The following is a 230,686-nucleotide window of genomic DNA, read 5'->3' on the forward strand; positions in this document are numbered from 1 at the left end:
TCATCCGCTTGAGCCTCGGCCCGCCGACCTGCTGACCACCCGGCATGTACCGGGAGGCCGCGGCGACCACCACCCCCCGGTCCACCAACCGGGCCAACTCGTCGATCTGGCGGGGATCGTCACACCCGTCGGCCATGGTCACCACCGCGACCGGTGCCAGGGCCGCGTCGATGCCGAACCGGATCGCGTTGGCCGGGCCCCGGCCGTAGGTGTTGAGCACCGCCCGGACCCTCGGGTCGGTACGCGCGATCCGTTCGACGTACGGGACCGTGGTGTCCTCGGGCATGTCGTGCACGATCAGCACCTCGGCGGGCAGCATCAGTTCCCGCAGCATCCGCTCCAGGCAGCGGATGATCGCCTCGCCCTCGTTGTAGACCGGCACGATCACCGAGACCCGGGGATTCATCACACCCGTACCCCCTGCCCGGTCAGACCCCACATGTCGATAACCGGTTTGTCGGTGTCCAGGCGGGCGTACTGCTCGTGCGGTGCGGCGATGACCAGCAGGTCGGCCCGGCGCAACACCTCGTCCAGGTCGACGAAGCGGTCGTCGGCCACGTACGGGTCGGTGCAGAGCGTCTCCCGGGTCTTCAACGCCAGGATCTTGCGCAGCTTGTACGCCAGGCTCTCCCGGGGGTCGTCGCTGCCGCCCTTGAAGGCCATGCCGAGGATGCCCACCGTCGAGGTGGCCAGGTCGAACCGGTCCTCCAGGCGGGACACCAGATACAGCGGCAACCCCTCGTTGATCAGCATCGCCGAGTGGCCGAGCACGAAGTTGTTCCGGTTGAACGCGGCCAGTTGCATGGTGTCCTTGAACAGGCACGGCCCGGCGGCGAAACCGGGCATCGGCAGATCGGCCGCACGCGGGTAGTCGTACGCCACCGCGTGCCGGATCCGGGCGAAGTCCAGCCCGAAGTCGTTCGCCATCATCCAGAACTGGTTCGCGGTGGCGAACTTGATGTACCGCCAGGTGTTGGTGAACAGCTTCGCCAGCTCGGCCTCCTCGGGTTCGAGCGGGACGATCTGGTCGGTCAGGTGCCGGAACAGCTTCTCCGCCCGCGCCAGCGCCTCCGGGGTCCGCGCGGCGACGATCTGCGGCAGCGTGAACAGCTCGGTCATCGCCCGGCCCTCGGCGATCCGTTCCGGGCAGAACGCCACGTCCGCGCGCAGACCCTTGCCGGCCAGCAACTTCTCGGTCAGCGCGGTGACCCCGGGGTAGACGGTGCTGCGCAGCACGATCAGCTGGCCGTCGCGCAGATGTTCGGCGCAGCGCTCCAACGCGCGGGGCACGGCACCGAGATCCGGGTTGAGGTGCTCGTCGACCGGCGTGCCGACCACGACGACCAGGTGGTCCGAGATCCCGACGGCGGCGGGGTCGGTGGTGGCGCGCAGCCGGCCGGCCGCCACCGCCTCGGCCAGCGGATCGGCCGCGCCGGGCTCGGCGAAGGGCAGGGTGGCCGCGTTGACGCCCGCGACGGCCTCGGCGTTGATGTCGTACAGCACGACGGACAGCCCGCGGGCGGCGAAGGCGATACCCAGCGGCAGGCCCACCCGGCCACAACCACCGACGATGCAGACGTCGACCGAGGTGGGCGGATCATCGGACATGAGGGGGCTCCCGTGGGGGTGGCGGGTGTGATCCCAGGGTCGTCGGGATACAGCAGGCTAACCCCTCAGACGTGACTCGCGGGTAACCAAACAGCCATCGGTGTTGACCTTTCGGTCGATCACACACCAAGCCCCTTGCCGCCGTCACCGATCGCACACGCTCCCACTCCCGGAGTGAGCAAGGGCCCCTTCCCCGCACGAGGCGCAGGGAAGGGGCCCTTGCCCACCGGTCAGGCGCCGCGGAGGGTGGCGCCGCAGCGTTCGGCGGCGCGGGCGACGGCGGCGTCGCGGGCGGCCACCGCCTCCTCGACCGTCAACGTGCGGTCCGGCGCTCGGAAGGTCAGCTTGTAGGCCAGCGACTTGCGTCCGGCACCGAGCTGCTCCGAGGCGTAGACGTCGAACAGGCTGACCGACTCCAGCAGCTCGCCGGCACCCTCGACGAGTGCCTGGCGAACCTGCGCCGCCGGTACCGACTCGGCCACCACCAGCGCCACGTCGATCAGCGCCGGCGGGTAGCCGGAGACAGCGGGCGCGGCCGTCACCGCAGGTGCCGGCAGAGCGTCCAGGTCCAGCTCCATGGCGCAGGTCCGCCTCGGCAGTTCGAGCGTCGCTACGACCTGCGGGTGCAGCTCACCGGCGTGGCCGACGACCGCGCCGTCGACCAGCAGCTCCGCGCAGCGGCCCGGGTGCCAGGGGGCGTACTCGGCCGAGCGCACCTCGACGCGCTGGTCGGGTATCCCGGCGGCGGTGAGCACCGCGCGGCCCGCCTCGACGGCGTCCGCCCAGCCGGCCGCCCGCCCGCCGCCCCACCAGCCGGCCGGCTCGACCTCGCCGGTCAGCACGACGGCGACGTGCCGGGGCTGGCACGGCACCACCGCGTCGGCGGCGGCGAACTCCGCGTCGGTGGGACGGCGGTCGACGCCCATCTCCGGCGGGCTGCCGGCGTCCACCCGGGGCTGGAAGACCGTGCCGATCTCGTAGAGGGACAGGTCCCGCAGGCCCCGGCCGAGGTTGCGCCGGACGATACCGAGCAGCGGACCGAGCAGCGTGGTGCGCAGCAGCGGCTCCTCCTCCGACAGCGGGTTGGCCAGCCGCACCGCCCGGCGACGCGGGTCGTCGGCGGCCAGGCCGAGCTGGTCGGCCAGCTCCGTGGCGACGAACGGGTGCGCCAGCACCTCGACGTAGCCGCGCTCGGCCAGGGAACGGGACACCGCCCGGTGACGTCGCTGCTGCCAGGTCAGGCCCCGGCCGGGCGGCGCGGTCGGCAGCACCGACGGCACCTTGTCGTACCCGTCGAGGCGGACCACCTCCTCGACCAGATCCGCCGGATCGGTCAGGTCGGGCCGCCAGGTCGGCGGGGTGACGCTCAGCGCCTCACCGTCTCCGGCGGCCACCGCCACCGAACCCGGTTCCTCGGCCAGCCGGTCGGTGCCGCGCGCCACGGTGCAGCCGACCTGCTCCAGCAGCGCGACCACCCGGGCCGGCGGGTAGTCCACACCAACCCGCCGGCTGGGCAGGTCGGCCGGCAGGATGACCGGGGTACGCGGCCGGACGTGGTTGAGGTCCAGCACCTCCTCGCTGGCGGCGCCGCCCGCGTACGAGGTGAGCAGCCCGACCGCCCGGTCCAGCGCGACCAGCGGCAGCGCCGGGTCGACCCCACGCTCCCAACGCTTCGCCGCCTCGCTGAACAGCTTGTGCCGCCGCGCGGTGCGGCCCACCATCGCCGGGTCCCAGTGCGCGGCCTCGAAGAGCACGTTGACGGTGCCCGGCAGCACCTCGCTGGTCTCGCCGCCCATCACGGCGGCGAGTGAGATCGGCATGCCGTCACCCTCGGCGGCGACCGGGTTCGGCAGCCCGGCGTCGCAGATGACCATGTCCTCGGGGGCGAGGGCGCGGGTCACCCCGTCGAGCGTGGTCAGTTTCTCCCCCGGCACCGCCCGGCGCACCACGAGCGGGCCGGCGATCCGGTCGGCGTCGAAGGCGTGCATCGGCTGGCCGAGTTCGAGCATCACGTAGTTGGTGATGTCCACCGGCAACGAGATGCTGCGGACGCCGGCGATGGTCAGCCGCTGCCGCATCCAGTCCGGGGTCTGCGCCGCCGGGTCGACGCCGCGCACCAGCCGGGCCGCGAACCGGTCGCAGCCGACCGGGTCGCGCACCTCGACCGGGTACGCCGGCACGGCCGTGCCGGGCGTCGCGGGCATCCGGCCCCGGTCGGAGTAGTCGAGGCCGAGGGCGTGCGCCAGTTCGCGGGCGAGCCCACGCAGCGACATCTGGTAGCCCCGGTCCGGGGTGATCTCCACCTCGACGATGACGTCGTCGAGGCCGACCACCGGCCGAGCGTCGTCGCCGGGCTCCGCCACCACGTGCTCGGGCAGCACCAGGATGCCGGAGTGGTCGTCGCCCAGGCCCAGTTCCCGGGCCGAGCAGATCATGCCGTTGGAGTTGCGCCCGTACGTGCGGCGGGCACCGATGGCGAAGCCACCCGGCAGCACCCCGCCGGGCAGGATCACCACGACCCGGTCACCCGGGGCGAAGTTGCGGGCACCGCAGACGATCTCCTGCGGCTCGCCGGTGCCGTTGGCGGCGCCCACGTTCACCAGGCAGAACCGGATCGGCTTCTTGAAGCCGGTCAGCTCCTCGATCTCCAGGACCTCGCCGACCACCAGTTGCCCGGTGACCGTGCCGGACAGGTCCACGATGGACTCGACCTCGATGCCGAGGTCGACCAGGGCCCGCTCCAGCTCGTCGACGGGCAGGTCGGGTACGTCGACGTACTCCCGCAGCCAACTGAGAGAAACTCGCATGATGTGTAACCACCGTCTCCGTAACTCGCGCCCGCACTAAGCCCCGTGGCCGAACGCCCGGGTGAACCGGACGTCGCCCTCGACCAGGTCCCGCATGTCGCCCACCCCGTGCCGGAACATCACGGTCCGGTCGATGCCCATGCCGAAGGCGAAGCCGGAGTAGACCTCCGGGTCGATGCCGCAGGCCCGCAGCACCCGCGGGTTGACCATGCCGCAGCCACCCCACTCGACCCACTGTGGCCCCTTGCGGTGCTCCGGGAACCACACGTCGAACTCCGCCGACGGCTCGGTGAACGGGAAGTAGTGCGGCCGGAACCGGGTCTTCGCGCCCGCGCCGAACATCGCCCGGGCGAAGTGGTCGAGGGTGCCCCGCAGGTGCGCCATCGTGATGCCCTTGTCCACCACCAGACCCTCCACCTGGTAGAAGACCGGGGAGTGGGTGGCGTCCAACTCGTCGGTGCGGTAGACCCGGCCGGGCACGACCACGTAGATCGGTGGGGTGCGGCTGAGCATTGTGCGTGCCTGCACCGGTGAGGTGTGCGTACGCAGCACCAGACCGGAACCCTCCGGTGCGATGTGGAAGGTGTCCATCAGTCCCCGGGCGGGGTGGTCGGCGGGGATGTTCAGCGCGTCGAAGTTGGTCCACTCCAGCTCGACCTCGGGGCCCTCGGCCACCTCGTAGCCCATCCCGATGAACAGGTCGCTGATCTGCTCCATCAGCAGCGTGATCGGGTGTCGGGAGCCACGCGGGTGCCGGTCGTACGGCAGCGTCACGTCGACTCGTTCGGCGACCAGGACCCGCTCGGCCTGCTCGCGCTCCAGCACCTCGGCCCGGGCGGCGTGCGCCTGCTCGATGGCCCGGCGGGCCTCGTTGACCCGCTTGCCGGCGTCGGCCTTGGCGGCCGGCGGCAGCGCGCCGATCTCGCGGCGGGCCAGCGAGACCGGGGCCCGGTCGCCCAGGTGCGCCGGGCGCACCGCGGCCAGCGCGTCCGGGTCACCGGCGGCGGCGAACGCCTTCTCGGCCTCGGTCACGGCCTCGGCCAGCGCGGCCGGGTCCAGCAGGGCGACCTGCTTCGGGTCGTACGGATCGTTGCGGTAAGTCATGGCGTACGGGCACTCCCTCACGACGGCGCCGGCCCTCGCGGGCGGCTAGGCGAGTCTACGGACGCGCGGCTGTGCCGCAGCCCGCCGGTGGGAGTCGTGTGGAGAGCAGGTCAGGCCCGCCGCCCGCCGACACCGGCGGGCTGGCTAAACGAACGCCGTGGTGCGTTCACCATGGGGGCCGCGTCTCCTCCGTCATGCGCGCGTGACCTCGGGTCAGCGCTGTGCTCTGGCCGAAGCGTACAGGCAGACGGCCGCCGCCGCAGCCAGGTTGAGGCTCTCGGCCCGCCCGTGCAGCGGCACCCGGACCCGGGCGTCGGCGGCCTCGGCCAGCTCGACGGGCAGGCCGTGCGCCTCGGAGCCGAAAAGCCAGGCGGTCGGTGCCGCCAGCCGGCCGGCGTCGACCAGCTCGTCGAGATCAGATTCGCCGTGGCCGGTGGCGGCGAGCACCGTCAGCCCGGCGGCCCGGGCGGCGGTGAGCGTCGCGGCCGGGTCGCGTTCGCGCACCACGTCCACGTGGAACAGGCTGCCGGCCGACGACCTGACGCACTTGCCGTTGTACGGGTCGACGGCGTCACCCGCGAAGACCACCGCGGTGGCGCCGGCCGCGTCGGCGGTCCGCAGCACCGTGCCGGCGTTGCCCGGGTCACGGATGCCCGCGAGCACGGCCACCAGCCGGGGGCCGCGCGACAACGCGACCTGAAGGGACACGTCGAGGTGCCGGCAGACGGCGACCAGCCCCTGCGGGGCGACGGTCTCGGCGAGCGCGGCCAGCGCCTCGTCGGTCACCTCGGAGACGGGCACGTCGCCGCCGGCGGCGCTCGCCGCCAGGTCGGCGTACCGGTCGAGGGCGGCCGGGGTGCCGAACAGCTCCAGCACGGTGCCGGGTCGGCTCAGGGCCTCCCGGACCGCCTGCGGCCCCTCGGCGAGGAACCGACCCGAGGCGTCGCGGTCGCGGCGACGCTGAAGTCGGCGCGCGGCCACCACCCGGGGCGTACGCGGTGTGAAGAGCATGGTCTCGGCCGCACGCGCGAGGCGTCCCCCGTTGCCGAGGGACGCCTCGCTGCGCTGGGTGGGACTCAGGCGGCCTGGGCGGGCGCGCCGCCGGTGCCCTCGGCCTGCACGGCGGCCCGGGCCAGCTCGACGATCGCCGCGAACGCGGCGGCGTCGTTGACGGCCAGGTCAGCCAGGATCTTGCGGTCGACCTCGATGCCGGCCAAGCGCAGGCCCTGGATCAGCCGGTTGTAGGTCATCCCGTTGGCGCGGGCACCCGCGTTGATCCGCTGGATCCACAGCTGCCGGAAGTCGCCCTTGCGGTCGCGACGGTCCCGGTAGGCGTACTGCATCGAGTGCAGCACCTGCTCCTTGGCCTTGCGGTACAGCCGGGAGCGCTGACCGCGGTATCCGCTCGCGGTCTCCAGCAGGGTACGGCGCTTCTTCTGGGCGTTAACAGCCCGCTTGACGCGTGCCATCTCAACTCCTTCTTGGATTCAGGTGGCGCGCGTCAGCGGCCGAGCAGCTTCTTGATGCGCTTGACGTCAGCCTTGGCCACCTCGACCACGCCCGTCAGCCGGCGGGTGCGGGTGGAGGGCTTCTTCTCGAGGTTGTGACGCAGACCGGCCTGCTGCTTCGTGATCTTGCCCTTGCCGGTCACGCGGACCCGCTTGCCCATCCCCGTGTGGCTCTTCATCTTCGGCATGTGGAACGTCTTCTCCCCTGTTACTGACCGCTGGTGTCAGCGGTCGCGCCGGTATCACCGGCTGCTGCGCTCTCACTGGTCACCGCAGGTTCGGCGGCCGCGGCGGTGGCGGGCTCCTCCGCGGTCCGCTCCCGGGGTCCACCACGGGACGCCGTGGCGGCGACCGCGGAGGCCTTCACGGCCCGGTGCGGAGCGAGAACCATGATCATGTTTCGGCCGTCCTGCTTCGGAGCGGACTCCACGTATCCCAGTTCCGTGATCTCGGACTCGAGCCGGCGCAGGAGCCGGTAGCCCAGCTCCGGGCGGCTCTGCTCGCGACCGCGGAACATGATCGTCACCTTGACCTTGTCACCGGCCTTGAGGAACCGCACCACGTGACCCTTCTTGGTCTCGTAGTCGTGCGGATCGATCTTCGGCCGGAGCTTCATCTCCTTGATGACGGTCTGCTGCTGGTTACGCCGCGCTTCGCGCGCCTTCAGTGCGCTCTCGTACTTGAACTTGCCGAAGTCCATGAGCTTGCACACCGGCGGGCGCGCCATCGGCGCAACCTCGACCAGGTCCAGATCGACGTCCGCGGCCAGCTGAAGGGCGCGCTCCAGTGGGACGATGCCCACCTGCTCACCCTCGGGGCCGACCAGTCGGACCTCACGTGCCCGGATCTGCTCGTTCACGCGTGGTTCGACGCTGATGGGGCCTCCTCGAGTCGGATCTTCATGCGTGGCCGACCCGGCGGCTCCCGGTGGGAACCGGCCCGGAAAGTAGAAGGCCCCGGCGTATGCCAGGGCCCGCTCGACCGGTCGGCACGATCACAGGAACGCGCATCCGGTGCCGGGACGTGCCCGGAACCGGTGACCGGACCCGGACGCCACAGGCGGCGACTCGGGTGGGAGCAGGCGCTCCGCTTTCACAGCCGTCCTGACGCTCAGGACAGCATGGTCGACTCCACAACACTACACCCTCGGCAACCGGGACCTCAAACCGAGCCGGCGGGCCCGAGCGGACGCAGCGAACGGATCAGCGGGCCGCGCGCTCTGCGACGGCGGTCAGGTGCGCCTGGTGCAGGCGGCGCAGGGCGCGCACGCCGTCGACGGCGAGCTGCTTGTCGGCGGCCTGGAGGGCGACCACCGGCAGCAGGTCGTCGTCGTAGAGCTCCAGGGCCGCCCAGGGGGCCCCGCGGTCGAACCGGACGCCGCGGACGACCTCCCAGGGTAGCTCGTACGAGCCGATGATGTTGCGGACCCGCACTCCCCGCACGTCCGCCTCGACCCGGGGTCGGGTGAACAGCAGAGTGCCCAGGGCGAACATGACCCCGAGCCCGATCATGGCCAGCTGGTCGCCGCGCTGGAAGGTGCCGTACCCGTTGCCGGTGGGGCCGGTCAGCGTGGTGGCGACCAGGGCGAAGACCACGACCAGCAGGACGGCCGACACCCAGCAGACCAGCCGGATCCGCCGGGGTCGCACCCGGACCACGTCGGTTTCACTCACCCCACCAGTCTGCCATCCGACCGTACCCGGGCATCCGGCGCCACACAGGGCCGGGACCTACCGGCCCGGCAGGCCCTCACAGCCGGCAGGCGTGGATGTTGGTGACCAGGATCGCCCGGGCTCCCAGTTCGTAGAGTTCGTCCATGATCCGGTGCACGTCGTCGCGGAGCACCATCGCCTGCACCGCCACCCAACCCTCCCGGTGCAACGGGGAGACCGTCGGTGACTCGATACCCGGGGTGAGCGAGCTGGCCCGATCCAGCAGCCCGGCCGGCACGTCGTAGGCGAGCATCACGTAGCGACGGGCCACCAGCACCCCGTGCAGCCGGCGCATCAGCTGCTCGGCCTGCGGGTGCGGGGCCGCGCCGGTGCGGCGGACCAGCACCGCCGAGGACTTCAGCAGGGGCTCACCGAAGACCACCAGGCCGGCCTGGCGCAGCGTGGCGCCGGTCTCGACCACGTCGGCGACCACGTCGGCCACGCCCAGCCGGATGGCGTTCTCCACCGCACCGTCGAGCCGGATGACGTCGGCCTTGACGCCCAACTCGGCGAGGTGCCGCTCGACCAGCCCCGGGTACGCGGTGGCGATCCGGTGCCCGCCCAGCTCCCGTACGTCGGCGATGTCGTCCGGACGGGCGGCGAACCGGAAGGTGGCCCGGCCGAAGTTCAGGTCGACCACCTCCTCGGCCGGCGCGCCAGAGTCGATGAGCAGGTCCCGGCCGGTGATGCCGACGTCCAGGTCACCGGAGCCGACGTAGGTGGCGATGTCCTTCGGCCGCAGGTAGAAGAATTCGATGTCGTTTGCCTGGTCGCGGCAGACCAGGTCCTTGGTGTCGGTGCGCTGGCGGTAGCCCGCCTCGCGCAGCATCTGAGCGGCCGAATCGGCCAGGGCGCCCTTGTTGGGTACGGCGACACGCAGCATGACGGAGTGCTCCTTCGATCGGTTTCGGGTCGACGGTGGGGGCACTCACAGATGTCGGTAGACGTCCTTGAGGTCGAGACCGCTGGCGAGCATCAGCACCTGGACCTGGTAGAGCAGCTGGGAGATCTCCTCGGCGGTGCGCTCGGGCCCCTCGTGCTCGGCGGCCATCCACGACTCGGCGGCCTCCTCGACGACCTTCTTGCCGATGAAGTGCACGCCCTTCTCCAGTGCGGCGACCGTGCCCGAGCCGGGGGTGCCGGCCGCGGCCTTGGCCTGCAACTCCGCGAACAACTCCTCGAACGTCTTCACGGAGACGGATTCTCGCAGTCGCCGAGGGTGGGCCCGAGCACCGGGTCGGTGGTGACCGGTGGACGGGAGGCACACCGACCGGGGCGGTGGGACAACCCTTCGATCTTCGCCTATGTTGGTCGTACGCTGTCCGCCATGGTCACCACCCCGCGTACCCTCGCGTTCGCCTCCGCGGCGGCCGTCCTGCTCGCGGCCAGTGCCTGCACGCCGCAGGCCCAGCCCGCGCCCATGCCGACCGTGTCGATGGCCTGCGTCAAGGACAGCCTGCCCACCCAGACGCCGGGCAAGCTCACCATCGCCACCGGCGAGCCGGCCGACGAGCCGTGGTTCGTCGACGACAAGCCGGCGAACGGTAAGGGTTTCGAGTCCGCCGTCGCCTACGCGGTGGCGGAGCAGCTCGGCTACGCCCGCGACGACGTCACCTGGACACGGGTGGCGTCCGACGCCGCCGTCGCCCCCGGGCCGAAGACCTTCGACTTCGGCATCGACAGGTACTCGATGACCGAGGAGCACAAGCAGGCGGTCGACTTCTCCGCGCCGTACCACCTGGTCCGGCAGGCGGTGGTCGCGCTGGAGTCCTCCAAGATCGCCGACCGGAAGGCGCTGGCCGAGCTGCGTGACGCCCGACTCGGCGCGCAGGCCGATACGACCAGCCACCAGGCCATCACCGACCTGCTGCGGCCGAGCTCCGAACCGCGGACCTACAAATCCCGCGACGAGGCCGCGAAGGCGTTGCGCAGCGGGCGGATCGACGGCCTGGTGGTGGACCTGCCCACCGCGTTCGACCTCACCGGCGGGAAGATCGACGACGCGGTGATCGTCGGGCAGCTCCCCCAGGTGGGCAGCCCGGAGGCGTTCGGACTGCTGCTGGCGAAGGACTCGCCGCTCGCCGGCTGCGTCAGCGCGGCGGTCGGACGTCTCGCCAGCGACGGCGTCCTCGAAGAACTCGAACAGCAATGGCTCACCCAGACCGCCAAGGCCCCCAACCTCACCTGACTGTGCCCTCCCCCGCCCGTCCCCCCACCCGCCGCACCACGTGTTGATCAAGAAGTTTCGGTCGCCCGAGCACGCCACGATTTCTTGACGCGAACTTCTTGATCAACCGGGCAGGGGGTGGGACGGGGGCGGGGTCGGTGGGTCAGGAGGTGAAGCCGACGGGGTGGGCGGGGGCGGCGGCCGCCTGGCGGATGGCCAGGGCGGCGTCGAGGGCGGCCACCGTCGACGTCCAGCCCTTGTCCTCGGCGGATCCGGGCAGGCCGGCCCGGTCGCGGGCCTGCTCGATGTTGTCCACGGTCAGCACGCCGTGGGCGACCGGCTTGCCCTCGTCCAGGGCGACCCGGGTCAGCCCGTCGGTGACCGACCGGCAGACGTAGTCGAAGTGGGCGGTGGCACCGCGTACCACCACGCCGAGGGCGACCACCACGTCACAGCGCCGGGCCAGCGCCTGCGCCACCACGGGCAGCTCCACCGAGCCGGCCACCCGGGCCACCACCGCCCGGGCACCGCACGCCTGCGCGGCGGCCACCGCCCGGTCGAGCATGTGGTCGGTCAGCTCACCGTGCCAGCGCGCGGCGACCACACCGACGGTCATCCCCGCCGCGTCGACCGGAGCCGAACCCGGCTCCCCGAAACCCGCCATCTCGCCTACGCTCCGATCTCTGTGCCGGGCACCGTACGCCCCATCGGCGCTTCGGCGGCCTCGTCCAGCTGGTCGAGCAGGTGCCCCATCCGGTCCCGCTTGGTCCGTAGGTAACGTACGTTTTCCGGGTGCGGACGCACCGGCAGCCCCTCGCGGCCGGTGATGGTCAGGCCGTAGCCCTCCAGCCCCGCCCGCTTGGCCGGGTTGTTTGTCAACAACCGCATCGAGCGGACCCCGAGGTCGTAGAGGATCTGCGCGCCGGTACCGTAGTCACGCGCGTCGGCCGGCAGGCCGAGGTCGAGGTTGGCGTCCACCGTGTCACGGCCCTGGTCCTGCAACTGGTACGCCTGGAGCTTGTGCAGCAGCCCGATGCCACGCCCCTCGTGACCACGCACGTAGAGGACCACGCCCCGCCCCTCGCGAGCCACCCGGTCCAGGGCGGCGTTGAGTTGCGGCCCGCAGTCACAGCGCACCGACGAGAAGACGTCACCGGTCAGGCACTCCGAGTGCACCCGGACCAGCACGTCACGGCCGTCGCCGATGTCGCCCATGACCAGCGCCACGTGCTCGGCCGAGTCGTACTCGCTGCGGTAGCCCAGGGCCCGGAAAACCCCGTGCTCGGTGGGCATCCGGGCGTCCGCGACCAGCTCGACCTGCTTCTCGGTGCGCCGCCGGTAGGCGATCAGATCCGCGATGGTGACAAGCGTCAGCAAGTGCTCGGCGCAGAACTTCTCCAGGTCCGGCAGCCGCATTATGGTGCCGTCGTCGTTGACCAGCTCGCAGAGCACCCCGGCCGGGCGCAGCCCGGCCAGCCGGGTCAGGTCCACGGCCGCCTCGGTGTGTCCGGGCCGTCGCAGCACCCCACCCGAGCGGGCCCGCAGCGGCACCACGTGCCCCGGGCGGGCCAGGTCCGTCGGGCCGGTGGCCGGGTCGGCGAGCAGCCGGATGGTGTGTGCCCGGTCGGCCGCCGAGATGCCGGTGGTGACTCCTTCCCGGGCGTCGACGGTCACCGTGTAGGCGGTCTGCCGCTGGTCCTGGTTGGTGTGGTGCATGGGCGGCAGGTCGAGCCGGTCGCACTCGCTCTCGGTGAGCGGTACGCAGATGAAGCCCGAGGTGTGCCGCACCGTGAAGGCCAGCAGTTCCGGGGTGGCCAGCTCGGCCGCGAAGATCAGGTCGCCCTCGTTCTCCCGGTCGGCGTCGTCGACCACCACGACCGGGCGGCCGGCGGCGATCTCGGCCAGGGCCTGCTCGATGTCAGCGAAGGTCATGCCGGCACCTCCGCCCCGTCGGCCGCGCGAGCGCCCAGCAGCCGCTCGACGTACTTGCCCAGCACGTCCACCTCCAGGTTGACCGGATCACCGACGGACCGGGTGCCGAGGGTGGTCGCCGACAGGGTGGTGGGGATCAGGCCGACGGCGAACCAGTCGTCGCCCACCTCGGTGACGGTCAGCGAAACCCCGTCGACGGTGATCGAGCCCTTCTCCACCACGTAGCGGGACAGCCCGGCGGGCAACCGGAACCGGACCGTCTCCCAGCGCGCCGCCGGCTCGCGGGAGAGCACCTCGCCCACGCCGTCGACGTGCCCCTGCACCAGGTGACCGCCGAGGCGGCTGCCCAGCGCGGCGGCCCGCTCCAGGTTGACCCGGTCGCCGGTACGCAGCGCGCCCAGCGCCGAGCGGCGCAGCGTCTCGCCCATCACGTCGGCGGTGAACACCCCGCCGTCGACGTCGACGACGGTCAGGCAGACGCCGTTGACCGCGATCGAGTCGCCGTGCCGTGCGTCGGAGGTGACCAGTGGGCCACGGACCGCTACCAGGGTCGAGTCCTCCGCCGTCGGGGTCATCCCGACGACCTCGCCCAGTTCCTCGACGATGCCGGTGAACATGCCTAGCCCTCCCTCTTCCGGGGCAGCGCGGTGATCCGCAGGTCGGGACCGACCTGCGTAACGTCGGTGAGTTCCAGGTCGATCGCCTCAGCGATGGTGCTCACACCCGCGTCGACGAGCGCGGCGGGCCCGGCACCGAGCAGCCGGGGTGCGAGGTAGCCGACCACCCGGTCGACCAGGCCGGCGGCGAGGAACGCCCCGGCGAGCCGGGGCCCGCCCTCCAGCAGCACCGCCCGTACCCCACGGGTGCGCAGGGCGGCGAGCAGCGCCGGCAGGTCCACCCCGCCGTCCGGGCCGGTGCCCACCTCGGCGGCGGTGGCCACCCAGGTGCGGGCGGCGCCGTCGCGGACCCGGGCGTCGCCAGGGGTACGCCCGGCCGAGTCGACCACCACGCGCAGCGGCTGCCGGATGGCCAGACTGCCGTCACGCAGGTTGCGCACGGTGAGCCGGGGATCGTCGGCGAGGACCGTGCCGACACCGACCACCACCGCGTCGACGGTGGCGCGCAGCGCGTGCACGTCCATCCGGGCGGCCTCGGAGGTGATCCACATGCTGGTGCCGTCGGCCGCCGCGGAACGACCGTCGAGGGTCGCCGCGTACTTCCAGATCACGTACGGCCAGCCTCGGCGCATGGTGGTCAGCCAGGCCACGTTGCCGGCCTCCGCCTCGGCCTCGCGAACTCCCACGTCGACCCGGATGCCGGCGGACCGCAACGTGGCCGCGCCGCCGGTGGCGACCGGGTTGGGATCCGGCACCGCGATGACGACCCGAGCCACCCCCGCCTGGACCAGCGCGGTGCTACAGGGGCTGGTGCGGCCGACGTGGTCGCAGGGTTCCAGGGTGACCACCGCCGTGCCACCCTTGGCCCGCTTGCCGGCCTGGGCCAGCGCGACGATCTCCGCGTGCGGTCCCCCGGCGTACGCGTGGAAGCCCTCGCCGACCACCTCGCCGTCGGCGTCGAGCAGCACGCAGCCGACGACGGGATTGGGACTTGTGGTGCCGAGCCCGCGCGCCGCGAGTTCGATCGCCCGACGCATCGCCTCGTCCACGGAGACGCTCGCCATCGCCTGCCGTTGCCCTCTCGCTCGTACGCGCGGGCAGGGAGTTCGGCCAGGTGGCCACGGGCAGGCGGAGTCCGGGTACGGCACAGCCGCCCCGGTCGGGACGCGCGCACGCCGGAGCCCGGCGAGCCACACGGCCCCCTTCCGTCCCGCGCGCTGTCTCCCATCCGGACTGTCTGGGCGCGGACGAACCGCCCCCAACCGTCGGCCCCGGATTCTCACCAGGTCCACCGGGCGGACGAACCGCTCCCGGGTCGCGGGCTTACCACGGTCGGACCGTGGATCACCGCCGGTTCGGAATTACACCGAGTCCCGCCAGCGCGTGGTGGGTACTGAGCAAAGTCTTACACGCCCGGCGGGGCACCGGGCCACCCGGGCGAGCTACTTCACATGACGGTGACCGGGGTCGGCGACACCGCGACGACGATCCACCGCCACGTACGAGCCGGGTTGGCTCTTCGCCACGGTCTTCATCTCGGAGGCGACCGTCATCGCCTCCAGCGGGTCGGTGATGCGCTTGTCGGTGTCGGAGATCGCGACCCCGATGGAGAGGGTGACCAGCGCCGCCCGGCGGATGTTGCCGCGCCGGTCCTTCAACTCCACGTAGCCGCGTTCCCGGTCGGTGGGATCGTAGAGGGCGTCCGCGGCCTTCTCGAAGTCCGCCGACACCCGCAGGGTGAGCGGCCGCACCTGCTCCGGCGTGCACACGAAGACGAAATCGTCACCGCCGACGTGGCCGAGGAAGGCCGGCGGCAGGGCCACCGCGACCACCGCCCGGTGCAGGCTGCGGGCCAGTGCCGAGATGAACCCGTCGCCCCGGACGAACCCGTACCGGTCGTTGACGCTCTTGAACCGGTCGATGTCGATGTAGCCGACGGCGTAGTCCGCGCCACCACGGACCCGGTCGGCGATCTCCCGGCGGATCCGGCTGTTGCCCGGCAGGCCGGTCAGCGGGGAGACCTCCCGGAACTCCTTGTTGCGCCGCAGCGTGGAGCTGACCCGGGCGACCAGCTCGGCGTTGTCGAAGGGCTTGACCAGGTAGTCGTCGGCGCCGGCGTTGAGCCCGTGGACCTTGTCCTGGGTCATTCCCTTGGCCGTCAACATGATCACCGGCAGGGCGGCGGTCATCGGGTCGGCGCGCAGGCGTCGGGTCAGTTCCAGCCCGTCCACCCGGGGCATCATCAGGTCGACCACGGCCAGGTCCGGCCGTTGGCGTTCGATCAGCTCCAGCGCCTCCTGGCCGTCGGCGGCGAGGATCACGTCGAAGCCCTGCAGACGCAGGTTGAACTCGACGAAGCGGGCGATGTCCTCGTCGTCGTCGACGACGAGGATCACGTCCTTGCGATCGTCGTCGGGGGTGTCCACGTCAGGCCCCGGCCGCCGCGCGCTCGGCCAGCCCGCGCAGCCGGCGTACCGCCTCGGCCGGGTCGTCGGCGCCGTAGACGGCGGTGCCGGCCACGAAGGCGTCGGCCCCCGCCGCGGCCGCCTGCTCGATGGTGTCGGCGGCGATCCCGCCGTCGACCTCGATGCGCAGCTCCAGGTGGCCGGCGTCGACGTGGCGACGCGCGGTGCGGACCTTGTCCAACAGCTGCGGGAGGAAGCGCTGCCCGCCGAACCCGGCCTTGATGGTCATGACCAGCAGCGTGTCGAAGCTGGGCAGCAGGTCGAGGTACGGCTCGATCGGGGTGTCCCGGTCGATCGCCAGCCCCGCCTTGGCACCGGCCGCCCGTAGGTCCCGGGCCAACGCCACCGGGTCGTCGCAGGCCTCGGCGTGGAAGGTGACGTTGTACGCCCCCGCGTCGGCGTAGCCGGGCGCCCAACGCTTCGGGTCGGTGATCATCAGGTGTACGTCGAAGGGCAGCTTGGTGGCGGCCCGCAGGCTCTGCACCACGGGCAGCCCGATGGTCAGGTTCGGCACGAAGTGGTTGTCCATGACGTCGACGTGCAACCAGTCCGCGGCGTCCTCGACGGCACGGACCTCCTCGGCGAGACGGGAGAAATCGGCGGCGAGGATGCTGGGCGCGACGATCGGCGGCGGTACGGTCACAGGGCCAGTGTACGAACGCGGCCAGCAGCCGCGGCAGCGTGCCAGCAACCGGGACACCCCGTGACCCGGAGGTGACCAATGGTGCAGAATGACCCCCCTCGGCACCGATGAAACGGAATGAAGCTCAGCTTCCACTGGCCAGACGACCGATTCGCGGCAACACTCCATCGGGGACGGTGACGTATCGTGCAGGCCGGTGGGCGCGGGAGCCGGCAGCCGGGCGGCAGCTCCCGGAAAGGGCGGACGATGCGACGGTGGCTCGCGGCACTGGCGCTGGCCAGTGTGGCTGCGATGGTGCTCAGCGGCTGCGTGCGGCCGGGCGGAACCGACGGCGATCTCACCGACGACTGGCAGACACTGCGGGCACCGACCATGTTCGTGCCGGCCACCGACGCCTGTCTGCCCCGGATCACCGCGGTGGTCCAGGCGGGCACCTACGAGACCGTGGACTGCGCTCGCAACCATCTCGCCGAGACGGTCCACGTCGGCACGTTCACCGACGCCGCCGCCGAGGGCGAACGCCCGGAACCGGAGTCGGCGGCGCTGCGTACCGCCCGCGCGGAGTGCGACCAGCGGGCGCGCCTGGTGCTCGGAGGTGACTGGCACACCGCCCGGTTGACGCTCAACATCTCGCTACCGTCGGCGCCGGCCTGGAACGGTGGTGCCCGCTGGTTCCGCTGCGACCTGAGCGAGACCGACAGCATCGACAACACCCGGCCGGTCAACCGCACCGGCAGCCTGCGCGGCGCACTGATCGGTGACTCACCGCTGGTGCACCGTTGCTTCGACCCGAAGCTCATCGGCGACAGCCTCAACTACATGGCCCCGGTGCTCTGCACCGAGCCGCACGGCGCCGAGTTCGTCGGCGTCTACGTCGAGCAGGACATGAGCTGGGAGCAGTTCGTCCGGTCGTCCGGCCAGGCCCACAAGCGGTGCATGGAGCTGATCGCCGCCTTCGCGGACGTGCCCAACAACGCCGACCTGCCCTACCGCGCCGGTTCCATCTTCTACCCGCCGTCACAGCGGGAGTGGGAGGAGGGCGACCGGGGGGTGCGGTGCATCCTGTGGAGCGACGACCGCAAGCTCACCGGCTCGATGCGCGGCGTCGGCCCGCGGGGACTGCCCGTGACGTGAGCACGGCGCGCGAACGTCCCCCGCACCACCCGATCCCGGTACCGTATGCTGCCGCTTCGACGGGCGGCAGCGGGAGGTCGGCGGGGATGCGGCGATGGTTGACCGGAGTCGCACTGGGTGCCGTGGTGGCGTTGGCGGCCACCGGCTGCACCAGACCGGCCGGCACCGACGGTGACCTCGTCGACGACTGGGCGTCGATGGCGGTACCCGCGTCCTTCACTCCCGACTCCGGCACCTGCCACCGGCAGCCGCAGGAGATCGGTTACCTCAGCGCGTACGCCCCGGTGGACTGCGCCGAGCCGCACCGGGCCGAGACCCTGCACGTCGGTGCCCTCGCCGAGGTGACCGGGGCTCGACCACCGGAGGTCGGCAGCAAGGGGATGCGCGCCGCGTTCGCCGAGTGCGACCGGCAGGCCCGTCGGATCCTGGGCGGCGACTGGCGCGCGGCCCGGATCGGACTCACCGTCGTCCTACCCTCGCCGCAGGCGTGGTCCGGGGGCGCCCGCTGGTTCCGCTGCGACGTGCACGAGCTACGCGGACTCGACACCCCGGTGCCGGTGCGGCGCACGGCCAGCCTGACCGGCGCGTTGGACGGGTCGTCACCGCTGGGGCACGGCTGCTTCAATGCCCGCACCGAGGGCGACGAGGTAATCGAGATGGTCGCCGTCGAGCGCACCGCGCGGCACCGGGCCGAGTTCGTCGGTCTGTGGCAGGCGCCGGAGAGCAGCTGGTCGGAGTTCCTGGCGAACCCGGCGCGCAGCCATCGTGGTTGCCGCAGCGCCATCGCCCGCTACGCGAAGGTGCCGGACGACGGCAACCTCCAGTTCCGGGTCGGCACCATCTTCTACCACCCGGCCGAGGGCGAGTGGCGCAGCGGCAACCGGTCGGTGAGGTGCTTCCTCTGGATGAGCGACCGCACCCTCACCCGCTCGGTGAAGGGCGCCGGCACCCGGGTCCTGCCCATCAACTGACCATTCCGCCAGGCCCGGGCAGCAGATATCAGGTTCGCACTGACGATCGTCGGTATTCTGGATCTCCTCTGGCCTCGTCGAGCCGCCGGCTACTCAGAAGAGTCGCTGCAACACGCCGGTCCGGGAGTCGACAAGGGCCTGGAAGTGCGCGACGAGCTTTCGCACCACCTCTGGGTCATGGAGAAACACGCCGACCTCAATATTGTGGGACAGTGCTCGGTCGGTGAGGTTGGCGCTGCTGATCAGCGCGACCTTGCTGTCGGCGGCGAGAAGCTTCGCGTGCAGGGCTGCGTGCGGATTTCCACTGGCGACTCGTCGTGCGGCCGGCCAGTGCCAGAACGTCGCGCGGTTACGGAGCGCCGCGAAGGTGACAGCGGCGCTGGCCGATCCCCGCAGGGCACCGCCGTCTTCGGCCGGGCTTTCCAGAATCAGATCGATGCGTACGCCCCGATCTGCTGCGGACCGCAGCTCGGCGATCACCTCGGCGACCCCGTACGCGGCGAAGCTCGCCACGAGCAGTCTGCTTTGAGCCGCACGGATGACCTCCACGACCACGGAGCTGGTGAGCCGGACCGGCACGGCCGCGCTGGTCGGCCCGCTGACTGCCAGCTCGGTACGCCGCGCAGCCAGCCGCTGGTGCAGGAGGGCGGCGCTGCGCAGGGCAAGAGCGACCGCTGAACCGGGCAGGTCGCGTGCGTCGGTTCGCCAGCTCTTGATCAGTCGTGCGGCTTGGGTGCCGACCGAGAACCCGGGCCGGGCGTCGATCAACGCGGCGGCCACCCCGCTGTCGGCAGGTGTGTCGACGGTCAGCAGCACGGCGGCCCAGGCAGCGACGTGATCGGCCGGGAGCGTGGTGGCGATATCGGTGATCACCTCCGTGAACCGCTCGTGGTTCATCGGGCGAGGAATCCGGAGCCGGGGTCGGTGAGTGTGTCGACCAGCAGGGCCCGATCCAGGTAGTGGTTGCCGCGTTCGCAGGACGTCTCGGCGGCGAAGAGGCAGGCGTGGCAGGCGGCGGCCGACAGGCGGGCGTGCACGGTCGGGTCGTGCTCGGCGCAGAGCGGATCAGAGCTGCACAACCGGGCGGCGTCCAGGGCCCGTTCGACGAGTTGACCGAGCCGGTCCGTACGCCCCAGGGAAACGAGGCCGCCGAGGGTGCCCTCGCTGTCGGGTGCCGCGGTGTAGAGGAGTATCCCGGCGGATGGGGTGTCGCCGGGCCAGGCGTAGACCCGCTCTCCGATCCCGGCGGCGCTGTATCCACATTCCAGGGCAAGCTCACGGATGAGCACGTGAGCGAAGGTATGCAGCAGGACGTAGCGAAGACCAGGCCACTGTTCCGGGGCCAGCTTGCGCTGCGCCCGCCAGAGATCATGGGCGCGAATCAGCAGCTTCTCGCGTTGCTTGACCTCTGGCCGGTGTTCCCACTCGACGACGGCCTCCTCGTCGACCCGCAGGAAGATCCCTTCGCCTCGCATCTCAGCGCAGGGCAGCCAGGTCGGCTTGCCGAGAGTCAGCGGTGCCCGCCGCTGGTCGGGGGTGTCGAGCACGTCCCACTCGGGGGCGTCGATCCGGGTGAAGCCGTACAGCGCGGAGACCTCCCGCAACCGAGGGACGAGGACCACCTCGCGGAGCCACCTGCGGTGCTGGTGCGGCACCGGCTCCGGTCGGGTGGTGAAGTCGGGCAACTCGGTGCTGGTGCCGGCGGTGAAGGCCAGCCACTCGGGCTTGCGCAGATCGTCGCTGTCGTCGGATTCGTCGTCCGGCTCAGCCTTGCTGCGACGTTGGATCGCCGCCCAGACCCGGTCGGCACCGTAGGGTCGCAATTCGATCCAGCAGCTCTGGGTCTGCATGATCTTCTTTGCCGTCTCCGCGTCCAGGCCGGCAAGCAGGTGCAGCTCTGATGACCAGAATTTGGCGACCACCTGGTCGACCGGATGCTCGGAACGGGGAAGGCTGAAGACCCGCAGCTGCATGGCGAACCAACTGTTGGTGGCGCCCAAGGCGAGGGTGCGGGTGGGGGCGTCGCAGGGCTCGTAGGTGCCGAGGTGGGGGTGGCGTCCGCGGCAGGCGGGGAGGGTTTTTTCGGCGTGCAGACCGATCGCCACCGACATCGGGCGGGAAGCTTTGCACTCACAGGAGATGAAGATGTTGGCCGCCTCGCCGGTGCTGCCGCGTTCGGCGAGCGTGAGCGAGTGATCGGCACCCGGGTCCGCGCCACCGTGCGCGACGTACGACCAGGGGAAGTCGTCGAGGTGACCGTTGTCGCAGGCCAGCACGAAGCGGGCCGGCACTGCGGTAGGACGGGAGTTGCCGTTGCCCCGGCAACTGTGCACGTAGCGGGCCCGGTCCGGCTGATAGGGCGACGACAACAACTCGAACAGCCCGGAATCCGCCGGCGCAAGGCGGTTGCACCGGGTGTCCGAGCAGCGCAGCCAGGTGGGAAAGAGCGCCACCGGCACGCCCACTCGGGTCCAGTCGGCGAACAGGTCGGAGGTCTCCGGCAGGTGCGGCGGAAGCCGAAGGCTTTCCACCTGGCTCCCGAGCCTGCGCCGGACCGCCGTCAACAACCGGTCCTCGGTGACCGGCATCGAGTGGGTGAGATCCCAGTGCGCCAAGCCGAGGGTCAGCACCGACAGGTTGGGCAGGTCGGCGACCGAGCCGACGCCGTAGGTGTGCAGCAGTTGGTTGGGGCGCAACGCGCCGACCCGCAGGTTGCGGGGCTGCAGACTGCTCACGTCGGCCCCCCGGCGGTGCCGCCCCCAACGGGCGGCACGAACGGCGGTGGATCATCCACCACGGCACCGAGCTGCAACTGGAGTTGGATGCCGGGCTCCACGTCGCGCAGCGAGGTGGGGCAGGTAGTCTGTGCCCACCGGCCCTCCTCTGGGCGGTGCAGCAGCCCGGCGACGTCGTCGCTGTGGTACGGCTTGTCGTAGGCCAGCCGTCGGGCCGGCCGGGCCCGTTCCCGTGCCCACAGGTCCAGGCGTGCCTCCAACTCGTCCTCCACCCGCTGGCGAACGGTGTTGTCGGCGGCCACCTCGCTGCGGCGCTTGAGGAACCGCACGACGTGGTCGGCGAGCTGACTGTGCCGGTCGAATTCCCGCGCCCGCAGGTTGCCGTTGTAGGTGCTCTCCAGATCGCGGACCAGCGCCACCAGCACCCCGGTCAGCCCTCGGTCGATGGCCCGCTCGGCGAACGGGGTGACCGACAGGGCTTCGACCTGCCGGTAGACCGTGGCGTGGAAGTGGTCGAACCGCTCGTAGTGCGACAGGTCGCGCGGCCGGGCCCAGTTGTAGACGGTGAACACCAGGCCCGGTGCCTGCCGGCCGACCCGGCTCGTCGCCTGGATGTACTCGGCGGTGGACTTCGGCTGGTTGGCCACCACCATCACGCCGAGCCGGGCGATGTCGACCCCGACGGCGATCATGCTGGTGGCGAGGAGCACGTCGACCGGCCGGGGAGCACCCTTGGCCCGGGTGCTGTCAAAGCGCACCGCGAGCCGGTCCAGCAGCGGCCGGATGGCGTCCGAGGGCATCCGGGAGGTCAGTTCCTCCAAGTACGGGTCGTACCGTCGGGCGAGCCCGCGTTCGTCGGCGCGGATCAGTCGGCTGGAGACGTCGTCCTCGACCAGCCGCCGCATGCCGCCCAGGTCGCGCAGGCTGTTGAAGTAGCCGACCAGGGTCATGTAGGGGTCGGTGACCCGGTTGCGGCCGTAGGTCTCGTGGAGTTTCTGCGCCGCGCCGAGCACGGAGACGTAGACCCGGATCAGGGTCGACCGCAGCCGGTTGCCGTGGGCGCAGATGCCGACGTACCGCCGGCCAGGATGTTTTTCGGTCTCGCGCTGGCGGGCGAAGAAGCTGTCCGCGGCATCCAGCCCCGACGGCGGGAAGACCCGGGTACGCCGGTTGAACAGGGCGCCGATCTGCTGCTGGGCACGGCGTACGGTGGCGGTGGAGGCGATCACTTTCGGCCGGGACCAGTGCCCGGGGACCGGCTCCCAGCTGGCCAGCCGGTCCACTGCGGTCTCGTACAGCCCGACCAGCGAGCCGAGCGGCCCGGAGATCAGGTGCAGCTCGTCCTGGATGATGAGGTCGGGCGGACGCAGCCGCGCGCAGGGGACGACGCGGTTGCCCGGCCGGTGCCGCTTGCGTTCCCAGTCGGTCGATTCGAGGTCTTCGGTGAGAAAGCCGTGCTGGTCACAGTGCTTGCCGACGCGGCCGAAGAGCGTGGCGGTCTCGCCCTTCCACGGCAACTGGGCGAACTTGTCGACCGTGGCGATGACCAACGCCGGCGGATGGCGGTAGAGCTCCTCGTCAACCAGGATCACCGGCAGCCCGATCTCGTCGCCGGCCAACGGAAAGCTGCCCACCTCACTGAACGGGCACTCCACATCGAAGCAGCGCACCAAGGTCCGCCAGTGTTCGCGATCCACCTTGATGTCCCGGCCCGGCTCGATCCTCGTGCCGCACCAGGGGCAACTGGTGAGCTGATGCGGTGAGCCGATGCCCCGGGTGGACCGGCCCCGCCGACGCTCGTCCAGCCAGTCCTTCGCGTCCTGGGTGCGGTTCGGGGTGACCCGGCCACCGACCCACAGTCCGATCCGGATCGGTGTGCTCCCCCACGTGTGCGGATCAGCCCGGCGTAGGGACTCCGCCGCACAGATCAGGGTCGCGGCCCGCTCGAACTGTTGGATGGTGAGCAGCCGCAGGGTGTACCGCATCAGCACGGCGAGCCCGGCCCCGCCGGTCATCCCGGCCAGGTCGAGCTGGCGGCGGCGGATCGCGATGGTGAAGGCGGTCAGGCCGAGGTACGCCTCGGTCTTACCGCCACCGGTGGGGAACCAGAGCAGATCGGCGAGGGCGCGTTCGACGTCGTCACCTCGCTCCGGGTGCCGTGGGTCAGCCAGGGCCGGCAGGTTGATCAGGACGAAGGCCAACTGGAACGGACGCCACCGGTGGTTCTCGGGCCGGTCAGCATCGGCGACCGCCTGCGCCAGTGGGAGGTTCGGGTGCTCCCGCCGCCGGGCAGCGACCACACTGTGGACACGTTGTAGATACATCGCCCGGTTGGCGAACCCGAACGCCTGGCGGGCCGCCGGGTCGGCAGCGGTGAGCAGCTCGATGCCGGCGGCGATCCGGTCGGTCGCCTCCCAGGCGTCGCGCAGCGCCTCGCGGACCTGTCGGTGGTAACCGTCGAGCCGCCGGGCGGGGTCACCGGCGCTCGCCTCGTTGCGGTCGATCCACGCCCGATAGCCGGCAACGAGGGGCTGCAACGCCGCCGTGAGGGCGGAGGCCGGGCCGTCGGCCAGCTCGGCGAGACGCCGCATGTCCAACTCGACGTCGGCCAACTCGGGCAGGTCGTCGTCCTGGTCGCTGCTGGGCACGTCGGTGAAGGGCAACTCGTGTATCGGGACGGTCGTGGTGCGTACCCGATGGGCACGTTGGGGATCGCTGGGCGACGGCTCGGCGTGGACGGCGGTGCCGTGCCCCACCGCGAACTCCGGGTGGAACCGGTAGGCCATCGCCAGCCGGTGCCGTTCGGCCTGGTCTGCGTCGTCTCCGCCGGTGACCTGCTCCGGCCGGGGCACGAAGACCGGCTCGCTCTCCTGCGGGCCGGTGGCGGCCAGCTCGACCTGGAAAATCCATCGCTTCGGCTGGCGCGACGAATCGCTGCGCTCCCGGTTCTCCAGGAAGAGCGAGACCAGCCAGACCCTCCTCAGGCAACGCACCCGACCCCGCACCACGACGTTCGGCTGCGCCGCGTCGACCGACCGGGGCTCAATCAGCCCTTCCCGCAGCGGCACGACGACCAGGCCGCCGCGTTGGTGCCGTCGCCAGACCGGCCGGCCGGCGTGTTCCTCACGCTCGGAGGCAGCGGTGTCGTAGCTGCCCCAGGCCGCGGTGACCCACAGCTCGGGAATCGACAGCGGCACGCTGGCGGTGAAGCCGAGCGCGGAGGGCGCCAGGCTCGGCACGCTCGGTGCGGCCGGTTCGGTGCCGCCGTCAGCCGCGTCCAACGCGGTGGCGTCGGCGAAACCGTCCTGAGTGGCCGGATCCACCGACACCCCGTTGGGTGCTAGCCGCCCGAGAATGTAGCGGTCCAACGGGCTCTCCCTGGTGGGAAACTCCTCCGCCGGACCGCTGAGGGGGCCGCGCAGATCGGCAACGACCAACCGTTGCAGTTCGTCGCGGATCGTCCGCTCATCCGGTACGGCGAGCACGCCCTGCCCAGTCATGACAGCGACCGTAGCGTTTCCCTACGACATCGGCAGACCGCTCGGTGCACACCTGCATCAACGGCTCACCGTCGCCCACATCGGAGCCCAGCTCGTCAGCCGGCGTCCGTCGCACATCGAGTGGTGTCGAACAGCGGGCTGGCGATGGCGTCCATCAGCCGCTTGGCCGGCGGGTATGTCGGATCCACGTGGCGGCCGAGAATGATCGCGGCCACGGTAGTGGCACCTGCGGCCTTGAGGGCGTAGGCCAGCGACTGCACACGGGCACCCGTTGTCCAGGTGTCCTCAAGGACCAGTGCGTGGACCGGGGCGCTCGCCGCAGGCAGGGCCGGAGCAAACCAGTCGGCGTGGAAGTCGTGGTCGTCGGGCCCATAGCTCGGATTAACCGTGCTGGCAATCCAGGGCAGTCCGAGTCGATTGCCGACAAGCTCGGTGAGTGGATGCGTGCTGATGCTGTTTCGGGTGCTGGGGACGGTGATGACATGCGTTGGCCGAGCGCCGGTGCGAGCCGCCACGCAGGCAAGGTGGTCGCGTAGGAAGAACAGGAGGAGGGCGAGCAGGTTTCGCCGAGCCTGCTCGGACCGGGCCGCACCCTTGTAGGTGCGGAGGTTGTGATGGTGCTGCCAGGTACGCGGCGAGTAGGAAATCGGCAGCACGAGGTCCGCGAGCACGCCGCCCGATCGGGTCAGGTGGGACTGGCAGCGGAAACAGAGCGCATAGCCCTCGCCTCGGACCCCACGGCAGGTGGGACAGACCCAGGCGTACGCCGGCAACGGGTTGCGTAGATAGCCGCGCTGGACCTCGATGTGCCGGCGGATGATGGTCCAGCGCTGGTCAGCGGAGGGCCAAGTCAGGGAAGTTCTCCAGGCCGGCTTCGGTGGGCTGGTAGCTGAGGATGTCGTCGATGGCGTCCACCAGCTCTGCGGTGCCGTTGACGACGTAGACGCCGGGATTCTCGGCGAACGCCCTGGCCCAGTCGCAGCGCATGACTTGACTGGTCAGGACGACGGGGCGGCCGTGTTGAAGGGCGAGCCTGGCCTGAATCCGCGCTCCGCTGGTTTCGCCTGCTTCGACGACGACGGTTGCGACTGCGTACCCGCTCATCACGGCGTTGCGCATGGGAAAGCTCTGCCGGCTCGGCGGGGCGTCGGGCCAGAACTGGGAGATCAGCAGACCGACGTCGGAGATGTGGTCCTGTAGACGTCGGTTTTCTGCCGGGTAGTACCGGCGGATCCCGGTGCCGATGACCGCGACGGTGCGTCCGCCCGCCTTCAGCGCGGCGGTGTGAGCGGCGGTGTCAATGCCGCTGGCGATCCCGCTGACCACGGTCACGCCACGCCTGGCGAGGGTGGTGGCAACCGCCTGGGCGATCCGTAACCCGTCGGCGCTTGCCTTACGGCTGCCGACAACCGCCACTGCTCGATCATGAACCTGTAAATTGCCCCGACTGAACAGGAGCGGAGGCATCTCCCGGATGCCGAGAAGCTGAGCCGGGTAGGTGGCGTCGAAGAAGGCGTGAACGCCGATCCCTTCCGCTTGCCAGCCGGCTATCTCGTCAGCGGCACCGTCGATCAGGTCGGAGATCGATTCCAGGTCCGGGAAGAGCGTGTCGGAGTGACCGACGGATCGTTCGAGGACGGCTTTCGCGCTGCCATTCTCCTGAATCTCCAGGGCCGTCTCCGACCAGCTCGTCTGCGGGCGGCGAAGAAGGGCGACCAGGGCAGCCCGTTCGATCGTCGCCGTGTCCATGCCCACGATCGTAGGCCCTGGCCTGCCATCCCGGCTCGGCCATCCCGGCCGATGTCGCTGATCAGCTTGCTCGAAGGACACCACGATCGGAACATATGTTCGATTCGCGTGAAGGTCAAGTTTGAACCGGGCCGGCGGGCGGTTCGGCGGGGACCAGGACGGCCGTGCCGGACCAGTCGATGTCCTCGTCCGCGATGGCTTTGTCCGGCTCGTCGTCCTCGTCGAGTGTGGAGTAGCACGCGTAGTAGCGGCCGAAGCCGTAACCGCCGGCCGCCAGGGTGGCCAATGCCCACGGGCGCAACCGGTCGCACAGCTTGTCCGGTATCCGCCGGTCGACCGGCACCCGAAGGACCCCGAGCAGGTCGTGCCACTCGTCGCAGGTGCCGGCATCCACGACCCGGGACAGTGAAAACGCGTGCCGCACCTGCTGCCTTTGCTCGATCCACCTGATCTCGCCAGCCATCCTGCCTCCTCGCATCGGCGTGAATCCCGTAGAGGCAGCATCACTCACTTGTTCGCTTATATCAAGGGCATGTTGTCGCCTGTTTTCATCGAGTATGGTCTTTCAGGTATCGGTGACACTCACAGGATGGAGCAGAGATGACGCCCAGCGCCGCAAGGACGCGCCGCAAGTCTTCGCCACCACTCGAGTCGCCCACCGTTCAGGCGTGGGAGCTTGGGCTACGGCTGCGGGAACGCCGCGAGGAGGTGGGGATGACTGCGGCTGCGGCGGGCCGCGCCAGCGGCATCACGCAGGCGTACATCTCGGGGGTGGAGGCCGGGCGGGTCAAGCTGCCGGCCGACCGGCTGGCCCAGCTCGTCACGGTGTACGAGATCGACCCGGCCGACGCCGCCGAGCTGGAGGCGCTGCGCGTCGCGGCGATGCGGCGGGCCTGGTGGCACCAGTATTCGCAGCTCTTCCCGGCGGAGTTCCTCCGCTTCCTCGGCTACGAGGCGGGCGCCGAGCACGTCCGCAGCTACCACAACGAGCTGTTGCACGGGCTGTTGCAAACCGAGGACTATGCCCGCGCGGTCATCCGAGGCGGCAACACCTACGTCCGGCTGACCGAAATGGACCGGCGGGTCGCCGTGCGGATGGCCCGGCAGCAGCGGCTCGTCGGCGACCACCCGCTGCGGCTGACCACCGTCATCGCCGAGGGCACGCTGCGGCAGCAGGTGGGTGGCCCGGCGGTGATGAGCGCCCAGCTCGACCACCTCGACCGGTTGCTCACCGAGCGCCCGGAGCAGTTCGAGATCCGAGTGGTGCCCTTCACCGCCGGGGCGCACCCCGCGCTCGGTGGCCCGTTCCAGATCCTGTCGTTTCCGTCGCCTCGGCTGCCCGACCTGGTCTGGCAGGAGGTGCTCACCTCCAGCGACATCATCGACCAGTCCAGCCGGGTCGCGGACTACGCGGTGACCTTCGCTGAGGCGCGGGAGCGGGCGTTAAGCTCGGTGGAGTCGCTGGAGCTGATCCGGCAGATTGCCAAGGAGATGACGTGATGACCCCTCGCCCCGATCGTGGCTGGTTCAAGTCCTCCCGCAGCTCCGACAACGCGGCCTGCATCGAGGTGCGGTTCGTCGACGGCGCGGTCGACGTCCGCGACACCAAGGATCGCACCGGTCCGATCCTCGCCTTCGACGGCCACTCCTGGACCAGCTTCCTGACCAGCCTCAAGGCCGACACGGCGAGCTAGCACGCAGTTTCGCCCTGTGGCTTGGACTGACATCTCGCAGGGTGGGCCTGCCGCCGGCGGCCACGTGTTGGCGAAACCGCTAGTGCCGTGACCACCAACGTTCAGGGTGTTGGGGTCAGGCTGCGCGGGTGGTGGGTTGGCCCCATCGTCGTTGGCGTTCGCTGCGGATGCGGGCGCGTTCGCGGCGTTGGGCGGTCAGGACGTTGGGGTGGCGGGCGTTGGCGTTGCGCCAGCGCAGGTAGGCCTGGAGTCGCCGGGCGAGCGCGGGGTGGTTGGGGTGGTTCGAGCCGGCGATGACGAAGGTGCGTAGCGGCCCGAACTGGGCCTCGATCGGGTTGGCCCAGGAGGCGTAGGTCGGAGTGAAGCAGAGTTCGACCTTGTTCCGGGCCGCCCACGTGCGGATCTTGCGGCCTTTGTGCGCGGACAGGTTGTCCAGGATGACGTAGATCGGTGCCCCGTCGGGGCGGGCGGCGCGGATCGACTTGAGTGCGGTGAGGGTGTGCGCGGCGCTCTTACGCCGCCGCACGACGCCCCAAAGCTGGTCGTCACCGACGGAGTAGCAGCCGTGGAACTGCCGAACCCCGTGCAGCTTGTGGTAGTTCGCGGGCAGCCGGTGCGGATGCCCGGCCGGAGCCCACCCGGCGCCGGCCTGCGGCCGGATCACCAGGGGACCGAACTCGTCGAACGCGAACACCCGCTGCGGGAACTGGCTGCTCACGTACTCGATCCGGGCGAGCTTGGCATCCCGGTCAGGGTCGGTGGACTCCTTCCACGTCTTGGTCCGCTGGAAGGTGATCTGGTGCCGGTGCAGGATCTGCCGCAGCCGTTCCCGCCCGATCCGGATCCGGCGGGTGGCATGCAGGCGCAGGTGGTCGGCGAGCTTGCGGATGCTCCACCGGGTGAACGGCCGCCCCAGTTTCTCGGGGCGGGTGTTGGCCGTCTCGACGATGAGCTGCTCTTCGTCGCTACTGATCTGGCGGGGACGGCCACCCGCCCACTGAGGGTCCAGGCTGGCCATCCCCATCTCGTTGAACCGGTGGATGACCTGCCGGATCGTGTCCTCGTCGGCCTGGACCAGGCGGGCGATGGCCGGCACTGTGTTCCCGCCGGCCGAGGCGAGCACGACCATCGCCCGTCGCAGTCGGATCGGGGAGCCAGTTCCCCGGCGAGTGATTCTGAGCAGCTGCTGACCTTCCTGGTCACTCAGCCGCCGCACGCGTACAGGATCTGCCACCGCCACAGCCTGACCGCCGCGACGCCGCCCCGTCGACAGGCCGGACGGCGTGTCAACCAACACCGTGAACGTTCGTGGTCACGGCACTAGCGGTGCGCCGGCAGCTTCAGCCATGGTGCACGAGGATCCTAAACTAAAGAGATGCGCCCCCCAACAACAGTTGTCCGTTCAACCGCCATTGCGGTAGGTGCAATTTACGCCGTCATTCTCTACGGCAGCGGATTCCGCTTCGGACCCGGGGTCAAGGTCGCGCTCGCCTACCTGCCCGCATTTTTGATCATCGGCGTAGTTGCCTTCGATCTCTGGATTTGGAAGTGGCCGGGCGTTATTCAACTCGCCAGGCGCCCCTCGATCGGGGGAACGTGGTGCGCATATCTTTACCCCCATCCCGATAGCAAAATTCCGAAAGATGGAAATCGTGGACCAATTCAGGCAACCGTAGTTATAGAACAAACGTACTGGACAGTGGCTATCCGTCTGGTTTCAGGTGAGAGTGCTTCCGTCTCTACCTCAGCCAGCCTTCGACCAGATGGAGATAGCCGAGTACAACGAATCCTAACTTTCACTTATCAGAATGTCCCTAAATACATACACAGGCCGAGGAGCCGACCTCATCTTGGAACCGCGAACCTCAGCCTTGTAGGACTGAAGCCCCAGAGTCTAAGTGGCTCATACTGGACCGACCGGCTTACTTTGGGAGATCTGAGTTTAAACATAATTAGCAGGAGAACCGATTATGTGGCGGCAGAGGATGCTCCATCCAGGACGACGCCCGAAACCGAGTAGCCCCAGCCAGATGCTGACGATCACATCCTCGAATTATTGACGAGATACAAAGATTGCCCCATTGCGCCTATCGGCCTCAAGACAGAAACCTCTCTTCATCCATGCGAGGGTCCGCCTCGAATTTCGGTATGAACATCTCTTTAACTGCTACTTCGGTCACGGCTTGAGCCAGCCTATCGAGTGCATCGTTTACCGCATCACACTGGCGGGCCGAGAGGTAGAATTTATGCTCTCGAAGCACTCTTAGCGTCGTGGATAGATCTTCCAGCCCGTGATCTCCAAGAGTGGAAACTCCCGCAAGATGATGGAGGCGTGATACCAGATGCTCGACTAACGCCCGTTCAACCCTCGACGGGTAAGACGGAAGGATGTCGATAGAGCCGTCGGTGCTGTACACAACAACTACCGCGCTTGAAATGCCTTCGCTCGTCGCTCTTTGCGTTCCGAGGTAACGGATAGGATTGTTGTATCGGCTACCCCGGGCCGGATCCCCCATACCGGACGCTACGCCATCGAGGATCACGCCAATTGCATGGCAGCGTCCCTCTGGGTCGACGAGCACTGCGCCATCCATTTCCGTCAATTGAGTCATAGTCTCGTCATCAATCGAAGCGGGGTGCACTGCCCATGCCTGGGGAGCAAGACGGAGCGCTTCTTCCGCTGCATTAGCTGCGATAATAAGCATCGCGCCATGACGATTATGACGTGCAGCGCGAGCCAGCCTCAAAAGAGCATCGATATCAGCTCCCGGAAGCAGCCAGGAAACCCTGTCGACAATTCCAGAAACGTCCAAATCTGCGGCGATCGGCAGTCGAGCTATCCCGTCTTTTACCTCCAAAATAACCCGATCACCTTGTCGCAACTGCCAAGATCCACGCCCCACGAAGTCTATTCTCGTAAGTTCCGCCGATTCCTGCACGGAAGTGTCTATTTCACCGACACCATAAACTTCCGCTTGATGCAGAAGCAGAACCTTACTCTCCGTGGTCACCTCCATCAATTTTCGGATCGCATGCCGCCTTTCCATGGAAACAGGCGACAGAAGATGAAGGTGAACCTTAATACTACGCAACTCTGGGTTTGCGACAGTGATGACCCCTTGTCCGACTCTTCCTTCATAGGGAAGAGACGAGATGCTACTCAGCAGCATGTCACTATCACGTCTACCGTGGAGACCAGATGGGTCCAGTGCATCCGCCACAAGGTTGGCCGCTGCCGCGCGAGCTAATTCGAACCTCTGGATCGACAGAGAATGGATACCGTAGCCATCAGGGTCGGCCGACAGAAAAAGCCACGCCCGGTGCAGAAGTTGGCGAATTAGGCCAGAGACTAGGGAGGAGGCTATTACGGCACCACTGCTTGTGGTACGACAAAGTTGTGGAACGCGATCGATAGCTACAGCGGGTGCGGCCAGTGCAGCGTAGACAAAATACTTTCCTACAGTGGCCGACTGGGGCGCTACGAAAAAATACCAAGGCACGCTTTTCTGGCGAGAGTTCAGGTTTTCTTCCAGAACAACGCTGTACTTGTTGTCGGGTCGCACAGCAGGCTCCAACCCATCCACGGAGCCAACCTTCGCTTCGATGTCTGCGAGATTCACGTGCGGGAACACCGGGTCTGCCCTATGTAATTTTCTAGCCGAACTTCCATCGAGAATCACTAAGGCATCATCTTCCGATTGCGGCAGGGCTATGAGCGCTGCGCGCATTTTCCCACCAAACCCGATTTCTTTCAGCGCCGCGTCAGCCGCAGCTTCGAATAAATAACGGAAGGCAGATTCCCGATCCCAGATCACCATATGGTCAACCTATCGTCGCTAGAACAGAGCATCCGGTAGGGGGAAGAGACCGTCGTCCAGCGTGGGCTCCAGCGCTGCCGAAGCCTTGTCGGTGCGAGGACGCGAGGTCGTCCTGGTCTGCCTTCGTGGCTTGCGTCGGGTGGCGGCTTGTTGGGGCCGCTCCTCCTCGTGGCGTTGGTGGTTGAGTTCGAGCAGCAGGTCCAGCACGTCGATCTGGGTGGTCGGGTCGATGGTGAACCGGGTGCCCTGCCGGGTCCGGTGGAACCCGTGCCCGAGCGTGAGGTCGAAGCCGTACGCGTCGGCCACCGCCTCGTCGATCTCGACGTGGATCTCCCGCAGCCGTTGGATATCCGCGCTGGTCACCTGCTCGTCGTGGACCAGGTTGTAGAGCTTCGTCAGCCCCAGTTCCCGCCCCAACATCACCGAACGCCGATACGAGTCCAACTCCGCCCCGATCCGCCCCATCCGCTCGGTCGGCTTCGGTTGGGGAAAAGTCTCAACGCATCTGGACGGCGTGTATTGGAGATCACCGGTGCGCGTCGATGAGTACTTCCATGCCCACTGGACATGGATCTGAGAGTTGATAAGTGAGAGATTCTCGGGCCGATCCGTGGCGAAGGCTACAATTTTTTCATTCAACACCTGCTTTGTGGGCACGAAGGTTGCGGCCGCAGTGCTGCTAACACGGGAAATGACAAGAACTCGGTTTAGGTGTGCTATCGCCGAATAAAGCTCTGGGGCCAGCCTGGTGAATCTCCACCAAATATCGCGACGCCTGCGGTCGTTGTTCGTTGCCCGGAATGGTTTGACCGTCGTTTCGATAATAGCAAAGCAGTCGGGGTATTCCTGAGCTTTTTCTAGTGGCCAGTCGTGGAAGTTGATGACCCAGTGGCGGGTCGAGTAGTCGGGGTAAGTGTTTAAGTCCTTCCCTGTGAGGTAGGGAAAGAGAACGTCCGCGTTGCGAGGGTTCTTCGCGATCAGCGCTTGCGCTTCTCGGGGTTCGAGTAGAAAGCCTTCGCCCAGGACGTTGGACCCATGGAAGGATAAGTTGGAATTGGCGGTCAGGCGGTACGGGTTGCCGGTGACCCGGGAGCGGGCGTCCAGCGACGGGGTGATTCCCGGAACCGGATGTCCGTCGAGAATCGGCGTTTCGTCGTCGGCCGGGTGGCCGACCCAGAGCAGGGAAACCTCCAGCGAAGCGGTACCCGGCCAGGGCTGGGACTTGTTCGCTCGGTAGACCGTCCAGCCCATGTCCACGACCTGGTCGAGACCAACCTCCCGGGTGTCGCCCTGGGCGATCGTGTTGGTGGCGATGATGCCCACTCGCCCCTTGCCGGTGACGCTGAGCTTGCGCAGCAGGAAGTAGGAGCACAGGTCGGCGCTTCCCCGCTTCCCCCGGCCGATCCGCTCGACCAGGTATTCGCGTACGTCCGGCCCGATCGCCCCGGTCAGGCGCTGGCCGCCGACGAACGGGGGGTTGCCGATGACGGCGTCGAAGCCGGTGCGGTTGACCACCTCGGGGAACTCCAGCGGCCAGTGCAGCGGTCGGATCGGTTCCGGGCGGGAGCCGCGCAGCCAGCCGGCTACGGTGATCGAGACTCGCTGGGCCAACTCCGCGTCGTTCGGCCCGTCGAGCAGGCGGTACACGTCGTCGCTGATGCTGAGCAGGCGGTCGTCGTACTTCGTCTCGGTGTCGTCGGTGTCGTCTTCCGGGTCCCATGGGCGGCGCTGGGGGCGGACAGCGGTGGAGAGCGCGGCGCCGACCACCGCGTCGGCGGCCAGCCGTAGGCCCTCGCCGAGATGTTCGACCTCGGCGAGCTTGGCGGCCTTGTCGGCGGCGTCGCGGGTGTCCTCGACCACGGTCGCGCCGATCGACTCGCGCAGCGCGGTCATCTCGTCGACCGTCCGGTGTAGCCGGTCGACCAGGTCGCCGAAGAGGCGGCTGTGTTGGTAGCGCCCCATGCCGGGGTCCAGGTGGAAGGCGGTGAGCTGATCGAGGTTGGTGATGCCGACCAGCGAGTCGCCGCAGCGCAGCGCGTGGTCGAGGAAGCCGAACGGCTTGCCCTTGGCCAGGGTGACCAGCCAGAGCGACAGCTTGGCCAGCTCCACCGCCATGTCGTCGCGGTCCACCCCGTACAGGCAGCGGGCGGCGACCAGGCGACGGGCCGCGAGCAGCAGGTCCTCCTGGTCCGGGTTGCCGTTCGCCAGCTCCGACAGCTCGGCGGGGAGCCCGTCGCGGTGCCAGGCCCGCACCAGCACCTCGGCGAGGTAGCGGCAAGCCGCCACCAGGAACGCGCCGGAACCCATCGCCGGGTCGAGCACCTTCAACGTCAACAGCTCGTCGGCGGTCTTGGCCCGCCATACCCCCTCGTCGGTGACGTCCTGCGCCGGACCGGGGGCGAAGCAGAGCGGGGCGAGGGTGTGCCGGACGACTTCCTCGGCCAGTTCCCGAGGGGTGTAGTGGGTGCCGGTGTTCCGCCGGTCGCCGAACTGGGTGAACAGCACCGAGCCGGCGGGGAAGACCGTGGGCAGGTCGCGCAGGTCGGTGCGGAGCAGCCCCCAGTACGGGCGTACCCGCTCGGTCAGGTCGGCGTCGTTGTCGCAGGCCGCGTGCAGCGCGGCGAGTTGGTGCGGCGCGGGCGTCGCGGCCAGGGCCTTCTCCACCTGCCGGGCGGTGAGGTCGCAGCGGGCGACCAGCCAGACGCGCAGCTCCGCCTCGCCCCGGGCGGCGGCGGCCTCCAACTCGGCCAGCGGCAGCTCCGGCTCGCGTTTGCCGAGCAGCCCGACGTACGGCTCCTGCACGCGGGCGCAGGAGAACTCCAGCAGGCCCTCGTAGACGTGGCCGAGCTGCTCCACGCCGAGGCTGGAGTAGCTGAGCTTCTCGGCGGCCCTGCCCCGGTGCCGCAGCACCAGCAGGGCGTCCAGCATCTCGTGCACGACCCGGTCGGTGACCGCCGCGTCGACCAGCCACCCGAACCGTTCAGGGTCGAACAGCGACCCGCCGTGGGCGGGAATCCGCAGGTCGGGGTGCTCGCAGCCGCCGTGCACCGCGGCGAAGAGGGCGAGCAGCCGAGGCCAGGCGGCGGTACGCCGATCGCCGACCTCCTCGCCGTGCAGGTCCCGGGCCGCACCGAGCTGACCGTGCAGGGTGGACGCCGCGTACGCCTGCGCGTAGAGCGGGTCGGCCACCGGCAGCAGCCGCTGCTCCTCGGCGTAGAGCAGGAAGACCAGACGCATCATCACGGTCAGCGCACCCCGGTAGATCTCCCGGTCGCTGACCTTGCCGAGCAGCAGGCCCTCGGACTCCCGGTCCAGCCGGGCCAGCTCGCCGACGAAGAGTTCCACCGCCCGGCGCACCTGGTCGCCCAGGGTGGTGGTGATCTGGGTGAACGCCTCCGCGCTGCGGGCGAACAGCGCAGCGAGGCTGCTCGACGGACGGCCGTCGGCACCGGTCGGCGGGGTGAGCACCCGGGCCGCGGCGAGCAGGGTGGCGAAGGCGCGCAGCAGCGTTGGCTCCTCCAACCAGAGGTCGGCGTCGAAGACACCCACGCCGGTCGGCTCGCCTCGGCGGGCGTGCACCAGCGCCCAGTGCTGCCCGTTGGTCACCAGCGCCAGCGGCACGCCGGTGTCCCGACAGAGCTGGGAGGCCTGTTCGACGGGGGCCGGGCGGTCGCCCCGGGCAGCGGTGAGCGACGTGTCGAAGGGCAGCCGATGCACGTGCAGCCGGGCCGCACTGCCGCCGCCGGGTTGCGGACCGGAGAGCACCACGTCCGGCCGGAAGCCGTCCGCGCCGGTGACCCCGACCGCACCGTCGGTGCGCGCACTCGCCGGGTAGCGCAACAACTCCCCGAGGATCAGCTCCACCCAGGCCGGGCCGAGTAGATCCGGGGCATCCTGCACCTCCGCCCAGCCCTGGCGGATCCGGTCCCGCACGTCGGTCGGCACGGTGTCCAGCCCGTGCGGCAGCGTCTCGACGAGCACCGGCACCGTCAGGAACGGCCCCTCCGGGCGCAGCAGGCCGAGCCACTCGGCGTGCTGCTCGTCGATGCGCTGTGCGGGCGGCCCGGCCGGCCGACCGGTGGCCCGACGGTTGGGGCCGGCCGCGCGGTTCGAGCCGGCCGCGCGGGACGTTCCTCGGGACTGGCGGGGGATGGCGGGCATCAGCGGGCACCTCGGGCCAGGGACGCGGGGACCAGGAAGGTGACGGCGGCCGGGAACCAGCGGGCCGTCGGGTCGGCGTAACGGCGGCGCAGCGCGTTGCTCTCCCGTTCGCGCTGGGCCGGGATGTCGCGCAGCCGGGCGTGCAGCGCGTCCCGGTCGGCGTGCAACTGCTCGCGCTCGATGGCGAACAGAGTCGGCTGCTCCCAGTGCGGCTCGTCAGCGAGCTTGCCGCGGATCGAGGTCTCCAGCTCGGTCAGGACCGCGCCGATCGCGGTCACCTCCTCCTCGCAGCGGCGGGCGAGCAGCCCGTGCAGGCTGCGGGCGCGCTGGTCGGCGCGGGTGCCGAGGGCGCGACCTAGTGGCCCGGTCAGCGTCGGCCACAGCTCGGTCAGGCTCTGCCGGACCTGCTCGGCGGGGACCTGGTCGGTCGCGGCAGCGAGCAGCGCCTCCAGGTCCTCCTGGCGGGCCCGGACGAGCTTCCCGCCCTCGATCAGGCCGCCGGCGGTGACGATCTCCTCGTGCAGTCGGGTGCCCTCCGCGCCGGTGAGCACCACCCGGCCGTGGGCGACCAGGGCCGGGGTACGCAGCAGGTCACCGGGGACCACCCGGGCGGTGACCCGGCTGAGCTTCGCACCGGCAGACCCGGCGTCGCCCCGGGCCTGCGCCCACAGTTCGGCCCGCAGCAGGCGCAGGCACATCTGCACCAACCGGTGCCCGAGGTGCAGCAGCACCACGTCCGTCCGCCCCGCCGCCGCGTCCGGATCGAAGGTGATCGGCCGTTCCCGCCCAGTGACCGGGTGCAGCAGCCCGTCGTTGCGGGCGGCGGCCCACGCGCCGGGCAGCTCAGGCAGCCGGAACCAGTCACCGGACGCGCTCGCCGGGGTGGGCGCGTCGATCAGGTCCCGGCGGTGGGCCAGACGCAACCCGGTGCGGACCACCCGTTCCACGGTGGCCGGGGTGAGGTTCAGTTCCGCCCGGCTGCCCTTCAGCGTCTCGGTGAGCCGGTGCAGGTCCCGGGCCAGGTCGCGCTCCACCCGAAGCCGGGCGCGGCTCGCCCGTCGGTCGATCTCGACGTCAGTGACCCGCCAGTCGGTCTGCTTGCCGGTCATCTTCTGCTCGACCTGGGCAGCGATCACCTCACCGGCGCTGCCCAGGTCGGTGCGGATCGCCTCGACCTTCTCCACCGCCAACCGCAGGAACGCCAGCTCGTCCTCCAGCGAACCGGTGGTGTAGTCGACCTGCTGCCAACCGGCCGGCACGAAGTGCAGCACCTCCACCCGGGCGGTCCGCTGACCGTGCCGGTCGATTCGGCCGTTGCGCTGCTCAAGGCGGTTGGGGTTCCACGGAATTTCCCAGTGCAGCAGCCGATGGCAGTGCCGTTGCAGGTTGATGCCCTCGCTGGCGGCGTCGGTGGCGAGCAGAATCCTGACGTCGTCGAGGTCGGGGTGCTCGGTGAAGACGTTCTTGACGTGTTCGCGCTCGTCCGGATCCTGCCCGCCGTAGAGCAGAGCGATCCGCTCCGGTGGGTACCCGGCGCTGAGCAGGCGGTCGTGCAGCCAACGCTGGGTGTCGCGGTACTCGGTGAAGATGATCACCCGTTCGGACTGCCACTCACCGTCGGGCCGCACGATCGGGTCCAGCCAGCGGTGCAGCGCTGCCAGCTTGGCGTCCGGTCGGTCCTGCGCCGAGCGGGCCCAGGTGCGCAGCTCGCCCAGCAGTGCCCGTTCCTCGGCGGAGAGCGGCGCAGCGTAATGCCGGACAGCGGTCAGGGCATCGGCCTCGGCACTGCCGTAGGCCGCGTCGTCCTCGGCTGTCTCGGCCAGCCGGTCGATCACCGGTTGCAGGACCTTCTCGCCGGCCGCCCGCTCCGCCTTGCGCACCGCCCTGTCGTCGGTGGTGTGGTCCCGGGCGGTCATCGTCGCCAGGTGGGTTTCCACGGTCTCGGCGAACGCCTTCGGCGAGGAGAAAAGTCGACGTTTGAGCAGAGTGGTGACGAAGTCGGCGGCGATCTGTCCGGCCCGCCCGTCGGCGTTGGCCCGGCGACTCGCCGCGTACCGGCTGAGCAGGTCGTGTGCGTGCCGTTCGGCAGCCGAGTAGTCGACCTCCAGGTAGCTCAGGTGCCGTGTCGGAAACCGGGGTGTGCCGTCCCATCTCGGCGGTAGTTCGCTCTTGAGCCGCCGCACCATCACCCGGGCCAACTGCTCGTCGGTCGGCTTGACGCCCCGGGCGAACCGCTGGTCGTCGAGCAGCTCCAGCAGCGCGGTGAAAGACTCGGTGAAACCGTTGTGCGGGGTGGCGGAGAGAAAGAGCCGGTGCTCGCAGTGCGGGGCCAGGGCCCGGATCGCCTTCGTGCGGTGCGAGTCCACCGCGTACCGGCCCCGGCCGGACGGTGCGCAGGTGTGCACCTCGTCCACCACCAGCAGGTCGACGGCGCGCGGATAGCGCGGCGTTGCCGGCAGCACCTCGCGGAGCAGCCGCATCGGCCGGTCCCGCTTCAGCCAGTCCACGCTGACGATCAACCGGGGGTAGTGCGTCCACGGGTTGGTGTAGAGCCCGCGGGCCCGGCGCAGCTCCCGGAGCAGGGCCGCGTCGACGATGCGGAAGTCGAGGCCGAACTTGTCGCGCATCTCGTCGCGCCACTGCCGGGTCAGCCCGGCCGGACAGACGATCATCATGGTGCGGGCCCGATGCCGCAGCATCAGTTCCTGCATCACCAACCCGGCCTCGATGGTCTTGCCGAGGCCGACGTCGTCGGCGATGAGCAGATTCGTCCGCGGCATCGACAACGCCCGGACCACAGGGTCGAGTTGGTAATCCTCGATCTCGATGCCGGAGCGGAAGGGTGCCTGGAGGGCGGTGCGGTCGGCCGAGGCGATCGCGCCCCAGCGCACGGCGTCCAGGAACGCGTCCAACTGCCCGGGGTCGTCGAACCCGTTGCGGGGGTCCGGCAGCGTGGCGTTGTCGTGCACCCGCCGGCCCGGCTCCAGCTCCCAGACCACCCGCAACTCCTCGTCGCGGGCGTCGTCCTCGATGCTGACCAGGGTGGCCAGGTGCGGGGTGCGGCCGGTGAAGACATGTGGGTCGCCGCTGGTCACGTCACTGCGGACCACGTCGGCGACGACCCAGCGCCGGTTGCGTACCGTGACGAGCTGGCCCGGCACCGGAGGATTGTCGGTCGCCATGGTCATCCGGGTGCTCCTTCAAGCCCGTGGGGCGTCGCCGCTGAGTCATCGAACGCCACAGGTGGGCAGGCGGCGTCCGGACAGCAGGCGTGAAGGTTAGTACACGACTCCACATCGGAATAACCCATGCTCCATGTAGGAGCGCAAAAACCTTGTCAGCAACGGGCTTTCGATCAATAAGTTGACAGAAGCAGGTTTTGACGGTGCCTTTTCCGTAGGTTGGTTCGCGCCGCTCAGTCAGGAGGTTGGATGTCTCACGTCCGCATCCGGATCGCGTTCACGCCGCTCGCCGACGACGACGAATTCGTCCTCGGTGAGCTGACCGACGAGCTGGCGGACGACCTCCGCGAGGTCGGCGATGTTTCTCGCGTCGAGCGAGCCACCGTCGACCCGGCTGCCAAGGGCGTCGCAGAGCTGACGCTCGGCGTCGTCACCGTGCTGGCGGGCACCGAGCCCGGCTACGTGCAGGCGTTGGTCGACGTTGTCCTGGCCTTCCTGCAACGCCACACCGGCCGCCGGGTGCATCTGCGGGTCGGTGACATCGAGCTGACCATCGACCAGCCCACCCACGCACAGACCGACGAACTGATCAGCACGGTGCGGGCCGCGATCGACCGGTCCCGTCCCTGATGGGCCGGCACGCCCTGCTGCTCGGCACGGCCACCTGCCACGTCGACCGAGCGCTCGCGCCCCTCCCCTCGGTACGACAGGACGTTGCGCAGCTCAAGGCGGTGCTGGACAGCGCGGGCGAGTTCGACAGCGTCCGCGCCGAACTCGACCTGCCAGCAGCGCGCCTACGGCAGATCGTCGAGGAGTTCTACGGGGTGCGGCGCACCGGCGACCTGGCCCTGCTCTACTACTCGGGCCACGGGGTGATGCACCCTGACGGTCAGTCGCTGTTTCTCGCGGCGACCGACACGGTCAGCGGGCAACTGCACGCTACCGCCTTCGACACCGACGGCATGCTGCGTCATCTGCTCAACGATTCCAAAGCCAGCCAGAAAGTCGTCCTCCTCGACTGCTGTTTCTCCGGTGCGTTCACGGCCCGGCACCGTTTCCGGGGCGGTGTGCGGGAAGAGCCACGCCGTCTCAAGCGGCAACGTGGCACCTTCATCCTGACCTCCAGCACGCATCAGAAGGCGTCAAAGGCGCAGGGGCCCGACCGCCCGTCGGTCTTCACCGAGGTGCTTCTTGACGGCCTGCGCGGTGCGGCCGAGGGGCCTTCCGACGATGGGTGGATCACCACCAACGACCTTTCCCGGTACGCCCCGACCGAGATGGCCCGACGTCGCCAGCACACGCCAGTCGAGTCGAGTGAGGGCGTCACCGAGCCGATCCGGCTGGTGACGGCCCCGGGTTCCGCCGCCGCCGCCCAGCAGGTCACCGCCGTCACCGCCAGTCCGAGGGACGAAGCGCCGTTCGACGCGGACCAGTGGCGTCGTCTGGTGACCTACTACATCAACTGCATGCAGCGGTCGACCGTGCTGCAGTCGTTCATCGATCCGCAGGCAAGCACGACGTACGTCGCGGCACCGCCGGGTCCCGAGGTCGTCTTCACCTCGGAAACGCCCGTTCAGCTCGGCGGTGCGGCGGCCAGACTCGCCGCGCGGGCACGCGCCGACGGCAGGGAGATCCAGTACGGCTATCCCGTCGTCGCGGTTCGGCCGGCTCGGCAGAAGCCCCTCCGGCTCGCGCCGCTGCTGGTCTGTGATGTCACCGTCGGCGCGGACGACGTCCTGCACGCCTCCTTTCCGCCCCGGCCCAGTGCCGCGCTCGTCGACCTGTTCCAGCTCTCCGAGGTGGAGGCCGACGAACTGCGGCTCCGCGTCGAACAGGCATTTGCGCCGGGAGACCCCGCCTCCCTCGCCGCCACCGTTGACGTACTCGTGAAGACGTTCGGGTTGAGCCCGGTTACGGACTTGGATCCGGCCAAGCTCGGCGGCACCATCCGCCCGGGGCCGGTGAACGGGGTACAGAACGCCGCGATCCTGTACACCGTCGACGCCGCCGAGTCACCACAGCGGCAGCTCGTCGACGACCTGCGGGGCATGATAAAAAATCCTCGGCTCATCGAGCGGACGGCGCTGGCTGCCCTGGCGGTCCGCCCGGACGAGGCAGCTGCGGCGCCGGTCACGACGGTGGCGATGAGCCCGACGAACGAGGCCCAGGAAGAGATTATCCAGGCGGCGATGTCACAGCCGTTGACCGTGGCCCAGGGGCCGCCGGGCACCGGCAAGAGTCAACTCGTCACAGCCCTGCTGGCCACCGCCACCGCCGCCGGCCAGAGCGTGCTGATCGGCTCGACCAGCAACCAGGCCGTCGACTCCGTGCTCGACCGGGTGACCGACCTGATCGGCCCGGGCCTGCTGCTGCGGACGGGCAACAAGGACCACCGTACGCAGGAACCGAAACACGTCGCCGACATCCTGACGGCGTATCCACCGACGGAACGGCCAACCACGCCGGAGAATCGGACGCCCTGGCACGATCTGCGACTTCTGGGCGAGGAGGCCGCGAGCCTCCGTAAGACGCTGGACGAGTGGCGGCTGCTCGAACGTGACCTCGCGGAGCTGGCCGTTGAGCGTGAGATCGACCCCAGCCTCGATGCGGCGCCGCTGCCCACCGACGACGCGGCGCTGGTGCATCTCGTCCAGCTGACCGATCGGGCCCTCGCCAGCAGGTGGTTCGGTTGGTGGTACCGGTGGCGGCTGCGGTCATATCAGGTTGCGGATCGAGACGCCGCCAAGGCGCTCGCCGCACGGGCGGTGATCGAGCTGCGTTGGCGAGAATGCCTGCGACGCCTCGCTGAGCTGCCCGACGCCGACGTTGCCTGGCGGCGACTGGTCGACCTGATCGGCACCGAACGGCCCGCGCTCAGCATCGATCTGCTACGGGCCCAGATCGCCCGGCGGGTGGCGGCTGGGGCACGCCTGCTCCAGGACCGGGCCGATGAGATGGCCAAGCCACAGTCGGACAGTTGGGCCTACTTCCCCGAGTTGCTCCGAGTGCTGCCAGGCTGGGCAGTGACCGCTCTCTCCGCCCGGCGCTTGAAGCGAAGCCCGGCGATGTACGACCTTGTGGTGATCGACGAGGCAGCACAGTGCACAATTCCCGCGATCCTGCCCATGCTCTATCGTGCCAAGCGGGCCCTGCTCATCGGCGACCCGCGTCAGCTCGCACCCGTCGTGGACCTGCCAGAAAGCGACGACGTCACCGAACGTGCCCGAGCGGAACTGAGTACCGGATGGCTCACCACCCGCCGACTGACCTATACGGCCCATTCCGCGTACGACGCGTTCGCCACCGCTGCGGGCGCGGCGCATCTCCTCGACGAACACTACCGATGCCACCCGGACATCGTGGAAGTGCCGAACCGCGAGGTCTATCAGGCCCGGCTCACCGTGCTCACAGATCCGAACCGGTTGGCCGCTCCAGCCAATCCCGCGGTCCGTTGGCGCGACGTGCCCGGACAGTTCAACCGTGACACAACCGGCTCCGGGTTCAACCAGATCGAGATCGGCGCGGTCGTCGCCGAGGTGACAGACCTGCGGGTCACGTACCCCGATGTCTCGATCGGGGTGGTAACACCGCTTGCCGCGCACCAGCGGCGCCTGGCCGCGGCCCTGGGTAGCGCCGGCCTTACCGACAACCTGCTCTGCGCGACGATCCACAAGTTTCAGGGCAGCGAACGAGACATCATGGTCGTCTCGCCGGTCGGGGCGCACGGCACACCGGACCGCACCCGAGGCTGGCTGGTACACCAGACCAACTTGTGGAATGTCGCCATCACCCGGGCGAAATCTCAGCTCGTCGTGGTTGGTGATCGATCGTGGTGGTCGGGCCAACGCGGCCTGCTGACCGCCTTGGCGTTGGCCCAGGATGTCGCCGACACCCGACCGGATGCCGCGACAGCGCCAGCGGATCGACTACACCTTGCACTTCGGGGCACCGGTTCAAGCGTGCGGCGCGACGTTCCCGTGGCCGGGCAGGCGGTCGACTTTGTGGTTGGGCTCGGGCACGTCGAACTGGCCGTCGTCGTCGACGATCCAATGGGCAACCCCGACGGCCGGGGGCTGCGCCGGGTGCTCGCTCAGCTCGATATCACACGTGGTTCCACACCTGTCCGCCGGGTGCCCGCCTGGCGCTGCCTCTCCGAACCGGATCAGGTGGCGGCAGAGTTGATCGACGACCTGCGCCGCTCCGAGCCGTAGCAGCACGACAGACAGATCGACGTCGTGCTGCTACGGCCGCATCAGATGTGCCACGAGCCGGACCGAAGCCGTCCTGCCCGACTGTCGCTCAGGTGCGGCGGAGCAGGGCGAGGAACATGGCGTCGGTGCCGTGCCGGTGCGGCCACAACTGCACCGTCGGCCCGTCGCCAAGCCCCGGCATGCCGGCCGGCAGCACCGTACGGGCGTCGACGAAGTCGACCGGCACGCCGCTGCGGCGGGCCGCCTCGGTCACCGTCACGTGCGTCTCCACCGTGTGCGGCGAACAGGTCACGTAGGCCACCACCCCACCCGGCCGGGCCGCCCGCAGCCCGGCGGCGAGCAACTCACGCTGCAACCGGGTCAGGGCGGACAGGTCGGACGGCTGACGCCGCCAGCGCGACTCCGGGCGGCGGCGCAGCGAGCCGAGCCCGGTGCACGGCGCGTCGACGAGCACCCGGTCGAAGTGTTCCTCCGGCAGTTTCGGCTCGGCGCCCACCAGCCGGCCGTCGGTGTTCAGCACGGTCACCGGCAGCCCTCGGGTGGCACCGGCGACCAGCCGGGCCCGGTGCTCGGCCACCTCCACGGCGGTCAGCCGGGCGTCCCGCTGCGCGGCGAGGGCACCGAGCAGACCCGACTTGCCGCCCGGACCGGCGCACAGGTCGAGCCATCGGCCGTCCGGGCCGTCCACCGGTGCCAGAGCGAGCGCGTTCGCGACCAGCTGGGAACCCTCGTCCTGGACGTGGGCCCGGCCGTCGGCCACCGCCGCCAGCTCACCCGGCGCGCCACCGGCGAGGTAGACCGCGTACGGCGAGAAGGCACCGGGCGCGCCGCCCACCTCGTCGGCGAGGTCGACCGGGTCAATCAGGCCGGGCCGGGCACACAGGTGCACCGGCGGCCGCTCGTTGTCCTCGATCAGCAGGCGGGTGGTCTCGCCGAGGTCACCACCGAGCGCCTCGTTGAAGGCCCGCACGATCCACTGTGGATGGCTGTAGGCCAGCGCGAGGTGACCGATCGGGTCGCTCTCGACCGCCGGTGCCAGTCGGGTCACCCATTCGTCGAGGTCGCGGGTGGCGACCTCGCGCAGCACCGCGTTGGCGAAACCGGTGGCACCCTGACCGACCGCCCGGACCAGGTCGACGGTGGCGGAGACCGCCGCGTGCGCCGGCACCCGGGTGTGCAGCAGCTGGTACGCGCCGATGCGCAGCGCGTCGCGGACCGGCGGGTCGATCCGCTGCACGTCCCGTCCGGCCGCGGCGGTCAGGACCGCGTCGAGCGTGCCGAGATGACGCAGGGTGCCGTAGGTCAGTTCGGTGGCGAAGGCGGCGTCCCGGCCGAACAGTCCCGCGTCGGTCAGGATCGCCGGCAGCACCAGGTTGGCGTACGCGTCGTCGCGGTGCACCGCCGCGACCGCCTCGTACGCCGCGTACCGTGGCCGGTCGACCGGCGGCCGCCCGCGACGCTCTCCGCTGCGGCGGGCGGCGGTCTCCCTCACGCGAACTCCTCCCCGGCGCCGACCCGGGCACCGCGCGCCCAGTCGGTCGCCGGCATGGCCCGCTTGCCGGCCGCGCGCACCTCGCCGAGGCGCACCGGGACGGTGGCCGTGCCGGCCAGCACCCGCGCCTTCTCCACGAGCAGCTCACCGGGCTTGAGGTCGGGCGCGTCCGGTGCCGGGGTGACCGGGCCGAGCTTCACCCGCTCGTCCCGGAAGGTCGTCCACGGCCCGGGAGCCGGGGTGCAGGCCCGGATGCGCCGGTCCACCGCGAAGGCCGGGTCACCCCAGCGCACCCGGGCGTCCTCCACGGTCAGCTTCGGGGCCAGCGAGACTCCGTCGGCCGGCTGCGGCTCGGCCCTGGCGGTGCCGTCCTCCAGCGCGTCAAGCACCGCGACCAGCAGTCCGGCGCCGCTGTGCGCCAAGCGCTCCAGCAGGTCACCGGAGGTGTCCCCGGGCCGGATCTCGTCGGTGAGCGTGCCGTAGACCGGGCCGGTGTCCAGCCCCTCCTCCAAGTGGAAGACGCTGGCCCCGGTCAGCTCGTCGCCGTGCAGTACCGCGTGCTGCACGGGTGCGGCGCCCCGCCAGGCCGGCAGCAGCGAGAAGTGCAGGTTCACCCAGCCGTGCCGGGGAATCTCCAGCGCGACCGGCGGCACCAGCGCGCCGTAGGCGACCACCGGAACGCAGTCCGGCGCCAGCTCGCGCAGCCGGTCCAGGAACTCCGGCTCACGCGGACGCGCCGGGGTCAGCACCTCGACACCCCGCTCGTCGGCCCAGGCGCCGACCGGGGAGCGGACCAGCCCCCGACCACGCCCGGCGGGCGCGTCCGGCCGGGTGACCACGGCGACCAGCTCGTGCCGGGAGTCGGCTACGGCGGCCAGGGCCGGAACGGCGACGGCCGGCGTACCAGCGAAGATCACCCGCACCCGGTCACCGCCCCAGACCGAAGGGGCTGCCGGCGGCGTGCGGGCTCAGCTTGACCGTCGGCGGGGCGGCGGCGTCGTACCACTCGGCCTGACGGATCGCCTTCATCGCCTCCTTGCGACCGGCCGGATCCAGCCGGTCGAGGAAGAGCACCCCGTCGAGGTGGTCGGTCTCGTGCTGCACGCAGCGGGCCATCAACCCGGTGCCGACGATCTGCATCGGGTCGCCGTAGCCGTTGAAGCCCTTGGCGATCACGTTCTGCCGGCGCTTGGTGTCGAAGTAGAGCCCGGGAATGGACAGGCACCCCTCCGGGCCGTCCTGCTCCTCCTCGTCGGGAAACTCCAGCACCGGGTTCACCAGGTGGCCGAGCACGTCGTCGACGTCGAAGGTGAACACCCGCAGGCCCACACCCAGTTGCGGCGCGGCGAGACCGGCGCCGCCCTGCTCACGCATGGTGTCGGTCAGATCCTCGACGAGCTTGCGCAGCTCGACGTCGAAGTCGACCACCGGATCGGCCGGCGTGCGCAGCACCGGATCCCCGAACAGACGGATGGGCTGGACGGTCACGCGGGTTGGCTCCTTCACGGCGGGACGGTAGTGCCGTACCAGTCTACGGACTGCCGGTGGCCGCGCCGGCCGGCGGCAGGCTCAGCCGGCGGGACTCTCGCCGGCGAGCACCGCGTCGCCGGCGAGCAGGGCGTGCTCGGGCAGCGGCAGGTGCAGGTCGTGGGCCGCCTCCCAGTCGTGGATCACGCTGGGGCGGGCCTGCGCGACGAAGTAGTCGATCGCGCTCACCCCACCGACCACCGGCTCCTCGACCTCGGCGACCAGCCGGCCAGCCACCAGCCGGGAGCCGCTGCGCAGTGCGGCGCTGAGTCGGCGGTGCCCGTTGACCACGAAGAAGTACTCGCCGGTGTACCCGATCTCCAGGGGCTCCAGGCCGGTCTCACCGTCGGCGGCGGCCTCGCTGGCGTGGGTCGGGTCCCACATGCCGCGCAACCCGGTGATGTCCTCGGTCGGGTAGACCCGGCCCGGGTCGAGCAACAGCAGCGGCGGGGTACCACGCAGCACCTCCGGCGCCAGCCGCCCCTCGTACGCGTCGACGATGCGTTCGATCACCTCGTCGGCGGACGCCCGGGTGGTGTCGCAGATCAGGTCGTAGTTACGCAGCCGGGCCTTGTCCACGCCGTACCGGACCAGGAACCGGCCACGCTCGCTCTCGCTGCGTTCCCTGAGCTTCGCCTTCGCCTCGTCGAGTGAGGTGTAGCTCTCGGCCGGCCCGGAGGGGCGCAGCAGGACCCGGCGGGCGGCCTCCCCCGGCTCGGTGATCATGTGCACCTTGAGGGCGTCGGTGAAGAAGTGCCAGGCCAGCCGGGAGTCCATGACCAGGCTCTCCCCGGAGGCGGCGATGTCGCGCTGGAGCTGGTCGACATAGCCGTCGACGGCCTGGTCCAGCTCGGCGTGCAGATTCAGCTGGAGCGCGGTCATCTGCCGCTCCTGGGCCATCTTCCGGTAGAGGTCACCGACGCTGACCCGGCGCAGGCCGAGCCGCTTGGCGATCTCGACGGAGACGGTGCTCTTCCCGCTGCCCAGGTCACCGTTGAAGACGATCGACTGACGAACGGTCACGACTTGTCCACCCCTGATCACCGGCCGGTTGAGATCATCGATTGCCGCGCCGGACCGACGCGGTACCCGCAGTCGTCGCGCCGCCCTCGGACATCTCCAGCCCGACCTGGAGTCGCCGTACGCACCGGCATGACGGGCGATGCTACCACCCCGTGCGGGCCGACCTCCGGGACGCGACCCTGAGCGGGCGAGTCGATACTCACAGTCATGATCGGGTAACATATCGCATCGATTGGGACACCAACCGGTACCCTCCGTCACCGACTGCGGTCAGAACAGCGCGAGCGGATCGACCTGGATGCGGACCGGTTCGGCCGCCTTGCGGGCGCTGCGCACCCCGGCCGCCGCGTGCAGCGCACCGGCCATGGCGGCGGCCCTGGCCCTGGGCACCCGTACCAACATCCGCTCCCGCTCGCCGTCGGCCGGCACCGGACCGAGCAGCTCGGCCCCGTCGGGCAGCCGTGCCTGCGCCAACAGGTCGGCGACCGCCACCGGCAGGCCCGTCACGCTGGCCATCCGCATCGCCGGGGGAAAGCCCAGCTCCCGCCGCTCGGCCAGCTCGCGGGCCGCGAACCAACCGGCGTCCCAGCGCAGCAGCGCCTGCACCGGTGCGAGCGCCCCGTCGGCGACCACCACCACCCGCCCCCCGGCGGAGGCCGGCCGGGCCAGGGCCGCGGCGGCCGTCCAGCGGCGCAGCGCCTCCTCCCCGGCCCGCAGGTCGGCACGGGTCAGCAACGCCCAGGTGTCCAGCAACAGGACCGCGCCGTAACCGTTGGTCGCCACCGGCTCGGCGCCCGGGGTCGCGATCACCAGACCGGCGCCACCGGGGACGTCGGCCAGCACCTCCTCCCGGCCGGAGGTGCGCACCGGCACCCCCGGGAAGGCCCGCCCCAACTCCTCGGCGGTCCGCCGGGCACCGGTGACCGAGGCCCGCAGCCGCCGCCCGCCACACCGGGGACAGGCGTACGCGGCAGCGATCCGGGCGCACCAGCGGCAGGCGGGCGACCCGCCGGCCGACGGCAACGCGAGTGGGCCGGCGCAGTGCGGGCAGCGGGCCGGGGTGCGGCAGTCGGCGCAGGCCACCGAGGGCAGGTAGCCGCGCCGAGGCACCTGCACCAGGACCGGTGCCTCCGCGCGCAGTGCCTCCCGGGCGGCGGTCCAGGCCAGACTCGGCAGCCGGGCGGTCGCCGCACCGGGATCGCGGGCCAGTTGCGGGTCGTCGCCGGTCGGCACGATCGCTGGGGTACGCGCCCGCAGCACCGCCCGGTCGGCGATCACCTCGCGGGCCCAGCCGGTCTCGACGAGCAACTGCGCCTCGGCGGTCCGGGCGTGGCCGCCGACGAGTGCGCCGGCCTCCGCCAACTGGGCCCGGGTGAGCAGCACCTCGCGGGCGTGCGGGTAGGGGGCTCGCGGCTCGGCGTGCAGATCGTCACCGTCGTCCCAGATGGCCACCAGACCCAGCCGGTCGACCGGGGCGAACATGGCCGCCCGGGTGCCGATCACCACCGGGGCGTCGCCGCGACGGGCCGCCAGGAACGCCCGGTACCGCCGTGCCGGACCGAGGGCGGCCGACAGGCAGACGTGCCGGCCCGCGCCGAGCCGCGCGGTCAGCGCGGCGTCGAGCCGATCCAGGTCACGCCCGTCGGCGACCACCACCAGCGCCCCCCGGCCAGCGGCCACCGTGGCGGTGACGGCGGTGGCGTAGCGAGCCGCCCAGTCCTCCCCCGGCAGCGCCGACCACACCGCCCGGGGAGAGCGCCCGTCGGCCAGCGCCCGCAGCAGCGCCGGCCCGGCCGGGTAGTCGCGCCACCCCTCCGGCTCCGGCGAACCTGGCGGATCGGTGGGTGCCGCATCGCTTCGCGGGGCGTCGGCGGTGGCCTCCTTCTCCACCCGGGCGTGCCGGGGTGGCACCGCCAGCCGCAGCACGTCGGCCAGGCTTCCGGCGTACCGGTCGGCGACGACCCGGGCCAGCCGGGCCACCTCCGGGGCGAGCACCGGCACCGCAGAGACGACCTTGTCCAGGTACGCCAGCTTGGGGTGGTCGGATCGTTCGGTCCGCTCCAGCAGCCAGCCGTCGACGAGTTGACCGGCGAAGCGCACCTTGACCCGTACGCCCGGCACGGCGTCGGCGGAGAGCGCCTGCGGTACCAGGTAGTCGAAGGGACGGTCCAGGTGGGCCAGGGGCACGTCGACGCAGACACGGGCGACCGGCGACCCGTCAGCGGGCCGCCGGTCGTCACGCCGGGTGGTTGTCAGGCTCCGGCGGCCGACTTGAGGTCGGCGGCGCGGTCGGTGGACTCCCAGGTCAGCTCGGGCAGTTCGCGGCCGAAGTGGCCGTAGGCGGCGGTCCGGGAGTAGATCGGCCGCAGCAGGTGCAGATCCCGGATGATGGCGGCCGGACGCAGGTCGAAGATCTCGGTGACCGCCTTCTCGATCGAGGCCACCGGCACCGTCTCGGTACCGAACGTCTCCACGAACAGGCTCACCGGGTGCGCCTTACCGATCGCGTACGCCACCTGCACCTCACACCGCTCCGCCAGACCCGCGGCCACCACGTTCTTGGCCACCCACCGCATCGCGTACGCCGCCGACCGGTCGACCTTCGACGGGTCCTTACCCGAGAAGGCCCCACCACCGTGACGGGCGTAACCACCGTAGGTGTCCACAATGATCTTCCGCCCGGTCAGACCCGCGTCACCCATCGGACCACCGATCTCGAACCGACCGGTCGGATTCACCAGCAACCGGTAGCCCTCGGTGTCCAGACCCAGACTCTCCAACTCCGGAGCGATCACATGATCCCGCACGTCCGGCGTCAGCAGCGACTCCAACGAGATGTCCGCCGCGTGCTGGCTGGACACCACCACCGTGTCCAGACGCACCGGCCGCAGACCGTCGTACTCGATCGTCACCTGCGTCTTACCGTCCGGACGCAGATACGGCACCGTGCCGTCCTTACGCACCGCGGCCAGCCGACGCGCCAACCGGTGCGCCAGCGCGATCGGCAACGGCATCAGCTCGGGCGTCTCCGAGCAGGCGAACCCGAACATCATCCCCTGGTCACCGGCACCCTGCGCGTCCAACGCGCTCTCCGAAGACCCGGTACGCAACTCGAACGCGTTGTCCACACCCTGCGCGATGTCCGGCGACTGCGAACCGATCGAGACACTCACCCCACACGACGCCCCGTCGAACCCCTTCTTCGACGAGTCGTAACCAATACCCAGGATCGTCTCCCGCACGATCGTCGGAATATCGGCATACGCCTTCGTCGTCACCTCACCGGCAACATGCACCTGACCGGTGGTGATCAATGTCTCCACCGCCACGCGACTGTGCGGATCCTGCGTCAACAAGGCATCGAGAATGCCGTCACTGATCTGATCGGCGATCTTGTCCGGGTGGCCTTCCGTGACCGATTCGGACGTGAAGAGGCGGCGTGTCACGGTACTCCTAAGTCTTGGACGTCGTTCCGCAGCAGTCTAGTCACCAACCGTCGACGGCATCGTCCACGGTCGTCTCGGGCCCAGCCGTCAGGAGGAGTTACCGGCCAACCGGGCGACCACCAGGTCCCACACCCCGTCGGCGAGCTCCTCCTTGGACCGCTCGGGCATCCGGCTGACCGAGCCGTCCACGCTGATGACCGTGGCCGCGTTGGTCTCGGCGCCGAAGACCTTGTCCGGCCCGACCTCGTTGATGACGATGAGGTCGGCCCGCTTACGGGCCAGCTTGGCCCGTCCGTTGGCCTCGGCGTCGCTGGTCTCGGCGGCGAACACCACCAGCACCTGCTCCGGCCGACGACGCTGACCCAGCTCGGCGGCGATGTCCGGGTTGGTCACGAGCTCGATGGTGGGTGCGGTGCCGTCGTCCGACTTCTTGATTTTGCCAGGCGTGTACGTCGCCGGGCGGAAATCGGCCGGAGCCGCCGCCATCACCACCACGTCGGCGTCCACCGCCGCCTTCAGCGTGGCCTCCCGCAGTTCCCCGGTCGTACCCACGCGGATCAGATCCGCACCGGCCGGGTCGGGCAGTGCGACGTTGGCCGCGATCAGCGTGACCCGGGCACCACGGGCGAGGGCGGCCCGGGCGAAGGCGTAGCCCTGCTTGCCGGACGACCTGTTGCCCAGGAAGCGCACCGGGTCCAGCGGTTCCCGGGTGCCACCGGCGGTGACCACCACCCGCCGGCCGGTCAGGTCGGCCGGCGCGTCGACGCCGCGGGCCAGGACGCGGCGGGCGACGGCGAAGATCTCCGTCGGCTCCGGCAGCCGGCCCTTGCCGGTGTCGACGCCGGTGAGTCGCCCCACGGCCGGCTCGACGACCCGGACCCCTCGGGCCCGTAGCGTCGCGACGTTGGCGACGGTGGCGGGGTGCTCCCACATCTCGGTGTGCATGGCCGGCGCCAGCAGCACCGGGCAGCGAGCGGTGAGCAGGGTGTTGCTGAGTAGGTCGTCGGCGAGGCCGTGGGCCGCACGGGCCAGCAGGTCGGCGGTGGCGGGCGCGACCACCACCAGGTCGGCCTGCTGACCGAGGCGCACGTGCGGCACCTCGTGCACGTCGGACCAGACGTCCTCGGCGACCGGTTGCCCGGAGAGCGCCGCCCAGGTCGGCGCGCCGACGAAGCGCAACGCGGCCGCGGTGGGCACCACCCGCACCTGGTGGCCCGACTCGGTGAACAGGCGCAGCAACTCGCACGCCTTGTAGGCGGCGATCCCGCCGCCGACGCCGAGGACGATCCGGGCGTTCATCGACGCGCGGGAGATTACGGCTGGTCGGTCGGCTCTGCGGTGAGCAGGCCCGAGTTGATCTCGCGCATCGCGATGGAGAGCGGCTTCTCCTGGGGGGTGGTCTCGACAAGCGGACCGACGTACTCCAGCAGGCCCTCACCGAGCTGGCTGTAGTAGGCGTTCACCTGACGGGCGCGCTTGGCCGCGAAGATGACAAGCGCGTACTTCGACGTCGTCTTCTCCAGGAGCTCGTCGATCGGCGGGTTGGTGATGCCTTCGGGGTTGGCGATGGATCCCACGGATGAACCTCTGCGTCTTTCGCACGGACCGCGCGTGCGCGCGGTGCCGGCGCTCAACCGCGCGGACGCGGCCGGGCCGGAGCCAGGAAGGAAGAACCGATGAATCCTACCAGTTCGTCCACGACCCGCTCGATGCGGTCGTGCGACACGCTGAGGTCGACGGCCGCCACCACGGCCGGGCCCGGCAGCCGACCGGGCGGATGGAGCAGGACGAGTCGCGCCCCCGGCCACCCCGCCCGGACCAGCAACGCCCCGGCCAGGTCCAACGCGAGCAGCACCGGCTGCCCGGCGGCGAGCCGGCGGCGCACCGGGGTGATCTCCGTGCCGCGCCGGTACCCGCCGAGCCGGCTCCATTCCAGCAGTTCGCCCTCGGCGAGCTGACGGTCGAACTCCTCCGACGTGACGAAGTGTCGGTGGACGCCGTCCAGTTCGCTGCTCCGGCGGGGCCGGGTGGTGACCGTGATCGGCGTCCACACTGACGGAGAACGCGCCCGGATCAGCTCGACGACACTCTCCCTGCCGGCACCGGATGGGCCGGCCAGGACAGTGAGCCGAGCCGCCGGGCGCGCCTCGTCATCCAAGCTCACTGCTTGTTTCTACCCGCAGTCGTGCTCAGTTGGCGGCGAACTCCCCAAGCAGGGCCTTGCGCTGCTGCTCGCCGAGGCCACGCAGCCGGCGGCTGTCGGCAATCTTGAGCTTCTCCATGATTTGAGTAGCCCGGATCTTGCCGATGCCCGGCATGGCCTGCAGCACGGCCGACACCTTGAGCTTGCCGACGACATCGTCGGACTCGGCCCGCTCAAGAACGGCTCCGAGGGTGGTCTTGCCCTGCTTGAGCTGCTCCTTCAGCTCGGCACGGGCTTTGCGGATCTCCGCAGCCTTCTCCAGCGCGGCTGCGCGCTGCTCGGGGGTCAGTGACGGGAGCGGCACCAGTTCTCCTCAGGTCCCTATCGCGACGGGCGGGACGCGCCGCCGCATCTGTGAAACGTGGTGTCGCTGTGAACCAAGGGGTTCCCAGCGCGGGGAAAACTAGCGGTCAACGGAGCTTTCGGCAACGTGGGCGCGCGATGATCACCACAAAGTGACCGAGTCATCAGTCAGTCATGACATTGCCAGGACCGCCCGACACTCGGCCACGGCGCGGTCCGCGGCGGCTCGCAACGCCGCCGGATCGGGCCCGGCGCTCAGCACCTCACGGGAGTACGCGGGCAGCACGGCCGGCACCGCGGAGCCGAAGACGACCCGCAGATCCGCCGCCGTGGCACCCTGCGCGCCGAGGCCGGGTGCGAGCAGCGGGCCGTTCACCGCCGAGAGGTCGCAGTCGGTCTTCCCGACCGTCGCGCCGATCACGGCACCGATGCTCCCGATCGGCTCAGCACCCGCGTTGAGCTGGGAAATCTCGTCAAGAACGGTCTGCGCGACGGTTCGTCCGTCGGCGCTGCGCGCCCGCTGCACCGAGGCACCCTCGGGGTTGGAGGTGAGCGCCAGGACGAAGACGCCACCGCCGTGCTCGGCAGCCAGCTCGAACATCGGCGCCAGCGAGCCGACCCCCAGGAAGGGGCTCGCGGTCACCGCGTCGACATACATGGGGCTGGATGGATCAAGGTAGGCCGACGCGTACGCGCGGACCGTCGAGCCGATGTCGCCGCGCTTGGCGTCGAGCAGAACGAGCGAGCCGAGATTTCGTAACTGTCGGATAGTTGACTCAAGGACCGCCATCCCTTGAGACCCGAACCGCTCGAAGAACGCCGACTGGGGCTTGACCACCGCAACCCGGTCACCAAGGGCGTCCACGACGGTCCGGGCGAATCGATCGAGCCCGGCCACATCGTCGCCAAGACCCCACTGCGCCAGCAACGCCGGATGTGGGTCGATCCCCACGCAGAGCGGGCCGCGCTCGTGCATCGCCCGGTGCAGCCGGGCGCCGAAGCTCTCCATAGCCAGTACCTTCCTCTCGTGCTGTGCCGGATTTGCACCGTTCACGCCTACTCAGCAGGCTCGGTTCAGACCCCCGCCGGGTTACTCCAATTCCCGGCACCTGCCGAGCACGGCTACTCAAATCGAGCCGAGCGTCGGCGACCGCCTACTCAGCCCACCGTGATCGCTGCCGCGACACCCGTCACCAGGGTCGCCAGGTCGGCGTCCGTGGTGACGTACGGCGGCATCGTGTAGACCAGGTTCCGGAACGGACGCAGCCACACCCCCTGGGCCACCGCGGCGGCCGTGGCCGCGCCGACATCCACCTCGTGGTCCAGTTCGACCACGCCGATGGCGCCGAACACGCGCACGTCCACCACGCCCGGCGCGCCGCGCAGCGGCGTCAGCCCGGACCGCAGCCCCCGATCGAGCCGCGCCACCTGACCGGACCAGTCCCCGGCCCGCAGCAGGCCCAGCGACGCGTTGGCGACCGCGCAGGCGAGCGGGTTGCCCATGAACGTCGGGCCGTGCGCGAGCACGCCGCCGGCGCGGATGCCCCGCGCGACCTCGGCGGTGCACAGCGCCGCGGCCAGGGTGAGGTAGCCGCCGGTGAGCGCCTTGCCGACGCAGAGCACGTCCGGGGTGACTCCGGCGTGTTCGGCGGCGAACATCGTCCCGGTACGGCCGAAACCGGTGGCGATCTCGTCGAAGATCAGCAGCACTCCGTGTGCCCGGGTCACCTCGCGCAGCACCCGCAGATAGTGCGGATGGTGGAAGCGCATCCCGCCCGCGCCCTGCACCACCGGCTCCACGATCACGGCGGCCAGTTCGTGGGCGTGCCGCTCGACCGCGTCGATCAGCGCCGCCTCGTACGCCGGGTCCGGCGGGCTGTCGAAGCCGCCCGGCGGTACCGGGGCGAAGACCTGTCGCGGCAGCACGTCCCCCCAGAGGTGGTGCATGCCACCCTCGGGGTCGCAGACGCTCATCGGATGGAAGGTGTCGCCGTGGTACCCGCCCCGCCACGTGCCCAACCGGTGCCGCCGCGGCCGGCCGGTGGCCCGCTGGTACTGCAGGCACATCTTCACGGCGACCTCGACACTCACCGAACCGGAGTCGGCCAGGAACACGTGCTCCAGCCCGTCGGGCGTCAGCTCGACCAGGGTGCGAGCCAGTTCCACGGCCGGCGCGTGGGTCAGCCCGCCGAACATGACGTGACTCATCCGGCCCACCTGGTCGACCACGGCCGCGTCCAGGACCGGGTGCCGGTAGCCGTGGATCGCCGCCCACCAGGAGGACATCCCGTCGATCAGCTCACGGCCGTCGGCCAGCCGCAGCCGCACCCCCTCGGCGCTGTCCACCAGGTACGGCGCCACCGCCGGCGGCAACGCCGCGTACGGATGCCACACGTGCGCCGCGTCGGCGGCAAGCACCTCCTCCGGCGTCATCAGCCCTCCTTGTGCCCCCCTTTGCTCTGCTTCACCGGACGCACGACGGCTGCGCCGAAACCGTTGCGTGGGGTGAAGCAGAGCAAAGGCAGTGGTGAGTAGGTGGTGTCCGTGTCGTCAGGCTCCGGTCGTGGCCGGACGTACGGCACCGGCGGCCGCGCGGGCGACGGCGCGGGGCAGCGCCGGGCCACGGTAGATGAAGCCGGTGTAGAGCTGCACCAGGCTCGCACCGGCGTCGAACATCCGGGTCGCGTCGTCGGGATCGACGATGCCACCCACCCCGATCACCGGCAGTCGCCCGCCCGTCTCGGTGTGCACGAAGGCGACCACCTGCCGCGCCCGGTCGGCCAGGGGACGGCCGGAGAGCCCACCGGCCTCGCCGGAGCGCCCCCGGTCGGCCGGGGCCAGCCCGTCCCGTCCGAGGGTGGTGTTCGTGGCGATCACTCCGGCGGCGCCTCGGGACAGGCACACCTCGAGCAACTCGGCGATGGCCGGCTCGGTGAGGTCGGGGGCGATCTTCACCAGCACCGGCTTCTCCCCCACCAACGCCGCGAGCAGCGCGTCAAGGTGCTCCCGGTCCTGCAACGCGCGCAGCCCCGGGGTGTTCGGTGAGGAGACGTTGACCGCGAAGTAGTCACCGTGATCGCGCAGCGCGCGGTAGGACTCCCGGTAGTCCTCCACCGCGTCCTCCAGGGCCGTCACCTTCGACTTGCCCAGCGAGATTCCCAGCGGTACGCCGAGCGGACGTGGCAGCGCCGCGAGCCGGTCCGCCAGCGCCTGCGCCCCGGCGTTGTTGAAACCCATCCTGTTGATCACAGCCTCGCTGTCGACCAGCCGGAACAGCCGGGGCCGGGGATTGCCCGGCTGCGGACGCGCCGTCACCGTGCCGACCTCGACGAAACCGAAGCCCAGCGCCGGCCACGCCGGCAGCGCCACCCCGTCCTTGTCCATCCCGGCGGCCAGCCCGACCGGATTGGCGAACCGCACTCCGAACACGGTGCGCGGCGCCGCCACCGCGTACCGGGCCCGCACCGCCGCCAGCGCCACCGGCATCCGGGACAACGTGGCCAACCGCCGCAGGGTGAACTCGTGCGCCACCTCCGCGTCCCCGCCCCCGATCCGAAACAACCCCCGCCGCACGGTCCCCTCGAAGATCACGCCACCCCTCCCCAAACCCACGCGTCGATCATGAAGTTGTTGTCCCGACACGCCAAGGCGGCCGACAACAACTTCATGATCAACGAGAGCTGGGCGGTCACTGGGTGGGCCGGAGGATGGCGTGCAGGGACTGGAGAGGGCGTACCTGCATGTCGCCGCGGATTCGGGCCTCGATGCCCATGACGGCGGCGGCGGCGCCGGGGACGGTGGTGATGCAGGGGATGTCGGCGGTGACCGCCGCACTGCGGATCTCGTAACCGTCGGAGCGGGCGCTGGCACCGGAACCCTGGGGCGTGTTGACGACCAGGGCGACGTGGCCGCCGAGGATCAGCGACACCGCGTCGTCCTCGGAGCCGGCCTCGTAGTGCTTCGGGACCTGTTCACAGGCGATGCCGTGCCGGCGCAGCACTTCGGCGGTACCGCTGGTCGCGACGATGTCGAAGCCGAGATCGGCCAGCCGCTTGATCGGGAAGATCATGCCGCGCTTGTCCCGGTTGGCCACCGAGACGAAGATCCTGCCCTCGGTCGGCAACGAACCGTACGCCGCCGACTGCGACTTGGCGAAGGCCTGCCCGAAGGCGATGTCGATCCCCATCACCTCGCCGGTCGACTTCATCTCCGGGCCGAGCAGCGAGTCCACGCCCTTGCCGGCCGGGGTGCGGAACCGCTTGAAGGGCAGCACCGCCTCCTTCACCGCGATCGGGGCGTCCGGCGGCAGCGAACCACCGTCCCCGGTCGCCGGCAACATGCCCTCGGCGCGCAACTCGGCCAGGGTCGCGCCGAGCGCGATCCGGGCCGCCGCCTTGGCCAGCGGCACCGCCGTGGCCTTCGAGACGAACGGCACGGTACGCGAGGCGCGCGGGTTGGCCTCCAGCACGTACAGCGCGTCGTCCTTGAGCGCGTACTGCACGTTGAGCAGCCCCCGTACGCCGATGCCCCGGGCGATCGCCTCGGTGTAGCGGCGGACCTGGGCCACGTGCGAACTGGCCAGGGTGATCGGGGGCAGGGCGCAGGAGGAGTCGCCGGAGTGGATGCCCGCCTCCTCGATGTGCTCCATGATCCCACCGAGGTAGACCTCGCCGTCGGCGTCGCAGAGCGCGTCCACGTCGATCTCGATGGCGTCGTCGAGGAAACTGTCGACGAGCACCGGGTGGTCGGGCGAGATGTCGGTGGCCCGGCCGATGTAGTCGCGCAGCGTGGCGTCGTCGTACACGATCTCCATGCCGCGACCGCCGAGCACGTACGACGGCCGGACCAGCACCGGGTAGCCGATCTCGTCGGCGATCTCCTTCGCCTCGTCGTACGAGGTGGCGGTGCCGTGCGCCGGCGCGCGCAGGCCGGCCCGGGCCAGCAGCGACCCGAAGGCGCCCCGCTCCTCGGCCAGGTGGATCGACTCCGGGGAGGTACCCACCACCGGCACTCCGGCGTCCTTGAGCCGCTGGGCCAGCCCGAGCGGCGTCTGCCCGCCCAGCTGCACGATCACGCCGACCACGCCCGGCCCGCCGGCCGCCCGGCCGGAGGAGTCCTCCGCGTGCCAGACCTCCAGCACGTCCTCGAAGGTCAGCGGCTCGAAGTAGAGCCGGTCCGCGGTGTCGTAGTCGGTGGAGACGGTCTCCGGGTTGCAGTTGACCATCACGGTCTCGAAACCGGCGCCTGCGGCGCCGGAAGCGGACGCAGCGGCCCTGCCGATCGGGGCGCTGCGCAGCGCCTGAACCGCGTGCACGCAGGAGTAGTCGAACTCGATGCCCTGTCCGATCCGGTTCGGCCCGGAGCCCAGGATCAGCACCTTGGGCCGCACCGAGCCGACCACCTCGGTCTCCGCGTCGTACGAGGAGTAGTGGTAGGGAGTCATGGCCTCGAACTCGGCGGCGCAGGTGTCCACCGTCTTGTACACCGGCCGGATGCCGAGGCGGTGCCGCAGCTTCCGTACCCCGTCCTCGGCGGCCAGCTCGGGGCGCAGCGCGGCCAGCTGCCGGTCGGACAGGCCGGCCCGCTTCGCCCGACGCAGCAGCTCCGCGTCCAGCACCGGTGCCGCCACGATCTCGGCACGCAGCTCGACAAGGGCGGCGATCTGGTCCAGGAACCACGGGTCGATGCCGCCGGACGCGGCGCTGACCTCGGCGATCGAGGCGCCCAGTCGCAACGCCCGCTCCACCGTGTAGAGCCGCCCGTCGTGCGGCATGCCCAACGCGGCGAGGGTGTTCTCCCTGGTGGCGCCCTGCGGATCCGGCACGGTCCAGAAGCCGGAAGCCTTGGTTTCCATCGAGCGCATGGCCTTGTTCAGCGCCTCGGTGAAGTTGCGCCCGAGGCTCATCGCCTCGCCGACCGACTTCATCGTGGTGGTCAGCTCCGGGTCCGCGCCGGGGAACTTCTCGAACGCGAACCGGGGGATCTTCACCACCACGTAGTCGAGCGTCGGCTCGAACGCGGCCGGCGTCTTGCGGGTGATGTCGTTGGGGATCTCGTCGAGGGTGTAGCCGATGGCCAGCTTCGCGGCGATCTTCGCGATCGGGAAGCCGGTCGCCTTCGACGCCAGCGCCGATGAGCGGGACACCCGCGGGTTCATCTCGATGACGACGATGCGACCGTCGGCCGGGTTCACCGCGAACTGGATGTTGCAGCCCCCGGTGTCCACGCCGACCTCCCGCAGCACCGCGATGCCCAGGTCGCGTAGGTGCTGGTACTCCCGGTCGGTGAGCGTCATGGCCGGTGCCACGGTGACGCTGTCACCGGTGTGCACGCCCATCGGGTCCAGGTTCTCGATCGAGCAGACCACCACCACGTTGTCGTGGCGGTCCCGCATGAGTTCGAGCTCGTACTCCTTCCAGCCGAGCACGCTCTCCTCGATGAGCACCTCGTGCACCGGGCTGGCGGCCAGGCCGGTGCCCGCGATGCGGTCCAGGTCGGCGTCGGTGTGCGCCATCCCCGAGCCGAGGCCGCCCATGGTGAACGACGGCCGGATCACCACCGGCAGGCCCAGCTCGGCGACGGTCTCCCGGACCTCGTCCATCGAGTGGCAGACCCGCGAACGTGGCACCAGCGCCGCCGGGTCGGCCACGCCGAGGCGTACGCCGGCCTTCGCCACGATCTCCTTGAACAGCTGCCGGTCCTCGCCGCGCCGGATCGCGTCGATGTTCGCGCCGATCAGCTCGACGCCGTACTTCTCCAGCACCCCGGCCTCGTGCAGGGCCACGGCGGTGTTCAGGGCGGTCTGCCCGCCCAGGGTGGGCAGTACCGCGTCCGGGCGTTCCTTGGCGATGACCAGCTCGACGAACTCCGGAGTGATCGGCTCGACGTAGGTGGCGTCGGCGAACTCCGGGTCGGTCATGATCGTGGCCGGGTTGGAGTTGACCAGGCTGACCCGGATTCCCTCGGCACGCAGCACCCGGCACGCCTGCGTCCCCGAGTAGTCGAACTCGCAGGCCTGTCCGATGACGATCGGTCCCGACCCGATCACCAGGATGTGCTTGAGATCGGTCCGCTTAGGCATTGGTACGTCCCCCACTGAGAGCCCGGCCGTCGATCAGCTCGGCGAAGCGGTCGAAGAGATAGTCCGCGTCGTGCGGGCCGGCCGCCGCCTCCGGGTGGTACTGAACGGTGAAGGCGGGCACGTCGCGCGCCCGCAGCCCCTCGACCACGTTGTCGTTGAGGCAGACGTGCGACACCTGGACGCCACCGAACTCGGTGTCGATCACCTGGTCCGGCACGACCGCCCCGGCCCGGACACCCGGAACCTCGACGGCGAAGCCGTGGTTGTGGCTGGTCACCTCCACCTTGCCGGTGGCCCGGTCGAGCACGGGCTGGTTGATGCCCCGGTGGCCGTAGCCGAGCTTGTAGGTGCCGAAGCCGAGCGCCCGGCCGAGGATCTGGCTGCCGAAGCAGATGCCGAACAGCGGCACCTCGCGGCGCATCACCTCCCGCGCCAGGGCGACCGGAGCGTCGGCGGTCGCCGGGTCGCCGGGGCCCGGTGAGAAGAAGACCGCGTCGGCGCCGGTGGCCAGCAGGTCCTCGATCGTCGAGTGGGCCGGCAGCACGTGGGTGGTCACGCCACGCGCGGCGAGCCGCCGCGGCACGTTGCGCTTGATGCCCAGGTCGAGCGCGGCCACCGTGAACCGGTGCTCGCCCTCGGCGTCGACCACGTACGGCGTCGCGGTGGTCACCTCGGCGGAGAGGTCCGCGCCGAGCATCTGCGGCGACCGGCGGACCCGGTCGAGCAGCGTCTGCGGGTCGTCCTCGACACTGGAGATGCCCACCCGCATCGCGCCGCGTTCGCGCAGGTGGCGGGTCAGCGCCCGGGTGTCGACGCCGCTGATGCCGACCACCCCCTCGGTGGCCAGCCGGTCCTCCAGTCCGCCGGTGGCCCGCCAGTTGGAGCTGACCCGGGCCGGGTCACGCACCACGTAGCCGGCCACCCAGATCCGACGCGACTCGTCGTCGGAGGTGTTGACGCCGGTGTTGCCGATGTGCGGTGCGGTCTGCACCACCACCTGACGGTGGTACGACGGGTCGGTGAGCGTCTCCTGGTAACCGGTCATCCCGGTGTTGAAGACCGCCTCGCCGAAGGTCTCACCGACACTGCCGTACGCCTCACCGTGGAAGGTGCGCCCGTCCTCCAGGACGAGAATCGCTGGACGCCTACGACTCATGCCGTTCCTCCGATCCGGACTGCGGTGCTCCGCTGCGCTGCGCTCCTCGCTCGGATCACTTGACTGCCTTTCCGTCCAGAACCGTCGCCTCGCCACGCAGGAAGGTCGCCACGATGCGACCCGGCAGCGTCATCCGGGCGTACGGGGTGTTGCGGCTACGGCTGGCCAGTTCCGCCGGCTCGATCACCCGGCGGGCAGCCGGGTCGACCAGGGTCAGGGTGGCCGGCGCGCCGGGGGCCGGGTCGTGGCCGTGTTCGGTGAGCCCGGCGATCCGGGCCGGGGTACGGGACATCCGCTCGGCGATCAGGTCCCACCGCGGACCCAGCACGTCGAGCGCGATGGACAGCGCCGTCTCCAGCCCGAGCATGCCCGGCCGAGCGTACGCCCACTCGCACTCCTTGTCCTCGACGGCGTGCGGGGCGTGGTCGGTGGCGATGATGTCGATCACTCCGTCGACCAGGGCGGCCCGCAGCGCGGCGATGTCGGTGGCGGTGCGCAGCGGCGGGTTGACCTTGAAGACAGGGTCGTAGGTCTCGGCACGCGCGTCGGTGAGCAGCAGGTGGTGCGGGGTCACCTCGGCGGTGACGCGTACCCCCCGGGCCTTGGCGTGGCGCAGCACCTCGACGCTGCCGGCGGTGGAGACGTGGCAGACGTGCAGCCGGCTGCCCACGTGCTCGGCCAGCAGCACGTCCCGGGCGATGATCGCCTCCTCGGCGACCGCCGGCCAACCGGTCAGACCCAGCCGGGTGGAGACCTCACCCTCGTGCATCTGTGCGCCCTCGGTGAGCCGGGGCTCCTCGGCGTGCTGGGCGATGATGCCGTCGAAGGCCTTCACGTACTCCAGCGCCCGACGCATCAGCCGGGGGTCGGCGACGCAGTGGCCGTCGTCGGAGAAGATCCGCACCCGGGCCGCCGAGTCGGCCATCGCGCCGAGTTCGGCCAGCCGCTCGCCGGCCAGGCCGACGGTGACCGCGCCGATCGGCTGCACGTCGACCAGCCCGGCCTCGCGGCCGAGCCGCCACACCTGTTCCACCACGCCCGCGGTGTCGGCCACCGGCGAGGTGTTCGCCATCGCGCAGACCGCGGTGTAGCCGCCGAGCGCCGCCGCCCGGGAACCGGTCTCGACGGTCTCGGCGTCCTCCCGGCCGGGCTCGCGCAGGTGGGTGTGCAGGTCGACCAGGCCGGGCAGGGCGACCAGCCCGTCGGCCTCGACCACCGTGGCGTCGGGCGCGGCGAGGCCCGCGCCGGTCTCGGCGACGACACCGTCGCGGATCAGCAGGTCGGTCGGTGCGGCGCCGAGGACGCTGACGTTCCTGATCAGGTACGAGTTCACTGTGCTTCCTTCGTTCGCGACTGCGGGGCTCGCAGAACCGGCTCACTCCTCGCGCTCACCGGTTGTTCCCCCCGAGCAGCAGGTAGAGGACGGCCATCCGGACGGACACACCGTTGGCGACCTGTTCGACGATGGTGGAGCGGGGCGAGTCCGCGACCTCCGGCGTGATCTCCATGCCCCGGTTCATCGGGCCGGGGTGCATGACGATGGCGTGCTCGGGCAGTCGGCCCATCCGCGGACCGTCCAGTCCGTAACGGCGGGCGTACTCACGGGCGGACGGAAAGTAGGAGTCGTTCATCCGCTCGCGCTGCACCCGCAGCATCATCACCACGTCCGAGGTGGGCAGCACCGCGTCGAGGTCGTAGCAGACGTCGGTACCGGGGGCGAGGGCGGCGGCGATGTCGACCGGGATCAGCGTGGGCGGTCCGACCAGCGTCACCTTGGCACCGAGGGTGGACAGCAGCAACACGTTGGAGCGCGCCACCCGGGAGTGCAGCACGTCGCCGACCACCGCCACCGACAGGCCGGCCAGCCGTCCCAGCCGGGACCGCATCGTGTACGCGTCGAGCAACGCCTGGGTGGGATGCTCGTGGGTGCCGTCGCCCGCGTTGACCACCGAACCGTCGACCCAGTCGGCGAGGCGGTGCGGGGCACCCGAGGCGGGGTGGCGAACCACCACCGCGTCGGCCCCCATCGCCTGCAGGGTCAACGCGGTGTCCTTCAGGCTCTCGCCCTTGGCGACGCTGGAACCCTTCGCCGAAAAGTTGATCACATCGGCGCTGAGCCGCTTGGCCGCCGCCTCGAACGAGATCCGGGTACGGGTCGAGTCCTCGTAGAAGAGGTTGACCACGGTCCGGCCGCGCAAGGCGGGCAGCTTCTTGACCTCACGACCGGCCACCGCGGCCATCTCGGCGGCGGTGTCCAGGATCTGGGTGGCGGTGTCGGCGTCGAGGTCCGCGCCGGAGAGCAGGTGCCTGATCATGAGGGGGTCTCCTCGCCGTGGAGCCGGACCTCGTCCGCGCCGTCGGTCTCGGCCAGCGTCACCTTGACGTTCTCGGCGAGCGCCGTCGGGATGTTCTTGCCGACGTAGTCGGCGCGGATCGGTAGCTGCCGGTGTCCCCGGTCGACGAGCACGGCGAGTTGCACCGAGGCGGGCCGCCCCAGGTCGCCGAGCGCGTCGAGGGCGGCCCGGACGGTCCGGCCGGAGAAGAGGACGTCATCGACGAGGATCACCCGTTTGCCGTCGATGCCACCGGCCGGCAACTGGGTCGGGCCGACCGCGCGGGTGGCGTGTCGGCGCAGGTCGTCGCGGTAGAGAGTGATGTCGAGCACGCCGACCGGCACGGAGATGCCCTCGAAGGAACTGATCCGGGCGGCGAGGCGGTCGGCGAGCGGGGCACCCCGGGTGGGGATGCCGAGCAACACGGTGTCGGCCGCCCCCTGGGTCTTCTCGAGGATCTGGTGAGCGATGCGATCGACCACGCGGTGCAGGTCGGCGCTGGTCAGGATCACCTTCACCGAGGGTTGTCGCGGCGGCGACGACCGGGCAGCCGGTGGGTAGGCCACAGCGGACCTCCTTCCCCGCCTCACGGGACGGGTCGTTAAAGGACGTCGGAACCTCCCGGCCGGCCGAGGAGCGGCCGGCGGAGGGGCTTGGGCAACGTTACCAGTGGTCGTCGCCGCCTCGACGCGCGGGCACCAGGTACGACGGCGTAACCCCGTCGACGTTGGCTGACTGGCCAGTCAGCGAGACGAAACCGGACAAGTCACCCGGAGTGCACCATGGGAAGATCGCGACCACTTGACCAGGTGTACGAATCCCCGTACCGTCACGCTCCGTAGCGAATCGCTGGGAGAACCCGAGCAGCACTGGGAGTGTCCGAATGCCCTCTGAATACGCCAAGTCTCTGGGCGCCCGCCTGCGCTCCATCCGCCAGCAGCAGGGCCTGTCCCTGCAGGGGGTGGAGGAGAAGTCGAACGGGCGATGGAAGGCGGTCGTGGTCGGCTCGTACGAGCGCGGCGACCGGGCCGTCACGGTGTCCCGACTGGCCGAGCTGGCCGAGTTCTACCGCGTTCCGGTCTCGGAGTTGCTGCCCGACGGCAGCGGGGTACGACACGAACCCACCAGCAAGATCGTTCTGGACCTGGAGCGTCTCTACGACGAGGCCAGCGAGGACCTCGCCTACGTGGCCCGCTACGCGCGCGCCATCCAGCAGCAGCGCGGGGACTACAACGGCCGGGTGCTGTCGATTCGCGCCGACGACCTGCGTGCCCTCGCGATCGTCTACGACGCCTCGCCGTCCGGCCTGATCGAGCGGCTGACCGAGCACGGCGTACTGGTCGCCGACCCACGGGCATTCTTCGCTTCCTGAGATCGACCCCGCGACAAGGGCCCGTGCCGTCCGGCACGGGCCCCTTTCGTCGCTGTCGTCGCAGGTGCCGGCGGTCACCGGGGACCGCTGCCCACCTCAGCGGGTGGCGTACTCCGCGATCCGGCCGAGCAGACCGTTGAGGAAGCGCGGCGAGTCGTCGGTCGACATCTGCCGCGCCAACTCCACCGCCTCGCTGATCGCCACCGCGTCGTCGATCTCGTCCAGGTAGAGCAGCTCGTAGACCGCGATCCGGGCGAGGTTACGGTCGACCACCGGCATCCGGTCGAGCGTCCAGCCCTCGGCGTAGCTGGAGATCAGCTCGTCGATCCGGTCCAGATGCCCGGCCACCCCCTCGACCAGGCCGACCGCGTACCCCAGGTGGTCGGGGCGCGGCTTCTCGATCCGCTCGACGTAGCCGGCCAGCACCTCGACCGGCGGACGATCACGCAGGTCGGCCTCGAAGAGCACGTCCAACGCGCGCTTACGCGCCTTGCGGCGCGCCGGCATCTGCTGCTTCGGACCCTCGGACATCAGGCGCGGCCGAGGTAACGGCCGTCGCGGGTGTCGACCTTGATCTTCTCGCCGGTGGTGACGAAGAGCGGCACCTGGACGGTCGCGCCCGTCTCCACCGTCGCCGGCTTGTTACCGCCGGTGGAACGGTCGCCCTGCAGACCCGGCTCGGTGTAGGTGACCTCCAGCACGACCGAGGTCGGCAACTCGATGTAGAGCGGCACGCCCTCGTGGGTGGCCACGATCGCCTCGGCCTCCGGCAGCAGGTAGTTGGCGGCCTCGCCGACCGTCCCGCCCATTACCGTGATCTGGTCGAACGTCTCCATGTCCATGAAGACGTAGTCCTCGCCGTCGGCGTAGAGATACTGCATCGTGCGCTTGTCGACGGTCGCGGTCTCAACCTTGGTGCCCGCGTTGAAGGTCTTGTCGACCACCTTGCCGGAGAGCACGTTCTTCAGCGTGGTACGCACGAACGCACCACCCTTACCGGGCTTGACGTGCTGGAACTCGACGACGGCCCAGAGCTCCCCGTCGAGGTTGAGTACCAGGCCGTTCTTCAGGTCGTTGGTGGTGGCCATTTCCTGCCTTGATCATCATTTGGCGGACAGACCTGGCAAGTCTACTAGCCGCTCCGCGGCCCGCCGACCGCCGTCGCCCGCTGCTGGCCGCCCACCCCGTCCAACCAGCCCCCCCGCAGTCCGCACGGCGTGACGAGGTCTGGCGCGGCGTGACGAGATCCGGCGCGGCGTGGCGGGGTCCGGCCCGGCGTGGAAGCGTCCGGCCCGGCGTAGCGGGGTCCGGCGCGGCCCAGCGTGACACGCACGGCTAGCACGCCGTGCCTGGCACAGTCAGTAATGCTCCGCCCCGCACCCCCACTACCAGTCGGCCCCTTTGCTCTGCTTCAACCCACGCAACAGTCACCTTCCGTGACAGCAACGCCTCACATCGTCGCTCCACCGCGTCAGGAAGGTGCTGGTCAGCCGCTAGTGCGTGGGTTGAAGCAGAGCAAAGGACGCGAGGGGGAGTTGGGCGGGGGCGGCGGCTCGTCACCGAGGGTATGCGACACCGAACGTAGTGGGGTGGTGAGCATGAGGCGTCGGGAAGGTGTCAGCGCGGGCTGGGCGCGAAGCGGAGCGCACGCCAGCCGGGCCGGACTCAGGCCAGGCCGGACTCAGGCGGGCTGGTCGCGGCGGTTGGCCAGGTGGTGCAGGGCGAGACGGTAGCCATCGACGCCCAGCCCGCAGATCACGCCGGTCGCCACCGCCGAGACGACCGAGTGGTGTCGGAACTCCTCGCGGGCGTGGATGTTGGAGATGTGCACCTCCACCAGCGGCCCACGAAGCATCGCGCAGGCGTCCCGCACCGCGATCGAGTAGTGCGACCAGGCCGCCGGGTTGAGCACCACGGCGGCACCCTCGTCGGCGGCGGCGTGCAGCCAACCGAGCAACTCGTGCTCGGCGTCGGTCTGCCGCACGACGACGTCCAGGCCCAGGTCCCGGCCGGTCGTCTCGCACAGCTTCACCAGGTCGGCATAGCTGGTCACCCCGTACACGTCGACCTGGCGGGTGCCCAGCCGGCCCAGGTTCGGCCCGTTGAGCACGTACACCCGCATGGTCATCGAGCCGTCCTCCGTTCGCGACTGCGGGGCTCGCAAACCCGGCTCACTCCTCGCGCTCACCGAACCCCCTCCGTTCGCGACTGCGGGGCTCGCAAACCCGGCTCACTCCTCGCGCTCACCGGGACACCGCGGCGTAGGCGGCGTGCAGCAGGTCGTCGTCCGGGCCGTCGAGGATCGCCGGGCGGGCCAACTCGTCGAGCACCACGAAGCGCAGCCGGCTGCCCCGGGCCTTCTTGTCGACCCGCATGGTGGCCAGCAGGCGGGGCCACGCGTCGGCGTGGTAGCCGGTCGGCAGGTCGAGCGCTGTCAGCACGGCACGGTGCCGCGCCGCGGTGGCCGCGTCCAACCGGCCGGCGAGGCGGGCCAGCTCGGCGGCGTACACCAGGCCGACCGACACCGCGTGACCATGCCGCCAGCGGTACCCCTCGACCTTCTCGATCGCGTGGGCCAGCGTGTGCCCGTAGTTGAGCACCTCCCGTACGCCCGACTCACGCAGGTCTCCCGCGACCACGTCGGCCTTGACCCGGATGGCCCGCTCGATCAGCTCCCGGGTGACCGGCCCGGCCGGGTCGGTCGCGGCGGCCGGGTCGGCCTCGACCAGGTCGAGGATGGCCGGGTCGGCGATGAAGCCGCACTTGACCACCTCGGCCAGGCCGGCGGCCAGGTCGGCCGACGGGAGGCTGTCCAGCGTGGCGAGGTCGGCCAGCACACCGACCGGCGGGTGGAAGGCACCGACGAGGTTCTTGCCGGCGGCGGTGTTGATCCCGGTCTTGCCGCCGACCGCCGCGTCGACCATGCCGAGCAACGAGGTGGCCACCGGCACCCAGCGCACCCCGCGCAGCCAGCACGCCGCCACGAACCCCGCCAGGTCGGTGACGGCACCACCACCGAGGCCGACCACCGCGTCGGTACGGGTGAACCCCGCCTCGCCGAGCCGGTCCCAGCACTGCGCCGCCACGTCGACATGCTTGCCGGCCTCGGCGTCGGGTACCTCGATCAGCAGGGGTGTCACCCCGGCCGCCGCCAGGTTGGCGCCGACCGCGTCGGCCAGTTCCTTCAGCGGCGGCGTGTGCAGCACCGCCGCCCGGGTGGCGTCGGGCAGCAGACCGGGCAGCGCACCGAGCAGGTCGCGGCCGACCAGCACGTCGTACGGTCGGTCGCCGCCGACCGGGATCCGGGTCACCTCGTCCATCGCCGGGAGCCTAGCCCACCCACCACCGATCCGACCCGCGCCGCCACCGGGGTGCCCGAGGGGTGGAACAACGTTTAGCGATCCGCACAGCGGGCACGGGCAGCCGGGGGGTCACGGGCGAGAGGGAGTCGACATGAGCGGGCGGACGATCGACGGTGCGGACATCCGGCTGCCCGCCACCATCCTCGGCTTCGGCCTCGGCGGCTTCGTCGACGGCATCCTGCTGCACCAGGTCTTCCAGTGGCACCACATGCTCAGCAGCACCGGCAGCGACAACATCGGGGTGCGCGAGTACCCGGTGGACACCGTCGCGGGGCTGGAGATGAACACCGTCTGGGACGGCCTGTTCCACGTGGTGGCCTGGGTGGCCGTACTCACCGGGCTCGCGATGCTCTACTCGCGGGTGACCCGCTCCCGCGGCCGGCTGTGGCGTTCGCCCATGCTGTGGGGCTGGGCGCTGATCGGGTGGGGGCTATTCAACCTGATCGAAGGCGTCATCGACCACCACATCCTGGGCATCCACCACGTCCGCGCGGGCGAACACCAACTCTGGTGGGATCTCGGCTTCCTCGCGTTGGGCGTGGTGCTGATCGTCGTCGGCTGGCTCGTGCAGCGCCGCGCCACCGCCGTCGACGCCGGTGCCGACGAGCGGCGGACGCGGACCCGGGGCCGACCGGGGTGAGCCCGCCGCTGGTGGTGGGCCCGGCCCTGGTCTCGGCGCACGGCACCGAGCACGGCACCACGGTCGGCCCGGCACTTCTCGTACCGCTGCTGGCCGGCTGGCTCTACCTGGCCGCCGCACTGCGGCAACGCGCCCCCGACCGGGCCGGCTGGAGCCACTGGCGCACGGCCGCCTTCGCCGGCGGGTGCGCCCTGCTCGCCATCGCTCTGCTGGTGCCGACCGACGACTTCGCCGGACACATGTGGCAGCATCTGCTGCTCGGCATGCTGGCACCGCTGGGGCTGGTGCTCGGCGCACCCGGCATCCTGGCCCTGCGCTGCCTCGACCGGCGGGCCGGGCGGGCGGCACTGCGGGTGCTGGGCCGGCCGGCGCTGCGACCGCTGACCCACCCGGTCACCGGGCTGCTGCTCACCGCCGGCGGGGTGTGGCTGCTCTACCTCACCCCGCTGTACCGGGCCACCCTCGACAGCGCGGCCCTGCACGACCTGGTCAACCTGCACTTCCTGCTCAGCGGGCTGCTGTTCACCTGGTCGATCGCCGGCCCGGAACCCTACCCGCACCGGGCCCGGGTGCCGGTCCGGCTGGTGGTGCTCGGCGCGGCGGTGGTCGCCCACGCCAGCCTCGCCCAACTGATGTACGCGGGCATGCTGGTCGACGTGCCGGCGACCACGGAGCACCTGCGCGCCGGCGCGACGGTGATGTACTACGGTGGCGACCTCGCCGAGATCCTGCTCGCCCTGGCCCTGCTGACCACCTGGCGTCCCGGGCCACATCGCCAGACGGTCGGCACCGCCGTCACCGTCGGCTCCTGATCTCTGCGGCCCGCGCGCAACCGCAGACGTCGCCCGGCCCCGGCGCTACGGCTTCAGCAGGGGGATGATCTCGGCGACGATCTCCTCGGGGGTGCGGCCGTCGGTGACGACCGTGGCGGTGGCGACCTCGGCGTACAGCGGTCGGCGTTGGTCCATCAGGTGTTTGAGGGTGGCCCGGGGGTTGATCGCCAGCAGCGGCCGGCCGACGCCGAGACCGACCCGCTTCACCGCGTCCGGCAGTTCGACGGAGAGGTGCACCACCCGGTGACCGACGAGCGCGGCCCGGTTCTCCTCGGCCAGCACCGCGCCGCCGCCGAGGGCGAGCACCCCGGAGCAGGAGGCCAGCGCCGCGGCCAGGGCCGCCCGTTCGAGGGTACGGAAGTGCTCCTCCCCCTCGTCGACGAAGATCTCCGGGATCGGCTTGCCGGCGAGGCGCTCGATGTCGGCATCGGTGTCCCGGAACTCGACGCCGAGCGCCTCCGCCAGGCCCTGCCCGATCGTGGTCTTGCCGGAACCGGGCGCGCCGACCAGCACGCAGACCGGCCGGGTCGGAGCGGTCACCGGATCACCAGCGCGTCGAGGTAACCGGCCAGGTTACGGCGCATCTCGGCGACCGAGTCACCACCGAACTTCTCCACCGCCGCCTCCGCCAGCACCAGCGCCACCATCGCCTCGGCGACCACGGCGGCAGCCGGTACCGCGCAGACGTCGGAGCGCTGGTTGATGGCGGTGGCCGGCTCACCGGTCGTCACGTCCACCGTGGCCAGCGCCCGGTTCAGCGAGGAGATCGGCTTCATCGCCGCCTTCACCCGCAGCGGCTCGCCGGTGGTGATGCCGCCCTCGAGGCCGCCGGCCCGGTCGGTGACCCGGCGTACGCCGGTGGCGGTGGGCACGATCTCGTCGTGCGCCTCGGAGCCCCGGGACCGGGCCTGCTGCCAGCCGTCGCCGATCTCCACACCCTTGATCGCCTGAATCGACATCAGCGCGGTGGCCAGCCGGGCGTCGAGCTTGCGGTCCCACTGCACGTGGCTGCCCAGACCGGGCGGTACGCCGTACGCCAGCACCTCCACGACGCCGCCGAGGGTGTCGGCGGCCTTCTTCGCGGCGTCGACCTCGGCGACCATCCGGGCGCTGGCCTCCGCGTCGAGGCAGCGCAGCGGGTCGGCGTCGATCCGCTCGGCGTCCTCCGGCCGGGGTCGCAGCCCCGGCTTGACGGCGACCGGGCCCAGCTCGACCACGTGCGAGACGATCTCGATGCCGAGGGCCTGACGCACCAGCGCCTTGGCCACCGTGCCGACGGCGACCCGGGCGGCGGTCTCCCGCGCGCTGGCCCGCTCCAGGATCGGCCGGGCGTCGGTGTGGCCGTACTTCTGCATGCCGGCCAGGTCGGCGTGGCCGGGCCGGGGCCGGGTCAGCGGCGCGTTGCGCGACTGCCGGGCCAGCTCGTCCGGGTCGACCGGGTCGGCGGCCATCACGGTGCGCCACTTGGGCCACTCGGAGTTGCCGACCCGGACGGCGACCGGGCTGCCCAGGGTGACGCCGTGCCGCAGGCCGCCGATGATCTCGATCTCGTCCTGCTCGAAGGCCATCCGGGCACCCCGGCCGTAGCCGAGCCGGCGGCGGGCCAGCTCCCCGACAATGTCGGTGGAGGTCACCTCGACACCGGCCGGCACCCCCTCCAGCAACGCGACGAGAGCGGGTCCGTGCGATTCCCCTGCGGTCAACCAACGCAACACAGCCATGAGTCTGTCACGCCCGGAGCCCGGCACCCCGCGCCGCCCGTCGCGTCCCGCCCTCCGGACGCGACAGGCGGGGCAGGCGGGTCAGATGCCTCGGCCGCGTCGGTGCAGGGTGCGCAGCACCGTGTCGGCGCGGACCACCCGCCCGGCGACCGCCAGGGCCAGGTAGGCCCGGGGTTCGCGTGGGTTGCGCCGGATGGTCCGCCGGGCCCAGCGCACCGCCCCCCGGGAGTCGCCCGACGCCGCGCGGGCGAAGGCGATCTGCCCGGTGACCCGGGCCTGCCCCGCCGGTTGGCTGGCGAACTCGGGATAGCGGTCCAGCAGCCACTGCAACGCCTCGGAGATGGTGTCCCACCGCTGGGCGAAGTAGGACCGCTTGTGCCAGCGCACCACCACGTACGGAGTGCGCAGGTTGACCAGCGGGGCGCTGCGGGCGGCCCGGAGCAGGAACTCGTAGTCCTCGGCGTAGCTGCCCGGAATCTCCTCGTCGACGAGCCCGAACCCGTCCCGCAGCGCCGACGCCCGGATGACGAAGGTCGACGGGTGCAGCTCGGTCATCCGGTCCCGCAGCAGCTCGGCCAGGCTGATCGAGTCGCGGTCCAGCACCCGCTCGACGGTGTGCCCGTCGTAGCTGACCCGGATTCCGCAGCTGACGAACTCGGCGCCGGGCACCGCGTTCAGGGCGTCGACCTGGGCGCGCAGCTTGCCGGGCAGCCACTCGTCGTCGTCGTCGCAGAAGGCGACCAGCTCACCGGTGGCGGCCAGGGTGCCGGTGTTGCGGGCGCCGGCCAGGCCCGGGGTCCGCGAGTTGGTGACCACCCGCACCGGCCGGTTCGGAGCCGAGAGCTCGGCCAGGGAGGCGTCCGGTTCGGACTGGTCGTACACCACGACCACCTCGACCGCAGCCGGGTAGTCCTGCGCGACGATGGCCCGTACCGCGGCCCGCAGCAGCTCGGGTCGGTCGCGGGTGGGCACCACCGCGCTCACGCTCGGGTACTGGGTCACGGCTTCCGCCTTCCGTTCGGGCCGCGCCACGGCCGCCACCAGGGTCGGTGCTGCCGCTGCGCGGCGGCCACCAGGTCCTCCACGATCACTCCCACCCGCCGCACCGCGGCCCGCCGCCCGTCGGCCGCATCGGCGTCCACGGCGACGGTGAACCGGGCCCGGTCGGCGAGACCGGTGGCCAGCGTGTCCAGCAGCTCCTGCCGGGACTCGCAGAGCGCCACCAGGCCGGCCGCGCCGAGTCGGCGGGCGAACAACAGCTGATGGTCGTCGACGTGCTCGCCACGGGTCGGGTCGCGGGGCACCACGATCGGCAGGTGTCCGTGCCGGCGGGCCTCCAGGATGGTGGCCGGGCCACCGTGGCAGACCACCAGGTCGGCCCGGGCCATCGCCGCCTGCAACTCGGCGTGACCGAGGAACGGCACCGCGTCGGGCAGGTCGGCGGCCCGGGTGTGTCCGTGCTGCACGGTCAGCCGAACCTCGCCGGCGATCTCGTCGTGCCAGTGGCGCAGCCAGTCGACCAGCCGGTCGAACGGATGCTTGTCGGTGCCGACGGCCACCAGCACCTGTGGCCGGCCGTCGGTGCGCGCCTCGCGGGGCTCCGGTACGCGTACCGTCGGCTCGTCGGGAGTAGGGCGGGGCCGCAGCGGCGTGACGCGGTGCCCGTCGCCGGGCGCGTCGCCGCTCACAGCAGCGTCCCCACGACGGTGGCCTCCGGGTACTGGCGGCGCTGCTCCTCCCACTGCACGAGCATCGCCGACAGGAACGGTCGGCACAGCCGGGCGGTCAGCGTCGGTGTGTCGATCCGGTCGTAGACCTCGATGTAGACGGTCGGGATGCGGCGCAGCCGGGCCAGCACGACGAACGGCACCGCCACGCCCGCGCCGGTGGTGACCACCGCGGCGACCCGCCGTCGCCGCAACACCCGGACGGCCAACCACGCGTTGCGCAGCAGGTTGCCCAGGTGACGGGTGGTGGGATGGTACGCCGGAACGACGTCCTCCCCGGCCAGCAGCGACAGCGCCTCCGGCGTGTCGAAGGTGACCCAGCAGCGCCGCCAGGTCTCGTACCAGGGCCGCAGCGCCAGCAACTGCGCCAGGTGCCCTCCGCTCGACCCGACCAGCAGCAACACCGGCTGCTGATCGGCTCCCAGTTTGGTGTTGTCCACGCGACTCCCCACAAGTCCGCTTGACGTGTCGGTCAGCTGTGTCGGTTCGAAATGGTGTCCAGCAGGGCGGGATGCAGCGCCGGGTTCCAGCCGGCACCGGCGTCGGCCAGCCGCCAGGTCCGCAACCACATCTCCAGCAGGTAGGCATCGGCCACCAGCCGCTGCCCGGCCCGGTCCAGCCTTAGCGCGTCGCCGTGCCGGTCCAGCCAGGTGTCGACCTGCCGGGCCGCCGCAGCGGCCGGTTCGCCGCGCGCCACGAGCGCCCGCTGGAACGCGTCGTGGGTCAGGTCGAACCCGACGGGCACCTCCGGCCCGCTGTGCTCCCAGTCCCAGGCGATGAGTTCTCCCTCGTGCCGGCCGAGGTTCCACGGCACCCAGTCGCCGTGCCAGTGGCCGAACTCGACGGCGACGTCACCGTGCCGGCGGGCCAGGTCGGCGACGGCGGCCGACGCACGCTCGCCGACGGTGTCCGCGGCCCGCCGCGCCTGCTCGGTCAGGCGGGCCAGGAACGGTGAGCCGGCCAGCGGCCGGGCCGGCGCCGGCGGGCGACCACGCCGGGCCACCGCGAGCAGCGCCGTCAGGTCGGGCGGCGCGTCGATGGACAGCCCCCGGATCCGCGCCGGCAGCGGCTCGACCACCGCCACCGCCTGCCCGGCCCAGGCGAACTCGGTGAGCAGGCGCGTGGTGCCGGGGTGCCCGGCCGTCCCGGCCAGGCCGGCGACCTCCCGCAGCGCCGCGGCCTCGGCGGTGACCAGCGCCCGCGTGGCGTCGTTCCAGCCGATCTTCGCGTACCCGCGCGGTTCGCCCCGGTCGTCGAACAGTTGCAGCGTCGGCTTGTGGTTCGGATCCGGCGGACGCACCCCGAAGGCCGCGTGCACCGGTGTGCCGAGTTCGGCACCGACCCGCGCGGCGAGCAGCACCTCCGCCGGATCGAGCCCGACCGGCACCGCCACGGTCAGCACCGGAAAGGGCGCCCGGTCCACCGCGCCGGCCCGCGCCGCCACACCGAGCACCGCCCGCGCCGCGCGCAGCTTCGCCGGGCGCAGAGCGTTGTACGACAGCAGCGCCGCCGCCGCGACCCGGGGGCGACCCAACGGCAGCAGGAAGCGGGCCCGGGCCACCGACGGCACCACCGCGTACCGGACCACGACGGTGTGCCCGGCCGGTGGCTCGGCGTCCACGGTCACCGCGATCCGGGCGTCGGAGAAGACCGCCCGGGTGACCCAGCCCAGCCCGTCGTCCCGGCTGCGCGGATCGCCCGTGGTGGTGGCCGAGGCGGTCACGCGACCCGGTCCGGCCAGTCGAGCCGCAACCCCAGCCGCTGCCGCAACGCCTCGTTGTGCGGGCGGTAGTACGCGGTCAGCTCGGCACGCAGCGCCGGCTCCAGGGGCGCGGACCGCCGGTCGTTGTAGACCTTGAAGTTGGGCAGGTCGAACGGGGGCAGGCCGAGGAAGTCCAGGGTGCGCCGGTAGGTCGCCCGCGCGTCGGCGTACAGCTCCTCGCTGGGCAGGAAGAGGAGCTGGCCGCGGTCGAAGCGCTCCAGCCACGGTTGCAGATGCTCCAGGTACCGGCCCCGCGCCCGGTAGGTGTACCAGTCGTAGGGCTCGCTGAAGTGGTTGGGTTCGGCGATCAGCCGTTCCCGCTCCCCCGCCGTGCGCTCCTCCTCGGCGGCCAGCGCGGCAGCGAAGTCCAGCGGCTCCACGCCGTTGGTCCGCCGTTCCTTCCAGTGCGAGTAGGCCCGTTCCACCGGGTCGCGCAGCAGCACGATCAGTCGCACCGAGGGCATCAGCGCACTGACCCGCTCGGCGGCCAGCGGATGGAACATGTACAGCGGGGCGGCCTCACCGACGCGGACCGGACCGTCGTGGCGGTTCTCCAGTGCCTCCCGCTGCCGCTGGGTCGGGAAGTGCGAGCGGTACCACGCCTCCCCGCGACTCCAGTGCTCCTCGAAGTAGTGCGAGGACTTCGTGTTCCAGGCGGGAAAGAGCCGGGGTACCAGCGGATGCTGGATCAGGTAGTTCCACAGTGAGGTGGTGCCGCCGCGTTTGGTGCCGATGATGAGGAAGTCCGGCAACGGCCGCCGGTCGCTGGTGCGTACCCCGTAGTCGACGAGGCTTTCCCGTACCCGGTTCGTCACCTGGGTCGGCACCAACTGCTTCACCCGGTCCCTAATGGACGACACGACGAATTCACCTGCCCTTCGATGTCCGTGGCGGGGCGCCGGCCGGCGCCTGGCCACGGATCTGCACCATGGTCACCCGGATGCCGCGCCGCACCCGGGACAACGTCAACAAGCCGACGCACACGGTGGCGAGCGTGGCCACCGCGAGCAGCAGTCCGGCGATGTCGCGGCCCGCCACCGCCAGGCCGGCCACCGCCGCCAACCCGACCCCCGCCACGGTGGTCGCCGCCGCGGCGAGCATCCGGGCGTCGACCAGGGGTTGGCGCACCACCAGCCGGGCGAAGGTGGCCGCGCAGAGGTTCTCGGTCACGATGCCGGCGGCCCACGCCACCGCCGCCCCGGTCGCCCCGTGGGCGGGGATCAGCGCCATCCCGCCGCCGACGGTGACGAGCAGTCCGGCCAGTGCCGCGGCCAGGTGCAGGCCGCTGCGCCCGCCCATCAGCAGCAGACTCTGCACGTTGCCGACCCCGGTGTTGACGAGCATCGCCAGGGCCAGCACCGTCATCGCGGCGGCGCCGGCGGTGAACTCCGGGCCGAACAGCGCCAGGAAGGCCGGTGCGAAGACGGCGAGCAGCAGGTACACCGGCCAGGAGAGCACCAGGCCCCAGCCGGTCAGCTGCCGGTGCACCGCGGCGGCGGCGACCCGCTCGCCCCGACCGAGCAGCCGCGACAGTTGCGGGGCGGTGGCCACCCGCAGCCCCTGCATGGCGAGTTGGCCGGCGAGGACGTAGCGGCCGACGGCACCGAAGACACCGGCGTCGGCCGGGCCGGCCAGGGCCGAGGTGAGCAACACACCGATCCACATGCTGCCCGCGTCGATCGCCGCCGAGGCGGCGCGGGGCAGCGCGAACCGCCAGAACGTGGCCCAGTCGCCGGGCCGCGGACGCAGCCGGGCGCCGGCGCCGATCCCGAGCGGCCCGGCGACCAGGATCAGGCACACCAGCAGTGCCATGGCGGCGGGCACCAGCCAGCCGGTCATCCCCGCCAGCAGCCCGCCACCGGCGAGCACCGCCGCGCCGACGAGCAGTGGACGGGCGACCGGCAGCAGCAGGAACTGGACCGCGACGTAGGACCGCATCGGGCGGACGCAGCGCACGACCGCCAGCAGCAGGTTCATCGCGACCACCACGGGCACCGCCGCGAAGGTCACCACCAGCAGCGGCCCGCCCGCCGGGCCCAGCAGCCGACCCGCGAGCGGCCCGGCCACCCACGCGCCGCCCACCGCCACCAGCACGGCCACCAGCAACGGTGGGATCATGGCGACCGGCAGCGCCCGGGCACCGTCCCCGGCGGCACCGGCCCGTCGGCGCGGCAACGCCCAGATCAGACCGGTCTCCGCGCCGAGGGTGCAGATCGCGGCGGCGACGGTCACCACGCCGATGGCGGCGAAGAACGCGCCCGCCCCGGTGGTGCCGTAGCCGCGGGTGATGACCACCGCGAGCACGAAGCCGAACAGACCACTTGTCGCCGCGCCGAGCAGCCCGGCCACCCCGCTGCGGGTGCTGCGCCGGGTCTCGGCCGCCCCGTCCACCGCCGCCGTGGCGGCGACGGCGCCGGCCGTACGCGCGGGATCCTCGCCCGTCGGTGGGCTGGTGGTCGCCGTCACGCCGGCACCACCGCCGCCCGCCGCGACGACCCACCCGGTGCGGTACGGCGTTCCCGTTCGCAGAGCGCGAACGCGAAGGCCACCGCGAAGAAGGCCACCGCGAGGTTCTGGTTGGCCATCCCGTAGAAGGGCACCTGTACCAGACAGATCAGCGGGACGACGGAGAGCCACTGCCCCGCCGCCGAGGTGGCCCGGGCGCAGCTCAGCGCGGCGGCGACGAACCAGCCCAGAAAGCAGAGCAGGGCCGGTACGCCGTGGCTGAACAACACCATCCACAACTGACCCTGGGTGCCGATCGGCGCGTCGGCGGTGACGGTGTCCACCTCCATCGGCGCGCCGTAGCCCAGCCAGGGCGAGTCACCCACCCGGCGCAGCACCTCGGCGTAGAGCGAGAGCCGGTCGGTGTTGGTGTCGCTGGACTCGACCCGATTGCCGATCAGCTCGGCGACCGGGATGAACAGGCTGGCGATGCCGCCGAGTACCACCATCCCACCGATGGAGGCGGCCACCCGGATGTTGCCGCGCAGCGCCGCCCGCACTCCGAGCACGGCGAGCCCGACGCCGAGGCTGAGGAACATCGCCCGGTTGAGCGTGAGGAACGCCGGGACCAGCGACACCGGCAACGACGCCAGCAGCGCCCAGCGCAGCAGGCCGCGCCGCCGCATCATGGTGTACGCGACCACGCACGGCAACGTCATCGCGTACGCGCTGCCGTAGTTGTTGGTGTACGCGTACGGAGCCGCCGGGCGGTAGATCGGGTTGAGCGACCGGGTGCTGTACTCCGCGGTGCTCAGGTGGACCATGTCGCTGATGAACGGCACCCCGGACACGCCCGGCGGCAGCAGCGCCTCGACCGGGGTGGCCAGTTCCAGGCGCGGCACCAGCACGCCCAGCCAGCCCAGCGCGACAAGCGCGAACCAGAACGCGCACAGCGGCACCAGCACGGCGGCCTGATCGGGACGCTCCCGGGCGACGGTGTAGACGTAGACCGCGACGACGAGCGCGGTGAGGTAGAACGCCAGCCGCAGCACGAAGGTGGGCAGCGAGGTCGGCGCCGCCAGTCGGGTCGCGCTGACCACCACGAGGGCCACGAAAAGCAGCCAGATCCCCGTGGCGGGGGGCAGCGGCACCCGGCCCCGGGTGGCCAGCAAGGTGAACAGCAGGGCACCCAGTAGCGGCCAACCGAGGTAGAAGGCGCCGGCCACCCACCAGAGCGGCACCAGCCCGAACATCGCCACCAACGGCCACAGCGGCAGTCGGGGCGGCGCGGCGGACGGGGGGCGGGTAGCGGCGCTGGCCGGTAGGGGCGGCTCGGTGGTCGCCGGGGCGCGGGTCAGCGGCACGCCTCAGCTCCGCCCGCTGCGGCACAGCACGAAGCCCAGCGGGTTGACCCCGGCCGCCCGCAGCCGCTCGGCGAGCCGGCGCAGGTCGGCCTGACGGGTGCGGTCGCGTTCGACCACGACCACGGCGGTCCCCTGCCGGGCCGCCGCCACACCCCGCTCGTCGGCCTCGGCCGGCGGGGCGTTGTACAGCACCAGACGCTGGTCGGCACCCTGCCGCCAGGTGCCGAACCGCACGCTGCCGGCGCCCACCACCACCTGCTCGTCGCCGGTGGCCCGTCCGTTCTCGCTACTGCTGACGGTCTTCGCGACGCGGGGCAGGGTGAGCGTGGCTTCCGGGTCGGTCGAGGGTCGGGCGCCGACCGGATGCGGGGAGGGACGTCGGGTGATCACCTCGGTCGGACCGTCGTCGGTGTCCGTGCCGGCGGTGCGGGGCTTGGGCACGGCGGGTCGGGTCGGGTCGATGGCCGCCGGCAACCGGCCCCGGTCGGTGAGCACCGTGGCCCGCAGCCGATCGATCCGGCCGCTGTCGTCGGCCACGAACACCTCCCGCCCGGCGACGGCGAGGGCGACCGCGAGCCCGGCGGTGATCGCGGTGGCGTCCTCCCGGGCGGTCACCACGGCGACCCGGGCGGGTTGGCGTACCCGCTCGGCGACGGCCATCGCCACGTAGCGGATGTCGGCGTCGACCGCCCGGCCGCGTAGCCGGGCGCGGCGGACGGTGCCCAGCAGCGGCAGGCCGGTGCTGTCCCGCGCATCGGCCACGCTGCGGATGCGCCGGTCCGCCGACTCCCACAGGAAGGCGAGCACCAGACCGATCACGGTCCCACCGAGCAGCCCACCGGCGAGCAGCAACGACGAACTGCCGGAGGTGGTGGCCAACTCCTGCTCGGCGCTACGGGTGACCCAGCCCGGGTTCACGTCGACCGCGGCGATCTCCGTGCGGGCGGAGCTGAGCTGGGTGAGCTGGTTGTTGATGCCGCCGAGTTCGGCGACCGCCGCCTCCGCGGCGGCGGCGTCCCGGGCGTTGTTGATCCTGCGCTGCACGGTGTTGCGCTGGGCGACGATCTTCTCGATGCTCTCGTCGTACGAGTTCAGCATCTCCTCGCGCTGCTTCTCGTACATCCCACGCCGGATGTCCAGATAGCTCTGCGCGGCCAGGTTGGCGCCGGCCACCGCCCGTTCGGCGTCGCCGGCCCGATAGAGGAAGCGTAGGATCTGACCGCCGGCGGGCACCTCGACCTCGAGGGCGTCGCGCACCGTGCGCTGGTCCGAGTCGAACGTCGCGGCGAGCTTCCCGACGACCTCGGTGCCGGTGGCGATCCCGCTCTCCACGTTCATGTTCACCGCCCGGTCGGCGGCGGCGCCGCTGGGCGTGAAGGCGTCGGTGACCACCGGCCGGACCGCGACCACCGCGCTCGCCGTCACCGTGGCCGGCGCCACCAGCACGTAGCCGACCGCGGCGAGCAGTCCACCGAGGGCCACCGCCGCGACCAACCGGATCCGGTGCAGCGGCACCCGCATCACGTCGGTGATGGTGACGCTGCGGGACGTCGGGGCGCTGGCTGGACCGTCGCCGGTCCAGGCGCTGGGCGCGACATCAGTCATGGAACTTCTTCGCTATCTGTTGTGGATTGCCGATCACCACGACTCCGGGCGGCACGTCGGTGCGGACCACCGTCGCGGCACCCACGACGCTGTCCCGGCCGATCCGCACCCCCTTCATGACCAAGGCGTGCGCACCGATCCACACGTTGTCCTCGACGGTGATCGGCGCTCGGCTGGCCGGCGTGGGCGGGTCGTGACGGCGCTGCGGGTCCAGGTTGTGGAAGTCGTTGTCGAGCAGTTCGCAGTCCGACAGCAGGCACCGGTCGCCGATGGTCACCGAGGTCCAGGTGCCGATCCAGGTCGCGTTGAGCAGGCAGTCGGCGCCCACCCGCACCTCGCCGGGCCCGGCGAAGCGGACCAGTTTGTTCAACCGGGTGTGCTCGCCGATGCTGACCCGCACGCCGCGGCGCAGCCGGATCCGGCCACGGATCTCCACCCCCGCCCCCAGCCGCAGGCGCGGATAGCGCAGCCGATACCAGCCGCGCTTGGCCGCGAAGACGATACGCACGACGAGTCCACGTCGGATGCCGGACAACGAGCCTCCCCACCTTCCTCGGGTCGGCGGCGGGAGACCCGACGCCGACCCGAGGTAAACAAACTACCGAGGATTCGTTACGAACGGTGAACGCTACGGCACCGAAAAGAACATCGAGGCGGTCGACCAGGTCAGTTCCGGCGTCGCCTCGGCGACGAGCGTCGACCCCGCACCGTTGACCGCGGCGGTGGGCGCCAGGGTCGGGTCGAACGCCACGCTGCGCAGCGATCCGTTTGTCGCCCCGTAGACGATCCGACCGTCCACCCAGGCCATGCCGCGTACCGCCGACCAGGTCACACCCGTGGTGGGCAGGACGAACTCGGTGGCACCCAGGTAGTTGCCGTCGATCTCGAAGTAGCGGTAGTAGAGGTTGTTGGCACCGCTGCGGGTGTAGTACAGCCGACCGTCGAGGTAGAACGCACCCGTCAGCAGGGCCGGGTTGTACCAGTCGTTGTAGCCGGACGCTTCCCACGACCCACCGATCGTGGAGCCGTTGAACAGCGAGACGTCGATCCGGCTGCCGGTCGGCGTCCCGGCGACCACGTGGGACCAGTAGATCCGGTCGTCCACCAGCCAGGTCGCGCCCGCGTCGGTGTAGTTCGGCTGGCTGACGACGGTGGCGTTGGCGGTGTCCAGGGTGGTGCTGTCGAACGGCACCCTCGCCACCTGACCGGGACCGACGTTCAGGTGCAGGTGGCCACTGCTGCCCGTCGGCGGGTTCTTCGGGATGATCGTGCGCCCGCCGCTGATCGGGAAGACACCGAGTCGACCGTGGTACTCGTTGCCCATGCCGTCGGAGTTGTGTCCGAAGTAGAGGCCGGCGCTGCCGCGCCACAGCACGGGCACCGACGATCCCCAGGAGCTGGCGCCGGAGGGCAGGTCGGACCCGCCGCTGCGGCGGGGGTTCCAGTTCACCGGCATGCCGGTGGCCGGGGTGACCGCGCCGATGCCCAGCCGGTCGATGGCCCCGTTGCCGGCGCGGTCACTGGCGTTCGGGTTGTTCAGCCAACGGAAGTGCCCGCCGAGGTAGATGATGTTGTCGGCCACCTCGACGGAGGTGATGGTGTCGTTGCCGGTGAAGTTCACCCAGGTGGCGACCTGGTTGGGCCCCCGGTGCGCGGTCTCGAAGCGGACCAGGGCGTCGCAGTAGGCGCTCGGCCAGCCCGACCCGCCGTTGGTGCCGACGACGAACCAGGTGCCGTCGCCGCCGAAGCGTACGTCCTGCACGTAGTGCACGAAGGTCGTCGGGTTGGCGCACGGCGCGACGAACCGCTCCGAACTCCAGTCGATGACGCTCGGTGTGCCCGTCACGTCGATCAGCGCGATCTGGTTGCGCGGCAGGTCGTTGACGTAGAGGAAGTTGCCGCCGACGACGAGGGTGCCGCCGTCCGGGGAGACGTCGATGGTCCAGGCGTACATGCTGGTGCCGTGCCGGCCGACGGTCGTGTTGATGTCGAAGGTCGGATCGATCTCTCCGGTCGTCGCGTCCAACCGGCCGAGCCCGGAGTGCGCGGTGCCGTTGAGCCAGTTGAAGGCCCCGGCCACGTAGAGCCAGTTGCCGTGCAGCACCAGGTCACGCACGGTGCCGCCGTCGGAGCGACCGACCCAGCTGTCGATCATCATGCCGGTGGACGGCTCGAGCGCCACCAGGTTCCGGCGGGACACCCCGTTGACGTTCTTGAAGGCGCCGCCGACGATCAGCGTGCCGCCGGGGCCGGCGATGAGTGAGTTGACCGCACCGTCGAGCACCGGCAGGAAGGTCGTCGAGATCGTCCCGGTGGTCCGGTCGTACGCGAACAGGTAGCTGCGGGCGATCCAGGCCGACGTGGCCGTCTGGCGGATCTGCGTGAAGCTGCCTCCGACGTAGACCGTGTTGCCGATCTCGGCGAAGGCGCGAGCCTCACCGTTGCGGGCGTGTGGAGTCTGGTCGGCCGGATCGGTCGAGACCAGGGTGGCCGGCTCGGGTGCCGGTACCACGGCCGCGGAAGCCGCGGTGGGCACGGTCAGTACGGCCGCGACCGTCACCAACGCGACGGCCGCGGCCCGGAGTCGATGCCGACGGGTGGAACGCCACGACAAGGAGTATGTGGGCACGCTGCGCCTCCAGAGTGGACGAGAATGCACGTAGCGTGCCCGCTCCACGCTGGAGGGCGGCATCCGCCGATTGGACGGACGGTGGATCAGGAAACGGACAACCTCGCCCACCGTCGGATTTCCGACAGTCGCTGTGGCGGCCCGTTGTCCTGACTCGGCTCAGCCCGGTTCAGCGGCTCCCTCCCGTCGGCTGCCGCAGGTAGCTGTCCCGTCCCGCGGCGGCGAATCCGGCCACCGCGGCCGCGTCCTGGTTCATCATCATGTTGCAGGTGCTCGTCGTCTTCGTCATGCCCGCCGAGTTGAAGTAGATCGCCGCCTTGATCTTCGGGTGGGCCTTCAGCGCCGCCGGGAACTCCTCGAACCAGCGCCGCTTCGCGTTCGGGTCGGCGGCGTTCATGTTGGTGCCGAACTCGGCGAGCATCCGCGGCTTGCCCGCACCGATGCCGTTGTCGTCGAGCCAGCGGTAGAAGGAGCCGATGGTGGTGCTGGGGCTCTTCCAGACGGTGCTGCCGTTGCAGACGTGGAAGTTGTACGGGTCCCAGGCCACCCAGTCGACGTAGTGGTCACCGGGATAGAGCCCCGCGTACCGGTCGTAGTGGCCGGACCAGCCCATCATCGTCCAGACCCAGACGGCGTTGTCGGCCTTGGCGTCGGCGAACCGGTCGTGCACGTAGCGCCAGGCCCGGACGAAGTCGGCGTCGCTGCCCTTGGCCGGCTCGTCCTCCGGCTCGTGGTCGAACCCGATGAAGACCGGCTGGCCGATCGCCCGGATCCGGCCGGCGACCGCGTCGATCGTCGCGTCGTACCGTCCGCTGTAGACGTCCTTCCAGGTCAACACCGTACCCGAGGAGAAGACCCGGCTCTCCCAGGCGAAGAACATGAGCCGCCCGTCGCGCATCTGCTGCTGCTGGAACTCGTCCGGGAAGGCGCCGTTGCTGCCGGTGTTGGAGAAGTCGTGGTAGCGGTGGACGACGTCGAACTTCCGCCCGACCTGCTTCTCCACGTCGGTGATCGCCTTGCCGTGATCCCAGCCGGCGGCGGCGTTCGTCGGCGAGTACATCCCCCACCAGGCGCCGCAGCCGGGGACCAGCTTCGCCGAGACCGTTCCGCACTTGCCCGGATCCGCAGGCGGCGGCGAGGTGGGGCTGGGCCGGGCGGGCGACGGTCGCGCGCTCGGCGAGACGGTCGGTGAGGCCGGCGGGCGGCTGGCGGTGGCCGTCGGCGTCGGTGCGACGCTGGGCGAGGCGGACGGCGGCCGGGCACCCACGCCGTCGTAGCTGATCGCCAGGCGCGGGCGCAGATCGGCGTTGCGGTTCTCGCCGGAGGCCCAGTAGATGCGGCTGTCCAACCCGGCCTGCGCCAGCGACAGCGTCCAGATGCCGTTGCCGGTGACCAGACCCGAGACGTCCCACTCGTTGAAGCCCTTGGCGACGCCACTGACCGTGTCCAGCGCCGCGCCCACCGGGGCCGGCATCGGGCGGGCGGCGCGGGCGTCGAGGCGGGACTCGTGCGCGGTCACCGTCGCCTGGAACTTCTGCCAGGCGTGCACCCGCAGCGTGGCCCGTACGTTCACCGCGTTCGCCGGCAGCGAGGTGACCAGGAAGGTCAGCACCGCCTCACGGGCGCCGCGCGGGTTGCCGTCGCAGGGCGCGGGGCAGGTCGCCAGCGTCGTCTTGACGCTGTTGTCGCCGTCCTGCGGCACCGCCGTGGCGGTGGTGTCGGCCACCACGGCGATCGACAGGTCGTCATCGGCGAGCAGCGGCACCATCGTCGCGCCGAGCCCCAGCACCACAGTGGTGCCGATGACGCCGAGCATCACGGCCTTACGCCGGCCGCCGCGATGTGGAATCAAGCGGTGCAGTCCGCGACTGGTCACGGATACTCCTAGTGTCTTCGACGATAACGCTGAGCAGCGTATCCGCGTACACAACGGAGCGTGCGGATGACGGCAGGACCTAAGCGCGTCTTAAACCTCACCTAAGACACCCCTGCCCTCCCATCTAGTTGATAATGACGTTGGCGGCAGGATCAGAGATCAACTACGCCGCTAACCTCATGGTCAACAGGGTGACCGGGCGGCGGTGAGGGCGGCGGCCATCGCGGGGCGGGGGGCGGGTGTGTCGGTGAACTGCTCGAACTGGCCGATCGCCTGGGCCAGCAGCAGGTCGAGGCCGGAGACGATCCGGCAGCCGGCGGCTTCGGCGGCGGCGGCCAGCGGGGTCGGCCACGGGTCGTAGATCGCGTCGAAGACCACCGTGCCGGCCCGCCAGGGCACCCTGTCGGCCAGCTCGTCGGCGGCCCCCTTCGGCACGGTCGAGATCAGCACATCGACACCGGCCAGCCCCGACGCCTCGGAAGGCGGCAGTTCCGGCCACGGTGCGCCGGTCATCACCACGCCCAGGGCAGCGGCGACCGGTTCCAGTTCGGCGAGCGCCGCCGGGCGGCGGGCGATCACGGTCACCCCGGCCGCGTGCAGCCGGGCCGCCGCCGCGAGGGCGGCCCGGGCGGTACCGCCCGCGCCGAGCACGGTGACGGTGGCACCGGGGCGTACGCCCGCGTCGGTCAGCACCTCGACCATGCCGGTGACGTCGGTGTTGTCGGCGTACCAGGAGCCGTCGGGACGGCGTACCAACGTGTTGGCCGCACCCACCGCGGCGGCGACCGGCGAGACCTCGGCGGCCACCGTGAGCGCCGCCTCCTTGCCCGGCATGGTCACCGACAGCCCGGCCCACTCCGGGCCCAGGCCGGCGACCAGGGCCGGCAGTTCCGCCGCCGCGCACTCGATCCGGGTGTACGACCACCCGGTCAACCCGGCGGCCGCGTACCCGGCATTGTGGATCACCGGGGAGAGCGAGTGGGCGATCGGCTTGCCGAGCACCGCCGCCCGGTGCACCACCGCCCCGTGCCCCGACACCTCGGATGCCGACGCCTCGGGCCCCGACGCCTCAGATGCCGACGCCGCCCGCCCTGACTCAGCCACCATCGCTCCTCGTTACCGGCAGGCACACCTGTCGCCTAGCATCCAACAATGTCTGACAGCAGTCTGCGGCATCGCAAGGGCGAGATCACCCTCACCGTCCGAGGCCCCGACGGGCAGCCGCTCGCCGACCAGGTGGTGACGGTCGCGCAGGAGCGGCATGCCTTCGCCTTCGGCAACATCGGCTTCGACTTCGTCGACCTGGTCGGCGGCCCCGGCCCGGAGGAGACCACGGGCGTCGAGAGCTTCGGCGGGGACAGCCGGCTGGACCTCGACCGGCTCGGCGAGCTGTGGCTCGACGTGTTCAACACCGCGACGCTGCCGTTCTACTGGGGTCGCTACGAGCCACGGCGCGGCGCGCCCGACACCGAGCGTCTCACCGCCACCGCGCGGTGGCTGGCCGAGCGCGGCGTCACCGTCAAGGGCCACCCGCTGGTCTGGCACACCGTACAGCCGTCGTGGCTGCTCGGTAAGGACCTCGACGAGGTCGAGCGGCTGCTGCGGGCCCGCGTCCGCGACCTGGCCGGCGGCTTCGCCGGCCTCATCGACACCTGGGACGCGATCAACGAGGCGGTGATCATGCCTGTCTTCGCCAACGGCGACAACGCGATCACCCCGCTGGCTCGGGCGCGCGGGCGCATCCACCTGGTGCGGTTGGCGTTCGAGGAGGCCCGCGCGGCCAACCCGGCGGCCACCCTGGTGCTCAACGACTTCGACCTCAGCTCGGCGTACGAATGTCTCATCGAGGGCGTCCTCGAAGCCGGCGTACGCGTCGACGCGATCGGCCTGCAGACCCACATGCACCAGGGGTACCGGGGTGAGGAGTACATGCGGCAGATGCTCGACCGGTTCGCCCGGTACGGGCTGCCGCTGCACCTGACCGAGACCACGCTGGTCTCCGGGCACCTCATGCCGCCCGAGATCGAGGACCTCAACGACTACCAGATCCCGCACTGGCCGAGCACGCCCGAGGGCGAGGCCCGGCAGGCCGAGGAGGTCGAGCGGCACTACCGGTCGCTGCTCGCCCACCCGGCGGTCCAGTCGATCAACTACTGGGGGCTCACCGACCGGGGTGCCTGGCTCGGCGCGCCGGCCGGACTGGTCCGCACCGACGGCAGCCCGAAGCCGGCGTACGACGCCCTGAAAGCGTTGGTCAAGGGCGAGTGGTGGCTGTCGCCGACGGACCTGCGCACCGGATCGGACGGCACCGTCACCGTCACCGGCTTCCTCGGCGACTACACCGTCACCGCCGCGGACCGCGCCGCCTGCTTCACCATCGACGCTCCCGACACCACCGCGACGGTCGACCTGTCCTGACCACGGCACCGCCGGCACCCGCCAGCGTGCGGAGACGGTGCGGGCCCGAGCCACTGCCACCCGCCCGGGCGGGCCGGCCTCAGAGGACGCCGGCCTCCTTGGCCTTCTCGATGTTCGCCAGGTGCTTGTTGTAGTCGTCGGTGAAGGCCGAGTTGCCCTCCTTGTCGATCGCCACGAAGAAGAGCCAGTCGCCGGTCGGCGGGTCCATCGCCCCCTCCAGGGCCTCCTTGCCCGGATTGTTGATCGGGGTGGGAACCATGCCCCGGAGCTTGCGGTTGTACGGGTTCTTCGGGTTGTCGAGGTCGCTCGCCGTCATCTGCCCGGAGGTCTTCGCCTCCTGGCCGGTCAGTTCGAAGTAGTAGTTGACCGTGACGTCCATCTCCAGGCAGCCGCAGTCGAAGGTCTGCGAGTAGACCCGGTTGTAGGCGACCCGGGCGACCTTGCCGAGATCCTTCTTGGTGCCAGCCTCGGCCTGGGCCAGCGACGCCACGATCAGCGCCTCGTACGGGCTGATCCCGCCACGCTCCTTCTGCACCCGGTCGGCGAACTCCATCTCACCGGTGACGGTGAGGAAGTGGTCGACCATCTGCCCGAGGATCTCCTCGGCGGTGGCGTCCGGCGGGATCTCGTAGGTGTCCGGGAAGAGGAACCCCTCGATCGACTTCTTGGGCTTCTTGCCGTCCGTCCGCTTGAACCACCAGTCCGGTACGCCCAGCTTCTCCGGGTCCTTCGCGGCGGCCTCGAACTCCTTGACCGGGATCTCGGTGTGGTCGCTGAGCAGCTTGAAGATGTTCTTCGCGGTACGCCCCTCGGGGATGGTGAGCCCGTTGACCACCCGGTTCTTCGGGTCGAGCATCGCGGTCAGGGCCAGTTCACCGCTCATCTGCTTGCGCAGCTTGTAGGTGCCGGGCTGGATGTTGCGGCTGCGGGAGTTCTCGTCAGCCGCCTCGATGAACGCCTTGGTGCTCTTGATCACACCGGCGTCGTACAGTGCCACGGCCATGTCGGCGAGGAACGCGCCCTGCGGGATCTGGACGGTCACCTCCTCGGTGCCGCCGCCATCGTAGTCCGGGGTGACGAAGCGGCTCTGGATCCGGTCGAAGCCGTAGAAGGCGCCTCCGCCGATGGTGCCGAGCAGCACCACGGCCAGCAGCAGGGCCAGGACGGTCTTGCCCCGCCCGCCACCGGACTTGCCGCCCTTGCGGCGGCCCCGGCGGTGCTTGCCCTTCTCCCCCCGCTCCTGCTCGTCGAACCCGAGGTCCAGATCGTCCATCATTGCGTCCGCCTCCGCTGCGCATCCAGCCAGCTCTGCAGAATTTCCACCGCGGCGGCCTGGTCGACCACCGCCCGTTGTCGCTTTCCTCGGACACCGCGCTCGGCAAGCCTACGACTCGCCACGACCGTGGACATCCTCTCGTCGGTGAGCGTCACCGGGACAGGACTTATCACACCGGCCAGTTGACGAGCGTACGCCTTCACGTGCTCCGCCGCCGGGCCATGTCTGCCGGCGAGGTTGACCGGAAGGCCCACCACCACCTCGACGGCCTCGTGCTCGGCGACCAGCGCGGCGAGCTCGGCGAGGTCCGACGGTACCGCATCTGACCTGGGGTTCTGCTCACGTGCGAGGGTGACCAGCGGGGTGGCCAGAATGCCGTGCGGATCGGACCGGGAAACCCCGATCCGGACCTGCCCGACGTCCACTCCCAGCCGCACCCCACGGGGCGAGTCGCTCACGCCGTGTCACCTCCACCGACAGACGCGTCAGGGCGGGCCGACCCGGCCCGCCCTGATCCGCTGTGCCGCCGACTCACGCTTCAGCGAGCGCCCGCTCGACCGTGAGCAACAGTCGGGGCACCTCCGACTCGGGCAGCCCGCCGCCCTGCGCCAGCTCGGGATTGCCGCCACCACGGCCGGAGAACGCCGCCTTGACCAGGTCGTTGGCGGCAATGCCCCGGCTTCGGGCGGCCGGGTTCACCGCCACCACCAGCGACGCCTTGCCGTTGGCTCGGGCGGCCACCGCGACCACCCCCGGCCGGGACGCCTCGATCCGACCCCGGATCTCCTGGGCGAGAGTGCGTACGTCGTTGCCGGCCGCCCCCTCGGGCGCCTCGGTGCCCACGTAGGCGACCCCGGACACGTCCTTGGCCTGGGCGGCGAGCGCCGCCGCGCCGCCGAGCACCAGCTGCGCGCGCAGCTTCTCCAGCTCCTTCTCCGCGTCGCGCAGCTGGGTGACCGTCTGCTCGACCCGGTCGGCGACCTGCTCGGAGGGAACGCGGTACAGCTCGGCGAGGCGGGACACCAGCAGGTGCTCGCGGGCCAGGAAGTTGAACGCGTCCATCCCGACCAGCGCCTCGACCCGGCGTACGCCGGACCCGATCGACGACTCGGAGAGGATCTTCACCAGACCGAGCTGGCCGGAGCGGGCCACGTGCGTGCCGCCGCAGAGTTCCCGGGCGTAGTCACCGACCTCGACCACCCGGACGTGCTCGCCGTACTTCTCACCGAACAGCGCCATGGCACCGATGCGCCGCGCCTCCTCCAGCGAGGTGATGAACGCGTGCACCTCCAGGTCGGCCAGCAGCACCTCGTTGACCTGCTGCTCCACGTCACGCAGCACGCTGGGTGCCACGCCGGTGGCGGTGTTGAAGTCGAAGCGCAGCCGACCGGGCGCGTTCAACGAGCCGGCCTGGGTGGCGGATTCGCCGAGGAAGTTGCGCATGGTCTGGTGCACCAGGTGGGTGGCGGTGTGCGAGCGGGAGATCGCCCGCCGCCGGCTGGTGTCGATCTCGGCGTAGCCGGTCTCCCCGGCCCGCACCTCGCCCCGCAGCACCCGGGCCCGGTGCACGATCAGCCCCGGCACCGGCTGCTGCACGTCGAGGACCTCGACCTGGCCGCCGCCCACCGTGATCATCCCGAGGTCGGGCTGTTGACCGCCGCCCTCGGCGTAGAACGGGGTGGTGTCGAGCACCAGCTCGATGGTGTCGCCCTCGACGGCCGCCGCCCGCTGCCCGTCGGTGCCGAGCACCGCGCGGACGGTGGACTCACGGGCCACCTCCGTGTAGCCGGTGAAGGTCACCGGACCACCGGCGTCGAGGACCGCCCGGTACGCCGACAGGTCGGTGTGCCCGGTCTTGCGTGCCTGCGCGTCGGCCTTGGCGCGGGCCCGCTGGTCGGCCATCAGCCGGCGGAAGCCCTCCTGGTCGACGGTGAGCCCCTGCTCGGCGGCGATCTCCAGGGTCAGGTCGATCGGGAAGCCGTAGGTGTCGTGCAGCTGGAACGCCTTGTCTCCGGAGAGCGCCGGCCGCCCCGCCGACTTCGTCTCGGTGATCGCGGTGTCCAGGATCGTCGTACCGGCCCGCAGCGTGGCCAGGAACGCGTCCTCCTCGGCGTACGCGTACGCCGAGATCCGGTCGAAGTCCGCGGCCAGCTCCGGGTACGACGGGGCCATGCAGTCCCGCGCCACCGGCAGCAGCTCCGGCAGGGCTCGCTCCTGCCAGCCGAGCAGCCGCACCGACCGGATCGCCCGACGCATGATCCGCCGCAGCACGTAGCCCCGGCCCTCGTTGGACGGGGTCACCCCGTCACCGATGAGCATCAGCGCGGTACGCACGTGGTCGGCGATCACCCGCAGCCGCACGTCGTCCGGGTGCGACTGGTTGGCGGCGTGGCCCGAGTGCGCGCCGTACCGCTTGCCGGTCAGCTCCGCCGCCCGGTCCAGGATCGGGCGGACCTCGTCGATCTCGTAGAGGTTGTCGACGCCCTGCAGGATCGACGCCATCCGCTCCAGGCCCATGCCGGTGTCGATGTTCTTCGCCGGCAGCTCACCCAGGATCGGGAAGTTCTCCTTGTCGGTGCCCGGACCCCGCTCGAACTGCATGAACACGAGGTTCCAGAACTCCAGGTACCGGTCCTCGTCGACCTCCGGACCACCCTCGGCGCCATAGGCCGGCCCCCGGTCGTAGTACAGCTCGGAACACGGGCCACACGGGCCGGGGATGCCCATGGACCAGAAGTTGTCCTTCTTGCCCCGGCGCACGATGCGCTCGTCGGGCACCCCGGTGCGACGCCAGATGTCGTACGCCTCGTCGTCGTCGAGGTAGACCGTCGCCCAGATCCGCTCCGGATCCAGCCCGAACCCGCCGGACTCGACCGACTTCGTGGCCAGCTCCCAGGCGAGCGGGATCGCGCCGTCCTTGAAGTAGTCGCCGAAGGAGAAGTTCCCGTTCATCTGGAAGAACGTGCCGTGCCGGCTGGTCTTGCCGACCTCGTCGATGTCCGGCGTACGGATGCACTTCTGCACGCTCACCGCGCGCCGGTACGGCGGCGTCTGCTGGCCCAGGAAGTAGGGGACGAACTGCACCATGCCGGCGTTGACGAACAGCAGGTTCGGGTCGCTGATGGCGGGCAGCGGAGCGGACGGCACGACGGTGTGACCGTTCGCCTCGAAGTGGGCGAGATACCGCCGCTTGATCTCCGCCGTCTTCATCGCTGGTGTTCCTCCGGAAAGATCTCTCGGTCGCCGACCCGCGGGTCCTCCCGCAGCTCGGCGAACTGGTCGTCGAACGCCTCGCCCTGGGCGAACGCCTCGTGGATCTCGTGCTCCCGCTCAGCCATCCCGGCGCGTACGTCCGCCACGAAGCTACGCAGTTCCTCGACCAGTCCGCCAGCGGATTGCGACAGGTTGTCGGCGATGCCGGCGGGGGTGTAGGCGTGGGCGGCGCGGGTCGCCTTGCGCACCACCACGACACCGACGGCCAGCCCGATACCCAGCCAGAAAAGGCGCCTCATGCTCGTACCTCCCGGTGCCGTCGGGTCAGCGGTTCCCGCGCCGGGCGGCGCGCCGCTGAGCCTTGATGGTGTCCCGCACCTCGCGCTCGGTCTCGGCGTGCCGGCGGGCGGCGGCGGCCTTGCGCACGCCATAGCCGAACGCCGCCACCTTGACCAGCGGGTTGGCCGCGGCGGCGGAAACCACGGTGACCAGGTTGGCGACGTTGGCGCTGATGTTCTGCGCGTGGCCGGTCATGGTGTCGACCTTGGCCAGCTGGAGGTTCACCCCGTCGAGCGAGGTCTGCACCTGCTCCAGGGTCACGTTGACGTTGCGTACGGTGGTGTTGACGTCACCGAGCAGCGGGCCCGTCCGGTCGTTCAGGTCATTGATCATGCGGGTGGTGGCGTCCACGGTGTGCCGCAACCGCAGGATGGGCAGCGTCAGGATCAGCACCAGCATCGCGAACGCGATCGCCGCGATCAGTGCCGCGACCTCCAAAAAGCCCACGCCAGTCCTCCTCAAACAGTGGTTCGGGGCGCACGGATCCGCCAGCCGCACGACCGTCTCGCCCACGTCAACGTCGAGTGGCCGGTCGACGACCGGTCACCACCAGCACCTGACCCTACCGTCCGTGATGAGGATCGGCTCAGGACGGTGGTGACGGCGTCAGGTCGCTCAACGGGTCGTCGGTCACTGTCGGGAAGGGATCCTCGCCGGTGAGCGACGGGTCGGTGCTCGGCTGTGGCCGCGTCCGCTCGTCGTCGATCGCGTTGCGCACCTTCACCGACACCAACGATCCGGGGCACTCCTGCGCCGCGGTGGCCGGGTCGGGCGCCGGCACCACCGCGGGTTCGCCGTCGACGGGCGGTGGCACGCAGGTGCGTTCCCGTACCCAGAGGTCGAGGGTGAGTTCGTCGCGCCGCCAGCAAGTGTAGCTGCCCTTCTCCTCCTGCTCCGGGCAGTAGTTGGGCGTCCACCGCTGCCAACCGTCGCGGGTCAGCGCGGCCTCGTACGCCTGCGCGGTCTCGTCGGGTGACCGGTCGGAGGTGGTGGTGCGTTCCCGCAACCGGCAGTCCAGCAGACACCACGGGCTGCCGGTGACGTCGTCGACCGCTTCCGTCGCCGCCCAGGCCGGCACGTCGAGCTGGTCGAGCGAGGCGAAGACCGGATCCCGGTTCATGGTCTGCACACCGAAGAACGCGGGAAGTACACCGAGCAGCAGGACACTGGCCAGCACCAGGACGGCGGCACGCGACCGGGGGGAGCCCGGCACCTGCCGGCGCGGCTGACCACCGTCGCCCGCCTGGTCGCCCTCGGGCCGGTCGACGTCGACAAACTCCGGCGCGTTGGCGCGTCGAGCCGTCGGTTCCGGGCCGGGGTGCCCGGTCGGTCCGGCCGGTGCCACGACTGCCGCGGCGCGGGCCACCGCCGGAGCCTCGCCGCCCCGCGCCGAAGGCACCGGCGACATGCCGGAGGGTTCGGGGCGCGCCGGATTCCGGTGCGGCGGCATGGCCCGGCCGGCGGGCCGCTCCTCCGGGCGCACCGGAGCACCGGCCCGAGCCGTGACCGGCGAGCCGGTCGGCCCGGTGGCGACGCCCCGGCCGGGCTCGGCGGAGCCAGGGCCGGCGGGACCGACGTCGGGTCGGTGCGGCGACGTCACGGCCGGACCGTCGGGTCGGACCGCGCCGCGCGGCGGAACGCCGGGCGGACCGTCCGGACGCGCCGCACCACGCGGCGCACCGACAGGCGGACCGTCCGGACGCGCCGCACCGACAGGCGGACCACCCGGACGCGCCGCACCACGCGGCGGCGCTGCCGGGGCACCATCGGGTCGCGCCGCACCACGCGGCGGACCGACGGGCGGACCGTCCGGTCGGGCCGCACCACGCGGCGGAACACCGGGAGGGCCGTCGGGCCGCGTCGCGCCCCGCGAGGGCAGATCAGGCGAGCCGTCCGGACGCGCCGCACCACGCGGCGGGCCGTCGGGCCGGGGTGCCGGACCGGTGGCCCCGATCCGGGGCAGGGTGCCGGCCCGACCTGTCGGCTCACGTCCGTCCGGGCCGGGGGCAGCGCCGGCCGGCGGAGTCGGGCGGCCACGTCCGACCGGTGGCCCGTCGGCGCGGCGGGCAGGCCCGGCCACCGGGCGGTCCGGTCCCGACTCGACCCGCCGCCCATCGGCCGGCGCGGCGCCCGCGTTCGGCCGACCGGGAGGACTACCGGCGTCCACGCCACGGCGGTCGCCGATCGTCGGCGTACCACCGGAGGGCGTGCCGGCCACGCGGCCGGGCGGTGTCGCGGGTCGCTTGCTGATCGTGGGCAGCGCCGGGTCGGTGTGGTGCGGTCGTCCGGCCTGCCGGAGCCAGTCGGAGGGCCGCTCCGGTCGGGCGGTGCGGCCCTCGCCCAGCCGCCCTGCGCCGGGTGGCGCCTCGGTACCGGCACCCGCTACCGCGTGCCGTCCGGACGGCTCCTCGGCGGCCGCGCGCCGACCCCGGGTGTCGTCGGCGGTCGGTGGGCCCGATTCGGTGCGCCCGACGGGTGGGGTGCGCGCGGGCCCAGCCGCGGGTGGGCCGGACGGGACGCCGGGAATCGGTGGCGCGTTGCCGGACAGCGGCACCACCGGCCGTTCCTCCTCCGGCTCGGCGGCGCGTCGACGGCCGGCTCGCCGACCGCTGGCCGGAACGCCGCCCGGTCGACCGGCGGCGGGCGTCATGCTCCCGGGCGTTGCACCGGCAGTGGTCGCCGGCCCGCCCCGTTCGGCGCCCCTCGGACCGGCCGGGTCGGCGACCGGTTCCGGTGGCAGGCGGTGGCCGCCGAGCGGCGGCGTCGGGTCCGGCACGCCGGCTGACGGTGGTCCGGCCGGGGCGTCGGCCGGCCGGGGACGGCCCGGCCCGGCGAGACGCCCGGCCCGGCCGTCGGGGACACGGCCAGGATCGGTGCGGTCCGCCGGAGGCGGGCCGGTGACCGTCGTCGGCGGTGCCGGGGCGTGGCCGGGGTCGGTCGAGGGCAGACGACGCGGGCCGGCGGGTGCGGCGTTCGGCCGGATGCCCGGCATCCGACGCTGCCCGGCTGGGCCTGCCCCGGGACCTGCGGGCGGGCCCGACACCGGTCCGGGCGGCCGGCCCGCAGCGATCGGTGCCCCGGACACCGGGCCGGCTTCCGGAGCCGGCCGGGGAGCGCCCCCCGGCACCGGCTCACCGGGATGTGGCCGCCGGGTGGCTGGTCCGGCGGCGCCAGGCTGCGGTGGCCAACCGGCCGGCGGGGTGTTGGCGGCACCGGCCTCGTGACGGGTGGTGGCCGGCGGCGGTGGGACGAACGGCGGGGGGCCCGGGGGTCGTTCCCTGCCCACCGGGGGTGGGCCGGCGGGCGGACGCGCGGGCGGGTTGCCCGGCCAGGGGCCGTCGACCGGACGCGCTCGTGGGGGCTCGGCCGGGCCGCGGCCGGGTGGCGGTGGCACCGGTCCGTCCGGCCCCGGATGGTTGACCGGTGCGGGGGCGGGTCGTACGGGCGGCTCCTGGCCGGGACGCTCCGGCCCACGGCGCGCGGCGGCGGGCGGCTCGACGGCGACGCCGTCAGGGCCCAGCTCGGTGCGCTGCTGCTTGGCCGAACGCAGGTCGTCGATCCAGCCGAAATCCTCGCCGCCGGCCGACTCCTCCGGGGCGGCCTCGGATCTGCCCCGACCCCACCGGCGGCCCTTGCCGCGCCGCGCGTCCGGGCCCTCGTCCGGCCGGTCCGACGATTTCACTGTTGACCCCTCCCGTCGGCGCTCGCGCCGACCTCTTCGGCCACCTGAGCTGTCGTGGCCGTACCACGGTCGCCGTCGTCCTCCCCCGACGACGTCGGCCGGTCCGGCCGACCGCCCCCTGCCGGCTCGTCCGTACGGGCGGGGGTGGACAGCCCGCGAACGATCCGGCGCAGCAACGGTAGCCGGCCGGCCACCGATCGCTCCGCGCCGTGCTGGCTCGGCCGGTAGTAGTCGGTGCCGACCAGGTCGTCCGGCACGTACTGCTGGGTGACCACACCCCGCTGGTCGTCGTGCGGGTAGCGGTAACCGATGCCGTGCCCGAGACCCCGGGCACCGGAGTAGTGGGCGTCGCGCAGGCCCCGGGGCACCGGCCCGCCCCGCCCGGACCGCACGTCGGCGATCGCCGCGCCGATCGCGGTGGTCGCCGAGTTGGACTTGGGCGCGGTGGCCAGGTGGATCACGGCCTGGGCGAGGTTGAGCTGCGCCTCGGGCATGCCGACGTACTCCACCGCGTGGGCCGCGGCGGTCGCCACACCGAGCGCCGCCGGGTCGGCCATGCCGACGTCCTCGCTGGCGAAGATGACCAGCCGCCGCGCGATGAACCTGGCATCCTCCCCGGCGACGAGCATCCGGGCCAGCCAGTGCAGCGCCGCGTCCACGTCGGAACCGCGCATGCTCTTGATGAAGGCGCTGGTGACGTCGTAGTGGGCGTCCCCCGCCCGGTCGTAGCGGACCGCCGCGGTGTCCACCGCGCGTTCGGCGGTGGCGAGGTCGATGTGGTCCCTGCCCAGCGCGCTGGTCGAGCCGGCCGCCGCCTCCAGCGCCGTGAGCGCCTTGCGGACGTCTCCGCCGGCCAGCCGGACCAGGTGCTCCTCCGCCTCGGGTGCGAGGGTGAGCGTCCCAGCCAACCCGCGCTCGTCGACCAACGCGCGGTGCAGCAGCCCGCGTACCGCCTCGTCGTCGAGGGGTCGCAGGGTGAGCAGCACACACCGGGAGAGCAGCGGGGAGATGACCGAGAAGTACGGGTTCTCGGTGGTGGCCGCGAGCAGCGTGACCGTCCGGTCCTCCACCGCGGCGAGCAGCGAGTCCTGCTGGGTCTTGCTGAACCGGTGAACCTCGTCGATGAAGAGCACCGTCGGTGGACCACCCGAGCGCCGCTGTCGCCGCGCCGTGTCGATCACCGCCCGGACGTCCTTGACGCCGGCGGTCAGCGCGGACATGGCGACGAAGCGCCGGTCCGTCGCGGCGGCCACCAGGTGGGCGATCGTGGTCTTGCCGCTGCCCGGCGGCCCCCAGAGGATCACCGACATCGGCGCGCTGCCGGCGACCAACTGCCGCAGCGGCGCACCGGGAGTGAGCAGGTGCTCCTGGCCGATCAGCTCGTCCAGACTGGCCGGACGCATCCGGACCGGCAGCGGCGCGTCCGGCCCGGCCGGGGTGAACCCGCCGACACCGCCGGAACCCACCTGCGCACCGGGCGCTGCGGCGGGTTCACCGAGGGTGAACAGGGCGTCGGACTCCATCACGAGAACAGTACCGGGCTCGGCCGACAACGCCGGAATCGCGCCGTCGACCGAGCCCGGGGTGATCGTTCCCGGTCAGCCGCGGCCCGGGCGGCGGCCCCGGTACCAGCGGCCACCGCCGCCGCCCGGACCCCGGCCGACGCCGGCCAGGTAGAGCGAGAGCAGCAGCAGACCGATCAGGACCAGGGTGTTCCAGTTGAACAGGTCGGGGGCGCCGAGTTTGGTGTCCAGCAGGTCGAGCAGCAAGGCGAAGCCGAAGACGGCGGCTGCGGCGATGGCGAGCATGACGTACCTCCGGTGGGGGTTGCCAGTAGGTCGGCGCGGGATGTACCCGATCGGTCCGCTCGCCAATCTCCAACCACGACGACCTACGCTGGCGGCATGATCGTCGCCGACGAGGCCCTTGACGGGCGGGATGCCATCCTGGCCGCGACGGACCGTCATCCCTTCGTCCGGCACTCACTACCGGATCACGAACCGGCGCGTGGTTGGCGACGCGCCGCAGCCGTGTGCTGGCTGCTCACCGTCGAACACGGGCCGATCGGAGGCGTGATCGGCGCCGCGGCGCCGGCGATCGACCTGGTCGGCGCGGTGGCCGCGGCGGGGAGGGTCGGTGCCGGGCGGTGGATTCACCTGCCCCGTACGGACCCCTCGCCGCTCGGGCCGGCCGTGACCGCTCAGGAGGACTGGGATTTCCGCTGGACGACAGGCGCGCCGCCGGCGCAGCCCGGCGAGGAGCGGGTGGTCCGGCTGACCGAGGCGGACCACCCGGCCCTGACGGCGCTGATCGACGAGGCGTTCCCGACCAGCACCGCCCGCCCCGGCGATCCGAGTGTGCGCGACTGGTACGGCATCCGCGACGGTGACCGGCTGGTCGCCTGCGGCGCCGACCGCACCCGGGGTGAGGTCGGCTTCCTCGCCGGGTTGACGGTGGCACCGCGGCACCGGGGGCGGGGTCTGGGTGCGGCGATCACCGCCGCGATGACCCGGGTCCTGCTGGAGCGGTACGACATGGTGGCACTGGGCGTCTACCCGAGCAACCTGGCGGCGATCCGGCTCTACCGGCGGCTCGGCTACACCGACACGTTCTCGCTCACCTCGGTCCGCTTCGGCTGATTGTCAGCCGAGGCGGACCTCCGGCCGGCCCGCCAGGCGGGCAGGTACAGCGGCGCGGCGACCGCCAACGCGACCGCACCGACCAGCATCGCCGTACTCACCCCGGCCCGGTCACCGATGAAGCCGAGCAGTACGCCGCCGAGCGCGCCGGCCGGCATGGCCACCATCGAGTTCACCGAGATCACACTGGTCCGGTACGGGCCGTCGACCTGCCGATGCAGGAGTCCCATGTGCAGCGGGTTCGACGCGCCGTGCACGGCATAGCAGACGAAGAAGGCGATCAGCACGCCGACCGGGCCGGCGAGCAGGGCCATGCCGACCACCGTGCCGCCCTGCACGATCCGCAGCAGCGCGGCACCGGGCGCGGCGCCCAGCCACCGGACGAGCAACGGGGTGGCCGCCGCGCCGGCCGCCGAGGCCAGCCAGGCGATGGTGCTCGCGGGGCCGAGCAGGGCGGCGGCCCGGTCGGCGGCACCGGCCACCTCGGCCAACCGGATCGGCAGCAGACTCTCGAAGGTGACCATCCCGAAGCCCCAGAACAGCTCGACCGCGACCAGGGCGAGCAGCACCCGGGAACGGCGCAGCAGGCCGAACGCCTCGCCGACCATGCGCGGCGCGGCCCGGACCGACGCCCACAGCGCACCGGGCCCGCGCGCCGGTCGCCGTTCCACCAGCAGGGCCAGCAACGCCAGCAGGGAAACCCCCTGCAGGCCGACGGCAGCCAGCACCGGCGTGGTCAGGGCACTGACCGGCCCGAGCGGACCAAGCGCGACCAGGCCGCCGCTCAACAGGGCACCGGCCGCGATGCTCAGGCCGAGCACGGTGCCACCCTGGCCGAGCCCTTTCTCGTACGCGGCATCCGGGTCGACAGCCAGGGTGCTGTCCACGTACCAGGACTCCAGCGGGCCGCTGTCCAGCGCACGGAACACGCCCTGCAACGCCCAGACGGCGGTGAGCAGGACGAACGAGTCGGCCAGCACCAGCAGGCCCATCGAGACGAGGCCCACCACGCTGGCCGCCACCAGCACCGGCCGGCGACCCAGTGCGTCGGCGAACCCACCGGTCGGCAGCTCCAGGGCGAGCACCACCACCCCCTGGGCGGCGGCGGCCAGCCCGATCTGGGTCAGGGTCAGGCCCCGCTCCTGCATCAGCAGGATCACCACCGGCATCAGCAGGCCGGTCGGCAACCAACGCAGCCCGTGCAGGATCAGAAATCGACGCCGGATCTGGCGTACGGACAGCTCACTCATCGCTTGCGCCCGAGCAGCAACGGGAACGAGGCGAGGAAGATCTGCACCTGCTCGGCACCGGGCTCGCCCGGATCGGCCTCGGCCCGGTAGCGCTCCAGGGTGCGCCACAACTCCTGCTGTAGTTCGATCAGCCGGGCCGCCGGGATGGTCATGAAGGCGTCGCTCATGCCGAAGGCGTCACGCCACTGCGGCGGCCACTCGTCGCGGGCGGCGAACCATCGCTCGGTGTGCTCGACGAAGAGGCGGACCTGCTCGGCCTGGATCCACTCCATCGCGGCCCGGGCGTCCGGGTCGTCGTCGAAGTCGGTGTTCTCCCAGCTGGTCACCTCGTGGGCGGCCCGCCACCAACGCTGCCGGCCGGTGCCCCGGTCGGGCTCCTCGACGACCAGGCCGACCTCGGCCAGCTGGCGCAGGTGATAGCTGGTCGCACCGGTGTTGCTGTCGAGCAGCCCGGCGAGGGTGGTCGCCGTGGCCGGCCCCTTGACCCGCAGCGCACCGAGCAGCCGGGCCCGTAGCGGATGGGCCAGCACCCGGACCTGCCGGTGATCGATCCGGATCCGTCGCGGCGGTGGTCGACGCACTCCTTCGGTCATGGATGCACAATATCTATGCACAACTCCTGTGCACAATAGTTGTGCATAGGAGTTGTCGGCGTGCGGGTGGCTGGGTGCGGGGTGACGGGAGATTGGCCGCCATGTCAGGCAGAAATAGTCATCGACCGGCGGCGAGCAGCTCCGAGACACCGCGCAACCGGGTGCGGAGCAGGCCGACGGCGCGGGTGGAGTCGAGGCGTACCTCGGTGGGGCGCACCACCCCGGCGGCGGCGCCGGTGGTGGTCTTCAGCCCGGCCGGGTCGATGCCCTCCCGGCGGGCCACCAGCAGGCCCAGCTCGGCCCGGCTGACCGCGTCCGGTCCCGCCACGTTCAGCGGGCCGGCGACCTCGACGCCCACCAGTTCCAGCACGGCGGCGGCGAGGTCGCCGACGTCGATCGGGCAGCGCAGCTCGTCGGTGAACAGGGTCGCCCGACCGGCCAGGGCGTCGCGGCAGAGCTGGATCTGCTTGCTCCCCTCCCCCAGGATCAGCGAGGTACGCACCAGCACGGCGCCCGGGTCGACGGCCCGCACCGCCGTTTCCGCCGCCGCCTTCGCCGCCCCGTACGGAAAGATTGGCGTGGGCGGGTCGTCGTCGGCGTACGCCTCGGGTCGCCCGGCGTGCAGGGCGTCACTGGAGATGTGCACCAACCGGGCGCCCACCCGCGCGGCGGCGTACGCCACGTGGGCGGCCCCGTCGGCGGTGACCGCCCAGTCGCCGTACCGGTAGGGGGTGGCGACCACGGCGTCCGGGCGTACCGCCGCGACCAGGTCGACCACCGCGGCCCGCTCGGTCACGTCCAGCCGACGCACCTCGACACCCGGCACCCCGACCTCACCGGAGTGGCACGTCCCCACCACCACCCACCCGCCCCGCACCGCGAGCCGACAAACCTCCCGCCCCAGAAACCCGCTCCCACCAACCACCAGCACCCGCACCGTCGCCCCCTCACCCGCCACCAATACCGTTGATCATGAAGTTGTTGTCACGCCGCGCCGGTCCACGGGACAACAACTTCATGATCGGCGAGGAATCGGGGCGGGCCGCGTAGGGGCCGGGCGGGTGGGGTGGGTCAGGTGGGGTCGGCTACGGGGGCGGCGGGGCCGGCGGTGCCGGCGTGGGACGCGGGCGGCGGGGGCTTGGGCTTGGCGTCGATGCCGGCCTCGGTGCGCTGCTGGGCGGTGATGGGGGTGGGTGCGCCGGTCAGCGGGTCGAAGCCGCCCCGGGTCTTCGGGAAGGCGATCACCTCGCGGATCGAGTCGGCCCCGGCGAGCAGCATGCAGACCCGGTCCCAGCCGAACGCGATACCGCCGTGCGGCGGCGGGCCGTAGCTGAACGCCTCCAGCAGGAAGCCGAACTTGTCCTGCGCCTCCTCGGGACTGATGCCGAGCAGGTCGAACACCCGCTGCTGCACGTCGCGGCGGTGGATACGGATCGAACCGCCGCCGATCTCGTTGCCGTTGCAGACGATGTCGTACGCGTACGCCAGGGCCCGGTCCGGCGCCTCCTCGAACCGGTCGACCCACTCGGAGTTCGGCGAGGTGAACGGGTGGTGCACCGCGGTCCATCCACCCGCCGCGCCAGTCTCGTCCGACGTCCGTTCGAACATCGGCGCGTCGACCACCCAGCAGAACGCCCAGGCGCTCTCGTCGACCAGGCCGGCCCGCTTGGCGATCTCGACCCGCGCCGCACCGAGCAACTCCTGCGCCTCGCGGGTCTCCCCGCTGGCGGCGAAGAAGATCGCGTCGCCCGACTTGGCACCGACCGCGTCGGCCAGCCCGGCCAGGTGCTCGGCCGACAGGTTCTTCGCCACCGGCCCGCGCGCCTCGCCGGTCTCGGCGTCGAGCACCACGTACGCCAGCCCCTTGGCGCCACGGGCCTTGGCCCAGTCCTGCCAGCCGTCCAGCTCCTTGCGGGTCTGGGACGCGCCACCGGGCATGACCACCGCGCCCACGTAGCCACCCGCGTCGATCGCTGCGGCGAACACCCGGAACGCGGTACCGCGCAGGTAGTCGGTCAGCTCGGTCAGCTCGACGCCGTAGCGCAGGTCGGGCTTGTCCGAGCCGTACCGCGCCATCGCGTCGTGCCAGGTGATGCGCGGGATGGGCCGGGGAATCTCGTGGTCGGCCAGCTCCGACCAGAGCGCGGCGACGATCGCCTCACCGAGGTCGATCACGTCGTCCTCGGTGACGAAGGACATCTCGATGTCGAGCTGGGTGAACTCCGGCTGCCGGTCGGCCCGGAAGTCCTCGTCGCGGTAGCAGCGGGCGATCTGGTAGTACCGCTCCATCCCGCCGACCATCAGCAGTTGCTTGAACAGCTGCGGTGACTGCGGCAGCGCGTACCAACTGCCCGGCTGCAGGCGCACCGGCACCAGGAAGTCGCGGGCACCCTCCGGCGTGGACCGGGTCAGCGTCGGCGTCTCGATCTCCAGGAAGTCCCGCTCGTGCAGCACCGTACGGGCCAGTTGGTTGGCCCGGGACCGCAGCCGCATGGCCCGCGCCGGGCCGCCGCGACGCAGGTCGAGGTAGCGGTACCTGAGCCGGACGTCGTCCCCGGCCACCACCTGGTCGTCCACCGGCAGCGGCAGCGGCGCGGCCTCGGAGAGCACCTCCAGCTCGGCCGCCGTCACCTCGATCTCGCCGGTGGGCAGCTCCGGGTTCTCGTTGCCCTCGGGCCGTCGGGTGACCTCACCGACGACCTTGACGCAGTACTCGTTGCGCAGCGCGTGCGCGTCCTCTTCCCGGAGGACCACCTGCACCATGCCCGAACCGTCGCGCAGGTCGACGAAGATGACACCGCCGTGGTCGCGCCGGCGGGCCACCCACCCGGCGAGCGTCACCGTGGTGCCGGCGTCCGTCGCGCGCAGGCTGCCGGCGTCATGGGTACGGATCACGACGTACGTCTCCCTCGTCTTGCCCTACGTCTGCTCCCGGCATTCTGTCAGCACCTACCCGTCGACGTTCCCCGGGTGCGCGGACCAGCACCTCCCGACACCTGCGGTGCCGGACGGACACTCCGTCAGCGCGTCCGGGTCACGGACGCGACCCTCGGGTCCATGGAGTAGCGGCGGGCGACCTCGGCGGCGTCGCCGGCGGTGGCACCGGGATCGAACGACACCTCCAGGCACGAGCTGTGCGGCCCGTCGAGCCCGAAGCCGGCGATGACGTGATCGGGATCGAAGCGGCGGCTGTCGCGGGTCAGCTCGTCGACGGATGCTACCGGCCGCACGCACACCATCACCTCGGGCTGGGTGCGGCCCCAGGCCATGGCCGGAGCCGATGCGCCGATGGTGAGCAGGAGCGCCGCCGCCACGCCGAGCGCGGTGGCCCGACCGAGCGCCGATCTACGTGCCGGCAGGGCCCCGAGCGTCGGCCGGCTCGACGGCAGGGCCACCGCGCCGAGAGCGGCCAGAGCGTACGCCCACAGGGCCCGCTTGTCCGGCGTGTCGTACAGGGCCAGCGCGACCACGCCGGCGCCGATGGTCTGGGTGACCAGGGCGACCACCCGGAACTCCGGCTGGTCGACGACCTGCGCTGGTATCGCGGCGAGCGCGCCGAGCACCAGGAGCAGCCCGACGAACCAGGACGCGTTCCACTCACGACGTGCGTCCACGGCGAGCAGCACCCAGGCCGCCACCTGCCCGCCCACGAAGATCGGCGCGCGGAGTTGCGCCAGGAGTCGTACAACCATCAGCTGACCGTAATAGATGGAACGTGATCCGGGACAGCGGTGCGGGCCGCCGGAGGAGGAATCCGGCGGCCCGCTGGCTGAGGAGGTACTCCCGGAGGAAGGTCAGAAGATGCTGACGCCGTAGCGGCTCAGCGCCTCGGTGACCGGCTGGAAGAAGGTGGTGCCGCCGGTGGAGCAGTTGCCGCTGCCGCCGGAGGTCAGGCCGAGCGCGGTGCTGCCGCTGAACAGCGAACCGCCGCTGTCACCGGGCTGGGCGCAGATGTTGGTCCGGATCAGGCCGGAGACCGAGCCCTCGGCGTAGTTGACTGTGGCGTTGAGCGCAGTCACCGAGCCGCTGCGCAGGCCGGTGGTGCTGCCGGAGCGCTGCGCCGACTGGCCGACGTACGCGTTGCCGGCGCCGGTGATGTCCCGGTAGCTGCCGTTGTAGAGGTAGACGTTGCCGGCCGCGTTGCCCGAGTTGTTGTGCCGGACGATGCCGTAGTCGTTGCCCGGGAAGCTGGTGCCCGCGCGGGTGCCCAGCAGCGAGGTCTGGCCCGAGTTGCTGTACCAGCTCGACGAGATGTTGGTGCAGTGCCCGGCGGTGAGGAAGTAGTAGGTGCTGCCGCTGCGCACGTTGAAGCCGAGCGAGCAACGCCCGCCACCGCCGGCGTAGATCGCCTGGCCGCCGGAGATGAGGGTGCTCAGCGGAGCGGCCCCGGCCTCGATGCGCACCGCGCCGTTGGTGCGCGCGGCGGCGGCCTTGACCTGCTCCAGCTTGGCGCCGGTGACGGTGGTGTCGACGGAGATGACGACCTGGTTGGTGACCGGGTCGGTCCACCAGGCGGTGCCGGGGATCTTGGCCGAGCGCTCCAGCACGGCGGTGGCGCGGTTCAGCTCCGCGGCCCCGCGCTTGACGACCTTGACCTTGGCGCCGGCAGCGGCCGCCTGACGGGCGGCGGCGACGTCGGTGACGGCGACGACCATCTTGCCGCTGGCGTCGGCGTAGGCCCCGGCGGCGCGGTCTCCGAGCCGGTCGGCGAGCGCGGTCGCCGCGTCGGGCGAGACGCTCCCGGGTGCCGCCTGGGCGGGGGTGCCGGCCAACACGCCGGCGACCAGGGTTCCGGCTGCGGCGACGGTGACGACACGGCGGAGCATTGACCTCGTGGGTCGCATGTAACAGCCTCCCGATATGGGGGATGAGGCCCTGTCACGTCGACAGGGACGGGGGCAGCTCGACCACCTGGGGAAATGGCCAAGCGAGGGAAAGTATTCACATATTTAAGATCATAAGCAAGACCTGGGTATGCCCGAATTCACCCACCGGCAATCCGTAACAGGGCGGACACATACGAAGACCGGGGTGTCACACGGTCAGTACGACCTCGTGTGACACCCCGGACCAGGAGAGCGATCTCAGCGGTTACGACCGCACCGGCTCAGCTCACCAGCGGCTTGAGATCCTCACGAGGCGGCGTCCACTCCCCCGACGCGGCGGCCACCTGCTCGCCGGAACGGATGTCCTTGACCTCGTCGGGCGCGCCGTCCGCCCCCGGGAACCAGACGTAGGGGATGCCGCGCCGCTGCGCGTACCGGATCTGCTTGCCGAACTTCGCCGCGCTGGGCGACACCTCGGTCGGGATGCCCCGGGAGCGCAACGCCCCCGCGACGGAGTCGCTTGCCGGCCGCAGCTCCTCGTTGGTCACCGCGACCAGCACGCAGGTCGGCACCTCCCGGGACACCGACAGCGCGCCCGCGCCGAAGAGCAGCCCCAGCAGGCGGGTCACCCCGATGGAGATACCCACCCCGGGGAAGCGGGCGTTGCCGGCGCTGGCCAGGTTGTCGTACCGGCCGCCGGAGCAGATCGAGCCGAACCGCTCGTACCCGATCAGCTGCGTCTCGTAGACGGTGCCGGTGTAGTAATCCAGACCGCGGGCGATCCGCAGGTCCGCCACGCAGAGGCCGGGCGAGTGCGCGGCGGCGGTCTCCATCACCCGGACCAGTTCCTCGACCCCCTCGTCGAGCAGCGGGTGGCTCACCCCGAGCGCGCGTACGGCGTCGGCGAAGGAGGCGTCGGGCGCGGCGATCTCGGCCAGCGCCAGGCACGCCTTGGCCTGCGCCTCGCTCGCCCCGGCCGTGGCCGCCAACAGCTCCGCCACCCCGGCTGGTCCGATCTTGTCGAGCTTGTCGACGGCCCGCAGCGCCGCCTCCGGGTCGGTCAGGCCGACGCCCCGGTAGAAGCCCTCACAGATCTTGCGGTTGTTGACCTGGATGCGCACCGGTGGGATCGGCAACGACCGCAGCGCGTCCCCGACGACGAGCGGCATCTCCGCCTCGTGGTGCGGTGCCAGGGTGTCCCGGTCGACGATGTCGATGTCGGCCTGGAGGAACTCCCGGTAGCGGCCCTCCTGCGGGCGCTCACCACGCCACACCTTCTGGATCTGGTACCGCCGGAACGGGAAGGTCAGCTTGCCGGCGTTCTCCAACACGTAGCGGGCGAACGGCACGGTCAGGTCGAAGTGCAGGCCGAGGGCGTCGTCACCGGCCGGACCCTCCGGGTCGCCGTGCAGCCGGCGGATCACGTAGACCTCCTTGGAGGTCTCCCCCTTGCGCAGCAGCTGGTCCAGCGGCTCGACCGCGCGGGTCTCCAGCGGGGCGAAGCCGTACAGCTCGAAGGTCGACCGGATCCGGTCCAGGACGTACTGCTCGATCATCCGCTGGGCGGGCGTCCACTCCGGGAAGCCGGAGATGGGCGTGGGCTTGCTCATGACGTACTCCCTCGGCAGCCGCGCGCTGCGCGGCGGGGTCTGCTGGCGATGCCGCGCGGTCCGCGCGGTGAGTTCCGGTGCGCGACCGTTACAGGCCGCGGCTGGGTGCCGCGGGTCGCGCGCCGCCCAGCTCCGCCACCTCGACGAGGTACGGGTTGGTGGCGCGCTCGCGGCCGATGGTGGTCGCGGGGCCGTGGCCGGGCAGGACGACGGTGTCGTCGGCCAGCGGGAGGATCTTGTCCCGCAGGCTGGTGAGCATCGTCGGCATGCTGCCGCCCGGCAGGTCGGTGCGGCCGATCGACCCGGCGAAGAGCACGTCTCCGGAGAGGCAGAGCTGCTCCGCCTCCCACCGCGAGCCGGTGCCGGGCAGCCGGAAGAGCACCGACCCGCCGGTATGGCCGGGCGCGTGGTCGACGGTGATCTCCAGCCCGGCGAGGGCGAGCGTCGTACCGTCGGCCAGCTCGGCCACGTCCTCGGGCTCGGCGTACGGCAGTCGTCCGCCGAACATCTGGGCCAGGTCCACCGACAGCCCCTTGGCCGGATCGGCCAGCAGCTCGCGGTCGTCCGGATGCACGTACGCGGTGATCCCGCGCGCCCCGCAGACCGGTGCCACGGAGAAGGTGTGGTCCAGGTGGCCATGGGTGAGCAGCACCGCGGCCGGGTGCAGACGATGCTCGGCGAGCAGCGCGTCGAGCCGGTCGATCACCCCGATGCCGGGATCGACCACCACGCACTGTTCCCCCGGCGCGGTGGCGACCACGTAGCAGTTGGTGCCGAAGGCGTCCGCGGGAAAGCCGGCCACGAGCACGTCCGCTCCCCTTTCCGTCGAGTCGTCCCCTCCGGGCAGCCTACCGGCGTCGAGGTCCGGCCTGCCCGACCCGCCGGGCACCCCGGGCGAGGCACTGACGGATCCCGATGCGGAAGGGCACCGACCTCGTACACCACTTTCCCAGCCGGTACCCGTACACTCTGGCGGGCGTGTGGCGTGGCACACCTGCCGCCCGACAGGTACACGACCACCGGGTGACGACCAGGGTAGAGGAAAGGGGAGCACGGGTGGCTTCCAGCAGGGACCGGCAGCGCAAACTGGCGCGGGCCAAGCTCGACCGGCAACTGGCCCGCCGGGCCGCCGCCGCCAGGCGTCGCCGACGCATCCAGGCCGGTGTCGGCACCGCCCTGATCCTGGTGCTGGTCGTCGCCGGCTCGGCGTGGGCCCTCGGCGCGTTCGACAGTGAGCCGACCGAGGACACCGCGACCGACGAGGTCTGCCTCTGGACCCCGCAGAACACCGACGGCAACGCCAACCTCAAGGACGTCGGCGAGCCCCCGACCACCGGCCTGCCGGTCACCGGCACCCGGCCGATGACGATCGTCACCAACCAGGGCGCGCCGATCTCCGTCGAGTTGGATCTCGCCAGCGCCCCGTGCGCCGCGGCCAGCATCGCCCACCTGGCCAGCCAGTCGTTCTACGACAACACCAAGTGCCACGAGATCACCACCGACGGCGCGGTGCGCTGTGGTGACCCCAGCGGCACCGGTCTGGGTGGCCCGGCCTACTCGTTCTACAGCGAGAACGTGCCGACTGCCCCGGAGGCGTCGCCGGAGCCGAGCCCGTCTCCGGACGAGCCACCGACGTACCCCAAGGGCACGGTCGCGATGATCTCGAACCCGCCCGGGGCCAACGGCAGCCAGTTCCTGATCTTCTTCAAGGACTTCACCCCGACCGAGGAACCGCAGTACCCGATCATCGGCCGGGTCACCGAGGGTCTCGACGTCGTCGAGAAGATCGGTGCCCTGCCGACGGTGGACAATGGGGCCGGGGAGAAGGTCAAGCCGGAGAACGACGACGTGGTCATCCAGAGCCTGACCGTCGGTGAGCCCGTGCTGGACCCGGCGTCGCCCGCCGATCCGGCGCCCTCGGGCACGCCGAGTCCGGAACCCTCCGGCGCGCCCGAGGCCAGCGCCAGCGCCGGCTGACCAGGCTCGACCGGGCACCCACCCCACCACAGCGGCATCCACATACAGTCCAGGAGGATCGAGGCGTGACGTCCACCAGAGAGCGGCAGCGCGCGGCGGCCCGCGCCCGGCTCGAGAAGGAGATGGCCGAGCGGGCCGCTCGGGCCCGTAAGCGCCGCCAGACGCAGGCGGTCGTCGGGGCCGGCGTGGTCCTGCTGCTGGTGGTCGCCGGCACGGCCTGGCTGGCCAGCAACATGCTCGGCGACGACAGCGGCACCGACAACGCGGCCCAGGACGCCAACACGGTGCAGTGCGACTGGGTCGAGCTGCCCGAGGGCGAGCGCACCCCGCAGGTCAAGGACGTCGGGCTGCCGGACACCCAGCAGAGCAAGGCTGGCGTCCAGACCATGACGATCACCACGAACCTCGGCCCGATCACCGCCCGGATCGACAGGTCCGCGGTGCCGTGCACGGCCGGCAGCTTCACCCACCTGGCCGAGCAGAACTTCTTCGACAACACCAAGTGCCACCGGCTGGTGACCGAGGGCATCAAGGTACTCCAGTGCGGCGACCCGAGCGCCACCGGCGAAGGCTGGCGGGAGACCGACGGCACCGGCGGCCCGAGCTACCGGATGGCGGAGGAGAACCTGCCGGCCGACAAGCGGCCGCCGTACCCGGAGGGCGTCATCGCGATGGCCAACTCGGGCCAACCGTCAAGCAGCGGCAGCCAGTTCTTCATCGTGTACGGCGACTCCCCGCTGGATCCGAACTACACCGTCCTCGGCACCATCACCAGCGGGATGGACATCGTCAAGGACGTCGCGGCGGCCGGTGACGACGGCGCGTTCGCCCAGCAGGCCGGCGGCGGCCACCCGAAGAAGGAGGTCGTCATCACCGACCTCACCATGACCGAGGCCTGACCCCCGCACCAACCCACGAAGCGCCCGCCGGCAGTCCCGGCGGGCGCTTCCCTGTCCCCACTCCGCGTCCGCCTCCGTTGATCATGAGGTTGTTACCCACGACACGCCGTGCGGGTGACAACAACTTCATGATCGACGCGGGCCGACCGGCGGGCGGCGGGTGAGCGGGGTGGGGGTGGGTGTGGGTGTGGGGTTAGGCGCCGGAGGTTACGCGGTAGGCGTCGAAGACGCCGTCTACCTTGCGTACCGCCGCCAGTAGGTGGCCCAGGTGTTTGGGGTCGGCCATCTCGAAGCTGAACCGGCTCACCGCCACCCGGTCGCGGGTGGTGGTGACGGTGGCGGAGAGGATGTTGACCCGCTCCTCGGAGAGCACCCGGGTGACGTCGGCGAGCAGCTTGTGCCGGTCCAGCGCCTCCACCTGGATCGCCACCAGGAACGTCGAGGCAGAGGTGAGCTTCCAGTTGACCTCGACCACCCGCTCGCCCTGGGCACGCAGGTCCTCCGCGTTGGCGCAGTCGTCGCGGTGCACGCTCACCCCGCCGGAACGGGTCACGAAACCGAACACCGAGTCCGGCGGGACCGGGGTGCAGCAGCGGGCCAGCTTGATCCACACGTCGCTGACGCCGCGGACGACCACACCCGGGTCGTGGCTGGAGGCGCGGCTGCGCGGCGGCCGGGTGGCCACGGCGGTCTCGGCGATGTCCTCCGCCGCGCCCTCCTCGCCGCCGTAGGAGGCCATCAGCTTCTGCACCACCGACTGGGCGGAGACCTGACTGTCGCCGACCGCCGCGTACAGCGACGCCACGTCGGCCAGGTGCAGGTCCCGGGCGATGGCCATCAGGTTGTCGGAGGTGAGCATCCGCTGCAAGGGCATGCCCTGCTTGCGCATCGCCTTGACGATCGCGTCCTTGCCCTCCTCGATCGCCTCCTCGCGCCGCTCCTTGTTGAAGTACTGCCGGATCTTCGTCCGCGCCCGCGGGCTCTTGACGAAGCCGAGCCAGTCCTGCGTGGGGCCGGCCGTGTCGGACTTCGAGGTGAAGATCTCGATCACGTCACCGTTGGACAGCGTCGACTCCAACGGCACCAGCTTGCCGTTGACCCGCGCCCCGATGCACTTGTGCCCCACCTCGGTGTGCACCGCGTACGCGAAGTCCACCGGCGTCGACCCCGTCGGCAACGGGATCACGTCGCCCTTCGGGGTGAAGACGTACACCTCCTGGCTGGACAGGTCGAACCGCAACGCGTCCAGGAACTCGCTGGGGTCGGCGGCCTCCCGCTGCCAGTCCAGCAACTGCCGCAGCCAGGTCATCTCGTCGATGTGCGCCGGCGGACCGACGATCTGGGTGCCCTTGTGCTCCTTGTACTTCCAGTGCGCCGCGATGCCGAACTCCGCCGTACGGTGCATCGCGTAGGTGCGGATCTGCATCTCCACCGGCTTACCGGTCGGCCCGATCACCGTGGTGTGCAGCGACTGGTACATGTTGAACTTGGGCATGGCGATGTAGTCCTTGAACCGGCCCGGCACCGGCTGCCAGTTCGCGTGGATCACCCCAAGCGCCGCGTAGCAGTCCCGCACCGTGTCGACCAGGATCCGCACACCCACCAGGTCGTAGATGTCGTTGAAGTCGCGCCCCCGCACGATCATCTTCTGGTAGATCGAGTAGAGGTGCTTCGGCCGACCCGTCGTCTCCGCCTTGATCTTGGCGGCCTTCAGGTCGGTCTGCACCTTCTGGGTCACCTGCCGCAGCAACGCCTCCCGCTGCGGCTGGTGCTCCCCGATCAGCCGGTTGATCTCCTCGAACCGCTTCGGGAACAACGTCCCGAACGCCAGATCCTCCAACTCCCACTTGATCGTGTTCATACCGAGCCGGTGGGCCAGCGGGGCGAGGATCTCCAGCGTCTCCTTCGCCTTCTGTTCCTGCTTCGGGCGCGGCAGGAAGGTGAGCGTCCGCATGTTGTGCAGCCGGTCGGCCAGCTTGATCACCAGAACCCGCGGATCCTTGGCCATGGCGACGACCATCTTGCGGATCGTCTCGGCCTTCGCCGCGTCGCCCAACTTGACCTTGTCGAGCTTGGTGACCCCGTCGACCAGGAGGGCGACCTCACCACCGAAGTCGGACCGCATCTGGTCGAGGGTGTATTCGGTGTCCTCGATGGTGTCGTGCAGCAGCGCCGCCACCAGCGTGGTGGTGTCCATGCCCAGGTTCGCCAGGATGGTCGCCACCGCGAGCGGGTGGGTGATGTAGGGGTCGCCGGACTTGCGGTACTGCCCGGAGTGCCAGCGCGCCGCCGTGTCGAAGGCCCGTTGCAACAGCCGCGCGTCGGCCTTGGGGTGATTCTCCCGGTGGGACGCGATCAGCGGCTCCAGCACCTCGCTGACCTGCGAGGACTGCCACGGCGCGTTGAACCGGGCGAGCCGGGCCCGGACCCGCCGCCCGGTGGGCGCGTGGGACAGGCCGAAGCCACCGGCCGCCGAGGAATCGCCGGCGTCGACGGCCGGACGAGCCGGCTCGTCGGTCTGCCGCGCCGCCCCGGACGCGCCGTCCGACGCCGCCGCGGCGCCGTTGCGGTCGGTCAGCGAGCCCTCCGCCTCACCTGTCGGGTGCACCGTGCCCTCCACCGGAGGAACGACCTCGTGGGACACCGGCCTCCTCACCGCTCGCCGAGACGACACCGACCGTGCGCCGGCCGGTCTGGTCTAGCGCCGCACAGACGGGTAACCGCCCGGTCAGCAATGGGCAATGCTACCCCCACCCGAGGGGCCGTGCCGCTCCACCGGACGGTCGGTGCCGGGCCCGTCCGCGGTCGCCACGGCCTCAAACGGTCAACAGGGCATGCACGGGACGCGGGGCCAGCCGGTCGCGCCCGCCAAGGAACGACAGCTCCAGCAGCACGGTGAAGCCGGACACGGTGCCGCCCGCCCGCTCCACCAGGTCCAGCGTGGCCGCGGCCGTGCCACCGGTGGCGAGCACGTCGTCGACCACCAGCACCCGATGACCGGCCGTGAAGGCGTCCTGGTGCACCTCGAGCGTGGCCTCGCCGTACTCCAGTTCGTAGGAGGCGGCGTACGCCGGCCGGGGCAACTTGCCGGCCTTACGCACCGGCACCACCCCGACCCCGGTCGCGTACGCGATGGCGGCGGCGACCACGAAGCCCCGCGCCTCGATACCGACCACGGCGTCGAAGGACTCCCGCCCGTGGTACGCGACGATCCCGTCGATCACGTCCCGGAAGGCGTCACCGTCGGCGAACAACGGCATCAGGTCCTTGAACATGACGCCGGGCTTGGGAAAGTCGGGCACGTCGAGCACCCGGCTGGCCACCAGCCGGGCCACCTCCGGCCCGCTGTCCCCGCGTACCCCGGTGCTGTGGGTCTCCGTCACGGCAGTTCCGCTTCCCTTCCACACGACGGCGGCGTCCCGCACACTGCTCGCACAGCATGCAGGACGCCGCCGGTACCAGTTCCTACCGGGTCGCCCCGGGCGTCCTCAGCGTCGCTTTCCGCCGCCCGGACGGTTGCCGCCCCCGGGACGCCCGCCCCGGGCGCCGCCGGAACGCTTGCCCGCCGGCCGGGCGCCCACCTTCGGCGCGGCGGCACCGGCGAGGGCGCCGGCCTCCGCGGTGACCGGCTCCTGCTCCGGCTCCGGCTGGGCCGTGGCAGCCGCGCTGGCCTTGGCCGGGGTCTCGCCCCGGTTGACCGTGCCGCGCCGGGCCAGCACCCGCTTGTTGTGCGCCTGGATCCGCGGGTCGCGGTTCTTCAGCACCACCAGCAGGGGGGTGGCCAGCGTGATCGAGGTGAGGAAGGCCATCGCCATACCGACGAACAGCACCAGGCCGAGGTCCTTCAGGGTGCCCGCACCGAGCAGGCCGGCACCGATGAACAGGATGCCGCCGACCGGGAGCAGGGCGACCACCGAGGTGTTGATCGACCGCATCAGGCTCTGGTTCACGGCCAGGTTGGCCGCCTCGCCGTAGGTCTGGTTGTTGTTCGCGGTGATACCTCTGGTGTTCTCCTGCACCTTGTCGAAGACCACCACCACGTCATACAGGGCGAAGCCCAGAATGGTGAGGAATCCGATGATCGTCGACGGGGTGACCTCGAACCCGACGATCGAGTAGAGGCCGGCGGTGAGGACCAGGTTCATCACCAGGGCGAAGATCGCCCCGACCGCCATCTGCCACTCGAACCGCAGGACCAGGTAGACCGTCACCAGCGCCAGGAAGATCACCAGACCGAGCAGTGCCCGGTTGGTCACCTGGCTGCCCCATGCCTCGCTGACCCGGTTGCTGGCGATCTCCGCCGGGTCGATGTTGAACACCTGACCCAACTCGGTCCGGACCGCCTCGGCCTGCTCGGCGTCCAGCTCGGTGGTGCGCAGCTCGTAGAACTCGCCGCCGCCACCGCCGACCTGCTGGGTGGTCACGACCCGGCCACCCTCGCCCGCGGTGGCCAGCACCTCGCCCGCCCGGTCCTCCACCTGCTCCAGGGTGCCGACGCTGGTCGGCACCTGGAAGGAGTTGCCGCCGGCGAACTCGATGCCGAGGCTGAAGCCCCGGAAGATGACACTGCCGAGCGCGATCAGCACCAGCACGGCGGCGACGGTGAACCACATCTTGCGTCGGCCGACGATGTTGAGGCCGGCCTCACCTCGGTAGAGGCGGGCTGCCAGACCAGTCTCAGCCATCTCAGGCCTCCTTGACACGCTGGTTGCGGGACGACGGGGCGGCCGGCTCCGACCGGGCCGGCAACGCCCGGCCCAGGCCGCTGACCCGTGGGGACAGGAACGCCTTGGTACGGGCGAACATCGTCATGATCGGGTGCCGGAAGAGGAAGACCACGAGCAGGTCCAGCACCGTGGCCAGGCCGAGGGCGAAGGCGAAGCCCTTCACCGTGCCGACCGAGACGATGTAGAGCACCACCGCCGACATGATCGTGATCGCGTTCGCGGAGATGATCGTCCGGCGGGCCCGGACCCAGGCACGGGGCACCGCGCTACGCGGACTGCGCCCCTCCCGGATCTCGTCCTTGAGGCGTTCGAAATAGATGACGAACGAGTCCGCCGCCACACCGAGCGAGACGATGATGCCGGCGATGCCGGCGAGGGTGAGCGTGAAGCCGATCTGCCGGCCGAGCACCACCAGCGCGCCGAAGAGCAGCAGCGCCGACAGGACCAGGCTCAGGAAGATCACCGAGCCGAGCAGGCGGTAGTAGAAGAACGAGTAGATGATGACCAGCAGCATGCCGATGCCGGCCGCCAGCAGACCGGCCCGCAGGTGGCTGGCGCCCAGGGTCGCGGTGACGTTCTGCTGCTCCTGCGCCTCGAAGGTGACCGGCAGCGCGCCGTAGCTGAGGTAGCCGGCCAGCTCGCTGGCCTCGGCGTTGCTGAAGTTGCCGGTGATCTGGGAGTTGCCGGTGAGCACGCCCTGGATCTGCGGCGACGAGATGATCTGGTTGTCCAGCACCACGGCGACCCGGCACTTGCCCTCGTCGCCGAGCGCGGACGCGTCGCACGCCTGGCCCTCGTTGTTGAACGCCTCGCGGGTCAGCGCGGTCCACTTGTCCTGGCCCGAGCTGGTGAAGTTCAGGCTGACCACCCACTGGCTGGTCTGGTCGCGCACCGCGTTGGCGTCGGAGACGTCGGTGCCGAGCACCTTCGCCACGTCCAGCAGGTTCTTGGCGTACCCACCCTCGCAGGCGACGACCTGCTGCTCCGGGTCGGAGATGGACGCCGGCGGCCGGTCGTCGAGTTGGGCGCAGCTGATCGTCGGCACGTTGAACTGCATCTGCGCCGGCAGCACCGCGACCTCGCGGCCACTCAGCTCGGCGAACGGCTTGAGCTTCTCGGCCAGCGACGGGTCGGCGCTCAGGTCGGCCGGCGCCTGCAACCCGCTCGCCGCGGCCCACGCCTCGGCGCCGACCTTCTGCTCGACGGCCCGGCGCTGCTCCTCGATGCTCTGCGGCACCTCTTCGCTCGCGGTCGGCGACGGGGTGGGCGACGCGGTCGCCGACGGCGTCGGCGTCGGCGCGCCACCGCCCTGACCACCGGCGTCCGGCGACGAGGTGGCCTCGGCGTCGGGCGTGGGGCTCGCGGAACCCGACGGGGTGGCCTCGGGGCTCGGGGAGCCGGACGGGGTCGCCGAAGGGCTCCCGCTCGGTGCCGGCGACGGGATCGAGCCGCTGCCGTCGGCGATCTTCAGCACCTTCCGGAAGCGCAGCTCGGCGGCGCTACCGACCTCGTTGAGTTCGCGGTTCTCGCCGGGCAGGGAGACGACGATGTTGCGGTCACCCTCGGTGACCACCTCGGCCTCGGCCACACCGTACGCGTTGACCCGGCTCTCGATGATCTGGCGGGCCCGCTCCAGGTTCTCCGCCGTCGGGGCCCGGCCGTCGAGGGTGTTGGTGGCCTCCAGCGTGAGCCGCGTGCCGCCGACCAGGTCAAGACCGAGGCGGGGTTCGAGCCGGTCCTTCCAGCCACCGCTGGCGCCGCCCGAGAAGAACACCAAAAGATAGAGGACGACGAAGATGGCCCCGAGCACGGCCAACTGCCGTCCCGGGCGCATCTGTCCCTGAGGTGGTGCCACGGCTGTCCTGTCTCCCTGTGGTCACGCCGCCGCGGGCGCGGCGGCGGGTCTGCCGGAATCCCAGGCCGGCGGTCTGCCTACCGGACGGCGCCCGGGCTGACGCCACCCCGGGTGGTCGACGCGCACGCGTGGACCGGGTACGAGCCGGCGCGCCGACGCCCGACGTCGGCCTGCTATCCAATTGTCTCAATGTGCGGATCGAGGATGGCACCCGCCCGGGGACGCGTGCGGGCACCTCCCGTCCGAGCCGCCGGTGGACCGGCAACCCGGATGGGACTCGATGTCAGTCCTTGACGGAGTCGGACTCCTCGACTGGCGACTCGACAGGGCGCTCCACCGGGGTGACCACCCGGGCGATCGCCGGTCGGGCGTAGCGGGTCTGCACTCCGGGAGCGACCTCCAGCAGGACGCTGTCGTCCTCGACACCGGTGACCGTGCCGTAGAGCCCGCCGATGGTGACCACCTCGTCGCCCACGGAGAGGTTGGCCTGCATCGATTCGGCCTCGCGGCGGCGCTTCTGCTGCGGACGGATCATCATGAAGTACATGACGCCGAAGAGCAGAGCGATCATGAGGATCGGCGTGAAGCCTCCCGCTCCGCCGCCATCTGCTGCGTAGTGCACGGTTGTCGACCTTCCCATTGGCCGCCGCAACGGCGCGTCGGCGCCGCAGCGGAGGCGGATTTTCACGTCCTGTACAGACCGCGGCGAGTCTAGTCGCTCTATCTGGGAACGCCGAATGCGGCACAGATCACGAACAGATCACGGCTCGCCGCCGTCCAGCGAGAACAGATCGGGCACGGTAGGAGCTTCTGCGGCAAATGTACCATTCGGTGGCGTACGGCCCAGATGGTGCCAGGCGGCCTCGGTGGCCACCCGCCCCCGGGGCGTACGCGCCAGCAGCCCCGCCCGCACCAGGAACGGCTCGCAGACCTCCTCGACCGTGTCCGGCTGCTCCCCCACCGCCACGGCCAGGGTCGACAGGCCGACCGGACCACCCCGGAACGAGTCCACCAACGCGGTCAGCACCGCCCGGTCGAGCCGGTCCAGCCCGAGGGCGTCCACGTCGTACACGGTCAGGGCCGCCTGAGCGGTCGCGACGGTGACCACACCGTCGGCGCGCACCTCGGCGAAGTCCCGCACCCGACGCAGCAGCCGGTTGGCGATCCGGGGCGTGCCCCGCGACCGGCCGGCGATCTCCGCCGCCCCGTCCTCGGTGATCGGCACCCCGAGGATGCGGGCCGAGCGGTGCAGCAGCGTCTCCAGGTCGGCCGGCGAGTAGAAGTCCAGGTGTGCCACGAAGCCGAACCGGTCCCGCATCGGACCGGTGAGCAGACCCGACCGGGTGGTCGCGCCGACAAGCGTGAACGGCTCCACGTCGAGCGGGATGGCGGTGGCCCCGGGCCCCTTGCCGACCACCACGTCGACCCGGAAGTCCTCCATCGCGCTGTAGAGCAGTTCCTCCGCCGGCCTGGCGATCCGGTGGATCTCGTCGATGAAGAGCACGTCGCCCTCGGCCAGGCTGGTCAGGATCGCCGCCAGGTCACCGGAGCGTTCGATCGCCGGCCCGCTGGTCACCCGGATACCGGTGCCCAACTCGGCGGCCACGATGTTGGCGAGGCTGGTCTTCCCCAGGCCCGGCGGGCCCGAGAGCAGGATGTGGTCGGGCGGCGAGCCGCGCCGCATCGCGCCCTGGAGCAGCAGGTCGAGCTGGTCGCGAACCCGGTCCTGGGCAATGAACTCGGAAAGGCGCTTCGGCCGGACGCTGACCTCCGCGTCCAGCTCCGCGTCGCTGACGTACGCCGAGACCAGGTTCTCGCTGCTCATCGGGTCCGACCCAGCAGTCGGATCGCCTGCTTCAACAGCACCGGCACCGGCGGGGTGGGACCGTCGACGGTCTCGGCGACGGCGGCGACCGCCTGATCGGCCTGGCCGGCCGTCCAGCCGAGCCCGATCAACGCCTGGCGGACCTGGTCCGGCCAGGCGCCGCCGGTCACCCCGGCCGCGCCGTCGGCACCCACCGGCACCGGACCGATCCGGTCGCGCAGCTCCAGCACCAGCCGTTCGGCACCCTTCTTGCCGATGCCCGGGACCCGGGTCAGCGCCGCCGTGTCCGCGTTGGCGATGGCCTTGCGTACCGCGTCGGGGGTGTGCACCGCGAGCACCGCCTGGGCCAGCCGCGGACCGACGCCACTGGCGGTCTGCAACAGCTCGAACAGCGCCTTGGCGTCGTCGTCGGCGAAGCCGTAGAGGGTGAGCGAGTCCTCCCGGACGACGAGGCTGGTGGCCAGCCGGGCCGGCTGACCGACCCGCAGGTCGGCGAGGGTGCCGGGGGCGCACTGCACGGCCAGGCCGACGCCGCCGACCTCGATCACCGCGTGGTCCGGGCCGGTGGCGGTCACCACGCCACGCACACTGGCGATCATCTCGCTCCTCCTCGTCTGACCCGGTCCGCCGCGGCGGCCAGTTTCGACCGGGTGCCGCCGCGCCACACGTGGCAGATGGCCAGCGCGAGGGCGTCCGCGGCGTCCGCCGGCCGGGGCGGCTCGGGCAGCCGCAGCAGTCGGGTGACCATGGCGGTCATCTGGGCCTTGTCCGCCTGCCCGGAACCGGTCACCGCCGCCTTCACCTCGCTCGGGGTGTACGTCTGCACCGGCAGCCCGGCGCGCGCCCCGGCCAGCACCGCTATCCCGCTGGCCTGGGCGGTGCCCATCACCGTACGCACGTTGTGCTGGCTGAACACCCGCTCCACGGCCACGCTGTCCGGCCGGTGCTCGGCGACCAGCTCGGTCAGCGAACGGTCCAGGTGCAGCAGGCGGGTGGGCAGTTCGTCGGCCGGGTCGGTGTAGACCACGTAGTAGGCGATGAGTGTGCAGGGCCGGCCGGGTGTCCCCTCGACCACGCCGACGCCGCACCGGGTCAGTCCCGGATCGACGCCGAGCACCCGCACGCCGCCTCCCTCCAGCCGCCGGACAGTACGTGTGTTCGACACCCTACCGATGCCGCCACCACGGCGCGTCGCGGGACACGCCCGCCCCGGCACGCCGCCGGACACGACCGTGAGGACCGGATGGCCGCGCGGCACCGCGACCGCCGTGGCAACGGCGACGGAGATGTAGCGGACGACCACACAGTACGGCGGGAGTATGTGCCACCATCCCATGTGCGCCCGACCACACAGCTCGTAACTTCATGCGCCATGACGGCAGAACCCGTGGCGGTCCCCCACGTCGTGAACGTCGACCTGACCGGTCGTACCGCCCTCGTGACGGGCGGGGGCGGCGGCATCGGCCGGGCCTGCGCCCTGCGGCTGGCCGCGGCCGGCGCCACGGTCGTGGTGGTCGACCGCAACGTCGAGGCGGCCAAGCTGGTGGCCGCCGAGGCCGGCGGCCGGGCCGAGGGGGTGGACCTCGCCGATCCGGCGGCGGTGGACGCCCTCGACGCCGACGTCGACATCGTGGTCAACAACGCCGGACTGCAACACGTGGCGCCGCTCCAGGACTTTCCGGTCGAGCGTTTCGAGTACATCCAGCGGGTGATGGTGGAGGCGCCGTTCCTGCTGATCCGGCGGGCGTTGCCGCACATGTACGCCCGTGGTTGGGGCCGGATCGTGAACATCTCCTCGGTGCACGGGCTGCGCGCCTCGCCGTACAAGGCGGCGTACGTCTCGGCGAAGCACGCGCTGGAAGGGCTGTCGAAGGTGGTGGCGCTGGAGGGCGCGGCACACGGGGTGACGGCGAACTGCATCAACCCGGCGTACGTGCGTACCGCGCTGGTGGAGAGCCAGATCGCCGACCAGTCGACCGCCCACGGCATCCCCGAGTCCGAGGTGATCGAAAAGATCATGTTGGCCCGCGCGGCGGTCAAGCGGCTGATCGAGCCGGAGGAGGTGGCGGAGCTGATGGCGTACCTCTGCGCGCCGCCGGCGGCGTTCCTCACCGGTGCCTCGATCGCGCTCGACGGGGGTTGGACGGCGAACTGACGCCGGCCACCCGCAGAATGTCGGTCATGTCCTCGCCGGTGGAGTTCCTGGAACTGCTCGCCCGGGAGGCCGCCGCGGTCGAGTTCGAGGGACCGCTGGTCGCCGCCCGCTCGGCCGGGCTGCCCGCCGAGCGTCTCGCCGAGTTGGAACAGGCCAAGACGGTGGCGTTGCGGGTCCGGGCACTGCTGGAACGCCGCCGCCGTCGGGAGAGCGAGCTGTCCGGCCTGTACGACACGGTCAGCGACCTGGCCGGGCTGCGCGACCTGGACGAGGTGCTGCGGGCGATTGTGCACCGGGCCCGGCACCTGCTGGGCGCGGACGTCGCCTACATGACGCTCGACGACGCCGAGCGCGGCGACACCTACATGCGGGTGACCGACGGTTCGGTCTCCGCCCGCTTCCAGCGGCTTCGGCTGCCCATGGGCGCCGGGCTCGGCGGTCTGGTGGCCCAGTCCGGCGCCCCCTACGTGACCGCGAACTATCCGGAGGACGAGCGGTTCCACCACACCCGGGAGATCGACGCCGGGGTGGGTGAGGAAGGGCTGGTCGCCATCCTCGGGGTGCCGCTGCGACTCGGCTCGACGAGCATCGGCGTGCTCTACGCGGCCAACCGCTCGGCCCGGCCGTTCGCCCGGGAGGAGGTGGCGCTGCTGCTCTCGCTGGCGGCCCACGCCGCGGTGGCGATCGACACCGCGCGGCTGCTGGCCGAGACCCGCTCGGCGTTGGCGGAGCTGTCGTCGGCGAACACCACGATCCGGGCGCACAGCAGTTCGGTGGAGCGGGCCGCGGCGGCGCACGACCGGATGACCGCGCTGGTGTTGCGCGGCGGCGGGGTGGAGGACCTGGCCGCGGCCGTCACCGACGTGCTCGGTGGCGCGCTGCTGGCGCTGGACGCCGAGGGACGGCGGCTGGCCCAGGTCGGCGAGATCGACGAGCCGGACCGGGCGGAGATCGTGGCGGCGGTCGCGGCGTCGCGGACCGAGGGGCGCAGCGTACGCCGGGGGGCGTTGTGGTACGCGGCCGTGGTGGCCGGCGCGGAGAACCTGGGCGTGCTGGTGCTGCGTCCCGACGGCGAGCCGGCCGATGCCGACCAGCGGATCCTGGAGCGGGCGGCGCTGGTGACCGCGCTGCTGCTGCTGTTCCGGCGTACCGTCGCCGAGGCGGAGGGGCGGGTCCGGGGCGAGTTGCTCGACGATCTGGTCGCCCGGCCACTGCGGGACACCGACGCGCTGCGCAGCCGGGCACGTCGGCTTGGCGTGGATCTGGACGCACCGCACGTGCTGGTGGCCGTCGGCGACGACGCCATCGCGGCGACCGGTTCCGCCCGGCAGCGGGTGCTCTCCTGGGCCACCACGTACGCCTCGACCCGGGGCGGGTTGGCCGCGGCGCGCGACGGCCGGGTGGCGCTGATGCTGCCCGGTCAGGACGCCGGTGGCAGCGCCCGGGCGGTGGCCCGGGACCTGTCCCGGATCACCGGGCGACCGGTGACCGCCGGAGCCAGCGGCCCGTCGACGGGCCCGGCGTCGCTGGCCGCGGCCTTTCGGGAGGCGGACCGGTGCCTGACCGCGCTCGGGGCGCTGGGCCGGGCCGGGCAGGGGGCGAGCAGCGCCGAGCTGGGTTTCGTCGGGCTGCTGCTGGGCGCCGTCGACGACGACGGCGACGCCGACGTGAGCCGGTTCCTCAGCACGACCATCGGGCCGGTGCTCGAATACGACGCCCGCCGGGGCACCGCGTTGGTGCGGACCCTGGAGGCGTACTTCGGGGTGGGTGGCAGCCTGGCCCGGGCCGCCGAGCAGTTGCACGTGCACGTCAACACGGTGACGCAGCGCCTGGAGCGGGTCGGGCAGTTGCTCGGTGCCGACTGGCAGCGACCGGATCGGGCCCTGGAGGTGCAGTTGGCCCTGCGCCTGCACCGACTGCGTGCCCCGCAGGGCTGACCGCTACATCACCGCGACGGCGGCGGAGAGCGAGTCGAGCCGTGTCACGGGCGGGGTGAGCGGGTCGACCCAGCCGGGCCCGGCGGCGTACACCCGGACCGCCGGGAACTCCCGGGCGAACCGGCCGATGCGGTACGACCGGCCGGTCACCGGCGACTGGGACCAGACCGCGACGGTGTGTGGTCGGGCCCGGTCAACGGCGCTGGCCAGTGCCGTCCACGGCAGCGCGGGCCCGACCAGCAGGCAGCCCCGGCCACGCTCCCGCAATCCGGCGGCGAGCGCGTGCAGCCCGAGACAGTGTTCCTCCTGCTCCACCCCGGCCAGCAGCACGCCGTCGGTGGGCAGGCCGGCTGCCGGCTCCCGGCGGAACACGTCCAGACCGACCCGGACGCCCTCGGACAGGGCGTGCTCGACGGCGATCCTGGCGGGGGTGCACCCGCTCCGCGCGGTGAGCACCGGCACGCAGACGTCGTCCCACAGCCGCACCACGCCCCACTCCTCGGCCAGTTCGACGACCAGCGCGCTGATCCGGCTGCGGTCGAACTCCTCGGCGGCGGCCGTCAGGCGCTTGCGCGCGACCTGCACGACCTCGGCCGGCACCGGTACCCCAGACACCAGACTCCCTCCCAGTGGACAGGTCTCCACGGGGATTCGTTCGGTGGCCCCGTCACGGATGCGCCCGCGACGACCTTGACCCGGACGGCTACGTTGATGATCAACTCAGCAAGAGCCGTCACCGGAAAGGTCCCGACATGCCCTTCGGCTTCATCCTGGCCATCGTCGCCGCCGTCGTCGCGATCGTCGCCGTCGCCGTCGCCCTGTTCAGCTCGCAACCCCAGGTGCGGCAGATCGGCGTCCTGACCGCGGTCGGCGCTTTGGCCGGCACGGCGATCCTCACCGTCGCGTCGAGCGCCCACTCGGTGCCGATCCGCTCGGTCGGCATCGTCACCAGCTTCGGCAAGCCGACCGGTGAGGTCACCGGTTCCGGCCTGAAATGGGTCACCCCGTGGCAGCGGGTCGGCGAGTGGGACGCCGGGCGGCAGAAGTACGACCACATCGGCAACGACCAGTGCGTGCGGGTACGTACCGGCACCCTCGCGGACGCGTGCGTGGAGGTGCTGATCGAGTGGCAGGTCCAGCCCGAGAACGCCCCGCAGCAGTTCATGGACTACAAGGGTGACTTCGAGAGTTTCCGGGGGCAGCGCGTCGGCGTCCAACTCGACAGCGCGGTCAACGACGCCTTCGCCACCTACAACCCGCTGGAGCGCATCGACTCGAAGACCGGCAACCTGAACGTCGACCTCAAGCCCTTTTCGGCGAGCATCAAGTCCAACGCCGAGGGGCGGTTGGCCGAGGACGTCGAGATCCTGTCGGTCACCATCACCCGGGTCAACCACGACGACAAGACCGAGGGCAACATCAAGGCGTTCCAGGACAAGCTCGCGCAGACGCGCAACCTCGAACAGGACCGCCTCAACGCCGAGATCCAGAAGCAGGTCACCGAGACCAACGCGACGGTGGACAAGGTGACCCGCTGCCTGGAGATCGCGGACAAGCACGGCAGCTCGCCGGGGCTGTGCATCAACCCGGGCATCATCACCGGCAAGTGAGGCGGCGGCCGGAGGACGTCGCGGACACCGTCGGGATGGCGGGAGACCGCTCCGCGGACAGTGCCGCCCGCCCTCACCGGTCGGGTGAGGGCGGGCGGCGGGCGCCGGCCGCACACCGGCGAGCCGTCCGGTGCGGCGTGGCCGGCGCGGTCAGGAGGTGAGCGCGTCGAGGGCCAGGTCGACGTCCTCGGTGGTGGAGTAGAGATGGAACGAGGCCCGGACGCGACCGGCCCGCACCGCCGCGCGTACCCCGGCGCGTTCCAGCTTCTCCTGCGCGCCGGGCACCTCGACGGTGACGATCGCGCTGTGCCCGGGTGGCTGCCCCAGACCGGCGAGGAAGCGGTTGGCCAACGCCACGTCGTACGCCCGCACCTGCTCGACACCGATCTCCAGCAGCAGCTCCAGAGCGGGTACGGCACCCACCCAGCTGAACCAGGCCGGTGACAGGTCGAACCGGCGGGCGTCGTCGGCCAGCCGCAGCGGCGGCCCGTAGTAGGAGGCATGCGGATCGCGGCCCGCGTACCAGCCGGCGGCGTCGGGTCGCAGCCGGTCCCGCAGCCCGGGAGCCAGGTAGGCGAAGGCGGTGCCCCGGGGAGCCATCAGCCACTTGTACCCGCCGGCCACCACGACGTCGGCACGGGCCGCGTCGAACGGCAGCCAGCCGCAGGCCTGGGTGGCGTCCACCGCGACGAGCGCGCCGTGCGCCCGGGCCGCCGCGACGATCTCGTCGTACGCGGCGACAGTGCCGTCGGCGGACTGCACCAGGCTGAACGCCACCAGGTCGGTGTCCGCGTCGATCGAGGCGGCCAGCTCGGCCAGCGCGACGGTGCGTACCTCGACGCCCCGCTCGGCCTGGACCAGCCAGGGGAACAGGTTGGAGGTGAACTCGACCTCGGGCACCAGCACCCGGGCACCGGTGGGCAGCGCGGCGGCGACCGGCGCCAGCAACTGGGAGACGGTGGCACCGACGGCGACGTCGGCCACCGGCACCGCGACCAGGTCGGCGAACGCCGTTCGACACCGGTCGGTGGCGGTGCCCCAGTCCTCCCACGCTCCCCGCCCCACCCGCCAGGCGGCCAGCGCGTCCTGCAACGCGTCCCAGGCCGGGTCGGGCGGCAACCCGTAGCTGGCGGTGTTCAGCCAGCCCGGCTGCGGTTGCCACAACTTCTGTGCCTGCTCCAGATCCACACCCCGACGCTAGTGGCCCCGCCTCCCACCCCTAAGCGCCAATCCCACCCTCGTGGCCCCCACCCCTTATCCCCCACCCGGAGGGGTACGGGGACGTCAGGTGACGTTGGCGGGGCCCAGGACGCTTTTCAGGTCGGCCATGAGGGCGGTGGTGGCGGCCACGCGGACCGGGCTCAGGCGCAGGGTGGTGGAGCGGGTGCCGTTGAGAAGTTTGACGTGCACCTCGGCGTCGCCGGGGTGCAGCACCAGGGTCTCCCTGAGGCGTTCCACGAGCGGTGGGGTGCAGCGGGTCACCGGGATGGTGAGGGTGACCGGCTTGTTCGTCGTGCTGGTGCTGACGTCCGGCAGGGACATGTCCATCGCCATGATGCGCGGGGTGTCGTCGCGCCGGTCGACCCGGCCCTTGACCACCACGATCGCGTCCTCGGCGATGTACTGCCCGATCACCTCGTAGGTGTTCGGGAAGAACAACGTCTCCACGCCGCCGGCCAGGTCCTCCAGGGTGGCCGAGGCCCACGCCCGCCCCTGCTTGGTGACCCGTCGCTGCACGCCGGAGAGGATGCCGGCGAGGGTGACCACCGCGCCGTCGGGCACGGTGCCCTCCTCCGACAGCGCAGCGATGGTGGTGTCGGCCGCCGCACCGAGGATGTGTTCCAACCCGAACAGGGGGTGGTCGGAGACGTACAGGCCGAGCATCTCGCGCTCGAAGGCGAGCTTGTCCCGCTTGTCCCACTCCCCCTCGGCGATGACCGGCATGACCGTGGTGTTCGTCGCCACCTCGGCGTCACCGAAGCCCGCGCCGAACAGGTCGTACTGCCCGACGGCCTCCTTGCGCTTGACGTCGGCGTACGCGTCGATGGCGTCGGCGTGCACGGCGAGCAGGCCCTTGCGGGGGTGCTTCAGCGAGTCGAACGCCCCCGCCTTGATCAAGGATTCGATGGTCTTCTTGTTGCAGACCACCGCGTCCACCTTGGACAGGAAGTCGTAGAAGTCGGCGTACTCGCCCTTCTCCTCGCGGCAGCGCATGATCGCGGCGACCACGTTCGCGCCGACGTTGCGGATCGCGCCGAGGCCGAAGCGGATCTCCCGGCCGACCGGGGTGAACGGGCCGGCCGAGGTGTTCACGTCCGGCGGCAGCACCTGGATGCCCATCCGCCGGCACTCCGACAGGTACATGGCCATCTTGTCCTTGTCGTCACCGACGGAGGTCAGCAGCGCCGCCATGTACTCGGCCGGGTAGTTGGCCTTCAGGTAGCCGGTCCAGTACGACACCAGCCCGTAGCCGGCCGTGTGCGCCTTGTTGAAGGCGTAGTCGGCGAACGGGACCAGGATGTCCCACAGGGTCTTGATGGCCTCGTCGGAGTAGCCGTTGCTCCTCATCCCGTCCCGGAACGGGATGAACTCCTTGTCGAGGACCTCCTTCTTCTTCTTGCCCATCGCCCGGCGCAGCAGGTCGGCCTTGCCGAGGCTGTACCCGGCGAGCACCTGGGCGGCGCGCTGCACCTGCTCCTGGTAGACGATCAGACCGTAGGTCGGGCCGAGGATCTCCTCCAGCGGCTCGGCCAGCTCCGGGTGGATCGGGGTGATCTCCTGGAGCCCGTTCTTGCGCAGCGCGTAGTTGGTGTGCGAGTTGGCACCCATCGGGCCGGGTCGGTAGAGCGCCAGGACGGCGGAGATGTCCTCGAAGTTGTCCGGCTTCATCAGCCGCAGCAGCGACCGCATCGGCCCGCCGTCGAGCTGGAACACGCCGAGGGTGTCGCCCCGGGCCAGCAACTCGTACGTCGGTTTGTCGTCCAACGGCAGTTTGAGCAGGTCGACCTTGAGTCCGTGGTTGAGCTCGATGTTCTTCAGCGCGTCGTCGATGATGGTCAGGTTGCGCAGGCCGAGGAAGTCCATCTTCAACAACCCGAGCGACTCACACGTCGGGTAGTCGAACTGGGTGATGATCGCCCCGTCGGCGTCCCGGCGCATCAGCGGGATGTGCTCGATGATCGGCTCGGCGGACATGATGACGCCGGCGGCGTGCACCCCGGTCTGCCGGATCAGCCCCTCGATGCCCTTGGCGGTGTCGATCACCTTGCGGACGTCCGGGTCGGACTCGTACAGCCCACGGATCTCGCCGGCCTCGGCGTAGCGCGGGTGCTTCGGGTCGAAGATGCCGGTGAGCGGGATGTCCTTGCCCATCACCGCCGGTGGCATCGCCTTGGTGATCCGGTCGCCGACCGCGTACGGGTAGCCGAGCACCCGGGCCGAGTCCTTGATCGCGGCCTTCGCCTTGATCGTGCCGAAGGTGGCGATCTGGGCGACCTTGTCCTCGCCCCACTTGTCGGTGACGTACTTGATGACCTCACCGCGCCGACGCTCGTCGAAGTCGATGTCGACATCCGGCATGGAGACCCGCTCGGGGTTGAGGAACCGCTCGAAGATCAGCCCGTGCGGGATCGGGTCCAGGTCGGTGATGCCCAGGGCGTACGCGACCAGGGATCCGGCTGCGGAACCACGGCCCGGACCGACGGCGATGCCCTGCGCCTTGGCCCACTGGATGAAGTCGGCCACCACGAGGAAGTACGACGGGAAGCCCATCTGGATGATGACGCCCAACTCGTACTCGGCCTGCACGACGTGCCCCTCGGGGATGCCCTCCGGGTACCGGCGGGCCAGGCCGGCGAAGGTCTCCTTGCGGAACCAGGACTCCTCGGTCTCCCCCTCGGGCACCGGGAAGCGCGGCATCAGGTTGTGGAACTCGAACATCCCGGTCGGGTCGACCCGCTCCGCCACCAGCAGCGTGTTGCGGCAGCCCTCCAGCCAGGCGTCGGAGTGGTCCACGCCGCGCATCTCGTCGGCGGACTTGATGTAGTAGCCGCTGCCGCCGAACTTGAACCGGTTCGGGTCGGCCACGTTGCTGCCGGTCTGTACGCACAGCAGCACGTCGTGCGCCTCGGACTGCGCCTCGTGGGTGTAGTGCGAGTCGTTGGTGACCACCGGCGGGATGTTCAGCTTGCGGCCGATCTCCAGCAGCCCGTCGCGGACCCGCTTCTCGATGTCCAGGCCGTGGTCCATCAGCTCCAGGAAGTAGTTCTCCCTACCGAAGATCTCCTGGTACTTCGCGGCGGCTTCGAGGGCCTGCGCATCGTGGCCGAGCCGCAGCCGGGTCTGCACCTCACCAGAGGGGCAGCCGGTGGTGGCCATCAGTCCGTCGGCGTACTCGGCGAGCAGCTCGGCGTCCATCCGGGGCCACTTGACGAAGTAGCCCTCGGTGTAGGAGCGCGAGGTCAGCGCGAACAGGTTGTGCAGGCCGGTCTTGTTGCGCGCCCAGATGGTCTTGTGGGTGTAGCCACCGCTGCCGGAGACGTCGTCGCTCTTCTGCTCCGGCCGGCCCCACCGCACCCGCGACTTGTGGAACCGTGACTCCGGCGCCACGTACGCCTCGATGCCCAGGATCGGGGTCACCTCGGCGGCCATCGCCTGCTTGTAGAAGTCGTTCGCGCCGTGCATGTTGCCGTGGTCGGTCATCGCCACCGCCGGCATCCCCTGCCGCTTGACCTCGGCGAACAGGTCCTTGAGCCGGGCCGCCCCGTCGAGCATCGAGTACTCCGTGTGCACGTGCAGATGCGCGAACGAATCGCCCATGCGGAGGCCCCCCGGTTCGGATGATCGAGTCGGTCGGCGCTAACCCTAACCCCGCTGTCGCCGGTCGCTCCAGCGCGCCGCGCGCGGCGCTCGCCGGTCCGCTCGACCCGCCTCGGCGGCGGCACCGACGCCCGTGCCGTGTCGGCTGGTGGACTCGGGGCCGGACACGGCGGTCGCGGCGGCGTAGCCTGAACGCCACCGCAACACCGGCGAGCACGGGACGGCGCGATGACCCTCGCGGACGGGATCGACGACCTTGCCGCAGCCGCGGCGCGCGGCGACCCGGCGGCCCTGGACGCGCTGCTGGCGGCGGTTCGTCCGGAGGTGCTGCGGCTGTGTGGTCGGCTGCTGCCCAACCGGGAGGACGCGGAGGAGGCCTGCCAGGACGCGCTGCTCGCGGTGGCGCACGGCATCCACCGGTTCGAGGGCCGCTCGTCGTTTCACACCTGGCTGTACCGGCTGACCGCCAACCGGGCCCGCTCGACCTACCGGGCGCTGCGCCGACGGTGGCTGATGGAGACCGCCGGGGCCCCGCTGCCGGACCGGCCCGACCCGCGCCGCACCAGCGTGGTCGCCGGTACCCGACTCGATCTGCTGGAGGCCCTCGACGCGGTCCGACCGGACCTGGCCGAGGCGCTGACCCTGCGGGACGTGCTCGACCTCGACTATCGCGAGATCGCCGAGTTGCTCGACATCCCCGTGGGCACGGTCAAGTCCCGCATCCACGAGGCCCGCCGGCAGGTCCGGCAGCGGCTCACCGGTGCCGGCTGACCAGGCCGGCCCGCGCCGCCTGGCGGCGCTGGCCCTGGCCGTCGGGATCGTCGCGGGTGCCGCCGGTTGCGCCGCCGAGCCGGTCGCGCCGCTGCCGGTACGCCCACCCGCGCCCACCACCGCAGCACCGCAGTCTGCCCCGTCGCCAGCGCCGCCCTTCGCGTCGACGGCCCGGCCGAGCGGAACACCTGTCGGCGCCCCACCGGCGGTCGGGACGGTGCCGACCGCGCGGTCGACTCCGGCGCCCCGGCCGCCCACCCCGCGACGGAGCACCCGCGCCCCGACACCCGCCACCAGCATGTCCGAGTCCTGCCTCGGCGCGGTCCGGTACGAGTTGCCCCTGTCCGGCCCCGGGCCGTTGCCGTCGTCGCTCTGCTTCGCCACCGGCGGGGTGCTGCGCCTGCGGGACATCGGCCCGGGTGAGGTCACGGTGGACCGCGAGGACCTGGTGGACAGCAACTACGAGGCCGGTGTGGTCGATCTCCGGTTCCTCCGGACCGGCACCGTGGACGTGTTCATTCCCCGGGAGGCGGGCACCCACGTGCTCACGGTGGTGGTGCGATGACCGGCTGTCGTACCCGTACCCCGTCGAGCAACGCGTCCACGAACTCGTCGCCGGCACCGGGCGGGGGCACGACCTGGGCGTAGAGCAGGCCGGTGGGCGCCCGGGCGGCGGCCTCCACCAGCACCGGGCGCTCGTGTGGGCAGTCGAAGCGGGCGACCACCCAGTCCAGGCCGCCCAGCCGCACCCGTCGGGGCGAGGTGGGTGTGCAGTCGGCGTGGGGCTGCTCGGCGACGAAGGTGGCCGGATCGCCGCGGCGGGCGGCGGCCTCCGACAGTCCGAGGAAGGCGCCCGGCACGCGCGGGTCGACGGCCCACCGGCGCGGCTCCGGCGAGATCACCATCGCGGGTTCGAGGCGGCCGGACGGGTCGTACCGCCCGGCCCAGCCGGTGCCGGCCGCCCGCCAGCCGGCCGGCAGCACGACGGACAGCGGACCACTTCTCGCCGTACCGCTGGGCGTCGCCGAGTCCGCCGAGACTGTGCCGGCCGCCGCCACCAGGATCACCGTCAGCGCGACCGCACGCAGCCACCGTGTCGGTGCGGCAGCTACCGGGGCGTCGGCGCCGCGGGTACCGGGCGCGGGAGCCGGCCACTGTCCGGTGCTCGGGGCGGTCGGATCCCGGGTTTGCCGCGCCGCCGCCAGCAGGGCCGCGCGGAACGCCTCGGCGTCCAGGTACCTGTCGTCCGGGCGGGTGGCGGTGGCTCGCCGGAGAACCGCCGCCACGGGCTGCGGCACCGGCTGTGCGAGCAGTCGCCGGCCGAGTCGGCCGAGGGCGTACACGTCGGCGCGCTCGTCGACGACCGCGAGCGGGTCGTCCTGCTCGGGTGCCATGTAACCCGGCGTGCCGGCGCGCATGGTGAGCCCGGAGGCGACGGCGAGCGCCTTGGCCAGACCCAGGTCGGCGATGACCACTCGTTCACCGTCGGCGGTCGAGCGGAACAGGATGTTGCCGGGTGTCAGGTCACGATGCACCACTCGGTGCCGGTGCAGCACCGCCACCCCGGCGGCGATCTCGGCGAGCAGGTTCAGGGCGGTCGCCACGGGAAGGGGCCCGGCGGCGAGCCGCTCCCGGAGGCTGCCCCCGTCAGCCCAGTCGAGCACCGTGTAGGGCCGTCCGTCCGTCAGTTCCCCCACCACGCGTACCCGGACCAGCCGGTCGTCCTCCATCCGGCGTAGCAGCCGGGCCTCGTCCAGGAAGCGTTCCCGGACGCGAACGTCGTGGTGCCAGTTCTCCGCCAGCACCTTGATCGCCACCCGGATCTCCAGCCTCGGGTCGTACGCCAGCCAGACGGTCGCGAACGAGCCCACCCCGAGCAGGCGCTCCACCCGGTACGCCCCGATCCGCCCCGGCACCCCCACCCGCCCCACCCCACCCTCTCCCGCAACCCTCCCCCTCCCCCGTCCCCGCAGCAACCACCCCGGCGGATGGGGACGGGGCGAACCGCAGGGGTGGCTGGGGAGACGAAGAGAGTAGGAACTCGATGCCGAGGAGGCGATTTCTGTGCACCGTTTCGCGTATGTCGCAGTCGCGACCGTTCTTGGCCTCGCCGGGGCAGCTCCGGCGCAGGCCGCACCACTGCCGCGTTCGGCTCCCTCGGTGGTGGTGGGCGCGCAGCCGCCGGTCACCACCGACACCGGTGTGTTGAGCGTGCGGGGCGCCGGGCCGTACCGGATCGGTGCCGGTCTCGACCGGCTCACCGCCGCCGGAATGATCGACTGGTCCGTCGCCACCTGCGACGGCGTGGTCCGGGCTGGTGCGACCGGCGCCTGGGCGGGCGTGATCCTGTTGGCCTTCCGGCACGGCCGGCTGGTCGAGGTGACCACCGCCACCGTCCCGCCCTACTCCCCCGCCGGTGCGGGAGTCGGCATGACCTTCGCCGACCTGGAGACGATCTACGGCCCGCGCGGCGGCCTGATCAGCAACGACGCGGGCACCGCAACGGCGTACCTGGTGCGGGTGGGCGCGCGGGTGGAACTGTTCACCGGGCATCCGATCCGGTCCGGCGTGGGCGCCTTCCAGGTCGGTCCGGCGTCCTTCGTGGAACGTGGCTTCCGGCAGGGCGGCACCTGCTGAGGCGGCCTACGGAGGGACGGGGAGACGACGCGGGGCGTCCGGTCATCCGGGCGCCCCGCGTCGTCGGGCACGGGACGGGCCAGTTACATCGTTGCGTGCTAGACAATGGTGTGTGTCGCACAGTATCGTGTGACGCATGGTCAGCGATGACGTGTTACGGACCCACCTACAGGAACTACGTCGGGGCACCGTGGTGGTGGCCAGCCTGGTCGCGCTGCGCCGACCCGACTACGGCTACGCACTGCTGCAACGACTCACCGGACACGGCTTCCCGGTCGACGCGAACACCCTCTATCCCCTGCTGCGACGGCTGGAGGAGCAGGGGCTGCTGACCAGCGAGTGGAACACCGAGGAGAGCCGGCCTCGGAAGTTCTACCGCACCAGCGACTCCGGCAAGCAGGTGCTGGAACGCCTGCTCGACGACCTCGCCGCCGTACAGACCTCCCTGCGCACCCTGATCGAAGGAGCCCCCGAATGACCTCGCTGACCGACCGCTACCTGGCTGCCACCCTGCGCTCGGTGCCCACCGGGCGACGCGAGGAGATCGCCACCGAACTGCGCGCCTCCATCGGCGACATGATCGACGGCCGGACCGCCGAAGGGCTCGACGCCGCGACGGCCGAACGCGCCGTCCTCACCGAGCTGGGCAACCCCGCCCAACTGGCCGCCCGATACTCCGACCGCCGTCTGCAGCTCATCGGGCCGGCGTACTACCTGGCCTGGCAGCGGCTGCTGATCGTGCTGCTCAGCACCATTCCCGCCATCGTCGGGGTGCTGATCGGCGTACTCCAGGCCACCGTCGCCGACAACCCGGCCGGTGCGATCGGCGAGGGCATCGTCGCGGCGTTCAACGTCGCGGTGCAGATCGCCTTCTGGGTGACCCTGGTCTTCGCGCTGCTGGAACGCCTCGGCACCCCGCTGAACCTGCCCGAGTGGAGCGTCGACCAACTACCCGAGCTGCCCACCGAACGGGGCGTCACGCTCACCGACGTGTGCACCTCGATCGTGTTCCTCGGCCTGTTCATCGCCTTCCTGCCGTGGCAGCACTTCCAGTCGGTGGTCGGGCCCGACGGCGAGCGCCTGCCGATCCTCGATCCGGCGCTGTGGACGTTCTGGCTGCCGCTGCTGATCGTCGTCCTGCTCGCCAGCATCGCCCTGGAGATCGGCAAGTACCGTGCCCGCCGGTGGACCTGGCCGCTGGTCGTCGGCAACGCCGTGCTGAGCCTGGCGTTCGCGGTGCCGGCGATCTGGCTGCTGCTCGACGACCGGCTGCTCAACCCGGAGTTCGTCACCCGCTTCGCCTGGCTGCGCGACGGCGGTCTCGACACGGTCGCCCGGATCAGCATCGTGGTGATCGTCGCGATCACCCTGCTGGACATCGCCGACAGCGTGGTCAAGGCGCGTCGGTACGCGCGCTGAGCAGGAGCGGGCCTGGACCGACGAACGTACGATGATCAGCGGAAGTACCGACTCACACCGAGGGAGCGGCCGTGGAACTGATCATCGGACTGGTGTGCCTGTTGTTGATCGTCGTGGCGGTGCTCGGCTTCGGCGTGTCGATCTACAACGGGCTGGTCCGGGCCCGCAACGCGTACCGCAACGCCTTCGCCCAGATCGACGTGCAACTCGTCCGGCGACACGACCTGATCCCCAACCTGGTCGAGACCGCCAAGGGCTACCTCAAGCACGAACGGGAGACCTTGGAGGCGGTGATCAACGCCCGCAACGCCGCCGTCAACGCGCAGGCCACCGCCGCCGCGGCTCCCGGTGACCCGGCGGCGATGCAGCAGCTCAGCGGCGCGGAGAACGCGCTCACCGCCACCCTGGGTCGGCTGTTCGCGCTCTCCGAGGCGTACCCGGACCTGAAGGCCAACCAGAACATGATGCAACTGTCGGAGGAGCTGACCTCGACGGAGAACCGGGTCGCGTTCGCCCGGCAGGCGTACAACGACGCGGTGATGGCCTACAACAACAAGCGCGAGGTGTTCCCCTCCAGCGTGGTGGCGGGGATGTTCTCGTTCGGCCCGGCGGAGCTGTTCCAGCCGGACGACCCGCAGCAGCGCCAGGCGCCGCAGGTCTCGTTCTGATCGGGCCGCGATGAACTTCTTCGAGCGACAACGGCAGGTGCGTCGGCTGTCGACCCGGCTGGTGCTGCTGTTCGTGCTGGCCGTGGTCGGGATCGTGGTGGTGGTGAACGTCGCGGCGTTGGTCGCCTTCAACGCCACCACCGCCGATCCCGGCCAGCTCGCCGGGTTCATCGCCATGGTCACCGTCGCCACCCTCGCCGCGATCGGGCTGGCCGCCCTGGTCCGTACGCTCGCGTTGCGCGGCGGCGGCGGGAAGGTGGCCCGCGAGCTGGGCGGGGTACCGGTGCCGGCGAACACCACCGACCCCGAGCTGCGCCGGCTGCGCAACGTCGTCGAGGAGATGGCGCTGGCCTCCGGCGTACCCGTCCCCGAGGTCTACGTGCTGCCGGAGGAGACGGCGATCAACGCCTTCGCCGCGGGATGGACCCCGTCCGACGCCGCCGTCGCCGTCACCCGGGGCGCGTTGCAGCGACTCAACCGGGACGAACTCCAGGGGGTGATCGCCCACGAGTTCAGTCACGTGGTCAACGGCGACATGCGGCTCAACATCCGGTTGATGGGCCTGCTGTTCGGCATCCTCTTCCTGACCGTGATCGGCCGCGGGCTGGCCCGCGCCGGAGTCATCGGCGGCGGCCGGTCGCGCGGCAACAACAGCGGCGGCAGCGCCGCCCCGCTGGCGCTGGTGGGCCTGGCCCTGCTGGTGGCCGGCTACGTCGGCGTGCTCGCCGGGCGGCTCATCCAGGCGTCGGTCTCCCGGCAGCGGGAGTACCTGGCCGACGCCTCCGCGGTGCAGTACACCCGCCAGACCCGGGGCATCGCCGGGGCGCTGAAGAAGATCGGGGGTCTCAGCGACGGCTCCGAGCTGAAGTCGCCGAAGCGCGACGAGGTGGGGCACATGCTCTTCGGCGAGGCGGCCCGCACCTCGTGGTTCGCCACCCATCCCCCGCTCGCCGACCGGATCAGGGCACTGGAGCCGTCGTTCGATCCGGCCGAGCTGCAACAACTGTCACGGCGATGGGCGGCGGCGGCGCCGTCCGGCCGTCAGGAGGATGTGGCGATGGGTCTGGCCCCGGCCGCACCAGGCCAGCCGGGCGCACCAGGCCGGCCCGCTGCGGCGGGGCGGGAGACGTCGGGCCGGGCGCGGCAGGCTCAGCCCGGGCCACCCGGGCGCGGCGAGCGGATCCGCGTCGCGCCGGAAGAGGTGCTGGGCCGGGTGGCCGCGCCGACCGAGAGCGCCTACACCCACGCCGCAGCCATCCTCGACCGGATCCCGGATCCACTGCTCGACCGGGCCCGCGACCGGGAGGCGGCCGTACCGCTGTTGCTCGGCCTGCTGCTCAGCGCCGAGCCGGAGGTCCGGCAGCACCAGTACGCCGCGGTGGCCCAGCGGCACGGCCAGCACCTGGCCGACGCTGCCCTGCGCGCGGCGGACGACCTGGTCGAACTCCCCGCCGAGCTGCGGTTGCCGCTGGCCGAGCTGGCCTTCCCGGCGCTACGCGACCGGCCCGACCCCGAGGTGGAGTCACTGCTGGCGGCCGTGTTCACGTTGATCCAGGCGGACGGCGCGATCAACGTGACCGAGTACTGCCTGTCCCGGCTGTTGCTGGCCGAGTTGGAGGAGTCGCTACGGCCGGACTCGCGCTGGCGTACCGACCGGCGCAAGCTCACCGACACGCGCTCGGCGGCGGCCACCCTGCTGGCCATCCTCGCGCAGGTCGGGCACCCTGACCGAGGCGAGGCGGAACGGGCCTACCAGGCCGGCGTGGGCACGCTGCTGCCGGGCACCAACCTGCCGTACGCGCCGCCGGAAAACGGCGTGCTCGCCCTGGAGACCGCCTGGCCGGTGCTCGACGGGTTGCGTCCCGGCGACAAGGAACGGTTGGTGGCGGCCACCGTTGCGGTGATCAGCCACGACGGGATGATGACCGTGCCCGAGATCGAGTTGCTGCGGACGATCTGCGGCCTGCTGCACTGTCCGCTGCCGCCGATGGTCGGCGACGTCACCGGCTGACCATCGCCCCGCCCGGTCGCACGGCCCGGTCCGCCGGTGCTCTCTGCCCTCGGTGAGCCCACACGAGGACCGACACACACAGTGATTGTCACTACGAGTCACGGCAACGCGGACGACCTCTATCCCACCTCGCACGCTTTGCTCTGCTTCAACCCACGCACTGGCGCCTGAGCAGGGGCGCTGCAACGGTCCACGGCCGCGCATGTCGCATCCCTCGATACTTTCCGTGAACATTGCGTCCGTTGAAGCAGAGCAAAGGGAGGCCAGGGGTATTGGTTGGGGGAGGTCGGGAGGCACTGTCCGTGAGGATCGGTGGACGGACGGACGGCCTGATCTCACCCGACGCGAATGGCGATCGGCGGGGGGATGGCATGCTGCCCAGGGTGACCACCGAGACCGCCGAGACCAGCGACGAGTGGCGCCGGGCCGAGACCGGTGACGACTGGCGACGGCCGGGGCCGACGCCGGAGCAGCGACGGCTGGACCTGTTCGCCGGTCTGGCCGCGACGGCTCTCGCCCTGCTCAGCCTGACGTTGGCCCGCAGCACCGGGGCATTCTTGCTGGGCCCACCGCCGTCCGGTGTCGAGCAGCTCTTCTGGACCGTCGCCGTGCCGCTGCCGTTGATCTGGCGACGTCGCTTCCCCGTCGCCGCCACGCTGGCCGTGTCGGCCGCGTTCATCGGTTCGCAGGTGCGGGCCGTCCCCGAGTGGCAGCTCTCCGCCTGGGCGCTGTTCATCGCCATCTACACGCTGGGCGCCTGGGGCCGGGACCGTCGATTGTCCCGCCGACTGCGGATCGGCGTGATCGTCGCGATGTTCACCTGGATGGGGATCGCCTTGTCGATCAACTACCGGACGCTCACCGCGGAGTCCTTCGACGACGCGGTCGGCCCGGTGCCGCCGGTGCTCGCCGCGATCGTCACCGGCATCCTGGTCAACGCGCTGTACTTCGGGTTCGCGTACTTCTTCGGCGAGACCGCCTGGGTGGCCGCTCGTCGTGAACACCAGGTGGCCGAGCAGGCGGAGCGGTTGCGCCGGTCGCAGGCCGAGGTACGCGAGCACGCCGTGGTCGGCGAACGGGTACGGATCGCCCGTGAGCTGCACGACGTGGTCGCCCACCACGTGTCGGTGATGGGCGTGCAGGCGGCGGCCTGCCGCCGGGTCTTCGACAAGGATCCGGCGAAGGCCCGCGACGCCCTCGCCGCCATCGAGGAGACCGCCCGTCAGGCGGTCGACGAGTTGCGCCGGATGCTCGGCGTACTGCGGGCCCGCGACGGCGACCCGGAGAACGCGCGGCAGCCGGCCGGGATCGACCGGATAGCCGCCCTGGTGGATCGGGCCGGCGAGGCCGGGCTACGCGCCACCCTGGGGGTGTACGGCGATCCGCAGTCGCTGCCCGAATCAGTCTCCCAGGCGGCGTTCCGGGTGGTGCAGGAGGCGGTGACGAACGTGTTGAAGCACGCCACCGGAGCGAGTCTGCTCGACGTCCGGGTCCGCTATCTGGCACAGGAGATGGAGGTCGAGGTGAGTGACGACGGTCGGGGCAGCCGCTCGGCGAACGCCGACGGGATGGGACTGATCGGGATGCGGGAACGGGTCGCGACCCACGGCGGTGAGTTGGAGGTGGGTCCGCGTACCGGGGGTGGCTGGCGGGTGCGGGTCCGTTTCCCACTGCCGGCAGGGAGTTCGACGTGAGCCCGATCCGCGTGCTCCTCGCCGACGACCACCACCTGGTGCGTACCGGCTTCCGGGTGATCCTGGAGATCGAGGACGACATCGAGGTGGTCGGCGAGGCCGCCGACGGGGAGCGGGCCGTCGGCATGACCCGGGCGCTGCGCCCGGACGTGGTGCTGATGGACGTGGAGATGCCCGGGATGGACGGGCTGGAGGCCACCCGGCGGATCAGCACCGACGACGAGCCGGGCGGGCCAGCCGTGCTGATGCTGACCACGTTCGACCGCGACGACTACCTCTTCGCCGCGCTGCGCGCCGGGGCGAGCGGCTTCCTGCTCAAGAACGGCACACCGGAGGCCCTGGTCGACGCGATCCGGGTGGTGGCCCGTGGCGACGGGCTGCTCGCGCCGGAACTCACCCGGCGGGTGATCGCCACCTTCGCCCGCCCCGGCGACAGACCCGGTGGTGACGTCGGTTCGGAGGCGGCGCTGGACAGCCTGACCCCTCGGGAACGGGAGGTCCTGGTGCTTGTCGCCGGGGGCGCCAGCAACGCCGAGATCGCCGCCGACCTGCACCTGGGCGAGGCGACGGTGAAGTCACACGTCAGCCGGGTGCTGGCCAAGCTGGGTCTGCGCGACCGGGTGCAGGCGGTGGTCTTCGCGTACGAGCACGGGGTGGTGCGGCCCGGCGGGTGAGCGGCCTCCACCGGGAGAGGGAGTCGTGATCTCCGTCGGCGGGCGGACGGCAGCCGGCCACCGACGACCTAGCGTTGCCCCATGACCAGCGTGCTCCGTCTCGACGGCGTCGACCGCAGCTTCGGCGACCGTCAGGTACTCAAGGACGTCTCGTTCGACGTGGTCGCCGGCCGGATGACCGGCTTCGTCGGCGGCAACGGTGCCGGCAAGACCACCACCATGCGGATCATCCTCGGCGTGCTCGCCGCCGACGCCGGCCAGGTGACGTGGCGGGGTGAACCGCTGAGCCGGGACGCGCGGCGGCGCTTCGGCTACATGCCCGAGGAACGCGGCCTGTACCCGAAGATGAGCGTCCGGGAGCAGGTCACCTACCTCGGTCAGCTGCACGGGTTGACCGCCGACGCCGCCCGCCGCGCCACCGACGGGCTGTTGGAGCGGGTTGGTCTCGCCGAGCGGGGCAACGACCTGCTGGAGACGCTGTCCCTGGGCAACCAGCAACGCGCGCAGATCGCCGCCGCACTGGTGCACGACCCGGAGGTGCTGGTGCTGGACGAGCCCTTCTCCGGCCTCGACCCGCTGGCCGTGGACACGGTCGTCGGCGTGCTGCGGGAACGGGCCACCGCCGGTGCCCCGGTCCTCTTCTCCAGCCACCAGCTCGACGTGGTCGAGCGGCTTTGCGACGACCTGGTGATCATCGCGGACGGCTCGATCCGGGCCGCCGGCAGCCGGGAGCAGTTGCGTTCGGCGTACACCACGCCCCGCTTCGAGCTGGTGGTGGAGACCGACGCCGGCTGGCTGCGCGACCACCCCGGGGTGAGCCTGGTGGACCTCGACGGCGCACGAGCCGTGTTCGACCTGGCCGCCGGCACCGACGAACAGCCGGTGCTGCGCGCCGCCCTCGAGCGCGGCCCGGTCCGCGCGTTCCGCCCGGTCACCCCCTCCCTCGCCGAGATCTTCCGAGAGGTCGCCAAGTGAACGTCATGCAGGCCACCCGCCTGGTCGCCGCCCGGGAGATCCGGGTCAAACTGCGCGACCGTACCTTCCTGATCAGCACCGTCGTCTTCCTGCTGATCGCCGCGGCGGCGACGATCCTGCCGCCGCTGCTGTCCGGCGGGCCGTCCACCGTGGCGGTGACCGAGGCGGCGGCGGGCCCGTTGCGGGCGGCCGGGCTGGAGGTGCTCGCCGTACCCGACGACGCCGCCGCCGAGCAGGCGGTCCGCGACGGCGACGCGGACGCCGCCGTGGTCGCCGGCCCGGCCGTGCTCGCCATGGACGACGCCCCCGACGACGTGATCTCCGCGTTGAGCACCGAACCCCCGGTCCGGCTGCTGAACCCGGACGCGGTGGACCCGGTGGTGGCCTTCCTGGTGCCGTTCGCGTTCGCCTTCATCTTCTTCATCACCTCGCAGACCTTCGGGGTGCAGATCGCGCAGAGCATCATCGAGGAGAAGCAGACCCGGATCGTGGAGATCCTCGTCGCCGCGGTGCCGGTCCGCGCCCTGCTGGCCGGGAAGATGCTCGCCGGTACGATCCTCGCGCTCGGGCAGATCGCCCTGGTGGCCGTGGTCGCGGTGGCCGGCATGACGTTCGGTGACAACACCACGCTGCTGTCGCTGCTCGGGCCGGCGATCGGCTGGTTCGTGCCGTTCTTCCTGCTCGGCTTCGTGCTGATCGCGTCGATGTGGGCGGCGGCCGGCGCGCTGGTGAACCGGCTGGAGGACATCGGTGGTGTGTCGATGCCGGTACAGCTCGCGGTGATGCTGCCGTTCTTCGCGGTGATCTTCCTCAACGACAACGTCACCGCCATGCGGGTGCTGTCCTACCTGCCGTTCTCCGCACCGACGGCGATGCCGCTGCGGTTGTTCACCGGGGACGCCGCCGGATGGGAGCTGGTCGTCTCGCTGGCCCTGCTGCTGGTCGCGGCGGCCGGATTCCTGCTCGCGGGAGCCCGGGTCTACGAGGGTTCGCTGCTGCGCACCAACGGCCGCACTTCGATCCGCACCGCCTGGCACGAACGCGAAACGCTCGGCTGAGCCGGCCGCTGCGGACGCTCAGCGGTGCGGTGGGATCGCGGCCCAGTTGGTGGGGAGGTGCGGGACTGGCCAGGCGGGGTCGGGTTGCCAGGTCGACCAGGACTCGTCCCACCAGCGCTCACCGGCGTCGAGCAGGGCGGCGATCCGGTCGCCCTCGGCGCGGATCGCCTCACCCTGGCCCGGGTAGCGCCCCTCCACCAGCCGCTGGGCGAACATCTCCACGTCCTTGAAGACGTACCGGTCGGCGTCCGCCGCCCACCACAGGTCCAGCTCGTGGTCGAGGGTGTCCACCCCGATCGGCGTACGCCGGAACGGGTCCTGGAGGTTGAAGTACCAGCCGGCGAAGGTGCGCTGCGGGCCGGACCAGAACACGTCGACCGAGTGCGCCTCGCCGGGCCGTTGCAGCATCAGCTTGCCGTGTCCGGTCCAGGCGGTGTGGCCGGCGAGCTGCCAAGGGTGCCGGCCGCACGGAAACTCGCCCGACTCGGGGAAACCGAACTCGGCACCGGTCGCGAGCAGGTCGGGTGAGTCCTCGACGCAGATCGTCGGGCAGCCGAACCACACCTCACCGCGCAGGATCTCCCGCCGTACCAGCACGTCACCCGGCGCGAACCGGCCAGCCGTCGTCACGCTCGCAGATGCCGCCCTACTTCTTGCCGACAAGCTTCTGGGTGATCGGCCGCCCGGCCTCGCTGGCGAGCCGCAGGATCACCGCGCCGACCGGATCCTGCTCCCCGTCCTTGAGCCCGACATCCGTGGAGTTGACCCGCATCGGCGCCTGGCCGGTCGGCTTCATCACGTACGCCGCGGTCTTGCCGGCGAACAGGGTGCCACCACCGAAGACCTGGACCTCCACCTCGGCCATCTCGGCCCAGGTGGCGGCCCGGGCGTTGCCGTTATGGACGTACACCATCCCGCCAGGGTAGAGGTAGCCTGCCTCGAAGCCCCTCACCAACACGACGACGAACCAGCCGACAGCGCAGATGCCGAGCGCCAATGACGGGATCGCCAACCAGATCAGCGGCCGCCAGGAGGACGCGAGCGCGAAGAGGGCGACCGACACCAGGACCGCCACCGCGCCGACGGCGACGATCGTGAGCGCGGACCTGATGGGATTTCCGCTGCTGCGCTTGTCGATCAATGTACCGAGCCCGCGTTCCGCGGCCAGGCTGGCCACCTTTTCCGGTACTTCCTGCCGCTCGTCGACACTGCTCATGCCCGCCCCGTTTCGGTCGTCGAAAATCAGCGGCGAGCATATCCATGGTGGACAGTTGCTGCTGCCCCGTGTTGCGCGGCGGGCGGGAGCCGACGAGTGGCCGGGTGTGGCGTCCGGCTACCGGCGAGCGCCACCGGACGTCAGTTCTCGGGCAGAGTGCGCATCGTGCGCAGCGGGGAGAAGACGACCCAGAGCACGCCGAGCAGGGCGCCGAGGCTGGCGATCCAGAGGGCGGGCCGGACCCCGATTGCCGCGCCGAGCGTTCCGCCGAGCACGGCACCGATCGGCCGGATGCCGTAGTTGACGGTGCGGCGGAAACCGGAGACCACGGCGAGCATCGCCACCGGGGTGGCCGCGATCTGCACCGATCCGACGGCGATGTCGAGGATCATGACGCCCAGCGCGGCGACGAACTCGGCGGCGAACAGCAGCGCGAGCACCAGCGGCTGCGGCCCCGTGGCCAGCGGCACGAGGACCATGGGGGCCGGGAAGGCGACGAAACCGAGGAGCACCGCGGGGCCGATGCCGATCCGGCGACTGATCGCGCCGGTGACCGCCGCGCCGAGCAGTCCACCGACCGCGCCGGCCCCGATGATCAGGCCGAGCAGGCCCGGGGAGACACCCAGTTCGGTGGTCACGTACAGCACGAACAACGCGGCGAACATGTAGTTGAACAGGTTGAGCGTGGTGGTGCCGAGCAACGTCGCCCGCAGGACCGCCGAGCGGGCCACGTACCGCACTCCGGCGGCCATCCCTCGGCCGGAGCCCTTCGGTACGGGATTCTCGGTGACCTGCGTCCGGGCCAGGAAGACCGCCGAGATCAGGTAGGTGAGCACCCCGGAGAGGAGCGCGAACGGAGCGGTGAGCACCTGCACCAGCACCCCGCCGATGCTCGGGCCGGCCACGTGCGACATGGCCCTGCTGCCGTTGACCAGACTGTTGGCGTCCACGTAGTCCGCCCGTCGGACCAGGGCGGCGAACAGGCTGCTGTGCGCCACCTCGAAGAACACCGAGAGGATCCCGATCAGGAAGGCCACCACACAGAGCAGCGGCAGGTTCAACGCGTCCACCCACCACAGCAGCGGCACGGCGAGCATGGTGATCTGGTCGCCGAAGAGCGAGACGGTCTGCGCGGACCAGTAGCGTCGGAAGGCCGGCTGCCGCAGCAGCCGTGGGACGCGCGGCCGGCGCGGCGAGGCCGGGTCGGCCAGGGTGAGGGGTCCGGTCACGATTCGTCCCGGCTCGTCGTCTCGTGCGGAGGTACGCCGCCGCGCGGTAGCGCCATCTGGACGAACGTCACCGGGCGGGAGCCGGGTGGGCGCTTCGCCGGGTCGGCGATCCGTTCGTCGTACCGGGCCAGCAGCGCGTCGATCTGTCCCGTGATCTCACCCAGCTCAGCGGCGGTGACATGCAGCAACGCGTCGCCGAAGCCGGCGGCGGCCCGCCACTCGGCGGGCTCGTCGGCGCGGATCGCCAGGTAGTCCTGCGCCCGTTGCAGGTAGAGGGCGACCATCACGCTGTTGATCTGATCCGTGGCCTCCCGCATCACCGGATCGTCGGGATCGTCGTCCCAGGAACGGACCGCAGCCTCATCGCCCGTCGCGGTCAGGTGATCCGCTCTTGGTTCAGTTGCGGCACAAGCCGGGCTGCGGTCTCGAAGTCGGCATCCTGGTGAAGAACCACCAGTTTCAGGCGAATGGCGGTGGCGATCACGAGATGATCCGCCACGGAGAGTCCCTGATGGGCGCTCTGGCTGGCGAGTTCCTGCCGTACCGCTCGCACGACCTGCCAAGCATCATCTGGCACCGGAACCCACGGATAGACATCGCGGAGTCCGCGCTCGACCCGGTCGTACGCCTTGGCGTCCGCGATTGTCAGAGTCTCCACAAGCACCGGGTCGCAGATGGCGATCAGTCCGCGAGCCGCCAGGTCGGGCCACTGCGGGGCGACCTGGCGACGAACCATGCGGACCAGGGCGCTCGTGTCGGCCAGATACTTCACCGGTCGAGTTCGTCAAGCTGATCGAAGTGGAAACCGCCCTCGTCGGCGACCTGCTGAAGGTCTGCCAGCGCCCGCTGTCGCCGGTCACGGCTTGACTCCACCGCTTGCCGCAGAGCCTCCGTCACCGTCTCCTTCTTCGTCGCGGTGCCGAGAGCAGCGGTCGCTTCCGCAAGCAGATCATCATCCAGATCCAGCAAAGTCTTCGCCATTAGATACACCTCCCGGATAACAATATATCCGGGAGGTGCGTATATCTAGGCGATCGGCCAGCCGACGGTGACCCTGGCCTCGCCGCTGAGGTCTGTCATCCAGCACGGCTCGGAGCCTGACCCCGGCCGCGGTTCGCCCAGGGTACAGCTCGCAACAGAAGGCCCCCGAGCAGGAGCAGTGCGGCGGCGAAGACGACTTCCCGGTCGAGCGCCTTGGTGGCAAGGCCCAGCAGAAGGACGAGTGCTCCCACCGCGGCACCCGACGTTCCGATGCCGCTGACGATCTGTCCAGACCTGCGGTTCACCACGGCAGTCTAGTCGCCGTCAGTCGATCAGCCGAGCCCGCCAGAGGCGCGGTTCAGGCGGTCGACGAGCGCTGCCCACAACCCACGGCTCAGCCGACGGCGGCCATGACCTCGTCGGAGACATCGAAGTTCGCGTAGACGTTCTGCACGTCGTCGCTGTCCTCCAGGACGTCGATCAGCTTGAAGATCTTGCGCGCGCCCTCCTCGTCCAGCGGCACGGTGACGCTGGGGATCAGGGAGGACTCGGCCGACTCGTACTCGATGCCGGCGTCCTGCAGTGCGGTCCGCACGGCGAGCAGGTCGCCCGGCTCGGAGATCACCTCGAACGCCTCGTCCAGGTCGTTGACCTCCTCGGCGCCCGCGTCGAGGACGGCCAGCATCACGTCGTCCTCGGTGGTGCCGGCCTTGGGCACGATCACCACGCCCTTGCGGGAGAACATGTACGACACCGAGCCGGCGTCGGCGAAGGAGCCGCCGTTGCGGGTCAGCGCGGTGCGTACCTCGGTGGCGGCGCGGTTGCGGTTGTCGGTCAGGCACTCGATCAGCAGCGCGACGCCGTTCGGGCCGTACCCCTCGTACATGATCGTCTGGTAGTCGGCGCCGCCGGCCTCCAGGCCGGAGCCGCGCTTGACGGCCCGGTCGATGTTGTCGTTGGGGACCGAGTTCTTCTTGGCCTTCTGGATCGCGTCGAAGAGGGTCGGGTTGCCGGCCGGATCACCGCCACCGGTACGCGCCGCGACCTCCACGTTCTTGATCAGCTTGGCGAACATCTTGCCGCGCTTGGCGTCGATGACCGCCTTCTTGTGCTTGGTCGTCGCCCACTTTGAGTGGCCGGACATCAGTTACCTCCGTTGCTACCCGCCGTCTGCATCGACCGCACCGAGCGCCCCGCTCCGCACCGGCGCACACGGTGGTGCCGGTCAGCTCTGGTGGAAGCAGTGGCGGCCAGATGGCCCTGCCGAATCTCGACAATCCTACCGACGTGCGGCGGGTGGTCGTCACCCGCCGCACGTCAGCCGTCGGCCCGCTCTCCCCCGATCTCCACAAAGCGGACGAAGTCACTCCCCCATGCCGTACGACCCCAGCACGGTGAACTCGGTCGTGCTGCGCTGCTCGCAGCGTTCTTCAAGCCCGGCCCGGAAGCGGCCGAACGACTCCAGCGACGGCAGTGGTCCGGGCAGGTCCGGGCCGATGACGACGTCGACGAAGCTGAGCCCGTCGTCGAGCCGCAGGGTCAGATAGCGGAACCCGGGCGGGCGCAGTCGGGTCAGATCCCGGTGCACCGCGTCGAGCAGGGTCAGGTGCTCGTCGAGGCGGTCCGAGCGGACGCGGTACGTGATCAGAAGCGTCTCCATGGTCAGATCACCGGCCACCAGCCGGGACCGCGTCCCGCCCCGCAGTCCGGACCGAGGCGAGGAGTTCGGCGAGCATTGCCGTGATCATCTCCGCTCGGCCGTCGCGGGGCGCGATCCGACCTTCGGCGGTCGGATCGGACCGGTCCTCGCCGGACCAGTCGAAGTCGGTGAACAACTCCAGCTCCACGTGGTTCGGTAGGACCGCCATGCCCACCTCGGCGAGAATGGGCCGTAGGTGCTCGGCGGCCCGCCCACCCCCGCGTACGCCGTAGGTGAGCACACCGGCCGGCTTGCCCCGCCACTCGGCGTCCAGGTAGTCGATGGCGTTCTTGAGGACGGCCGGGATCGAGCTGTTGTACTCCGGGGTGACGAAGACGAACGCGTCGCAGGCCGCTGCGACCGTCGACCAGCGGCGGGTGTGCTCGTGACGGTAGTCGCCGAACCTCGCCGGCACCGGTTCGTCGAGCATCGGCAGCCGCTGCTCGGCGAGATCGACAAGTTCGACGTCGACCTCCCCCGCTCGCACCGCCGGATGCCGGGCCGTCGTCTCGGCCACCCATCCCGCCACCGTCGAGCCACGTCGCCCCGGGCGACTGCTGCCGACGACCAGGCCCACCTTCATCGGTCCGTGCTGTCGTGTGCTGTTCATGAGCCGATCCCACCGCCGTCGGAAGCGCTCGGGGAGACCGGCGGGAGGGTAGCCCTGGCGGGGCCACGCTCCGGGAGCACGAGCGCGGCAGACTGGACGGGTGATGGACGGCGAGTTGGGCGCGTTCCTCCGCAGCCGACGCGAGGCGCTGCGCCCCGAGCAGGTGGGGCTGCCCACCAACGGCCGGCGACGCACGCCGGGCCTGCGGCGGGCGGAGTTGGCCACGCTGGCCCAGGTCAGCGTGGAATACCTGACCCGGCTCGAACAGGGCCGGGACACCCGCCCGTCGCCGGGCATCCTCGCCGCGCTGGCCGAGGCGTTGCGCCTCGACGACGCCGACCGCCGGCACCTTCAACAACTCGCGTCCGTCGACCACCGCCGGCAACTGTGCGCGGGCGGGCGGCCGACCGCGTCGCGTACCGTCCGCCCGCAGGTCCGGACGCTGCTGGAGGCGTTGCGGGACCGGCCGGCGTACCTGACCAACCGGCTCGGCGACGTGCTGGCCTGGAACGAGCCGTTCGACCGGTTGGCCCGCCCGCTGGGGCTGCTCGACGGCGAGCGGCCCAACCTCGTGTGGTTCCTCTTCGTCGACGAGCGGGCACGTCAGCACTTTCCCGACTGGGCCGACCTCGCCGACCAGCAGGTCGCCGACCTGCACCGGTTGCGCGGGGGCGACCCCGCCACCGACGCGTTCGCCGAACGGCTCACCCGTACCGTCGGGGAACCGTTCCGGTCCCGGTGGCAGCGCCGGCCGGTCGCGGTGCAGTCCAGCGGGGTGCGCTGGTTGCGGCATCCGGAGGTGGGGCCACTGCGGCTGTCGTACGAGACCCTGGAAATCCCCGACGACCAGCAGCGACTGGTGGTGCAGCAGCCCACCGACGCGGCCAGCGCCACCGCGCTGGACCGCCTCCTCGGCCGCCGCCCCGGCAGCCTCCGCTCAGTAGCCGGCTGACGTCAGTCCCGGACAGCGCCCCGGCCGGCACAAGATCCCCGCAGTTTCGGGGAAACTGCGGCCTGGAGGCCGCAGGAAGCGGCAGTTTCCCCGAAACTGCCGGCACGCCTCGGCGCAGCGCGGCGGCGCAGGGGTGGTGTCGGGGTCAGCGGGCGGTGCGGACCAGGTCGACGAAGTAGGCGTGCAGGCGGGGGTCGCCGGTGAGTTCCGGGTGGAACGAGGTGGCCAGCAGGTTGTGCTGGCGTACGGCGACGATCCGGCCGGACGCGGGTCCGTCGGACACCGTGCCGAGGACCTCCACGTTCTCGCCGACCCGCTCGACCCAGGGCGCGCGGATGAAGACCGCGTGCAGCGGTCCGCCCGGGATGCCGGTGATCTCCACCGGCGCCTCGAAGGAGTCGACCTGCCGGCCGAAGGCGTTGCGGCGGACGGTCATCGCGATGCCGTCGAAGCCGCGCTGGTCCGGCCGGCCGTCGAGCACCTCGGCCGCCAACATGATCATGCCGGCGCAGGAGCCGTAGACCGGCATCCCATCGGCGATCCGCTTGTCGATCGGGTCGCGCAGCTCGAAGATGTCGACCAGCTTGCTGATCGTGGTGGACTCCCCGCCCGGGATGACCAGGCCGTCGACCGCGTCCAGTTCCGCCGGCCGGCGTACCGGGCGGGCCTGCGCGCCCGCCGCCGTCAGGGCCGCGACGTGTTCGCGGACATCGCCCTGGAGGGCGAGGACACCGATCACGGGTGCCGTCACCGGTGGGTCACCAGCCGCGTTCGGCGAGGCGGTGCGGCTGCGGGATGTCGTCGACGTTGATGCCGACCATCGCCTCCCCGAGACCCCGGGAGACCTTGGCCAGCACGTCCGGGTCGTCGTGGAAGGTGGTCGCCTTGACGATGGCGGCGGCCCGCTGGGCCGGGTTGCCGGACTTGAAGATGCCCGAGCCGACGAAGACGCCCTCGGCGCCGAGCTGCATCATCATCGCCGCGTCGGCCGGGGTGGCGATGCCACCGGCGGTGAACAGCACCACCGGCAGCTTGCCGGTCTCGGCGATCTCCTTGACCAGCTCGTACGGTGCCTGCAGCTCCTTGGCCGCGACGAACAGCTCGTCGGCGGGCAGCGACGACAGGCGGCGGATCTCCTGGCGGATCTTCCGCATGTGGGTGGTGGCGTTGGAGACGTCGCCGGTGCCGGCCTCACCCTTCGAGCGGATCATGGCGGCGCCCTCGGTGATCCGGCGCAGCGCCTCGCCCAGGTTCGTCGCGCCGCAGACGAACGGCACGGTGAACGCCCACTTGTCGATGTGGTTGGCGTAGTCGGCCGGGGTGAGCACCTCGGACTCGTCGACGTAGTCCACCCCGAGGGACTGGAGGATCTGCGCCTCCACGAAGTGGCCGATGCGGGCCTTGGCCATGACCGGGATGGAGACCGCGTTGATGATGCCGTCGATCATGTCGGGGTCGCTCATCCGGGACACCCCGCCCTGGGCGCGGATGTCCGCGGGTACCCGTTCGAGGGCCATCACCGCGACCGCGCCGGCGTCCTCGGCGATCTTGGCCTGCTCGGGGGTGACCACATCCATGATCACGCCACCCTTGAGCATCTCGGCCATGCCGCGCTTCACCCGCGCGGTGCCGACTACCGGGGTGGCGGTGTTCGGGGAAGTCGTCTCGGACACGTCGTCGCTCCTCAGGCGTCCTCGGGAGGTGGCAGCGCAGATGCTACGCGCGGGCCGGCGCCGCTCCGACAGCCAATCAACCCCGTGGTGGCCTGCTGTGTGGCCGCCGTCACCCCGGGCGGGCGGCTCAGCGGATGGGCACGTCGGCGGCCGGGACGGTCAGGGTCGGGTCGTCGATGTCGAAGTAGCGCGGCCAGGTGTGCCCGCGTCCCATCCGCAACAGCCGCACCAGCGGCCGGCTGCGCACCGACCGGGCGTCGCGGACCAGGTCGGTGTGCACCTGGCGGGCCAGGGCGAGCCGCCGGCTGGCCGCGATGACCGCCTCGCAGTCGCCGTCGGTGGGGTCGAGCCGCACCGCCCGCAGCTGCCGGGTCAGGTCGTTCTCGGCCGCCTCCCGCTCCTCCGGCTGGGCGTCGAGGGCGATCCGTGCCGCCGCGTACAGCTCGACGCCGTAGCGACGTTCGGCCAGCACCGCCGCGGCGGCGGCCCGACGCAGCAGGTGGGCGTCCAGGGCACGGGCGGCGAGCTGGGCGCGGTCCTGGAGCCGCTCGACCCGGCCGGCGGTCCAGATCAGGTACACCGCCACCAGGGCGACGACCACCGTCGCGCCCACCACCCACCACATGCCCGGCATCGTAGTGCTGCTCCCGTTCCTTCCGATCAGTCCGGCCCCGCCCACTCCTGGTCGATCACCCGCCCGTCGGTCGCCTCGATCGCCGCTGCGTATACCTCCAGAACCCGGCGGGCAACCACGGGCCAGTCGAAATTCGCCACCACCTGGTCGCCGCAGGCGGTCAGCTCCGCCCGTTGGTCCGGATCGTCCAGCAGTTCGGCGATCGTCTGCCGCAGCGCCACCGCGTCTCCGGTGGGGAACAACCTGCCGGCCCGGCCGCCGTCGAGCACCCGGCGGAAGGCGTCGAGATCGCTGGCAACGACCGTGGTGCTGGCCGCCAACGCCTCGGTGAGGATCATGCCGAACGACTCGCCGCCGGTGTTGGGTGCCACGTAGAGGTGCACGCTGCGCAGCATGCGCGCCTTCTCCGGCTCGGGCACCAGCCCGAGGAAGGTGACCCGGTCGCGCAGGTCGGCCGGAAACCGGTTGAACAGGTCGTCCGGGTCGCCGGGGCCGGCGACCAGCAGGCGCAGCCCGGGACGCTGCCGGGCCAGCTCGACGAAGGCGTCGCGCAGGATCGGGAACCCCTTGCGGGGTTCGGTGAAACGGCCCAGGAAGCCGAGGGTGCCGCCGGTACCCGGCCCGCACGCCCCCGGCCAGCCGGACAGCGGCTCGACCCCGGCGTACTTGGCCACCGCCACCCCGTTCGGGATCTCCACCGCGCCGCCGTCGAGGTGCTCGACCTGCACCTTGCGGGCCAGGGCGCTCACCGCGATCCGTGCGGTGATCCGCTCCAGCAGGATCTGGAGCACCCCCTGGGCGGCGGCGAGCACCCGGGAGCGGGTCATCGCGGTGTGGAAGGTGGCCACCACCGGTCCCCGGGCGGAGAGCACGGCGAGCATGGACAGGCTCAGCGTCAGCGGTTCGTGCACGTGCAGCACGTCGAAGTCGCCCCGGGTGATCCACCGGCGGACCCGCGCGGTGGAGACGGGGCCGAACGCGATGCGGGCCACCGAGCCGTTGTACGGCAGCGGGACCGCCCGCCCGGCGGGCACCACGTACGACGGCAGCGGCGAGTCCTCGTCCGCCGGGGCGAGCACACTCACCTCGTGGCCCAGCCCGATCAACGCCTCGGCCAGGTCCATGACGTGGTTCTGCACCCCGCCCGGGACGTCGAAGGAGTACGGGCAGACGATGCCGATCCGCATTGCGCCCGTCCCCTCAGTCCAGCCACATCCGTTGCAGCATGTGCCAGTCTTCCGGATGCCGGGCGATGCCCGCCGCGAGACCGTCGGCGATCCGCTGGGTCAGCGACCTGACCCGTACGTCGAGGGTGCCCGCCTCGGGCCCCGGCACCGGCAGCGGGCCCTCCAGCGAGGCGCACGCCGCATCCGGTTCGTACCACATCGACGCCACGTACAGCGGTGCGCCGGTACGCAACGCGAGCAGCGCCGGACCGGGCGGCATCCGCGTCCGGCCGCCGAAGAAGTCCACCTCCACGCCCCGGGCGGAGAGGTCCCGGTCGGCCAGCAGCGGCACCACCGCCCCGGCGGCCAACCGGTCGGTCAGTACGTCCAGCGGCGGCCGGACGCCGCCGGTGGTGGGCAGGATCTCCATCCCCAGCCGTTCCCGGAACGCGGTGAACCGCCGATAGACGCCCTCCGGCTTGAGTCGTTCCATGACGGTGGACAACGGCCACCCGTTCGCCACCACCCACGCGCCGGCCATGTCCCAGTTGCCGGCGTGCGGCAGGGCTACCACCGCACCCCGGCCGGCGGCCACGTCGGCGGCAAGCAACTCGGTGCCGTCCAGTCGGAATCCGGCGAGAATCTGGTCGCGGCTCAGCGACGGCAGGCGGAACGCCTCCATCCAGTAGCGGGCGTACGACCGCAGGCCCCGGCGGACCAGGTCGTCGAGTTCGGCCTCGGGCAGTTCCGGACCGACCACGCGGCGGAGGTTGGCGCGTAGCCGGGTGGCCCCGGCCCCCCGGCGGCGGTGAGCGCGGTCGGCCCCGGCGGTGAACGCGGCGGCGGCGACCGGTCGAGGTAGCGCGCGGACCAGCCGCCAGCCGGCGAGGAAGCCGAACTCGGTGAGGTTCACCCGGTGCTCCGTCCGGCTGTGCCGCTCACCCGTGGCCGCCCGGCACGTCGACCTGCTGGGCCTGCCGGTACACGTGGCGCATCCGCTGGCCGACGGTGAACAGGGACACCGCCGCGAGCAGCCAGAGCGCGATCGGCAGCGCCACCGGGTGGACCAGCTCGGCGAGCAGGCCGCCGACACCGACGATCAGCAGTCGCTCCGTACGCTCGGCGATGCCCACGTTGCAGGTCATCCCGAGCCCTTCGGCGCGGGCCTTGACGTACGACACGAGCCCTCCGGCGGCCAGGCAGATCAGCGCGGCGGCCAGCCCCGCGCGGTCGCCCTCGGTGGCCAGGTAGAACGCGACCGCGCCGAACACCGCGCTGTCGGCGACCCGGTCCATGCTGGAATCGAGGAACGCGCCGAACCGGGTCGACCCGCCGCTCATCCGGGCCATCGTCCCGTCGAGCAGATCGGTGAGCGCGAAGACCGTCACGATCAGCGCACCGGCGACCAGGTGGCCGCGGGCGCCGAAGCCGAGCGCGCCGGCGAGCACCCCGAGGGTGCCCGCGACGGTGACCGCGTTGGGGGACACGCCCGCGCGCAGCAGGCTGCGGGCGATCGGCTCCACGACGCGGGTCATCCCCGCGCGGGCCGACACTTGGAAGATCTTCGCCATGGCGGTCCCACGATAACGGTCGGCCCTGGACCGGCGACACCGCCCGGCTGACCAGCCACGCTCAACCCGGCGCGGCGGCTGGCCGGAGAGGGTTGTGTCGGCCCGGCATCGGGTGTGAGATCGAGCCAGAAGGGTGACCCGGCTCACCCCGCCGCCTGTTGACTGCCCGGTCCCCAGCGAATCACCGGAGGATATCGCCGCAGCACCCCGCCCGGGCCGCATCCCCGTCGCGTGCGGCGGTCGCCACCCACCACCACCGGCTGAGGGAGGTGCGCCCGATGGCGCAGAGGAGTCAGGACAGAGGAGCCCCCGGCGTACCGGTGGTGACCGACCCCGCCAGGATCCGCAACGTGGTGCTCGTCGGGCACTCCGGAGCGGGCAAGACGACACTTGTCGAGGCGTTGCTCGCAACCTCCGGCACGATCTCCCGGGCCGGCTCGGTCACCGACGGCACCACCGTCTGCGATCACGACCCGGCCGCCGTCCGCCAGCAGCGTTCGGTCGCCCTGGCGTGCGCGCCGCTGCTGCACGACGGGATCAAGATCAATCTGCTCGACACGCCGGGCTACGCCGACTTCGTCGGCGAGTTGCGCGCCGGGCTGCGGGCCGCCGACGCCGCGCTGTTCGTGGTCTCGGCGGTCGACGGGATGGACGCGGCCACCGCGGCGCTGTGGGAGGAGTGCGCGGCGGTGGACATGCCCCGGGCGGTCGCGGTGGCCCGGCTGGACCACCCCCGCGCCGACTTCGACGAGGCGGTGGCGCTGTGCCAGCGGGTCTTCGGCGACAACGTGCTTCCGCTCTACCTGCCGATGCTCGGTGACGACGGCGAATCCACCGTCGGCCTGCTGGGGTTGATCACGCGGCGGGTCTTCGACTACACGGTTGGGCTGCCGCCGCAGGTACGTGAGCCCGACCCGGAGCACCTGCCGGCCATCGTCGAGTCCCGCAACGAGTTGATCGAGGGGATCATCGCCGAGAGCGAGGACGAGACCCTGATGGACCGGTACCTCGAAGGCGAGGAGATCGACGCCGCCATCCTGGTGGAGGATCTGGAGAAGGCGGTCGCCCGCGGCCACTTCTATCCGGTGGTGCCGGTCTGCGCGGCGACCGGGGTCGGCCTGGACGCGCTGCTGGAGGTGCTCACCGCCGGCTTCCCCGCCCCGCCGGAGCACGCACTGCCCGCGGTGACCGGGGTGGACGGCTCCCCACGACCGCCGCTGACCTGCGATCCGAATGGCCCGCTGGTCGCCGAGGTGGTACGGACCACCATCGACCGGCATGTCGGGCGGGTCTGCGTGGTCCGGGTCTTCTCCGGCACGCTGCGCCCCGAGCAGACCGTGCACGTGTCCGGGCACGGCCTGGCCGAACGTGGCCACCCCGACCACGACGCCGACGAGCGGATCGCCCACCTCTACAGCCCGCTCGGTGCCACCCTGCGGGAGGTGGGCGTGGCGGTGGCCGGTGACATCTGCGCGATCACCAAGTCCGGCAGCGCGGAGACCGGCGACACCATCTCCGCCAAGGAGAACCCGCTGCTGATCGCGCCGTGGGAGATGCCGGAGCCGCTGCTGCCGGTGGCGATCGTGGCGAAGTCCCGCGCCGACGAGGATGCCCTGGCCCGCAACCTCGGCCGGCTGGTCGCCGGCGACCCGACGATGCGGCTGGAACGCAACCCGGAGACCCACCAGCTGGTGCTGTGGTGCATGGGCGAGGCGCACGCCGACGTGGTCCTCGACCGGCTGCGCGCGGGCGGCGTCGAGCTGGACACCGAGCCGGTGCGGGTGGCGCTGCGGGAGACGCTCACCGTGCCGGCCCGGGGGCACGGCCGGCACGTCAAGCAGTCCGGTGGGCACGGACAGTACGCCGTCTGCGACATCGAGGTGGAGCCGCTGCCGCGCGGCGGGGGCTTCGAGTTCGTCGACCGGGTGGTCGGCGGCGCGGTCCCGCACAACTACATCCCCTCGGTGGAGAAGGGGGTACGCGCCCAGATGGAGCGCGGCCTGGTCGCCGGCCACCCGGTGGTGGACCTGCGGGTGACGCTCGTCGACGGCAAGGCGCACAGCGTGGACTCCTCCGACGCCGCGTTCCAGACCGCCGGGGCGCTGGCCCTGCGCGACGCCGCCGACCGGGGGCAGCCGGCGCTGCTGGAGCCGGTCGACGAGGTGACGGTACGGGTGCCCGACGTCAACGTGGGCGCGGTGATGGGCGACCTGTCCGGCCGACGTGGCCGGGTGCTTGGCACCGAGCCGGACCCGGCCGCCGAGGGGCGCACCCTGGTACGCGCCGAGGTGCCCGTCACCGAGCTGCTGCGGTACGCCGTGGAGCTGCGGGCGATGACCTCCGGAGCCGGCACCTTCCGACGGCACTTCGTCCGCTACGACCCGATGCCCGCCCACCTGGCTGACCAGATCCGCAAGGAGCACGGCTGACCGGTCAGGGGCGGGCGGTGGGCAGCATCGGGCTGGGCCAGTAGGGGCGGTCGGCCTCCCGCAGCGCGGCGGCCCGCAGGGCGGCTAGCTGCCGCTCCACCTCCGCGAAGTGGTCGGCGGCGAGTGGGCCGAGGGCGAGCGCGGCGGCGTTCTCCTCGACCTGGGCGACGGTGCGGCAGCCCGGGATCGGGACAGCCCGGTCGCTGCGCGCCCAGATCCAGCCCAGCGCCCCCTGGGCCAGGGTGCGCCCGTCGGCGGTCAACGCCGCCCGGACCGCCTGCACCCGACGCAGCCACTCCGGTGCCGGCCGCCCACCCCGGAACCACTCCAACCAACCCGAGGTCATTCCGCGCACGTCGTCGCGGGGCAGCACCGACTCGGGACGGTACTTGCCGGTGAGCAGCCCCATGCCGAGCGGACCACGGTTGACGCTGGCCAGGTCGTACTTCTCGCAGACGGCGAGCAGGTCGGGTGCGTCCCGCAGCACCGACAGGCTGTGCTGCACGGCGGTGGCGTGTGGGGCGTCGTGCCCGAGGGCCGCCGCCCGGTCGGCCCGGTCGGTGCTCCAGCCGTACGCGCGGACCAGGCCGTCGGCCACCAGGTCCTCCAACGCGCCGATCAGCTCGCATGCCCGGGGCACGGGCAGGTCGGCCAGGTGCAGTTGGTAGAGGTCGATCCGGTCGGTGCCGAGACGGCGCAGCGAGTCCCGGACCGCCCGGCGCAGGTAGGCCGGTGAGGCGTCGGGCCCGATGGCCTGCCGGGTCCGCTCGTCGAACGTGTACCCCCATTTGGTGGCGATCACCGCCTCGTCACGGCGGCCGCCCAGGGCCCGCCCGAGGATTCGTTCTCCGTGTCCCGCGCCGTGGCTGTCGGCGGTGTCGAAGAGGGTCACGCCGAGGTCGAGCGCGCGGCGGATCGCCCGCACCGACTCCTCGTCGTCGACGGCCCCCCAGCCCAGCGGTGTGCGCCCCACGGTCCACGGGCCGGCGATCGCCCAGCAGCCCATGCCCAGGGCGCTGACCGCGATGCCGCTGCGGCCCAGTCTCCGCGTCGCCTCCACCACCGGCGCATCGTGCCATCTTTCGGACAGACGTTGACGAAGATCCAGCACGACCATCCGTACGGGCACCGGCGGGCGTACGGATCACCCGACCGGGGGCCGATCCGGCGCGGTTTCGTCGCTGCCGCCCCGCGTCGCGGACGACCTGCGGATGGCCGGCGAATCCCCTTCCGCATCGCGTCGCCTTTGCTCTGCTTACCGACACGCATCGACTTCACTGCGTGACCGCTGCGTGGGTTGAAGCAGAGCAAGGGCGCGTACCAAGAGGTCGCCGCCGCGCGCGGGCGAAGACGGCGCGGCGCGGGCGGGAGAGGCGCCCTGGGTCAGGCGGGCCAGGCGCGGGCGAGCAGGTCGCGGGTGTCGCCCAGCAGTTGCGGCAGGACCTTGGTGCGCCCGATCACCGGCATGAAGTTGGCGTCGCCGCCCCACCGGGGCACCACGTGCTGGTGCAGGTGGGCGGCGATGCCGGCACCGGCCACCCCACCCTGGTTCATGCCCAGGTTGAAGCCGTGGGCACTGCTGACCTTGCGAATCACCCGCATGGCGGTCTGGGTGAACGACGCCAGCTCGGCCGTCTCCGGCCCGTCCAGGTCGGTGTAGTCGGCCACGTGCCGGTACGGGCAGACCAACAGGTGCCCCGGGTTGTACGGGTACAGGTTGAGCACCACGAACACGTGCCCGCCACGTGCCACGACCAGGCTCTCCTCCGGCGGGCGGGCCGGGGCCAGGCAGAACGGGCACCCCGAAGGTCGCTCGTAACCGCCCTCGGGCCGGTCCTCGCCGGAGATGTACGTCATCCGGTGGGGCGTCCAGAGCCGGTCCAGCCCGTCGGCCATGTCCCTGTCGGTGTGCTCCTCCGCCCCAGTCACACCGGCGATCCTACGGCCCTGACCGGCCGTCACATCTCGGCGGAGGGGCCGGTGTTGGTCCGGGAGGTGACCACGTCCAGGACGTGGGTGACCGCCTCGGCCAGCGGTACCCCGTTGCGCTGGGAGCCGTCCCGGTAACGGAACGAGACGGTGCCGGCGGCCACGTCGTCGTCGCCGGCGATCACCATGAACGGGATCTTCTGCTGCTGCGCGGTGCGGATCTTCTTCTGCATCCGCTCGTCACCGGCGTCCACCTGGGCCCGGATCCCCTCCGCGCGCAGCGCGGCGACGAAGCCGTGCAGGTAGTCGGCGTGGTCGTCGCGGATCGGGATGCCGACCACCTGCACCGGAGCCAGCCAGGCCGGGAACGCTCCCGCGTAGTGCTCGGTGAGCACGCCGAAGAACCGTTCGATCGAACCGAAGAGGGCCCGGTGGATCATGACCGGCCGCTGTCGGGTGCCGTCGGCGGCCTGGTACTCCAGGCCGAACCGCTCCGGCTGGTTGAAGTCGACCTGGATGGTGGACATCTGCCAGGTCCGGCCGATGGCGTCCTTGGCCTGCACCGAGATCTTCGGACCGTAGAAGGCGGCGCCGCCCGGGTCCGGCACCAGTTGCAGGCCGGAGGTCTCGGCGGCGGTGCGCAGCGCCTCGGTGGCCTCGGCCCAGTCGTCGTCCGAGCCGATGAACTTCGGCGAGTCGTCGCGGGTGGACAGCTCCAGGTAGAAGTCGTCCAGGCCGTAGTCGCGCAGCAGGTCCAGCACGAACGACAGCAGGGTGGTCAGCTCGCCGGGCATCTGCTCCCGGGTGCAGTAGATGTGCGAGTCGTCCTGGGTCAGACCGCGTACCCGGGTGAGGCCGTGCACGACACCCGACTTCTCGTACCGGTAGACGGTGCCGAACTCGAACAGCCGTAGCGGCAGTTCTCGGTAGGACCGTCCGCGCGACCGGAAGATCAGGTTGTGCATCGGGCAGTTCATCGCCTTGAGGTAGTACTCCGCGCCCTCCAACTGCATGGGCGGGAACATCGTGTCGGCGTAGTACGGCAGGTGCCCGGAGGTCTCGAAGAGCTGCGCCTTGGTGATGTGCGGGCTGTTGACGAACTCGTACCCCGCCTCCTCGTGGCGGCGACGCGAGTAGTCCTCCAGCTCCCGGCGGATGATGCCGCCCTTGGGGTGGAAGACCGCGAGGCCCGAGCCGATCTCGTCGGGGAAGCTGAACAGGTCCAGGTCCGCGCCGAGCTTGCGGTGGTCGCGCCGGGCGGCCTCCTCCAGCAGCTTCAGGTACGCCTTCAACCCGTCGCGGGTCGGCCACGCGGTGCCGTACACGCGCTGCAACTGCGGGTTCTTCTCCGACCCCCGCCAGTACGCGGCGGCCGAGCGCATCAGCTTGAACGCGCCGATCAGCCGGGTGTTTGGCAGGTGCGGCCCCCGGCACAGGTCCGACCAGCAGACCTTGTCCTCGTCGGCGGCGAGGTTGTCGTAGATGGTCAGCTCACCGCCGCCGACCTCCATCACCTCGGAGGAGTCCAGTCCCTCGCCCTTGACGTCGATCAGCTCCAGCTTGAACGGCTCGGCCGCCAGCTCGGTCTTCGCCTCGTCCAGGCTGTCGAAGCGGCGACGCCGGAACCGTTGCCCCGACTTGATGATTTCCTGCATCCGCTTCTCGAGCTTGCCCAGGTCGTCGGGCTGGAACGGCTTGTCCACCGCGAAGTCGTAGTAGAAGCCGTTGTCGATCGGCGGGCCGATGCCGAGCTTCGCCTGCGGGAAGATGTCCTGCACGGCCTGGGCCAGCACGTGGGCCGTGGAGTGGCGCAGCACGTTCAGCCCGTCCGGGGAGTCCAGCGCGACCGGCTCGACGGTCGTCTCCTCGGCCGGTCGCCAGTCCAGGTCGCGCAGCACGCCGTGCGGGTCGCGGACCACCACGGTCGCCCGGGGGCCGTTGGTGGGCAGCCCGGCCGCGGCCACCGCGTCGGCCGCCGTGGTCCCGGCGGCGACGACGACGGGGTCGGCCACGGCGGGGGTACGGGGTGCGGACACGGATGACTCCTCGCAGCAGACGTGACGGATGGTGCCGATGTCGGCTCACTGATGCTATCGGGCGCCCGGGACGCCACCGCCGTCGACACCGACGGCAGCCGATTCCCGCCACCGTTGAACCTTTCCGGCCCCGGATCCGAACTACCGGGTGTGGCCGGAGCCGGTTCCGGCCGCGTGGACACGGATGGGAACCCAGATGGCGATGACGCACGGCCCGAGCCGTCGACGCCGGGGCGCGCTGGTGGCCGCCCTGGCCACGGCCGTGGTGCTGCTCTGGCCCGCCACGGCGTGGGCCGACGGGGTGACCTTCACCCCGACCGAGGCACAGCAGGGCAACGCGGTGAAGCTCGAATTCGTGGTGCCCGACGAACGGCCCGGTGTCCGTACCGAGAAGATCGAGATCACGATTCCCGAGGATCCGCCGATCGCCGAGGTGTATCCGCTGTCGGTCGAGGGCTGGGCGCCGACGATCACCACCCGGAAGCTGGACCGGCCGGTGTCCGGCATGCACGGCCCGGCCACCGACGTGGTGACCGCCTCGCTGATCTGGTCGCGGGCGAAGGGCCAGGCGGGCGAGGGCCCGGCTCGGCTGGTGTTCTCGATGGCCCCGCTGCCGCAGACCGAACGGCTGACCTTCGAGCTGGTGCAGACGTACGCCGACGGTCTCCAGGTGCGCTGGGGTGCCGGTCCCGGCCAGCGTCCGCTGCCGGCGCTCACGCTGGTGCCCGGTGACCCGGCCTACCCGGGCGCCCACGGCGGGCACGGCGCGCCCCCCGGCGGCGCGGCGCCCGTCGAGGCGCCGCCCACCACCGCCACCTCCGGCGGCGGCCCGAACGCGAACAGCCTGCTCGCCGCCGGGCTGGTCGCCGGCCTCGGCGGCGGCGCGGTGGTGGGTTGGCTGATCAGCCGCCGACGCCGCGCCGCCACCGAGGAGATCGACCGCTCGGTGCTCGACGAGGAGCGGCCCGGCGAGCGGCCGGCAGCCGGAACGGTCGAGGTCGGGACGCCCGGCGACGGGGCGGACGCCTCCGGTGCGGCGGGTACGCCCGAGGGTGCCGGTTCCGACGTGGTCGAGGCGGGCGCGCGGCGCTGAGCGGCGGGCGCCGGCGGGTCCGGTCAGCCGGCCCGCTGAGCGGCGGGCGCGGCGGGTTTGGGTCAGCCGGCCCAGTCGGGTAGCGGCTCCCGGGCGGCCAGCCAGTCGGCGGGCACCCCACGCTCGGTGGCCACCCCGGTGTACGCGGCGACGATCCCGCCGACGATGGCCGCGGTGGTGTCCACGTCGCCGCCCGCCTCGACACAGGCGCGTACCGCGGCCGGATAGTCGTCCAGGTGGGTGGCGGCGACCCAGCACGTGAAGGCGACGGTGTCCTGCGCGGTGACGCGGGAGCCGTTGCCGAGCGCGTCCACCACCTCCGGCAGCGGCCGGCCGAGCAACTCCGCCGCCCGGCGTACGCCCCGGTGCACCTCGGTCGCCGGGTCCACGGCGGCGGCGACGCCGGCGAGCAGGCGACCCGGGTCCGGCCGGTCCCCGTCCAGTCGGGCCCGGACGGCTCGGGCGGCGGCCACCGCGACCGCCACCGCACCGGCGATCCCCTCCGGGTGGGCGTGGGTCACCTCGGCCGACGCCTGTGCCGACTCGACCACCCGTCTGGTCGAGTCGGCGAAGTACGCCCCCAACGGGGCGACCCGCATCGCCGCGCCGTTGCCGCAGGAGCCCTGCCCGTCGAACGCGGACGCGGCGGCGACCGGCCACGGGGTGCCGGTCCGGATCAGGCGCAGGATGCGCACCGCTCCCGCTCCGTAGCCACGGTACGGCTCGCAGCGTTCGGCGAAGTCGAGCGCCAGCGCGTCCCGGTCGATCCGGCCCGCCTCGGCCAGCTGGGCCAGCACCGAGCAGGCCATCTCGGTGTCGTCGGTCCACTGCCAGGGCGGTGGCGGGAGCCGGTCGGCGGTCAGGTCGGCGGGGTGCCGGCCGGGAACGAAGAACTGCGAGCCGAGGGCGTCGCCGACCGACAGGCCGACGAGGCTGTCCCGCGCGAGGGCCAGGCGGGTGTCCGGATAGAGGGTGAACGTCATGGTCACACCAGCTTGACCGGTACCCGGGGTGGGCGCAATCACGGCGCACTTGCCGCCCCGAGTACCGTGCTTGGGTGGCCACCGTCCTCCTGGTCGAAGACGATCACGTCGTACGCGGCGCGATGCTTCGTTCCCTCACCGACCGGGGTCACGCGGTACACGCGGTCGGCACCGCGCTGGACGCGTTGCGCCGGGTCGCCGCCGAGACGCCGGACCTGGTGGTGCTCGACCTCGGCCTGCCGGATCTGGACGGCTCGGACGCGCTGCGGATGCTCCGGGGCATCACCGACGTGCCGATCATCATCGCGACCGCCCGCGACGACGAGCAGTCCGTGGTCAAGCTGCTGCGAGCGGGTGCCGACGACTACATGATCAAGCCGTTCACCGGCGCGCACCTGGACGCCCGGATCACCACGGTGCTGCGCCGCGCGGGCCGGGCCAGCCGCTCCACCCAGCCGGCCGTGCACAGCGTGGGTGGGCTGCGGGTGGACGTCGGCGAGCGCAGTGCCCACCTCGACGGTGCGGCGCTGGCGCTGACCCGCAAGGAATTCGACCTGCTGGCGTATCTCGCCGCCCGTCCTGGCCGGGTAGTGTCCCGGCGGGAGCTCTTGGAGGAGGTATGGCGGCAGCCATCGGTCGGCGAGGATCAGACCATCGACGTTCACCTGTACTGGCTACGGCGCAAAATGGGCGAGTCCGCGGCGAAGCCGCGCTACCTGCGCACCGTGCGGGGGGTGGGCTTCCGGCTGGTGGCGCCGGACTGAGACCGGCGCTGGCCCTGTTGACGGCCGGCGTGGGCACCCTGCTGGCGCTGGCCTTCCTCGTGCCGCTCGGGCTGACCCTCGGCGGGCAGGCACGCGAGGAGGCGATCGCCGACGCGGCCCGGCGCAGTGCGCTGGTGACCGGGGCCCTGGCCATCAGCACCGACGCGGAGGTCGTCACCCGGGCGATCGAGGCCAGCGGCGGCGACCCGGCAACCCGGCCCGTCGTGCACGGGCTCGACGTGGACTCCACCACCGGACGAGCCGACGCGGCGCAGCTGGCGCGGGCCCGGGAGCAGGGCCGGTCGCTCGTCGTCGATGTCGACGGCGGGGTGCTGCGGCTCGATCCGGTGGTGCTGGGCGAGCGGACCGCCGTGGTGGAGGTCTTCGTGCCGGACGCCGCGCTCGACGCCGGTGGTGGCCGGTGGTGGTTGCTGATCGGGGTGGCCGTCGCGCTTGTGGGTGCCGCGATGCTCGTGGTGGACCGGCTCGCCGCCCGGGCGGCCGACGCGAGCCGGGCCCTGGTCAAGGCGGCGCTCGCGATCGGCGACGGCGACCTGGGCGTGCGGGTCGAGCCGAACGGCCCGCGCGAGCTGGTCGAGGCCGGCCACGCGTTCAACCGGATGGCGCAACGGTTGGTGGCGGCGCGCACCGAGGAGCGGGAGTTGGTGGCGGACCTGTCCCACCGGCTGCGTACCCCGTTGACCGTGCTGCGGCTCGACGCCGAGGCACTGGAGTCCGACGACACGAGTGTCGGCTCGTTCAGTCAGGCCGAGCTGGACTACCGGCGTGGCATCCGGCGGATCCGGCAGGCGATCGTCACCCTGGAGGGTGAGATCGATGTCCTGATCAAGACCACCCGCAAGGCGGTGGCGACCGAGGCCGCGCCACCGGCGACGTGCGACGTGAGCGAGGTGGTCCGGGATCGGATGGTGTTCTGGGCTGCCCTCGCCGGTGACCAGAACCGCCCGCACCGGGTCTCCGGTGCCCAGTTGCGGATCCCCGCGCCGGTTCCCCGGGCCGAACTGGCCGCCGCCCTGGATGCCGTGATCGGCAACGTGTTCCGGTACACCCCGCAGGGCACCGCGTTCGAGGTGGCGGTGTCGCGACGCGACGGCTACGTGGCCATCCGGATCGACGACGCCGGCCCCGGTATCGCCAACCCGGATCGGGCGCTGCGGCGCGGCGCCAGCGACCAGGGCTCCACCGGCCTGGGGCTGGACATCGCCAAGCGGGTGGCGTTGCAGGCCAACGGCTCGGTCAGCATCGACCGGGCGCACCTGGGCGGGGCGAGTGTGGTGATGCTGCTGGCCGACCCGGAGGCGACGCCGCGCCAGGTCAGCCGGTTCGGTCTGGTGGGCCGGATGGCCCGGGAGGGCCGGGAGCAGAAGGCCGGTGGCCGCCGCTGGCCCCGACAGCGCCCGACGGACCGCTGACGGTCAGACACTCCGGAGTGCGGACCGGTCGCTTCGGGCTGTGCGAGGGCGCAAGTCTTCCTTAGATCCGAATTAACCCCGTTCCACCCGACCGGTCCCGGCTGACAGGATCGCTGGCGAACCCAGCAGTTCCACCGGCCTGTCGCTCCCAGCGCCGTCGGCCGGTGGAGCCGTGCGCGCGGCGGGAGACACGGTCCCCCCACACCTCCTCCCGCCGCGCGCCACCTGGCCGGTGCACCCGGGCGACGGCGTCAGCCGCGCCGGTCGGCGAGATAGGTGTCGATCTCCGCCAGGATCCGCCGCCTGCCGGTCTCGTCGAGGAAGGACGCGGTCACCGCGTTGCGGGCCAGCTCGGTTACCCCGTCCGGGCCGGTGTCGAGCAGCCGGGCGGCGACCGCGTACTCGTCGTCGAGGGTGGTGCCGAACATCGGCGGATCGTCGGAGTTGATGGTCACCAGGACCCCGGCGTCGACCAGCCGGCGCAACGGATGCTCGTCGATGTGGGCCACCGCCCGGGTACGCACGTTCGACGTCGGGCAGACCTCCAACGCGATCCGCCGCTCTGCCAGGTACGCGAGCAGGTCCGGGTCCTGCGCGGCGGAGATGCCGTGGCCGATGCGTTCCGCGCCCAGCTCGCGCAGGGCGTCCCAGATCGTCTGCGGACCGGTGGTCTCACCGGCGTGCGGCACCGACCGCAGCCCGGCTGCGCGAGCCTGGTCGAAGTAGGGCTTGAACTGCGACCTCGGCACGCCGATCTCCGGGCCGCCGAGGCCGAAGCTGACCAGCCCGTCGGGGCGTTCGTCGAGCGCGATCCGCAGCGTCTCCTCGGCCGCCGGCAGGCCGGCCTCGCCGGGAATGTCGAAGCACCAGCGCAGCTCGATGCCGAAGTCGGCGGCGGCCCGCTTACGGGCGTCCTCGATCGCCTCGCAGAACGCCGGTGCCGGGATGCCGCGGTGCACGTGCGAGTAGGGCGTCACGGTCAGTTCGGCGTAGCGCACCTGCTGGCGGGCCAACTCCCGGGCCACCTCGTGGGTGAGGATCCAGACGTCGTCCGGGTCACGGACCAGGTCCACCACGCTGAGGTACAACTCGATGAAGTGGGCGAAGTCGCGGAAGACGAAGTAGTCGGCCAGCAGCTGGGGGTCCGCCGGGACGGGGCTGCGTCCCTCGTGCCGGGCGGCCAGCTCGGCCACGATGCGGGGCGAGGCGGAGCCGACGTGGTGCACGTGCAGCTCCACCTTGGGCAGTCCGGCGATGAAGGTACGCAGGTCGGTCACGAGTTCTCCTGGGCGGGACCGGTACGGGCGACGACGAAGATCCGTCGGAACGGGAAGTACACCTGGCCGTGCCGCACCGGGTACGCCTCGGCGAGGCGTACCGCCAGCGCGGCCCGGAAGGCGGACCAGCCGGCGGCGTCCAGCGCGGCTCGGACCGGGCGCAGGGCGGTGCCCTCCAGCCAGGTCAGCACGGGGTGGTCCGAATCGGGACCGGCCGCCAGCAGGTGCACGTAGGTAGTCTCCCAGGCGTCGACGGTGCAGCCCGCGGCGACCAGGGACCCGGCGTAGTCGACAGGTTCGGCGACCGGTGCTTCGTCGAGCAGCGGGGTCAACGCCGCCCGCCACGGTGGCCGACCGGCGACCTCGCGCAGCGCCCGGTGCGAGGGCGCGTCGACGTTGCCCGGCACCTGCACCGCCAGCCAGGCACCGGCCGGCAGCTCGGTGGCCCAGCGGACGAGCAGGTCCCGGTGGCCGGGCACCCACTGGAGCACCGCGTTGCTGACCACCACGTCGGTGTCCGGCTCGGGACGCCAGTCGCGCACGTCCGCCACCTCGAAGCGGGCCGGGACGTCCAGCGTGGCGGCCCGCGAGATCATCTCCGGCGACGAGTCCAGGCCGACCACCCGGCTGTCCGGCCAGCGGGCCGCGAGCACGGCGGTCAGGGTGCCGGGTCCGCAGCCGAGATCGACAACCCGCCGGGGACGGTCGGCCGCCACCCGGGCCAGCAGGTCGTGGAAGGGCCGGGAGCGCTCGTCGCCGTAGCGTAGGTACGCCGTCGGATCCCACATGACCACGCCCACCTCTCACAAACCGTACGTCCGTCTTGTTTACCGTACGGCCCGGCCACCGCCGAGGCAAGCCGGGTCACTAGGCTCACCGTATGGAGCAACGCACGTTCCCCCGCATGGATCGCCAGGTCGGCGTGGTCGGGCTCGGCGCCTGGCAGCTCGGCGCCGATTGGGGCACGGTCACCGAGGACGACGCGATGGCGGTGCTGACCGCCGCGGTCGACGCCGGGGTCACCTTCCTGGACACCGCCGACGTCTACGGCGACGGGCGCAGCGAACAGCTGATCGGACGCTTCCTGGCGGCACGCCCCGACGCCGGGCTGACCGTGGCGACCAAGATGGGCCGGCGGGTGGCGCAGACGCCCGAGGCGTACACCCTGGACAACTTCCGCCGGTGGACCGACCGGTCCCGGACGAACCTGGGCGTGGACACACTGGACCTGGTGCAGCTGCACTGCCCGCCGACGGCCGTCTTCGGCACCGACGAGGTCTTCGACGCCCTCGACACCCTGGTGGCCGAGAAGCGGATCGCCGCGTACGGCGTCAGCGTGGAGACCTGCGACGAGGCGCTCACCGCGATCGCCCGCCCCGGGGTGGCCAGCGTGCAGATCATCCTCAACGCGCTGCGTCACAAGCCGCTCGAACGGGTGCTGCCGGCCGCCTCGGCCGCCGGGGTCGGCATCATCGCCCGCGTCCCGCTGGCCAGTGGCCTGCTCTCCGGCCGCTACGACGAGCACACCACGTTCGCCGCCGACGATCACCGCAACTACAACCGGCACGGGGAGGCGTTCGACGTCGGCGAGACCTTCTCCGGGGTGGACTTCACCACCGGCCTGGCCGCGGTGCGGCGGATCGCCCCGCTGGTGGGCGCGGACCGCACCATGGCCCAGTTCGCGCTGCGCTGGGTGCTCGACCAACCGGGCGTCACCGTGGTCATTCCGGGTGCCCGCGACGCCATCCAGGCCCGCGGCAACGCCGCAGTGGCTGGCCAGGCCCCACTGTCCCCTGGGGAACTGGCCGAGGTGGCGGCGGTCTACGACGACCTGATCCGCCCTCAGGTGCACCACCGATGGTGAGCGGTGGGCCCGGCGACCGCCCGTTCGACGGCGGGCCGGCCGGTGGTGGGCCGCCCGCGGCGCCCGGCGACGCACGGCCGGGTGGCGAGCCACAGCGGCGGCAGACGGTGATGACCGGATGGCTCCGGCTCACGCTCGGTCTGCTGGCCGTGGTGGTCGGTGCGGTGTGGACGGTGCAGGGACTCGGTTACGTCGAGGGCAGCGTGATGACCGGCCAGCGGCTCTGGGCGGTACTCGGGCCGCTGCTGGTACTGGTCGGGTTGGCTCTGCTCTGGCTCGGTGTCCGCGCCCGCGACCGCCGCTGAGGCACCTGCGGCGACGATGCGGAAAGCCCCGCGTCCGATGGGACGCGGGGCTTCGCACTGATTCGGGGACTGCCTCGCCACTGGCCGACGGTCGCCGACCGGTGCCTCAGAGGGGGCGGACCTGCTCGGCCTGCGGACCCTTCTGGCCCTGGGCGATCTCGAACTCCACCCGCTGGTTCTCCTCCAGCGTGCGGTAGCCGCTGGTCTGGATGGCCGAGAAGTGGACGAACACGTCAGCACCCCCGCCGTCGACGGTGATGAAGCCGAAGCCCTTGTCAGCGTTGAACCACTTCACGGTTCCCTGCGCCATGTGTATCTCCTTCTAAAACTGGCGGCCGAGCACACCGTGCGGCCGGTTGGCCGTTTTCGAGCAGCGGTGTCTGAGGCGGCCCCCGGTGAAGGAGACTTCTCTCAACCCACGCCGTCTCTCAACAGCGTGGAACAGCTTAACCACGTACGCAAAAACTGTGCAGAGCCTAGCCGACGAAATTCTCCGACATGTGACCTGACGGATGCGTCGAATCCGTCGGGCGGAGGCGGTGGGGCAACGCGAAAGGCCCCCTCACCGGCAACCGATGAGAGGGCCTCGAGACGGACCTTCAGTCCGGCCAACTACCGGTCAGCCGACGGACGCCGACCGCACCGCCCCGATCCACCGCCGCCCGGACGACCGAGAAGATGGCGCCCTGCAAGGCGGCCGCCGCGAGGATCTCCCCCCAGCGACGGTCCTCGTCCGTCGGGTTCGGCGCCTCACCGTCACCGGCGGTCATCTTCCACACCTGCCGGAAGACCGCGCCCGCGATCGCGCCGGCGGCGAAGCCCATCAGCACGCCGACCGGCTTGTAGGCGGCCCTGCCGATTCCCTTGCTCACGCACGCCTCCCTCTGATGATCATCAACACCACGGCGGCGGCGAGCGCACCGGCCGCGAGCGCGACGAACGGCGCGGGTCCCTGGCGGCTCGGACCCTGCTGGTGGTTCAGGCCGGCCTGGGCGCGTACCCGGGCGACCGTCATCGCAGCCTGCTCGCGTACCCGCTCCCGCGCCTGGTCCGCCGAGGACTTCAGTCGCTTCTTCACGTCGGCCTTGGCGGCCAGCGCCTCCATCGTCTCGCCCAACTCGACGCGGGTTCGCCGGATCTCCTCCCGCAGCGCCTCCGTGTCACCCGTACCGTTACCTGTCATGCCCGTCCCCTGTCCTTCACGGCGGCGCTGACCACGTCGACGTCGGCCCGTAGGCTGCGCACGGTCGCCTCGGGCACCGGCGGGACCGCACGGCTGACCCGGCGCTTGCCGATCAACGCCAGCACGCCGGCGACCAGGAACAGGACCACCGCCACGATCAGCGCGGCAGCCCACGCTGGCAGCACCAGGGCCAGCAGGAGGATCGCGGCGGTCACCAGCGCCCCCAGGCCGAAGAAGGCGAGGGCGCCGCCCCCGGCGAACAGCCCGACACCGATGCCGGCCTGCTTGCCCTTCTCGGTCAGCTCGGCGCGGGCCAGCGTGAGTTCGTCCCGAACCAGGCGCGAGACCTGCTCGGTCGCCCGCTGGACCAGTTCGGCGGTGGACGGCTCCGTCCCGTTGTGGGATATCCGCCCGTTGTGGGACGTACGGGCGTTCGCCACGTCAGCCATGCTGTCCCCCTCTCGTCATCACCGCGCTGTATGCCCGGAGTCGCCGCTCGTCAATCCTGTTCCCGAAAAAGGGGGCAGAAGCGTCGGGCAGCACGTCCCCACCGGACGCCGCGCCAAACCTGCGCATCCGAGTGGATAACGAGGTGGTCAGCGGCGAGGTTCGGCGGGCTGCCGAGCCTCGACCGTCTCGTCGGGGCCGACGAACGCCTCGTTGCGGGCGTGGCCGTCGTCGCTGCCACCGAAGAGCCGGGCGTCGTCGGGCACCTCGGCCTCGGCCCGACGGCGCGTCGAGTGCCGCGGCTGGATCCACTGCCACGCCAGGTCGCTGCCGCCGTCGCCGACCTCGGTACGCAGGCGGGGCATCGCGGTGGGCCGGTGGTCGCGTACCCAGGCGACCAGGTGTTCCCGCACGAGGCAGCGCAGGTCCCACAGTGCGCCCGCGTTGCTGGCGCTCACCAGCGCGCGAACCTTGATCGTCCCGCCGGTCGCGTCGGTGACCTGGAGGACACAGACCCGGCCGTCCCACAGCTCGGTGCTCTCGACCAGCCGGCGCAGCTCCTCCCGCATGGCCTGTACCGGGATCGACCAGTCGACCTCGAACTCGGCCGTGCCCAGGACCTTCGCCTCGGTCCGGGTCCAGTTCTGGAACGGCTTGCTGGTGAAGTAGGAGGTCGGCAGGATCAACCGCCGGTCGTCCCAGACCTGGACCACCACGTAGCTGAGGGTCAGCTCCTCGATCCGACCCCACTCCCCCTCGACCACCACCACGTCGTCGAGGCGTACCGCGTCGCTGAAGGCCAGTTGCAGGCCGGCGAAGACGTTGCCCAGCAGGCTCTGCGCGGCCAGGGCGGCGACCACACCGACCACACCGGCACTGGTGAGCACGCCGGCACCGATGCCCCGCACGGCGGGGAAGGTCATCAGCATCACGCCGAGGGTGATGACGACGATCACCACTATCGTCACCCGGCGCAGCATCACCACCTGGGTGCGTACCCGCCGGGCGTGCCGGTTGTCCGGCACGTCCACCCGGAACCGGGCGAGCGCGGTGTCCTCGACCACCACGAGCAGCGAGGCGACCAGCCAGGCCGCGGTGGCGATGATGGCCAGCACCAGCAGGTGCAGCAGGGCCTGGCGCCAGCCGGTGCCGATCGCGTACCCGGTGCTGAACCGGACGGCGAACTGCACGGCGAGCACGGTGGCGGCGACCTGGAACGAGCGGTGCGCGTGCTGGGTCAACTCGGTCAGCAGCAGTGATTTGCGGCCCCAGCGACGGGTGAGGCGGTGCACCACCTCGACCACGGCAAGAGCGATCGCCGCCGCGGCGAGCGCGGCGACGACCGTCACGAGGTAGCTGTGCACGTGTTGCTTCTCCTTCCGGCCCGACGGCGATCCCGGTGGTGGTGTCCGGCGTGCGGGCAATCAAGATCCGGCAAAGGGGCAATGGTGCCCTGGATCGCCGGCCCCGGCCACCGCGGGGGTGGCCGGGGAGGAGAAGGTCATACCTTGCGGTAGCGGGACTGGAGGAAGCAGTAGACGCCGAAAGCGGCGATGCCCAGCGCGATGAGGGTCAGCAGGATGGTGCCGAACGCCTGTTCACGCAGGGTCCGCAGCGCGGCGTCCAGACCACGGGCCTTCTCCGGGTCGTAGTTCACCGCGGCCAGTATGACCAGCAGACCGGTCACGGCGAAGGCGACACCCCGGGAGGCGTAGCCGGCCATACCGAGCCGACGGGCGAGCTGCCGGGTCTTGGCGCTCATCTCGCCGGTCTTCAGCCGCTTCATGAACTTCTTCTTGAGGCCGTAGATCGCCATGCCGATGCCGATGCCCATCAGCACCAGGCCGGCGAGGCCGACCAGCCAGCGACCCCCGGTGGACTCCATCAGCCGGGCGGTCAGGCCCTGCTGCTGGGAGGCGCTGTCGGAGTTGGCGTCGGAGAAGACCTTCCAGGCGGTCCAGGCCAGCCAGAGGTAGATCAGCGTACGGGCGGCGGAGACGATCCGTTCCTTGAGCCGGTCGTTGCCCCGCTCGGTGCGGTGCCCGACGGCCGCTTCGAGGGCCTGCCAGATCGCCATGGCGAGCATGCCCACGGCGATGGCGATGACCAGGAACTGACCCATGGGTTGCGCGGCGAGGGTACGCAGCGCGCCGGACTGGTCGCCGTCGTTGGACGAGTTGCCGAACGCGATCTGCAGCGCCAGCCAGCCGAACAGCAGGTGCACGATCCCGTAGCCGATGAAACCGGCCCGGGCGAGGAGTTCCAGCCACCGGCTGTCGGCCGTACGGGCGGCGGTGGCTTCGGCGTTCCGGGTAAGAGACATGGCGCCTCAATCTCCGAACGCGAAGATTTCCAAACGTGCTGGCCGCCGCCCGAACATCATCAGCCGCCGTTACGCGCGATGCGGACCTTCACCTCGCTGTCGGTGACGCTGTCCAGGGTGACCGCGAGGCCACCGACGTCGGCCGCCTGCTGGCCGACCGTGAGGGACAGCTGTTCGCCGCCGACCTCGATGGTGGCCACGTCGTCCTGCGTCTCGACCAGACGAGCCTCGACGCCGAGGATGTTGGCCCGGGCGTCCACGCCCCGGTCGAAGGTCACCGTGCAGGCGTCCAGGCCGCAGTCGGTGCTGGCCCCCTCGGAGCTGCAACCGGCCAGCAGGGCCGCGCCGAGCGCGAGACCGGCCAGCAGGCCGGCGAGGCGGGTGGTAGTGGGCGGAGTCTTACCGGCGAGGGATCGGTTCGTCACGCCGTCAAGCGTACGAGACACCGGCGAACCGACCGGGCGGGCCGACCGGCGGTGGACAATGCAGGAGTGAGCATGCTGGTCGAGGACAATCCCGCCAAACACCGCTACGAGATCCTGGTCGACGACGCGCTGGCCGGCTTCACCGCCTACCTGCCCCGCGACCAGGTGCTGATCTTCACGCACACCGAGGTCGACTCGGCCTTCCAGAACATGGGCGTCGGCTCGGCGCTGATGCGCGGCACCCTCGATCAGGTCCGCGCGCAGGGGCAGCGGGTGGTGCCGCGTTGCCCGTTCATGGCCGCCTTCATCGAACGCCACCGGGAGTACGCCGACCTGGTCACCAGCCCGGACTGACCGCGCCGCCGGCGAGCAGCTCGGCCGCGGCCCGACCGGCGGCCCGGGTGGCGCCGTGGGTGGCGATGTGCACCGCCCCGGTGACCAGCGCGGGCACCCCGAGTTCGACGACCACCGCGTCGGGGCGGGCGGTCAGCGCCCGATCGACCGCGGCCCGCATCCAGGCGTGCCGGTGCAGGTCGCGCACGACCAGCACCAGCGGCCGGCCGACGGCACCGGCGGCCGGGTCGGTCGGCGCCGACTGCTCGACGTGTCGGACGCTCGTGGTGCCCGGCACGAGGGCGGCCAGCGGCGCGGCCACTCCCCAGGGAGTCGCCGAGCCGATCGCGATGTTGTGCGGCGGCTGGAACTCCACCACGTGCGCCGGGCCGTGCAGCGGCAACGAGACGGTCGTGGCGTCGCTGGTGGTGACCCGCACGGCACGCCGCGCCGCGACCAGCCCGACAGCTGAGCCGCCGGCCGGGCCGGCGGGGCGGCCGGCACGGGCCGCCACCGTCCAGGCGGCGAGTTGGCCGATCCGCTTGGCCGCCTCGGCGAGCCGCTCCTCGGGTAGCTCCCCGGCGACGACCGCGTCGACGATGGCGTCGCGCAGGTGCCGGGCCGTCTCCTCGTCGGCGTGCTCGCCGCCGACACAGATCGCGTCCGCACCGGCGGCCAGGGCACGCACGGCCGCACCGGCGAAACCGTAACGGTCAGCGACCGCGCCCATCTCCACCGCGTCGGTCACCACCACGCCGTCGAAGCCCATCTCCTCGCGCAGCAGGCCACCCAGGATGCGGGCGCTCAGGGTGGCCGGCAGGTCCGGATCCAGGGCCGGCACCAGCAGGTGCCCGGTCATCACCGCCTGGACGCCCGCCGCCACGGCGGCCCGGAACGGAGCCAGCTCGACGGCGTGCAGCCGGTCCCGGTCGGCGTCGATCCGGGGCAGGTCGTGATGGGAGTCGACGCGGGTGTCGCCGTGGCCGGGAAAGTGCTTCGCGCAGGCGGCGACGCCGCCGGACTGCAGGCCGCGTACCCAGGCGGTGGTGTGCCGGGCGACCAGCGACGGCTCCGCGCCGAACGACCGGACGCCGATCACCGGGTTGTCCGGGTTGGAGTTCACGTCCGCGTCGGGCGCGTAGTTGAGGGTGATCCCGGCGGCGGCGAGTTCCGCGCCGAGGTCGCGGGCCACCTCCTCGGTGAGAGCCGGGTCGTCGACCGCGCCGAGTGCCAGGTTGCCCGGGCGGGAGCTGCCCAGACCGGACTCGATGCGGGTGACGTCGCCGGCCTCCTCGTCGATGGCGACGATCACGTCCGGCCGCTCCGCCCGCAGCGCGGCGGTCAGCGCGGCCACCTGCCCGGGATCGACGACGTTGCGGCTGAACAGCACCACCGAGCCGAGCCCGTCGCCGAGCCAGCGGCAGATCCAGGCGGGTGGGACGGTGCCGACGAAACCGGGCTGCAGGACCGCGGCCGCCAGGGACGCCAGGTTTCCGTTGCGCTCGATTCGATCGCTCATGCCGGCACTCCGCTTCGCTGCGTGCCGCCATGAGGCACCGCCGCGCTGAGTTGGTGATTCGCTCGCTGCCGCTCGCTCATTCGGCGCTGTACCCCCGCGTGTTCCGCCGTGGACTCCCGCCGGCCGGCGGTTCAGACATGGTCACACCGCGCCACCCCAATAGTCAATAAACCTTACAGTTGCCTTGGGAGCGCTGCACCGCGACAGTGCGGGTATGGACCCCGTGCTGCTGGCCGACGCGACGAGCCCGGCCGACATCCCCGGCGTACGCCTGCTCGGCCTGGTGGTGGGCGGTCTGCTGCTGCTTGTCGCCATCCGCGCGATGTTCCGCCGCTGAGCCACCGCGGCGGGTGTGACCGGCGCCCGCCGGGGTACCGCCTGCCCCACAGGCATCAGTGGGGCGAGGGGGAAGCAATGAAGATCGGATATTTCCTGTCCACCGAGGAGTACACGCCGGCCGAACTGCTCGACCAGGCCCGGGCCGCCGAGCGGGCCGGCTTCGCGGCGTTGTGGATCTCCGATCACTACCACCCCTGGATCGACGCCCAGGGGCAGAGTCCCTTCGTCTGGTCGATGCTCGGCGCGCTGAGCCAGGTCTGCCGGCTGCCGGTCACCACCGCCGTCACCTGCCCGACCGTACGCATCCACCCGGCGGTGCTCGCCCAGGCCGCGGCGACCACCTCGGTGCTGCACTCCGGCCGGTTCGTCCTCGGGGTGGGCTCCGGCGAGGCGCTCAACGAGCACATCCTCGGCGATGCGTGGCCGCAGGCCGGCGTCCGGCTGGAGATGCTGGAGGAGGCGGTCGAGGTGATGCGCAGGCTGTGGCGCGGTGGTTTCGTCAACCATCACGGCCGGCACTACCAGGTGGAGCACGCCCGGATCTACACGCTGCCGGAGACTCCCCCGCCGATCTACGTCTCCGCGTTCGGGCCCAAGGCCGTGGATCTGGCCGCCCGGATCGGCGACGGTTTCGTCAACACCATGCCCGACGCCGAGCTGGTGCGCCGGTTCCGGGACAACGGCGGGGGCGACAAGCCCTGCCAGGCCGGTTTCAAGGCCGCGTACGCGCCCACGGTCGAGGAGGGCATGAGGCTGGCGTACGAGCGCTGGCCGACCGAGGCGATCCCCGGTGAGCTGCTCCAGGTCCTGCCCTCGCCGCGCCACTTCGAGCAGGCCGCCACGCTCGTGGATCCGGAGGCGATGCGCGAGGCGTTCGTCTGCGGCAGCGACGCCGACGCCCACCTGGCGAAGATCGACGCGTACGCGAAGGCCGGATTCGACGAGGTCTACGTCGCCAACACCGGGCCGAACTGGTCGGGGCTGCTCGACCTGTACCAGCGCGAGGTGCTGCCCCGGCTACGTTGATCAACCCGGGTTTCGGCGCGGAGCCGCCCGGGTACCTGCGGCCTTCGATGAAACTGACCACGCACTCGATGTCGTTGCGCCGTGCCGCGCGCAGCCTGTTCGGTTGGACCGCCCTGCGGCCCAACCAGTTGGCCGCGATGCGGGCCGTGATGCGCCGCCGCGACGCCCTGGTGGTGCTGCCCACCGGCGCCGGCAAGTCGGCGATCTACCAGATCCCGGCCAGCCTGATCCCCGGCCCGACCGTGGTGATCTCCCCGCTGCTGGCGCTCCAGCAGGACCAGATCGCCGCGCTCAACGAGCGGCAGCGCGCGGAACTGCGGGCGGTCCGGATCAGCTCGGACGAGACCGCGGCCCAGCAGGCCGAGGCGATCGCCGAGATCCGCGACGGGCGGGCCGAGTTCCTCTTCATCACCCCGGAACAGCTGGCCAACCCCGACCGGCTGGCCGAGGTCCGGGACCTCAGGCCGGCGCTGGTGGCGATCGACGAGGCGCACTGCATCTCCGCCTGGGGCCACGACTTCCGCCCGGACTACCTGGCCCTCGGGCAGCTGATCGAGGGCATCGGCCGACCACCGGTGGTCGCGCTGACCGCGACCGCCTCGCCGCCGGTACGCGACGACATCGTCAGCCGGCTGCGGCTGCGCAAGCCCGAGATCGTGGTGTCCGGCCTGGACCGGCCCAACCTCTTCTTCGAGGTGGCGCACTGCCCCACCGAGGACTACCGGTGGCGGCGGCTGATCGCCCTGCTGCGTGAGGACGAGCGGCCCGGCATCATCTACGTGCCCACCCGCCGCGCCGCCGAGGAGCTGGCCGACCGGCTGACCGACGCGGGTTTTCCCGCGCAGTACTACCACGGCGGGATGCCGGCCAGCGCCCGCGCCCGGCTGCACGAGGCGTTCCTCGCCGACCAGGTGCCGATCATGGTGGCGACCTCGGCGTTCGGCATGGGCATCGACAAGCCGAACATCGCCTGGGTGGTGCACATGGCGCTGCCCGACTCGCCGGACAGCTACTTCCAGGAGATCGGCCGGGCCGGCCGCGACGGCCAGCCGGCCCGGGTGCTGCTGCTCTGGCAGGCCGAGGACGTCGGGCTGCAACGCTACTTCAGCGGTGGCCTGCCCGACGCCACCGAGCTGCGCGACCTGGCCGCGTTGCTGCGCCGCGAGCCGACCACCCGCAAGGAGCTGCGCGAGGTGACCGGGCTCGGCCCGCGCAAGCTCGGGCAGTACCTCGCCCTGCTGGAACAGGTCGGCGCCGCCCAGCAGGCGCCGGGACAGCGGGTCGGCGCACCCCGTTACGCCCCCACCCCGGTCGACGCGGCGGCGGCCGCGGTGGCCGAGGCGGAGCGGCAGCAGAGCCTGACCCGGTCGCGTACCGACATGATGCGGGCCTTCGCCGAGACCAGCGCCTGCCGGGGGCAGACGTTGCTGGCCTACTTCGGCGAGCAGATGAGTGAGATCTGCGGGCACTGCGACAACTGTCACGCCGGCACCAGCGTGCCCGACGACGGTTCGGTGGGCCCGTTCCCGGTGCACAGCCAGGTGCGACACGCCGAGTGGGGCTCCGGCCTCGTGCTCAGCTACGAGGAGGACCGGATGACGGTCCTGTTCGACGAGGTCGGGTACAAGACGCTGTCGGTCAGCGTGGTGTCCGAACAGGGTCTGCTCACCCTGGACTAACCTGAGCCGGCCGCCGCCGGCGGTGCGGGGCGACGAGGACGTGAACGACGAACGGGAGGGGCGGGTCGTGATCGAAGAACCGGCGTACACCGGTTTCGGTTTCTCCGACGAGGAGTGGGGGCTGCTGGTCGGGCTGCCGCAGTCGGTGCTCACCGCGGCGAGCGCCGCCGAGTCCGACGGCACCAAGGCGACGATGGCCGAGGGCGCCGCCGGCCTGGAGACCATCTCCGGCGGGCGGGAGTCGGCCAGTCCGCTGGTGGCCGCGGTGGCCGGCGAGATCGTCACCCGGGTCGGCGACCCGGAGGCCGGTGAGGAGATGCCGGTCATCGAGCCCGCGGACCCGCGCGGCTACGCCGAGGACGTGCTGGGCCGGGCCAAGGAGGCGTCGGCGCTGCTGGCGGCCAAGGTGGACGAGGGCGAGGCGGGCGCGTACCGGCACTGGCTGGTGGAGATCGCCGACCAGGTCGTCGGCGCCGCCAGCACCGGCGGCGTACTCGGCCTGGGCGGTACCGAGGTCAGCCCCTCCGAACGCCGCTTCCGCGACCGCCTCTCCCAAATCCTCAACGACTGACCCCACCCCACCCCCAACCCCGTCGATCATGAGGTTGGCGGCGGTGTTGATCTCAGAAACTGCCGCCAACCTCATGATCAACTAGTTGGATTGGGGGATGGGGTTAGGCGATTCGGCGGGGGAAGAGGAGGGCGGAGAGGAGTACGGCGAGGGCTAGCAGGGCGAGGCACCAGAGCGCCGCCCGGGTAGGTGCGGTGCCGACCGGGGTGTTCAGGAGGAGGCCGCGCAGCGACTCGATGACCGGGGTGACCGGCTGGTGCTCGGCGAAGCCCCGCAGCCAGCTGGGCATGGTCTCGACCGGTACGAAGGCACTGCTCGGATACGGCAGGAACATCACGATGAAGGTGTATCCGTTGGCCGCCTCCGGGGTCCGGGCCAACAGGCCGAACGCCGCCGACAGCCAGGACACCGCCAGCAGGAACAGCAGCAGCACCCCGGCGGCGGCCAACCAGCGCAGTGGCGCGACGGCCGGCCGGAACCCGATGGCCACCGCCACCCCCAGCACCAGCACCGTGGAGACGGTGTTGCGGGCCACGCTCGCCACCACGTGCCCGGCGAGAATCGAGGTGGCACCGACGTCCATCGTGCGTAGCCGCTCGATCATCCCGGTGGTCAGGTCGGTGGTGACGCTCACCGCCGTGCCGGCCGCGCCGAAACCGGCGCAGAGCAGCAGCACACCGGGCACCACGTAGGTCACGTACGCCGAACCGGTCTCGATCGCCCCGCCGAAGAGGTAGACGAAGAGCAGCATCAGGATCACCGGCAGCAGCAGCGAGGTGAGCAGCGCGTCGACGTTGCGCCGGGACAGCCGGACACAGCGGCCGACCATCACCGCGGCGTGCGTCGGCCGGACGGTCAGCTCAGACACCGGCCACCTCCCGCTCGGGGCTCGCCGGCCGACCGGTGAGGGTGAAGAAGACGTCGTCGAGGGTCGCCTCCCGGACGGTGAACCGGACCACCCCGTGCCGGTCCGGATCGACCTCGTCGAGCAGGCCGCGTACCTGGGGGGCGCTGCCGTCGGTGGCCACCGACAACGCCAGCCGGGCCGGTTCGCGGTGGGTGACCCGGTCGCCCAATCGCCGGGCCGCCTCGGCGAGCCCGGCGGCGTCGCGCCAGGTCAGCTCCAACCGCTGGGCACCGAAACGGCGCTTGAGCTCGGCCGCCGTCCCCTCGGCGGCGAGCCGGCCGCCGTGCAGCACCATGATCCGGTCAGCCAGGCGGTCGGCTTCCTCCAGGTACTGCGTGGTGAGCAGCACCGTCACCCCGGCGCCGGCCAGCTCGCCGATCACCTCCCACAGCCCCTGCCGGCTGCGCGGGTCGAGACCGGTGGTCGGCTCGTCAAGGAAGATCACCGACGGAGCGCCCACCAGGCTGGCCGCCAGGTCGAGGCGTCGCCGCATCCCGCCGGAGTACGTCACCACCCGCCGGCCGGCGGCGTCGGTCAGGTCGAAACGGTCCAGCAGAGCAGTGGCACGGGCGCGGGCCGCCGGAGCGCTCGACCCGGCGAGGCGGGCCAGCATGGTCAGGTTCTCCACGCCGGTCTGCCCGTCGTCGAGCGCCGCGTGCTGGCCGGCGAGGCTGATCGTCCGGCGTACCCGCCGCCGCTCGCGCACCACGTCGTGGCCGGCGACCCGGGCGGTACCCGAATCCGGTCGGGTCAGCGTCGCCAGGATGCGCACCGTGGTGGTCTTGCCGGCTCCGTTCTGCCCGAGCAGGGCATGCACCCCGCCGGTGGGCACCCGCAGGGTCAGCCCGTCGAGCACGACGTGGTTCCCGAAGGACTTGCGCAGGTCGACCAGCTCGACCGCTGGCGGTCCATGCACCATGAACACCCTCCCTATTCTGCGTACCTCATACGCTCTTATGCGTAGACCATACGCAGAAGATATGCTGGCGGTCAACGCCGGCCTGGGAGGTGGAGTGGGCGAAGACATCGAGCTGCCCGAGAACGTCGCGCTCGCCTGGGGGCTGCGTGACCGTCCGAGCCGTGGCCCGAAGCGCAGCCTCAGCCTCGACCAGGTGGTCGCCGCCGGCATCCAGATCGCGCAGGCCGAGGGGTTGACGGCGGTGTCGATGAGCCGGGTGGCAGGCGAACTCGGCGTGGCCACGATGTCGCTGTACCGGTACGTGCCCACCAAGCACGACCTGCTCGACCTGATGGTGGACACCGCGTACGGCCCGCCACCGCGCCCGCGCGGGGCCGACGAGGGCTGGCGGCCGGCGCTGGCCCGATGGGGTGAGGGCAACGTCGCCGCGCTGCGCCGGCAGCCCTGGATGCGGCACGTGCCGATCACCGGCCCACCGATCAACCCCAACCAGGTGCGGTGGCTGGAGTACGGGCTCGCCGCGCTGCGCGGCACCGGCCTGCGCGCCTCCGAACGGATCGCCGCGATCATGCTGGTCAGCGGGTACGCCCGCAGCTGGGCCACGCTCACCGCCGACATCGCCGAGGCCGCCGCCCGGACCGGGCGGACCCCGGAAGAGGTGGGCCTGCGCTACTGGCAGCACCTCGCCGTGCTCACCGCGCCCGGCCCCTACCCGGCGATCCACGAACTGCTGGCCGAGGGCGACGAGTACGACGACGACGTCGACCTCGAATGGCGGTTCGGGCTGGGCCGGATCCTCGACGGCGTGGCAGCCATGATCGAGACCCGGGCCACCGACCCGTCCGGTTCCGGTCCGCCCGACGGTGGTTGACGCTCTCGGTCAGGTCCGCGCCAGCAGGGTCAGCACCGCCCGCTCGGCCTGCTCCGGCGAGGTCGCCCCGGTCACCGGAGCGACCACCCCGTCGTGGAAGAGATCCACCACCCTCGGGTCCACGTACGAGGCGCGAGCCACCGTCGGCGTGTTGCCGAGCAACTCCGCCACCTGTCGCATCACCGCCGCCACCGCCCGGCGGCGAGCGGTCACCGAACGGGCGGAGGCCAGTGCTGCCAACTCCGTCGCCGCCCGTACCGTCGCGTGCCAGGTGCGGAAGTCCTTCGCGGTCATCTCGCCACCGCTGGCCTCGCGGAGATAGTCGTTGACCTCGTCGGCGCGCACGTCCCGCCACTGCCGGCCGTCCCAGTAACCGAACAACCGGTCGGCCGACCGCCGCCGCCGACGCAGGTCGGTGAGCACCCGGCACAACTGCGGGTCGGAGATCAGCCGGACCTGCTCGATGCCGCCCTTGGCCGGGAACTCGAACAGCACACACCCCTGGCGCAGCCGGGCGTGCTCGGGGCGCAGGGTCGCCACGCCGAACGTCGGATCCTCGCCGGCGGCGTACTGGTCGCTGCCCACCCGGAAGGCGCCCATGTCGAGCAGCCGGGTCACCGTCGCCAGCACCCGCTCGCGGCGCAGCCCGCGTACCGTCAGGTCGTGGCCGACCCGCTCGCGCAGCAGCGGCAGCCGGCCCGCCACCTCCAGCACGTGGTCGAACTTCGCCTCGTCCTGCCGCTGCCGCCACAGCGGGTGGTAGAGGTACTGCTTCCGGCCGGCCGCGTCGACGCCGATGGCCTGGATGTGCCCGTTCGGGTACGGCGAGATCCACACGTCCCGCCAGGCCGGCGGGATGACGAGGGCGCGCAGCCGGGCCAACTCGTCGGGGTCGCGTACCGGCTCGCCGCGCGGGTCCAGGAACGACCAGCCCCGGCCCCGCCGACGCCGCCGATATCCCGGCCGACCCGGATCGCTACGCCGCAACCGCACGGTCCACCCGCACCACCCGTTCCACCTCGTCGACCGCGGCCAGCACCTCGTCCACGCCGAGGGCGACCATCGTGGGATGGTCACCTACCCCGTCCCACTCCGGCCATGCCCGCGCGCCGGCCCAGAGTGCCCGGTGCCGTCGGCGCTCCGGCGGTGGGCCCCAGCGCGCCGGCGGGACCGGACCGAACAGCACCACCGACGGGGTGCGGTAGCCGGTGGCCAGATGCGCCACCCCGGTGTCCCCGCTGACCACCAGGCGCGCTCCGGCGATCAGCGCGGCGAGCTGGGCCAGGTCCGTCCGGCCGGCCAGCACCGCGGCGGTGGGCAACCCGGCCCGGTACGCGACCCGAGCGACCATGTCCCGCTCCGACGCGCTGCCGGTCAGCACCACCCGGTGCCCCCGCCCGGTCAGCTCCCGGGCCAGGGCCGCGTACCGGGCGGCCGGCCAGCGCTTGGCCGGCTCCTTCGAGCCGGGGTGCAGCACCGTGAGCCCGCCTGCCGCCAGCTCCGGACCCGGCCGGCGCAGGTCCAGGTCGGTCGGGTCGGCCGCAATGTCGTACTCGCGCAGCAGCCGGCACCAGCGCGACACCTCGTGCTCGTCGTCGTCCCACTGCGGCCCGTCGGCGTGCGGCGCCTCGGCGTTGGCGAAGGCGATCAGCCGGCCGGGACGGGCGGCGGCCAGCAGCCGGTGCGACCGCGGACCCCGGCCGTGCAGGTTGACCGCCACCGCCACCCGCCCGGCAGGCCGGGCCAGCCGGTCCAGGCCATCGGTGGGCAACAGCCGGTCCACCCCGCCGACCAACTCGACAAGCGGCCCCAGCCAGGCCGGCGCGGCGAGCACCAGTTGCTGCTCCGGGTACGCCGCCCGCACCGCCCGCACCGCCGGGACCGCCGTGGCCAGGTCACCGACGCCGAGGGCACGCAGCGCCAAAATCACGGGTACGACGTCTCCCGATCGGCGCAGACCACCATCTCGCGGATCGCGCAGCCGGCCGGCTGGGACAGGGCGAACATGACGGCGGCGGCGGTGTCGGCCGGATCGTTGAGGACCGCGTCCGACCCCGGCCGGTACTGCGGATCGCGTTCGTCGAAGAAGGCCGTCCGCATCCCACCCGGGATGAGCAGCGTGACACCGACCGTGCCGGCCAGTTCGGCGGCGAGCGCCCGGGTGAAGCCGACCACCCCGAACTTCGCCGCACAGTACGCCGTCGCGTCGCTTACCGCCTTGATGCCGAGGGTGGAGGCCACCGTCACGACGGTGCCCCGGGAGGCGGTCAGGAACGGTAGCGCGGCCCGGATCACCGCGGCGGTCGCCAGCAGGTCCACGGCGACGATCCGGTCCCAGGTCTCACCGGGCACGTCGGCGAGCCGGCCGGGCACGTCGATGCCGGCGGCGGTGACCACGGCGTCCAGCCCGCCCACGCGCTCGGCCAGCTCGCGAGTGGCGGCCTCGGCGCGGCGGCTGTCGGCCAGGTCGCACTCCAGCCAGGGGACCGGGTCGGCCGGCGCCTGCCGATCCAGCACCAGCGGCCGACCACCGGCGGCGGCCACCGCCGCCACCACCGCCGCACCCAGTCCGCTGGAGCCGCCGGTGACCAGCACCGTCCGCCCGCTCCTCACGCTCACCGGGTGGCCTCCGTTCGGGTGGCCGTCGCGGCGATCATCTCGGTGGTGGACCGCCCGTCCAGATAGGGCACCACCACCGTGTGACCGCCCCACCGGCGCAGGATCTCCGCCTCCGGCAGGTCGGCGCCGTCACCGCCGCCGGTCGCGTAGTCTCCGCCCTTGACCCAGACGTCCGGGCGCAGCCAGGACAGCGCCGCCTCCGGTGTCGGCTCATCGAAGATCATTACCGCGTCGACGCAGCTCAACGCGGCCAGCAGCCGACTTCGGTCGTCCTGGCGCATCACCGGCCGGTCCGGTCCCTTGAGGCCGGTGACGCTGGCGTCGGAGTTGAGGCACACGATCAGGCAGTCGCCGAGTTGCCGGGCGGCCTGCAACGTCGCGACGTGGCCGGCGTGCAGCAGGTCGAAGCAGCCACCGGTGGCGACGACCGTCCCGCCGGCGGCGCGGACCCGGGCGACCACGGCGGCCGACGCGGCCACCCCGACCCGGTCACCGGCCACCGCAGCGTGCACCGCCTGCGGGGCGCGCCGCACCGGCGCCGGCAGGGCCGTCGCCACCCCACCGTCCGCCACGTACGCCGACGCCTCCGCCACCGCCTCCTGCACCGCCTCGGAGACCAGCGCGCCACGGGCCAGGGCGAGACCGGCGGCCACGGCGAACCGGTCACCCGCGCCGCAGGTGTCCCCCTCGGCGGCCACCGGAGCGGGCACCATCAGCGGCGTCGATCCGGCGTGGCTGAGCAGCGCGCCGTCGGCGCCGAGCGTCACCGCGACCGCCCCCGCGCGCCACCGCTGCCGCAGCCGCTGCGCACCCTCGGCGGCGGTGGCCAGCCGGGTGCCGCCGACCGGCGCCTCCATCAGCTCCCGCACCTCCGCCTCGTTCGGGGTGACCAGGTTCGCCCCGGGTACCGCGGCGGGTCCACGAGGGTGCGGGTCCCAGACCAGCGGAGCGCGGATCGAGGCCAGGGCCGCCCGCAGCGCCGGCTGCCGTGCCACCGCGCGGCCGTAGTCGCTGACCACCACCACCGATGCCCGCTCCAGGACGCGCAGCACCGCCTCGCCCGGCTCCGCCAACTCCCCCGCCCCGCCGCCCCGGTCATGGCGTAGCAGCACCCGGCCCCCGGACCGCAGCCGGATCTTCTCCGGGGTGGCGCCGGCCAGCCGCAACGGATAGACCTGCACCCCGGCGGCGGCGAGCAGCACGCTCAGCCGGGCCCCGCCGGCATCGTCGGCCAGCGCGGTCACCAGCACCACCTCGGCACCCTGTGCGGCGGCGAAGACGGCGGAGAGTCCGGCACCGCCGGGCCGGTCCACGTGTGCGATCTCGTCGAGCACGGGCACCGGCGAGTCCGGACAGAGCCGGTTGACCACCCCCTCCACATCCCGGTCGAGCAGGGTGTCGCCGACCACCACCACGGGTCCCGTCACGTTCGCCTCCTCACGCCTGCACCGGCCGGACGGTACCGCCGTCCAGCACCACCTCGACACCGGCCCGCACCGGACCGGCCGCCGGCGCCGCCGGGGCCGGCTGATCCCCCATCGCCTGCTCGACGTACTCGCAGAGCAGGTGACTGGAGACCAGGTGCAGCTCCTGGACCACCTGGGTGTCCGGCGAGTCCACCGCGAGCACCTCGTGACACGCCTCGGCGAGCGGGTTCGGCGCCGGCCCGGTGAACGCCCAGCAGCGCAGGCCCGCCTCCCGACCGGCGCGGGCGGCGGTGAGCAGGTTGCCGCTGCCGCCGCTCGTGGACAGCAGCAGCAGCACGTCGTCGGGTCGGCCGTGCGCGCGGACCTGCCGGGCGAAGACCTCCTGGTAGCCGTAGTCGTTGCCGATCGCGGTCAACGCCGACGTCTCGGCGTGCAGCGCGATGGCCGACAGCGGCCGACGGTCGTCGCGCAGCTTGCCGACCAGTTCGGCGGTCAGGTGTTGCGCCTCGGCGGCACTGCCACCGTTGCCGGCGACGAGCAGCCGGCCGCCGTCGGTGAGCCGTCCGGCCAGGACCGCGCCCCACCGGGCGAGCAGCGGCTCGCAGCGGCGGAACGGCGGCAGTGCCGCGGTCAGGTGGGCCAGATGCGCGTCGAGCAGACTCATCAGGCCACCACCCGGGTCGGTCGACGCACCGCGGCCACCTCGTCGTAGACCTCGGCGAGGCGCTGCGCGGTGACCGTCCACGAGTAGTGCCGGCGGGCGCGGGCCCGCGCCGCGCCCGCGTACGCGAACCGGCGGATCCGGTCGTCGAGCAACGCCCGCAGCGCCGCACCCAGCGCGCGCGGATCCCGCGCCGGGACCAGGTCCCCGGTCACGCCGTCGACCACCGTGTCCCGCAGGCCGCCGACGGCGGTGGCCACCACCGGCACCCCGCAGGCCATCGCCTCCAGCGGGGTCAACCCGAACGGCTCGTACCAGGGCGCGGCGACCAGGATGTCCGCCGAGCGGTACCAGCGGCCCATCTCCTCCCGGGGCACCGCGCCGACCAGGCGGACCCGGTCGGCGACGCCGCAACTGCCGGCGAGGGCCCGCAGCCGCCGGGCGTACGGGTCGGTCTCCAGCAGGCCGGCCGGCGGACCACCGACCACCACGCACTCGGCCTCGGGTACGTGCGCCATCGCCCGTACCACCGTCTGGAAGCCCTTGCGTTCCACCAGCCGGCCCACGGTGAGGATCCGGGGCCGCCCGGGCTCGCGCTCGGCGGCCGGCCCCAGCGGGGCGAAGGTGGCGAGGTTGACACCGGACGGGATGACGGTCATCACCGACCGGGGCACCCCCATCCGGACCAGCTCACCGACCTCGTCGCGGCACTGGGCGATGACCCGGTCCACCGAGCGGCCCAGCTGACGCTCGTAGCCGATGCGCCGCGCCGGGCTGGTGTCCTGCACGCCCTGGTGACGACGCTTCACCGCGCCGAGCGCGTGGTAGGTCTGCACCACCGGCACCCCGGTCTGCCGGCCGGCCTCCAGCGCGGCCAGCCCACTCATCCAGAAGTGTGCGTGGATCACCTCGGGCGCCCAGTCCCCGCCCCGCCACCGGTCGACGAGCCAGGCGCCGAACGGGCGCATGTGCGGCAGCAACGCGTCCTTCGCCAGCGGCTCGGCCGGCCCGGCCGGCACGTGCACCACGTCGTAGCCGTCCGGACTGCGTACCGTCACCGGCAGGTCCACCGCGTCGCGGCGGGTGTAGACCCGCACGTCGTGCCCGGCGGCGGCGAGCGCGGCGGAAAGCTCCGCGACGTGGGTGTTCTGGCCACCGGCGTCCTCGCCGCCCAGGATGGCGAGCGGGCTGGCGTGCTCCGAGATCATCGCTATCCGCATACTTCCTCCTCCAGCAGCCGGTCCCAGTCGGTGAGGAAACGGTCGAGGCCGTACCGTTCGCCGGCGGCGACGCGCGCCACGGCGCCGGCCTCGCGCGCCCGCTGCGGTTCGGCGAGGAGCCGGCTGGCGGCCGCCAGCAGGGTGTCGACCCGGGTGGAGAGGGCACCGGCACCCGGTGGCACCGCCATCACCGCTTCGGTGGTGGCCAGCGCCACCACCGGCATGCCCATCGCCATTGCCTCGATCAGGCTCAACCCCAGCGACGTCCACCGGCACAGGTGCAGGTATGCCCGGCGGCGCGCCAACTCGGCGTGCATCCGGTGCTGCGGCACGTCGTCGTGGCTGGTCAACCGGTCCGCCGGGAGGCCGAGGTGCTCGGCCAGGCCGGCCACCTTCATGCCGAAGACGTCGAGTGGGGCGATCTCGGCGAAGCGCACCAGCAGGTCGGTGCCGGTGACCCGCCAGCGGCGTACCGGTTCGTTGATCACGACGGCCAGCCGGTCCAGTTCCCCGGTCCAGACCGCCGTCGGTGTCACGATCCCGTGGTCGACGACGGTGGTCCGGGTGGTGCCGGTGTCCCAGAACAGCTCGTTGAACGCGGTCACGTGGGCGATGAGCAGGTCGTCCCGGTCGGCCAACGGGTGGCGGCTGTTGGGGACCTGACCGTCCTTCGGTGTGTTGTGCTCCACGTAGATCGCCGGCACGTCCCGGCCGGGCCGGCGGCCGAGCCACTGCTCGGCCAGGTCGATCTCCTCGGGGCGTTGCAGGATCACCACGTCGACGTCCGCGCCGCGCAGCTGCTCCGGGCTCACCTCCGCGGCGCTCTCCGGCCAGGTGTACGTCCGGGCCCGGCCCAGCCCGTACGGCCCCCGGTCCGGGGTAGCCGGGATCAGGTAGCGGTGCTTGCCGTGCACGAAGGAGGTGGTCCAGGAACCGTGCACGTGCCAGAGCAGGATGTTCATCGGCCACTCCCACCGCCGACGGTGACCACCTCGGGTGCCGCCCTGGGCCCGGCCGCGCCGGTTGGCACCCGGTCCGGCGGCACACCCAGCAGCCGCAACGCGTCGAGCACGTCGCCCGGCTGGATGTCGCTGAGGCAGGGGTGCCCGGGTACCGGACACCGGGCGGCCCGGGTGTCGCGGCAGGCGGCGGCGGCGTCGCCGAGGCGTACCGTCGGCACCCGCCACGGTCCCCACTGCCCGAAGGGGACGGTGGGGGCGAAGAGGCTGACCACCGGCACGCCGTAGCCGGCGGCCAGGTGCGCCGGCCCGGTGTTGCCGACCACCACCGCGGCGGCCCCGGCCACGATCGCGGCCAGCTCGGCCAGGGCGGTCCGGCCACCGAGGTCCCGGCAGTGCCGGCCGGCGACCCGTGCGGTCAGGTCCCGTTCGGTTGGGCCGCCGGTCACCACCACCCGGTACCCGACGGCGCTCAACTCGGCGGCGATCCGCTCGGCCACCTCGGGCGGGCACCCCCGCGCCGGTGCCGCCGACCCGGGATGCAGCACCACGTAACCCGGCGCACCCGCCTCGGGTGGGGGCGGTGGGACCGGGCGCAGCCGCAGGTGCGGTTCGTCGCCCTCGCCGAGCAGGTAACCGGCGGCAGCGGCCAGCGAGAGGGCCCGCTCCGCCTCCGGCACGCCGACCGGCACCCGGTGCCGCACGTCCAGCAGGCTGCCCGGGTAGTCGTCGCTGATCGCCGCGATCCGGGCGACCCCGGCCATCCGCAGCAGCAGGGCCAGGGGCAGCGGCGACTGGTGGAACGAGGTGAAGATGACGGCCTCGTCGGCGGCCACCGCCGCCAGCCGGGTGACCAGAGCCGCCATCTCCTGCGGATCCACCGGCGCGGGGGCCGGGTCGATCCAGGGCAGCCGGTGCTCGATCACCTCGTCGACGCCGGGCAGCAGATCGGCGGCGGCCCGGCCCCGGGGGCCACAGAGCAGCACCACCCGCTGGGCGCCGGCGGCGACCGCCCGGATGCCCGGCCCGGTCACCAGCACGTCACCCGCCGAATCCGACCGCACCACCAGTACGGTGCGGCCGGCGTCCGGGCGCCCCGGTGCCGACCGCCGCACACCCGTGGCGACGGCCCGGCTTCCCGCCCCCGGCAGCGGCTTCGCCGGGCTCAGTGACGCCTGGCGTCGAAGGATCTCCGCGACGGCCGAGGGCAGGTCGGCGGCCACCCACGGCGCCGCCGCCACCTCCTCGGCCCGGGTCACCGGCGTGGGGACCAGGATGCCGGTCGCACCGGCGGCCAGCGCCGCCGTGACGTCGCGACCGATGTCACCGATCAGGGCACAGCGGGTCGGCACGGTGCCCAGGGCCCGGGCCGCGGCGTGCACCAGACCCGGCCGTGGCTTGCGGCACGCGCAGCCGTCCCCGTCGTCGTGGGGACACACCTGCCAGCAGTCGAACGGGCCGAGCAGGGCCTCGATCCGACGGTGCACCCGGTGCAGCTGCCGCTCGGTGAACAGACCCCGGGCCAACCCGGACTGGTTGGTCACCACGGCGAGCTTCAGTCCGGCCGCGCGCAGCCGGTCCAACGCAACGCGGGCCCCGGGCACCGGACGCACCTTGTCCGGATCCGAGTTGTACGGCACGTCTTCGACCAGGGTGCCGTCGCGGTCCAGCAGCACCGCGTCGAAGAGCACCGGGCCGGACACGGACCCACCGGGCTCGGCCAGCGGCTCCGCTGACCTGCGCTGATCCGGCTCCCCACGGTCCTGTCGCACGGGCGGCGGGTTCCCTGCGCCCCGGTGAGTAAACGTCACCCGCGACGCGGCTGGGGCGACCGCGCACCGGCGGCACCGGCACTGCCGCCCGCGGTTGGCCTTACCCGCAGTCCCGGAGAAGCTAACCCGGCGGCCTCGTTACCCGAGGCCGCCGGCGGGGTACCGAGCAGCGGTGGCGGTCGTGGAGAAAGTGATCGAGGCACCGGTCCGACAGGTGTGGGCGGTACTCGCGGACGGATGGACCTACAGCGACTGGGTGGTGGGCACCGCCCACATGCGCGACGTCGACCAGGACTGGCCCCGGGTGGGCACCCGGCTGCACCACCGCGCCGGTCCCTGGCCGTTCTCCCTGGAGGACTGCTCGACGGTGCTGGCCTGTGAGCCGGAACGCAAACTCGTGCTCCGCGTCCAACTCTGGCCGGCCGGGGAGGCGGTGGTGACCTTCACCCTGGAGCCCCTCGGCACGGCGCAGACCCGGGTGCTGCTCGCCGAGGACTTCGCCGCCGGGCCACTGCGTTGGATCCGCACCAAAATCAACGATCTGGTGCTGCATCTGCGCAACGAGGAGACCCTGGACCGGCTCTCCGACATCGCCGAACGGGAGAAGACACCGGCCTGATCGCGGGCACGACGCCGGGAGCCATTTCACCCCGGAAGGGACAAGTGGCTACGCTCACGGGGAACCCTGTCCGCATACCGAGGATGTCCCCCATGATCGAACCCGTCCAGTTGCCCTCGCCGTGGCGGGACGTGCGCCTGACCGTCGTGGTCCCGACCTACAACGAGGCGGGCAACGTGCCGGTGCTTGTCGAGCGTCTCCTCGCGTTGCCACTTCCCGGTTTGCAGGTGCTGGTCGCCGACGACAACTCCCCCGACGGCACCGGTGAGGTCGCGGACAAGCTCGCCATCGAGCATCCGGAGCGGGTGCAGGTCGTGCACCGGCCGGGCAAGGAGGGTCTGGGCCGGGCGTACGTGGACGGGATCGGCCGGGCCCTCGACGGCGGCGCCGAGTACGTGGCCCAGATGGACGCCGACCTGTCCCACCCACCCGAGGCGTTGCCGGGCATGCTGGGCGCGCTGCTGTCCACTCAGGCCGGCGTGGTCATCGGGTCACGCTACGTCCCCGGCGGCGAGCTGGACGAGAACTGGCCGCTGTACCGTCGGGCGCTCAGCGGCTGGGCGAACCTGTACGTGCACACGCTGCTGCGGGTCCGCATCCGCGACCTCACCGCCGGTTTCAAGATCTGGCGGGCCGACGCGCTGCGCGACATCGGGTTGGAGCGGGTGCAGTCCAACGGTTACAGCTTCCAGGTCGAGATGCACTACCTGGCCACCAAGCTGGGGCACACCATCCTGGAGGTGCCGATCCGGTTCGAGGAGCGGCGCGACGGCACCTCGAAGATGACCACCGCCACCAAGATCGAGAGTGCGCTGATGCCGTTCAAGCTGCGTACCCGGCACCGCAACATCGAGCCCTGACCTGCCGGGCCCGGTGGGTCACTCGTAGACGGCACGGTGCGCGGTGGCGATCGCCCGGTGGTACACCCCACCGGTGAGGGCACGGTCCCGGGCCAGCGCGGCGCGGGCGGCGTTCGCACCGGGGGCGCCGTGCACTCCCCCGCCGGGATGCGCCGACGCGCTGGCCAGGAAGAGCCGATCCACCGGAGTGTCGGCGCGGCCGAGCCCGGGTACCGGCCGCAGGAACAGCTGCTGGTACGGGGCAGCGGTGCCGCCGCCGAGCGCACCGCCGACCAGGCTCGGGTCGGCGGCCTCCAACTCGGCCGGCCCGGCCACGTGCCGGCCCACCACCAGACCGCGGAAGCCGGGCGCGGCGGCTTCCAGCACCGTCTCCATCCGCTCGACGTGGGACATGATGTCGTCGGCCCGCCAGTGCCGGCGGAACGGCAGGTGGGTGTACGACCAGAGCGACTCGGTGCCCGGCGGCGAGTGGCTCGGGTCCGCCACCGACATCTGCCCCACCAGCAGGAACGGTTCCGGTGGCAGCTCACCCATGGCCAGCCGGGCGGCGTAACCGGTCAACCCGTTGAGGTCCGCCCCCAGGTGCACCGTGCCGACGGTGGCCAGGCGACGGTTCGTCCAGGGCACCGGAGCGGACACCGCCCAGTCCACCTTCAACGTGGAGCCGTCCCACCGGAAGTGTTCCAGGTCGGCCACCAGTCGCGGGGGCAGCAGGGCCGGGCCGGCCAGGTCCAGGTACAGGGCGGGCGCGGGCACGTCGGCGAGCACCGCCCGACGAGCCCGCCAGTTGGCCCCACCGACGGTGCGGACACCCACCGCCCGGCCGCGGGCGACCAGCACCCGGTCCACCCGGGCACCGTAGAGAATCCGGCCGCCCCGCTCGGTCAACCGGGCCACCAACGCGTCGGTGATCTTTTGTGCGCCACCCTCCGGAACCGGCCAGCCGACCTGCTGGCCGAGCATGGCGAGCAGCCAGCCGTAGACGCCGGAGCCGGCCTCCTCCGTGGACAGGTCGGTGTGCAGGGCGCAGCCGGCGAGCAACGCCGGCCCGCCGGCGCCGGCGAACAGTTCCTCGCCGAGCCGGTTCACCGGCAGCACCAGCCGCCGGGCCAGCCGCAGCGCGCCGCCGACCCGTAGCCGGCGTAGCAGGCCGAGGCCGCCGCGGACCGGCGGGAACGGCGTGGTGATCAGCTCCAGCATCGGTTCGGCGACCTGCCGCCACTGCGCGTACGCGCTCAGCCAGCGCTCGCCGTCGCCGGGGGCGAAGGTCTCCAGCGAGGCCGCCGTGACCGCGGGGTCACGGTTGAGCACGGCGGCCCGGTCGTCGGGGAACAGGTGGGCCAGCACGTCGGGGGCGTGCCGCCAGGTGAGCCCGTACCGGGTCAGGTCGAGCCCGCGCAACACCGGCGAGGCGTAGCCGAGCGGGTAGAACGAGCTGAACAGGTCGCTGAGATAACCGGGTGCGGTCACCTCGGCCGAGCGGACCGCCCCGCCGGGTACCCCGGTCGCCTCCAGCACCAGCACGTCCCAACCCGCGTCCGCCAGCAGGTTGGCGGCGACCAGACCGTTGTGTCCGGCACCGACGATGACGGCGTCGGCCCGCTCGGCACCGAGGGAACCTGGCGAAGTCATCCGAGGACGCTACCCCGGGCCCACCGGACGAAACGTTTGCCACGGCCGGGCCCGGGCATGCAGCGCGCCATGTACACGGTCACGCAGCTCATCGGTGGGGTGTGGGGTGCCGGCGGCGAGGCCGGCGAGTTGACGGTGCACGATCCGGCTGACGGCCGCCCGGTGACCAGCGCCCCGGTCGCCACGGCCGACGAGGTCGACAAGGCGGTGGCGGCGGCGCGGGGGGTGGCGGCCGAGTGGGCGGCGACCTCCCCGGCGGAGCGGGCCGCGGCGCTGCACCGGATCGCCGACGCGGTCGCCGAGGCCGCCGACGACCTGGCCCAGGCGACGACCGCGGAGATGGGCAAGCCGCTCGCGGACGCCCGGGGCGGTGTCGAGGCGGGCATCGCCACCCTGCGGCAGTACGCCGAACTCGCACCGGCCCGAGGCGGTCGTACCCTGCACGGCGATCCCGCCGCGATCGACTTCATGACGCCGCAGCCGCGTGGGGTGGTGGCTGCCATCACGCCGTGGAACGACCCGGTCGCCGTGTCCTGCGGGCTGCTCGGAGCGGCCCTGGTCACCGGTAACGTGGTGCTGCACAAGCCCAGCGAGCGCACCCCGGCGACCGGGTGGCTGCTGGCCCGGGCGTTCGACACCGCCCTGCCGGCAGGGGTGCTGTCGCTGCTCAGCGGTGGCCCGACCACCGGCGCGGCGTTGGCCGCCGCCGAGGTGGACATGGTGGCGCACGTGGGGTCCAGCGCCACCGGCCGGGCGATCGCCACGGCCGCGGCCGGCACCGGTGCCAAGGTCCTGCTGGAGAACGGCGGCAGCGACCCGCTGATCGTCGACGCCGACGTCGACCCGAGCTGGGCCGCCGGTGAGGCCGCCCTGGGTGCGTTCGCCAACGCGGGTCAGATCTGCGTCGCGGTGGAGCGGATCTACGCCCACCGCGACGTCGCCGAGGACTTCGTCGCCGCGCTCGTCGAGCGGGCCGCCGCGCTGCGCGTCGGACCGGGGCGGGATCCGCGGACCCAGCTCGGTCCGCTCGTCGACCGGCGCCATCGCGATCAGGTGCACGGGCAGGTGATCGCGGCGGTGGCCGACGGTGCCCGGCTGCGCGTCGGCGGAACCCTGCCGGAGGGGCCGGGTGCCTTCTATCCGGCGACGGTGATCGACCGTTGCCGGCACGACCTGGCGTTGATCCGGGAGGAGACGTTCGGCCCGGTGGCGCCCGTCGTGGTGGTGGACTCGTTCTCCGAGGCGCTGCGGTGCGCGGCCGACTCACCGTACGGGTTGGCGGCGACCGTGCTGACCGGGTCGATGAGTCACGCCCAGCGGGCCTGGCGGGAGCTGCCGGTGGGGACCGTGAAGGTCAACTCGGTGTTCGGTGGCGCGCCGGCCGGCGCCGCCCACCCGCGCCGGGCCAGTGGTCAGGGCTTCGGCTACGGGCCGGAACTGCTCGACGAGTTCACCGCCACCAAGGCGGTGCACATCCAGGCGCCCGGCGGCGGTCACTGGTGAGCCGGCGCACGGGCGTACCGACGGGGCCCGGCCGGAGGCGTACGCCGGTCCCGGGCCCCGTCGACGGCGGCGGGCTCAGTCGCCGCGGGCCTTGCGGGTCTGTCGGTCGTTGGCCTTCTGGATGGCCTTGACCAGTTCCGGCTTGGTCATGGTCGACCGTCCCGACACGTCCAGTTCGCGGGCCACCCCCAGGAGATGCTCCTTGGTGGCGTTCGCGTCCACCCCACCGGCGGTCGGTGCCCGTCGGGCCGGGCCGCCGCCGGCGGCCTGCCGGTCGCTGGGGCCCTTGCGGCCCTTCGGCTCCCAGTGGTCACCGACCTTCTCGAACTCGTGCTTGACGGCGGCGAACGCGGTGCGGTGGGCCCGCTCGCCCTCGCCGTAGGTCTCGACCGCGGAATCGTGTGTCTTCTCCCAGGTGCGCTGGGCCTTCTCCGGGGAGCGCCGCAGCGTGCTGGGCAGTACCTCGCGCCCGGGCATCTCGATCCTCCTCCGTGTGCGAGCGATTCGAATTGGCGTACCCCGGTGAGGCGGCGGCAAACGCCGGCAGGGTTTGCCGCCGGACCACGTCGGGTACCGCCGGGGCCATCCACGTGCCGGCAGCGCCCAGGGAGCGGTGATGACGACGACGAACCCCGACGCCCCGTCGACCGATCCGCCGGTGCCGGGCCTGCCGGGAATCCGCCAGCTCCGCTGGTCGACCTGGCGTGGCGTGCTGGTCCGGGCCGGGCGCAACTACCTGCGGGACAACTGCACGGACTGGGCCGCGGCCCTCACCTACTACGGGGTGCTGGCGTTGTTCCCCTCCACCGTCGTGGTGGTGGCCCTGGTCGGTCTGGTCTCCGACGGTGAACGCACCGTCGACACGGTGCTCGATCTGGCCCGCGAGATGGGCGCCGGCTCGGTGGTGGCGAACGAGAGCTTCGTCGGCGTGGTCCGCGAGGTGGTGGACCAGAACAGTTCCGCCGGCGTTTTGCTCAGCTTCGGTCTGCTCGGTGCGCTCTGGTCGGCCTCGAACTTCATCGCCTCTTTCACCCGGGCCTCGAACGCGATCTACGGCGTGGTCGAGGGACGGCCCGTGTGGCGGCTGCGCCCGACCCAGATCGGGCTCGCCGCCGTGTCGTTGGTGCTGCTCGCCATCGTGGCCGCCGGTCTGATCGTCAGCGGCCCGGTCGCCGACGCGGTCGGCGACCTGGTGGGTGCCGGCGGCGCCGCCCGCACCGCCTGGGCGATGGCCAAGTGGCCGGCTTTGGCGTTGATCGGCATGCTGTTGATGTCCCTGCTGTTCTGGGTCGCGCCGAACGTGCGGCAGCCCCGCTTCCGTTGGCTCACCCTGGGCGGTGTGGTGGCCCTGACCAGCTGGGCACTCGGCTCCTTCGGCTTCGGGTTGTACGTGGCCAACTTCGGCTCGTACAACACGACCTACGGCAGCCTCGGGGCGGTGATCGCGTTCCTGGTCTGGCTCTACCTGTCCAACTCCGCGCTGATGCTCGGTGTCCAGATCAACGCCGAACTTCAGCGGGGACGGCGGCTGCAGTCCGGCCGCGAGGACACCGACGAGCCGGTGCTGCCGCCGCGGTCGCCGGCCGGTGCGTGACCGCGCATCGGTTTACCCCCCGCCCTCTCGGGTAGCGCAGAAGGCATGGATCGCGGCAGCAGCAAGCACTCACCGAGGGTCGACGAGCAGATGAGCCAGGAGGTCAGCGGCCTCGTGCAGGGGCCGGGGACGGGCGGCTCGCGGGTCGACGAGTTCCGCGTCCCGGAGCCCGCGGGAGAGGACCAGCCGGAGCCGACCACGGCGCCGGCCGGCGACCTGCGCAGCGGCGCTCCCCAGGGCATGACCTCCGAGGATGTCGAGGCCCGCAGCCGGCTGGGACGGTTCATCACGATGAACGCCCTGCCCGGGGACCGGGCCGCACTGCTCGCCAACGCGCGGGAAAACGAGGCCCCCGACGACGTACTGGCCGCGTTGGAGCGCCTGCCCGAGAGCACCCGGTACCAGACGGTGTCCGAGGTGTGGGCGGCGCTCGGCCACACCAACGAGACGACGCGCTGGTAGGTGGACCGACCGGTCCGCACGCCTCACCAAGTGCAGGGAAGGATTCTGATGAGTGGTGTAACGGAGCATGTCGACGTGGCCGTCCCGGTCCGGACGGCGTACGACCAGTGGACCCAGTTCGAGGAGTTTCCGCAGTTCATGGAGGGTGTGCAGGAGATTCGCCAGCTCTCCGACACGATGACCCACTGGACGGTCGAGATCGCCGGGGTCAAGCGGGAGTTCGACGCCGAGATCACCGAGCAGCTGCCCGACGAGCGGGTGGCGTGGCGGTCGACCGGCGGCACCCAGCACTCCGGGGTGGTCACCTTCCACCGGCTGGACGAGAACACCAGCCGGGTCTCCCTCCAGCTGGAGTTCGACCCGCACGGGGTCATCGAGAAGACCGGCGACAAGCTCGGCGTGGTCGACCGTCGGGCCAAGGGCGACCTGCAGCGCTTCAAGACGTTCATCGAGCGACGCGGTCAGGAGACCGGAGCGTGGCGCGGGCAGGTCGACCGTCCGCAGCCCTGATCCCCGCGATGACACCCACGACGGCCGCCGGGCGTACCCGGCGGCCGTCGCCGCTTGATCGGGTCCGCTGCCGTACCGAGGCAGGGTCACGCCCGGTCTGCGGTGTCGTTTGCGACGACGGGGCGGGGGTACCGCGATGGGCATGACCGACGACAGGGCGTGGCGCAACGAGGAACGACTTCCCCTTGAGGAGCTGGACCGGGCCGTCGCCCGATCCACCCTCGACGGGCAGGCCGACGACGTGACCGGTAACGACGCCGGGGAGGAAGCGGCCTTCGGACACGGCCCCGAGGCGGCCGACCGGGGCGGCGAGGTGCCCGGCACGGGCCGTGAGCCCACCGACCCGGACCGCGCGTACCGCCCGTCCACCACCGGGCGCACCGGCCCGGACACCCTCTGACGAACCACCTACGGGTACGTTCCGGGCGCCGGCGGTGGGTCCGGGGCGTACCCGCAGGGCCCGGCCCGGCAGCCCGACGGCCTCAGCCGAACGGGCGATGAATTCGGACAGCTCCGGCAGAATCGGCCGTTCGGCTGACGGCAACGGCCGTGCCGCGCGCAAGACTTTCGGAATGCATCAGGGCTCCGGCTTCCTCTCCACTCGTCAGCGCCGCCTGGCATGGCTCGGCTTCCTCCTCGCCGCCGTGCAGGCACCCGTCTCGGCCCGGCTGGTCGACGACAGCTCGTGGCTGTTCAGCCTCTGCGTCGCGCTGATGGTGGCAACCGTGATCATCGCCGACGACGCCGCGCGTCGCCGCCCGGCGGACGCGCCTTCCGCCGAGTAGGGCCATTTGCTGCCGGTCGTGGCGTGGCGTCCGGTTCCTGCCGTCCGCCGCGCCCGACTCGATCCCCTCGGACATCCGGCGGACACCACCCGGTGCTGCCGGGACCGTCCGAGCGGCCGAGGTCACGGCCCCGCCGGTTGGCTACATTCGTTCCCCATGCGCGTGTCGTCGAACCGGGTCGTCTCCCCCACCGCCGTCGACCGGGCGCGGTCCAGTCTGGTCACCCTCGCCAACGCCGTGGGTCTCGACGGACTCGCCGCGGCCGCCGCCCGGCCGGGGTTGCTCGCCGCCGTCGACCAGCACGCCGCCGTGGTGCGCGACAGTCTGCACGGGGACCGGCGGCCGTTGACCGCCGCCGCCCTCGCCGGCTACGCCGACGGCATGTGCGCCGCCGCCGAGGAGCACGGCTGGCAGCCGGCCGGCGCCCCGATCGACTGGGCGGAGGCGGACTGGGTGACGGTGCGCCTGCTCGCCGTCTGCGCGCTGACGGCCGCGCTGGACACGCCGGCCGCGCAGCCGCCACCGCTGTGACGTGCGGACGGGTGCCCCCCGTACGGCGGGCACCCGTCTCAACGCGACCGGCAACGCGAGTACCCGACCGTCACGGACGGAACTGCTGGGTCTCGTCGCCGCTGTTGCCGGACTGGTAGGTGCCCCGGCCGCCGGCCATCGAGGACTCCGATCCCCGTGAGGCCGGCTGGGTGGCACCGCTCCGGTCGGCCATCTGCCGCTGCATGTCACCGCGGCCGGCCTCGGCACCCTGCCGCTGCTCACGGATCGCCCGCGATTCCTCGGCCGCCCGGGTGAGCCAGCCCTCCCAACGGTTCTGCATCGGCCGCACCAGACCGCCACCGACACCGACGATCAGGATGCCGGCCACCGTGGCGAGCACCGCGATCAGCACGGGCTGGGTCACGGTGGTGGCGATGCCCACCTGGTTGAGCGCCGCGATGACACCCAGGGCGAGGATGAAGATCGCTGTCACGTCGGCCAGGAAACGGCCGTACGACAGCCCGCCGAGCGCCCCGGTGACGAGGTCCCGCACCGCGTTGGCGATCGCGGCGGCCACCACCACGATGACGATCGCGACGAACGCCCGGGGCAGCCAGGCCACCACGCCCGCGATCAGATCACTGATCGCGTTCGGCCCCCAGACGCCGAAGGCGAACTGAAGGGTGAACAGCAGCACCGCGTAGTACGCGAGCCGCGCCAGGATGTCGCTGGCGTCGTACCGCGTCCGCTCCAGCGCACGCTTGATACCGCCCCGTTCGACCCACCGGTCGAACCCCACCCGTTCCAGTACCGTGTCCACGATTTTGAGCACGGCTCTGGCGATGAGCCATCCGACCACGAGGATCGCGATGAACGCGATGGCCCGGGGCACGAACAGCAGCACCGACCTCCACATGTCGGCCGCGGCGTCACCGATGTCGACCTGCCTGACCGCGAGGGTTTCCGGCATGATGTCCCTCCTGTCGCATGGATTGCCCGGCGCGCTTACCCCTTCCCCCGGCCAGCACGCCGCCGCGGTCACCCCCTTTTTCTGGACAGATCGCACCGGAGCGGCTCTGACCTGCACTGACGTCCCGGTCCGGCGCGCCCAGCCGATGATCGGGAACGTGGGTCGAGCGGGCCGACTAGGCTGCGCTCATGCCAGGAACGGTCGGGCGAGTACCCACGCCATCAGGCCCTCTGCCGGGCACGGCGGTGCCGGGCACGGCGGCCGTCGCCGGCCACCCCCGCTGGGGTGACACCGCGCTCGGCCCGTACGAGTCGTGGGATCCCGCCGTCCGCGCGACCGTCGAGGTGGTGCTCGCCTCCCCGGCTCCGATGGCGCTGCACCTCGGCGCGGACCTGCTGCTGCTGTACAACGACGCGTACGCCGACCTGATCGGCGACCGACATCCGGACGCCATCGGTCGACCCCCCACCGAGGTCTTCGCCGAGGTCTGGCAGCGCCCCGGTGTCGGTGACGTCGTCGAGCAGACCTACCGCACCGGGGTTCCCGTCCTGGACCGGGAGATCCCGCTCCCGCTGCACTCCGCCTCCGTCGCGCTCGACCAACCCGTCTACACGCGCGCGTGCTCACCCGTGCGGGACAGCCACGGCCGGGTCGTCGGCGTGCTGTCCGTGGTGGCCGAGACCAGCCCGGCGACCCGGCAGTTGCAGGGTCTCAGCGATTTCGCCGCGGCGCTGTCCGGCACGCTCACCCTGGACGACGTGGCCCGCGTCGCGCTGCGTTACGCGATCACCTCGTTCGACGCCGACCGGGTCTCCTTCGCGGTGGACGACGGGGGTGGCGGCACCGGGTGGCGGATGGTCCGGCGGGTCCGGGGCGAGTTGGTGGACGAGGCGGACGAGCGGCTGCCCCCACTGTGGCGACGCGGCCCCGCCGGCTGGTCGGCGCCGGTGGTGGTCAGTGCCCGCACCGGCCAGGCCAGCTTCATCGACGACGGCCAGCCGCTGCACGAGATCGCGGCCGACCGGCACGACCAGAAGATCCGCGCCCTGGCGGCCGTACCGCTGCGGGCGTCGGTGGTTCGGGGAGCGCTGACCGTCGGCTACCGGTCGCCGCATCCGTGGTCGGCCGCGGAGCGGGCGCTGCTGGCGGCCTCGGCCGAGCTGGTCGGCCAGGCCACCGAGCGGGCCCGCCGCTTCGAGACCCAGCACGGCACCGCCCAACTGCTGCAACGGAGCATGCTGCCGGAGAACCTGCCGGTCCTGCCCCAGCTACGGATCGCCGCGCGCTACGACCCGGGGGTGGACGGCAACGCCGCCGGCGGTGACTTCTACGACGCGTTCGTGCTGCCCACCGGCGACCTGGGGGTGGTCCTCGGCGACGTCGCCGGCCACGACGTGCAGGCCGCCGCCCGGATGGGGCAGGTGCGGGCCGCGCTGCGGGCGCTGGCGCTCAACGATCCGCGCCCGGACCAGGTGCTCGCCGGACTCGATCGGCTGGTGGGCAGCCTGGGTGCCGAGGCCGGCACGTACGAGCTCTTCGTCACCGTGACGTTCGGCGTCATCGACGTCGGCCGCAAGGAGCTGACCCTGGCCAGTGCCGGTCACCCCGCGCCACTGGTACGTCGCTGTTCGCCGACGGGTGAGCCGAGGGCCGAGTACGTCGACGTGCCCTCCGGCGCTCCGCTGGGGGTCGGTTACCGGACGGCGACGCGTACCGTCGCGTTCGTTCCCGGTGACACGCTGCTGCTGTTCAGCGACGGTGTGGTGGAACGACGCCGGCACGGCCTGTCGGACGGCCTGGCCCGCCTGGCGGAGTCGGTGGCCGGTGCGCCCAGTGGCGACCCGAGGGCGTTGTGCGCGGTGGCCTCCGCGGCCGTGCCCGGCGCGACCGAGGACGACGTGGCCGTGCTCGCCGTCGAGTACGCGGTGCGGCCGAGCCGTTCGGCGCGGATGGAGGTGCCCGCCGAGCCGACCGCACCGAGCCGGGTGCGGCACTGGATGACCGCCCAGCTGACCGAGTGGGAGGTCGCGGAGTCGGTGATCGGCGCGGCGGTGCTGTGCACCAGCGAGCTGACCACCAACGCGCTGCTGCACGCCGGCACGGCGGCCCGGGTGGAGGTCGACCTCAGCCCCGAGCGGCTGCTCGTCTCGGTGGCCGACTCGGGCTCCCGGGGCACGGTGACCCGGGCCCGCACGGAGACCCTGAGCAGCCGGGGGCGCGGACTTGGGTTGATCGAGGAACTGAGCGACGCATGGGGCACCGATCCCACCGTCCGCGGCTCGACGGTCTGGTTCGAGATCCTGCTGCCACCCGCCTGAAGCGCCGGACCGTGGGCTGCCGCACACCGTCGGTCCACGACGGATTTTCCGGATTACCGGAACGTCGGCCGGGGCACGTTGTGCGCCACCTGTCCGCGTGCCGCGGGCGTGGCGAGAGGCGGTCCGGTGGAGACGATCGACGTTGCGTTCGCGGTGCTCGGTGTGGCGGCCCTGCTCGCCGGCATCCTGCCACGGTTGCTGGAGCGGCGCCCGCTGTCCATGCCGCTGGCGTTCCTCGGCCTCGGAATGCTGATCTACCTGCTGCCCACCGGTCTGCCCGTGCCGGATCCCCTCACGTACAAGGATCTCGCCACCCATCTCACCGAGCTCTGCGTGATCGTCGCGCTGATGGGTGCCGGCCTGAAGATCGACCGGCCGTTGAGCTGGGCGCGTTGGTCCTCGACGTGGCGGCTGCTGGCCGTGGCCATGCCGCTGTGCATCGCCGCCGTCGCCCTGCTCGGCTGGTGGTGGGCGGGTCTGGTGCCGGCCAGCGCGTTGCTGCTCGCCTCAGCACTGGCTCCCACCGATCCGGTGCTCGCCAGTGACGTCCAGGTCGGCGAGCCCAACGCTGATGAGGATGCCGAGGACGAGGTCCGGTTCGCGCTCACCTCGGAGGCCGGGCTGAACGACGGTCTGGCCTTCCCCTTCGTCTACGCGGCGATCGCGATCGCGGGCGCCGGTCTCGCCCCCGGCGATTGGCTGGTCCGCTGGATCACGCTCGATGTGCTCTACAAGGTCGGGGTGGGGTTGATCGGTGGGCTCGTGATCGGCTGGCTGCTCGGGAAACTGTTCTTCCGGGCACCCAGCGAGCTGCGGCTGGCCCGGCACGCGGAGGGGTTCCTGGCGCTGGCCGCCACCTTCCTGGCGTACGGGCTGGTGGAGGTGGCCGGCGGCTACGGCTTCCTGGCGGTCTTCGTGGCTGCCCGCGCGATCCGGGCGGCCGAGCGCAACCACAAGTACCACGCGGTGCTGCACGACTTCGCCGAGCAGGTGGAACGGCTGCTCACCGTGCTGATGCTGCTCCTGCTGGGCGGTGCGGTGATCAGCGGGCTGCTGGCCGCGTTGACCTGGCCCGCCGCACTTGTCGGTCTGGCCCTGGTGTTCCTGGTCCGACCGCTTGTCGGTTGGCTGGCGCTGCGCGGCGCGCCCGGACGACCCGCGGAGCATCTGGTGATCGCGGCCTTCGGCATCCGGGGCATCGGCTCGTTCTACTACCTGGCGTACGCCACCACCAAGGCGGACTTCCCGCAGACCGAGCTGATCTGGGCCACCGTCGCCCTGGTGGTGATCGTCTCGGTGGTGGTGCACGGGGTCGCGGCGACGCCGGTCATGCGGATGCTCGACGCGTCGGGCAAGCGCACCGCGACGGCGTCCCCGCCGGAGCCTTCACCCGCCGTCGCCGCCTGAGCTGCCCGCCGGACGACGCGGGCAGCCGGAGCGTCAGACCAGTCGGCGGGCCAGGGCGCGGCCGAGGTCGCGGCCGGAGCGCCAGGCGGTCTGCACCCGGGGTCTGCCGTACGCGTCCCCGGTCAGTCCGATGCCGTCGTCGTCGAGGTGGAAGCCGGTGGCCGGGCCACCGTCGTCGGCCGGTTTGGCGTACGTCCACCGGTGCACGTGCACGAACTCCGCCCGGTCGGGCAGGGCGAGCAGGTCGCGTACGGCCGCCTCGATCTGCGGCGCGGCCGCGGTGGGCTGGGCCAGGTGTCCGGCGGCGAACCCCTCGGTGGTGTGCGCGACCAGGACCGCGGCACCGTCACCGCGCCGGTCGCCGTCGTCGCAGACCAGGCTGAGCAGTGGATGATCGTTGACGAAGGCGCCACCGAAGTCGGTCCACCGCCGGCACGGAAAACGCAGCATCGCCGCCAGGGTGGGCGACCACCGCTGCCGTCCCACGGCGTCGGCGGCCGGGACGAGTTCCGGGTCGAGCAGCAGCGCGGCCTGCGGCCCGGGCATCGCCAGCACCACCGCCGCGCATTCCTCGCCGTCCACCGTCGGTCCCGGGCCGACACTGAGCACCAGCCGGTTCACCACCACAGGCAGGTCCCGGGCGAGATGTTCCACGAGCGAGCGCAGCCCACGCGGTGCCGACCACCGCATCGGTCCGGGAGCCGCGCGACGGCCGCCACCGTCGTACGCCACGAAGGTGTCGGTCCACTCGCGGGCCAGGCCGGCCGCCTGCCAGCCGCGTACCACCTCGGCGAACTCAGGGTCGCTGACGGTGAAGTAGGCGGCGCCGAGGTCGGCGGGGCGGCCGTCGAAGCGCCGGCTGGCCATCCGGCCGCCGACCACCCGTCCTCGTTCCCGGATGTGCACCGGTACCCCGGCGTCGCGCAGTTCCCGGGCGCAGGCCACACCGGCGATGCCGGCACCGATCACCACCACACCCGACGGTTCACCACGCATCCCATGATCGTAGGACGGTCGTCCGTCGCGGCTCGACGCCCGCCGGAACGGTAGTCGGTCGACTTGTTCCGGAAACTCTTCACAGGCCGGCAATAAGCCCGTACCTTGTCGGACATGTGGGAGCGCTTCCACGCACTTTCTTCGATGGGTACGAGGAGCAGACCATGAGAACCCGAAGCACATTCGCTCTGGTCGGCGTCGTGGCGACGGCACTGACCGTGGCCGGCAGCGTCGGCGTGGGCGCGCTGCGCCCCGCGCCCGCCGCGGCCGCCGACTCCGCCTTCTACGTCGATCCGCAGACCAGCGCCGCCCGCTGGGTGGCGGCCAACCCGAACGACTCGAAGGCCGCCGTGATCCGGGACCGGATCGCCAGCGTGCCGCAACCCCGGTGGTACACCACCACCAACACCTCGACCGTACGCGCCGAGGTGGACTCCTTCGTCGGCGCCGCGGCCGCCGCCGGCAAGATCCCGATCCTGGTGGTCTACAACATCCCCAACCGCGACTGCAGCAACCACAGCGCGGGTGGCGCCCCGAACCACACCGCCTACCGGCAGTGGGTGGACCAGGTCGCCGCCGGCCTCGGTGGCCGTCCGGCCAGCATCATCCTGGAGCCGGACGTGCTCCCCATCATGAGCAGCTGCATGAACGAGAGCCAGCAGGCCGAGGTGCGGGCCTCGATGGCGTACGCCGGCAAGGCGCTCAAGCGGGGCTCGTCCGCGGCCAAGGTCTACTTCGACATCGGCCACGGTGGCTGGCTCTCCGCCGGTGAGGCCGCCGCCCGGCTGAACGCCGCCGACGTCTCCAACAGCGCCGACGGCATCTCGGTGAACGTGTCGAACTACCGTCGCACCGCCGACGAGGTGTCGTACGCCAAGCAGATCATCGCGGCCACCGGCAACTCCCGGCTGAAGGCGGTCGTCGACACCAGCCGCAACGGCAACGGTCCGGCCGGCTCCGAGTGGTGCGACCCGCCGGGGCGGGCGATCGGCACCCCGAGCACCACCAACACCGGCGACTCCGCGATCGACGCGTTCCTCTGGGTGAAGCTGCCGGGCGAGGCGGACGGCTGCATCGCGGCGGCGGGTCAGTTCGTGCCGCAGCGGGCGTACGACCTGGCCATCGCCGCCGGTCCGGTACCGACCACGGCCCCGCCGACCACCACTCCGCCCACCAGCGCCCCGCCCACCTCCACCCCGCCGACGTTCACCCCGCCCACCACGATCCCGCCGACCACCAACCCGCCCGGCGGTGGCTGCTCGGTGACGTTCACCCCGAACACGTGGACCGGTGGCTTCACCGCCGAGATCCGGGTGACCAACCGCGGCGCCGCACTGAACGGCTGGAACCTGACGTTCAACGTCGCCTCCGGGGTACGGCTGAGCAACGGCTGGAACGGTGAGTGGAGCCAGTCCGGCAACCAGATCACGGTCCGCAACGCCCCCTGGAACGGCAGCCTGCCCAGCGGCGGCACGCTCAGTGTCGGTCTTCAGGGCACCTACAGCGGCAGCAGCCTGGCCGCGCCGACCGGTTACACGCTGAACGGCACCGCCTGCGCCTGATCGCCCGACCCGTCCCGTGGCCCCCGGCACCGCCCGTACGGCGGTGCCGGGGGCCGCCCCTGTGCCGCCCGGGCAGCAGGTCCGGCGGGCCCGCGAGCCCGACGCCACCGAGGCGTTACCGCTGTGCCGACGTGGGGTAGGCGACTGGTGACGAAGGAGGAGACCCATGACCACACAGTCGAACCCCTCGGCCTGGCAGCCGGGTGTGACCGGCGGCGGCACCCTCCCGTCGGGCCCCGGCGGCCGTCCCGCCGCACCCAGTGGCGACGGCCACGGACCATCGACCGGCCCGCCGACCGTGACGATCGGCGCGTTCGAGGACTATCCGAGCGCCCAGCGAGTGGTGGACCACCTCGCCGACAACCGGTTCCCGGTGGAACGCACCGCCATCGTCGGCACCGACCTGACCCTGGTGGAGACCGTGCTGGGTCGGCTGACCACCGCCCGCGCGGCGCTGGTCGGCGCGGGGACGGGGGCCTGGTTCGGTCTGTTCATCGGCCTGCTGTTCGGCATCTTCACCGTCGGCAACTGGGTGGCGGTGATCCTCGCCGGCCTCGTCATCGGTGCGATCTGGGGCGCCGTCTTCGGTGCCGTGGCACACGCGATGACGGGCGGGCAGCGCGACTTCACCTCCGCCAGTTCCCTGCGGGCCAACCGGTACGCGGTCACCGTGGAGGCCGACGTGGCCGACCAGGCCCGGCAATTGCTCGGCCGGCTGAACCTGGGTGGACGCGCGCCGCAGACGGCGGGCTGACTCCGTCCGAAACCACCGACCGGGCGGTCCCGCTGTGGGTGGGCCGCCCGGTCAGTCGGTGGCGAGGCGGGCGTGCAGGTGCTCGTCGTAGCGGCGCCCGTCGCCGTAGCGGTGCGACTGCCGCAGCGTGCCCTCGGCCGCGAAGCCGGCCCGCTCGGCGACCCGGCAGGACGCCGGGTTGGCCACCGCGTGGCACAGCTCGATCCGCTCCAGCCCGAGGTCGGCGAAGGCCCACCCGCTGAGCAGCACGACCGCCGCCGTGGCCACCCCGCGACCACGGGCGGCCGCGACCGTCCAGTACCCGATCGAGGCGTCACCGGCGTGGATGCGGTGCAGCGACACCGAACCGAGCAGGATCTCCGGATCGGCCGGATCGGCCGCCGCCAGCGACACATGACCTCCGCCCGACCAGTCGGCCCGCCACCGTAACCAGCGCAGCGCGGCGTCGAGATCGAGCGGGTCGCCCTGCGGGTTCCACTGCGCGATCGCCGGATCTCGCCAGGCATCCAGAACGGCGGGTGCGTCCGTGTCCCGCCAGGGGCGCAGCAGCAGGCCGGGAGCGGTCAGTTCCACGGCCGCAGAGTCTCACACCACCCGCGCCGAGCGCGCACCGGATATCTCCTCGGCGGCCCGCCCAGCACACTCCTTCAAAGCTTCACCATCACCTTTTAGCACTCCCATCTGCACCGCAGCCACCAAGAGGGCGACTCCTTGTTCAAATTTTGAATAAGTGCTACCTTGGTGGCGTGACCGAGAGCCTGGACCGCGACCGCCTGACCGCCTGGCGGACCTACATCGAGGCCAGTCAGCGGTTGTTCACCCGACTTGAGGACGACCTGCGGGCCGCCAGCGGGCTCAGCTTCGCCGACTACCACGTGCTGGTGCTGCTCTCCGAGGTTCCCGGGCACCGACTGCGGATGGGCGAGCTGGCCGACCGCCTGGTCTTCTCACCCAGCCGGCTGACCTATCAGGTCTCCTCCATGCAACGACGGGGCCTGGTCGCCCGCCAGCCCTGCCCGCGGGACGGGCGGGGCAGCGAGGCGGTGCTGACCGCCGCCGGGCTGCTGGCGCTGCGGGAGGCCGCACCGCACCACCTGCGCTCCGTGCGCACCCACCTGATGGACGACCTCGACGACACCGAGGTCGCCGCCCTGACCAGGATCTTCACCCGGGTCGGCCGACGACTGCGGGTGGCCGACGGCAGCGACGCCACCCTCGCCACCACCCCCGGCGACAACTGAAGGAGCCCCGATGCCCGCCATCACCGTCGACAACGTCCTCGTCCTGCCCCGGCTGCCCCGGGTCGACGAGTCCACCGCCTTCCGGCCGGTCCGCCGGCTCACCACCGCGCCCAGCGGCTTCGAGGGCGAGGGTTTCCCGGTGCGCAAGGCCTTCGCCGGGGTGCCGATGAGCGAGCTGGACCCGTTCATCATGCTCGACCAGATGGGCGAGGTGGACTACGCGCCCGGCGAGCCGAAGGGCACCTCCTGGCACCCGCACCGGGGCTTCGAGACCGTCACCTACATCATCGACGGCATCTTCGACCACCAGGACAGCCACGGTGGCGGCGGCACGATCACCAACGGCGACACCCAGTGGATGACCGCCGGCAGCGGCCTGCTGCACATCGAGGCCCCGCCGGAGCACCTGGTGGTCAGCGGCGGGCTGTTCCACGGCACCCAGCTGTGGGTCAACCTGCCCCGGGCGGCGAAGATGAACCCGCCGAAGTACCAGGACATCCGGGGCAACCAGGCCGCGCTGCTGACCACCGGAGACGGTGGGGCGTTGATCCGGGTGATCGCCGGTGAGATCGCCGGCCACCGGGGGCCCGGATCCACGTACACCCCGATCACCGTCACCCACGTCACGGTCGAGCCGGGGGCGCAGGTGGATCTGCCCTGGCGGCCGGACTTCAACGCGCTGGTGTACGTGCTCGGCGGGCGCGGCACGGTCGGCGCCAACGGACGCGGTGTCCGCACCGGACAACTGGCCGTGCACGGGCCGGGTGACGCGTTGCGGTTCAAGGCGAACGCCCGCCAGGACAGCCGCAACCAGACCCTCGACCTCTACATCATGGGCGGGCAGCCCATCCGGGAGCCGGTGGCGCACTACGGCCCGTTCGTGATGAACACCCGCGACGAGTTGATCCAGGCGTTCGAGGACTTCCAGGCCGGCCGGCTCGGCGTCGTCCCGGCGCAGCGACTGCCGCACAGCAAGGGTCAGGGCGAGCGCCCCTGAGCGAGCGTCGGACGCGGGGCGGCTCCGGTTACCGGGGCCGCCCGGCCGGCTCAGGAGACGGCGAAGATGCCGGCCACGCCGAGCAGGACCATCACCAGTACGGTCAACAGCGCCCCCCGCTCGCCCTCCACCGCCTGCTCGCGGTGCTCGGTCGCGGAGTTCGTCGGCTCGCCGGACATGCTTCGGCTCCTCCCTGCTCGGGTGCGGGTCGGTCGCCAACAGCCAGCAGCCCACCAGCGTGCGAGCCCGACCACGGGTTCGTATGGTGAGGACGTGAACGACCTCTCTGAGGGCGGGAGCATGCCGCTACAGGACTGGTTCCTCACCGCACCGGAACGCGCCAACCCGGTCTCTGAGTTACCCGTCTGGACCAGTGGAAACCTCGCCGAGCCGCTGATTCACGGTGCCGCGTACTTCGACCGGCTGGTCACCGAGGTCGACGGGCTCGGCGCGGGCGATCACCTCTTCTTCGCCGACTGGCGGGGGGACCCGGACGAGCGGCTCCGCCCGGACGGGCCGACGATCTCCCAGTTGTTCGCCCGGGCCGCCCAGCGCGGCGTGGTGGTCAAGGGACTGATCTGGCGGTCGCACCTCGACGTGCTGTCCTACAGCCACCAGGAGAACCGCAACCTCAGCGAGGCGATCTCGGCCGCCGGCGGCGAGGTGCTGCTCGACCAGCGGGTCCGGCGAGGTGGATCGCACCACCAGAAGCTGGTGGTGCTGCGCCGCCCGGCCGCCCCCGAGCAGGACATCGCCTTCGTCGGCGGCATCGACCTGTGTCACAGCCGCCGCGACGACGACGCGCACCACGGTGACCCGCAGGCGGTACGGATGGCCGCGGCGTACGGTGACCATCCGCCCTGGCACGACGTTCAGCTCGCGCTGCGCGGGCCGGTGGTGGGCGCGCTGGACACCACGTTCCGCGAGCGGTGGACCGATCCGATGCCGCTGGACTCGGAGAACCCCCTGGCCTATCTGCGCGACCGGCTCCGCGGGGCGGACCTCACCGCCGGGCCGCTGCCGGACCAACCCGCCGATCCGCCGGCCTGCGGGCCGCACCACGTCCAGGTGTTGCGCACCTACCCGGCGGTCCGACCCCGGTACGCGTTCGCCCCGGACGGCGAACGGACGGTCGCTCGCGGCTACACCAAGGCGGTACGCCGCGCCCGTCGGCTGATCTACCTGGAGGACCAGTACCTCTGGTCCGCCGAGGTGGCCGAGCTCTTCGCCGCGGCGCTGCGCGACAATCCTGATCTGCATCTGGTCGCGGTGGTGCCCCGCCATCCCGACGTGGACGGGCGGCTGGCCCTGCCACCGAACACGGTCGGTCGAGAGCAGGCGCTGGCCCTGTGCGAGCAGGCCGCGGCCGGGCGGGTGCACGTCTTCGACGCGGAGAACCACGCCGGCACCCCGGTCTACGTGCACGCCAAGGTGTGCGTGGTCGACGACGTGTGGGCCTGCGTCGGCAGCGACAACTTCAACCGGCGGTCCTGGACGCACGACAGCGAACTGTCCTGCGCGGTGCTGGACGACACCGCGGACGAGCGCCCCCCGCACGATCCGGCGGGTCAGGGTGACGGGGCCCGTCGGTTCGCCCGGGAGTTGCGGCTACGCCTGCTCCGCGAGCACCTGGACCGCGATCCGGCCGGCGGCGACGACGCCGACCTGGTCGATCCGGACGACGCGGTCGCCGCGATCACCGCCGCCGCCGAGGCGTTGCAACACTGGTACGACGGCGGCCAGGTGGGACCACGCCCACCCGGCCGGCTGCGACCGCACCGCGCCCGGCGCCTGCCCTGGTGGACCCGGGCCTGGGCGCTGCCCGCGTACCGCCTGGTCTACGACCCCGACGGCAGGCCGCTGCGAGCCCGCCGGTCGGGCACCTGGTAACCCGGCGCCACCTCACCGAGGATCGTCAGCCCACCCGGGTACGCGAACGAGGAGCGCGGCGAGTAGTAGCCCCAGGCGATGGTGAGCGGGTTCTCCGGGCGCAACGCGTACACCGGGTGGTCCGGATCGAGGAACTCGACCGATTCGATCTCGAACGAGGTGGACGGTTCGGCGATCACCGGATAGATGCTGCTGACCAGTTGACCGTGCAACTCGGTCAGGTAGCGGTGGTGGCCGTTGTGCATGGCGTGCCCGGTGTCGCCGACGCGCACCCGGGCTCGGATCACCGGCACGCCCTCGATGTCCGTTCCGGTGGCGATCGTGTCGCCCTGCTCGGTGATGGTGGTGCGACCGGGCACGGCCGGGGCGCCCCGGGCCACGGCGTAGTTGCGCACCCGCTCGCTCGAGGTGACGTAGTGGGTCCACCAACCACCGGGGGTGACTCCGTCCGGGGCGTCCATCCCGACGAGCGTGACACCGAGATAGGTGAGCGAGTAGGAACCGAAGCCCGAGGTCTGGCTCTCGTCGTCCACCACGTACTGGTTCATGAAGACCTCGCGGTCCGGGTGGGGCCGTAGCCCCGGGGGGACCAGCGCCGCCACCGCGTCCGGATCCGCCGGTAGCCAGCTGAAGTACAGCGTCCGGCTGTTCACGACGAGGTGGGGAACGGCAGGATCGAGCACGGCACCTCCGGAGCAGGGATGTACTCCGCGACGCTAAGCCCAGTCCCGTTCACGGGACAACGACGGATTGATGACACTCCGCTTGCCATCCGGGTGGGCCATCGTCCGTTCGACGAACCGACGTCCTCGTTCGGCCCGACGACGAGGGTCGCACGGACATCCGCGACTGGCCCGATCGGTCGGTCGAACCGCACAATCCCGGTCGCGCCACCCTCCTCGGCGCACCGCTGTGGGAGATTTTGCGGCTTTCATAATCGAAAATCACTTAAGTACATCGTCCGTTCGGCTAGATTTCTAGGAGACGATCGGGCTAAGGTGACTCCCGAACGTACTAACGGAACTAACCAAAGCGTCACGTCTATATCCGCGGACGAGGTGCAGGGAGGACCACCATGACCGCGTCAACGATCACCGAATCGGCGACCACCCCGGCGACCCCGACCCCGAAGCTCGACCCGCGGGCGCTCACCGACAGCGCCGCCGAGCTGCTGAACGCCATGGCCGCGCTGCCGGCCGGGCACCCGTCCCGGGCCGCGCTGCGCGACCGGGCGATCGAGGCCTGGTTGCCGCTGGCCAACCACCTCGCCCACCGCTACAGCGGTCGCGGCGAGCCCACCGACGACCTCGCGCAGACCGCCGCCGTCGGCCTGATCAAGGCCATCGACAAGTTCGACCCCTCCCGCGGAGTCGACTTCGCCGGCTACGCGATCCCCACCATCATCGGCGAGCTGAAGCGGCACTTCCGCGACCGGACGTGGGACATTCGGGTGCCCCGCCGCCTGCAGGAACTGCGGCTGGCCATCTCGGACGCCAACAGCTCGCTGCTGCAGTCCCTGGGCCGTTCCCCGACGGTGGCCGACATCGCCGCACACCTGAAGCTCACCGAGGAAGAGGTGCTGGAGGGCCTGGAGGGCGCCCGCGCGTACAACGCGGTGTCGCTGTCCACCCCGACCGGTGACGGCGATCGCGCGACCGAGCTGGGCGACATGCTCGGCGGTGAGGACAGCGAGTTCGAGCTGGCCGAGCTGCGGGTGGCGCTGGGCCCGGCGCTGGCCACGCTCGACGAGCGCGAGCAGAAGATCCTGACGCTGCGGTTCTACGGCAACCTGACGCAGTCGCAGATCGCGGAGCAGATCGGCGTGTCGCAGATGCACGTGTCCCGGCTGCTGGCCCGGGCCCTGACGAAGCTGCGGGGGCAGCTCGACGGAACGTACTAGGGGGGTGGCGATGGTGGCCGGGTCCGTCGGACCCGGCCACCATCGTCTTCGCGCCATCTCAGCCGGCGACCGGCTCCCGCCACATCGGCCAGAACGGCGTGCCGTCGGGCAGCCGGAACGGCTCGGCGACCCGGTAGCCGTGCCGCGCGTACAGGTCGCGACTGGTCTCGCTGCTCGCCTCCAGGTACGCCGGCATGCCGTTGGCGTCCAGCCAGGCGTGATGGTGGCCCAGCAGTGCCGTGCCGACGCCCTGGCCCTGGCGGTCCGGCCGCACGGCGAGCAGCGCCAGATGATGGTGGTCGGCGTGCGGATGGTTCGCCGCGAACAGCTCGTCCAGGTGCACGAAGTTCGGGGTCCACTCCCCGCACGCCAGGGCCAGCCGGGCGTCGTAGTCCTCCGGCGGCGGCAGTGGTTCACCGACCGACGGCAACCAGACGGCCACCCCGGCGCGGTCCGCGGTGCCGAACACCAGTCCGTGCCGCGTCGCGTGCTCGACGATGATCTCGAAGTTCCCGGCCAGCACCGACTCCCGCTTGGCCTCGTCCGGCACCAACCAGCGGGGCTGGTCCAGCACCATGAACGCCTCGGCTATCCGGGCGGCGACCCAGCGGGTGTCGTCCGCGCCGAGCTGCCCGATCTCCGGCCGGCTCATCGCCGCACCTGCGCCGTCGGCGCCGGCTCGGTGACCGACGGGGGAACGACCACGGCCGCCGCGCTCTCCGCGCCCAGGCCGATCCGGGCGTACGTGTCGGGACGCCGCCGCCGTAGCGACAGGCCCCACAGTCCGCCCAGCAGCGCCGCCACCGGGTAGGCCAGCGGGATCGCCCAGCGCAGCGGCGAGTCCGGCTCGACGCCGAGCAGGTTGGCGAAGTTCTGCACCGCCAGCACGATGATCGCGACGAGTGCGATCGCGGCGAGGCCGGGCGCGACCAGCCGCCGCCACAGCGTCTCCCGCTCACCACTGCGGGCGAAGTACGCGATGATCGCGACCGCGGTGGTGGCGATCAGCAACAGCACGCCGAAGCCGCCGCTGGTGCCCAGCCAGAAGAACAGCTGCAGGACCGGATCCCAGCCGTTGACCGCGTACAGGATGATCACCAGCAGGCCCAGCACGCTCTGCGCGATCGAGGCGGCCCGGGGTGCGCCGGTGGTCGGCGAGGTCCGCCCGAACACCGCCGGCAGCACCCGCTCCCGGCCCAACGCGAAGGCGTAGCGCGCGGTGGTGTTGTGGAACGAGATCATGGCGGCCAGCACCGAGGTCAGGAAGAGGGCCTGCCCGATGGTCAGGACGGTGTCGCCCAGGTGCGCCCCGGCCAGGTTGAAGATCAGCTCGACGCTCTGGGTACCCGCCTCCTCGACGATCCGGTCCGGCCCGACCGCCACCGTCATGCTCCACGAGGAGAGCGCGTAGACCACCGCGATGATCGCCACGGACAGGTAGGTGGCCATCGGCACCGTACGCTTCGGGTCCTTGCTCTCCTCGCTGAAGACCACCGCCGCCTCGAAGCCGACGAAACCGAGGATCGCCAGCACCAGCACCGCGCCGAGCCCGGGCACGAAGAAGTTCTCCGGCGAGAACGCGGCGAAGCTCACGCTGCCGCCGGCCGGGTTGCCCAGCTGGCCGAGATCGAACACCACGATGATGGCGATCTCGGCGCAGAGCAGCGCCGCCAGCACCATGCCGTTGATGTCCACCCGGAGCAGGCCGAGCATCGCCACCAGCGCCCACGCCACCAGCGCCACGATCCACCACTGTGGCGTGATCCCGAACAGCCGGTCCAGCACCGGTGCCGCCGCCGCGCCGATGGTTCCGTAGAGCCCGACCTGGAGCGCGTTGTAGGCGATCAGCGCCACCCAGGCCGTACCCACACCGGCCGGGCGTCCCAGCCCCCGGGCCACGTACGCGTAGAAGGCACCGGCGTTGGCCATCCGCCGGGCCATCGCCACGTAGCCGACGGAGAAGACGGCGAGCACCACGGCCACCGCCAGGAAGGCAAGCGGAATGCCGAGCACGCCGATGACCCCGTAGCCGGTGGTGACGACGCCGGCGACCACGGTCAGCGGGGCCGCCGCGGAGAGGACGAAGAAGATCACTGAGGGAACGCCGAGCCGGCCGCGGGCCAGCGCCTCGGAGACGTTGCTCGGTCGTTCGGTTGTCGCTGTCGAGGACATGTACCGCTCCGGTCTGAGGGGAAGGGGGTGTACCGGGTCAGGGGGCGCCGCGCAGCACCGCCGCACCAACGGCTGCCTCGGTGTGCGCCACGAGTTCCTTCAGCGGGTCCGGCAGGGCCGGGATGATCAGGTTGAGTCGGTGGTGTGCGCGCGGGCCCGCGCTCCACAGCACCTCCCGGGTCAGGCCGGCGGCGGCGACCAGCCCGAGCAGCGTCGCGTCGGGGACGCTGGGCGGTTCGGCGCGCTCCAGCAGCGCCCGTAACCGGGTGGCCGGCCAGGCCACGACGTTGAGATCGATCGGCTGGTAGCTGACGGTGGTCCGCAGCAGTCGCCGGCTCTCCTGCCGGCGCAGCACACCGGCCCGGGACAGCCGCTCACCCACCGCGGTCACCGAGGTCTGGGCGAGAAAGCTGAGCCAGGTACGCACCGACTGGTGCTGCGCCTCGCCGAGCAACTGGTCCAGCACCGTGTGGGCCAACGCGTCGGCCGGTGGCCGACGGTCGATCACGCCGACCTGACCCCCGGAAACGGTGATGTGTCCATAGAGGATCAGCTCGCCGAGGAGCCCTCCGGCCAGCCCGAGACTTGTCGCCGCCGGGTGCAGCTTCGCCTTGCCCCGGGTGTCGTTGTGCGCGATCAGAAAGAACTCGTCGGCGGTGAGCACACGTCCTCCCGAGCCGGCCGTCCACAGTGATCGCTAACCGGGAAAGGATGCACCGAGCGCAACTGCAACGCAACTCCCGTTTTCGGCAGTTGCACTCCGTGGTGAAGCGACCTGCGCCTTTTCCCGTGACAGACTCGGAGGGTGACCGCGAGCCCCACCGTTCGACGCCGCCGTATCGCCCGGGAACTCCGCCAGTTGCGGGAACGCGCCGGCATGACCCTGGACGTCGCCGCCCGGCAACTGGACATGTCGAAGAGCAACCTGTCGCGCATCGAGAACGCGCAGATCGGCATCAAGCCACGCGATGTCCGGGCCGCGCTTGCGCTGTACCAGGTCACCGGCAGCGACGCCGAGGCGCTCATCGAGATCGCCCGAGGTGCCCAGCAGCGCGGCTGGTGGCAGCACTACAGCGACGTACTCCCGGAATGGTTCGAGTTCTACGTCGGACTGGAAGCCGAGGCCGCCACCCTGCGCACGTACGAGGCCGAGGCGGTGCCCGGCCTTTTGCAGACCGAGGCGTACGCCCGCGAGGTGTACCGGCTGACCGCCGGCGAGGAGGACCTCGATCGTAAGGTGGCCGCCCGGCTACGCCGGCAGGACGTGCTGCGCGGCGACCATCCGGTGGAGCTGTCGGTGGTGCTGAACGAGGCGGTACTGCTACGCCCTGTCAGCGAGCGCACCGTCATGGCGGGTCAGATGACCCACCTGGAGACCCTCGCCCAACTACCCAACGTAACACTCCAGGTACTTCCCTTCGAAGCCGGCGGACATCCGGCGATGAACTCGCCGTACGTGCTCCTCACGTTCGCCGACGCGGCCGACGCGGCCGTTGTCTACCTGGAAAATCTCTCCACGGGCCTGGCACTGGAGGAGGTCGCGCAGGTGCGCTCGTATAGCCTTGTGCACGAGAGGCTGTGCAGTCTGGCACTCGATCCAGCGGCGTCCCTGATCCGCCTGAAGGAAGCTTCTCGTTACTTTACGTGACCGCTGCATCGCGGTCACTGTCGGTATCGACGGAGGGATCGCGATGACTGCGCTCGACCTGTCCCGGGCGGAGTGGCGCACCAGCACCCGCAGTGTGGGCAACGGCAACTGTGTCGAGGTGGCCACCGTCGACGGTGCAGTCGCGGTCCGGGACAGCAAGGACCGGCACGGCCCGGTGCTGACGTTTCCGCCGTCGGCCTGGCACGCCTTCGTCGTCTGCGCCCCCACCCGCTGACCCCGGGAGGGCCTGGGCAGGGGCGGTGCGAGACTGGGCCGTGCTCTCCGACGTGCCCATCGACCTGCCGGTCCGGCCGGTGCTGCCGGCGTTGGTGGCGGCGCTGGGCTCGGCCGGCAGCGCGATCCTGGTCGCCCCGCCGGGCACCGGCAAGACCACCCTCGCCCCACTCGCCGTGGCCGACGCGGTGGCCGGGCGGGTGATCGTCGCCCAGCCCCGCCGGATGGCCGCCCGTGCCGCCGCCCGGCGGATGGCGGCCCTGCTCGGCGAGCCGGTCGGTGGTCGGGTCGGCTACGCGGTCCGGGGTGAGCGACGGGCCGGACCGCGTACCCGGATCGAGGTGGTCACCACCGGGCTGCTGGTCCGCCGGTTGCACCACGACCCGGAGTTGGCCGGTGTCGACGCGGTGCTGCTCGACGAGATCCACGAACGTCAGCTCGACGCCGACCTGGCGCTCGCCTTCAGCGTCGAGTCCCGGGCCACCCTGCGGCCGGAGCTGTGGCTGCTGGCCATGTCGGCGACCCCGGAGGCGGACCGCTTCGCCGCCCTGCTCGGTGGCACGGTGCCGGCACCGGTGGTGCGGGCCTCGTCGGCACTGCATCCGGTGACCCGCGTATGGGCGCCACCGCCACGGCCCGTGGCCCCGTCCGGCGCCGGCCCGGTGGACCGGGCACTGCTCGACCACGTCGCCGCCACCGTCCGGCGGGCCCTGCGCGAGCAGGAGGGCGACCTGTTGGTCTTCCTGCCCGGCGTGGGCGAGATCGCCGCCGTCGCCGGCCGGCTGGCCGACCTGGGCGACCGCGTGGACGTGCTCCGCCTGCACGGTCGGCAGAGCGGGGTCGACCAGGACGCCGCCCTGCGGGTGGGAGACCGGCGGCGGGTGGTGCTGGCCACGGCGGTGGCGGAGAGCAGTCTCACCGTGCCGGGCGTACGGACGGTGGTGGACGCGGGCCTGTCCCGGGTGGCTCGGTTGGACCTGGCCCGAGGGCTGGGGGCGCTGGTCACCGTGCCGGTTTCCCGCGCGGCGGCGACCCAACGGGCCGGTCGGGCCGGCCGGGAGGCGCCCGGCCAGGTCTACCGCTGCTGGTCGCCCGCGGCGCACGAGCGGTTGGCCGCACAGCCGGAACCGGAGATCGCCGCCGCCGACCTGACCGGGTTCGCCCTCGAACTGGCCGCCTGGGGCGCCCCCGGCGGAACCGGTCTCGCGCTGCCGGACCCGCCCCCGGCGGCGGCGATGACGGTGGCGTACGAAACGCTCACCGCCCTCGGTGCGATCGACGCGAACGGCCGGATCACCGAGCGGGGGCGGGCCGTCGTCGCGGTCGGCGCGCATCCCCGGCTGGCCCGGGCACTGCTCGACGGGGCAGATCACGTCGGTGCCGATCGTGCGGCGCAGGTGGTGGCGCTGCTCAGCGAGCCGACCGTGGCCGGTCCCGGCGACGATCTCGGCGCCGCCTGGCGTCGGTTGCGCGCCGGCACCGACCCGGCCGCCACCGCCCGCTGGCGCGCGGAGGTGCGCCGGCTGCGCGCCGCCCTTCCGACGGGTCCGTCCGGTGGACCGCAGCGGCCAGACCAGCCGGGGTGGTTGCCCGACGAGCTGGCCGCCGGGTTGCTGGTCGGGTTGGCGTACCCGGAACGGTTGGCCCGGGTGCGGCGGCCGGGTGGTTCGGCGTACCTGATGAGTGGCGGAACCGCAGCGGAGCTGGCACCCGGGTCGGGGCTGGTGGGTGTCGACTGGTTGGCCGTCGCGGTGGCCGACCGCGCTCCCGGCGCACCGTCCGCCCGGGTCCGGCTGGCCGCCGTCCTCGACGAGGGGACCGCCCGCGCGGCGGCCGGCTCGCTGCTGCGCAGCGAACGGGAGGTCGGCTGGTCCGGCGGGGACGTGGTGGCCAGGGAGGTACTCAGGCTGGGTGCCATCGGGCTGGTCGACCGTCCCCTGACCCGGCCCGACCCGGACGAGATCGCCGCCGCGCTGCTGGCCGGACTGCGCGACACCGGGCTCGACCTGCTGACCTGGACCCCGGCGGCCAGGGCGCTGCGTGAGCGGCTGGCCTTCTGCCGGTACGCGCTCGGCGACGACTGGCCCGACGTCTCCGACGAGGCGCTACTGGCCGGTGCGCCGCACTGGCTCGGGCCGGAGCTGGCCGGTGCCCGACGGCGGGCCGATCTGGCCCGCGTCGACGTGCTCGGTGCGCTACGCCGGCTGCTGCCCTGGGCGCTGGCGGGGCGGCTGGACGACCTGGCGCCGGAGCGGATCGCGGTGCCCAGCGGTTCGCGGATCCGGGTCGACTACGCCGACCCGACCGCGCCGGTGCTCGCGGTCCGGCTCCAGGAAACCTTCGGTTGGGCCGAGGCGCCCCGGGTCGGTGGCGGGCGGGTGCCGGTGCTGCTGCACCTGCTCTCCCCCGCCGGTCGGCCGGTGGCGGTCACCGCCGACCTGGCCTCCTTCTGGCGCTCCGGCTACCGCCAGGTCCGCGCCGAGCTGCGCGGACGCTACCCGCGCCACCCGTGGCCGGAGGATCCGACCACGGCCACGCCGACGCGGCGGGTCGGACGGCGCTCCTGAGTGCTCACGGCTCATCGACCACGTCGGCGATGACGACGGTGATGTTGTCCGGTCCACCCGCCTGCAACGCCAGGTCGATGAGGCCGCGTGCGCAGGCCTCCCGCTCCCGCTGGCCGGCCAGCACCTCGGCCAGGGTGTCGGCCCGTACGACGTTCGACAGCCCGTCGCTGCACAGCAGCCAGCGGTCGCCGGCCCGGGGCACCATCGTCGCGTACGTCGGCGAGACCTCGTCGCCCTGCAACGCCTGGGTCACCACGGCTCGACGCGGGTGGCTACCGGCCTGGTCCGGGGTGATCAGGCCCTGGTCGACGAGCATCTGCACGAAGGTGTCGTCCCGGGTGATCTGCTTGAGCACTCCGTCGCGGAACAGGTACGCCCGGGAGTCGCCCACGTGGGCCAGCGCCAGGCAGCTGCCGGTACGCGCGAACAGCAGCGCGGTCAGCGTGGTGCCCATGCCCTGCCGCTGGGGATCCTCGGCGACCGCCTGACGGATCCGCTCGGTGGCCAGCTTGATGCCGTTCTGCAACGCGGCGACCAGCACGTCCTCCGGCGTCTCCACGTCCAGCGGCGTGATCGCCCCGACGGCGATGGCGCTGGCCAGATCTCCGGCGGCCATGCCGCCCATGCCGTCGGCGACGGCGACCAGCCAGGTGCCGGAGTGCAACGCGTCCTGGTTTCCGCTGCGGATGAGCCCACGGTCGCTCGCCCCGGCGGAACGCAGCTTCAGGGTCATGGCACGCAGCCTGCCAGGAGTAGGGCTCGGTTGTCTCTAGGAGATCAGGACCGCCCGGCGTGGCGCGGTGAATCTCACTGACGGTGAACATGAATTCTCATCGGATGCGATCGATTGACATGTCCTGCGCGTCCTGGAAACATGCCCGATACCTGGGAGCGCTCCCAGGTCACACCCCCACTTCGCCTGATCCGTCCCGCTCGTCGGAAGGACTTCCCCCGTGACGCCATCCCGACGTCGTCTCGCGATGCTCGCCGCGGCGACCGCCGTGGTGCTGGTCGGCGTTAGCGCCGGCACCGCTTTCGCCGATCCACCCGCTGACGCCCCCGAACAGATCCGCAACGGTGACTTCAGCGACGGCTCGTCGCCCTGGTTCTCCTACGGCACCAACACCCTCGGCGTAGTCGATGGTCAGCTCTGCGCCACCGTGGCCGCTGGCCTGGCCAATCCCTGGGACGCCGGCATCGGCCACGACGCGCTGCCGCTGATCGCCGGCGCCGAGTACACCCTCGGCTTCGACGTCACCTCCACCCCGGGTGGCCCGGTGGCCGCCGTGCTGCAACTCGGCAGCGAGCCCTACACCGGCTACTACTCGGTCACCGCCGCCGCGACCCCGACCCAGCAGCGCGTCGAGCGCACCTTTGTCGCCCCGAACGACGACAGCCGCGCCCAGCTGATCTTCCAGATCGGCGGTAGCGCCGAGGCGCGGACCGTCTGCCTGGACAACGTCTCGCTGCGCGGCGGCAACCCGCCCGAGCCGTACGTGCCGGACACCGGTCCCCGGGTCCGGGTGAACCAGGTCGGTTACCTGCCCGGCGGGCCGAAGAACGCCACAGTGGTGACCGAGGCCACCGAGGCGCTGCCCTGGGAACTGCACTCCGCGTCCGGAGCCGTGCTGGCCAGCGGCACCACCACGCCGCGCGGGGTCGACGAGGCGTCGGCACAGAACGTGCACTCGGTGGACTTCTCGTCGTACCGCACCCCGGGACAGGGGCTGACGCTGGCCGTGGACGGCGAGGTCAGCCACCCGTTCGACATCTCCGGCACGCTCTACGACCAGTTGCGCTCGGACGCCCTGCAGTTCTTCTACATCCAGCGCAGCGGTATCGAGATCGACGGTGACCTGGTCGGCGAGGAGTACGCCCGACCCGCCGGCCACCTCGGCGTCGCACCGAACCAGGGCGACACCGACGTGCCCTGTGTCGCCGACTCCTGCGACTACCGGCTCGACGTCCGTGGCGGCTGGTACGACGCGGGCGACCACGGCAAGTACGTGGTCAACGGCGGTATCGCCACCTACCAGCTGCTGAGCGCCTTCGAGCGGACCAAGAACGCCGCCACGGCCGGATTCGGTGCCGACCTCGGCGACGGGACGCTGCGGCTGCCCGAGCGGGACAACGGGGTGCCGGACATCCTCGACGAGGCCCGCTGGGAGTTGGAGTTCCTGCTGCGGATGCAGGTGCCGGCCGGCAAGCCGCTGGCCGGGATGGCCCACCACAAGATCCACGACCGGAACTGGACCGGCCTGCCGATGCAGCCCGAGGACGACCCGGAGCCGCGTGAGCTGCACCCGCCGTCCACCGCCGCCACGCTGAACCTGGCCGCCGTCGCCGCCCAGTGCGCCCGGCTGTTCGCCCCGTACGACAAGGAGTTCGCGCAGCGCTGCGGCAGCGCGGCGAAGACCGCGTACGCGGCGGCCAAGGCCAACCCGGCCCGGTACGCCCCGGCGACCGGCAACGGCGGTGGCCCGTACGACGACACCAACGTCACCGACGAGTTCTACTGGGCGGCCGCCGAGCTGTACCTGACCACCGGCGAGCCCGCCTACCTGACCGACCTGACCGCCTCGCCGCACCACACCGGCGACGTCTTCGACCCCCGTGGCTTCGGCTGGCAGAGCGTGGCCGCGCTGGGCCGCCTCGACCTCGCCACCGTGCCGAACGGGCTGCCGGCCGCCGAGCGGACCCGGATCCGCGAGTCGGTCATCGCCGCCGCCGACAGCTACCTCGCCGAGATCCGTCGGCAGGCGTACGGGCTGCCCATGCCGGGCGACCCGAACAGCTACTTCTGGGGCGGCAACGGCGCCATCATCAACAACGCGGTCGTGCTGGCCACCGCCTTCGACCTGACCGGAGCGGCGAAGTACCGCGACGGCGCGGTGCAGACGATGGACTACATCCTCGGCCGCAACGCGCTGAACATCTCGTACGTGACCGGTTGGGGTGAGCACGCGGCGGAGAACCAGCACAGTCGGATCTTCGGCTTCCAGCTCGACCCGAGCATGCCGAAGCCGCCGGCCGGTTCGATCGCCGGTGGTCCGAACGCCGCGCTCCAGGACCCGTTCGTGGAGCAGCTGCTCGAGGGCTGCGCACCGATGTTCTGCTACGTCGACGACATCGCCTCGTACTCCACGAACGAGGTGGCGATCAACTGGAACTCGGCGCTGGCCTGGATCTCCTCGTTCCTGGCGGACCAGGGCGATTCCGCTGCGGTGCCGGCACCCACCTGCACGGTGTCGTACACCAACTACGGCTCGTGGCAGGGCGGCACCGGCTTCACCGCCCAGGTGAACATCCGCAACACCGGCACCGCCGCGGTGAACGGCTGGACCGCCCGGTTCGCCTTCACCGGCGACGCCAAGGTGCGCGAGGCGTGGATGGCCAAGGTGACGCAGTCCGGAGCGACGGTGACCGCGAAGAGCGAGTCGTACAACTCGCGGATCAACCCGGGTGCCTCGGTGATGTTCGGATTCAACGCCACCACCGGCGGCGGCGCGAACCCGGCGCCCAACCTGGTCACGGTCAACGGCGCGCCCTGCACCGTGTCCTGATCCCCGGGTGGGGTGCCGTCGGCGACCGGCGCCCCACCCGGCCCCCGTCCCGCACGCAGTGATCAAGAGGTTCTGGTCCGGACTCGTCAGGAGTCCGGACCAGAACCTCTTGATCGTCGGGCACGGATGGCGGGGTCGGCACCGTGCGGCAGGATAGGGGCCGTGGGTGATCTCGACGGAGTGGTGTTACGTCACGGCGGGCCGGCGGACGCGGGGGCGGTGCTGCGGCTGCTCGACGACGCCACCGCCTGGCTGGTGGCGCGAGGTCGGACCGGGCAGTGGGGCAGCGGGCCCGCCTCGACGGATCCCCGCCGCATCGCCCAGGCCGACGCGTGGGCCACCGGCGGCGGACTGTGGCTGGCCGAGGTGGACGGACGTCCGGTCGGTGCACTGGTGGTGGGGACCGCCACCAAATACGTCCCACCCGCGACCGAACCGGAGCTGTACGTCAACCTGCTGGTCACCGACCGCGCGTACGCCGGGCGGGGAATCGGTGGGCGGCTGCTGGCGCACGCCGCCGACCTGGCCCGGCAACGCGGGGTCGGGCTGTTGCGGGTGGACTGCTACGCCGGCGACGACGGCGCACTCGTGCGCTGGTACGAACGCCAGGGCTTCACCCCCACCGACCCCTTCACCGTCCCCCGCCCCAACCACCCACCCTGGCCCGGCCAGGTCCTCACCCGCCCCCTCTAGCCCGCCCACCCGCGGGTGGTGGGGTGGATCAGGCGCGGAGCTTGGGGAGGACCTGGTCGCCGAAGGTGTCGAGAAAGGGGCGTTGATCCTGGCCTACGTGGTGGAGAGCGATCTGGTCGAAGCCCAGGTCGACGTACTCCTCCAGCCAGCCGACGTGCCGGCCCAGGTCGGCGGAGATGTTGACCACCTCGGCGAGCCGGGCCATCGGCACCTCGGCGGAGACCACGTCGAAGTGCTCCGGGGTGGCCAGATCCCAGCAGACCGGCGGCGCGAAGACGTTGCTGCGCCACTGGTCGTAGGCGATCGCCTCGGCCTCGGCCTGCGCCGGTGCCCAGCTCAGGTGCACCTGGAGATGCACCGGTCCACGACCTCCGGCGTCCCGGTATGCGTCGATCATGCGGCGCAGGTGGTCGGTCGGCGCGTTGACCGTGATCAGGCCGTCCGCCCACTCGGCGCACCAGCGGGCGGTGGCGACGCTCACCGCGGCGCCGACAAGTGCCGGCGGCTGCTCCGGACGGCTCCAGAGCTTCGCCCGGTCGACCCGGACCAGACCGTCGTGACTGACCTCCTCGCCCGCGAGGAGGGCGCGGATGACGTCCACGCACTCGCGCAGCCGCGCGTTGCGTACGTCCTTGCGTGGCCACGCGTCGCCGGTGATGTGCTCGTTGGCGGCCTCACCGGAGCCCAGGGCCGCCCAGAACCGGCCCGGGTACATGGCGGCGAGCGTGCCGATCGCCTGCGCGATGATCGCCGGGTGGTAACGCTGCCCGGGGGCGTTGACCACTCCGAACGACAGGCCGGTGGCCTGCAACGCCGACCCGAGCCAGGACCAGGCGAATCCGGAGTGGCCCTGACGCTCGCTCCAGGGCGCGAAGTGGTCGGAGCACATGGCGGCGTCGAAGCCGACCTGCTCGGCGTGGACCACCGCCGCCAACAGTTCACGCGGGTGGATCTGCTCGTGGGAAGCGTGAAACGCGATCGCCGTCATGCCGCGCTTCACTACCCAGCCGAGCCCGCTCGTAAGCAGCGGCTACTCGGAGTGGGCGCCGGCCCCGGCGGTGGCCGCCCCCTCCCCCACCCAGACCGTCTTGACGTTGCAGAACTCGTGCATGCCGTGGGCGGAGAGTTCCCGGCCGTAGCCGGAGTTCTTCACGCCACCGAAGGGCAACTCGGGGTAGGACGTCGTCATCCCGTTGATGAACACGGCACCGGCCTCCAGGTCGGTGGCGAAGCGCTGCTGCTCCTGCGGGTCGCGGGTCCAGGCGTTCGAGCCGAGACCGAAGCTGGTGCCGTTGGCCAACTCGATCGCCTCGTCGTACGACGCGGCCCGGTACAACCCGGCCACCGGACCGAACACCTCCTCCGCCCACATCCGCATGCCCGGGTGCAGATCCGTCACCACCGTCGGCGGGTAGAACCAACCGTCGCCGCTCGGCTTCTCCCCGCCACAGAGCACGGTGGCTCCCTTGTCGACGGCGTCCCTGACCTGAGCGTCGACCTCGTCGCGACCCCGCTCGGAGGCCAACGGACCGACGTCGGTGTCGTCGTCCATCGGGTCGCCCACCCGCAGTGCCGACATGCGGTGTGCGAACGCCTCGGCGAAGGCGTCGTAGACGTCGGTGTGCACGATGAAGCGCTTGGCCGCGATGCAGGACTGGCCGTTGTTCTGACAGCGGGCGGTGGTGGCGACCTGGGCGGCCAGTTCCACGTCGGCCGACGGCATCACCACGAACGGATCGCTGCCACCCAGCTCCAGCACCGTCTTCTTCAGCTCCCGGCCGGCGATCTGCGCGATCGACCGACCGGCGACCTCACTGCCGGTGAGCGTGGCGGCACGGACCCGGGGATCGCTCAGGATCCGGTCCACCGCCTCGGAGCCGACCAGCAGCGTGGTGAACGCGCCCTCGGGGAAGCCGGCCCGCCGGAACAGGTCCTCCAGCAGCAGCGCGGTCTGCGGCACGTTGGAGGCGTGCTTGAGCAGGCCGGTGTTGCCCGCCATCAGGGCCGGCGCGGCGAAGCGCATGACCTGCCAGAGCGGGAAGTTCCACGGCATCACCGCCAGCACCGGGCCGATCGGCTGGTAACGGACGAATGCCCGGGTCGCCGAGACCGCCTCGGCGTCGGCCGGCTCGTCGGCGAGGAACTCGGCGGCGTGCTCGGCGTAGAAGCGGCAGGCGGTGGCGCACTTGGTGACCTCGGCCCTGGCCGCGGCGAGCGTCTTGCCCATCTCGGTGGTCATCAGCCGGGCGATCTCGTCCCGTTCCGCCTCCAGCATCTCGGCCGCCGTGGTCAGCCACCGCCCGCGCTGCTCGATCGTGGTCCCGCGCAGCTGCCGGTACGCCAGGTCGGTCCGCTCGATCGCGCCGTCGATCTGCTCGTCGGACATCGGCTCGTACGTCTTGAGCACCTGGCCGTTCACCGGATTGGTGGTGGCGATGGTCATCAGGACTTCTCCCGTCACTCGAACAGCGAGTGCCGCGCGCCGGGCTCCTCGCGACGGCGGGCGGCGCGACGACGCTGGATGATGACCAGGTCGACGACGGCAACCACCGCGAAGACGGCGCAGACGACACCCAACCAGGCCACGTCGGCACGGAACGCCAACACCGCGAAAACGGTCATGGTGACGAGCCCGAAGCTGGCCAGCGCCAGCCGCAGGTTCAGCGCGCTGTACGCGTGACCGACCGTGCCACGGGCACGCCGGGGCTGTGATCTCGTCATCATCCCCACCTACCCCGCGCCGCCAGAGCTAACCGTCGCCCGCACCCGCTTTCCGGCCGTGCGTTGCGTTACACCGGCCCGGCGTGACCCGACCTTTCCGGGCATCGGCGGGGAACATGGACCCATGACCGTGAGCCATGCCGAGCCGGTGACCGTCGCCGTCGCCCGCCGCGCCGACCCCGCCCGCACCGAGGAGATGGTGGCGTGGATGCGGGCCGGCACGGCGCTGGCCGAGGCGTTCCCGGGTTTCCTGGGCGCGGGTTGGGTGCGCAGCGCACCCGGGTCGGGCGACTGGCACATGCTCTACCGGTTCGCCGACCCGGACACGCTGCGCCGCTGGGAGGAATCGCCGCAGCGCCACTGGTGGCTGACGTCGGCACAGGGCATCGTCGAGCACACCCACGTCGAGCGGCGGACCGGCATCGAGGGCTGGTTCGATCCGCCGCGCACGGCGGCCGTCGAGCCGCTGGACGCGGAACCGACCGTTTCGCAGTCGCCGCCGCGCTGGAAGCAGGCGGTGACGATCTGGTTGGCGTTCTTCCCGCTCAGTCTCACCGCCACGCTGCTGACCGGCCAGTTCCTGCCGGGGCTGCCGACCGCGGCGCGGGTGCTGGTGATGACGCTGACCCTGACCCCGCTGATGACCTACCTGGTCCTGCCCCGGATCACCCGGGCGTTGCACTGGTGGCTGCACGGCCGGGCAGCGCCCTGGCGCGGGCAACGGACGCCCCGGGGCCCGCGCATATAGCACGGCAATCGGGGACATCACAGGGCACTGCCGCATCCCCGACAGCGCGTGACCAACCGACCTCACCCGCGTAGAGTCACCGTGCCGTCGCTCTGCGCTGTGAGGCTAGGGAAGTCATGCCTGGACGCTGGACCACCGCCGCCGTCTGCCTGCTCGCACTCGTCGCGTTGGCCTGCGAGGCGGGTGGGGATGCGGCGCCGCGCCCCTCGGGCACGGCCCAGCCCGGTTCCCCCCGCGTCGTCGCCGCCCTCGGTGACTCGATCACCACCGGCTTCGGGTCCTGCCTGGTCCTCACCTCGTGTCAGCGCAACTCCTGGTCGACAGGGGACGGGCTGCGGGTGGACAGCCACTACCGGCGGCTGCTCGACCGGAACCCGGGGCTGCGCGGGAAGGCGCACAACCATGCCCGGGCGGGGGCCCGGGCGTCCGCGCTGGCCGGTCAGGCGGAAGCGGCGGTACGCGACCGCGCCGACTACGTCACGGTGCTGGTCGGGGCCAACGACGCCTGCCGCGCCACGATCGACGCGATGACCCCGGTGGCCGACTTCCGGGCCGAGATCAACCGAGGGTTGCGGGTGCTGCGCGAGGGACGCCCGAAGGCCCGGGTCCTGGTCGTCAGCATCCCGAACCTGTACCGGCTCTGGGAGGTCGGCCATGACGAGCCCCGGGCGGTACGCGCCTGGCGGCGGGGCGTGTGCCCGGCGCTGCTGGCCGACGCGACCTCGACCGCGCCGGCCGACCGGAGCCGCCGCGCCGCGTTCCGCGAGCGGATCGCCGCGTACAACGCTCAGCTGAAGGCGGCGTGCCGCGCCTACGGCTCGCGGTGCCGCTACGACGGCGGCGCCGCGCACCGGGTCCGCTTCGACCTGGATCTGGTCAACCGGCTCGACTACTTCCACCCCAACACGGCCGGCCAGTCCCGCCTCGCCGACGTGACCTGGCGCTCCTCCGGCTACGCCGACTGATCGCCCGCCTGGTCGGGACGACGGGGCAACGGAACCCGGGGGCCGCCGTGCTGCCGGTAGAGCGCCCGGGAACGCTCGGCCAGCTTCTTGGTGGCCGAGGAGTTCGCCCAGGTGCCGAGGATGATCGCCGCTCCGGGAACCACCTTGGCGAAGAGCCGCTTCGCCGCGCGTACCCCGGCCATCTGGGCGAGCCGGACGCCCAGGTGCAGCATCACCCGGCCGAGCGGTGCCTGTCCGCCACCGCCGAACAGCGCGCCCGCACGCTCGCGTCCGGCCGCCACCCCCAGCGCCACCCGGGCGCTCGCGGCGACCTTGTGCACCTTCTGCAACACCAGCAGGTCGGTGGCGCGGTCGGGATGCGTCGGGTCGGCACCGTACGCGGCGGCGACGTGCAGGACCATCCGGGACTGGGTCCAGGCCAGCACGCCGACGTCGATCACCGCGCCGGGCAGTCCGGCCGCACCGGAGACGGCACCGGAGAGCCGGGCCTGGTTGACGAACCGACGTACCGCCTGCTCCGCCAGGGCCTCGGCGCTGATCCCGGGCTGCGCGGCCCGGACCCGCTGCGCCCACTGCGCGGCCTCCGGGCCGAGCCTGCGCACCGCTTCCAGCGCGAGGTGCTCGGGAGCGTACTGCGGATCCTGGCGCATCCGGTCCCACAGCGTGGCCGGTGGCGCCTCGACGACCCGGCCGCCCGGCGGAGGCGGGGCGGGGGTGACGGACTGGCCCTCGGCGGGCACGGGGGGATCACTCATCACCTCTCCTTTCGGTGGCGCCCATCCATGTGTACCCCGCTGGAGCAACGGCGTACCGTCGGCCGATCACCCGGCGACGCCGGGCCGGGCGGACCGGCGCGGCAGGAATGCACGAGGATGGCAGGTACGTTCTGGCGATCGGGGTGCCGGCAATCCGGTGGCCCGTTACGCACATGCAGGGAGGCCGCACCGGTGCTCGACCCACACGAGCTCTACGAACTCACCGACGATCTGCCCGACCTCGGTCAGCCGGTCCTGATCCAGGCGCTCACCGGTTTCGTCGATGCAGGTAACGCCAGCCGGCTCGCCCGCGAGCAACTGCTCACCTCGCTGGAGTCCCGCCCGATCGCCCGGTTCGACCTGGACCAGCTCTTCGACTACCGCTCCCGCCGGCCGGTGATGACCTTCGTCGAGGACCACTGGGAGAGCTACGACGACCCGCAGTTGGAGCTGCACCTGCTCCACGACGACGACGAGACCCCGTTTCTGCTGCTCACCGGCCCGGAGCCCGACCTTCAGTGGGAGCGGTTCACCGCCGCCGTCGCCGGGCTCGCCGCCCGGCTCGACGTCCGGCTCACCGTCGGGCTCAACGCGATCCCGATGGCGGTGCCGCACACCCGGCCGACCGGCGTGACCGCGCACGCCACCCGGCGTGACCTGATCGCCGGCTACGAGCCGTGGCTGCAACGGGTGCAGGTCCCCGGCAGCGTCGGCCACCTGCTGGAGTTCCGCCTCGGCGAGGCGGGCCGCGACGCGCTGGGCTTCGCCGCGCACGTACCGCACTACGTGGCACAGGCCGAGTACCCGGCCGCCGCCGAGGTGCTGCTGGCGTCGGTGTCCCGCAGCACCGGGCTGCTGCTGCCCCGCGACGGGCTGCGCTCGGCCGCCGAGGTGGTACGGGTGGAGATCGACCGGCAGGTCGCGCAGAGCGACGAGGCCACCACCCTGGTCCAGGCTCTCGAGGAGCAGTACGACGCGTACGCCCGGGGTCGGGGCGAGAAGAACCTGCTCGCCACGGAGAACGGTCCGCTGCCCACGGCCGAGGAACTCGGCGCCGAACTGGAGCGGTTCCTCGCCGAACAGACCCGCCCCAACAACGACACCCCCTGAAAGGGCACCATCTCGACGGCTCGCGGGCCGGTAGGGGCGTGACTCGGCACCGGCGCGCCGGCCGGTGGTGCGGCAGCGCGCCGGCCGCGCGGGTCGGGGCCGGATGGGGCAGGCTGGCACCATGCGCCTGGCGACGTGGAACGTGAACTCGGTGAAGGCCCGGCTGCCCCGGCTGCTCGACTGGCTGGCCGGCACCGGTCCGGACGTGGTCTGCCTCCAGGAGACCAAGTGCCCGGACGGTGCCTTCCCGGTGACCGAGGTGGGTGAGCTGGGGTACACCGTGGCCAGCCACAGCGACGGCCGGTGGAACGGGGTCGCCATCCTGTCCCGGGTCGGCCTGGCCGACGTCACCGTCGGGTTTCCCGGCGAGCCCGGCTTCCCCGAGCCGGAGGCCCGCGCGATCTCGGCCACCTGCGGCGGGCTGCGGGTCTGGTCGGTGTACGTGCCGAACGGCCGCGCGCCCGACGACCCGCACTACGCGTACAAGCTGGCCTGGTTGGCGGCGCTGCGGGACGCGCTGGACACCGAGCTGACGAACCGGGCACCGCTGGCCGTCTGCGGCGACTTCAACGTGGCACCCACCGACGACGACGTGTGGGACCCGGCGCTGTTCGTCAGCTCCACCCACGTCACGCCGCCCGAGCGGGCCGCCCTGGCGGCGCTGCGCGATCTCGGCCTCACCGACGTGGTGCCCACTCCGATGAAGGGCCCGCACCCGTTCACCTACTGGGACTACCGGGCCGGCATGTTCCACCAGAACAAGGGCATGCGCATCGACCTGGTGTACGCCTCGGCCCCGCTGGCCCGCGCCGTCCGGTCGGCGTACGTGGACCGGGAGGCCCGCAAGGGCAAGGGCCCCTCCGACCACGCCCCCATCGTTGTCGACGCCGACCTGGTCCCCACCGTCGAGTCCTTCTGACCCCCACGCCGACCCGGCGCGGCCGTGGCCGCCGACCCGGACGGGTGCTGGCGCGAGATGCCGCAACTCGGCCTCTCCCGCCGCCAGGAAAGCCCCACTTACCGCAACCCGCGCCCATGCCCGGCGCCCGCTGGCGAGGGCAGCGGCTAGGGTGAGGCCATGGCAGTTGTGAAGATCAACGCGATCGACGTTCCGCCCGGTGGCGGCGAGGAGTTGGAGAAGCGGTTCGCCGCCCGGGCTCGCGCGGTGGAGAACTCCCCCGGTTTCCTCGGCTTCGAGCTGCTGCGTCCGGTGGCCGGCGAGAACCGCTACTTCGTCTACACCCGCTGGGAGACCGAACAGGCGTACGAGGACTGGGCCGCCGGCCCCGCCCGAGCCGCCCACGCCGCCCCGCCCGGAGCCGAGCAGCGGCCACCGGTCGCCACGGGTGCGACTCTCCTCGAATTCGAGGTCGTGCAACAGGTCCCCTGACCGGCCCCAGGTTCACCGCTGCTGAAACACCACCGCCACGTCGCCGAACCGGAGCAGTAGCGGCGGGTAGGTCAGGAGGGGCGGGTGGTGGTGAGGGTGGCGAAGGCGATGACGTTGTCGGCATAGCCGGTGCCGCCGCCGAGCCACTCGCCGCCGCAGGTGATCAGCCGCAGGCCGGGCGGGCCCTCGTGGCCGTAGACCCGGTCGGCGGGCAGTCGATCCTTCGGGAAGTGTTCGACCGAGTTGACGGTGAACACCGCCACCGAGTCGTCCTCCCGGAGGACCTCGACGGTGTCCCCCACCTTCAGCTTGCCCAGGTGGTAGAAGACCGACGGGCCACTCTTGGTGTCCACGTGCCCGACGATGACCGCCGGGCCCGGGTCCCCCGGCACCGGCCCCCGGTCGTACCACCCGGTTTCCTCGTGCCGGCTCAGCGGCGGCACGGCGATCGAGCCGTCCGGTGCGTCACCGACCGGTTTCACCGGCGCGGCGACGTCGATCGACGGGATGGACAGGCTCACCGGCCGCGCGGCGGTACGTCCGGCGGACACCGTCGAGGCTCCGCCGGAGCCCCCTTCGCCGCCGGTGGCCGTCCAGTCGAGCGGCCCCCCGACGGTGTGCCCGAGCCCGGCGCCGGTGGCGAACACGCCGGCCAGCACGAGCACCACTGCCAGCGGCAGCGACCACGGGCTGCGCCCGGGACGCGCCGGGCGGCCGGACCCGCCGGCACCGCGTGGTGCCCGACGACGGTCGGTGAACGGTGCCGCAGCCCGGGCGCGACGGGAGCCCACGTCCGGCACCGCCGCCCACCCGTGCGGGCGCCGCGTGGCACCGGAGCCGGTCGCACGGCCGCCGCGCCCCGACGCGGAACCAGCGCCTGCCGCACCGTCGCCGGGACGCGGCGTGGGACCGGAGCCGGCGGGGCGGTCGCCGGGACGCGGGGGCGAGCTGTCCGGCGGTACGAACAGGTCGGTTCGATAGGTGGGACGGGGCGGGCCACCGACGGGACGGGCCGCGCGACCGGAACCGGTTCGTGGCCCGGCCCAGCCGGGCGCACCGGTCGAGCCGGAGGGGCGGGGTGTGCGGGGGGCGGTCATGACGGGCTCACCGTCGGCTGCCGCGACGGCGGGTCGCGGTGACCCAGAGGACCATGCCGGTGACCGTGAGCGCCAGACCGCCGGGAAGCAGCAGATTGCCGGTGATGTCGCCGGCGCTCCCGCCGAAGCCGGTCGCCGGCCCTCGGCTGGGCTTCATCTGGCGTACCACCTGGATCATGGTGGAGGCGGTCTCGCCGCCCCGGCACTCCAGCTTGACCCGGTAGTTGCCGGGGAGCACCCGCTCCTTGACCATCGCCGTGCCGGTCAGCAGCCCGCGCTGCGGCTGCACGGCGACCCGGCCGAACGCGTCCGA

The 230,686-nt window shown here is 71.8% G+C and carries 215 protein-coding genes (2 of these 215 only partly in view); 68 read left to right on the top strand and 147 right to left on the bottom strand.

All coding sequences use genetic code 11. The annotated features are described in order from the left end of the window. The 11 genes from O3597_RS14575 to O3597_RS14625 all read right to left on the bottom strand — a co-directional run. Positions 1–406, bottom strand: partial view of a glycosyltransferase family 2 protein gene (locus O3597_RS14575; RefSeq protein WP_281601477.1) — the 5' portion only. 374 nt of this gene lie to the left of the window's left edge; only the first 406 of its 780 coding nucleotides appear in the window; its start codon is at positions 404–406; the stop codon falls past the left edge of the window. After that, positions 406–1,608, bottom strand: a complete 1,203-nt coding sequence (locus tag O3597_RS14580; RefSeq protein WP_164445142.1) for a nucleotide sugar dehydrogenase — start codon at positions 1,606–1,608, stop codon at positions 406–408. The genes O3597_RS14575 and O3597_RS14580 overlap by 1 nt, the downstream gene beginning before the upstream one ends. Before the next feature lie 230 nt (positions 1,609–1,838). After that, positions 1,839–4,415: a phenylalanine--tRNA ligase subunit beta gene (gene pheT, locus O3597_RS14585; protein WP_281601478.1), complete on the bottom strand. Its 2,577-nt coding sequence runs from the start codon at positions 4,413–4,415 to the stop codon at positions 1,839–1,841. 36 nt (positions 4,416–4,451) lie between these two features. Beyond that, a complete protein-coding gene (gene pheS, locus O3597_RS14590; RefSeq protein ID WP_281601479.1) occupies positions 4,452–5,519 on the bottom strand; it encodes a phenylalanine--tRNA ligase subunit alpha in 1,068 nt (355 codons plus the stop codon). A gap of 213 nt (positions 5,520–5,732) precedes the next feature. After that, a complete protein-coding gene (locus tag O3597_RS14595) occupies positions 5,733–6,530 on the bottom strand; it encodes an RNA methyltransferase (RefSeq protein WP_281601480.1) in 798 nt (265 codons plus the stop codon). A 65-nt stretch (positions 6,531–6,595) separates the two neighbouring features. Continuing rightward, positions 6,596–6,988, bottom strand: coding sequence for a 50S ribosomal protein L20 (gene rplT / locus O3597_RS14600; protein WP_093404272.1), 393 nt, complete (start codon positions 6,986–6,988; stop codon positions 6,596–6,598). A gap of 32 nt (positions 6,989–7,020) precedes the next feature. Beyond that, on the bottom strand, positions 7,021–7,215 hold the full coding sequence (rpmI, locus tag O3597_RS14605) for a 50S ribosomal protein L35 (protein WP_093404274.1): 195 nt from the start codon (positions 7,213–7,215) through the stop codon (positions 7,021–7,023). A gap of 20 nt (positions 7,216–7,235) precedes the next feature. Continuing rightward, positions 7,236–7,886, bottom strand: coding sequence for a translation initiation factor IF-3 (infC, locus tag O3597_RS14610; RefSeq protein WP_164445147.1), 651 nt, complete (start codon positions 7,884–7,886; stop codon positions 7,236–7,238). A 343-nt stretch (positions 7,887–8,229) separates the two neighbouring features. Continuing rightward, complete coding sequence (locus O3597_RS14615) at positions 8,230–8,700, bottom strand: PH domain-containing protein (protein ID WP_216592517.1); 471 nt, start codon at positions 8,698–8,700, stop codon at positions 8,230–8,232. A gap of 76 nt (positions 8,701–8,776) precedes the next feature. Further along, positions 8,777–9,622 (bottom strand): ATP phosphoribosyltransferase, encoded by an 846-nt coding sequence (gene hisG, locus O3597_RS14620; protein WP_164445148.1) that lies wholly within the window; start codon positions 9,620–9,622, stop codon positions 8,777–8,779. A 45-nt stretch (positions 9,623–9,667) separates the two neighbouring features. Next, positions 9,668–9,949 carry a phosphoribosyl-ATP diphosphatase gene (locus O3597_RS14625; protein ID WP_166457935.1) on the bottom strand — a complete coding sequence of 94 codons (282 nt, stop codon included), beginning with the start codon at positions 9,947–9,949 and terminating at the stop codon, positions 9,668–9,670. A 117-nt stretch (positions 9,950–10,066) separates the two neighbouring features. Between O3597_RS14625 and O3597_RS14630 the strand changes: the two genes are divergently transcribed. Continuing rightward, entirely contained in the window at positions 10,067–10,927 is an 861-nt protein-coding gene (locus tag O3597_RS14630) for an ABC transporter substrate-binding protein (protein WP_164445149.1), read from the top strand. Positions 10,928–11,069: 142 nt separating this feature from the next. Here O3597_RS14630 and ribH read toward each other — a convergent pair whose 3' ends face one another. The 6 genes from ribH to rpe all read right to left on the bottom strand — a co-directional run bounded on the left by ribH (position 11,070) and on the right by rpe (position 16,563). Continuing rightward, complete coding sequence (gene ribH, locus O3597_RS14635; protein WP_164445150.1) at positions 11,070–11,570, bottom strand: 6,7-dimethyl-8-ribityllumazine synthase; 501 nt, start codon at positions 11,568–11,570, stop codon at positions 11,070–11,072. 5 nt (positions 11,571–11,575) lie between these two features. Continuing rightward, the gene (locus tag O3597_RS14640; protein ID WP_164445151.1) at positions 11,576–12,838 is read right to left on the bottom strand and encodes a bifunctional 3,4-dihydroxy-2-butanone-4-phosphate synthase/GTP cyclohydrolase II; all 1,263 of its coding nucleotides are present in this window, start codon (positions 12,836–12,838) and stop codon (positions 11,576–11,578) included. Beyond that, on the bottom strand, positions 12,835–13,455 hold the full coding sequence (locus O3597_RS14645) for a riboflavin synthase (RefSeq protein WP_164445152.1): 621 nt from the start codon (positions 13,453–13,455) through the stop codon (positions 12,835–12,837). The genes O3597_RS14640 and O3597_RS14645 overlap by 4 nt, the downstream gene beginning before the upstream one ends. A gap of 2 nt (positions 13,456–13,457) precedes the next feature. After that, positions 13,458–14,519, bottom strand: coding sequence for a bifunctional diaminohydroxyphosphoribosylaminopyrimidine deaminase/5-amino-6-(5-phosphoribosylamino)uracil reductase RibD (gene ribD / locus O3597_RS14650; RefSeq protein ID WP_164445153.1), 1,062 nt, complete (start codon positions 14,517–14,519; stop codon positions 13,458–13,460). A gap of 378 nt (positions 14,520–14,897) precedes the next feature. Beyond that, positions 14,898–15,881: a response regulator gene (locus tag O3597_RS14655; RefSeq protein WP_164445154.1), complete on the bottom strand. Its 984-nt coding sequence runs from the start codon at positions 15,879–15,881 to the stop codon at positions 14,898–14,900. Position 15,882: 1 nt separating this feature from the next. Beyond that, on the bottom strand, positions 15,883–16,563 hold the full coding sequence (rpe, locus tag O3597_RS14660; protein WP_093404294.1) for a ribulose-phosphate 3-epimerase: 681 nt from the start codon (positions 16,561–16,563) through the stop codon (positions 15,883–15,885). 246 nt (positions 16,564–16,809) lie between these two features. On the opposite strand from rpe, the gene O3597_RS14665 reads away from it, so the two are divergent. Together O3597_RS14665 and O3597_RS14670 are read left to right on the top strand one after the other, a co-directional pair. Next, a complete protein-coding gene (locus O3597_RS14665; protein WP_281601481.1) occupies positions 16,810–17,697 on the top strand; it encodes a septum formation family protein in 888 nt (295 codons plus the stop codon). A gap of 86 nt (positions 17,698–17,783) precedes the next feature. Continuing rightward, positions 17,784–18,668 (top strand): septum formation family protein, encoded by an 885-nt coding sequence (locus tag O3597_RS14670; protein ID WP_281601482.1) that lies wholly within the window; start codon positions 17,784–17,786, stop codon positions 18,666–18,668. A gap of 93 nt (positions 18,669–18,761) precedes the next feature. On the opposite strand, the gene drmC is transcribed toward O3597_RS14670, so the two are convergent. From drmC to O3597_RS14700, 6 genes are all read right to left on the bottom strand, one after another. Continuing rightward, on the bottom strand, positions 18,762–19,565 hold the full coding sequence (gene drmC / locus O3597_RS14675) for a DISARM system phospholipase D-like protein DrmC (RefSeq protein ID WP_281601483.1): 804 nt from the start codon (positions 19,563–19,565) through the stop codon (positions 18,762–18,764). Continuing rightward, entirely contained in the window at positions 19,562–21,403 is a 1,842-nt protein-coding gene (locus tag O3597_RS14680) for a DUF1998 domain-containing protein (protein WP_281601484.1), read from the bottom strand. Before O3597_RS14680 ends, drmC begins: the two co-directional genes overlap by 4 nt. Beyond that, positions 21,400–24,903 (bottom strand): DISARM system helicase DrmA, encoded by a 3,504-nt coding sequence (gene drmA / locus O3597_RS14685; protein ID WP_281601485.1) that lies wholly within the window; start codon positions 24,901–24,903, stop codon positions 21,400–21,402. Before drmA ends, O3597_RS14680 begins: the two co-directional genes overlap by 4 nt. A gap of 95 nt (positions 24,904–24,998) precedes the next feature. Then, entirely contained in the window at positions 24,999–25,574 is a 576-nt protein-coding gene (locus O3597_RS14690; protein WP_281601486.1) for a hypothetical protein, read from the bottom strand. A 163-nt stretch (positions 25,575–25,737) separates the two neighbouring features. After that, complete coding sequence (locus O3597_RS14695) at positions 25,738–26,652, bottom strand: DNA-processing protein DprA (RefSeq protein WP_281601487.1); 915 nt, start codon at positions 26,650–26,652, stop codon at positions 25,738–25,740. 115 nt (positions 26,653–26,767) lie between these two features. Continuing rightward, the gene (locus O3597_RS14700; protein WP_281601488.1) at positions 26,768–27,115 is read right to left on the bottom strand and encodes a hypothetical protein; all 348 of its coding nucleotides are present in this window, start codon (positions 27,113–27,115) and stop codon (positions 26,768–26,770) included. Between the two features lie 137 nt (positions 27,116–27,252). Here O3597_RS14700 and O3597_RS14705 point away from each other — a divergent pair, with 137 nt between their 5' ends. Both O3597_RS14705 and O3597_RS14710 read left to right on the top strand, forming a co-directional pair. Further along, positions 27,253–28,152, top strand: coding sequence for a helix-turn-helix transcriptional regulator (locus O3597_RS14705; RefSeq protein ID WP_281601489.1), 900 nt, complete (start codon positions 27,253–27,255; stop codon positions 28,150–28,152). After that, complete coding sequence (locus tag O3597_RS14710) at positions 28,152–28,346, top strand: DUF397 domain-containing protein (RefSeq protein ID WP_281601490.1); 195 nt, start codon at positions 28,152–28,154, stop codon at positions 28,344–28,346. The genes O3597_RS14705 and O3597_RS14710 overlap by 1 nt, the downstream gene beginning before the upstream one ends. 115 nt (positions 28,347–28,461) lie before the next feature. Here O3597_RS14710 and O3597_RS14715 read toward each other — a convergent pair whose 3' ends face one another. The 4 genes from O3597_RS14715 to drmD all read right to left on the bottom strand — a co-directional run bounded on the left by O3597_RS14715 (position 28,462) and on the right by drmD (position 39,513). After that, positions 28,462–29,580, bottom strand: a complete 1,119-nt coding sequence (locus O3597_RS14715; RefSeq protein ID WP_281601491.1) for an IS630 family transposase — start codon at positions 29,578–29,580, stop codon at positions 28,462–28,464. Between the two features lie 862 nt (positions 29,581–30,442). Then, positions 30,443–32,164, bottom strand: a complete 1,722-nt coding sequence (locus O3597_RS14720) for a hypothetical protein (RefSeq protein WP_281601492.1) — start codon at positions 32,162–32,164, stop codon at positions 30,443–30,445. An 18-nt stretch (positions 32,165–32,182) separates the two neighbouring features. Then, entirely contained in the window at positions 32,183–36,325 is a 4,143-nt protein-coding gene (locus tag O3597_RS14725) for a DNA methyltransferase (RefSeq protein ID WP_281601493.1), read from the bottom strand. Then, entirely contained in the window at positions 36,325–39,513 is a 3,189-nt protein-coding gene (gene drmD / locus O3597_RS14730; protein ID WP_281601494.1) for a DISARM system SNF2-like helicase DrmD, read from the bottom strand. Before drmD ends, O3597_RS14725 begins: the two co-directional genes overlap by 1 nt. 243 nt (positions 39,514–39,756) lie before the next feature. Between drmD and O3597_RS14735 the strand changes: the two genes are divergently transcribed. Both O3597_RS14735 and O3597_RS14740 read left to right on the top strand, forming a co-directional pair. Beyond that, positions 39,757–40,137, top strand: coding sequence for a hypothetical protein (locus O3597_RS14735; RefSeq protein ID WP_099846484.1), 381 nt, complete (start codon positions 39,757–39,759; stop codon positions 40,135–40,137). After that, positions 40,137–43,718 (top strand): AAA domain-containing protein, encoded by a 3,582-nt coding sequence (locus O3597_RS14740; RefSeq protein WP_281601495.1) that lies wholly within the window; start codon positions 40,137–40,139, stop codon positions 43,716–43,718. Before O3597_RS14735 ends, O3597_RS14740 begins: the two co-directional genes overlap by 1 nt. 88 nt (positions 43,719–43,806) lie before the next feature. Here O3597_RS14740 and O3597_RS14745 read toward each other — a convergent pair whose 3' ends face one another. The 18 genes from O3597_RS14745 to pyrR form a co-directional block, all read right to left on the bottom strand. After that, positions 43,807–45,210, bottom strand: a complete 1,404-nt coding sequence (locus O3597_RS14745) for a transcription antitermination factor NusB (RefSeq protein WP_281601496.1) — start codon at positions 45,208–45,210, stop codon at positions 43,807–43,809. Beyond that, positions 45,207–46,133 carry a methionyl-tRNA formyltransferase gene (gene fmt, locus O3597_RS14750; protein WP_210829929.1) on the bottom strand — a complete coding sequence of 309 codons (927 nt, stop codon included), beginning with the start codon at positions 46,131–46,133 and terminating at the stop codon, positions 45,207–45,209. Before fmt ends, O3597_RS14745 begins: the two co-directional genes overlap by 4 nt. Positions 46,134–46,137: 4 nt before the next feature. Next, positions 46,138–46,698, bottom strand: coding sequence for a peptide deformylase (gene def, locus O3597_RS14755; protein ID WP_164445161.1), 561 nt, complete (start codon positions 46,696–46,698; stop codon positions 46,138–46,140). 81 nt (positions 46,699–46,779) lie between these two features. Beyond that, positions 46,780–47,760, bottom strand: coding sequence for an AAA family ATPase (locus O3597_RS14760; RefSeq protein ID WP_164445162.1), 981 nt, complete (start codon positions 47,758–47,760; stop codon positions 46,780–46,782). A gap of 270 nt (positions 47,761–48,030) precedes the next feature. Beyond that, entirely contained in the window at positions 48,031–49,947 is a 1,917-nt protein-coding gene (locus O3597_RS14765; RefSeq protein WP_281601497.1) for a primosomal protein N', read from the bottom strand. A gap of 65 nt (positions 49,948–50,012) precedes the next feature. Beyond that, positions 50,013–51,206, bottom strand: coding sequence for a methionine adenosyltransferase (gene metK / locus O3597_RS14770; RefSeq protein WP_164445163.1), 1,194 nt, complete (start codon positions 51,204–51,206; stop codon positions 50,013–50,015). An 87-nt stretch (positions 51,207–51,293) separates the two neighbouring features. Further along, positions 51,294–52,505 carry a bifunctional phosphopantothenoylcysteine decarboxylase/phosphopantothenate--cysteine ligase CoaBC gene (gene coaBC, locus O3597_RS14775; RefSeq protein ID WP_281601498.1) on the bottom strand — a complete coding sequence of 404 codons (1,212 nt, stop codon included), beginning with the start codon at positions 52,503–52,505 and terminating at the stop codon, positions 51,294–51,296. 14 nt (positions 52,506–52,519) lie between these two features. Then, positions 52,520–52,783, bottom strand: coding sequence for a DNA-directed RNA polymerase subunit omega (rpoZ, locus tag O3597_RS14780; protein ID WP_030335666.1), 264 nt, complete (start codon positions 52,781–52,783; stop codon positions 52,520–52,522). A gap of 53 nt (positions 52,784–52,836) precedes the next feature. Next, positions 52,837–53,370, bottom strand: a complete 534-nt coding sequence (locus O3597_RS14785) for a guanylate kinase (RefSeq protein ID WP_281601499.1) — start codon at positions 53,368–53,370, stop codon at positions 52,837–52,839. Positions 53,371–53,395: 25 nt separating this feature from the next. Beyond that, positions 53,396–53,713: an integration host factor, actinobacterial type gene (gene mihF / locus O3597_RS14790; RefSeq protein WP_007458370.1), complete on the bottom strand. Its 318-nt coding sequence runs from the start codon at positions 53,711–53,713 to the stop codon at positions 53,396–53,398. Positions 53,714–53,884: 171 nt separating this feature from the next. Beyond that, on the bottom strand, positions 53,885–54,721 hold the full coding sequence (gene pyrF / locus O3597_RS14795) for an orotidine-5'-phosphate decarboxylase (protein ID WP_281601500.1): 837 nt from the start codon (positions 54,719–54,721) through the stop codon (positions 53,885–53,887). Between the two features lie 149 nt (positions 54,722–54,870). Beyond that, the gene (locus tag O3597_RS14800; protein ID WP_281601501.1) at positions 54,871–56,145 is read right to left on the bottom strand and encodes an adenosylmethionine--8-amino-7-oxononanoate transaminase; all 1,275 of its coding nucleotides are present in this window, start codon (positions 56,143–56,145) and stop codon (positions 54,871–54,873) included. Between the two features lie 117 nt (positions 56,146–56,262). Next, positions 56,263–57,303, bottom strand: coding sequence for a quinone-dependent dihydroorotate dehydrogenase (locus O3597_RS14805; RefSeq protein WP_281601502.1), 1,041 nt, complete (start codon positions 57,301–57,303; stop codon positions 56,263–56,265). 97 nt (positions 57,304–57,400) lie between these two features. Further along, a complete protein-coding gene (carB, locus tag O3597_RS14810) occupies positions 57,401–60,793 on the bottom strand; it encodes a carbamoyl-phosphate synthase large subunit (RefSeq protein ID WP_281601503.1) in 3,393 nt (1,130 codons plus the stop codon). Next, positions 60,786–61,949, bottom strand: a complete 1,164-nt coding sequence (carA, locus tag O3597_RS14815; RefSeq protein ID WP_281601504.1) for a glutamine-hydrolyzing carbamoyl-phosphate synthase small subunit — start codon at positions 61,947–61,949, stop codon at positions 60,786–60,788. The genes carB and carA overlap by 8 nt, the downstream gene beginning before the upstream one ends. Positions 61,950–62,004: 55 nt before the next feature. Next, positions 62,005–63,282 carry a dihydroorotase gene (locus tag O3597_RS14820; RefSeq protein WP_281601505.1) on the bottom strand — a complete coding sequence of 426 codons (1,278 nt, stop codon included), beginning with the start codon at positions 63,280–63,282 and terminating at the stop codon, positions 62,005–62,007. Between the two features lie 55 nt (positions 63,283–63,337). Next, positions 63,338–64,264: an aspartate carbamoyltransferase catalytic subunit gene (locus tag O3597_RS14825; RefSeq protein WP_164445170.1), complete on the bottom strand. Its 927-nt coding sequence runs from the start codon at positions 64,262–64,264 to the stop codon at positions 63,338–63,340. After that, the gene (pyrR, locus tag O3597_RS14830) at positions 64,261–64,848 is read right to left on the bottom strand and encodes a bifunctional pyr operon transcriptional regulator/uracil phosphoribosyltransferase PyrR (protein ID WP_164445171.1); all 588 of its coding nucleotides are present in this window, start codon (positions 64,846–64,848) and stop codon (positions 64,261–64,263) included. The genes O3597_RS14825 and pyrR overlap by 4 nt, the downstream gene beginning before the upstream one ends. Positions 64,849–65,165: 317 nt before the next feature. Between pyrR and O3597_RS14835 the strand changes: the two genes are divergently transcribed. Continuing rightward, complete coding sequence (locus tag O3597_RS14835) at positions 65,166–65,654, top strand: transcriptional regulator (RefSeq protein ID WP_007458348.1); 489 nt, start codon at positions 65,166–65,168, stop codon at positions 65,652–65,654. A gap of 96 nt (positions 65,655–65,750) precedes the next feature. On the opposite strand, the gene nusB is transcribed toward O3597_RS14835, so the two are convergent. From nusB to aroB, 4 genes are all read right to left on the bottom strand, one after another. After that, the gene (gene nusB / locus O3597_RS14840) at positions 65,751–66,161 is read right to left on the bottom strand and encodes a transcription antitermination factor NusB (RefSeq protein ID WP_170863437.1); all 411 of its coding nucleotides are present in this window, start codon (positions 66,159–66,161) and stop codon (positions 65,751–65,753) included. A gap of 23 nt (positions 66,162–66,184) precedes the next feature. Further along, positions 66,185–66,742 (bottom strand): elongation factor P, encoded by a 558-nt coding sequence (gene efp, locus O3597_RS14845; protein ID WP_164445173.1) that lies wholly within the window; start codon positions 66,740–66,742, stop codon positions 66,185–66,187. Between the two features lie 593 nt (positions 66,743–67,335). Beyond that, on the bottom strand, positions 67,336–67,776 hold the full coding sequence (aroQ, locus tag O3597_RS14850) for a type II 3-dehydroquinate dehydratase (protein ID WP_281604542.1): 441 nt from the start codon (positions 67,774–67,776) through the stop codon (positions 67,336–67,338). A gap of 121 nt (positions 67,777–67,897) precedes the next feature. Beyond that, positions 67,898–68,974, bottom strand: coding sequence for a 3-dehydroquinate synthase (gene aroB / locus O3597_RS14855; protein WP_281601506.1), 1,077 nt, complete (start codon positions 68,972–68,974; stop codon positions 67,898–67,900). Between the two features lie 133 nt (positions 68,975–69,107). On the opposite strand from aroB, the gene O3597_RS14860 reads away from it, so the two are divergent. Both O3597_RS14860 and O3597_RS14865 read left to right on the top strand, forming a co-directional pair. Beyond that, complete coding sequence (locus O3597_RS14860; protein ID WP_164445176.1) at positions 69,108–69,656, top strand: DUF2243 domain-containing protein; 549 nt, start codon at positions 69,108–69,110, stop codon at positions 69,654–69,656. Further along, the gene (locus O3597_RS14865; RefSeq protein WP_281601507.1) at positions 69,653–70,468 is read left to right on the top strand and encodes a cytochrome c oxidase assembly protein; all 816 of its coding nucleotides are present in this window, start codon (positions 69,653–69,655) and stop codon (positions 70,466–70,468) included. Before O3597_RS14860 ends, O3597_RS14865 begins: the two co-directional genes overlap by 4 nt. 45 nt (positions 70,469–70,513) lie before the next feature. Here O3597_RS14865 and O3597_RS14870 read toward each other — a convergent pair whose 3' ends face one another. The 14 genes from O3597_RS14870 to O3597_RS14935 all read right to left on the bottom strand — a co-directional run bounded on the left by O3597_RS14870 (position 70,514) and on the right by O3597_RS14935 (position 86,725). After that, positions 70,514–71,029, bottom strand: coding sequence for a shikimate kinase (locus O3597_RS14870; protein ID WP_281601508.1), 516 nt, complete (start codon positions 71,027–71,029; stop codon positions 70,514–70,516). After that, positions 71,026–72,204, bottom strand: a complete 1,179-nt coding sequence (gene aroC, locus O3597_RS14875) for a chorismate synthase (RefSeq protein WP_281604543.1) — start codon at positions 72,202–72,204, stop codon at positions 71,026–71,028. The genes O3597_RS14870 and aroC overlap by 4 nt, the downstream gene beginning before the upstream one ends. An 87-nt stretch (positions 72,205–72,291) precedes the next feature. After that, positions 72,292–73,212: a glycosyltransferase family 2 protein gene (locus O3597_RS14880; protein WP_281601509.1), complete on the bottom strand. Its 921-nt coding sequence runs from the start codon at positions 73,210–73,212 to the stop codon at positions 72,292–72,294. After that, complete coding sequence (locus O3597_RS14885) at positions 73,209–73,775, bottom strand: glycosyltransferase (RefSeq protein ID WP_281604544.1); 567 nt, start codon at positions 73,773–73,775, stop codon at positions 73,209–73,211. Before O3597_RS14885 ends, O3597_RS14880 begins: the two co-directional genes overlap by 4 nt. A gap of 119 nt (positions 73,776–73,894) precedes the next feature. Continuing rightward, positions 73,895–74,377: a UDP-N-acetylglucosamine--LPS N-acetylglucosamine transferase gene (locus O3597_RS14890; RefSeq protein WP_164445179.1), complete on the bottom strand. Its 483-nt coding sequence runs from the start codon at positions 74,375–74,377 to the stop codon at positions 73,895–73,897. A gap of 32 nt (positions 74,378–74,409) precedes the next feature. After that, positions 74,410–75,660, bottom strand: coding sequence for a hypothetical protein (locus O3597_RS14895; RefSeq protein WP_281601510.1), 1,251 nt, complete (start codon positions 75,658–75,660; stop codon positions 74,410–74,412). After that, positions 75,657–76,559 (bottom strand): sulfotransferase domain-containing protein, encoded by a 903-nt coding sequence (locus tag O3597_RS14900; protein ID WP_164445180.1) that lies wholly within the window; start codon positions 76,557–76,559, stop codon positions 75,657–75,659. Before O3597_RS14900 ends, O3597_RS14895 begins: the two co-directional genes overlap by 4 nt. A 7-nt stretch (positions 76,560–76,566) precedes the next feature. After that, positions 76,567–78,090 carry a lipopolysaccharide biosynthesis protein gene (locus tag O3597_RS14905; protein WP_281604545.1) on the bottom strand — a complete coding sequence of 508 codons (1,524 nt, stop codon included), beginning with the start codon at positions 78,088–78,090 and terminating at the stop codon, positions 76,567–76,569. 71 nt (positions 78,091–78,161) lie between these two features. Beyond that, complete coding sequence (locus O3597_RS14910) at positions 78,162–79,397, bottom strand: O-antigen ligase family protein (protein WP_235944391.1); 1,236 nt, start codon at positions 79,395–79,397, stop codon at positions 78,162–78,164. A gap of 114 nt (positions 79,398–79,511) precedes the next feature. After that, entirely contained in the window at positions 79,512–81,113 is a 1,602-nt protein-coding gene (locus O3597_RS14915; protein ID WP_281601511.1) for a lipopolysaccharide biosynthesis protein, read from the bottom strand. Further along, positions 81,106–81,648, bottom strand: a complete 543-nt coding sequence (locus O3597_RS14920; protein WP_164445181.1) for an acyltransferase — start codon at positions 81,646–81,648, stop codon at positions 81,106–81,108. The genes O3597_RS14915 and O3597_RS14920 overlap by 8 nt, the downstream gene beginning before the upstream one ends. Before the next feature lie 93 nt (positions 81,649–81,741). Continuing rightward, the gene (locus O3597_RS14925; protein ID WP_281601512.1) at positions 81,742–83,742 is read right to left on the bottom strand and encodes a hypothetical protein; all 2,001 of its coding nucleotides are present in this window, start codon (positions 83,740–83,742) and stop codon (positions 81,742–81,744) included. 169 nt (positions 83,743–83,911) lie between these two features. After that, positions 83,912–85,618, bottom strand: coding sequence for a glycosyl hydrolase (locus O3597_RS14930; protein WP_281601513.1), 1,707 nt, complete (start codon positions 85,616–85,618; stop codon positions 83,912–83,914). A 183-nt stretch (positions 85,619–85,801) separates the two neighbouring features. Continuing rightward, positions 85,802–86,725: a shikimate dehydrogenase gene (locus O3597_RS14935; RefSeq protein WP_281601514.1), complete on the bottom strand. Its 924-nt coding sequence runs from the start codon at positions 86,723–86,725 to the stop codon at positions 85,802–85,804. Between the two features lie 45 nt (positions 86,726–86,770). On the opposite strand from O3597_RS14935, the gene O3597_RS14940 reads away from it, so the two are divergent. Further along, complete coding sequence (locus O3597_RS14940; protein ID WP_281601515.1) at positions 86,771–88,036, top strand: endo-1,4-beta-xylanase; 1,266 nt, start codon at positions 86,771–86,773, stop codon at positions 88,034–88,036. A gap of 79 nt (positions 88,037–88,115) precedes the next feature. Here the strand turns inward: O3597_RS14940 and mltG are convergent, their stop codons facing one another. The 8 genes from mltG to O3597_RS14980 all read right to left on the bottom strand — a co-directional run bounded on the left by mltG (position 88,116) and on the right by O3597_RS14980 (position 98,354). Further along, positions 88,116–89,312 (bottom strand): endolytic transglycosylase MltG, encoded by a 1,197-nt coding sequence (gene mltG, locus O3597_RS14945; protein ID WP_281601516.1) that lies wholly within the window; start codon positions 89,310–89,312, stop codon positions 88,116–88,118. Beyond that, positions 89,309–89,770 carry a Holliday junction resolvase RuvX gene (ruvX, locus tag O3597_RS14950; protein ID WP_164445186.1) on the bottom strand — a complete coding sequence of 154 codons (462 nt, stop codon included), beginning with the start codon at positions 89,768–89,770 and terminating at the stop codon, positions 89,309–89,311. Before ruvX ends, mltG begins: the two co-directional genes overlap by 4 nt. 73 nt (positions 89,771–89,843) lie before the next feature. Beyond that, on the bottom strand, positions 89,844–92,522 hold the full coding sequence (gene alaS, locus O3597_RS14955) for an alanine--tRNA ligase (protein ID WP_281601517.1): 2,679 nt from the start codon (positions 92,520–92,522) through the stop codon (positions 89,844–89,846). Then, positions 92,519–92,824, bottom strand: coding sequence for a hypothetical protein (locus O3597_RS14960; protein WP_093404399.1), 306 nt, complete (start codon positions 92,822–92,824; stop codon positions 92,519–92,521). The genes alaS and O3597_RS14960 overlap by 4 nt, the downstream gene beginning before the upstream one ends. 25 nt (positions 92,825–92,849) lie before the next feature. Beyond that, positions 92,850–93,311 carry a DUF948 domain-containing protein gene (locus O3597_RS14965; protein WP_164445188.1) on the bottom strand — a complete coding sequence of 154 codons (462 nt, stop codon included), beginning with the start codon at positions 93,309–93,311 and terminating at the stop codon, positions 92,850–92,852. A 139-nt stretch (positions 93,312–93,450) separates the two neighbouring features. Then, on the bottom strand, positions 93,451–94,077 hold the full coding sequence (locus tag O3597_RS28545) for a hypothetical protein (protein WP_216592621.1): 627 nt from the start codon (positions 94,075–94,077) through the stop codon (positions 93,451–93,453). Between the two features lie 2,465 nt (positions 94,078–96,542). Further along, positions 96,543–98,069: a replication-associated recombination protein A gene (locus O3597_RS14975; protein WP_164445190.1), complete on the bottom strand. Its 1,527-nt coding sequence runs from the start codon at positions 98,067–98,069 to the stop codon at positions 96,543–96,545. Positions 98,070–98,144: 75 nt separating this feature from the next. After that, a complete protein-coding gene (locus O3597_RS14980) occupies positions 98,145–98,354 on the bottom strand; it encodes a hypothetical protein (RefSeq protein WP_164445191.1) in 210 nt (69 codons plus the stop codon). A gap of 96 nt (positions 98,355–98,450) precedes the next feature. Here O3597_RS14980 and O3597_RS14985 point away from each other — a divergent pair, with 96 nt between their 5' ends. Beyond that, positions 98,451–99,185, top strand: coding sequence for a GNAT family N-acetyltransferase (locus O3597_RS14985; RefSeq protein ID WP_164445192.1), 735 nt, complete (start codon positions 98,451–98,453; stop codon positions 99,183–99,185). Here O3597_RS14985 and O3597_RS14990 read toward each other — a convergent pair. The 8 genes from O3597_RS14990 to O3597_RS15025 form a co-directional block, all read right to left on the bottom strand. After that, positions 99,143–100,435, bottom strand: coding sequence for an MFS transporter (locus O3597_RS14990; RefSeq protein WP_281601519.1), 1,293 nt, complete (start codon positions 100,433–100,435; stop codon positions 99,143–99,145). The two genes, O3597_RS14985 and O3597_RS14990, sit on opposite strands and share 43 nt — an antisense overlap. Next, complete coding sequence (locus O3597_RS14995; RefSeq protein WP_164445193.1) at positions 100,432–101,028, bottom strand: helix-turn-helix domain-containing protein; 597 nt, start codon at positions 101,026–101,028, stop codon at positions 100,432–100,434. Before O3597_RS14995 ends, O3597_RS14990 begins: the two co-directional genes overlap by 4 nt. A gap of 118 nt (positions 101,029–101,146) precedes the next feature. Beyond that, positions 101,147–101,965 (bottom strand): sugar nucleotide-binding protein, encoded by an 819-nt coding sequence (locus tag O3597_RS15000; RefSeq protein ID WP_281601520.1) that lies wholly within the window; start codon positions 101,963–101,965, stop codon positions 101,147–101,149. 134 nt (positions 101,966–102,099) lie between these two features. Further along, a complete protein-coding gene (aspS, locus tag O3597_RS15005; RefSeq protein WP_164445194.1) occupies positions 102,100–103,923 on the bottom strand; it encodes an aspartate--tRNA ligase in 1,824 nt (607 codons plus the stop codon). 125 nt (positions 103,924–104,048) lie between these two features. After that, entirely contained in the window at positions 104,049–104,720 is a 672-nt protein-coding gene (locus O3597_RS15010) for a hypothetical protein (RefSeq protein ID WP_281601521.1), read from the bottom strand. Between the two features lie 102 nt (positions 104,721–104,822). After that, a complete protein-coding gene (locus tag O3597_RS15015) occupies positions 104,823–105,872 on the bottom strand; it encodes a S1 family peptidase (RefSeq protein ID WP_164445196.1) in 1,050 nt (349 codons plus the stop codon). A 263-nt stretch (positions 105,873–106,135) separates the two neighbouring features. Further along, positions 106,136–107,464 (bottom strand): histidine--tRNA ligase, encoded by a 1,329-nt coding sequence (gene hisS, locus O3597_RS15020; protein ID WP_281601522.1) that lies wholly within the window; start codon positions 107,462–107,464, stop codon positions 106,136–106,138. 88 nt (positions 107,465–107,552) lie between these two features. Continuing rightward, positions 107,553–108,272 (bottom strand): MBL fold metallo-hydrolase, encoded by a 720-nt coding sequence (locus O3597_RS15025; RefSeq protein WP_281601523.1) that lies wholly within the window; start codon positions 108,270–108,272, stop codon positions 107,553–107,555. 248 nt (positions 108,273–108,520) lie between these two features. Here O3597_RS15025 and O3597_RS15030 point away from each other — a divergent pair, with 248 nt between their 5' ends. Both O3597_RS15030 and O3597_RS15035 read left to right on the top strand, forming a co-directional pair. Continuing rightward, a complete protein-coding gene (locus O3597_RS15030; RefSeq protein ID WP_164445199.1) occupies positions 108,521–109,441 on the top strand; it encodes a peptidylprolyl isomerase in 921 nt (306 codons plus the stop codon). A gap of 65 nt (positions 109,442–109,506) precedes the next feature. Then, positions 109,507–110,340: a peptidylprolyl isomerase gene (locus O3597_RS15035; RefSeq protein WP_164445200.1), complete on the top strand. Its 834-nt coding sequence runs from the start codon at positions 109,507–109,509 to the stop codon at positions 110,338–110,340. 193 nt (positions 110,341–110,533) lie between these two features. Here the strand turns inward: O3597_RS15035 and O3597_RS15040 are convergent, their stop codons facing one another. From O3597_RS15040 to ruvC, 8 genes are all read right to left on the bottom strand, one after another. Beyond that, the gene (locus O3597_RS15040) at positions 110,534–112,960 is read right to left on the bottom strand and encodes a bifunctional (p)ppGpp synthetase/guanosine-3',5'-bis(diphosphate) 3'-pyrophosphohydrolase (RefSeq protein WP_281604546.1); all 2,427 of its coding nucleotides are present in this window, start codon (positions 112,958–112,960) and stop codon (positions 110,534–110,536) included. A gap of 196 nt (positions 112,961–113,156) precedes the next feature. Then, a complete protein-coding gene (locus O3597_RS15045) occupies positions 113,157–113,723 on the bottom strand; it encodes an adenine phosphoribosyltransferase (RefSeq protein WP_164445202.1) in 567 nt (188 codons plus the stop codon). A 105-nt stretch (positions 113,724–113,828) separates the two neighbouring features. Further along, the gene (secF, locus tag O3597_RS15050) at positions 113,829–115,025 is read right to left on the bottom strand and encodes a protein translocase subunit SecF (protein WP_281601524.1); all 1,197 of its coding nucleotides are present in this window, start codon (positions 115,023–115,025) and stop codon (positions 113,829–113,831) included. Position 115,026: 1 nt separating this feature from the next. Beyond that, the gene (secD, locus tag O3597_RS15055) at positions 115,027–116,922 is read right to left on the bottom strand and encodes a protein translocase subunit SecD (protein WP_281601525.1); all 1,896 of its coding nucleotides are present in this window, start codon (positions 116,920–116,922) and stop codon (positions 115,027–115,029) included. Between the two features lie 283 nt (positions 116,923–117,205). Continuing rightward, positions 117,206–117,544, bottom strand: a complete 339-nt coding sequence (yajC, locus tag O3597_RS15060; RefSeq protein ID WP_216592529.1) for a preprotein translocase subunit YajC — start codon at positions 117,542–117,544, stop codon at positions 117,206–117,208. 138 nt (positions 117,545–117,682) lie between these two features. After that, positions 117,683–118,747 carry a Holliday junction branch migration DNA helicase RuvB gene (gene ruvB / locus O3597_RS15065; protein ID WP_164445205.1) on the bottom strand — a complete coding sequence of 355 codons (1,065 nt, stop codon included), beginning with the start codon at positions 118,745–118,747 and terminating at the stop codon, positions 117,683–117,685. Next, positions 118,744–119,346 carry a Holliday junction branch migration protein RuvA gene (gene ruvA / locus O3597_RS15070; RefSeq protein ID WP_281601526.1) on the bottom strand — a complete coding sequence of 201 codons (603 nt, stop codon included), beginning with the start codon at positions 119,344–119,346 and terminating at the stop codon, positions 118,744–118,746. The genes ruvB and ruvA overlap by 4 nt, the downstream gene beginning before the upstream one ends. Further along, a complete protein-coding gene (ruvC, locus tag O3597_RS15075; RefSeq protein ID WP_164445207.1) occupies positions 119,343–119,870 on the bottom strand; it encodes a crossover junction endodeoxyribonuclease RuvC in 528 nt (175 codons plus the stop codon). The genes ruvA and ruvC overlap by 4 nt, the downstream gene beginning before the upstream one ends. Before the next feature lie 249 nt (positions 119,871–120,119). On the opposite strand from ruvC, the gene O3597_RS15080 reads away from it, so the two are divergent. Both O3597_RS15080 and O3597_RS15085 read left to right on the top strand, forming a co-directional pair. Beyond that, positions 120,120–120,902 (top strand): 3-hydroxybutyrate dehydrogenase, encoded by a 783-nt coding sequence (locus tag O3597_RS15080; RefSeq protein WP_164445208.1) that lies wholly within the window; start codon positions 120,120–120,122, stop codon positions 120,900–120,902. A 17-nt stretch (positions 120,903–120,919) separates the two neighbouring features. Beyond that, positions 120,920–122,839, top strand: a complete 1,920-nt coding sequence (locus tag O3597_RS15085) for a helix-turn-helix domain-containing protein (RefSeq protein ID WP_281601527.1) — start codon at positions 120,920–120,922, stop codon at positions 122,837–122,839. Between the two features lie 3 nt (positions 122,840–122,842). Here the strand turns inward: O3597_RS15085 and O3597_RS15090 are convergent, their stop codons facing one another. Next, on the bottom strand, positions 122,843–123,454 hold the full coding sequence (locus O3597_RS15090) for a transcriptional regulator (RefSeq protein WP_281601528.1): 612 nt from the start codon (positions 123,452–123,454) through the stop codon (positions 122,843–122,845). Positions 123,455–123,591: 137 nt separating this feature from the next. Here O3597_RS15090 and O3597_RS15095 point away from each other — a divergent pair, with 137 nt between their 5' ends. Then, entirely contained in the window at positions 123,592–124,449 is an 858-nt protein-coding gene (locus tag O3597_RS15095) for an SPFH domain-containing protein (RefSeq protein ID WP_164445211.1), read from the top strand. A 150-nt stretch (positions 124,450–124,599) separates the two neighbouring features. Here the strand turns inward: O3597_RS15095 and O3597_RS15100 are convergent, their stop codons facing one another. Beyond that, positions 124,600–125,637, bottom strand: a complete 1,038-nt coding sequence (locus O3597_RS15100) for an aminotransferase class V-fold PLP-dependent enzyme (RefSeq protein ID WP_164445212.1) — start codon at positions 125,635–125,637, stop codon at positions 124,600–124,602. A 96-nt stretch (positions 125,638–125,733) separates the two neighbouring features. Then, complete coding sequence (gene dnaE, locus O3597_RS15105) at positions 125,734–129,267, bottom strand: DNA polymerase III subunit alpha (protein WP_281601529.1); 3,534 nt, start codon at positions 129,265–129,267, stop codon at positions 125,734–125,736. Between the two features lie 228 nt (positions 129,268–129,495). Here dnaE and O3597_RS15110 point away from each other — a divergent pair, with 228 nt between their 5' ends. After that, on the top strand, positions 129,496–130,038 hold the full coding sequence (locus O3597_RS15110) for an RNA polymerase sigma factor (RefSeq protein ID WP_281601530.1): 543 nt from the start codon (positions 129,496–129,498) through the stop codon (positions 130,036–130,038). Next, positions 130,028–130,603 carry a hypothetical protein gene (locus tag O3597_RS15115; RefSeq protein WP_281601531.1) on the top strand — a complete coding sequence of 192 codons (576 nt, stop codon included), beginning with the start codon at positions 130,028–130,030 and terminating at the stop codon, positions 130,601–130,603. The genes O3597_RS15110 and O3597_RS15115 overlap by 11 nt, the downstream gene beginning before the upstream one ends. Here the strand turns inward: O3597_RS15115 and O3597_RS15120 are convergent. Continuing rightward, the gene (locus O3597_RS15120) at positions 130,584–131,960 is read right to left on the bottom strand and encodes a serine/threonine-protein kinase (RefSeq protein ID WP_281601532.1); all 1,377 of its coding nucleotides are present in this window, start codon (positions 131,958–131,960) and stop codon (positions 130,584–130,586) included. The genes O3597_RS15115 and O3597_RS15120 overlap by 20 nt on opposite strands. 142 nt (positions 131,961–132,102) lie before the next feature. Here O3597_RS15120 and O3597_RS15125 point away from each other — a divergent pair, with 142 nt between their 5' ends. From O3597_RS15125 to O3597_RS15165, 9 genes are all read left to right on the top strand, one after another. Next, positions 132,103–132,675, top strand: coding sequence for a hypothetical protein (locus O3597_RS15125; RefSeq protein ID WP_164445217.1), 573 nt, complete (start codon positions 132,103–132,105; stop codon positions 132,673–132,675). Between the two features lie 136 nt (positions 132,676–132,811). Then, positions 132,812–133,153 (top strand): PadR family transcriptional regulator, encoded by a 342-nt coding sequence (locus tag O3597_RS15130; RefSeq protein ID WP_164445218.1) that lies wholly within the window; start codon positions 132,812–132,814, stop codon positions 133,151–133,153. Then, entirely contained in the window at positions 133,150–134,094 is a 945-nt protein-coding gene (locus O3597_RS15135) for a permease prefix domain 1-containing protein (protein ID WP_281601533.1), read from the top strand. Before O3597_RS15130 ends, O3597_RS15135 begins: the two co-directional genes overlap by 4 nt. A gap of 71 nt (positions 134,095–134,165) precedes the next feature. After that, a complete protein-coding gene (locus tag O3597_RS15140) occupies positions 134,166–134,762 on the top strand; it encodes a LemA family protein (protein ID WP_216592533.1) in 597 nt (198 codons plus the stop codon). Between the two features lie 10 nt (positions 134,763–134,772). Then, the gene (locus O3597_RS15145; protein ID WP_281601534.1) at positions 134,773–136,773 is read left to right on the top strand and encodes a M48 family metalloprotease; all 2,001 of its coding nucleotides are present in this window, start codon (positions 134,773–134,775) and stop codon (positions 136,771–136,773) included. 383 nt (positions 136,774–137,156) lie between these two features. Then, positions 137,157–138,467, top strand: coding sequence for a sensor histidine kinase (locus O3597_RS15150; protein WP_281601535.1), 1,311 nt, complete (start codon positions 137,157–137,159; stop codon positions 138,465–138,467). After that, the gene (locus O3597_RS15155; protein ID WP_164445221.1) at positions 138,464–139,141 is read left to right on the top strand and encodes a response regulator transcription factor; all 678 of its coding nucleotides are present in this window, start codon (positions 138,464–138,466) and stop codon (positions 139,139–139,141) included. Before O3597_RS15150 ends, O3597_RS15155 begins: the two co-directional genes overlap by 4 nt. 81 nt (positions 139,142–139,222) lie before the next feature. Next, positions 139,223–140,116 (top strand): ATP-binding cassette domain-containing protein, encoded by an 894-nt coding sequence (locus tag O3597_RS15160; protein ID WP_164445222.1) that lies wholly within the window; start codon positions 139,223–139,225, stop codon positions 140,114–140,116. Continuing rightward, positions 140,113–141,174, top strand: coding sequence for an ABC transporter permease (locus tag O3597_RS15165; protein WP_281601536.1), 1,062 nt, complete (start codon positions 140,113–140,115; stop codon positions 141,172–141,174). Before O3597_RS15160 ends, O3597_RS15165 begins: the two co-directional genes overlap by 4 nt. An 18-nt stretch (positions 141,175–141,192) precedes the next feature. On the opposite strand, the gene O3597_RS15170 is transcribed toward O3597_RS15165, so the two are convergent. The 9 genes from O3597_RS15170 to O3597_RS15210 form a co-directional block, all read right to left on the bottom strand. Further along, positions 141,193–141,804 (bottom strand): DUF402 domain-containing protein, encoded by a 612-nt coding sequence (locus tag O3597_RS15170; protein WP_281601537.1) that lies wholly within the window; start codon positions 141,802–141,804, stop codon positions 141,193–141,195. Positions 141,805–141,820: 16 nt separating this feature from the next. Continuing rightward, positions 141,821–142,390 (bottom strand): hypothetical protein, encoded by a 570-nt coding sequence (locus O3597_RS15175; protein WP_164445224.1) that lies wholly within the window; start codon positions 142,388–142,390, stop codon positions 141,821–141,823. Positions 142,391–142,530: 140 nt separating this feature from the next. Beyond that, entirely contained in the window at positions 142,531–143,619 is a 1,089-nt protein-coding gene (locus O3597_RS15180; RefSeq protein WP_281601538.1) for an MFS transporter, read from the bottom strand. Further along, the gene (locus O3597_RS15185; protein WP_281601539.1) at positions 143,616–143,936 is read right to left on the bottom strand and encodes a hypothetical protein; all 321 of its coding nucleotides are present in this window, start codon (positions 143,934–143,936) and stop codon (positions 143,616–143,618) included. The genes O3597_RS15180 and O3597_RS15185 overlap by 4 nt, the downstream gene beginning before the upstream one ends. A gap of 59 nt (positions 143,937–143,995) precedes the next feature. After that, entirely contained in the window at positions 143,996–144,391 is a 396-nt protein-coding gene (locus O3597_RS15190; protein WP_281601540.1) for a PIN domain-containing protein, read from the bottom strand. Beyond that, positions 144,388–144,600, bottom strand: coding sequence for a type II toxin-antitoxin system VapB family antitoxin (locus O3597_RS15195; protein ID WP_281601541.1), 213 nt, complete (start codon positions 144,598–144,600; stop codon positions 144,388–144,390). Before O3597_RS15195 ends, O3597_RS15190 begins: the two co-directional genes overlap by 4 nt. 394 nt (positions 144,601–144,994) lie before the next feature. Beyond that, on the bottom strand, positions 144,995–145,744 hold the full coding sequence (locus O3597_RS15200) for a YebC/PmpR family DNA-binding transcriptional regulator (RefSeq protein WP_164445227.1): 750 nt from the start codon (positions 145,742–145,744) through the stop codon (positions 144,995–144,997). Positions 145,745–145,963: 219 nt separating this feature from the next. Next, positions 145,964–146,260, bottom strand: a complete 297-nt coding sequence (locus O3597_RS15205) for a hypothetical protein (RefSeq protein WP_164445228.1) — start codon at positions 146,258–146,260, stop codon at positions 145,964–145,966. Between the two features lie 7 nt (positions 146,261–146,267). Beyond that, a complete protein-coding gene (locus O3597_RS15210; protein WP_281601542.1) occupies positions 146,268–146,909 on the bottom strand; it encodes an NAD(P)H-dependent oxidoreductase in 642 nt (213 codons plus the stop codon). Between the two features lie 103 nt (positions 146,910–147,012). On the opposite strand from O3597_RS15210, the gene O3597_RS15215 reads away from it, so the two are divergent. Beyond that, positions 147,013–147,861 carry a helix-turn-helix transcriptional regulator gene (locus tag O3597_RS15215; protein ID WP_281604547.1) on the top strand — a complete coding sequence of 283 codons (849 nt, stop codon included), beginning with the start codon at positions 147,013–147,015 and terminating at the stop codon, positions 147,859–147,861. 145 nt (positions 147,862–148,006) lie between these two features. Here the strand turns inward: O3597_RS15215 and pdxT are convergent, their stop codons facing one another. The 6 genes from pdxT to pgsA form a co-directional block, all read right to left on the bottom strand. Beyond that, positions 148,007–148,612 (bottom strand): pyridoxal 5'-phosphate synthase glutaminase subunit PdxT, encoded by a 606-nt coding sequence (pdxT, locus tag O3597_RS15220; protein WP_281601543.1) that lies wholly within the window; start codon positions 148,610–148,612, stop codon positions 148,007–148,009. A 7-nt stretch (positions 148,613–148,619) separates the two neighbouring features. Continuing rightward, the gene (gene pdxS / locus O3597_RS15225; RefSeq protein WP_164445232.1) at positions 148,620–149,534 is read right to left on the bottom strand and encodes a pyridoxal 5'-phosphate synthase lyase subunit PdxS; all 915 of its coding nucleotides are present in this window, start codon (positions 149,532–149,534) and stop codon (positions 148,620–148,622) included. A 127-nt stretch (positions 149,535–149,661) separates the two neighbouring features. Next, a complete protein-coding gene (locus O3597_RS15230; protein WP_164445233.1) occupies positions 149,662–150,168 on the bottom strand; it encodes a hypothetical protein in 507 nt (168 codons plus the stop codon). 26 nt (positions 150,169–150,194) lie between these two features. After that, the gene (locus O3597_RS15235; protein ID WP_164445234.1) at positions 150,195–151,355 is read right to left on the bottom strand and encodes a glycosyltransferase family 4 protein; all 1,161 of its coding nucleotides are present in this window, start codon (positions 151,353–151,355) and stop codon (positions 150,195–150,197) included. Positions 151,356–151,368: 13 nt separating this feature from the next. Then, positions 151,369–152,247: a phosphatidylinositol mannoside acyltransferase gene (locus O3597_RS15240; protein ID WP_281601544.1), complete on the bottom strand. Its 879-nt coding sequence runs from the start codon at positions 152,245–152,247 to the stop codon at positions 151,369–151,371. Between the two features lie 25 nt (positions 152,248–152,272). Further along, on the bottom strand, positions 152,273–152,905 hold the full coding sequence (pgsA, locus tag O3597_RS15245) for a phosphatidylinositol phosphate synthase (RefSeq protein ID WP_164445235.1): 633 nt from the start codon (positions 152,903–152,905) through the stop codon (positions 152,273–152,275). Between the two features lie 278 nt (positions 152,906–153,183). On the opposite strand from pgsA, the gene O3597_RS15250 reads away from it, so the two are divergent. After that, complete coding sequence (locus O3597_RS15250; protein ID WP_281601545.1) at positions 153,184–155,334, top strand: elongation factor G-like protein EF-G2; 2,151 nt, start codon at positions 153,184–153,186, stop codon at positions 155,332–155,334. A gap of 4 nt (positions 155,335–155,338) precedes the next feature. On the opposite strand, the gene O3597_RS15255 is transcribed toward O3597_RS15250, so the two are convergent. The 3 genes from O3597_RS15255 to thrS all read right to left on the bottom strand — a co-directional run bounded on the left by O3597_RS15255 (position 155,339) and on the right by thrS (position 159,299). Further along, positions 155,339–156,397 (bottom strand): aldo/keto reductase, encoded by a 1,059-nt coding sequence (locus O3597_RS15255; protein WP_281601546.1) that lies wholly within the window; start codon positions 156,395–156,397, stop codon positions 155,339–155,341. Positions 156,398–156,717: 320 nt separating this feature from the next. After that, positions 156,718–157,230 (bottom strand): HIT domain-containing protein, encoded by a 513-nt coding sequence (locus O3597_RS15260; protein WP_166457969.1) that lies wholly within the window; start codon positions 157,228–157,230, stop codon positions 156,718–156,720. A gap of 62 nt (positions 157,231–157,292) precedes the next feature. Further along, a complete protein-coding gene (thrS, locus tag O3597_RS15265; protein ID WP_164445239.1) occupies positions 157,293–159,299 on the bottom strand; it encodes a threonine--tRNA ligase in 2,007 nt (668 codons plus the stop codon). A 196-nt stretch (positions 159,300–159,495) separates the two neighbouring features. On the opposite strand from thrS, the gene O3597_RS15270 reads away from it, so the two are divergent. After that, entirely contained in the window at positions 159,496–160,392 is an 897-nt protein-coding gene (locus O3597_RS15270) for a DUF1775 domain-containing protein (RefSeq protein WP_281601547.1), read from the top strand. A gap of 62 nt (positions 160,393–160,454) precedes the next feature. Here the strand turns inward: O3597_RS15270 and O3597_RS15275 are convergent, their stop codons facing one another. Then, positions 160,455–161,375: an ADP-ribosylglycohydrolase family protein gene (locus O3597_RS15275; RefSeq protein ID WP_281601548.1), complete on the bottom strand. Its 921-nt coding sequence runs from the start codon at positions 161,373–161,375 to the stop codon at positions 160,455–160,457. Positions 161,376–161,449: 74 nt separating this feature from the next. Here O3597_RS15275 and O3597_RS15280 point away from each other — a divergent pair, with 74 nt between their 5' ends. Together O3597_RS15280 and O3597_RS15285 are read left to right on the top strand one after the other, a co-directional pair. Further along, positions 161,450–162,139 (top strand): response regulator transcription factor, encoded by a 690-nt coding sequence (locus tag O3597_RS15280; protein WP_164445242.1) that lies wholly within the window; start codon positions 161,450–161,452, stop codon positions 162,137–162,139. 17 nt (positions 162,140–162,156) lie between these two features. Beyond that, on the top strand, positions 162,157–163,572 hold the full coding sequence (locus O3597_RS15285) for a HAMP domain-containing sensor histidine kinase (RefSeq protein ID WP_281601549.1): 1,416 nt from the start codon (positions 162,157–162,159) through the stop codon (positions 163,570–163,572). A gap of 251 nt (positions 163,573–163,823) precedes the next feature. On the opposite strand, the gene O3597_RS15290 is transcribed toward O3597_RS15285, so the two are convergent. Then, the gene (locus O3597_RS15290; protein WP_281601550.1) at positions 163,824–164,849 is read right to left on the bottom strand and encodes an adenosine deaminase; all 1,026 of its coding nucleotides are present in this window, start codon (positions 164,847–164,849) and stop codon (positions 163,824–163,826) included. Then, positions 164,846–165,637 (bottom strand): trans-aconitate 2-methyltransferase, encoded by a 792-nt coding sequence (locus O3597_RS15295; RefSeq protein WP_281601551.1) that lies wholly within the window; start codon positions 165,635–165,637, stop codon positions 164,846–164,848. Before O3597_RS15295 ends, O3597_RS15290 begins: the two co-directional genes overlap by 4 nt. A gap of 92 nt (positions 165,638–165,729) precedes the next feature. Between O3597_RS15295 and O3597_RS15300 the strand changes: the two genes are divergently transcribed. Continuing rightward, positions 165,730–166,713, top strand: coding sequence for an aldo/keto reductase (locus tag O3597_RS15300; protein WP_281601552.1), 984 nt, complete (start codon positions 165,730–165,732; stop codon positions 166,711–166,713). 110 nt (positions 166,714–166,823) lie between these two features. Further along, on the top strand, positions 166,824–167,018 hold the full coding sequence (locus O3597_RS15305) for a hypothetical protein (RefSeq protein ID WP_281604548.1): 195 nt from the start codon (positions 166,824–166,826) through the stop codon (positions 167,016–167,018). 106 nt (positions 167,019–167,124) lie between these two features. Here the strand turns inward: O3597_RS15305 and O3597_RS15310 are convergent, their stop codons facing one another. From O3597_RS15310 to O3597_RS15340, 7 genes are all read right to left on the bottom strand, one after another. After that, positions 167,125–167,328 carry a cold-shock protein gene (locus O3597_RS15310; RefSeq protein WP_011905669.1) on the bottom strand — a complete coding sequence of 68 codons (204 nt, stop codon included), beginning with the start codon at positions 167,326–167,328 and terminating at the stop codon, positions 167,125–167,127. Positions 167,329–167,617: 289 nt separating this feature from the next. Next, positions 167,618–167,890, bottom strand: a complete 273-nt coding sequence (locus O3597_RS15315; protein WP_164445246.1) for a DUF4235 domain-containing protein — start codon at positions 167,888–167,890, stop codon at positions 167,618–167,620. Beyond that, complete coding sequence (locus O3597_RS15320) at positions 167,887–168,201, bottom strand: DUF3618 domain-containing protein (RefSeq protein ID WP_164445247.1); 315 nt, start codon at positions 168,199–168,201, stop codon at positions 167,887–167,889. The genes O3597_RS15315 and O3597_RS15320 overlap by 4 nt, the downstream gene beginning before the upstream one ends. After that, complete coding sequence (locus O3597_RS15325) at positions 168,198–168,650, bottom strand: phage holin family protein (protein ID WP_164445248.1); 453 nt, start codon at positions 168,648–168,650, stop codon at positions 168,198–168,200. Before O3597_RS15325 ends, O3597_RS15320 begins: the two co-directional genes overlap by 4 nt. 147 nt (positions 168,651–168,797) lie before the next feature. Further along, entirely contained in the window at positions 168,798–170,012 is a 1,215-nt protein-coding gene (locus O3597_RS15330; protein ID WP_281601553.1) for a mechanosensitive ion channel domain-containing protein, read from the bottom strand. Positions 170,013–170,149: 137 nt separating this feature from the next. Beyond that, positions 170,150–170,971, bottom strand: a complete 822-nt coding sequence (locus O3597_RS15335; protein ID WP_164445250.1) for a DUF1206 domain-containing protein — start codon at positions 170,969–170,971, stop codon at positions 170,150–170,152. Between the two features lie 59 nt (positions 170,972–171,030). Continuing rightward, positions 171,031–171,396 carry a hypothetical protein gene (locus O3597_RS15340; protein WP_281601554.1) on the bottom strand — a complete coding sequence of 122 codons (366 nt, stop codon included), beginning with the start codon at positions 171,394–171,396 and terminating at the stop codon, positions 171,031–171,033. 72 nt (positions 171,397–171,468) lie between these two features. On the opposite strand from O3597_RS15340, the gene O3597_RS15345 reads away from it, so the two are divergent. Further along, the gene (locus O3597_RS15345; protein WP_166457974.1) at positions 171,469–171,750 is read left to right on the top strand and encodes a GNAT family N-acetyltransferase; all 282 of its coding nucleotides are present in this window, start codon (positions 171,469–171,471) and stop codon (positions 171,748–171,750) included. Here the strand turns inward: O3597_RS15345 and O3597_RS15350 are convergent. Next, positions 171,734–173,248, bottom strand: coding sequence for a glycoside hydrolase family 3 N-terminal domain-containing protein (locus O3597_RS15350; protein WP_281601555.1), 1,515 nt, complete (start codon positions 173,246–173,248; stop codon positions 171,734–171,736). The two genes, O3597_RS15345 and O3597_RS15350, sit on opposite strands and share 17 nt — an antisense overlap. 214 nt (positions 173,249–173,462) lie before the next feature. Here O3597_RS15350 and O3597_RS15355 point away from each other — a divergent pair, with 214 nt between their 5' ends. The 4 genes from O3597_RS15355 (at position 173,463) to O3597_RS15370 (ending at position 176,863) form a co-directional block, all read left to right on the top strand. Beyond that, positions 173,463–173,585 (top strand): hypothetical protein, encoded by a 123-nt coding sequence (locus tag O3597_RS15355; RefSeq protein WP_268967958.1) that lies wholly within the window; start codon positions 173,463–173,465, stop codon positions 173,583–173,585. 77 nt (positions 173,586–173,662) lie between these two features. Continuing rightward, complete coding sequence (locus tag O3597_RS15360; protein WP_281601556.1) at positions 173,663–174,613, top strand: TIGR03557 family F420-dependent LLM class oxidoreductase; 951 nt, start codon at positions 173,663–173,665, stop codon at positions 174,611–174,613. Positions 174,614–174,660: 47 nt separating this feature from the next. Next, positions 174,661–176,292 carry an ATP-dependent DNA helicase RecQ gene (locus O3597_RS15365; protein WP_164445255.1) on the top strand — a complete coding sequence of 544 codons (1,632 nt, stop codon included), beginning with the start codon at positions 174,661–174,663 and terminating at the stop codon, positions 176,290–176,292. 67 nt (positions 176,293–176,359) lie between these two features. Beyond that, entirely contained in the window at positions 176,360–176,863 is a 504-nt protein-coding gene (locus O3597_RS15370) for a hypothetical protein (RefSeq protein WP_164445934.1), read from the top strand. Positions 176,864–176,966: 103 nt separating this feature from the next. Here the strand turns inward: O3597_RS15370 and O3597_RS15375 are convergent, their stop codons facing one another. Next, complete coding sequence (locus O3597_RS15375; protein ID WP_216592538.1) at positions 176,967–177,731, bottom strand: ABC transporter permease; 765 nt, start codon at positions 177,729–177,731, stop codon at positions 176,967–176,969. Then, positions 177,724–178,689, bottom strand: coding sequence for an ATP-binding cassette domain-containing protein (locus O3597_RS15380; protein WP_281601557.1), 966 nt, complete (start codon positions 178,687–178,689; stop codon positions 177,724–177,726). Before O3597_RS15380 ends, O3597_RS15375 begins: the two co-directional genes overlap by 8 nt. A gap of 94 nt (positions 178,690–178,783) precedes the next feature. Here O3597_RS15380 and O3597_RS15385 point away from each other — a divergent pair, with 94 nt between their 5' ends. Further along, on the top strand, positions 178,784–179,560 hold the full coding sequence (locus O3597_RS15385) for a TetR/AcrR family transcriptional regulator C-terminal domain-containing protein (protein WP_281601558.1): 777 nt from the start codon (positions 178,784–178,786) through the stop codon (positions 179,558–179,560). A 9-nt stretch (positions 179,561–179,569) separates the two neighbouring features. Here the strand turns inward: O3597_RS15385 and O3597_RS15390 are convergent, their stop codons facing one another. Genes O3597_RS15390 through O3597_RS15425 form a run of 8 tightly spaced genes read right to left on the bottom strand, consistent with a single transcriptional unit; the run spans position 179,570 to position 188,170 of the window. After that, the gene (locus O3597_RS15390; RefSeq protein ID WP_164445257.1) at positions 179,570–180,553 is read right to left on the bottom strand and encodes a DNA topoisomerase IB; all 984 of its coding nucleotides are present in this window, start codon (positions 180,551–180,553) and stop codon (positions 179,570–179,572) included. Next, positions 180,537–181,490 carry a glycosyltransferase family 9 protein gene (locus O3597_RS15395; protein WP_281601559.1) on the bottom strand — a complete coding sequence of 318 codons (954 nt, stop codon included), beginning with the start codon at positions 181,488–181,490 and terminating at the stop codon, positions 180,537–180,539. The genes O3597_RS15390 and O3597_RS15395 overlap by 17 nt, the downstream gene beginning before the upstream one ends. Then, on the bottom strand, positions 181,487–182,173 hold the full coding sequence (locus O3597_RS15400; protein WP_281604549.1) for an SDR family oxidoreductase: 687 nt from the start codon (positions 182,171–182,173) through the stop codon (positions 181,487–181,489). Before O3597_RS15400 ends, O3597_RS15395 begins: the two co-directional genes overlap by 4 nt. A gap of 2 nt (positions 182,174–182,175) precedes the next feature. Beyond that, positions 182,176–183,606: a PfkB family carbohydrate kinase gene (locus tag O3597_RS15405; RefSeq protein ID WP_281601560.1), complete on the bottom strand. Its 1,431-nt coding sequence runs from the start codon at positions 183,604–183,606 to the stop codon at positions 182,176–182,178. Between the two features lie 10 nt (positions 183,607–183,616). Continuing rightward, a complete protein-coding gene (locus tag O3597_RS15410; RefSeq protein ID WP_216592541.1) occupies positions 183,617–184,270 on the bottom strand; it encodes an SIS domain-containing protein in 654 nt (217 codons plus the stop codon). Continuing rightward, on the bottom strand, positions 184,270–185,487 hold the full coding sequence (locus O3597_RS15415; RefSeq protein ID WP_281601561.1) for a glycosyltransferase: 1,218 nt from the start codon (positions 185,485–185,487) through the stop codon (positions 184,270–184,272). Before O3597_RS15415 ends, O3597_RS15410 begins: the two co-directional genes overlap by 1 nt. Beyond that, positions 185,478–186,449 (bottom strand): glycosyltransferase, encoded by a 972-nt coding sequence (locus O3597_RS15420; RefSeq protein WP_281601562.1) that lies wholly within the window; start codon positions 186,447–186,449, stop codon positions 185,478–185,480. The genes O3597_RS15415 and O3597_RS15420 overlap by 10 nt, the downstream gene beginning before the upstream one ends. Continuing rightward, on the bottom strand, positions 186,446–188,170 hold the full coding sequence (locus O3597_RS15425; protein ID WP_281604550.1) for an HAD-IIIA family hydrolase: 1,725 nt from the start codon (positions 188,168–188,170) through the stop codon (positions 186,446–186,448). Before O3597_RS15425 ends, O3597_RS15420 begins: the two co-directional genes overlap by 4 nt. A gap of 229 nt (positions 188,171–188,399) precedes the next feature. On the opposite strand from O3597_RS15425, the gene O3597_RS15430 reads away from it, so the two are divergent. Together O3597_RS15430 and O3597_RS15435 are read left to right on the top strand one after the other, a co-directional pair. Continuing rightward, the gene (locus O3597_RS15430; protein ID WP_309246116.1) at positions 188,400–188,837 is read left to right on the top strand and encodes an SRPBCC family protein; all 438 of its coding nucleotides are present in this window, start codon (positions 188,400–188,402) and stop codon (positions 188,835–188,837) included. Between the two features lie 92 nt (positions 188,838–188,929). Then, positions 188,930–189,697, top strand: a complete 768-nt coding sequence (locus tag O3597_RS15435) for a polyprenol monophosphomannose synthase (RefSeq protein WP_164445263.1) — start codon at positions 188,930–188,932, stop codon at positions 189,695–189,697. Between the two features lie 18 nt (positions 189,698–189,715). On the opposite strand, the gene O3597_RS15440 is transcribed toward O3597_RS15435, so the two are convergent. Next, entirely contained in the window at positions 189,716–191,329 is a 1,614-nt protein-coding gene (locus tag O3597_RS15440) for an NAD(P)/FAD-dependent oxidoreductase (RefSeq protein WP_281601563.1), read from the bottom strand. A 69-nt stretch (positions 191,330–191,398) separates the two neighbouring features. Between O3597_RS15440 and O3597_RS15445 the strand changes: the two genes are divergently transcribed. After that, positions 191,399–192,832 carry an aldehyde dehydrogenase family protein gene (locus O3597_RS15445; protein WP_281601564.1) on the top strand — a complete coding sequence of 478 codons (1,434 nt, stop codon included), beginning with the start codon at positions 191,399–191,401 and terminating at the stop codon, positions 192,830–192,832. Positions 192,833–192,907: 75 nt separating this feature from the next. On the opposite strand, the gene O3597_RS15450 is transcribed toward O3597_RS15445, so the two are convergent. After that, complete coding sequence (locus tag O3597_RS15450; RefSeq protein WP_164445265.1) at positions 192,908–193,309, bottom strand: ChaB family protein; 402 nt, start codon at positions 193,307–193,309, stop codon at positions 192,908–192,910. A gap of 139 nt (positions 193,310–193,448) precedes the next feature. Between O3597_RS15450 and O3597_RS15455 the strand changes: the two genes are divergently transcribed. From O3597_RS15455 to O3597_RS15480, 6 genes are all read left to right on the top strand, one after another. After that, the gene (locus O3597_RS15455; RefSeq protein WP_281601565.1) at positions 193,449–194,426 is read left to right on the top strand and encodes a YihY/virulence factor BrkB family protein; all 978 of its coding nucleotides are present in this window, start codon (positions 193,449–193,451) and stop codon (positions 194,424–194,426) included. Positions 194,427–194,471: 45 nt separating this feature from the next. Further along, positions 194,472–194,888 carry a DUF2795 domain-containing protein gene (locus tag O3597_RS15460; protein WP_164445267.1) on the top strand — a complete coding sequence of 139 codons (417 nt, stop codon included), beginning with the start codon at positions 194,472–194,474 and terminating at the stop codon, positions 194,886–194,888. A gap of 48 nt (positions 194,889–194,936) precedes the next feature. Next, positions 194,937–195,398, top strand: a complete 462-nt coding sequence (locus O3597_RS15465) for an SRPBCC family protein (RefSeq protein WP_164445268.1) — start codon at positions 194,937–194,939, stop codon at positions 195,396–195,398. Positions 195,399–195,540: 142 nt separating this feature from the next. Beyond that, a complete protein-coding gene (locus tag O3597_RS15470) occupies positions 195,541–195,798 on the top strand; it encodes a hypothetical protein (protein ID WP_099846597.1) in 258 nt (85 codons plus the stop codon). Positions 195,799–195,970: 172 nt separating this feature from the next. Next, the gene (locus O3597_RS15475) at positions 195,971–196,183 is read left to right on the top strand and encodes a hypothetical protein (protein WP_210824781.1); all 213 of its coding nucleotides are present in this window, start codon (positions 195,971–195,973) and stop codon (positions 196,181–196,183) included. Between the two features lie 156 nt (positions 196,184–196,339). Next, positions 196,340–196,714 carry a DUF6401 family natural product biosynthesis protein gene (locus tag O3597_RS15480; protein ID WP_281601566.1) on the top strand — a complete coding sequence of 125 codons (375 nt, stop codon included), beginning with the start codon at positions 196,340–196,342 and terminating at the stop codon, positions 196,712–196,714. Between the two features lie 70 nt (positions 196,715–196,784). Here the strand turns inward: O3597_RS15480 and O3597_RS15485 are convergent, their stop codons facing one another. Further along, positions 196,785–197,645 (bottom strand): hypothetical protein, encoded by an 861-nt coding sequence (locus O3597_RS15485; RefSeq protein WP_281601567.1) that lies wholly within the window; start codon positions 197,643–197,645, stop codon positions 196,785–196,787. A 188-nt stretch (positions 197,646–197,833) separates the two neighbouring features. Between O3597_RS15485 and O3597_RS15490 the strand changes: the two genes are divergently transcribed. Together O3597_RS15490 and O3597_RS15495 are read left to right on the top strand one after the other, a co-directional pair. Then, the gene (locus O3597_RS15490) at positions 197,834–199,963 is read left to right on the top strand and encodes a SpoIIE family protein phosphatase (protein ID WP_281601568.1); all 2,130 of its coding nucleotides are present in this window, start codon (positions 197,834–197,836) and stop codon (positions 199,961–199,963) included. 126 nt (positions 199,964–200,089) lie between these two features. Further along, positions 200,090–201,370, top strand: coding sequence for a cation:proton antiporter (locus O3597_RS15495; protein ID WP_164445271.1), 1,281 nt, complete (start codon positions 200,090–200,092; stop codon positions 201,368–201,370). Positions 201,371–201,403: 33 nt separating this feature from the next. On the opposite strand, the gene O3597_RS15500 is transcribed toward O3597_RS15495, so the two are convergent. Further along, entirely contained in the window at positions 201,404–202,345 is a 942-nt protein-coding gene (locus O3597_RS15500; protein WP_281604551.1) for an FAD-dependent oxidoreductase, read from the bottom strand. A 185-nt stretch (positions 202,346–202,530) separates the two neighbouring features. Between O3597_RS15500 and O3597_RS15505 the strand changes: the two genes are divergently transcribed. Both O3597_RS15505 and O3597_RS15510 read left to right on the top strand, forming a co-directional pair. Continuing rightward, entirely contained in the window at positions 202,531–203,928 is a 1,398-nt protein-coding gene (locus tag O3597_RS15505) for a glycoside hydrolase family 6 protein (RefSeq protein ID WP_281601569.1), read from the top strand. A 166-nt stretch (positions 203,929–204,094) separates the two neighbouring features. After that, positions 204,095–204,682, top strand: coding sequence for a general stress protein (locus O3597_RS15510; protein WP_281601570.1), 588 nt, complete (start codon positions 204,095–204,097; stop codon positions 204,680–204,682). A 51-nt stretch (positions 204,683–204,733) separates the two neighbouring features. Here O3597_RS15510 and O3597_RS15515 read toward each other — a convergent pair whose 3' ends face one another. Next, the gene (locus O3597_RS15515; protein WP_164445275.1) at positions 204,734–205,255 is read right to left on the bottom strand and encodes a GNAT family N-acetyltransferase; all 522 of its coding nucleotides are present in this window, start codon (positions 205,253–205,255) and stop codon (positions 204,734–204,736) included. Positions 205,256–205,428: 173 nt separating this feature from the next. Here O3597_RS15515 and O3597_RS15520 point away from each other — a divergent pair, with 173 nt between their 5' ends. Both O3597_RS15520 and O3597_RS15525 read left to right on the top strand, forming a co-directional pair. Beyond that, entirely contained in the window at positions 205,429–205,923 is a 495-nt protein-coding gene (locus tag O3597_RS15520) for a MarR family transcriptional regulator (RefSeq protein WP_164445276.1), read from the top strand. A 10-nt stretch (positions 205,924–205,933) separates the two neighbouring features. Continuing rightward, the gene (locus O3597_RS15525) at positions 205,934–206,920 is read left to right on the top strand and encodes a pirin family protein (RefSeq protein WP_281601571.1); all 987 of its coding nucleotides are present in this window, start codon (positions 205,934–205,936) and stop codon (positions 206,918–206,920) included. A gap of 50 nt (positions 206,921–206,970) precedes the next feature. Here O3597_RS15525 and O3597_RS15530 read toward each other — a convergent pair whose 3' ends face one another. Next, the gene (locus O3597_RS15530; RefSeq protein ID WP_268967959.1) at positions 206,971–207,099 is read right to left on the bottom strand and encodes a hypothetical protein; all 129 of its coding nucleotides are present in this window, start codon (positions 207,097–207,099) and stop codon (positions 206,971–206,973) included. Positions 207,100–207,220: 121 nt separating this feature from the next. On the opposite strand from O3597_RS15530, the gene O3597_RS15535 reads away from it, so the two are divergent. Further along, on the top strand, positions 207,221–208,810 hold the full coding sequence (locus tag O3597_RS15535) for a phospholipase D-like domain-containing protein (RefSeq protein ID WP_281604552.1): 1,590 nt from the start codon (positions 207,221–207,223) through the stop codon (positions 208,808–208,810). Here the strand turns inward: O3597_RS15535 and O3597_RS15540 are convergent. Further along, on the bottom strand, positions 208,759–209,493 hold the full coding sequence (locus O3597_RS15540; protein WP_281601572.1) for an acetoacetate decarboxylase family protein: 735 nt from the start codon (positions 209,491–209,493) through the stop codon (positions 208,759–208,761). The two genes, O3597_RS15535 and O3597_RS15540, sit on opposite strands and share 52 nt — an antisense overlap. Positions 209,494–209,885: 392 nt before the next feature. On the opposite strand from O3597_RS15540, the gene O3597_RS15545 reads away from it, so the two are divergent. Beyond that, positions 209,886–210,710: a SigB/SigF/SigG family RNA polymerase sigma factor gene (locus O3597_RS15545; RefSeq protein WP_164445279.1), complete on the top strand. Its 825-nt coding sequence runs from the start codon at positions 209,886–209,888 to the stop codon at positions 210,708–210,710. 58 nt (positions 210,711–210,768) lie between these two features. Here O3597_RS15545 and O3597_RS15550 read toward each other — a convergent pair whose 3' ends face one another. Genes O3597_RS15550 through O3597_RS15560 form a run of 3 tightly spaced genes read right to left on the bottom strand, consistent with a single transcriptional unit; the run spans position 210,769 to position 213,546 of the window. Continuing rightward, on the bottom strand, positions 210,769–211,362 hold the full coding sequence (locus O3597_RS15550) for a GNAT family N-acetyltransferase (RefSeq protein ID WP_164445280.1): 594 nt from the start codon (positions 211,360–211,362) through the stop codon (positions 210,769–210,771). After that, on the bottom strand, positions 211,359–212,882 hold the full coding sequence (locus O3597_RS15555; RefSeq protein ID WP_164445281.1) for an APC family permease: 1,524 nt from the start codon (positions 212,880–212,882) through the stop codon (positions 211,359–211,361). The genes O3597_RS15550 and O3597_RS15555 overlap by 4 nt, the downstream gene beginning before the upstream one ends. Before the next feature lie 37 nt (positions 212,883–212,919). Then, the gene (locus O3597_RS15560) at positions 212,920–213,546 is read right to left on the bottom strand and encodes a GPP34 family phosphoprotein (protein WP_164445282.1); all 627 of its coding nucleotides are present in this window, start codon (positions 213,544–213,546) and stop codon (positions 212,920–212,922) included. A gap of 141 nt (positions 213,547–213,687) precedes the next feature. Here O3597_RS15560 and O3597_RS15565 point away from each other — a divergent pair, with 141 nt between their 5' ends. From O3597_RS15565 to hrpB, 3 genes are read left to right on the top strand one after another with little or no spacing between them, the layout of a single operon-like run. Next, entirely contained in the window at positions 213,688–214,530 is an 843-nt protein-coding gene (locus O3597_RS15565; protein ID WP_164445283.1) for a helix-turn-helix transcriptional regulator, read from the top strand. 43 nt (positions 214,531–214,573) lie between these two features. Then, positions 214,574–214,765, top strand: a complete 192-nt coding sequence (locus O3597_RS15570) for a DUF397 domain-containing protein (RefSeq protein ID WP_164445284.1) — start codon at positions 214,574–214,576, stop codon at positions 214,763–214,765. Between the two features lie 40 nt (positions 214,766–214,805). Further along, positions 214,806–217,331 (top strand): ATP-dependent helicase HrpB, encoded by a 2,526-nt coding sequence (gene hrpB, locus O3597_RS15575; RefSeq protein WP_281604553.1) that lies wholly within the window; start codon positions 214,806–214,808, stop codon positions 217,329–217,331. A gap of 4 nt (positions 217,332–217,335) precedes the next feature. On the opposite strand, the gene O3597_RS15580 is transcribed toward hrpB, so the two are convergent. Continuing rightward, complete coding sequence (locus tag O3597_RS15580; RefSeq protein ID WP_164445285.1) at positions 217,336–218,064, bottom strand: protein phosphatase 2C domain-containing protein; 729 nt, start codon at positions 218,062–218,064, stop codon at positions 217,336–217,338. A 220-nt stretch (positions 218,065–218,284) separates the two neighbouring features. On the opposite strand from O3597_RS15580, the gene O3597_RS15585 reads away from it, so the two are divergent. Both O3597_RS15585 and O3597_RS15590 read left to right on the top strand, forming a co-directional pair. Next, complete coding sequence (locus O3597_RS15585) at positions 218,285–220,894, top strand: glycoside hydrolase family 9 protein (RefSeq protein WP_281601573.1); 2,610 nt, start codon at positions 218,285–218,287, stop codon at positions 220,892–220,894. Between the two features lie 162 nt (positions 220,895–221,056). Beyond that, positions 221,057–221,587 carry a GNAT family N-acetyltransferase gene (locus O3597_RS15590; RefSeq protein ID WP_281601574.1) on the top strand — a complete coding sequence of 177 codons (531 nt, stop codon included), beginning with the start codon at positions 221,057–221,059 and terminating at the stop codon, positions 221,585–221,587. 28 nt (positions 221,588–221,615) lie between these two features. Here the strand turns inward: O3597_RS15590 and O3597_RS15595 are convergent, their stop codons facing one another. Genes O3597_RS15595 through O3597_RS15605 form a run of 3 tightly spaced genes read right to left on the bottom strand, consistent with a single transcriptional unit; the run spans position 221,616 to position 224,308 of the window. Then, positions 221,616–222,575 (bottom strand): TIGR03885 family FMN-dependent LLM class oxidoreductase, encoded by a 960-nt coding sequence (locus tag O3597_RS15595; RefSeq protein ID WP_281601575.1) that lies wholly within the window; start codon positions 222,573–222,575, stop codon positions 221,616–221,618. 42 nt (positions 222,576–222,617) lie between these two features. Next, positions 222,618–224,030, bottom strand: coding sequence for an NADP-dependent succinic semialdehyde dehydrogenase (locus O3597_RS15600; protein WP_164445288.1), 1,413 nt, complete (start codon positions 224,028–224,030; stop codon positions 222,618–222,620). Between the two features lie 14 nt (positions 224,031–224,044). Then, on the bottom strand, positions 224,045–224,308 hold the full coding sequence (locus O3597_RS15605) for a DUF6343 family protein (RefSeq protein WP_164445289.1): 264 nt from the start codon (positions 224,306–224,308) through the stop codon (positions 224,045–224,047). Between the two features lie 124 nt (positions 224,309–224,432). On the opposite strand from O3597_RS15605, the gene O3597_RS15610 reads away from it, so the two are divergent. Together O3597_RS15610 and O3597_RS15615 are read left to right on the top strand one after the other, a co-directional pair. Next, the gene (locus O3597_RS15610; RefSeq protein WP_164445291.1) at positions 224,433–225,056 is read left to right on the top strand and encodes an antibiotic biosynthesis monooxygenase; all 624 of its coding nucleotides are present in this window, start codon (positions 224,433–224,435) and stop codon (positions 225,054–225,056) included. A 116-nt stretch (positions 225,057–225,172) separates the two neighbouring features. Further along, positions 225,173–226,021, top strand: coding sequence for a GDSL-type esterase/lipase family protein (locus O3597_RS15615; RefSeq protein WP_269738915.1), 849 nt, complete (start codon positions 225,173–225,175; stop codon positions 226,019–226,021). On the opposite strand, the gene O3597_RS15620 is transcribed toward O3597_RS15615, so the two are convergent. Then, on the bottom strand, positions 226,009–226,776 hold the full coding sequence (locus tag O3597_RS15620) for an EcsC family protein (protein ID WP_164445293.1): 768 nt from the start codon (positions 226,774–226,776) through the stop codon (positions 226,009–226,011). The genes O3597_RS15615 and O3597_RS15620 overlap by 13 nt on opposite strands. Positions 226,777–226,968: 192 nt before the next feature. Between O3597_RS15620 and O3597_RS15625 the strand changes: the two genes are divergently transcribed. From O3597_RS15625 to O3597_RS15635, 3 genes are all read left to right on the top strand, one after another. Further along, positions 226,969–227,886 carry a PAC2 family protein gene (locus O3597_RS15625; protein ID WP_164445294.1) on the top strand — a complete coding sequence of 306 codons (918 nt, stop codon included), beginning with the start codon at positions 226,969–226,971 and terminating at the stop codon, positions 227,884–227,886. Between the two features lie 121 nt (positions 227,887–228,007). Beyond that, positions 228,008–228,805 (top strand): exodeoxyribonuclease III, encoded by a 798-nt coding sequence (locus O3597_RS15630; RefSeq protein WP_281601576.1) that lies wholly within the window; start codon positions 228,008–228,010, stop codon positions 228,803–228,805. A gap of 159 nt (positions 228,806–228,964) precedes the next feature. After that, positions 228,965–229,276, top strand: coding sequence for an antibiotic biosynthesis monooxygenase (locus O3597_RS15635; protein ID WP_281601577.1), 312 nt, complete (start codon positions 228,965–228,967; stop codon positions 229,274–229,276). Between the two features lie 71 nt (positions 229,277–229,347). Here the strand turns inward: O3597_RS15635 and O3597_RS15640 are convergent, their stop codons facing one another. Together O3597_RS15640 and O3597_RS15645 are read right to left on the bottom strand one after the other, a co-directional pair. After that, positions 229,348–230,067, bottom strand: coding sequence for a class F sortase (locus O3597_RS15640; protein ID WP_281604554.1), 720 nt, complete (start codon positions 230,065–230,067; stop codon positions 229,348–229,350). A 313-nt stretch (positions 230,068–230,380) separates the two neighbouring features. After that, on the bottom strand, positions 230,381–230,686 hold the 3' portion of the coding sequence (locus tag O3597_RS15645) for a hypothetical protein (RefSeq protein ID WP_281604555.1). Its footprint extends 285 nt past the window's final position; 306 of the gene's 591 nt are visible here — the last part of the coding sequence; its start codon lies off the right edge, out of view; its stop codon occupies positions 230,381–230,383.

The organism is Verrucosispora sp. WMMA2044, assembly GCF_027497155.1.
GTDB classification, from domain to species: domain Bacteria; phylum Actinomycetota; class Actinomycetes; order Mycobacteriales; family Micromonosporaceae; genus Micromonospora; species Micromonospora palythoicola.

Coding starts and splice junctions, on each gene's coding strand:
- O3597_RS15475 (WP_210824781.1), top strand. CDS start 195,971: ATGCATCAGGGCTCCGGCTTCCTCTCCACTCGTCAGCGCCGCCTGGCA.
- O3597_RS15420 (WP_281601562.1), bottom strand. CDS start 186,449: ATGAACATCCTGCTCTGGCACGTGCACGGTTCCTGGACCACCTCCTTC.
- O3597_RS14825 (WP_164445170.1), bottom strand. CDS start 64,264: ATGATCAGGCACCTGCTCTCCGGCGCGGACCTCGACGCCGACACCGCC.
- rplT (WP_093404272.1), bottom strand. CDS start 6,988: ATGGCACGCGTCAAGCGGGCTGTTAACGCCCAGAAGAAGCGCCGTACC.
- O3597_RS15230 (WP_164445233.1), bottom strand. CDS start 150,168: ATGCCGGGCATGTGGTGGGTGGTGGGCGCGACGGTGGTCGTCGCCCTG.
- O3597_RS15095 (WP_164445211.1), top strand. CDS start 123,592: ATGCCCTTCGGCTTCATCCTGGCCATCGTCGCCGCCGTCGTCGCGATC.
- drmD (WP_281601494.1), bottom strand. CDS start 39,513: ATGACCATGGCGACCGACAATCCTCCGGTGCCGGGCCAGCTCGTCACG.
- O3597_RS15435 (WP_164445263.1), top strand. CDS start 188,930: ATGATCGAACCCGTCCAGTTGCCCTCGCCGTGGCGGGACGTGCGCCTG.
- O3597_RS15555 (WP_164445281.1), bottom strand. CDS start 212,882: ATGTCCTCGACAGCGACAACCGAACGACCGAGCAACGTCTCCGAGGCG.
- O3597_RS15440 (WP_281601563.1), bottom strand. CDS start 191,329: ATGACTTCGCCAGGTTCCCTCGGTGCCGAGCGGGCCGACGCCGTCATC.
- pgsA (WP_164445235.1), bottom strand. CDS start 152,905: ATGGCGAAGATCTTCCAAGTGTCGGCCCGCGCGGGGATGACCCGCGTC.
- O3597_RS15615 (WP_269738915.1), top strand. CDS start 225,173: ATGCCTGGACGCTGGACCACCGCCGCCGTCTGCCTGCTCGCACTCGTC.
- O3597_RS15445 (WP_281601564.1), top strand. CDS start 191,399: ATGTACACGGTCACGCAGCTCATCGGTGGGGTGTGGGGTGCCGGCGGC.
- O3597_RS15010 (WP_281601521.1), bottom strand. CDS start 104,720: ATGGTTGTACGACTCCTGGCGCAACTCCGCGCGCCGATCTTCGTGGGC.
- O3597_RS15365 (WP_164445255.1), top strand. CDS start 174,661: ATGAAACTGACCACGCACTCGATGTCGTTGCGCCGTGCCGCGCGCAGC.
- O3597_RS15470 (WP_099846597.1), top strand. CDS start 195,541: ATGACCGACGACAGGGCGTGGCGCAACGAGGAACGACTTCCCCTTGAG.
- dnaE (WP_281601529.1), bottom strand. CDS start 129,267: ATGGGCGATTCGTTCGCGCATCTGCACGTGCACACGGAGTACTCGATG.
- O3597_RS15355 (WP_268967958.1), top strand. CDS start 173,463: ATGGACCCCGTGCTGCTGGCCGACGCGACGAGCCCGGCCGACATCCCC.
- coaBC (WP_281601498.1), bottom strand. CDS start 52,505: ATGAACGCCCGGATCGTCCTCGGCGTCGGCGGCGGGATCGCCGCCTAC.
- O3597_RS15635 (WP_281601577.1), top strand. CDS start 228,965: ATGGCAGTTGTGAAGATCAACGCGATCGACGTTCCGCCCGGTGGCGGC.
- O3597_RS15310 (WP_011905669.1), bottom strand. CDS start 167,328: ATGGCGCAGGGAACCGTGAAGTGGTTCAACGCTGACAAGGGCTTCGGC.
- O3597_RS14630 (WP_164445149.1), top strand. CDS start 10,067: ATGGTCACCACCCCGCGTACCCTCGCGTTCGCCTCCGCGGCGGCCGTC.
- carA (WP_281601504.1), bottom strand. CDS start 61,949: ATGAGTCGTAGGCGTCCAGCGATTCTCGTCCTGGAGGACGGGCGCACC.
- nusB (WP_170863437.1), bottom strand. CDS start 66,161: ATGCCGGCGCGCCGCAAGGCGCGTAAGCGCGCGTTGGACGTGCTCTTC.
- O3597_RS14980 (WP_164445191.1), bottom strand. CDS start 98,354: ATGCTCGCCATCGCCGCAGCCGCCGTCTTCGGCTTCGCCTTGCTGCTC.
- O3597_RS15300 (WP_281601552.1), top strand. CDS start 165,730: ATGGAGCAACGCACGTTCCCCCGCATGGATCGCCAGGTCGGCGTGGTC.
- O3597_RS15325 (WP_164445248.1), bottom strand. CDS start 168,650: ATGGCTGACGTGGCGAACGCCCGTACGTCCCACAACGGGCGGATATCC.
- O3597_RS15535 (WP_281604552.1), top strand. CDS start 207,221: ATGCCGCTACAGGACTGGTTCCTCACCGCACCGGAACGCGCCAACCCG.
- O3597_RS15345 (WP_166457974.1), top strand. CDS start 171,469: ATGCTGGTCGAGGACAATCCCGCCAAACACCGCTACGAGATCCTGGTC.
- hisG (WP_164445148.1), bottom strand. CDS start 9,622: ATGCTGCGTGTCGCCGTACCCAACAAGGGCGCCCTGGCCGATTCGGCC.
- O3597_RS15550 (WP_164445280.1), bottom strand. CDS start 211,362: ATGAGCCGGCCGGAGATCGGGCAGCTCGGCGCGGACGACACCCGCTGG.
- O3597_RS15335 (WP_164445250.1), bottom strand. CDS start 170,971: ATGTCTCTTACCCGGAACGCCGAAGCCACCGCCGCCCGTACGGCCGAC.
- O3597_RS14985 (WP_164445192.1), top strand. CDS start 98,451: ATGATCGTCGCCGACGAGGCCCTTGACGGGCGGGATGCCATCCTGGCC.
- O3597_RS15215 (WP_281604547.1), top strand. CDS start 147,013: ATGGACGGCGAGTTGGGCGCGTTCCTCCGCAGCCGACGCGAGGCGCTG.
- O3597_RS15415 (WP_281601561.1), bottom strand. CDS start 185,487: ATGCGGATAGCGATGATCTCGGAGCACGCCAGCCCGCTCGCCATCCTG.
- O3597_RS15175 (WP_164445224.1), bottom strand. CDS start 142,390: ATGAGCAGTGTCGACGAGCGGCAGGAAGTACCGGAAAAGGTGGCCAGC.
- O3597_RS15210 (WP_281601542.1), bottom strand. CDS start 146,909: ATGAACAGCACACGACAGCACGGACCGATGAAGGTGGGCCTGGTCGTC.
- O3597_RS15235 (WP_164445234.1), bottom strand. CDS start 151,355: ATGCGGATCGGCATCGTCTGCCCGTACTCCTTCGACGTCCCGGGCGGG.
- drmA (WP_281601485.1), bottom strand. CDS start 24,903: ATGACTGGGCAGGGCGTGCTCGCCGTACCGGATGAGCGGACGATCCGC.
- O3597_RS15505 (WP_281601569.1), top strand. CDS start 202,531: ATGAGAACCCGAAGCACATTCGCTCTGGTCGGCGTCGTGGCGACGGCA.
- O3597_RS14645 (WP_164445152.1), bottom strand. CDS start 13,455: ATGTTCACCGGCATCGTCGAGGAACTGGGCGAGGTCGTCGGGATGACC.
- O3597_RS15185 (WP_281601539.1), bottom strand. CDS start 143,936: ATGCGGGAGGCCACGGATCAGATCAACAGCGTGATGGTCGCCCTCTAC.
- O3597_RS15630 (WP_281601576.1), top strand. CDS start 228,008: ATGCGCCTGGCGACGTGGAACGTGAACTCGGTGAAGGCCCGGCTGCCC.
- O3597_RS15275 (WP_281601548.1), bottom strand. CDS start 161,375: ATGACGTTCACCCTCTATCCGGACACCCGCCTGGCCCTCGCGCGGGAC.
- O3597_RS14595 (WP_281601480.1), bottom strand. CDS start 6,530: ATGCTCTTCACACCGCGTACGCCCCGGGTGGTGGCCGCGCGCCGACTT.
- O3597_RS15570 (WP_164445284.1), top strand. CDS start 214,574: ATGACTGCGCTCGACCTGTCCCGGGCGGAGTGGCGCACCAGCACCCGC.
- O3597_RS14580 (WP_164445142.1), bottom strand. CDS start 1,608: ATGTCCGATGATCCGCCCACCTCGGTCGACGTCTGCATCGTCGGTGGT.
- mltG (WP_281601516.1), bottom strand. CDS start 89,312: ATGATGGACGATCTGGACCTCGGGTTCGACGAGCAGGAGCGGGGGGAG.
- efp (WP_164445173.1), bottom strand. CDS start 66,742: ATGGCCACCACCAACGACCTGAAGAACGGCCTGGTACTCAACCTCGAC.
- O3597_RS15620 (WP_164445293.1), bottom strand. CDS start 226,776: ATGAGTGATCCCCCCGTGCCCGCCGAGGGCCAGTCCGTCACCCCCGCC.
- O3597_RS15455 (WP_281601565.1), top strand. CDS start 193,449: ATGACGACGACGAACCCCGACGCCCCGTCGACCGATCCGCCGGTGCCG.
- O3597_RS15485 (WP_281601567.1), bottom strand. CDS start 197,645: ATGCCGGAAACCCTCGCGGTCAGGCAGGTCGACATCGGTGACGCCGCG.
- O3597_RS15595 (WP_281601575.1), bottom strand. CDS start 222,575: ATGACGGCGATCGCGTTTCACGCTTCCCACGAGCAGATCCACCCGCGT.
- hisS (WP_281601522.1), bottom strand. CDS start 107,464: ATGAGCAAGCCCACGCCCATCTCCGGCTTCCCGGAGTGGACGCCCGCC.
- O3597_RS15160 (WP_164445222.1), top strand. CDS start 139,223: ATGACCAGCGTGCTCCGTCTCGACGGCGTCGACCGCAGCTTCGGCGAC.
- O3597_RS15600 (WP_164445288.1), bottom strand. CDS start 224,030: ATGACCATCGCCACCACCAATCCGGTGAACGGCCAGGTGCTCAAGACG.
- O3597_RS15460 (WP_164445267.1), top strand. CDS start 194,472: ATGGATCGCGGCAGCAGCAAGCACTCACCGAGGGTCGACGAGCAGATG.
- O3597_RS15490 (WP_281601568.1), top strand. CDS start 197,834: ATGCCAGGAACGGTCGGGCGAGTACCCACGCCATCAGGCCCTCTGCCG.
- O3597_RS15525 (WP_281601571.1), top strand. CDS start 205,934: ATGCCCGCCATCACCGTCGACAACGTCCTCGTCCTGCCCCGGCTGCCC.
- O3597_RS15480 (WP_281601566.1), top strand. CDS start 196,340: ATGCGCGTGTCGTCGAACCGGGTCGTCTCCCCCACCGCCGTCGACCGG.
- O3597_RS14735 (WP_099846484.1), top strand. CDS start 39,757: ATGTCTCACGTCCGCATCCGGATCGCGTTCACGCCGCTCGCCGACGAC.
- O3597_RS15360 (WP_281601556.1), top strand. CDS start 173,663: ATGAAGATCGGATATTTCCTGTCCACCGAGGAGTACACGCCGGCCGAA.
- drmC (WP_281601483.1), bottom strand. CDS start 19,565: ATGAACCACGAGCGGTTCACGGAGGTGATCACCGATATCGCCACCACG.
- O3597_RS15580 (WP_164445285.1), bottom strand. CDS start 218,064: ATGACCCTGAAGCTGCGTTCCGCCGGGGCGAGCGACCGTGGGCTCATC.
- O3597_RS15195 (WP_281601541.1), bottom strand. CDS start 144,600: ATGGCGAAGACTTTGCTGGATCTGGATGATGATCTGCTTGCGGAAGCG.
- O3597_RS14640 (WP_164445151.1), bottom strand. CDS start 12,838: ATGACCTTCGCTGACATCGAGCAGGCCCTGGCCGAGATCGCCGCCGGC.
- O3597_RS15205 (WP_164445228.1), bottom strand. CDS start 146,260: ATGGAGACGCTTCTGATCACGTACCGCGTCCGCTCGGACCGCCTCGAC.
- O3597_RS15410 (WP_216592541.1), bottom strand. CDS start 184,270: ATGAGTCTGCTCGACGCGCATCTGGCCCACCTGACCGCGGCACTGCCG.
- O3597_RS14960 (WP_093404399.1), bottom strand. CDS start 92,824: ATGAGGCGCCTTTTCTGGCTGGGTATCGGGCTGGCCGTCGGTGTCGTG.
- O3597_RS15110 (WP_281601530.1), top strand. CDS start 129,496: ATGACCCTCGCGGACGGGATCGACGACCTTGCCGCAGCCGCGGCGCGC.
- O3597_RS15250 (WP_281601545.1), top strand. CDS start 153,184: ATGGCGCAGAGGAGTCAGGACAGAGGAGCCCCCGGCGTACCGGTGGTG.
- O3597_RS14995 (WP_164445193.1), bottom strand. CDS start 101,028: ATGACCGAAGGAGTGCGTCGACCACCGCCGCGACGGATCCGGATCGAT.
- O3597_RS14915 (WP_281601511.1), bottom strand. CDS start 81,113: ATGACTGATGTCGCGCCCAGCGCCTGGACCGGCGACGGTCCAGCCAGC.
- O3597_RS15605 (WP_164445289.1), bottom strand. CDS start 224,308: ATGACGAGATCACAGCCCCGGCGTGCCCGTGGCACGGTCGGTCACGCG.
- O3597_RS14910 (WP_235944391.1), bottom strand. CDS start 79,397: ATGTTCGGGCTGGTGCCGCTCTGGTGGGTGGCCGGCGCCTTCTACCTC.
- O3597_RS15530 (WP_268967959.1), bottom strand. CDS start 207,099: ATGTCCGGCGAGCCGACGAACTCCGCGACCGAGCACCGCGAGCAGGCG.
- O3597_RS15130 (WP_164445218.1), top strand. CDS start 132,812: ATGGTCAGCGATGACGTGTTACGGACCCACCTACAGGAACTACGTCGG.
- secF (WP_281601524.1), bottom strand. CDS start 115,025: ATGGCTGAGACTGGTCTGGCAGCCCGCCTCTACCGAGGTGAGGCCGGC.
- O3597_RS15260 (WP_166457969.1), bottom strand. CDS start 157,230: ATGGCCGACGGGCTGGACCGGCTCTGGACGCCCCACCGGATGACGTAC.
- O3597_RS15295 (WP_281601551.1), bottom strand. CDS start 165,637: ATGTGGGATCCGACGGCGTACCTACGCTACGGCGACGAGCGCTCCCGG.
- O3597_RS15545 (WP_164445279.1), top strand. CDS start 209,886: ATGACCGCGTCAACGATCACCGAATCGGCGACCACCCCGGCGACCCCG.
- O3597_RS15320 (WP_164445247.1), bottom strand. CDS start 168,201: ATGACAGGTAACGGTACGGGTGACACGGAGGCGCTGCGGGAGGAGATC.
- O3597_RS15510 (WP_281601570.1), top strand. CDS start 204,095: ATGACCACACAGTCGAACCCCTCGGCCTGGCAGCCGGGTGTGACCGGC.
- O3597_RS15305 (WP_281604548.1), top strand. CDS start 166,824: ATGACCGGATGGCTCCGGCTCACGCTCGGTCTGCTGGCCGTGGTGGTC.
- O3597_RS14665 (WP_281601481.1), top strand. CDS start 16,810: ATGCGACGGTGGCTCGCGGCACTGGCGCTGGCCAGTGTGGCTGCGATG.
- O3597_RS15450 (WP_164445265.1), bottom strand. CDS start 193,309: ATGCCCGGGCGCGAGGTACTGCCCAGCACGCTGCGGCGCTCCCCGGAG.
- O3597_RS14705 (WP_281601489.1), top strand. CDS start 27,253: ATGACGCCCAGCGCCGCAAGGACGCGCCGCAAGTCTTCGCCACCACTC.
- O3597_RS15270 (WP_281601547.1), top strand. CDS start 159,496: ATGGCGATGACGCACGGCCCGAGCCGTCGACGCCGGGGCGCGCTGGTG.
- O3597_RS15145 (WP_281601534.1), top strand. CDS start 134,773: ATGAACTTCTTCGAGCGACAACGGCAGGTGCGTCGGCTGTCGACCCGG.
- O3597_RS14940 (WP_281601515.1), top strand. CDS start 86,771: ATGTCTGACAGCAGTCTGCGGCATCGCAAGGGCGAGATCACCCTCACC.
- O3597_RS15380 (WP_281601557.1), bottom strand. CDS start 178,689: ATGGTGCATGGACCGCCAGCGGTCGAGCTGGTCGACCTGCGCAAGTCC.
- O3597_RS15135 (WP_281601533.1), top strand. CDS start 133,150: ATGACCTCGCTGACCGACCGCTACCTGGCTGCCACCCTGCGCTCGGTG.
- O3597_RS15200 (WP_164445227.1), bottom strand. CDS start 145,744: ATGTCCGGCCACTCAAAGTGGGCGACGACCAAGCACAAGAAGGCGGTC.
- O3597_RS14835 (WP_007458348.1), top strand. CDS start 65,166: ATGCCCTCTGAATACGCCAAGTCTCTGGGCGCCCGCCTGCGCTCCATC.
- O3597_RS15015 (WP_164445196.1), bottom strand. CDS start 105,872: ATGCGACCCACGAGGTCAATGCTCCGCCGTGTCGTCACCGTCGCCGCA.
- ribD (WP_164445153.1), bottom strand. CDS start 14,519: ATGGCGAGCGTCTCCGTGGACGAGGCGATGCGTCGGGCGATCGAACTC.
- O3597_RS15080 (WP_164445208.1), top strand. CDS start 120,120: ATGACGGCAGAACCCGTGGCGGTCCCCCACGTCGTGAACGTCGACCTG.
- O3597_RS15350 (WP_281601555.1), bottom strand. CDS start 173,248: ATGAGCGATCGAATCGAGCGCAACGGAAACCTGGCGTCCCTGGCGGCC.
- O3597_RS15610 (WP_164445291.1), top strand. CDS start 224,433: ATGACCGTGAGCCATGCCGAGCCGGTGACCGTCGCCGTCGCCCGCCGC.
- O3597_RS14860 (WP_164445176.1), top strand. CDS start 69,108: ATGAGCGGGCGGACGATCGACGGTGCGGACATCCGGCTGCCCGCCACC.
- O3597_RS14800 (WP_281601501.1), bottom strand. CDS start 56,145: ATGACGCCGGAGGAGGTGCTTGCCGCCGACGCGGCGCACGTGTGGCAT.
- O3597_RS14695 (WP_281601487.1), bottom strand. CDS start 26,652: ATGGACACGGCGACGATCGAACGGGCTGCCCTGGTCGCCCTTCTTCGC.
- O3597_RS15085 (WP_281601527.1), top strand. CDS start 120,920: ATGTCGGTCATGTCCTCGCCGGTGGAGTTCCTGGAACTGCTCGCCCGG.
- ruvB (WP_164445205.1), bottom strand. CDS start 118,747: ATGAGCAGCGAGAACCTGGTCTCGGCGTACGTCAGCGACGCGGAGCTG.
- pyrF (WP_281601500.1), bottom strand. CDS start 54,721: ATGGAGAGCTTCGGCGCCCGGCTGCACCGGGCGATGCACGAGCGCGGC.
- O3597_RS14700 (WP_281601488.1), bottom strand. CDS start 27,115: ATGGCTGGCGAGATCAGGTGGATCGAGCAAAGGCAGCAGGTGCGGCAC.
- O3597_RS14975 (WP_164445190.1), bottom strand. CDS start 98,069: ATGGAGTCCGACGCCCTGTTCACCCTCGGTGAACCCGCCGCAGCGCCC.
- rpmI (WP_093404274.1), bottom strand. CDS start 7,215: ATGCCGAAGATGAAGAGCCACACGGGGATGGGCAAGCGGGTCCGCGTG.
- O3597_RS14740 (WP_281601495.1), top strand. CDS start 40,137: ATGGGCCGGCACGCCCTGCTGCTCGGCACGGCCACCTGCCACGTCGAC.
- O3597_RS14670 (WP_281601482.1), top strand. CDS start 17,784: ATGCGGCGATGGTTGACCGGAGTCGCACTGGGTGCCGTGGTGGCGTTG.
- carB (WP_281601503.1), bottom strand. CDS start 60,793: ATGCCTAAGCGGACCGATCTCAAGCACATCCTGGTGATCGGGTCGGGA.
- aroB (WP_281601506.1), bottom strand. CDS start 68,974: ATGGACGAGGTGACCCGGATCCCGGTCGGCGGCGACCGACCGTACGAC.
- O3597_RS14720 (WP_281601492.1), bottom strand. CDS start 32,164: ATGGTGATCTGGGATCGGGAATCTGCCTTCCGTTATTTATTCGAAGCT.
- O3597_RS14935 (WP_281601514.1), bottom strand. CDS start 86,725: ATGGTGGCTGAGTCAGGGCGGGCGGCGTCGGCATCTGAGGCGTCGGGG.
- ribH (WP_164445150.1), bottom strand. CDS start 11,570: ATGGCGGGTTTCGGGGAGCCGGGTTCGGCTCCGGTCGACGCGGCGGGG.
- O3597_RS15465 (WP_164445268.1), top strand. CDS start 194,937: ATGAGTGGTGTAACGGAGCATGTCGACGTGGCCGTCCCGGTCCGGACG.
- pheT (WP_281601478.1), bottom strand. CDS start 4,415: ATGCGAGTTTCTCTCAGTTGGCTGCGGGAGTACGTCGACGTACCCGAC.
- aroQ (WP_281604542.1), bottom strand. CDS start 67,776: ATGCGGGTGTACGTGCTCAACGGGCCGAACCTGGGCCGGCTGGGCACC.
- O3597_RS14710 (WP_281601490.1), top strand. CDS start 28,152: ATGACCCCTCGCCCCGATCGTGGCTGGTTCAAGTCCTCCCGCAGCTCC.
- pheS (WP_281601479.1), bottom strand. CDS start 5,519: ATGACTTACCGCAACGATCCGTACGACCCGAAGCAGGTCGCCCTGCTG.
- alaS (WP_281601517.1), bottom strand. CDS start 92,522: ATGAAGACGGCGGAGATCAAGCGGCGGTATCTCGCCCACTTCGAGGCG.
- ruvA (WP_281601526.1), bottom strand. CDS start 119,346: ATGATCGCCAGTGTGCGTGGCGTGGTGACCGCCACCGGCCCGGACCAC.
- O3597_RS14725 (WP_281601493.1), bottom strand. CDS start 36,325: ATGCCCGCCATCCCCCGCCAGTCCCGAGGAACGTCCCGCGCGGCCGGC.
- O3597_RS14990 (WP_281601519.1), bottom strand. CDS start 100,435: ATGAGTGAGCTGTCCGTACGCCAGATCCGGCGTCGATTTCTGATCCTG.